Consider the following 224,688-nt stretch of genomic DNA (forward strand, 5'->3'; position numbering starts at 1 on the left):
TAGGTGTTGCTCTGCGCCTGCGTACTGGGGTTCGCGCCGGGGATCGTCGTCGTGGCGTAGGCATAGCCGAACAGGCCCAGCAGGCCGCCGGCGAACAGCAGGAAGGTGCCGGACACCAGCTTCCACGAAGGCAGCCAGCGCCGCAGGCCGCGCCGGCCCGCCCGCGGGTAGTCGATCAGGCGGCGCCGACCTGAACGTCCGGCGTCCGTACGTCGCGTGCCCCCCGCGCGGCGGGCACGCCCGCCCCGGGCCTGGGCAGCCCTGCGTGCCGCGGCCCGGCCGCCGTACGGCATGCCGTCAGAGCCGGACGGTACGCCGGACGATGCGGTCCTCCCCGACGATCGGCGCCGGTGTTCGCTCATTCTCGCCACTCCTCAACCAAGGGCACGGCCCCGCCATCGCCGCGAGACCGCCCGCCGGATGCCTCCTGGGGCCCGAACGGGACACGCCTGCGCCCTCTCCGAAAACTCCTACAAGTCGTAAGAGTAAGTCGCACTCGCAAAGCGCAGGCAACCGCCCGCCCAAGAACGAGCCGTCGCCCCGCATCAGCCCCTGCCGCGGCTTCCGGTGCCGGCGGCCGCGGCCGCCGGCGGTCCGTGCCCCGAGTCCGGATCGGCCTGCCGACTGCCCCGGCACCTGGGATGCGTCGAGGCAGTCCGTCGTCGTGCCTGGTCAGCCGAGTGAGGTGAGGAGGGTGTTGAGTGCCTTGACCTCGGTGGCCTTGTCAGGGCTCGGGGCGCGCAGCGCCGTCAGGACCTGGTCGATCTCGCTGTCGAGGAAGTGCCAGGACTGCTCGCTCTTGGGCTCGAGGGTGGACTGGTCCTTGTCCCAAGCGGTTTCGAGGTCCGTGACTCGGGTGGTCGCGGCGGACTGGTCGCCCGAATCGAGCTTTGCCCGGGTGTCGGCTGCGATCGTGCGGAACTTCGCGATCTCGGCCGGAGGGAACGGCGACGTCGCCTGCTTCGGGGTGAGATGGGCGGTTACCGGTGCGGGGGCGTCTTCCTCACTGGCCGCGGCCGCGTGGGGCTGGTGGTGTGCCCAGACGAGAAGCGCCGCGGTTGCGACCGCCACGACGGCGTAGTAGCCGAGCATGATCCGCTCACGCGCCGGGTTCAGCGCTCGCGGGGCATGAGGGAGATCGTGGGTCTCGATGACATCGCTGCGGCTGACCGTGAGGTACACGACCGTGGCGAGGATCGCGCCCAGGAAGACCACGCTGGTCACCGCGGTGCCGAGACCCAGGCCGCCGTCGCCGCTGGGCGAGCCGAGCCAGTCACCGAGGTTGGCACCGAGCGGGCGGGTGAGGATGTAGGCCAGCCAGAAGGAGAGCACCGCGTTGGCGCCGAGGCGCCAACCGAGGATGATCGCGACGATCAGCCCGAGAGGCAGGAACACGGAGACACCTGCGGTCCAGCCGGTCAGTTCCAGGGTCCAGTCGCCGGTCGCCGTGCCGAGGGCGAAAGTGACCAGGACCGCGAGCCAGTAGAAGAGTTCACGGGGACGCGTGGTGATGGTATGGACCGACAGGGTCCGCTCGCGGGCGTACCAGATCCCGAAGACCACGGCCAGAAGGCCGGCGAAGACGCTGCTGCTCAGCGCGAGGGGAACGCCCTGGCTGTCGGTGAGGATGTCGGTGTAGAGGGTCCCGGTCACGCTCACCACCACGACGGCGAGCCAGTACACGAACGGGACGTAGCGTTTGGTGCTGAGTTGCCAGCCCATGACGGCCGCCAGCACCACGGTGAAGATCAATGCCGTGTTGATCAGGCCGACGCCGAGGTTCATGTTGATCCAGTCGGCGAAGCTTTCGCCGACCGTGGTGCACAGGATCTTGATGATCCAGAACCAGATCGTGACCTCGGGAACCTTGTTCAGCATCTGTTTGGCGGGCGCCCGAAGGCCGTCGGGCGTCGTCGCAGTTGTCATGTAATCCTCGCAAGGAACGAGTGGCAGCGCGAAGGGGCGTCCCTCACGTCTGCGGAACAGTAGTTTTCTGGAAATTCATGGCCAGGCGCTGTGTCAGATCCACAGGGCTGCGGTACGACTTCGATTGCTCGTCAAGCCCGTTCAGGGCGCGCCGCCGGGGTCGTTGTTCACGACTGGGTTCGCACTCCTGGAATTGCCTGCACTACGAAGGCGTTGATCCCGCAGCTGGGAGCCTCCGAGGCGGCGAGACTCGATTCCATGGGCACCGGCGAATGCCCCCCATTTCCCGGGCAGCCCAACGAAATCATCGGGCCAATTCGAATCCGGGTCCGTAAAATTAGCCGGAATTCCGGGATCCCAATCCGGGGATGCAATCTGCGCAGCTCATGAATTCGCGTCGCCCGATACCTCCTCGCGACTTCCCCTCCTGGCCGCGCAGAGGCTCTCTCGGCGCTTCTCCAGCCAGTTCCGGAGAAGTGGTGTGCGCCCGTCTCAGCCGCTTGTTCGCCGACTCGCTGGTGGATGCCCGCCTCTGGAACCACCGGGCTGTCAGGCGTTTCATCGGTCATGGTGCCCGACTGTGCCAGCTGGAACCTGAACGCATCCTGACTGCCACCGTGCGTATCACTCGCCCCGTGACGGGACCGGGTCAGGCGCCACGCGCCGCTGATTCGGCCGGTGCCGCTCGGTACTCCAAGCCGACAGAGCGAGCGCGGAGGCCGCTGAGATCACACCGCCGAGTATCAGGGCGGAGCGGGGGCCGAGGGCGTCGGAGACGACGCCGACGAGAGGGGCGCCGATGGGAGTGCCGCCCAGGAGCACGAGGAAGTAGACGGACAGCACACGCCCGCGCAGGTGCGGGTCGACGTGCAGCTGTGTCAGGGCGTTGGCGGTCGTGGTGACGATCACCGCGGCGAAGCCGACGGGGACCAGCAGGGCCATGAACGTGCCGTAGCCGGGCATCAGGCCCAGCGCGGCCTCCAGTACGCCGAAGACGACCGTGGCCGTGATCAGACGTCGGGGGGTGGGCGGTTGCCTCCCGTTGGCCGCGAGGAGCGCACCCGCCAGGCTGCCCGCCGCATAGGCGGCGGAGAGGCAGCCGAAGGCCGCCGCGCCGGAGTGGAAGACGGTGATGGCCACGAGGGAGATGGTGACCTGGAAGTTGAGTCCGAAGGTGCCGACGAAGGCGACGAGCGTGATCGGCAGGAGCAGTTCCGGTGTGGTGGCGATGTGGCGGAAGGCGTCGGTCAGGCACTTGTCGCCGGGTCGGTGCCTGCCGGGGTGCCGGAGTTCACCGGACGGGATCGTGACCAACCCGTACAGGACTGCCAGATAGGAGACCGCGTTGATCAGGAACACCGGGCCGGTACCGACGGCGGCCGCGGTCAGGCCCGCTGCGGCGGGCCCGAGGATGCGGGCGACGTTGAACTGGGCGGAGTTCAGGCTGACCGCGGCGGCCATCTGCTCGCGGACGACCAGTTCCGATATGAGGGCGTTGCGGGCGGGACCGTCCACGGCGGTGGCGGTGCCGAGGGCCGCGGCCAGGACGTAGACGGACGGCAGGCTCACCGTGCCGGTGACGGTCAGGACGCCGAGCAGCAGTGACTGCGCCGCCATGGCGGTCTGGGTGATCAGCAGCAGCCGGCGTCTGGGGTAGCGGTCGGCGAGGGCTCCCCCGGTGAGGCCGAACAGGGTCTGGGGCAGGAACTGCAGTGCGGTCACGACGCCGACCGCCCTGCCGCTGTCGCCGGTCAGCTGCAGGACCAGGAGGTCCTGGGCGGCTCGCTGCATCCAGGTGCCGATGTTGGAGGTCAGCTGGCCGAGCAGGTAACGGCGGAAGGCCCGGACGGTGAGGGTCGCGAGCGCCGAACCGTGCTCCTTTCCGCGTGGCGGGCGGCACTGCAGGCTCATGCCGGCCGGCCCGCGCACGCGTCCGCGACGGGCGTGTCCAGGTCGTCGATGTGGTGGAAGGTCGGGTGGGGGTGCATGAGGAACGCGTGGTGGGAGATGTTCCACGCGTAGGCACCGGCCATGGCGAACGCGATCCGGTCGCCGATCCGCAGCCGGTCGACCATGACGCGGCGGGCCAGCACGTCCTTGGGTGTGCAGAGCTGGCCGACCAGTGTCACCGGCTCGCCGCGGACCTCCGGGCGGGGCCAGGAGTGATGCCACGACTGGTCGGGGATGATCTCGAAGGGCTGGTCGTGCTGTTTCGCGGCCGGTGTGCGCAGGTGGTGGGTTCCGCCGCGCAGGACGGCGAACGCCTGGCCGCGGCTGCGTTTGACGTCCAGGACCTGGGTGACGTACCAGCCGCAGTAGGCCGTGAGCGAGCGACCCGGTTCGATCCGCAGCGTGACACGGGGGTGGCGTTCCAGCGTCCGGCACAGCCCGACACCGAACGCGGCCCAGTCGAAGACCTCGTCGGGACGGGTGTAGTCGACGCCCATCCCGCCGCCGATGTTGACCTCGGCGAGTGCGGTCCCCTGTTGGTGCGCCCAACGGTCCGCCCAGGCCATGACCTGGGCGACGAGGGCCAGGTGAGCACGCGCGTCGAGGCCGCTGGCGACGTGGATGTGCAGCCCGCGCAGCCGGATACGGCCGTCGTCCGTGATGATCCGCAGGCATCGGTCCAGGTGCGCGGGGTCCAGGCCGAAAGGGCTGGGGCAGCCGCCCATGACCAGGGAGACCGAACGGAGCATCACGGGTACGTTGACGCGCAGCAGCACGTCGACCGTGCGGTCGCCCAGCACGGTCGTCAGCGTGCGCAGCTCGTGTTCGCTCTCGACATGCAGGCGCTCCACGCCCGCGTCCAGTGCCTCGGCCAGTTCCTCCGGGGTCTTGCCGGGGCCGCCGAAGGCGATCCGGGCTTTGGGAAAGAGGCCGCGGACGTGGCGGACTTCGCCGGCGGAGGCGACCTCGAACCCGTCGACGTGCCCGGCCAGGGTCTGCAGCAGGCGGGGGTCGGAGTTGGCCTTGGCCGCATAGAGCAGTTCGACGCGGCGGGGCAGCGCGGCCCGGACGGCGCGGATGTGTTCGCGCAGGCCAGGCAGGTCGTAGAGGTAGGCGGGCAGGTCGTCGTCGGCCAACTGGCGGACGTGGTGCAGAAGTGCGGGCCTCACGGCGTCACCTCGCGGGGGAAGTGCGCGCCGAGCGGGCTGGGCAGGGGAATGTAGTGGGCGTGCCGGTCGGCCTGGCGGGACCAGCGCAGCAGGAGGTTGGCCTTGGCGGGCAGCGGGACGCCGGAGAGCAGGGCCCGTAGGCGGGGCGGTTCACCGGCGGTGTGGGCGTATGCGTCGATGCGGTCACGGACCAGGCCCCACAGCGCGGGTTCGAGTGCCGGCCGGAGGTCGGCCAGGGCGCCGAGCACCTCGGCGACATGGTTGACCAGCAGGCAGTACGCGACCCGGTTCCAGCCGCGTTCGGCGTCGTAGGTCAACGGCCCGCGGACGTCCTCCGGAAGAGCGGACAGAAACCGCTCATGATGACGGGGCAGGAGCTTGGTGCCCTCCAGGTCGCGGAACAGCATCTGCGCGGGCATGCCGTCCGCGCTCACGCCGACGACGACGTTCTGCAGGTGGGGTTCCAGGACGATGCCGTGTTCGAAGTACGCGGCGAGCACGGGTGGCAGCAGCAACCCGAGATACGCCTCCCACCAGGCCAGGAGGTCTCCGTCACCGCGGGCCAGCAGGTGGGAGACGTGGGCCTGGCTGGTGGGGTACTCGTCCGCGATCGCCGCGGCGAGCAGCGGCGTCACACCCGGACGGAGGTGGGGCCGTAGGCCGGAGCGCACGATGACGCCGAAACCCTCGATCAGGTCGGTGTCGCCGTCGGCGGCGACGGTGCGGTAGCCGGGCTCGGCGAGCAGCGCGCAGCCGGGGAAGCGGTCGGCGAGCCGGGTCATGACGGGCTGGACCAGCCGGTTCAGGGCGACGGCACCCGACAGTTCGTAACCGGCGTTCTTGCGCAGGCAGTTGGTGATGCGGACGTTCAGGCTGAACTTCAGGAAGGTGTCCGCGTCCGGCTGGTAGAGCGTACGCACCGACGCGGTGGGCACCCATGCGGGCCCGCTGACGCCCGCGTCCACGACGGCGCCGTCCGCCATCGCCGCGCGCAACCCCTCGTGACCGCGCAGCAACCGGAACTGCCAGGGATGCACCGGGAGCGTCACGTATTCCGGGTCCGCCGGCGGAAACAGCCTGTCCAGCTCGCCCGACTCACCTTCTTCCCGTACCAGTTCGCGGCGTACGGCCAGGTGGTGCAGGCGGATGCGGGCTCCGGTCTCCGGTCCGTACGCCAGCCAGTCCGCGGGGTCCCCGGTACGGGCCTTGGGCGTGGGGTGGAAGCGGTGTCCGAACACCAGCGCCTGCTCGGAAGCCAGATAGAGGTCCGGACACAGGCCCGGTTGCGGTGCCGGACGGGCGCGGTGTTCCAGGGTGGTGCGGATGGTCTCGTGGCTGTCGGCGACCTGGTCCAGGAACTCGTCGTTGGCCGTGCCGGTGCGCAGTTCCAGTTCCTCCTGGACATGGCCGGCCAGTTCCCGCCAGTCGACGGTGATCCACGAGGCGTCGTGAAGCCTTTGGACGGGGCCCTGGAAACGGTGGGCGCCGATCATCGAGACCCGGCGGAGTCGGGCCCGCAGCAGGAGGTCCCTGCGCGGCAGGCGCAGCAGGAGGTGGTCGTGGTCGACGGTCACCTGGTGCTCGGGGGCGGACACCTCGCGGACGAGGCAGTTGAGCAGGGTGTGGGCGGTGACGGCGTCGGCGGTCTCGTCCGGCTGATCGGTCTGTGCCGCGGTCGTGGTGCCGGACGCGATGGCGGAGGTGGTCATGGGGTGGCTCCCGTGCGTCAGAAGTGGCGGTACCGGGTGAGGGGATTGGGCATGGCAATCCACTGGGCCTTGCCGGGGTCGTCGGCCAGACGCATCGCGATGGTGGCCTTCAACGGCAGGGTGTCGCCGAAGAAGACGGCCTCGTCCCCGTGATCCGGCAGTTCGGCGTATGCCCGGCGGCCGGCCTCGGCCACCGTCTCCCACAGCGTCCCGGGGTCGATGGCACGGGTGCGGGCGAGGACGTCGACCAGCTCGCTGAAGACCCCGCTGACGAGCGCGCCGAACAGCTTGGTGCGCAGCGCGTCCAGGTCGTCGCCCGCCCGGGTGCCGGCGAGGGGTGGCAGGGTGAATCCGCAGGCGGCCAGCCTGCGCGGGCTGACCCGGACGCCGTCCAGGTCCCGGTAGAGCACGCGTACCGGCCTCCCGTCCCGAAGGACGACCAGGGTGTTCTGGCCGTGGGCCTCCAGCGCGACTCCCATGGACAGCAGGGTCAACGCGGGCGGCAGTACCAGCGCGGCGAAGTCCCGCAGCCAGCGCACCGGATCACCCGCCACGACGGCGGCGCCGGTCGCGTGCACCGCCGTCAGCGGGACGGCGATCTCACCGTCGCCGAGGTGGGAGTCGGTGGACTCCCTGAGCATCGCGGACAAGCTGTCGGACGCGCGCCCACCCACCCGGACCGCGCCGCCGCCCAGCTCACGGAGCACCCGCAGGCTCTCGCCGAACCCGGCTTTGTCGACGACGGCCGAGACCAGCTCCGACAGGGCCGGTCCGTCGGCCACCTCCGCCGGCGAGATGGTTCTCCGGTAGTTGGTGACCTGCACGTCCAGGGCGGTCTTGATGTGACAGCCGGGCAGCTCGGCCACCGGTGCGAGCGTACGCAGCGACAGCAGCGGCCGGGCCGGGATCGTCCGCGCCGTCACGGCGAGGTCGCGGTGGCGCGCCAGTACGTGGTCCCGCTGCCAGGGGTGGACCGGAACCAGGAGCGTGTCGCCGTCCCGCAGCTCCGCCGGCCAGGTGCCCGCGCTCTGCCAACGGTCGGCCGGGACGGGCAGCAGGGCCAGTTCGATCACCGGGTGGTGTTCGGGCCCGTAGGCCAGGACCTCGGCGACGGACATGCCGGTACGGGTACGGCAGCACGGGTGCTGCGGGTGACCGTCGACCACCGCCTGCTCCGCATCGACCGAATCGCGCGGCCTGCCGGGCCTTTCGGGATTCGCGGCACGGGCCAGCGCGAGGTTGACGACGCTGTTGTCCAGTTCGGCGGCGAGCTGACTCACCGCCGATCCTGACTGCCCCAGCTGGGCAAGGAGTTGCGCCGGCCCGCGAACCGGCCCTGCGGGCCCCGACACCGTGAAGTCCTCGGGCGCCCGGGCGAACCGCTGGGCGCACACGTCAGGCGCCGTGAGCCGGTCACCGTTGCACAGCGTTACGACCAGTGTGTCCGCCTCGCGTCGCCGGACCGTCACGCCGGGCACCGGCTCCCGCGCGAGGGCGCCCCACAGCCGCCCCAGGACGGTGGCCCGCGCTCTGGGGAAGGCCGCCGCGAACGGCTCCGCCAGATCCGGGCGCACCCGCCGCAGTTCGTCGATCGTCGTGTCGGGGGTGTCTGAGGGCATGGCGGATTCCCGGAAGTCGAGTGGTTTTTCCAGCACGCGGCGGACCTGAACCGGACCGCACATCGGACACTACGGGAAGGCGTGTAAGCGCTAATCAAGCGGAAATACAGGTGGTTTCCGGAAATCCCCGCGGCGAAAACCCGGAAACGCCAGAAAAACGGGTCGCGCATGTGTGTTGCCGCTTCCTTGTGACAGCCGCGCAACCAGGGCCCACAGCACGGTGCAGTCATGCCTGCCACGCGGCAAGTTACAGGTCATGGGCGGCTCCCGGCTGCCCGCAGCACACGCTTCGGCGGAATCACGGCGATCCTGTTGCCCTGTTTCTTAACCATCTCCTAACCAGAAGCTGGCAACACACTGGATGTCCTGGCACAGCCCTCGTCCGCGAGTGCGCCATCCGGCTGAATTCCGCGCCCGCCCGTCGACGACCTCGCGCGTGCCGCCGTCACATGAGAAACCCGGAGGGTCACTGATATGAGGGAATAGCGCGGCGGTTGTACAACGCGGCAGGGCTGCCGTTTGTGAGCCTGTCGGCATGCATCTGCTGCTGATCGAGGACGACGACCGGGTGGCCGAGCCCCTGCTGGAGGGGTTGAGCCGTTTCGGGTTCACCGTGGAACACGCGCGAACCGGTGCCGACGGCCTGTCCGCCGCGGAGCCGGCGATGGTGCTCCTGGACCTGGGGCTCCCCGACATGGACGGCATCGACGTCTGCCGGGAGCTGCGAGCCCGCTCCGCGGTCCCGATCATCATGATCACCGCGCGGGATTCCGAGGCCGACCGGGTGCTCGGTCTGGAACTGGGCGCGGACGACTACGTGTCGAAGCCGTTCGGGGTCCGGGAGCTGGTGGCGCGGATCCGGGCCGTGGCCCGCCGGACGCGGGCCGTGCCCGGCGATACGGGTGATCCGGTGACAGCAGCAGCCAACAGCCGGGACCCGGCCGGTGCGGCCGGCGCCCAGCTGATCGGTCCCCTCAGCGTCGACCGCCGGACGCGTCAGGTGCGTGTGGGCCGGGCGCCGATCGCCTTGGCTCCCAAGGAGTTCTCCCTGCTCGTCTGCCTCGCCGAAGATCCCGGAGCCGTCTTCTCCCGCCAGCAGATCCTCGACACGGTGTGGGAGCCGGACTATTTCGGCCCCACGAAGACCCTCGACGTACACATCGCCGCCCTGCGCCGCAAACTGGGTGACCCCGCCTGGATCGAGAACATCCGCGGCATCGGGTTCCGTCTCGTTCCGCCCACAGGTCCCGGCCCGGCCCCGGCCGCACCGGATCAGCCCCGCAGTGACGTCCGATGACGCGCCGTCTGCTGCTCAGCTACCTCAGCCTCATGGCACTCGTCCTGCTGGCCCTGGAAGTTCCCTTCGGCTTCGTCTACGCCCGCAACGAGCTGAACCGCTTCTCCCACACCGCCGAACTGGGCGCGGTCACGCTCGCCTCGGTGTGCGAGGAGAAACTCGAACACGGGCGGGCGTCGGACCTGCCGGAATTCGCCCGCGACTACGCCCGGCGCACCGGCAGCGGTGTGGTCATCACCGACCGAGGCGGCACGGTCCTCACCGACTCCGCCGACGCCACCGCCGTGGGCACGGACCTCTCCTCCCAGCCGGACATCGCCACCGCCCTCCACGACCGGCCCGCCACCGGGATCCGCGACGACCTCGTCCCGGGCGTCAAGGTCCTGTTCGCCACCGTGCCGGGCGGGACAGGCGACACCGTCCCCTGCGTCGTCCGGACCCTCTACCCGCTCACCCCGATCGCCGAGAAGGTGCATGCCACCTGGGCCGCGCTCGGCGTCGTCGGCCTTGGCGTGCTGGCGGTGGTCGCGCTGATCGGTTCCGCGCTCGCCCGCTGGATCACCCGCCCTCTGCGGGCTCTGGAACGCGCCACGACGCAACTCGCCGACGGCCGCCTGACCGACCCTCCGGCCACCGACCACGGGCCCCCCGAACTACGCCGGGTGACGGCCGCGTTCACCCGCACGGCCACCCGGCTCCAGCACCTGCTGCACGCCCAGCAAGCCTTCGCCTCCGAGGCATCGCACCAGCTCAAGACCCCCTTGACCTCCCTGCGCCTGCGTCTGGAGAACTTCGAGCCCCACCTCGCCGCCTGCGCCCAGGACAGTCTCGGCGACGCGATCGACGAAGTCGCCCGCCTCAGCCGCATGGTCCAGGGGCTGCTCGCCCTCGCCCGGCTGGAGAACTCGGCGATCACTCCGGAGACCGTGGACCTCGACGCCGTCGTCGCCGACCGCGCGGCCATCTGGACGGCGTTCGCCGGCGATCAGCGTGTCGGCATCGCGGTGTCCGGCACGAAAGTCGGCCAGGTGTGGGCGGTCGCGGGCGCACTCGAACAGATCCTCGACAACCTGCTGTCCAACGCGCTGAGCGTCTCCCCGCCCGGCACCACGATCACCCTGGCGACCGCCACCGCCACCGCGACGGCAGACGACGGCTGCACGGTCGAACTGCATGTGATCGACCAGGGCCCAGGCATGACCGAAACCGACCGGCAACGGGCCTTCGACCGCTTCTGGCGTGCCGCTGACGCCCGCCATGACGGCACCGGCCTGGGCCTTTCCATGGTTCAGCGGCTCACCCAGGCCGGTGGTGGAGACGTCGCCCTGAACGCGGCGCCAGACGGCGGGTTGGACGCCGTCGTCAGGCTACGGCCCGTGCCGGCAGTCCGCGCCCGGACCCACTCGGCGGCCCATCGCAAGATCCCGCCGCTGCGCGACTACAGCGCGACGGGCGACCGGCCGATCGCCGAGGCCGTCTCGGGTGGAGAGCCGTGAGTGATTGCCGGTGACGCGGCCGAAGGGAGGCTGCGGCAGGCTCCCCGGGCGCACGGTTCAGGGTCGGCCTGCCTGTCGGATGACCTGTGCGATGAACCGTTCGTCGATGCGGACGGGACCTGCGGCCCTGCCGGAGCCGGCCTGGACGGTTCCTGAAGCACCGCTGTTCCCGCAGCTCAGGCCGCGGGTACCGGCGGGTGCTTCGGTTCGGAGATGTCCCTGCGGGTGACGGACAGGTAGCCGACCGTGCCGAGGATCACCGTCAGGAACAGGGCGCTGGTGACGACGGTACCGAGCCCGAGGCCGCCGTCGCCGGTGGGCTGGGAGAGGTAGTCGCCGATGGAGGCGCCGAGGGGGCGGGTGAGGAGGTAGGCGATCCAGAAGCTCCACACCGCGTCCAGGTCCAGCGCGAAGTACGCGAGGGCCACTGCGGCGATGGCAGCAGCGAACAGTGTGGCGGACAGCCAGTACCCGAGGCCCAGGCGCTCGGACAACAGGTCACCGGCGGCGGTGCCCAGGGCGAACGTGAAGAGCACCGCCAGCCAGTAGAAGGACTCGCGGCCGACGGTGTCGATGTGGTGGATGGACAGGGTCCGCTCGCGTCGGTACCAGACCACGAACACGACGGCGAGGACGAGCGCGAAGACCGTCGTACTGGTCTCCAGCGGCACACCCATGTTGTCGGTGAGGTTGTCGCTGATCAGCGTGCCGACGACGCTGATGAGCGCCACGGCGAGCCAGTACACGCCCGCCCGGTAGGCACTCGTGCGGAACTGGACCACCAGGACGACGGCCAACAGGGCGCTCATCAGCACCGAGACACCGGTCAGCCCCAGGCCGGCCTTCTCGTTCAGCAGGTCGGCCGCGGTCTCACCGACCGTCGTGCACAGGACCTTGATGATCCAGAAGTAGACGGTGAGTTCGGGCACCTTGTTCCAGCGCGGGCGATGCCCCGAAGCGGCTGTCCGGCCGGCCTCCGGAACCACCTGGCTGTCGGACGTTTCGTAGGTCACGCTGCCCGACCATGCCAGCCCGTTCCTGAACATATCCTGACCGCCGCCGCGCACAGGCCCCGCCCTGAGATTGCCGCACGGGCCGCATGGCGCCATGCACAGCCACGGAAGAAGACCGCCTCACCGGACGGCGGGAGCGGCGGCCGGGATGTGGGCGGAGGTGATCGTCATCGGCGTGCCGGTGACGGCGATGAGATAGCTCCCCGGCCCATGGCCACCGGGCGTCGCGCGGAAACCCCCCTCGGGTTCCACTCGATAGTCTGCGGAGGCGTGTGGGGCCAGCACGGTGGGACCCGAGTCGATCGTCCACCAGTTGGAGGCGCCCTGGCCGGTACGGCTCGCGAAGTGCGGTTCGAGTGCCGTACCGGTGGTGTTGACGGCCCGGACGTCGATGGTGGTGACGCCGACACGTGAGCCGTGCTTGGCGAAGTGCGGCGCGAGGCTCATGCGCAGCGGCGGCGGGCTCGCGGCGGCGATCACGACGCACGCGAGGGCGGGAGCGAGCAGCCCGGCCGCGACGACGGTCCTGGCCCGCCGGCCGTCGAGGCGGGGCAGGCGTGGCTGCCAGGCGGTGGTGAAGGCAGTGGCCGGGACGGTGGCGGCGGCCGCCAGCCAGAGCGGGGTCATCATCAGGAAGTAGCCGTCCTGGGAACGCGTGGCCAGGTAGAAAGCGAGCCAGGGCAGGACGGTGAGGGCCGGCCCCAGCCGTCGCACGAACAGCACCGTGGCCGCGAGCAGGCCGAGCAGGAGCAGCTGGCTGCCGTAGGAGTAGTAGTCGAGGCGGTCGCTGCCGTCGGTGAAGTAGTAGGAGATGCCCATCACGCCCTGACCGTGCAGGATCGCCTTCTGCTCCAGGGGCAGCAGGATCCCGTTCAGCCAGGCCGGGAAGTCCTGGACGGCGAAGTACGCGTTGACCGCGGACCAGGTGAGGGCGGCGGTGGCCGTGTAGCGGGCGGTGACCGCCAGGGCGCGCCGGGGGCCGAGTTCGCCGCGCCGGACTGCGTACAGGCCGATCAGGAGGAACGGGGCGAGGAACCAGGCGAGTTGCTGGGCGGCGCAGGCGGCGCCCAGACAGGCCGCCCGCAGTACGCCCCCGGGGTCGAGGCGGCCGCCCTCGCCCGTGCCGGGCCAGCGGACCACGACGGGGATGAGCAGGGCGAGGGCCGTGATGGCCGGATAGCCGGAGTAGGCGTAGTGGGGCAGGAAGCCGAAACCGAGGCAGACGGCCGTGGCCGCGGACCGCCAGGGCGCCGGCAGCAGGAACCACAGCAGGACCGAGGAGGCCAGCAGCGCGACGGTGGGGACCAGGGTGGCGGCCGCCGTCGAATGGAGGACGGCGTGCACCGGTGCGGCGAGCAGGGCGGTCAGCGGCGGATAGCCGTACGTGTAGTCGGCACCGCCTGACATGGTCTTGGTGATCCCGACACCGTGCGTGGCGAACAGCCAGGGCCACGGTTGGCCGTAGACCGGACGGCCGTGCAGGATCTGGTTCGCGGCCTGGGAGGTCAGTGCGGCTTCGTCCGTGCCCGCGTGGTCGAGCAGGTAGCCGCAGATCACCAGGGCGACGGCGGTGACCAGTACGGCCGCGTCGACCCTGATCAGTGCCCGGCGGCCGCGTACGAGGAGGCTGAGGACGGCGCAGACGAGGATGGCGGCGTAGCAGAAGGAGATGACGGCGGCGACCGGCGGGCTCGACGCCATCGCGGTGGTCCAGGCGGCGCGCGTGCCGATGAACAGGCTGATCGTGGCCACCAGGGTCATACCCCGGTGCCATTGCTGGGGCCCGGTGTCCGGGGCGGCGAGAGCTGGGGCCCGGGTCGGGGGCGGTGCCGCCAGGTGCGTCTCCGTACGACGGCGGATCTCGACGCCCATTCCGCCACGATGGGTGTCAGTCAAGGACTGCCTCCTCTGTCTCGCCTCCGTCGGGCGGCACCCGCATGTGCCGAGTCGGAGGTTCGTCCGACCGCCCCGGGCACGGGATGCACGCATCCGCCGTTCAGGGCGGGGACGAATGGACGCCCCTGCTCGATCATCTACAGTTCACCTGACGTCTACAAGGCTGTAGTCGGTAAGCGGTTTGCGTGAAATGAGCGAGAGGACGGCGCGGTCGATACTCGCCTCGGTCACCGGGGCCCGGCCCGGCGGTGGAGCGACTCCCAGCTCTCACCGGGCGACACCGTCAACCTGCGCAACCAGGACGCACGCACCAGGCCCCCGCGCACCGCGCCCTTCCACTACGCCGGCATCGTCAAGGAGTTCCCAGCCGTTCGACCACAGCCCCCTGCTGCGCCACGGCCGCGCACACCCAGGTGCCCACCGCGGCGAGGCAGGCGAGCACCAGCCCCTCCCCGTCGGCGGCGGCCAGCCGGTCGGTGCCGCTGTCCAGCGTGGCCCGGTGCGCGGCGAGCATCCCGCCGGCGGCGGTCAGCACCACCAGGGTGATGCCCGGCTGGACGTGCAGGCGCCTGCCCACGGCGATCGGCGGGCTCTCGGCCGGGGTCACGACGGTCACCTCCCCTGCCGTACCTCGGGTGCCACGTACGCCCGAAGAACGTCGACCTGTTCCTCGGGCCAGGTGCGTGCGTACGCGGGCGGACGGCCCCCTGGCGGAGCGAGCACAGCGAAGGGTGTGCGGTGAGCGGCACGCGTCAGCTCTGCCACGGTGGTGCTGGCGTCGTGCCCTGACGTCTGGGCGGAGTCACAGCCGGTATAGAAGGCGACAGGGACGGCTTCGTAGCCGCTGAGCAGGCACGGCGGCCGTACACCGAGTTTGTGGAGGGCGGCGGCGGTGTCGGCCCAGTCGGCGCGGGAGGCGGCGGAGCTGCGCACGGTGTGCTCCAGGACGGCGTACTGCACGGCCAGATGGCCCGCCAGGCCGAGCGCCACGAGGCTGACGGCCAGGGTGCGCCCGGCCCTGCTGACCGGGGCGGTGACCAGGTGGGCGAGGCCCTGGGCGGCAGGGAGGGCGAGCAGGGCGTAGGCGGGCAGCAGGAAGCGGGGGGCCGCGTAGCCGATGAGGAACAGGTAGGGGACCGCGGCCGTGACAGCGCAGGCCAGCGGAAGCAGGAGGGGCAGCGCGCGCCGGGCTCGGACGGCGACCACAGCTCCCAGGACGGCGAGGAGCGGCAGCGCGAACCACCACAGGGTCACCACCGGGCTGGGGGCCGATCCGGTGCAGGGCCGGCACAGGGTGCGTCCGCCGAGACTGCGCAACTGGTCGACCGCAGCGAGGTGCCAGCCGAGGCCGCCCTGAATGGCGGAGGCCGCGGACAGGCGCTGCGCGAGGCCGCCATAGCTCGTATACGCCTCGATCACCCACTCGCCGGCACCCGCCACCAGCCCCACGGCCAGCACGACGAGAAGACGCGGGCGGCGCAGCGAGAGAGCGAGCAGGGGCACCACGACGTAGACCGCGTCCATGGGGCGCATGCACGCCATCAGCGCCGCACCCGCGAACACGCCCCACCAGGCCGCCCGGTCGCGTGCGTTCGCGCGGGCGCGGAGGAAGCAGCCAACGCAGGCCAGGGCGCCGATGGCGACCCAGTAATTGGGCATGACCTCGGGGCCGTAGAACAGCGTCACCCACAACGAGGCGAACAGGCCGCCGGCCAAGGCCAGGGCGCCGCGCCCGAGGTGGCCCCGCCAGACTCGCAGGGCGAGGTAGAGGGCGAGGCCGGAGAGGACTGCCAGGTAGATCCGGAGCAGGACGGTGGAGTCGGACCACGACGCGATCGGGGCGACGAGGAGTGAGATGCCGCGGGATCGGGGCGCGCTGAAGTAGGCGGCGGGCACGTGACCGCTGACCTGGCTGACGTAGACGGTCTCGTCCCAGCCGAGACCGAGATCCGGTCGTACGAGGACGAGTTGGGCGAGCGTGAAGGCGGCCGCGACCGCCCCGAGCCAGGGCTCGCCCGGCGGACGCCGAGGCCGGACGGCCTGCGAGGGAAGGCCGGTGCGAGGGACACCGGTCGTCGTGGCGTTCGAGCCGCCGGGCATCTTGCACCTCTCGTCGTCGTACCCCACGGCGACTGCCGGGGAGCCGGATCCTCCTACAACTCGTAGGAGGACATCCCACCCTACGACTTGCAGGGTTAGATGCGAGTGAGAAGCCGTCCGTTCCCTCAGCCGGCCCCGGGCCGAGCGATTCCCTGGTCATAGGCGAAGATCACGGCCTGGACGCGGTCCCGGGCGCCGATCTTGGCCAGCACACGGCCGACGTGCGTCTTCACGGTGGACTCGGTCACGACGAAGCGGGCGGCGATCTCGCCGTTGGTCCAGCCCTTGCCGATGGCGACGAGGATCTCGCGCTCGCGTTCGGTGAGGGCGGCCAGGCGGGGGTCCTCGCCCGGGTCCCCCCTTCTGGCGGGCACGTGCCGGGCGTACTCGTCCAGGATGCGGCGGGTGAGGGCCGGCGCGATCACCGCGTCGCCCCCGGCGACCGCGCGGATCCCGGCGAGGAGTTCGTCGGGGCGCGCGTCCTTGAGGAGGAAGCCGCTGGCTCCGGCCCGCAGGGCGGCATGCACGTACTCGTCGACGTCGAAGGTGGTCAGCACGAGGACCCGGGAACGCCCCCCGGCCTCGACGATCCGGCGGGTCGCCTCGATGCCGTCCATGCCGGGCATCCGTACGTCCATCAGCACCACGTCGGGACGGAGTTCGGCGGTCCTGCGGACGGCCTCGGAACCGTTCGCGGCCTCGCCGACCACCTCCGTCTCGGGCATGGAGTCGAGCAGCACCCGGAAGCCGTAGCGCTGCAGTTGCTGGTCGTCGACGACGAGGACCGTGGTCACCGGGCGCCTCCCCGAGGTGTCAGGTCGAGGGCGGCCTCCACGGCCCATCCCCCGTCGGCCGCGGGTCCGGCGCTCACGGTCCCTCCGTACAGCGCCGCTCGCTCGCGCATGCCCACCAGTCCGTGTCCCTCCTCGTTCCGTGGTCCGGGGTGTCCGGCCGGCCCGTTGTCGCGGATCCGGACGACGAGCCGTTCGTCCCCGACGACGACCGACAGCTTCACCTCGGTGCCGGCGCCCGCGTGCTTCAGGGTGTTCGTCAGGGCCTCCTGGACTATGCGGTAGACCGTCAGCTGCACCCCTCGGTCCAGGGCGTCCACCTCGCCGACGGTCCGGTAGACGATCTCCAGGCCGGCGCCGCGTACGCCGTCGCACAGCGCCTCGATGTCCGCGAGGCCGGGCTGGGGGCTGAGTTCTGGTGCCTGGCGGGCGCCGTCCGACGCCTCGCGCAGGACGCCGAGCACGCGGCGCAGCTCGCCGAGGGCGGTCCGGCCGGTCTCACCGATGAGCTGCAGCGCCTCCTTGCCTCGTTCGGGAGCGGTGTCGGTGGCGTACGCGCCGGCGTCGGCGAGGGTGATGATGACGGACAGGTTGTGGCCGACGATGTCGTGCATCTCACGGGCCACCCGGGCGCGCTCCGTGGCGGTCGCGAGTCTGATGCGCTGGTCGCGTTCCGTCTCCAGCCGCGCCGCCCGCTCCCGCAGCCCCGCGAGCTGAGCCCGCCGGATCCGCACCATCAGGCCGACGGCCAGGGCCGCGGTCGCCGTGCTCAGCAGGAAGAACAGGGCGTCCCAGACGGACACGGCCGGCGAGACCCGCACCGCGACCAGCACCATCCCCGCCGCCATGACCGCGCAGGCCCACGGCAGCCGGCGCAACCGCCCGTGCAGGGCCAGGCTGTACAGCGCGACGAACAGGGCGACATCCGCGCGCAGCACGGCATCCAGCGACCACTGCAGGACGAAGACCGCCGCGATGGCGACGAAGGCCGCCATGGGACGGCGCCGCCGCCACAGCAGCGGCAGCACCAGACCGGCCTGCAGGGCCAGCACGGCCGCCAGCGGGAGTTCGGTGAAGGCGAACTGGAATTTGCGCCGGTCGTCCCCGTCGCCGTCCCCGTGCCCCGGGCCGCCGTGGTGCAGCAGGTCCGGCAGGCAGAACATGAGGAAGACCAGCGCCGCCACCGCGGTGTCCAGCACCCACGGGTGTGCGCGGTCCGCGAGCCGCAGCCGCTGGCCGACCCGGGCGAGCCGGGCGGCCAGCGGTCCCGTCGCCCCGAAGTCGGCGGCGGAGGTGGTCGTCGTCAAGGTGGTCACCTGCCCATGGTGCAGGCCGTCAGACGTCGCTGCGCACCAGCCGGTACGCGGCACCCGCCAGCGCGAGCACCGTCCAGCCGAGGAAGACCAGCAGTCCGGCGCCCGGCGACAGGGTCGTGGAGTCGTGCGTCAGGGCGAACATCGACTCGCCCGCGTTGGACGGCAGGTACGGGCTGATGTTGTCCTGCCAGGAGCTCGGCAGCAGCGAGATCAGTCCCGGGACCAGCATCAGGGAGGCGACCAGGACCGAGATGCCCCCGGCCACCGACCGCAGCAGGGCGCCCAGCGCGGTGCCGATGACGCCGACCATGCCGAGGTAGAGCCCGGCGCCCAGCAGGCTCCGTACGACTCCCGCGTGCGTGAAGCCCATGGCGGCGGGGGTGCCGGAGACGATGCCGCTGCCGAACCCGAAGGCGACGAACGCGCCGAGGGTGCCGACCACCAGCGCGACCAGCCCGAACACGGCCGCCTTGGACCACAGCACGGGCAGCCTGCGCGGCACGGCCGTGAGCGTGGAGCGGATCATTCCGGTGGAGTACTCCCCCGCCGTGACCAGCACGCCGAGGACGCCGAGGGCGAGCTGGGCGAAGTTGGTGCCGAAGAGGGACAGGCTCACGGCCGTCGCGGTGGCGAAGTCACGGTCCTGGTGTCCGGAGCCGATGCCGGACTTGTAGTGGTTCGCAGCGATCAGGCCGAAGGCGACGAGGAAGAGCAGGCCGAGGCCCAGAGTGATCCAGGTCGAGCGCAGCGACCACAGCTTGGCCCACTCCGAGGCCAGCACACGCCGTCCGGTCACCCGGTAGGCGGGGCGGGCGGGGGCGGCCGGGGTCGCCTCGACGGGCGCGGTGAGGGTGCTCATGCCGCACTCCCCTCGGCCACGCGGGACTCGATGCCGGCCGTCGTGCCGTGGTATTCCACGGCATCCCTGGTCAGGTTCATGAACGCCTCCTCCAACGACACCGTCCGCGCGGTCAGTTCGAACAGCGCGATCCCGTGCTCGGCCGCCTTCAGGCCGATCTCGCGGGCACTCAGCCCGGTCACCTGGAGCTCCTCGGAGCCGGCGCGGCCGGTGATGTCGACGCCGGGACCGGCCAGTGCCTCCCGCAGCCGGGCCGGTTCCTGGGTGGCCACCCGCACGGTGTCGCCGCCCGCCTCCCGGACGAGGTCCGCGACGGTGGTGTCGGCCAGCAGCCGCCCGCGCCCCACGATGATCAGATGGTCCGCGACCAGGGCCATCTCGCTCATCAGGTGGGACGACACGAACACGGTCCGGCCCTCGTCGGCGAGGGCCTTCAGCAGGTTGCGGATCCAGAGCACGCCCTCCGGGTCGAGCCCGTTGACCGGCTCGTCCAGCATCACCGTCTGCGGATCGCCCAGCAGCGCCGCCGCGATACCGAGCCGCTGCCCCATGCCCAGGGAGAACGCACCGGCCCGCTTCTTCGCCACGCTGCCGAGGCCGGCGAGTTCGATCACTTCGTCCACCCGGCGGCGCGGAATGCCGTGGGTCAGCGCGAGCGCCAGCAGGTGGTTGTATGCCGAGCGGCCCGGGTGGATCGACTTCGCCTCCAGCAGCGCCCCCACCTCCTGGAGCGGCGCCTGGTGGCGGGCGTAGAGCTGCCCGTTGACCGTCACCGACCCGCTGGTCGGGGCGTCAAGCCCGACGATCATGCGCATGGTCGTCGACTTCCCCGCGCCGTTGGGCCCCAGGAAGCCGGTCACCGCACCGGGCTTCACGACGAAGTCCAGCCCGTCGACGGCCGTCTTCTCGCCATACCTCTTGGTCAGCTGCTGTGCGTCGATCATGCGCGTCTCTTCCTGTCGGAACCGGCGCCCGTCTGTCACCCTCGACGCCTCACCGACAACGCTAGGAGCCGGAACGCCCCGATTCGGTGGTACCGGGGACTGATCCACGCCCGTCGGGTAGTACCGCGGTACTACGCACCACTACGCCTTCGGTCCCGCCGATCAGGTTCCGTTCAAGGCCGGCGCCCCATCGTGCGGATCACGACCGCACGGCACGTTCTCGACGGCCGGCCATGGTCGCCCACCGCGTCATGCCAGAAATGGCCGCCCTGGGCAGCCTCCCTCGACAAGCTGCGCAAGCGTTCGGTTGAGACCAAAGATCTGCCGCCCGCCCCGGCGCCGTGCGGAAACCCGGCAGCCGGGGCGAAGGACCGCGATCAGGCGGCGCGTGCGGCGCGGCCGGCCGCCCACGTGGCGGCGGCATCCGCCACACGCCGCCCCAGCGCCTCGGCGGTGGCGATGTCGCTGGCCGTCACCCCCTCGGCCCCCTGATCCGCGTTCGACTGAGCGGCGGCCCCCAGGAAGAAGCCCAGCCTGTTGAGATCGCTCTCGCTCCCCTTGGACGAGTTCCAGCCACCCGGCAGGCCGAGCGCGATCCAGTGCATACCGTGCTGCGACGCCAGCGTCGCGAAGTACTGGAGAGTCGACTGCTTGTCGCCCGCCTTGGAAGCCGAGTTGGTGAATCCGGCCGCGAGCTTGTCCTTCCAAGCCTGCCCGAACCAACGCTCGGAGCTGGCCTCCGCGAACCCGTGGAAAGCGGTGGCAGCGGTTCCCATGTAGGTGGGGGAACCGAAGATGATCGCATCCGAGGCGTCCAGCTGCCTCCACTGGGCGTCGGTGATCTCACCGACGGCGATCAGGTTCACGACGGCGCCGGCCTCTTTGGCGCCACGCTGGACAGCCTCGGCGATGACGGCGGTGTGGCCGTAGCCGGAGTGATAGGCGATGGACACGATGGGCGAAGTCACAAGTACCTCCTACGCTTGAAAGTGAAAGCTTCGAGATTCAACTTATTGGCGACTTCGCAGGTGAACCGGGTAGGAGGCCGACAGATCATGGTGAAAATCCGACACCTGGGTGTGCCGGCTACTCCGGTTAGGCTGGCACCGGCCAGGTCCTCCGCGTGATGGTGGCTACTGATGACGGTGAGAAAGCGACAGGGCACATCGCGCGAGATCGCGGACATCGGCTTCGCTCCCGCCGTCGGAACACCTGCCGGCATCGAAGTCATCTCTCTGGCCGACCTGCGGGAGCGGGCCGCCGTCCACATGGGCGAAGGACGGCTGCAGGCACCGCAGCGACCCACGTTCCACCACTTGATCACCCTCTCCAGCGGCTCGTTGTGGCACACGGTGGACTTCACCGGCTACGCCCTTGAGCCGGGCTCCTGGCTCTGGAGCCGACCTGGTCAGGTGCAGCAGTGGGGTGATCTGGAGGACGCCGAGGGCACCCTGGTCCTCTTCGAGGGAGACTTCCTGGATCCGGCCACCGTGGCCGCGGCGCGGCTGGACGATCCGTACGCCCCCGCGCTCCAGGTTCCCGGTCCCGAGGACCGTCACGCGCTGGAGATGGCCGTGGACCATCTGGCGCTGGAGTTCCAGGCGATGCGTGGCATCTCCCTGGAAGCTCACGTGGCGGTGTTGCGCCACCTGCTGGCGGTCCTAGTGCTGCGCCTTTCGCAGCGCGCCGCGCCCGTGGGCAGCCCGGCACCGGAGCCAGGGGAGACATTCCTCCACTTCCGTGACGCGGTCGAACGCGACTTCACCCGCACCCGCCGCCTGGAGGACTACGCCCGGGCCCTGGGCTACTCACCGCGCACCCTGTCCAGGGCCGCGCTGACCGGAGCCGGGGTGGGGGCGAAGGAGTTCATCGACCGGCGGGTCGTCCTGGAGGCCAAGCGCCTGCTGGCGCACGGCGATCAATCAGCCGCCCGTGTCGCGGCGCAACTCGGCTTCAGCAGCGCCACCAACTTCAGCAAGTTCTTCCACCAGCGCACCGGCCACTCTCCGATCGCCTTCCGCGCGACCGTCCGCGGCCACTCCCCGGAGGACGGCGGGAACGAAACGCCCGACGCCAGGCGACCTGGGCGGTGAGCATCGAAGAAGGCACCGTCGGTCAGGACCAACTCCGAGGCGGTCGCGCCCCGGGTGGTGGTCACGGTGGCCCACCAACCGGCGCGGGCGCCGTCGTGCGTAGGCGTCAGCCCCAGTTCACCACGCCGGTGGCGACCGTGGCGCCCAGGTCCAGAGCCACCGCCGGGCCCAGATCCGGGTGTGCCCAGGTCCTGAGCTTGCCCATGCCGCGCAAAACGCCCGGCCGGACATCTCCGGCCGGACGTTCCGTGGTTGCGACACGGCAGCCCCACGCCTGCTCTGTCGCTGTGCGGCTAACGCAGCGTGGTGTTGCCTTCGCCGCCGACGACGACCGGGGCGCCCTTCACCGGCGTGGCCTCGCCGAGATCCCAGCCCTTCGGCTTCGCGCCGGGCACCTCGACAAGGGACGGCTCCTCGGCCGTGACGGGGCCGCCCTCGACGACGGTGAGGTCGCGCAGCTTCTTGGCGGTGCCCGGCTTGATGTGGTGCGGGTGCGGGTTGCCGGGCGCCTCGGAGACCGTGACGCCGTCGTACTCGGTGGTACTGCTGCCGGCCGTGGCCGCAACGGCAACCCCGCCCGAGGCGAGCAGTAAGGCCAGTGCGCCGGCCATCACGGCACCCTGACGACGCGAGATGCTGTTCCTACGCACCTTCATGCGATCAACTCCTTTGCAGGTGGAGGGAGACAGGGGTACCGGCACGCGTCCGGCCCCGGTTCCCCCGGGATCGAGAACGAGGCAACTCTCGCCCCTGCCCGCTGAAGATCCGCTGAACGTCCTGAAGATCCCCTTCAGCACCTGACGCCTCCTCACGGGACGGTGTCGCCGCAGCGGAGTTCCCGCACTCTGAGCGCCTCGCGTCTCGCACGCCCTCCGGCCCGGAACTCGCGCCGACCGCCTCCGCCCACCACAAGCCGGGCCCGCGCGCACGAAGTCGGGACCTGGCTGTCCGTGAGGCCGTCGCGCAGTCCACCGCGCGTTCCGGTCGGCGCCCGGGAGTGGTTCAGCGCCGTCGGAGCTGTCCCCTCCACCGGATCCGCCTCTCACCGGAGCGTGCCCGGGTCCCCGGTCCGGGGTGCCGGAGGCACGCGGTCACCCTCTTGCCTGGCGATGATCAGGAGCAGACGGGCACCCCCGTCAGTGGTCCGAGGTGATTCCGCAGTGAGCGTCCCCCCGTGGGCGGTCGCGATGTCGCGGGCGATGGCGAGGCCAAGACCGGTGCCTCCCTCGCTGCGGGTACGGGCGTCGTCCAGACGCGTGAAGCGGTCGAAGACCCTCTCCCGGTCAGGTTCGGGGATGCCCCGACCGTCGTCGCTCACCTCGACGACCACGTCGTTCTCCGTGTGACGCACCTCCACCGTCACCGTGCTGTGTGCGTGGCGCAGGGCGTTGTCGAGGAGGTTCGTGAAGAGGCGGGCGAGTGCCGTAGGACTGCCCAGAACCGCCTCGCCGGGGTCGGAGTCCGCCACGAGGACGACAGGTTGACCGGGGTAACGCTCGGCGAGGGTCCGTCGCAAGAGGTCGGTCACGCGCAGGGGTTGGAGTTTCAGGGGCTGGCGGGCGTCCAGGCGGGCAAGGAGCAGCAGATCGGCGACGATGTCCTCAAGACGTGTGGTGTCGCGCAGCGCCTCGCTGCCGACCGCGGTCCAGTCAGCCCGGTCGGGACGGGCCAGGGCCAGCTCGAGACGGGCCTTCAGGGTGGTGAGGGGGCCGCGCAGTTCGTGCGAGGCATCCGAGGTGAAGGTCCGCAGGCGGCCGACGGCGCGCTGGAGTTGGTCGAGAGTGCCGTTCATCGTCTCCGCCAGCGATGCGACCTCGTCGTCGGAGTCGGGGACGGGGACGCGCCGCTGGAGACTGTGGGCGGTGATGTCGGCGAACTCGGCACGGATGTTCTCCACCGGTCGCAGGGCCCGGCCCATGGCATACCACGCCAGGTAGGCCACCATAAGGACCAGCACAGCGGTACACGGGACCAAGGCCCAGGTCAGAGTGATGACGGCGGTATGCGCGGGAGCGCGGTTCGGAAACGCCTGCACCAGGATCGGCCCCGTGGGCGTGCTCACACTGGCACTTGCACCCTGGTCTGCCGACGAGGTCGACAGCGCGTCGGCAGGGGGCACGGTGTCCAGGATGATGTCCGGCAGGGCGGCCTGTACGTCGGCCGGAGGCGTTCCCGAGCCGAGTTGGTGGGCGGCCTTGTCGACGTGGTCACGAGCCGCGTTCTGAGCGGAGGTGACCAGGTTGGTGTGGACGGCGTAGAGCAGGACCACCGAGCAGGCGGCGAGGGCAAGGCCGGCGACCAGTGCGACGGCGACGGTGGCACGGACGCGCACGGTCCGCGGCCGCAGCCACAGGCGCCGGCGGTGTCCGCGGTCACGCTCCGTCGGAGCGGAGCAGGTAGGCCCCGCCGGGCACGGTTTGGATACTGGCCCGGCCGAAGGGACGGTCGATCTTCCGGCGAAGAGCACTGACGTTGACCTCCACGATGTTCGGGCCGCCCTCGTAGGCGCTGTCCCAGACCCGGTCCAGGATGGCGGCCTTGCTGATGGCGATGTCCGGCGTTGCCGCGAGCAGCGCGAGCACATCGAACTCGCGCGGGGTGAGGGCGATGTCCGTGCCCGCGCGGCGGCAGCGGCGGGCTCCTGTGTCGATCTCCAGGTCCCCGAAGTGCTGGACGATCTGCCGCTCCGGGCGCGCGCGACGTATCAGGGCGTGCAGCCGGGCGGTGAGGACGACGAAAGAGAAGGGCTTCGTCAGATAGTCGTCGGCCCCGGTCTCCAGCCCTTCCGCTTCGTCGTACTCACCGTCTTTCGCCGTCAGCATCAGGATCGGGGTGTTGTCGCCGATCGACCGCAGGTGGGCGCACACCTTGTAGCCGTTCAGGCCCGGCATCATGACGTCGAGAATGATCACGTCGTAGGTGTCCGCCGCCGCCCTGGCGAGACCGTCAAGGCCGTCGCTCGCGGCGTCCACCGCGAAACCCTCTGCACGAAGGCCCTGTTGGAGCAGCTCCACGAGACGGGTGTCGTCGTCCATCACCAGCACACGCATGCCCTCTACCTTGCCCGACCGGTAGCGCCCGTCGCTGAAGAGGATCTTCAGGACGTTCAGCGACCCTTCAGCCGACGGATCGGACTGCCCGCGCGACCGGGTGGTGACCCCATCGTCTACCGGATCGTCTTCCTGCCCTGGACACGGCCCGAGGCGGACGCGCGCAGGTACGTCGACGAACTTCGCGACCGTTCCGTCTGATCCAGGTGCGATCGGTCCCATCCGGAGGTACGCATGAGGGCACCGGGCTCGAGCAGGCTCAGGACCTCGTCAGGATTCCCGGAGTTCATGGCCTTCTCTAAGGCCGGGGGGAGCTGCGCCGGGTCGGTGATGGGAGTCGGCATGGTCGTTCCTTTCAAAATCGGATGTTGTGCAGTTCGTTGAAATGGCGGGTGCTGAGACCCGTGTGTGAAGGCCCGCCAGGATGCTCCGCGGGCAGCAGCGCCGTGCTGACCGCCCCCAGGTTCCCCGCATGGGGGTGTGGTGGGACCGTCAGGCGTACCGGCGAAGGAAGCCGGCCAACGCCGGGTTGACCTGGTCGGGATGAGTGAGGTTCGGCGTGTGTCCGGCCCCGGTCACGGTGACCAGCTCCTGGGCGCCGGGAATCCTCCCGGCCAGTGCCTGGCCCAACGGGTACGGGATCGGCTGGTCCGCGTCGCCATGGACGACCAGGGCCGGCACCGTGATCTCACCGAGTCGGCCAGTGATGTCGTCCACCCCCATCAGTACCTGCACCGCGTCGGCGAGCCGTTCACGCGGCTGCGCCCTCCACTTCGCCGGCCACTGATCGTGGATCTCCGGCCGGCCCAGCAACATCCCCAGCAATACCGGGGCCACTGCCTCCGGACCCGCTCCGCGGAACCCCTCCGACACACCACGCATCTGCGCCAGCGCCTCGAGCGGCCAGGCCACCGAGGTCGTGTCGATCAGCACCAGGGCCTTGACCCGCTCAGGCGCCAGCAATGCGGCCCGCATCGACAGAAAGCCGCCCTGCGAATGCCCCACCAGCGTCGCCTGCCGCACGCCCAGGTGATCCAGCAGCCCGATCAAGTCGGTGGCCGAGTCCCAGTAGGTGTAGGTCTTACCGTCGTCCTCGGTTCGGCCGTGCAGCCGCTCGTCCCATACGACGACCCGAAAGTCCCCGGCCAGGAGCTGGATCTGATGCACCCACATGTCATGGTCCATGAGGTTGCCGTGGCTGAAGATCACGACCGGGCCCTCACCACCGCTGTCCTCGAAGTAGAGGCGGGCACCGTTGACGTCTGCGTACGGCATGGTTGTTTTCTCCTTTTCTCCCGGCCTCACCAGGCAGTCAGGGGCTTGACCGGAAGCGGATAACACGCTGACTGCGTGCTTAAACAATGTGCGATGTGTGCTGCGCAGGCGAGGTGTGCAAGCGACGCGCCATGGTCGAAAGTGGACTCGCCGATCCGCTCAAGGCGTGCACCTCGGAGAGCCCCGGCGCGGCGCAGTCTCCGCCCCACGACCCAGATGCCTCTGGCTGTCCGAGCGGTCGGGGCTGTCAGCGTTGCGTGGCGCGGAACGCCCCGGGAGTGGCGCCCACCGTCCGCTCGAAGAACTTCCCGAAGTTGGTGGGTTCCGTGAAGCCCAGCATGCGCCCGACGGAGGCGACAGGAAGGCCGGTATGTACCAGCAGCCGCTTGGCCTCCAGGGCGACACGGTCGTCGATGAGATCCTTCGCGGTACGGCCCGTAGCGGCCAGACAGGCTCGCGTAAGCGTCCGCGGCGAGTAACCGAGGTGCGCGGCATACTCGGCAGCACGGCGCCTCGTGGCGAACGCGCGCTCCAGTTCGCCGCGGAAGACCCGGAACACCTCGCCTCCCGCCGCGGGATTCCATTCACCGGGATGTGGCAGCCGGGCCATGCGTACCAGCAGCGCAGCAAGAAGCTGCCGCAGCAGTTCCACCGTGAGTTCCGCCTGAGAAGCGTCCCGTTCGGCCAGCGTGGCGTATTCCGCCGCTATCTCGGCCACCGCCACCGACATGGCCCGGTACTCCCCCGCGGACAGTGAGAAAGCGGCAGGACTGAACCCCTCGTCGATGACGGCTGAACTGGCAGGCAGCGGCGGCGGAAAGGCAGGCGTGAACACCACCAAGGTCGCATCGAGATCCGCGATGCCCCCCTGAGGATCCGCGGGGAAACGCTGCACCTGACCGGGACGCAAATGCAGCAGAGTTCCCGGCGCGCACGGGTAAGCCACAAAGTCGATCAACGCGGTACCCTCGCCGCGGGTGACCAGGGTCAGCTGATGGAAGTCCGGACGACTGGGCGCCGCCGCCACAGACGGCAGCAGCCGCTCACGCAGTGTCGCGAAGGACAAGACCTCCAGCCCCAGCCGGGGCTGGTCCGGGTTGTAATACCTGACGTCGACAACATCCGGGCTTCCGGTACCAGCCATCCACCAATGATCGCAGCAGCCGCCCAGGCGGTCGGTGCCGTGGGCGGTAGGCAGCAGCGTCGGGTAGGCATCGACGCCCAGACGGCGCGGCTCGAGCAAGTCGGCCTCAAGGTCGGCACGAGCGGCGGGCGAAGCGAACGGGGCCGCCGCGCGACCGCGATCGACGGCATCGCGGGAGCGGCCGAGATCGCCCCCGGCACGATCCCCGGCACTTCCGCTCCGAACAAGGCATCGCGCTCAGCCGGTTCACCGATCTTCCTGCCCTGGACACCGCCGGGGCGGACGCACGCGTGGGTCGACGGACTTTGTGACCGCGCGGTCCGGCCTTCGCCGTCAGGCGCTCCGGTGCTGGAAGGTGCGGCGATAGGCCGTGGGGGTGTTGCCTACGGTGTCACGGAAGCGGGCGCGCATGTTGGCACCACTGCCGAGTCCGCACCGGACGGCGATCTGCTCCACCTGGAGGTCGGTGGCCTCCAGGAGTTCGCGCGCGCGGTTGATGCGGGCGGTCAGGAGCCACTGGTGGGGACTGACACCGGTTTCCTGGCGCCACAGGCGGGTCAGGGTGCGTGGGGAGACGCCGGCATGGTCGGCGAGGTGGGGGATGGTGAGGTCTTCTTCGAGGTGGAGCAGGGCCCATTCACGGGTGTCGGCGAGCGTGGTGGCCTGGGGGGTGGGGAGGGTCCTGTTGATGTACTGGGCCTGTCCGCCGTCGCGGTGCGGGGCGGCGACGATGTCCCTGGCGATGTCGTTCGCGACGGCCGCGCCGAGGTCTTTGCGGACCAGGTGCAGACACAGGTCGATGCCGGCTGTGAAGCCCGCGGAGGTCAGGATGGTGTCGTTGTCGATGTAGAGGACGTTGCGGTCGACGCGCAGCCGGGGGTAGAGCTCTTCGAGGTCATCCGCCTTGGCCCAGTGGGTGGTGACGGTGCGGCCGTCGAGCAGTCCGGCCGAGGCGACGGCGAAGGCGCCGGTGCAGATGGAAGCGATGCGTATCCCGGCGCGGCCGGCGAGCTTGAGAGCGGCCCTCACCCGTGGGCGCGGAGGGCGCCGGAAGTCCTCGAAGCCCGGGACGATGATCGTGTCCGCTTCGGCGAGCGCCTCGAGACCCGCGGTCAGCCCGAGGGTGAAACCGGCGCTCGTGGTCACGGTCTCCTCGGTGTCGCCGCACACGGTGAGCTCGTAGGGGGTGGTCGGCCGGGCGTTGAAGATCTGCGTGGGGATCCCCAGATCCATGGGCAGTACGCCGTCGACCGCCAGGACCATGACCCGGTGCCTGTTCATGGCCGCAATATTACGTCCGGCACGAACCTCGCGGAGAGGGCCAGGGAACCTCAGGGTCCTGCCCCAGAGCTCTTCCCCGGATAAACACCCAGATCAGGCAACTGATCGTGTGGCCGCAAAGCAGGGGCCCACCTACCTGGCCTGGCCCGAAAGATGCGAATGCTGGCAGATGAGCCGTGGCCTGGAAGGGAGGTTCCGGAGCACGATCGAAGAGCGAGCGCGGGGCAGCCGACTCCACACACCCGTGGAGCGGTCCGAGAGTCCCGGCCGTGGACGAGGAGCCGGGGATGACTTCGCGGAATGTGGTGGGCCGCTTCTTCGACGTGCGAGGCGGCCAGGTCTACGCCCACGTCCGCGAAGGTGACGGCCCGGCGCTGGTCTTCCTGCACTACTGGGGAGGCTCACGGCGCACCTGGATCCCGGTGCTGCAGCGGCTGGATCCCGGGCAGGGCTTCGTGGCCTACGACCAGCGTGGCTGGGGCGACTCCACGAGCGTGCCGGGACCTATGACCTGGCGCAGCTCGCGGACGACGCGCAGCGGGTCGTAGAAGCACTCGGAATACCCGGCACGCGTGAGCGTGCCGCCCGGCCACCGTGCCGGTCCGCCCCCGACCGGGGCCCGAAAGAAGGAGACACATCATGACCACCGAAGCAGACCTGTCCGTCTTCGAGCAGCTCGACCTCCCCGACACGAGCCTCACCCGGGACACATTCGCCTTTGCGGCACAGGCCACGCCTGCCTTCATTCACGATCACTGCGTCCGCAGCTACGTCTTCGCCCGCGCCCATGCCCGGAACAAGGGTCTGCGCGCCGGCACCGACTACGACGACGAACTGCTGTTCGTCGCTTGTGTCCTGCACGACTTGGGACTGAGCGAGGAGGGCAGCAACGGCGACCAGCGTTTCGAGGTCGACGGCGCCGACCTCGCCGCGGCATTCCTCCGCGAGCGGAGTGTCGAGGAAGAGCGTATCGCCGTCGCCTGGGACGCCATCGCTCTGCACACCTCGGACGGCATCGCCTCGCGGAAGGGCACGGAGGTGGCGCTGGCCCAGGCGGGTATCGCCACCGACATCCTCGGAATCCAGCGTGAGAGCCTTCCGGCCGGCCTCGCCGACGAAGTGCACGCCCTGCTGCCGCGTCAGGACCTGGCCCACGGGTTCAGCGACCTCATCATCACCCAGGCCGTGGCCAAGCCCCACAAGGCGTCCCCGACGACCTTCATCGGCGACCTGCTGCGTCGCCACCTGCCCTACGGCGCCTATCCCAACTGGTACGACCTGATCGACGCGGCCGGCTGGGGCGACAAGCCGGTCGGCGTCACCGCCCGGCGCCGTGCCGAGACGCCCCAGCAGGTGGGGACCTTGTACATGGAGTACCTGGAGGCCGGCGACGTCGAGGGTCTGGTGTCGCTCTACGAACCGCACGCCCACTTCGTCCCCACCCCCGGAACCCACCTGGTGGGCACGGACGCCATCCGCACGGCCATGCGGCAGATGGTCGACAGCGGTGCCCATCTCAAGCTCGAACCGCGCGAGATCCGACAGGTCGACGACGTCGCCCTGGTGTCGAACATCGCCACCCTCACCGGGGTCGGACCGGAGCCGGTGGTGTCCACCACCACCGAGATCCTCCGACGCCAGCCGGGCGGCGGCTGGGTTCACGTCGTGGACGACCCGTTCTTCAGCTGATCGCGTCGGGCGGCCTGGGCAGGGACACACAGGCCGCCCGCCCCTCCCAGGACTTGGCGGGCACCTGATCGATGTTCAGGCTGCTGTGAGGGATGTCCGTTGCAACCAGAAGTGGTCCCCACCCGGTCCCCGAAAAAGATCAAAAGGCCGTTCCAGAACTTGTCTGAAACGGCCCCTGACCTGCGACTTCGAAAAGTCGGGACGACAGGATTTGAACCTGCGACCCCTTGACCCCCAGTCAAGTGCGCTACCAAGCTGCGCCACGTCCCGTTGCGGAGTCACGCGGTGTGCACCGCGTGATCACGCAGGTCAACACTACCGCACGCGTGCCGGTGCTGCTGCCGTCCGCTCCGTGACCGGTGCGGTGACGCGCTGTCCGCGGCGGACCGGTACCAGGAGCGCGGCCCCGGCGGCGGTCAGGCAGAACAGGGTGAGCAGGGCCCAGGCGTGGGTGTAGCCGGAGGCGTACGGCAGTCCGGAGGGCTGGAGCCGGCCGGTGACCAGGACACTGGTGAGCGCGGCGCCGATGGAGCCGCCGATGGTGCGGATGTTGGCGTTCATGCCGGTCGCGGCGCCGGTCTGCTCGGGCGGCACGCTGCCGACGACGAGGTTGGCCATCGAGGCGAAGGCCAGGCCGATGCCGAGGCCGAACAGGCCGGAGACGACGGCGATCTGCCACTGGGCGGTGTGCCACAGGGTGAGCAGGCCGAGGGCGAGGGCGCCGAAGGCCGCACCGGCGGTGAGGAGCGCCTTCGCGCCCACCCTGGGCTCCAGCCGGCCGCTGAGGATGCCGGAGAGGAACATCGCGAGCAGCATCGGAAGCATCAGCAGCCCGGAGGCAGTGACGCTGGACCCGAAGCCGTATCCGGCGGAGGACGGTGTCTGGACGAAGCCGGGCAGGAAGGACCAGAGCGCGTACATGCCCGCGCCGAAGAGCAGGGCGGCGGCGTTGGTGGTCCAGACGACGGGCAGCCGCATGACGCGCAGGTCGATCAGCGGGGTGCGGGAGCGGGCCTCGACGAGCAGCCAGACCGCGAACAGCACGACGGCCGTGCCGAACAGACCGAGCACCTTGGCCGAGCCCCAGCCCCACTGCCCGGCCTGGCTCAGCGGCAGCAGCAGTGCCACCAGCCAGGCGGAGAGCAGCCCGGCACCGAGCCAACTGACGCTGCCCTCGGCCCTCTTGGGCGACTCGGGGACATAGCGGGCGGCAATGAGGACGGTCACGGCGACCACGCCGACCGGGATCCAGAACAGCCAGCGGTAGTCCAGCGCCGAGACGATGGGCCCGGCGGCGACGATGCCGACGCCGCCGCCGGCCGCGATCACCGCGGACAGGTTGCTGATGCTGCCGCTGACCTGGGCCGGGGCGAACTCGTCCCGGATGATGCCGAAGGAGAGCGGGAACAGGGCGCCGCCGACGCCCTGGACGACCCGGGCCATGATCAGGACGCCGATGTTCGGCGCGAGGGCGGCGAGCAGACAGCCTGCCAGGACGGCCACCAGGACGGCGACGAGGGTGCGCTTCTTGCCGGTGAGGTCACCGACGCGGCCGAGTATCGGGGTGAAGACCGAGGCGGACAGCAGATAGGCCGTCATCACCCAGGTCGCGTTGGACTGCGAGGTATGCAGGGCGTGCTGGACGGTCGGCAGGGCCGGCGCGACCAGCGACTGGAGCATGGAGAACACGCCGGCACCGGTCGCGAGGACCGCGAAGGTGAGGCGGGTGGACTTCCGGGGCATGAAAGAGCCTCTCCGAACTTCGGACACGGAGGGAAAGAGCGAAGGAAAGAGCGAAGGGAAAGCGATGTCTGGGTCGGTGCGGAGGGGCGCGGGCACAAGGCCGCGTCCGGCCATGGCGGGCCCTTTCCACACTGCTAAAGTGGAGGTACCCCTCCACTGTACTGGAGGCTAGCCTCCGCTTCAACCGAAGTCGAGGAATCCCTCCGGTTCACCTTCGTCCCCCGGGAGGCAGCAGTGACCGTCGAGCCCTTCCCCGTCAGTGAGATCGTCGCGTCCCGCAGACCGCACCGCAAAGACGCGGCCCGCAACTACGACGCGCTGATCGCGGCCGCCCGCGAGGCGTTCGCCGAGAACGGCGCGGAGGCCTCCCTGGAGGACGTCGCCCGCCGCGCCGGGGTCGGCATCGGCACGCTGTACCGCAACTTCCCCACCCGCCGCGACCTCTTCGAGAGCGTCTACGCCGACGAGGTCAACACCCTGTGCCGGGCGGCCGTGGAGCTGGCCGAGCTGGAACCGTGGCAGGCCCTGACCTCCTGGCTGGACCGCTTCACGGACTACATGGTCACCAAGCGGGCGGTCCGCGACGCCCTCAACGACGAGTCGGAGATCTTCTCGGCCTGTCGGGACTCTATGTTCGCGGCCGGCGGACCGCTGCTGGAGCGGGCCCAGAAGGCGGGCGCCGTACGGACGGACATGGAGATCGGCGATCTGCTCCGGATGGTCTCCGGCATCACGGGCACGGCCTTCGACGACGACGCCCAGCGCGACCGGGTGATGAGCATCGCCCTGGACGGGGTACGCACGCTTCGCTGAACGCGACCCTTCAGGGGCGCCGGGCTGTATCCGACCTGCGGCTTCCACCGTCATGGGGTCCCCCCCCGCTCCAGCGAAGCCGAGAGCGGGGGAGCGACCAGCCCCCACCGGCCGGCCCCCGGGTCACACGGCCCTCACCCGCCCCGGACGGACCCGCCCTCGTAAGCCGCCCGCAGCACGCCCAGCGCGTCGTCCACGGTCACCGGCCGCGGATTGGCATACGCCTGCCCCGCCACCTGCCCGGCGGCCACCGCCAAGTCACCCTCTTTCAAACCGAGTTCGGCGAGGGAACGCGGGGCGCCAAGTCGCCCGGCCAGCGCCTGCAGAGCCGCCGGGGCATCCCCCGAGCCGAGCGCCCGGCCCACCGCCGCGGCAGCCTCCGGTACGGCCGGCGCGTTGAACGCGAGGGCGTACGGCAGGACGACGGTGTGGGTCTCCGCGTGCGGGAGCCCGAACGTGCCGCCCAGGACATGGCACAGCTTGTGGTGCAGGCCCATGGTGGTGGCGCCCAGGCAGGCCCCGCACAGCCAGGCGCCGTACAGGGCGCGGGACCGGGCCGGTACGGAGTCGGGGGCGGCGGCGATCTCGGGCAGCGCGCCCGCGAGCGCCCGGACGCCCTCCTCGGCCATCAGCGCCACCAGCGGCGAGCCGTCGGGGGCGTACAGCGCCTCCACGGCGTGGGCGAGGGCGTTGATCCCACTGGTCACCGAGAGCGGGACGGGCAGGGAGAGGGTGAGCTCGGGGTCGTAGACGACACTGCGCGGCAGGACGACGGGGTCGCGGCCGGTGCGTTTGGCGCCGTGCTCGGTGAGGCCCCAGACCGGGGTCATCTCGGAGCCCGCGTAGGTCGAGGGCACGGCGATCAGCGGGAGGCCGGTGCGCAGGGCGATGGCCTTGCCGAGGCCGATGGCCGAGCCGCCGCCGACGGCCACGCAGCCGTCGGCGCCCGCCGCCCGGGCCGCCTCGACGCCCCGGTCGGCGACCTCGACGGGCACGTGCATCCGGGCCCCGGTGTGCAGGCCGGCGCAGGCGGACCCGAGCGAGTCGGCGACGGCGCGCGCGGTCCCCGCACCACGCTCGCCGCTGAGCACCAACAGCCGCCGCAGACCGAGCAGCCGGGCCTCCTCGGCGGGCGCGGTGAGCGCGGCGCCGGGCCGGAAGACCACGCGGGCGGGCCGGGTCTCGTACACGAAGTCCAGATTCACGAACGCTCCAGTACGAGGTCGAAGCGGGCGTGCCGGAACGGGTTCGGCACGCCGAACTCCCCCGCCAGCGCCGGGTCGTCGGTCGGCGTGAAGTCCTTGACCAGGCTCTCCTTGACCGCGAACACCGCGTCGGAGTCCAGGTAGTCACCGCCGGCCACGAAGATGTGCGTGGTGACCGGCGTGTGTCCCTCGGCCGAGACGATGAAGTGGATGTGGGCGGGACGGTAGGGGTGCCGTCCGGTGGCCTTCAGCAGGGCGCCCACCGGGCCGTCGGTCGGGATCGGGTACGCGCTGGGCACACAGGTCCGGAACCGGAAACGGCCCTCGTCGTCGGCGGTGAACAGGCCCCGGCCGTTGCCGGGCGGCTGCACGTCGGGCTGCTGCACGTCGTAGAAGCCGTGCGGGTCGGCCTGCCAGACGTCCAGGACGGCGCCGGGCAGCGGGGTGCCGTCGGCGGACCGGACCACACCGCTGACCACGCAGGGTTCGCCGGTGCCGACCAGGTCGATGTCCGCGCCCAGCTCCCTGACCGGGGACTCGGTCATGTGGAAGGGGCCGAGGACGGTCGACTCGGTGCTGCCGGGGTCGCTGTGCCCGTTGACCGTCTCGACCAGCATCGACAGGCCCAGCACGTCGGAGAGCAGGATGAACTCCTGCCGGGTGTCCGTGCAGGTCTGCCCGGTGGCGGTGAGGAAGGCGACCGCCGACTCCCACTCGCGCTGGGTCAGCCGGGTCTCGCGCGCGAAGGCGTGCAGATGGCGGATGAGTGCCGCGAGCAGGTCGCGCAGCCGGGGGTCGTCGGTGCCCCGCAGGCTCTCGACGGCCTCGGTGGTGACCGCGTCTTCGGTTGTCATGACGGCTCCTCGCCCGGCGGAACAGTGACCACGCGTGAGCGTAGACCCGTTCACCGTTCAATGAACGGATCTACTTGATCAGCGCGTTGGCCACCACCACGATCACCCCGAGCAACGCGTCGAGGATGCCGATGAGCACGGCCGCGGGCCAACTCCGCGCCGACCAGCGGGCCGTGACGAGTCCCAGGGCGAACAGGATCACGATGTTCAGGATGAACGCCGGGTACTCGACGCCCTTGGGCGGCCACCAGCCCCAGCCGGCGCCCGCGAGCAGGAAGACCGTGGGCAGTACGGCCGTGACCAGCGGCCACTCGTCGGCCAGGGAGCGCAGCCCGTCCCAGCGCCGGTGCGGGGCACGCTCGGCGATGTAGTGGGCGTAGCCGTGGGCCAGGGCGGAGGCACCGGCGGTCACCAGGAGCCAGAGGGCGTCGTAGCGGCGGCTCGCGGCGGAGGTGTGACCGTACTGGGTGAGCGCCGCGACCATGGAGGAGGCCAGCACGGCGCCGTAGACCCCGCCGAACAGGACGGCCTCGCGGGTGTCGTGCGGGTGCGGCTCCGCCACCGCCGCCGTGGAGTCGGCCATGCTCTCCACGATCACCCCGGCGCGCCGCCCCCGCCAGTCCGGACGGCCCGACGAAGTGTCCTCCCACCAGGCCCGATGCCCGGCACCCTGTCCACGCCCAGGGTGCCGGCGGGCTCGCTAGGGTCGCGGTATGACGACGCACAGCTTCGCCCTGCACATCCCCGACGCCGAGCTCGAACCCGACCCGCTGGACCCGGAGCAGATCGTCTCCGGCACGCCCGAGGTCACCGGGAAGGTGGTCTGGGAGTCGGCCGACGGCAAGCAGCTCCGCGGGATCTGGCAGATCACGCCGGGCGTGGTCACCGACACCGAGGCGGACGAGCTGTTCGTGGTGGTCAGCGGCTCGGCGACGATCGAGGTCGAGGGCGGGCCGGTGTTCACGGTGGGCCCCGGGGACATGGCCGTGCTGCGCGCGGGCGACCGTACGACATGGACGGTGCACGAGACGCTGCGCAAGGCGTACACGATCAATCTCTGAGCGGGGCCGGCCGGTCTCCCGGTGGAGATCGGCTCAGCGTCCCGTCGGGGCCGGCAGGTTGTACGGCGTGACCACCTGGATGGGCGACGGCAGCGCCGGGCCTGCCGGGGGCAGCGCGCCCTGGGCGCGCATCACCAGGTGGCAGGCCTCACGCATGTCCTGCCGCAGGTCGTGGTGGAGGACGGCGGACAGGCGGTGCTCGCGCAGCAGGCGGGTGTTGTCGTGGTCGAGGTCGTGGGCGATGAACACGGCGCACTCCCGGCCCAGTTCGGCGAAGGCGCGCAGGGTCGCGTTGTTGCCGCCGCCGATCGAGTAGACCGCGCGGATCTCCGGGTCGCGTTCGAGGGCGGCGCGGACCAGGTCGTACTGGGTGGCGTCCAGTCCCTGCCCCTCGGCGATCTCCACCACGGCCCGTTCGGGATGGGTGGCCCGCATGACGCTGCGGAATCCCATCTCACGCTCCTCCTCGTTGCGGAAGAAACCGCTGCTCAGGCTCGTGAGGACATTGCCGGGCCGGCTCCCGAGCCACTGGCCCGTCAGATACGCGGCGGTGGCACCGGCCGCCCGGTTGTCGCTGCCGACGTAGGCGAGCCGGCCGCTGGCGGGCAGATCGGTGACCAGGGTGACCACCGGGATCTCCGCCGCCCTGAGACGTCCTACGGCGGCGGTGACCTCGGGAACGTCCGGCGCCTTGAGGATCACGCCCTGCGAGCCCCGGCGGGCGATCCGGTCGAGCGTCCCCACCAGCTCCGCCACCGGCCCGGTCTCCCGGAAGTGGAACCGGGAGCGCACCACCGCCGGGTGCATCGAGGGCAGCTCGGCCTCCAGCGCCCCGCGCACCGCCGTGGTGAACCGCTCGGGTGCGTGCATCACGATGTCGACCATGAAGGTGCGGCCCACCAGCCGGACCTGGGTGCGCTGCCGGTCCAGATCGGCGATCGCCTGCCGCACCTCCCGCTCGGTGCTCTCCCGCACCCCTCCCCTGCCGTTCAGCACCCGGTCCACGGTGGCCTCGCTGAGCCCTGCCTGACGTGCTATTTCCCGGATCGGGAAGGGGTGACCCACGGCCTGGCTCCTTGAGGGGTTTTTGATGGCTCGCTGCTGGTTGTTCGAGGGGTTTGTACTGACAAGAATGACAGAGCCCCGCCGCTCCCATGGCCCTGGCCGCTGTGACCGTGACCGTGGCCATGACCGAAAGAAGGACACCGATGTCCCTCGCCGCCGAACAGGGCCGCGCCTGGCTCTCCCAGCAGGACTGCGACCTCGACACCTTCCGCGCGCTGGTCGAGCGGACCACGGACCCGGCCGCCTACCCGCACGCCTCGGCCGTCGAGCGCGACGTCCTCGTCTACGACAGCGAGCGGCTGCGCGCCGTCGACGCGCCCCACGAGGTGCGGACCGAACTCGTGCGCGCCCTCACCGACGGGCCGGGGGTCGTCGTCTTCAAGGGCGCGTTCCCCGATCCGAAGGTCGTCGACCGGGCTACGGCGGTCTTCGACGCGCTGATCTCGGAGCAGAACGAGTCGGGTGCCGGGGCGGGCGACCACTTCGCGAAGCCGGGCGCCAACGACCGGGTGTGGAACGCGCTGGAGAAGGCGGCGCTCTACGACCCGGAGGGGTTCGCCGACTACTACGCCAACGACATCCTGGCCCTGGTCTCCCGGGCCTGGCTGGGCCCCGGCTACCAGGTCACCTCGCAGATCAACGTGGTCAAGCCGGGCGGTGTGGCGCAGACCGCGCACCGCGACTACCACCTCGGTTTCCTCTCCGACGAGCAGGCCGAGGCCTACCCGGCCCATGTGCACCGCCTCTCCCCCGTGCTCACCCTCCAGGGCGCGGTCGCGCACTGCGACATGCCGGTGGAGTCCGGGCCGACGCTGTACCTCCCCTACTCCCAGACCTATGAGCCGGGTTATCTGGCCTGGCGGCGGCCGGAGTTCCAGGACTACTTCAAGGCCCACCACGTGCAGCTGCCGCTGGCGAAGGGCGACGCGGTGTTCTTCAACCCGGCGGTGTTCCACGCGGCCGGCACCAACCGGAGCGTCGGCATCCGGCGGATGGCCAACCTGCTCCAGGTGTCCTCGGCCTTCGGGCGGGCCATGGAGACCGTGGACCGGGAGGCGGTGGCCAACGCGGTCTACCCGGTGCTGCGCCGGCGCCGGGCGGAGGGGGCCGCTGAGGCCTGGCTGGAGCACGTCATCGCGGCGAGCGCCGAGGGCTACCCGTTCCCGACCAACCTCGACAGCGATCCGCCGGTCGACGGCATGGCCCCGCCCTCGCAGGCGGACCTGGTACGGCGGGCACTGCGCGAGGGATGGGCCCCGCGGGTACTGCGGGACGAACTGCGGGCCGCCGCGGCCCGGCACGAGAGCTGAAAGGGCCAAGGATTCCATGGGACTTCTCCACGACAAGGTCGTCCTCGTCAACGGCGGCAGCCAGGGCGTCGGCGCGGCCATCGCGCGGGCCGCGGTCCGGGAGGGCGCCACGGTCGCCGTCACCGGCCGCCGCCCCGAACCCGGCGAGGCCCTGGTGGCCGAGCTCTCCGCCGCCGGCGGCAAGGCGCTGTACGTGCGGGCCGACCTCTCGGACGCCGAACAGGCCAAGGCCTCGGTGGCCGCGGTGGTCGACGCGTACGGCCGGATCGACTGCCTGGTCAACTCGGCGGGGCTCACCTCCCGGGGCACCCTGCTGGACACCACGCCCGAGCTGTTCGACCAGCACATCGCGATCAACCTCAAGGGGCCGTTCTTCGCGATGCAGGCGGCGGTCGCCGACATGGTCGCGCGCAAGGCACCCGGCACGGTGGTCAACATCATCACCTCGGCCGCGCACGGCGGGCAGCCGTTTCTCGCACCGTACGTCGCCGCGAAGGCCGGCCTGATCGGCCTGACCCGCAACGCGGCGCACGCGCACCGCTGGGACCGGGTGCGGATCAACGGCCTGAACATCGGCTGGACGGCGACGGAGGGCGAGGACGCGACGCAGCGGGCGTTCCACGGGGCGGAGGACGGCTGGCGGGAGGAGGCCGCGGCCAGGCTGCCGATGGGAAAGCTCGGCCAACCGGACGAGATCGCGGACTTCGTGGTGTTCCTGCTGTCCGAGCGGTCGGGGGTGGTGACCGGGTCGGTGATCGACTGGGACCAGAACGTGCTGGGTGGTCTCGACTAGGGATGTGCCGCGCCGGGTCGTGAGTCGTCTTCGGCGCCGTTGTGGCTGGTCGCGCCCACGCGGCGGAGCCGCATATCGACAGAGCCCCGCGCCCCTGAGGGGGCGCCTCGATCTCAAGGAAGTAGCAAGGCACATGCGTATCGGAATTCTCGGCCTCGGCCGCATCGGCGCGTTCCACGCCGAGACCCTCTCCGGGCTCGACGCGGTCGACTCGCTCGTCCTGACCGACCCGTTCGCGGACGCCGCCAAGGCCGCCGCCGAGAAGTTCGGCGGCGAGGTCGTGGACTCGCCCGAGGCGCTGCTGGCCGCCGGCGTGGACGGCATCGTGGTGGCCGCCGCCACCGACGCCCACCCCGCCCTGATCCTGGCCGGTGTCGAGGCCGGCATCCCCGTCTTCTGCGAGAAGCCTGTCGCCAAGCACATGAGCGACGGTGTCGCGGTACTCAAGGCCGTACAGGGCAAAGGCGTGCCGATCCAGATCGGCTACAACCGCCGTTTCGACGCCGGGTTCGTCGCCGCGCGTGCCGCCGTCCAGGCGGGCGAGCTGGGCAAGCTGCACACCGTCCGCTCGACCACGCTGGACCCGGCCCCGCCGCCCGCCGCCTATGTCGCCGTGTCCGGTGGCATCTTCCGGGACTGTTCCGTGCACGACTTCGACATCATCCGCTGGGTGACCGGCCGTGAGGTCACCGAGGTGTACGCGGTCGGCGGCAACCGGGGCGCCGACTACATCAAGGAGGCGGGCGACGCCGACACCACCGGCGCGATCCTCACCCTGGACGACGGCACTATCGCGGTGATCTCCAACTCCCGCCACAACGCCCGGGGGTACGACGTCCGCATGGAGCTGCACGGGTTCCAGGACTCGATCGCCGTCGGCCTGGAGGACAAGCTCCCGCTGCGTTCGGTCGAGCCCGGGGTGACCTTCCCGGCGGGCACCCCACACGACTTCTTCATGGACCGCTTCGCCGCGGCCTACCGCGCCGAACTCACCGCGTTCACCGAGGTCGTGGCCGGCAACCGCCCCTCCCCCTGCACGGTCGAGGACGCCCTGGAGGCCGGCTGGATCGCGGAGGCCTGCACGCTGTCCCTGCACGAGCACCGTCCGGTGACGATCGCGGAGGTACGCGGCGCCTGACACCGGGCATCGGCGGCGGGGCGGGCGGAGAGACCGGACCACGGCCTCTCCGCCCGCCCTTTCGCCGTTCTCCGCCAGGCCCGCAGCCCGTCCACGATCAGTCGCAGGATCCGCGCCGCCCGCGCCGCCGCGTCGCCGCGTGCCGGGTCGATCCGCCACAGGACGCTGAGCTGGAGGAGTACGTCCTCCGGATCGACGTCCGGTTGCTCTCCGGGGCGATGCCGGGTGTGCCCCGGATCGGGCTGGAGGTGGTGGACGTGCGGGACCTGGTCGACGTCCACCTCAGGGCGATGACCTCACCGGCCGCCGCCGGCGAACGGTTCCTGGCCACCGGTGGGTTCGTGTGGATGGCGGACCTGGCGCGGTTCCTGCGGGAGGGCCTCGGCGAGCGCGGGCGGCAGGTGCCGACGCGTCGGCTGCCGGACTTCGCGGTGCGGCTCGCGGCCCGCTTCCGGGACCCCGCGCTGCGCGAGATCACCCCGGCGCCGGGCCGGCGCGACCGGCACGGCACCGAGAAGGCGGCGCGGCTGCTGGGCCGGCAGCCGCGCCCGGCCCGGGAGACGGTGCTGGACTGCGCCGAGAGCCTGCTCGCCCACGGCGCGGTCCCGGCGGCTCAGAGGCCGTAGCGCACCGCGAACTCGTCCGGGTCGTAGGCGTCCCGGTCCGGGTCGTGCCCGATCGCCGGCCTGGTCTCGACCATGTCCTCCGGGCGGATCCGCTCCGGCAGCGCGCCGAAACGCCGGTGCCGCAGCACCTCGTCGGCAGCGTCGACGTCCGGCTCCGCGTGCTCTTCGTGTGCCATCCTCGCCCCCATGGTCCATGCCCTCCGCCGCGGCGGCGCCATGGGGCCGCGCGGCAGAGTTGGGTTTCCGTCCCGTCGTCCGGAAGAACGTCCGGGCCCTGGCGGGTGTTCCCGGGCTCAGGCGCCGCAGGACCGCAGGAACTGCCGGGTGCGCACCGCGATGGGCAGCGGCTTGTCCGGCTCGCAGGGGTACATGTCCTGCTCGACGATGGCGAACAGGTCGACGCCCAGCCGCTGCGCCGCCTCCATCACCGGGCCCAGCTCCGGTACCCCGGTAGGCGGTTCGCACATCACGCCCTGGGCCACGGCCGGCCCGAACGGGGTGCCCTTGGCCTGGACGTCGGCCAGGATCGCCGGGTCCACCTGCTTGAGGTGGAGGTAGCCGATCCGCTCGCCGTAGGTCTCGATCAGCTTGACGCTGTCGCCGCCGCAGTAGGCGTAGTGGCCGGTGTCCAGGCAGAGGTTGACCAGGTCCGTGTCGGTCGAGTCGAGGAAGCGCTCCACGTGCTCCTCGGTGTCGATGTGGGTGTCGGCGTGCGGATGGACGACGATGTCCAGGCCGTACGTCTCCTTCACCTCGTGGCCGAGCCGTTCCATGCCCTTGGTGAGGTGGGCCCACTGCTCGCCGGTCAGCTCGTGCGGCTCCAGGATCTCGGCAGTCTTGTCGTCCCGCCAGAAGGACGGGATGACCACCAGGTGCTTCGCGTCCATCGCCTGGGTGAGCGCGGCGACCTGGCTGACGTGCTCCCAGGTGGCGTCCCAGACGGCGGGGCCGCGGTGCAGGCCGGTGAAGACGGTGCCGGCCGAGACCTTCAGGTTCCGCCGGACGATCTCGTCGGTGAGGCGGGCCGGGTCGGTGGGGAGGTAGCCGTAGGGGCCAAGTTCGATCCAGGAGTACCCGGCCTCGGAGACCTCGTCCAGGAAGCGTTCCCAGGGGACCTGCTGGGGGTCGTCCGGGAACCAGACGCCCCAGGAGTCGGGGGCCGAGCCGACGCGGATGCGGTCGAGGGCGTTCGCCATGGGTCAGGACTTTCCTTCCGGACCGGACACCGCGGGGGCGGTGAGGTCCTCCTCTTCCGGGAGTTCCTCGGTGTCGACTCCGCGGACCTGGGACAGTTCGTGCTTGAGGGCGGCGAGTTCGGTGCCGCCGGCCATGTGGTTGGTGAGTTCTTCGAGGGTGATCTCGCTGCGTTCGGCGGAGAGTTCGAGGGTGCCCAGGCGCAGCACGCTGAAGTGGTCGCCGACCATGTAGGCGTGGTGGGGGTTGTGGGTGATGAAGATGACGCCGAGGCCGCGTTCGCGGGCGGCGGCGATGTACTTCAGGACCACCCCGGACTGCTTGACACCCAGAGCGGCGGTGGGCTCGTCCAGGATCAGGACGCGGGCGCCGAAGTAGACGGCGCGGGCGATGGCCACGCACTGGCGCTGGCCGCCGGAGAGGGTGCCGATGGGCTGGTCGAGGTCGTCCAGGACGATGCCCATGTTGCGCAGCTCGCGGTCGGCGGTCTCCTTCATCCGGGCGATGTCCAGACGGCGCACGGGCCAGGGGCCCCGGGTCATCTCGGAGCCGAGGAAGAAGTTCCGCCACACCGGCATCAGCGGGACGGTCGCCAGGTCCTGGTAGACGGTGGCGATACCCCGGTCCAGGGCCTCGCGCGGGGTGGTGAAGCGCACCGGACCGCCGTCGACCAGGAAGTCGCCCTCGGTGTGCTGGTGCAACCCCGAGATGATCTTGATGAGGGTGGACTTGCCGGCCCCGTTGTCACCCAGGACACAGGTGACCTGACCGGGGAAGACCTGGAGGTCGACACCGTGCAGGGCGCGGATATTGCCGTAGGACTTGCCCGCGCCGCGCAGTGCGACGATCGGGGCACCCTCGGCGGGTGCCGTGTCCTCAAGGACGGCACCGTGGGTTCCGGTTCCGTTGTCTGTCATCGGGTCACCTCCTGGTCGCCGTGCGGCTGACCCACAGATTGATCAGGACGGCGCCGAGCAGCATCACGCCGAGGAAGGCCTTGAACCAGTCCGGGTTCCAGCCCGCGTAGACGATGCCCTGCTGCACCATCCCGAACATGAAGGCACCGAAGACCGGGCCGATCGCCGAACCCGCGCCGCCGGTCAGCAGACAGCCGCCGATGACCGCCGCGGAGATGTAGATCAGCTCCTGCCCCACGCCCTCACCGGACTGCACCGTGTTGAACGAGAACAGCTGGTGCATGCCGACGAACCAGGCACCGAAGCCGACCAGCATGAACAGCGAGATCTTGGTGAAGGTCACCGGCACACCGACCGCGCGTGCGGACTCCTTGTTGCCGCCGACCGCGAAGACCCAGTTGCCGTACTTGCTGCGCAGCAGCACCCAGGTGGCGATCGCCGCGAAGACCAGCCACCACACGATGGTGATCTTCACCTCGACGCCGCCGATGTGGAAGGAGGAGGCGAAGACCTTCTGTGCCTGGCCGAAGCCGTCCATGTTGCTGATGTCGTCGGTGGCGACGTTGCCGGTGACCAGCTTGGTCACCGCGAGGTTCACGCCCTGCAGGATCAGGAAGCTTCCCAGGGTGATCAGGAAGCTCGGCAACCCGGTCTTCACCACCAGCCAGCCGTTGAGGAAGCCGATCGCCAGCGAGACGACCAGTGCGGCGATCACGCCCACCCACACGTTGAGTGTCAGCTGGTAGCTGAGCATGGCGGCGGTCAGCGCCGAGGTGATGACGGCGACGCCTGCCGACAGGTCGAACTCGCCGCCGATCATCAGCAGCGCCACCGGCAGGGCCATGATCCCGATGGTGGACGACTGGTACAGGATGTTCGCCATCGAGCTGGCCTCGCGCACCGGCGGCGCCGCGACCAGGAAGAAGACGTAGACCGCGACGGCGCCGAGGAAGACGCCGACGTCCGGACGGGCCAGCACCCGGAGCGCCAGCGGGCGTTGCGCGGTGCGGCCGTCCTTCTCCTTGGGGCCGGGGGCCGGCGGTGTGGACACCGCCGGCTGTGCCTGCTGGCTCATACGATCACCGAGTGCCCTTCGCCGCGAACTGGGCGACCTTGTCGACGTTGGTCTTGTCGACGAAGGCCGGCCCGGTCAGCACCGGCTGCTCACCGCCGCCCATGTAGTTGCCGTTGTTCTTGTAGAGCCACAGCGAGTCGACCGCCAGGTAGCCCTGGAGGTAGGGCTGCTGGTCCACGGCGAACTCGATCGTCCCCTTGCTGATGGCGCCGGTCAGGTCCTTGTTGAGGTCGAAGGTGGCGATCTTCGCCTTGCTGCCCGCGTCGGACACCGACTGCACGGCGATCAGCGCGATGGGGGCGCCGAGCGTGATCACGTGGTCGATGGCGCCGTCCGTCTTGAGCTTGGCGGTGATCGTGGACTTGACCGAGGTCGGGGACGTGCCGTCGACGTACAGGGTCTCCGTCGTTCCCGAGAACGTCTTCTTCACGCCGTCGCACCGCTGGGTGAGGCCGACGTTGCCCTGCTCCTGGATGACACAGACGACCTTCTTGGCGCCTTCCGTGTTCAGCCGGTTGCCGAGCGCCTCGCCCGCGACCGTCTCGTCCTGGCCGAAGAACTCCAGCAGGCCGAGCTTCTTCCAGTCGCTCACACCGGAGTTGAGCCCGACGACCGGGATGTTCGCCGCGGTCGCCTTGCCGATGACCGTCTTGAGGGCGTCCGGCTTGGCGAGGGTGACGGCGATCCCGTCGACCTTCTGGTCGATCGCGTTCTGCACCAGGTTGGCCTGGTTGCCGGCGTTCGGGTCGGCGGAGTAGACGAGCTTGACGTTGTCCTTCGCGGCGGCCGCCTCGGCACCCTTGCGGACGATGTCCCAGAAGGTGTCGCCGGGCGCCTGGTGGGTGACCAGCGCGACCGTCATGCGCGGGGTGCTCGCCTTGCCGGCGGAGGCGGACGCACCGCCCTCCTCCGACTTCTTTCCTCCGGAGCTGCTGGAGCAGCCGGCGAGGGTCAGGGTGGCCGCCACGGCCACGGCCACGAAGGGGGCCAGTCTCCGCGGACGGATACGGGATGAGCGGTCCATCTTGCCTGCACCTCACTGTGCGACGGGAAAGAGAGGGAATCCGTGAGGATCCTGGATCCGGTCCGGGAAAGTGCCGGTCCGGATCGGTGCTGTGCGTTGGGACGGGATACAAGTCCCTGTGTGGCCCGCTGTCAATACTTTGTTAAGACATCATTTCACACTCAGGTCCGAATGTAAGTACAAACCATTGACAGTTCGACCTGCCCCGATCTACACCTGAGAGGCATCCCGCCCCACCCGGGGAGCCTCGCGATCCCTACCCGCTCCCGCCGGGCGTACCCCTGCTCACCGCCCCGTCCGAATGAGGTCCCCATGAGCCAGCCGACCACCCGCCTGACCGTCGCCCAGGCACTGGTGCGGTTCCTGTCCGCCCAGTACACCGAGCGCGACGGCGTCCGGCACCGGCTGATCGCCGGCACCTGGGGCATCTTCGGCCACGGCAATGTGGCGGGTATCGGCCAGGCGCTCCTGGAGTACGGCGACGTCATGCCGTACCACCAGGGCCGCAACGAGCAGGCGATGGTGCACGCGGCCGTCGGCCACGCCCGCCAGCTGGACCGGCTCTCCGCGCAGGCGGTCACCACGTCCATCGGCCCGGGCGCCACCAACCTGGTGACCGGCGCCGCCCTCGCCACGATCAACCGGCTGCCGGTGCTGCTGCTCCCCGGCGACTACTTCGCGAGCCACGCGCCCGACCCGCTGCTGCAACAGCTGGAGCACCCGGTCGAGTTCGACGTCTCCGTCAACGACACGCTGCGCCCGGTCTCCCGCTACTTCGACCGGATCACCCGCCCCGAGGCGCTGATCCCGTCCGCCCTGAACGCCATGCGGGTGCTCGCCGACCCGGCCGAGACCGGCGCGGTCACCCTCGCCCTCCCCCAGGACGTCCAGGCGGAGGCGTACGACTGGCCCGAGGAGTTCTTCGCCGAGCGCGTCTGGCGGGTCCGGCGGCCCGCCCCCGACCCGGTGGAGCTGGCGGACGCCGTGAGCGCCGTACGGGCCGCTCAGCGGCCGCTGATCGTGGCGGGCGGCGGAGTCCACCACAGCCGCGCCGAGGACGCCCTGAGGGCCCTTGTGGAGGCCACTGGCATCCCCGTGGCCTCGACCCAGGCGGGCAAGGGCTCGCTGCGCCACGACCACCCGGCCGACCTGGGCGGCATCGGCCACACCGGGACCGCCGTCGCCGACGACCTGGCCCGCACCGCCGACCTGGTCATCGGGGTCGGTACCCGGTACTCGGACTTCACCACGGCCTCCGGCACCCTCTTCCAGAACCCGGACGTCCGCTTCGTCAACCTGAACATCACCGGCTTCGACGCCCACAAGCTGGCCGCCCGCACCCTCGTCTGCGACGCGCTGGCGGGGCTGGGCGCCCTCACGGAGGCCCTCGCCGGGCACCGGGTGGCCGCGGACTACGAGGCCGAGTACCGGGCCGGCAAGGAGCGTTGGGAGGCCGTCGTCGAGGCCGCCTACCGCGCGGACGACGAGGACGCCGTGCCGACCCAGACGCAGGTGCTCGGCGTCCTGGACGCGGTGGTGGGCGATGACGACGTTGTCATCAACGCGGCCGGCTCGCTCCCGGGCGACCTCCACAAGCTCTGGCGGGCCCGCTCGCCGCGCCAGTACCACCTGGAGTACGGCTACTCCTGCATGGGCTACGAGATCCCGGCCGGCATCGGCGTCCAGCAGGCGGCCCCGGACACCGTGGTCTGGTCGCTGGTCGGAGACGGCACCTATCTGATGAATCCGACCGAGATCGTCACCGCCGTCCAGGAGGGTCTGCCCGTCAACCTGGTGCTGATCCAGAACCACGGGTACGCCTCCATCGGCGGCCTCTCCGAGTCGGTGGGCGGCGAGCGGTTCGGCACCGCCTACCGCTACCGCCTGGCCGACGGCACCTTCGGCGGCGCCCCGCTGCCGGTCGACCTCGCCGCCAACGCGGCCAGCCTCGGCATGGAGGTGCTGCGCGCCAAGACCGTGCGGGAGCTGCGCGAGGCGCTCTCCGCGGCCCGCGCGAGCGACCGGCCGACCTGCGTGTACGTCGAGACGGACCCGGCGGCCGGCGCTCCCGGGGCCGAGGCCTGGTGGGACGTGCCGGTCGCCGAGACCGCCGCCCGCGAGGCCGCCGTACGGGCCCGCGAGGAGTACGACCGGCAGCGCGCCGAGCGCCGTCGGCACCTGTGAACCCACGAATCCCGGAAGGAGGTGTCCCGGTGGCCCGAACCGGTGGTTCCGCCCGCACCGCGACCGTCTCGGCGCTCGACTCCCTGGACTTCGCCCTGGACCGCGGCAGTCCCGTACCGCTCTACTACCAGCTCGCCCAGCAGCTGGAGGAGGCCATAGAGCACGGCGTCCTCGCGCCGGGGAACCTCCTGGGCAACGAGATCGACCTGTCGGTGCGGCTCGGCCTGTCCCGGCCCACGGTCCGCCAGGCCATCCAGTCCCTCGTCGACAAGGGCTTGTTGGTACGCCGCCGGGGCGTGGGCACCCAGGTGGTGCACAGTCAGGTCAAGCGGCCGCTGGAGCTGAGCAGCCTCTACGACGACCTGGAGTCGGCCGGGCAGGGCCCGACCACCCGGGTGCTGCGCAACGAGCGGATCCCGGCGACCGGCGAGGTGGCCGCCGCGCTCGGCATCGCGGAGGGCGCGGAGGTGGTCGTGCTGGAGCGGCTGCGCTGCACGCACGGCCAGCCGGTGGCGTTCCTCTGCAACTATCTGCCCGCCGCACTGCTCGAACTCGACACGGAACGCCTGGAGTCGACCGGCCTGTACCGGATGATGCGCACGGCGGGCATCACCCTGCACAGCGCCCGGCAGACCGTGGGCGCCCGCAGCGCCACCGCCGAGGAGGCCGCCGGCCTCGACGAGAAGGAGGGCGCCGCCCTGCTCACCATGCGGCGCACGGCCTACGACGACACCGGGCGTCCGGTGGAGTACGGCAGCCATGTCTACCGGGCGTCCCGGTACGCCTTCGACTTCCAGCTGCTCGTAAGGTCGTAGGACGGGCGCGGAACGCCGCGTGGCGGTACGGCCGCCACTGGTTTAACCGCTGGTCCCGCCACGGGAAACCAACATGCCCGCACACGAGCCCCCACGGAGTTCGCCCCCTGGGGGCTCGGTCGTACCGCTCTGTTCAACAAACCGGCAGGCAACCATGTCGATTACGTTTCGGGCAAGAGACGGGTGAGAGGGACGCAGGCTATTGACGCATGAGCGGACAAGCGGCTGTTATTGCGCCCACGATGTTCGGCCGAGTTGGTTTCTGATCGGTTTCGGGACCTTTCGAAGATCAGCTCTTCCCCTTGCCGAACCCTGTTACTCAGGAGCCGCCATGCGCATCTCCCCGTCCGGTCTTCACCTGCCGGGTCCGAGCCGCCGTAACGTTCTGCGTGGGGCCGGTTCGGCCGCCCTCCTCGCCGGTGCCGGCATACCCCTGCTGTCCGCGTGCGGCGGCAGCGGGTCCTCCTCCGACCCGAAGACGGTCACTCTCGGCTCCAACGGCTCGGACGCCGTGCCGAAGAAGGCCTACGCGGAGATGTACGCGACCTTCAAGAAGCAGTCGGGCATCACGGTCGACGTCAACACGAAGGACCACAACACCTTCCAGGAGCAGATCAACTCCTACCTCCAGGGCACGCCTGACGACGTGTTCAACTGGTTCGCCGGGTACCGGATGCAGTTCTTCGCGAAGAAGGGCCTCGCCACTCCGATCGACGAGGTCTGGGACAAGATCGGCGACGGCTTCCCCGACGCGATGAAGAAGCTCAGCAAGGGCGAGGACGGCAAGTACTACTTCGTGCCGCTGGACACCTACCCCTGGGCGATCTTCTACCGCAAGAGCGTCTTCCAGGAGAAGGGCTACACCGTTCCCACCACCTGGGACGCCTTCGTGGCCCTGTGCAAGCAGATGAAGAAGGACGGCCTGGTCCCGATCGCGTTCGGCGACAAGGACGCGTGGCCGGCGATGGGCACCTTCGACCAGCTCAACTTCCGCATCAACGGGTACGACTTCCACGTCGACCTGATGGGCGGCAAGGCCGAGTGGACCGACCCGAAGGTCAAGGCCGTCTTCGACCACTGGGCCGAGATCCTCCCCTACCACCAGGACGGCTTCATGGGCCGCACCTGGCAGGACGCCGCGCAGACCCTGGTCTCCAAGAAGGCCGGCATGTACCTCCTCGGCTCCTTCGTGGCCCAGCAGTTCACCAACAAGGCCGACCTGGACGACCTCGACTTCTTCGCCTTCCCGGAGATCAACTCCGCGTACGGCCAGGACACCGTCGAGGCCCCCACCGACGGCTACATGGTCAGCAAGGCCCCGAAGAACAAGAGCGGCGCCTTCAAGCTGATGGAGTACCTCGGCACCCCCGCGGCCGAGCAGATCTACCTCAAGGCCGACTCCAGCGTGGTCGCCGCCTCCTCCAAGGCGGACACTTCGTCGTACTCCGCCCTGCAGAAGAAGGCGTACGACATGATCAGCAACGCCAAGAGCCTCACCCAGTTCATGGACCGCGACTCCCGCCCGGACTTCACCTCGACGGTGATGCAGCCCGGCCTGCAGAAGTTCCTGCAGAACCCGAAGGGCGTCGACAGTCTGCTCTCGTCGATCGAGCGCCAGAAGAAGACCATCTTCGCGTCCGAGTGAGCCGACTGAATGACGACTGAAACCACCACGAAGTCCCAGGAGGCGGCCGCCGTGCCGCCTCCTGGGCGCGCGTCCGAGAAGAAGCGGGTCCGGCAGGGGCACAAGCGCCTGCTGACCCGCCGCGACCGCATCACGCTGGCCTTCATGGCCGGCGTGCCGACGGTTCTCCATGTCCTGCTCGTCTGGGTGACCGCACTCGCGTCGATCCTGCTGGCCTTCACCACCTGGGACGGCATCGGCTTCGACTCCATCAAGTGGGTCGGGCTCGACAACTTCCAGCAACTCTTCAGCGACAACCCGCAGTTCTGGCCCGCGGTCCAGCACAACATCATCTGGTTCGTCGTCCTGATCCTGATCCCGACGCCGTTCGGCCTGTTCCTGGCCGTGCAGTTGGACAAGCGGATCCGGTTCACCCGGGTCTACCAGACGGCGTTCTTCCTGCCGGTCGTCATCTCCATGGCGTGCATCGGGTTCGTCTGGCAGCTGATCTACAACCCGGACACGGGCCTGATCAACAGCATCATCGGCGCCAACAAGCCGGGCCACTACATCGACTGGATCGGTGACCCGAAGCTCAACCTGTGGGCGGTCCTGATCGCCGCGTCCTGGCGGCACGCCGGCTACATGATGATCCTCTACCTGGCCGGCCTGAAGAGCGTCGACCCGTCGCTGCGCGAGGCCTCGGCTCTCGACGGCGCCAACGAGTGGCAGACGTTCAAGAACGTCATCTTCCCGACCCTGCGGCCGACCAACACGGTCGTCCTGGTCGTCACCATCATCGAGGCGCTACGCGCCTTCGACCTGGTCTTCGTCTTCAACAAGGGCGCCCAGGGAACCGAGTTGCTCTCCATCCTGGTGACCAACAACGTCATCGGCGAGTCCAGCCGCATCGGTTACGGCTCGGCGATCGCGGTGGTGCTGCTGTTCATCTCCCTGATCGTGATCATCCCGTATCTGATCGCGACCTTCCGGAAGGAGCGGCGCGCATGAGCACCGTGAGCGCGCTGGCCAAGCAGCGCACCCCGATCCGTCCGGCCCGCGTCCTGCTGCACGTCTTCCTCGCCGTCACGGCGCTGGCATGGCTCGCCCCGCTGCTGTGGGCGATCTTCTCGGCGCTGCGCCCGTACAGCGAGACCAGCGACCGCGGTTACGTGTCCTGGCCGCACACGCTGAACTTCGACAACTTCAAGAACGCGTTCACGCAGTCGGACATGACCCACTACTTCATGAACACGCTGATCATCGCGGTCCCGGCCGTGCTGCTCACGCTGTTCCTGTCGTCGATGGTCGCGTTCTACGTCAGCCGCTTCGACTTCCGGCTCAACCTGGCGCTGCTGCTGGTGTTCACGGCGGGCAACCTGCTGCCGCAGCAGGTCATCATCACCCCGCTGTACCGGCTGTACCTGCTGACGAACCTGCCAGGCATCACGCAGAGCGGCAAGCTGTACGACTCGGCGCTCGGCCTGGTGCTGATCCATGTGGCGTTCCAGTCCGGGTTCTGCGCGTTCGTGCTCAGCAACTACATGCGGTCGCTGCCGCACGAACTGACCGAAGCGGCGCTGGTGGACGGCGCGTCGGTGTGGCGGCTGTACTGGCAGATCACGCTGCCGCTGTGCCGGCCGGCGATGGCGGCCCTGGCGACCCTGTTGTCGATCTGGATCTACAACGACTTCTTCTGGGCCCTGGTGCTGATCTCGACCGGAGAGAACATGCCGATCACCTCGGCGCTGAACAACCTCTCGGGCCAGTACTTCACCGACCCGAACCTGGTCGCCGCCGGTTCCCTGCTCACCGCGATCCCGACACTGGTCGTGTACTTCGCGCTCCAGAAGCAGTTCGTCAGCGGTCTGACCCTGGGCTCCGCCAAGGGCTGATCCGGCCCCCTTTGAAAGAGAACCCCGTGCACAACCCGTTCACCCCGGTCGCCTCCGTACCCGTGGACACGCGCACCGCCCGTGTCCACGAGGAGGGCTGGCAGTCCTGGTCGCCGAGCGGCTCCTACGCCCTCGGCACCGCCCCGCACCGCCCGACGAACGACAACTGGGCGACGGTGTGTTACCGCCCCGGCCGCGGTGTGCCCGCCGGGGCCTACCAGGGCGAGGGCCTGCTGGCACTCGACCCGGGCGACGGCTCCCCGGTCCGGCTCTGGGCGGCGACGGACCCGCTGCACGAGGTCCCGTCGATCCGGCTGACCGTCGCGGGCGGTGTCGCCGAGATCGAGGCGGACGGCCCGGTCAAGGAGTGGACCGGCACGGACATCCAGTCCGTGCCGGCCGACTGGGCCGACTCCCTGACGCTGCCGGCGCCCCGCCCGGCGCCCACCGTCTGGTGCTCCTGGTACGAGTACTTCACGGCCGTCACCGAGGACGACATCCACGAGAACCTGCGCGCGATGGACACCCTCGACCTGCCGATCGACGTGGTACAGATCGACGACGGCTACCAGAGCGCCCTGGGCGACTGGCTGAACCTCTCCGGCCGCTTCCGCTCCCGGCGGGGCATCGCGGACGCCATCCGCGCCCGCGGCCGCCGGGCCGGCATCTGGACGGCGCCCTTCCTGGTCGACCCGGCGAGCGCGCTCGCCGAGACGTACCCGGACTGGCTGGTCCGCGACCCCGACGGCAACCCGCTGCACGCGGGCCGCAACTGGGGCCACGACCTGTACGTCCTGGACACCACCCACCCGGCCGCCGCGGCCTACCTCACCGACGTCTTCGCCACGCTGCGCGCCGAGGGCTACGACTACTTCAAGGTCGACTTCCTCTACGCGGGCGCGCTGGACGGCGTACGGCACTCGGACGCGGACCCGCTCACCGCGTACCGGCTCGGCATCGCCCTGATCCGGGAGGCCATCGGCGCCGACGCCTACCTCCTCGGCTGCGGGGCGCCGATGCTGCCCTCCATCGGCCTGTTCGACGCGATGCGGGTCAGCCCCGACACGGCCCCGCACCGCCGCCCCCAGGCCGACGACTACAGCCAACCGGGCCAGGACCCGGCCGAGTTCACCGGGGTCGGCCGCCAGTGGCAGCACGGCCGGCTCTGGATCAACGACCCCGACTGTCTGATGGCCCGCCCCGCCGTGGAGACCCGCGCCCGCTGGGCGGCCCATGTGGAGGCCGTCGGCGGCCTGGTCGCCTCCAGCGACCGGCTGCTCTCCCTCGACCCGTGGGGCGTGGACACGACCCGCCGCCTTCTCACCGGAGCAACCGGAGTCAACCGATGAGCGACCGCACCCTCTCCGTCCCGGGCATCGCCTACGGCGGCGACTACAACCCCGAGCAGTGGCCCGAGGAGGTGTGGGCCGAGGACGTCCGTCTGATGCGCGAGGCGGGCGTCACCATGGTGAGCGTCGGCATCTTCTCGTGGGCGCTGATGGAGCCGTCCGAGGGCGTCCACGACTTCTCGCGGATGGACAAGGTCCTCGACCTCCTCCACGAGAACGGCATCGCCGCCGACCTCGCCACCCCGACGGCCGCCCCGCCGGCCTGGTTCTTCCGCGCCCACCCCGAGGCGCTCCCGGTGGACCACGACGGCCGCACCCTGTCGTACGGCAGCCGCCAGACGTTCTGCCCCAGCAGTCCCGCCTACCGCCAGGCCGCGCTCCGGATCGCGGGCGCGATCGCCGAGCGGTACGCGAGCCACCCGGCCGTCAAGATGTGGCACGTCCACAACGAGTACGGCTGCCACAACGCCGCCTGCTACTGCGACACCAGCGCGGAGTCCTTCCGCCGCTGGCTGCGGGCCCGGTACGGCGACGACCTGGCCGCCCTCAACCACGCCTGGGGCACCACCTTCTGGAGCCAGTGGTACTACGACTGGGACGAGATCCTGCCGCCCCGCGCGACCGGTGCCGTACCCAACCCGACGCACCAGCTGGACTGGCGGCGCTTCTGCTCGGACGAGCTGCTGTCGCTGTACACGGCGGAGCGGGACGTCCTCCGGGAGGCGGCGCCCTCGATCCCGGCCACCACCAACTTCATGGTGATGCACAACTTCGACGCCCTCGACTACTGGCGCTGGGCACCGGAGCTGGACGTGGTGGCCAACGACCACTATCTGATGTCCGCCGACCCCGAGTCGCAGATCGACGTCGCGCTCAGCGGCGATCTGATGCGGTCGCTGGCGGGCGGCCCGTGGCTGCTGATGGAGCACTCGACGGGCGCGGTCAACTGGCAGCCCGTCAACCGGGCCAAGAACCCCGGTGAGTTGCGCCGCAACGCGCTCGCCCATGTGGCGCACGGCGCGGACGGCATCTGCTACTTCCAGTGGCGGGCGGCGAAGGCCGGCGCCGAGCAGTGGCACTCCGCGATGCTGCCGCACGCGGGGACCGACAGCCAGATCTGGCGGGACGTCGTCCGACTCGGCGCGGATCTGCGGGCGTTGGCGGAGGTGCGCGGCAGCACGGGCACCGCCGAGGTGGCGGTGGTCTGGGACTGGGACGCCCGCTGGGCGCTGGAGTTCCCCTCCCAGCCGAGCGGTGAACTGCGCTACCTGGAGCTGGCCCGCTCCTGGTACGAGCCGCTGTGGCGGGCGGGCGTGGCCGTGGACTTCGTCCGGCCGGACGCGGACCTGTCGGCGTACAAGGTGGTCCTGGCCCCGAGCCTGTACCTGGTGGATGACGCGGGCGCGGCCAACCTGACGTCCTTCGCCGAGGCCGGCGGCACCCTCGCCGTCGGTTTCCACAGCGGCATGGTGGACGAGAACAGCCATGTACGGCTGGGCGGTTACCCGGGTGCGTTCCGGGAGGTCCTGGGCGTCCGGACGGACGAGCTGTTCCCGCTGCTGCCGGGTGAGCGGGTGGCGCTCAGCGAGGGCGGCACGGGCTCGCTGTGGTCGGAGCGGGTACGGCCGGAGGGCGCCGAGGTGATCACGTCCTACGCCGACGGCCCCCTGGCCGGTGTCCCGGCGGTGACGCGGCACGCGTACGGCACGGGCAGCGCCTGGTACCTGGCGACCCTGCCGGACGCGGAGACCCTGGCGGGGCTGCTCGCCCGGATCCGTGCGGAGGCTGGTGTGGCCGCGGGCCGTACCGCGCCGGCGGGCGTGGAGGTCGTCGTGCGGCGCGGCACTGACGCGGACTACGTGTTCGTGATCGACCACGCCGGGGAGGGGGCCGAGGTCGCGGTGTCGGCGGGGTCGGTGGAGCTGCTCTCCGGGAAGCCGGCCGACGGCACGGTTTTCGTGCCGCCGGGCGAGATCGCCGTCGTGCGGGAGCCCCGCGCTCAGTGAGCCGCGTCCAGGCGGGCCCGCTGGTCCGGGGACAGCTCCAGGTCCACGGCGGCGAGGTTCTCCTCAAGCTGGGCCACGGACGAGACCCCGGCCAGCGGGACGACCGGCAGCGGCCCGCCCAGCAGCCAGGCGAGCACGACCTGGTGGAGGGTCGCCCCGGTCTCCCGGGCCACCTCGCGCAGGGCAGCGAGACGGGCCGGGGTGCCGGGGTGGTCGTAGTCGGCGGGCAGCGGTTTGCCGGGCCGGGTGTAGGCACCCTTGAGCAGCGGTGAGTAGGCGACCAGGGTGAGGCCCGGTTCCGCGCGCAGATAGCCGCGGAGCTGGGCGTCGGCGCCGCCGAGGCTGCCGTCCGGGAACAGGTCGTCGGGGATGTCGGTGCGCGGGCGCAGATAGCTGTGCTGGTACTGGAGCACCTCGTAGCCGGGCAGGCCGGCCGCGGCGGCGAGCGCGCGGGCGCGTTCCAGCCGCCAGACGGCGTGGTTGCTGGCGCCGAGCAGACCGACGGTGCCCTCGGCGACGAGCGCGGCGAACCCCTCGACGGTCTCGCGCAGCGGGACGGCGGGGTCCTCTATGTGGGCGTACAGAAGGTCGAGTTTCTGCACGCCGAGGCGTTCGCGGCTGCGCTCGGCCGACTCCCGGATCACCTTCGCGGACAGGCCCTCGGGGTTGTCGGTGAAGCTCGTGCCGGGGGCGAGGGGACGGGCGCCGAGCTTGGTGGCGATCACGATCTCCGCGCCGACGCCCCGGTCGCGCCGCCAGCGGCCGAGCAGTTCCTCGCTCTGGCCGCCCTGGCTCCCGTCCTCCCAGAAGGCGTAGTTGTCGGACGTGTCGATGAAGTTCCCGCCGGCCTCGACGTAGCGGTCGAGGACGGCGAAGGAGGTCTTCTCGTCGGTGCGGGACCCGAACAGCATGGCGCCGAGCGCGAGGACGCTCACCTCACGGCGGGTCTTCGGGTCGGTGCCGATGGTGCGGTACTTCATGGCGTCTCCTCCGTCCGCGCCCCCGGGGTTCCGGGTGCACGACGGGGAGTCTTCAGCTTGAAGTGCGCTTCAGGTCAAGGGGGGCGGGCGTATCAGCGCCGAGCCGCGAACGGGCCCTCCAGCGCGGCCCACTGGAGGAGCATGATCGTTTTGGCGTCGGCGATCTCGCCCGTCCGGATCATCTCCAGGGCCCGGCGGAAGGGGAGTTCGAGGATCTCGATGTCCTCGCCCTCCTCGTCCAGGCCGCCGCCCTCGTGGGTGCGGGTGGAAGGGCCGTAGGCGGCCGCGTAGAAGGAGATCCGTTCGGTGACAGAGCCGGGGCTCATGTAGACGTCGAAGACGTGCTGGACGGCGCCGACCGTGTGGCCGGTCTCCTCGACGACCTCCCGGCGGACGGCGTGTTCCGGGTGCTCGTCGGCGGCGTCCAGGAGGCCCGCCGGGGTCTCGATCAGCATGCCGTCGGGGTGGCCGTTGACGTACACCGGGAAGCGGAACTGGCGGGTGAGCAGGACGGTTTCGCGCTCGGCGTCGTAGAGGAGGAGCGTGGCGCCGTTGCCGCGGTCGTGGGTCTCGCGTTCCTCGGTGTGCCAGGTGCCGTCGGCGTGCCGGTAGTCGAAGGTGGTGGCCCGCTCGACGTACCAGTGGCTGGACAGCAGTTTCACCTCCCGGACCCGCACGCGCGGGTTGCCGGTCAGGTCCAGGCCGGTGCGGTCGAGTCCGGTGCGGCCCCGGCGGTCGGGGGTGTCGGCCCCGGCGGTCATCGCAGGCCTGCCGGGCGGGCGGGGGCGTTCAGGTCGGTCATGATCACCTGTCTACCACCCGCCCGTGTCCGGCCCCGGCTAGTGCACTTCGGCCCGTGCCGGGTCCTCGTCGAGGAAGCCGCCCGACTGGTGCTGCCACAGCTTGGCGTAGGCGCCCTCGGCGGCGAGCAGTTCGTGGTGCGTGCCCTGCTCGACGATCCGGCCGCGGTCCAGGACCACGAGCCGGTCCATGGAGGCGACCGTGCTCAGCCGGTGCGCCACCACGAGCGCCGTACGCCCCTCCATGAGCCGCCACAGCGCCTCCTGGACGAGCATCTCGCTCTCGGAGTCCAGCGCGCTGGTCGCCTCGTCCAGGAGCAGGACCGGGGCGTCCCGCAGGATCGCCCGGGCGAGGGCGACCCGCTGGCGCTGGCCGCCGGAGAGCTTGACGCCCCGCTCGCCGACCATCGTGTCGAAGCCGTCCGGCAGCGCGTCGGCGAACTCCGTGACGTGGGCCGCCTCGGCGGCGAGCCGGATCTCGGCGTCGCTGGCGCCGGGCCGGGCGAAGGCGATGTTGTCCCGCAGGGTGCGGTGGAACATCGCCGGGTCCTGCGGGACGTAGGCAATCTGGCTGCGCAGGTCGGTCTGGCGCAGCCGGCTGATGTCCTGGCCGCCGATGGTGATCCGTCCGGCGTCGATGTCGGTCATCCGCAGCAGCAGCCGGGTGAGCGTGGTCTTGCCGCCGCCCGACCGGCCGACGAACCCGAACTTCGAGCCGCTGGGCACGTCCAGTTCAAGCCCTTCGAACAGCGGTTTGGCACCCGCGTGGGTGAAGGAGACCTTCTCGAAGCGGACGTCGGCGGCCCGCGGCGCGAGCGGTTCCGGGGTCACCGGGTCCAGCACGGTCGGCGGCTCCAGAAGCAGTTCGGTGAACTGGGCCGCCTCCGTCATGGAGCTCTCCATGCGCCGGTAGATCTGGTTGAACTCGAACATGATCCGGGTCGCGTTGGTGTAGTAGGTGAAGGCGACCACGACCCCCTCCACACTGTGCCCGCCGCCGGCCAGGCCCACCGCGAGCAGCAGGCCCAGCGCGTTGGTCGCGACGGACATCGGCGCGACGAACGTGTCGATGCGCAGGTTGCCGTAGTCCCAGGAGCGCAGGGTGCGCCGCCTCGACTCGGCCACCCGGGACCGGTGTTCGGCGGCCTCCCGCTCCTCGGCGGCGAACGCCCGGACCGTGTCCATGTTCATCAGGCTGTCGGCGACGTGGCCGGACACCCGCGCGATGGCCTCCTCCCGCTGGGCGACCAGCCGCTGCCGCCGCCGGATCAGCGGCACCACGCACACCGCGGTGACCGCGATCATCGTCAGCAGCGCGACGACCAGGAGCGGTTCGTAGCGCCACAGCACCACCGACCCGAACAGCAGGGGAACGAAGCTGCCCACGATGTTGAAGGTGAGCGTGTCGGCGAACTCCTCGAAGCGGGTGGCGAAGCTCAGCACCCGCTTGGTGAGCGACCCCGCGAAGTTGTCGTGGAAGAACGCGGAGTCCTTGGCGAACAGTTCGTCCATGCCGATGACGTACAGCTGCTCGATGCCGAGCGCGTCCAGACGGTTGAGGCAGTGCAGACCGATCCGCCAGAACACCTCCGCCAGCAGCAGGACACCGCCGAAGCCGAGGACGTACGGCAGTGCGGCGCCGAAGCCCAGGCCATGGGCGTCGGCGATCCGGCCGACCAGCTTGGCGACGACCAGCGGCGCCACGTAGTTGATTCCGATGTTGCCGAGCGCCGGCAGCAGCATTCCGGGCAGGGTGAACCGCTTGAGGCGCGCCAGTTCCCGTCCGTAGTAACGAAGTGCGAGCACGACGGCACCTTTTTGCGGTCCGCTCGCAGGTAAATCGACCGAGGATGTCATCTCAACCCTGTGTAGTCGTCGCACGGCATGCCGAGTCGGCCGCCGCATGTGCGCGGCGGCCTGGAATCGGCAGGTCAGGAAAGGGAAGTGTGCCGCGACGGCGGGCACGGAGTCCACGTGTTTTCCGGACGGCGGCTACTGTGCGAACACACGGTCGATCCCGTCCTCGTACCGCGCCCAGTCCGCGTCCGCGAGGCCGAGGAGCCGCTCGGTCTCCGCCGCGCCGGGCAGCGGACCGTGATCCCCCGTCACCTTGAGCGCGGAGACCGCGGTGATGTGGCCGAGCCGCAGGGCACGGGGCATCGTCTCGCCGCGCAGCAGCCCGGCCAGGAAGCCCGCCGCGAACGCGTCGCCCGCGCCCACCGGTTCCACCACCGCCGTGCGCAGCGCGGGCACCGTGCAGAAGCCGCCCGCGGTGACGGCCGTGGCGGCCAGGGCGCCGTCCTTGACGACGAGGATCCGCGGACCGGGCAACAGGTCCCGCACGCCGGTGACGGTCAGGTCGTCGCCCCACAGCTGCTGCGCCTCGTCCAGGCCCACGAGCACGATGTCGGCCCGGTCGGCGAGGGCCCGCAGGGCCCCCGGTGCCGTGCCCTGGGGCCACAGGGCGGCGCGGTGGTTGACGTCGAAGCTGATGGCGTACGGCCGTTCGGCGGCCGGCGCGGCGAGGGCGCGGGTCACCAGGTCGCGGCAGGACGGCGAGAGGGCGGGGGTGATGCCGGTGAGGTGCAGGAGGGCGGCGGAGCGCAGCGGTTCGCCGTCCAGCAGGCCGGGCCCCAGGGCCGAGGCCGCGGAGCCCGTGCGGTAGTAGTGGACGCGGGTTCCGGTGGGGCCGGGGTTCTTGACGAGGAGGCCCGTGGGCCGGTGCGGGTCGGTCCGTACATGGGTGACGTCGACCCCGGCGGCGGCGACCGCGGCGCGCACCCGGTGCCCCAGCGGATCGTCGCCGACGGCCGAGAGCCAGACGGCCGGGATGCCGTGGTCCGCGAGGTACATGGCCACGTTGGACTCCGCGCCGGCGGTGGACAGCCGCAGTTGCTCGGCCTCGGCCAGCGGTCGGGGCGGGTCGGGGGCCAGGGCCGCCATGGTCTCGCCGACGCAGACGACCCGTCCCGGCGCCGGCCGCCAGGGTGCCGTCATGCGTGTCCGTCCTCCGCGACGACGGCGAGGAACGCCCGGGCCCGGTCGCGCAGGTCCGCGATGGTGCCGCCGTCGGCCGCGTCGCCGACCAGGGGTGAGCCGACGCCGACGGCGGTCGCCCCGGCGGCCAGGTAGGCCCGGGCGGCGGGCACGTCGACACCGCCCACCGGGACCAGCACGGCGTCGGGGAAGGGGCCGCGCAACGCCTTCAGATAGGCCGCTCCCCCGGCCTCGGCGGCGGGGAAGAGCTTCAGCGCGGCCGCGCCCCGGGCCTGCGCGGCGATGACGTCGGTGGGGGTCAGCACGCCCGCCAGGACCGGCATGCCGAGGTCCAGGGCGGTGTCGACGCCGGCGCCGAGACCGGGGGTGACCGCGAAGGTGGCGCCCGCCTGCTGGGCGGCCCGCGCGTCGTCGGCGGTGAGCACGGTGCCGGCGCCGAGCGGCCGGCCGGGGCCCAGCTCCTTGCGGGCCCGGGCGAGGACGGTGAGCGCGTCCGTGCCGCTGAGGGACACCTCGATCAGCTCGATGCCCTCCTCGGCCAGGGTCATGACGGTGCGCAGGGCGGCGTCCGGGTCGGTGCCGCGCACGATGGCCAGCAGTCGGCGGGAGGTGAGGGCGGCTCGCAGATCCACGGCCAGGGCTCCTTCTGGGGTTCGGGTTTCCGAGGAGGGCGTCGGACGCCGCTACGGCTCGGGGCTCAGGGGGCACCGGTCGCCTCCTGAGGTTCGGGCTCTCAGCGGCGTCGGTCACCGTCCACGGTGCGGGTTTCTCCAGGGGCGTCGGGTGTCTGCTTGTCTGCTCAGGGGCAGTGACAGGCGGCGCGTACGGTGAGCCGCCAGCGGACCTCGCCCGAGGCGCCGACGCGGGCCGCGTCGTCCGGGCCGGCGTCGGCGAGGTCGAAGACCCGGCCGAGCATGGGCTCGACGCCCGTGCTGCGGTAGGGACGGTCGGCCGGGAAGCCGCCGAGGTTGCGCCACAGGGCGACGGAGAGTGGCTGTCCCTCCGCCTCGACGGCGAAGGAGAGCCGGTCCCCGTCGTCGTGCACACAGCACCGGCCGCCCGCCACCACGGCCCCGGCCGCCGTCCCGTCGTCCGGTCCGAACCGGTCCAGCGGCAGCCCCAGCGGCGCGGGCCAGTCGCCCTCCAGCCAGCGGGCGCCGTCCGGCCAGGGACGGTCCACCAGGGCAGCCGCCTCCGGGAACACCCTGGTCGGCGTCCCGTCCCGGGCCTTCAGCACGGCCTCCTCGGAGAGGTCCAGCAGCGCGTGGGCGGCCCAGAGGAAGCGGAAGCCGGGCTCGGCCGTCAGCACGTAGTCGGCCCGGACGCCGTCGGCCGTGCCGCTCAGCGTGCGCGTCAGGGCGAAGTGTTCGCAGTCCACGCGCTCGCCGTCGCCCTCCCGGGTCCAGGCCCGGGACCAGGCGTCCCCGTGGTCGGGGGTGCCGCGCACGGTGGGAACGCACTCCTCCACTCCCCCCGCGTCCACGAACGCGTCGCCCGGTGCCACACCGTCGCGTTCGGCGGTCGCGCGCCGCCACAGCCATTCGCGCCCGCCGTGGCGCAGCGAGGTCCAGCGGCCACCGTGGGCGAGGTCGGTGACGACGTCCATCACCACTCCGCGAAGGAGCCGTCGGGGTGCCGCCAGACCGGGTTGCGCCACTGGTGGCCAGACCGGTCGGCCGCGCGGACGGCCGCCTCGTCGACGGTGATGCCGAGGCCGGGGGCGTCCCCGCGCCGGGCGTGCCCGTCGACGAACCGGAAGGGTTCGGGGTCGACCAGGTAGGAGAGGAGGTCGGCGTCCTTGTTGTAGTGGATGCCCCGGCTCTGTTCCTGGATCAGGAAGTTCGGTGTGGCGAAGGCGATTTGGAGGCTCGCCGCCAGTGCGATGGGGCCGAGCGGGCAGTGCGGGGCGAGCTGTGCGCCGTAGGTCTCCGCGAGCGAGGCGATGCGGTGCACCTCGGAGATGCCGCCCGCGTGGGACAGGTCCGGCTGGGCGACCGCGATGCCGGCGGCGAGGACCGGCAGGAACTCGGCCCGCGAGTACAGGCGTTCACCGGTGGCCAGCGGTACCGGGCTCGCCGTGACCAGGCCAGGGAGCAGGTGGCCCTGCTCGGGGACGACGGGTTCCTCCACGAACAGCGGGTGCAGGGGGGCGAGTTCGGTCAGGACGCGGCGGGCGCTCGCGGCGGTGAAGCGGCCGTGGAAGTCGACGGCGACATCGCGGTCGGGGCCGAGGGCGTCCCGGGCGGCCGCCACCCGGGCGACCACGGCCGCGGTCTCCGACGCCGTGGTGATCGGCGAGGTGGCCCCGGCGGCGTTCATCTTCACGGCGGTGAAGCCCGCCTCCACCTGGGCCGCGACCTGCTCGGTGAGCTCGGCCGGTTCGTCGCCGCCGACCCAGGCGTAGACCCGGACCCGGTCGCGTACCGGACCGCCGAGCAGGGCGTGCACGGGCGCGCCGTAGGTCTTGCCGGCGATGTCCCACAGCGCCTGGTCGAGTCCGGCGACGGCGCTGGACAGGACGGGACCGCCCCGGTAGAAGCCGCCCTTGGTGAGCACCTGCCAGTGGTCCTGGACCCGCAGCGGATCCTGCCCCACCAGGTACTCCGCGAGGACCTCGATGGCCGCGCGCACCACCTCGGCGCGGCCCTCGACGACGGGTTCGCCCCAGCCCACCACGCCTTCGTCGGTCTCGACGCGGCAGAACAGCCAGCGTGGCGGGACGAGGAAGGTCTCTATTCGTGCGATCTTCACTGGCCGCCGCTGCCTTTCGGGTCGTCGTCGGTGCCGCCCAGCCGGGCCAGGTCGCGGCCCGCCTGGTCGAGCAGGGCTCGCATGGCGCGCTCGGCCCCCTCGGGGTCGCCGTCGCGGACGGCGTCCAGGACGGCGCGGTGGGCGGGGACGGGGGGCTCGCTGTGCGGGGAGCTGTGCACGAGGCGGTCGCGGTGGGCGAGCCCCGACTCGATCACCATCTCCATGCGTTCGAGGAGTTCGTTGTGGGTGGCGGCGAGCAGGGCGCGGTGGAAGGCGAGGTCGGCGTCGACCGCGTGGCCCGGGTCGGCGGCGTCGTGCCGTCCCATGGCGTCCAGGGCGTCCTCCAGGGCCACCAGGTCGGCCTCGGTGCGGCGCTGGGCGGCGAGCCGGACGGCGGCCGGTTCGATGATCGCCCGGACCTCGGCGAGGTTGTGCAGCAGCGACCGGTCGGCGTCGGCCGTACCGGCGCCCTCGAACTGCCAGCGCAGCACGTCGGCGTCGAGCAGGTTCCAGTCCGCCCGGGCGCGCACGAAGGTGCCGCGTTTCTGGCGGGCGTCGACCATGCCCTTGGCGGCGAGCACCTTGAGGGACTCGCGCAGGGCGGTGAGGCTGACGCCGAGTTCGCTCTGCAGCGCCACCAGGTCGAGGGTGGCCCCTTCCGGGATCTCGCCGCCCAGGATGCGGCGCGCCAGGGCCTCCACGGTCTGGCCGTGCACACCGCGGCGGGCGTAGGGCGTCATGTCGTACAGCCTTTCTGTTCACGACGTGGTTCGGCGGTCACACGGAGTCCTTCACGACACTCCAGCCGCCGTCCACGACCAGCCGGGACCCGGTGATGTAGGAGGCCTCGTCGGCGCAGAGGAACGCGATCGCCGCGGCCACCTCCTCGGGCGTGCCGAACCGGCGGGCTGCGGTCTGCGCGACGCTGCGCTGCCGCTCCGCGGGTGTCACCCCGTCCCAGGCGCCGGTCAGGATCGGCCCGGGCAGCACCGCGTTGACGCGAACCTCGGGCCCGTACTCGACGGCGAGCTGCCCGCACAGGGAGAGCAGGGCGCCCTTGGCCGCCGCGTAGGCGGGGTGTCCGGGGATGCCGACGTGGGCGTGCACCGACGAGGTGAGCACCACGGCCCCGCGGCCGGCCCGCAGGTCGGGCAGGACCGCCTTGAAGCCGAGGAAGCTCGCGGTGAGGTTGACGGCGAGCTGTCGCTGCCAGGACTCGGCCGACATCTCGTGCGCCGGGAGGACGTCGACGGTGTAGGCGTTGCTGACGAGCACGTCGACCGGCCCGTAGGCGTGGGCGGCGGTGACGATCCGGGCCCAGTCGTCCTCGGCGCCGACGTCGGCGTGCACGTAACTGGCCCGGCCGCCGTCCTTGGTGATCCCGTCCACCACGGCCTGCCCGCGTTCGTCCGCGATGTCGACGAGGACGACGGCGGCCTCCTCCCGGGCGAGGCGTTCTGCGGTGGCGGCGCCGATGCCGGAGGCGGCACCGGTCACCACGGCGGTACGGCCGGTGAAGCGGGCACCGTACCGTCGTACGGACTGGTCCATCGGGCTCCTTAGAGGGTGAGCTTGCTGGAAACATATGCGTCCTACCGGCGGGTCAGCACCACCAGGTCCGCATCGTGATCGGCGCTCCAGGTGAACGGCAGGCCGTAGTGCAGCAGATGGGCTCCGCTGTACGTCGTTCCCGTCGCCGTGTCCCGGTAGCGGGCCGCCGGGTCCAGGCCCCGCAGCCGGAGCCGGTCGGGGCGGCCGGGCAGCAGCGGGGCGCCGTCGAGGCGGCCGGTGGAGAGCGCGGCGACGACCGTACGGTCACCGTGGTCGTACTGCACTCCGCAGCTGGTGTCGTCCGGGGTGCCGAGCAGCCGGGCCTCGCCGTGGTGGACGACGTCCCGGACCTCCTTGTAGCGGGCGGTCCACCGGGCGGCCTCGGCCCGCTGCTCCGGCGTCCAGGCGCGCAGGTCGGCGCCGATCCCCAGGACCCCGCACATGGCGTTGACGAAGCGGAAGGCGAGGCTGCGCGGGCGCGGGTCGAAGATGCCGGGGGCGTCGGTGACCCAGGAACTCATGACGTGCGGGGCGTGCGCGTGCAGGAAGCCGTGCTGGATGCGCAGCCGGTCCAGGGGGGCGGTGTTGTCGCTGGGCCAGACGACGTCGGTGCGGGCCAGGGTGGCGTGCTCGATCCGGCCGCCGCCGCCGGCGCAGCCCTCGACGGTGACGTCCGGGTGGGCGGCGCGCAGGTGGTCGAGGACGCGCAGGTATCCGGCGACGTGCTCGGCGTCCAGGTCGACGGGGCCGGCGCCGGGTCGGCCGCGCTCGGTGGGCGGGCGGTTCATGTCCCACTTCAGGTAGCCGATGTCGTAGTCGCCGAGCAGGCGGTCGAGGGTGGCGATGACGAACTCCTGGACGTCGGTCCGGCCCAGGTCGAGGAGGAGCTGGTTGCGGACCAGACGGGAGGGGCGGCCGTCGATGCGGTACACCCACTCGGGGTGTTCGGCGTACAGCCGGCTGCCGGGGCTGACCGCCTCCGGCTCGACCCACAGCCCGAAGTCCAGACCGAGGGCGCGGACCTCCTGCACGAACCGGTCGAAGCCCTGCGGGAACGCCTCCGGGTCCGGATACCAGTCGCCCAGTCCCCCGGTGTCGTCGGCGCGGCCGGTGAACCAGCCGTCGTCCACGACGAACAGTTCGGCCCCGATGTCCGCGGCCGCCTTCGCCAGCTCCAGCTGTCCGGCCGCGTCGACATCGAAGCCGGTGGCCTCCCAGGAGTTGTAGAGCACCTTGCGGGGGCGGTGCAGCCGGTCGCCGGTGAGCCGGCGCTCGTAGCGGTGCCAGACCCGGGCCAGGCCGTCGAGGCCGTCCGGGCTGAACGCGCAGGCGAGACGGGGGGTGGTGAGGGTCTCCCCCGGGGCCATGAGGACGGCACCCTCGTGCGGGACCCGGCCGGCGCGGACCCGCACGGCACCACCCGGTTCGGCCTCGGCCGTGATGTGCCAGTTTCCGGACCATTCGAGGGCGACGCCGTACGCCGCGTCCTCGCTCTGCACGGCCAGCCAGGGCGCGTACGCGTGCCCCGGCGCGCCCTGGAGGCTGCCGATGGTGAACGTGCCCCGGGCCAGGTCGAGTCGGGTGAGCTGGAACTCCTGCGACCACTGCCCGCAGAGGTAGGTCAGCCGGGCCGGGCCGGCCACCGGGATGTTCACGGCGGCCGAGTCGAGCCGTTCCAGGCGGAGTTCGTCCCTGGCCGTGAACTCGGTCCAGCGCAGGATCACATCGGTGCCCGCCAGGGTCTCGTAGCACAGGACCGTCCGCAGCCCGGTCGTCTCGTCGGTGAAGGCGAGCCGTAGCGCGCCCTCCGACTCCTGCGCGCCCTCGAACTCCCACCACACGCCCCGCCCCGCGCCGGCAATCAGCTCGGAGCCGGTGAACGGCCGCAGCCCGTACGGCAGATACTCGGCCGGGGCCGCGTCGGCGGGCGTGATGAAGTGGGTGCGGTGGGACCAGTCGAGGGCGGACGGCCCCTCCTCGACCCCGAGCGGACCCCAGGCGTCGAGCTCGGCCCACGGGCCGTCCGGGGAGAGGCGGACGGTGTAGGAGGTGTGTTCGGTGCGCAAGGTCCAGCGGGTGTACGTCACTTGACCGCTCCCAGGTTGAGTCCGGCCACGAAGTGCCGCTGGAAACGCAGGAACACGGCGACCGTGGGCGCGGCGGCGATGACCGATCCGGCGGCGATCACGTTCCACATCGACACGTACTGGCCCTGGAGTCCGATGAGGGCGGCGGTGATCGGCATCTTGGAGTCGCTGCGCAGGACGGTGATCGCCCAGAGCAGGTCGTTGAAGATCCAGGTGAAGGACAGGGCGCTGAGGGCGGCCAGGGCGGGCCGGGTCAGCGGGAGGATGATCCGCCAGAAGATCTGCCACGGCCCGGCGCCGTCCACGACCGCCGCCTGCTGGATCTCGACCGGGATCGACCGCATGAACCCGTGCAGGACGAAGACGTAGAAGCCGACGCCGAAGCCGATCTGTACGCCGATGAGCGCGGGCAGGGTGTCGTAGACGCCCATCAGCTCGCTCAGCTTGGAGACCGGGATGAGCAGGATCTGCGGTGGGAGCAGGTTGCCGCCGAGCATCAGGAGCAACAGGGTGCGCCGGAAGGGGAGTTCGTAGCGGCTGAGGGCGAACGCGGCCATCGCGGCGAGGGCGAGGGTCACCAGGACGCTGGGGACCGTCACCAGCAGGCTGTTGATCAGCGCGCGCTGCTGGCCGCCGTCGGTCCAGGCCTGCCCGAAGTTGCCGAGGGTGAAGGAGTGCGGCCAACTGCCCAGTCCGTGCGCGGCGATGTCGTCGAAGGTGCGCAGGCTGGTGACCAGGACCAGGACGATGGGCAGCAGCCACAGCACGGCCAGCGCACCGGCCCCCAGGTGGAATCCGGCGGTGGCGGCCCGCTTGCGGCGCAGTGCCGTCGAGTCGGCGGACATCAGTCGGCCTCCCGGAACGCGCGGACCAGATAGGAGGCGATGACCCCGAAGGCGAGGACGAAGATGACGACGGCCAGGGCGGAGCCGTAGCCGAGTCGCAGCGACTGGAAGGCGGTCGAGTACATGTAGGTGCTCAGCAGTTCGGACGAGTGGTAGGGGCCGCCCCGGGTGAGCGACCAGACGACGTCGAAGGAGCGCAGCGAGTCGATGACGATGACCGACAGCACGACCGCGTTGACACTGCGCAGCTGGGGCAGGGTCACGTGCCGGAACCGCTGCAGGGCGCTCGCGCCGTCGACCCTGGCGGCCTCGTAGAGCGCCGGGTCGATGCCCTTGAGGCCGGCGAGGTACAGCACCATGACGTAGCCGATCTGCCGCCACAGCGCGGGCACGATCACCGCGTACAGGGCGGTGTCCTGGTCGGCGAGCCAGGCGTGCCGGAGGCTGCCGAGGCCCACGCCCTGCAACAACTGGTTGAGGACGCCGTCGGGCTGGTAGATCGCCTGCCAGACGAGGGCGGTGGCGACCAGGGAGAAGACCACCGGCAGGAACAGCGCGGCCCGGTAGAAGCCGACCCCGCGCCGCTCCTGCTGGAGCAGCAGCGCGGCGGCCAGCCCCAGCACGGCGGACAGGCCGCCGAACAGGACCAGCCACAGCACGGTGTGACCGGCCGCGCTGCGGAAGACGTCGTCGTGGGCCATCTCCCGGAAGTTGTCCAGGCCGACGAACTGCGGCGCGGAGACACCGTCCCACTTGGTGAGGGCGAGGTAGAAACCCTGCAGGGCGGGCCAGAACACCCACACGGCCTCGGCCAGGAGCGGGACCAGGACGAAGGCGAGGACCAGGGGCGGGGTGCGCCGGGGCCCCCGGCCCGCCCGCCACGTACGGGCGGGCGGGCGGGCCGGGGACTTCCGGTCGGGCGCGGTCAGGACGGCCATCTCAGGCGTTCCAGATCTTCTCGGCGTCCCGCTGCCAGTCGGTCAGGATGCTGCCGATCGACTTGGGCTTGGCCAGGAACTTGGTGAGCGCGGTGTCCGCCGTGGGCTGGAGGGCGTCACTGGAGTCCCGGTTGAAGAACTGGGTGATCTCGGCGGCCGCCTCGACGTGCGCACGGCCCTTCTTCACGAGCGCGGTGCCGGCGTCCTTGGCGTCCGGGTTGCAGGGCAGGACGGTGCCGGAGGAGCCCTTGATGTAGATCTCCTGGGCCTCGGCCGTCGCCAGGTAGCTCATCAGGTCGCGGACCTGGTCACCGCGGCCGGTCCGGGCACTGGCGAAGTAGCCGTCGACGGGCGCCTCTTCGGCGAGCGGGACCTTGGAGTCGATGACGGGGAAGCGGAAGAAGTCGATGTCGTCCAGGGCGCTCTTGGGCGCCGAGTCGGCGAAGAAGGTACCGATGAGCATCATGCCGGTCTTGCCGTTGAGCAGGGCGGTCGTCGCGTCCTGGAAGGCGAGGGCGGTGCCGTTCGGGTCGAAGTAGGGCAGCACCTCCTGCCAGCGGTCGAAGACCTTGCGCACCTCGGGGTCGTCGAACCGGTGCTTGCCCGCGAGGAGGTCGCGGTGGTACTGGGCGCCGTTGATCCGGATGTCCAGGTAGTCGAACCAGGCCGACGCCACCCAGGGGGTGTTGCCGCCCGCGCCGAGCCCGATCGGGGCGACGCCCTTGCTCTTGAGCTTGTCGCACAGGTCGAGGAAGCCGTCCCAGCTGGTGGGCTCGCTCACGCCCCACTTGGCGAAGTGGGACTTCCGGTAGAACATGCCCCACCAGTAGTAGGTGTTGGGCACGAAGACCTTCTTGCCGGAGCTCGCGGTGCAGAGCGTGTTCAGCGCCTTGGAGTAGCGCTTGAGGTCGGGCGAGGAGGTCCACACCTCGTCGAGGTCGAGCAGCAGGTTCTTCTTCGCGTAGGCGTCCGCCACCGAGCCGGGGTACCAGGTGTACACGTCCGGCGGGTTGGCCGAGGTGAGGTAGGTCGGCAGCTGGGTGCGGAAGGTCTCGGCGGCGACCGTGTTGAGACTGGCGCTGCCGGACCCCTTCTTCCCGTACGCCGCGACCAGGCCCTCCATCGCGGCCTTGGCCTGCGGGGCGGACAGGTTGGACTGGAGGGTCACCGCGCCCTTCGAGGAGCCCTTGGCGGAGGAGGTGTCGGTGACACAGCCGCTGAGCAGGGCCGCGGTGCCGGCGGCCCCGAGTCCGGCGAGGAACCGGCGTCGGCTGGGCTGTTGGTTGGCCATGGTTGTTTCCTCAGTCACTTGAGTCGGGTGCGGTACACGTGGCCGTCGACGCCGCGGAACACTGCGTCGACGGCTCCGTCCGGGCCGGCGGCCGCGCCGAGCGCGCCGTCGAAGGCCGCGCTCGGGAACTCCTGCCGTTTGCTCCAGCCCTGCCAGGCGCCGTCGCTGTACCGCTGCTGCCAGAGGGTGTAGTCGGCGGCCCGCGCGTACAGCAGCACCGCGTCCCCGGCGGCGACCAGGGTCGGGCTGCCGCTGACGGTCCCGCCGAGGGAGGTCCAGTCGGACCACTGTCCCGAGGTGTCCCGGGTCCGTGTCCAGACGTCGTCGGCGGTGGTGCGGACGGCTACGTGGACGCGCCCCTGCGCGTCGACGGCGGCGGACGGCCGGCCGGAGACCTGCAGGCCGCCGGGCGCGCCGAGCGAGGACCAGCCGGTCGCCGGACCGCGCTGCACGACCGTGCCGTCGGTGCCGCGCGCGAACAGCGTCCAGTGCGCGGGGTCGGTGAAGGCGACGGACGGCGCGTCGGTCAACTGCCCGCCCAGGGACTGCCAGTGCCCCCAGCGGCCGTCGGTGTAGACCCTCCGGTAGGCCCGGGAGTCGGCACCGCGTACGAAGACGTCGATCCGGCCTCCGGCGGAGGCGTACACGGCGGGCTGGCCGAGGATCCCGCCCCGGACCGGACCGCCGAGGTCCCGCGTCCCGCCGTCCGCCTTCTCGACGAGCGAGCCGTGCGGCCCGCGGAAGAACGTGGCGCCGCCGCTCGTCACGGCCGGGCTCGCCGTGGCCGTCACGCCGAGGTCGGTGCCCGGCAGGGCGTCGGCGCCGGTGAGCTTCAGGAACGCGGTGCCGTGCGCGGGGACCTCGACGGTGTACGACCCGGTGTGCGTGCCCCGGTCGGCGCGGTCCCGCAGGTCACGGACGCGCACCGGGCCACCGAGGCCGGTGTCCGAGAACTGCACGGTGCGCTGGGCGGCCTGGTCGGACCGGTTGAGCAGGACGACCGCGCGCTGTCCGCGGTCCCGCAGCACCTTGCTGTAGACGTCACCGACCGAGTCGGTGGCGACCCGCACGCCCTGGACGGCGAGGGGGTCCTGGTCCACGGCGATGATCTCCGGGTTGCGCAGGGTCGCGAGCATGGAGTCGGAGAGCGTCCGCGGGTCGGAGCCGAGCACCAGCGGCGAGCCCATCTCGGCCCACATCACGAACTGGCTGGTGGACTCCTCCTGGGTCAGCTCGTACGACCCGTCGGTCATCTTCCGCATGGGGATGAGGTAGTCCGGGTCGTTGTAGTGGCCGGGGCCCTGCGCCTCGGGGTGCCAAGCGTTGGCGTCCATGTTGCGCAGGATGTTGGGCCACTCGCCGGGGCTCGGGGTGCCCCAGGCGATGTCGGTGCCGGTGCGCCAGGAGTCGGCGATCTCCGGGGCGTAGACGTAGGTGTTGTGGGCGTCCTGCTCGGGGGTGTGCGGCAGGCCCCAGTCGTCGGTGAGCGGGTTGCAGAGGTTCAGCAGCATCTTGCGGCCGGACTTGGCGACCGCGTCGCTGAACTCTTTGAAGGCGGGCCCCGGATCGAGCTTCGCGCCGATCCCGCAGAGGAAGTCGACCTTGATCGCGTCGATCTTCCAGCTCGCGAACTGCCGTGCGTCCTGGTCGTAGTAGCCGCGGCTGCCGAGGCCGCAGCTCTTGCCGCCGTCGTAGGTGCCGCCGTCGGTGTAGATGCCGGCCCGCAGTCCGCGCTTGTGCAGATAGGAGACGAGGGCCGGAATGCCGGACGGGAAGCGGTCCGGGTTGGCCGTCAACCGCCCTTGTGCGTCACGGGGGTTGTCGGCCTGCCAGCCGCCGTCCAGCCACACGATGTCGTATCCGCTGTCGCGCAGACCGCTGCTCACCAGCCGGTCGGCGACGGAGCGCACCTCCTTCTCGGTGGGCGCGCCCAGTCCGTAGTAGGTGTTCCATCCCATGTAGGGAGTCGGCGCGAGGCCGCTGTCGTAGGCGGCGGGTGCGCCCTGGTCGACGGCCGTCCGGGCGACGGCGTCGGGGGTCACGGTGGCGGCCAGGACCGCCGCGATCGCGGCCGCGAGTGCGGGATGGGTGAACCGGTGGTGCGTGTGTACGGGCGGGTGCAAAGTCACGTACCTCTCCCGGAGAGTGGGAAGCAGGAGAACGTGACGCGGGCCGCTCCGCGGCAGAGGCCTACGACGTCACGGCGATGACTGTGGCCTGTGGCCGAAACAGTGTCAAGATTAATTACTAATTTAGTAGAAGCAGCTCGGGTGACGCCTCGTATGCGGCAGCGGCAATCCCGTCGCCAACCGGGCTGTCCGAACCGCATGTTCGTGATCCGCCGGTCCGGCATCCTGTCCTTCGGCGTCGGCCACGGTCGGCGCCGAGCAGCGGTCCGAACGCTCGACAAGCCGGTCCCGCGCCCGAGCCCGAGGCCGGTACGGGCCTCGTCCACTCGGTATCGGTCGGCACCGAACGGGACGGCGGCCAGGAAACCTGCCGACACCGAGCGACCACGCCCGGACGTTCGACCGGCATGAGGGAGTGGACGGTTGTGACCGTCGTCCGAAGGCTGCCGCAGCAATCCGGCTCGCTCTGTTTCAGTCCGTTCCGGTGACGTCGGACTGGTCCACGACCGCGGCGAAGTGGGGCCAGCCGTCCACTTCGAGGTTCTGCTCCAGTGGCCGGATGTCCAGGACGGGCGCCGCTGCATCGAGCAGGCGCCTGGCCGTCCCCGGCTCGTAGAGGTTCAACCAGGTGCGGTCGGGCAGGCGCACGACCGTGCCCGCCTCGAAGTACGAGTTCGAAACGATTCTGTCCGGCCCCGGAGCGAAGACCAAGGACAATCGGCGCCGAGCACCCCAACTCGGCGCCTGCGCGACGAAGGAGATCGTCAGACGGCAGTCGGCGTAGTCGGCTCTCACCCGCTGCCGGACAGTCCAGAACCAGACAGTCCCGTCCACCACGAGGCGGCGGACGCGTCGATCGTTCCGCATCGGGCCACCGTAGAACGTCGAGGCGGCAGGAACGACACCATTTCTTCCGACGTGTTGACGAACGGCTGCACGCCTCGGCGGTCACACCGCCGAGGCGTGCCGGAGTCACCGCCCTTCAGGGCGACCGGCGCCCTGAAGGGGCCGCACCCGCCGCGGGAGCGGTCCGCGACGGCCCGTGAAACGAGCCGCCCCCATGACCACCCCGTAACGGGCATGTGGACGTGATGTGTGGGCACACGGGGTTCACCTCTTCGAAAGGAGCCCACTCATGGTCGGCATCGTTGCGGCGGTGTTGTTCTTCATCGCCTTTCTGATCAACGCGGCGGATATCAGCACCAATGACACGTTCACCTCCACGAACCTGATGCTGCTGGGACTGACCGCCCTCGCCCTGCACGTGGCGGGAATCGGCAGCGGATGGTCGTACGGCAGGCGCCGCTGATCGCACTCCACGACCGTGGGCCCGGCGAGACCCCGCCGCCGAGCCCGCGGCCGTGGAGTGCCGCGCGGGGAGCCGGTCGGGGAAGGTCGCGAGGCGCGGTGCGTGAGCGGTGGTCGGCCTCGGCCCGACACACCCCACCGGGTTGCGGAACGCCCAGGGCGTGCTGGTCCGATACTCGGTCCATGCGCGTGGAATGCGCCCCTGAGGCATCGCCGGCACCGATCCCCCGATCGTCCAGTTCACCTCGATCGGCCGGAAGGACTCGCTGCGGAACGTCGAGGAAACCGGGGAGTTCGTAGTCACCTTCTCGTCCCAACCGCTCCTGCAACTGATCAACGCCACGGCCATCGACTTCCCGCGCTCGGTCAGCGAATTCGACACCGCGGGCATTGAGCGCGAGGCCGGCCGAACCGTGCGTCCGCCCAGAGTGGCAGCCGCTCATGTGGCTTTGGAGTGCCGTTCCCACACCACCCTGCGCAGGGGCAACTGCACCTTGGTCTTCGGGCGGGTGCTGCATGCCGCGGTCGACGAGGACCACCTCGTCGACAACCGCCCCAACAGCAAGTTGCTGCGCCCCCTCGCCGAACTCGGCGGCGACGAATGGGGCACTCTGGGCAAGGTCCTGCACTTGAACCGCATCCCGTACGAGGAACCCGGCACCGCCTGATCCCCCATACGGGTCTGCCGCCACCCGCCACGGCGGCGAGTTGCTCGAGACACGTGACGCCTGGGCTCCCGCTCCCACACAGATGTTTGACAGCACCCCCGGACATCCATCATGCTTCCATTAATTCATTAGCACAAGCATGGTGGAACCGAGGAAGGCGACGTGATCGACTACCGGATCGACCGCGGCAGCGGCGTACCGGCCTATGTGCAGATCGTCGAGCAGACCCAACAAGCGCTCCGGATGGGCTTCCTCAAGGTCGGGGACAAGCTGCCCACGGCCAAGGAGGTGGTGGCGGCGACCGCCATCAACCCCAACACCGTGCTCCGCGCCTACCGCGACCTGGAGCAGGCCGGTCTGGTCGAACTGCGCCGCGGTCTCGGAACCTTCGTGACGCGATCACTCGCCCGGCCCGGCGCGGAGGACGACTCGCCGCTGCGCCGGGAGGTCATCGACTGGGTGGCACGCGCCCGGGCCGTAGGCCTGGAACGGGCCGATGTCCTGGCCATGGTCACAGCCGTTCTGGACGCCTACGACAACGAACACGACAGCCGCACCCCGGGCGACCGGGCCGGAAGACGGAGGACGCATGACCGGGCCTGACGCGCCGGCCGCGTGGCGCGCCACGGGACCTGGGTTCCGGTACCGGAGGCGGGAGTCTCGCGACTGGGCGATCGGCCCGCCGCCACACGCATCGGCCCCCGTACCGTCCTGAGGAACCTGACGACGCCCCCGGGACCACCGGGGCTGGATCCGGTTGGCCTCACGCACAGGTGCGGACAGCACCTCCTGCTCTGACTGCTGCTCGGCTTCCCCCGGTGCCACCAGCTCACCGCGCTCGAACCACGGGTGACCGACCACACCGCCGTACCCCCTGGCGAGGACCGGCCCTCGCGGGCCGTCTGCGCGGTCGTACTCCCCCTCTGCCTCGGGCTGCTGGCAACCCCGGAACCCCGGAACCCCATCGAAGAAAGGTCTGGCATGCTCTTCAACGCGCGCATAAGACGGTCACGCATACTCATAGCCGTCGCGACAGCGGCGGCCGCCGTCATAGCCGTCGCCGTCACTGTGGCGCTGACGGTCACGACCTACGATCACACCTCGCCACGCGCCGCCCGAGCGAAGGCATCGGGATCGGTCACCGGAAACGTCGACTGCCGCAAGGCGAAGTGCGTGGCCCTCAGCTTCGACGGCGGTCCCAGCCCGACGACCCCCAGGCTGCTGGACATCCTCAAGCAACAGGGTCTGCACGCCACGTTCTTCGTGCAGGGCAAGGGTCACATCTCGAAGTACCCCGACATCCTGCGCCGCATCGCGGACGAGGGGCAGGAGATCGGCAACCACACCTGGAATCACAAGAGGTTGACCGACCTCGACGAGGCCGGCGTCCGACACGAGCTGGCCCAAACCCAGAACGCCATCGAGAGGATCACCGGCACCAGGCCCGTCCTGATGCGTCCGCCGGAGGGCCGCACCAGCCGCAAGGTGGCCAAGGTGTGCCGGGACCTGGGGCTGGCGCAGGTGCTGTGGAGCGTCACCGCCAAGGACTACGAGACGACCGACTCGGCCCTGATCACCAAGCGGGTGCTCGACCAGACCCACCGAGACGGCATCATCCTGCTGCACGACCTGCACAAGGGGACCGTGCCCGCCGTCCCGGGGATCCTCAAAGCACTCAAGCAGCGCGGTTACACCATCGTGACCGTGTCGCAGCTGCTCGCTCCCGCCAAGCCCCAGCCCGGGATGGTCTACCGGCCCTGAGGCACGGTGTGCACAAGTCCAAGGGCACGTCCCGCGCGGGATCGCCGGCCACGGCTCACTGACCGCCACCCCGCCCTGCCGGCACCCGGACGAACAGAGGATCACGGCCACGGGGCCGCGCTCTCCCCACACTTCAGCGTGCTGCGCGCACCGCGCTCGCTGCCGAGCCCGATCGTCGTGACCCGCTGACCCCGGTCAAGAGCGCCGGTCCCCGACCGGTCCCCAAGAACGATCAAGGGCCGGTTTTCGGATATCTCCGAAAACCGGCCCCACCCTGCGACTGTCTCCAGTCGGGACGACAGGATTTGAACCTGCGACCCCTTGACCCCCAGTCAAGTGCGCTACCAAGCTGCGCCACGTCCCGGTGCCCTCACTCGCGGTGAACCGCGTGATCAGGCGAACCGCACTTTACCCCACGACCCCGGGCGGCCCGAAAGAGGGCAGGGGGAGGCGCGGGGGGGGGAGGCGCGGGGAGATGCGCGGGGACGGGGGACAATCGGTCGTATGGGCCGTATGGAAAACGCCGGGGCAGGGGCACGGGACCGGGACGCCGAGGGGCGGGCGCGCAGCGCACGGCCGCGGGACGGGCTGGGGCGGCCGCTGCCGTACGGCGCCCCGGGCGTCGAGCGGCAGGCCGAGGGCGTCGTACGGACTCCGGAGGCGACCGTCGTCGAGGCGCAGGCGCTGCTGGACGCCGGGAAGCCCTTCCACGCGCACGAGGTGTTCGAGGACGCCTGGAAGTCCGGGCCCGAGGAGGAGCGGACGCTGTGGCGGGGGCTGGCCCAGCTGGCCGTGGGGCTCACGCACGCGGCCCGGGGGAACGTGACCGGCGGGGCGCGGCTGCTGCGGCGCGGCGCGGGCGCGGTCGAGGCGTGGGCGGCCGGCAGCGGGGTCCGGCGGCCGTACGGCATGGAGCTGGACGGGCTCGCCGCGTGGGCGCGGGAGCTGGCCGGGCGGGTGGAGAGCGGTGCCGGGAGCGTCGATGCCGGGACCGAGGCGCCGCGGTTGCGCGGCACCCGGTAGCACCGGGGGGACCCGCTGTCAGTGGCATGCGGCAGACTCGGGTGCGTGCGAAAGATTCATGTCATCGGTATCGGCGCGGGCGACCCCGACCAGCTCACCCTCCAGGCGGTCCGGGCGCTGAGGAGCACGGACGTGTTCTTCCTCCTCGACAAGGGAGAGGTCAAGAGCGATCTGACCCGGTTGCGCCGGGACATGCTCGACACGCACATACCGGACGGCGGCTACCGGTTGGTCGAGGCGCGGGACCCGGACCGCGACCGGGCGGCGAACGGCGGGGCGTACTCGCCGGCCGTCGGGGACTGGCGCAGCGCCCGCGCGGACATCTACGAGCGGCTGGTCCGCGAGGAACTCGGCGCGGAGCAGACCGGCGCCTTCCTGGTGTGGGGCGATCCCTCGTTGTACGACAGCACGCTCGCGATCCTGGAGGAGGTGCTGGCCCGCGGCACGGTGACGTTCGAGTACGACGTGGTGCCCGGGATCAGCAGTGTGTCGGCGCTGGTGGCCCGCCATCGCACAGGACTGAACCGGGTGGCCCGGCCGGTGCAGATCACCACCGGGCGGCGGCTCGCCGAGGGACTCCCGGACGGCGTGGACGACGTGGTCGTGATGCTGGACGCGCACCAGACCTTCCGGCAGTACGCGGATCAGGACATCGACATCTACTGGGGCGCCTACATCGGTACCCCCGACGAGATCCTGGTCTCCGGTCCGCTCGCCGAGGCCGGTCCGCGTATCGAACGGTTGCGGGCCGAGGCGCGGGAGCGCAAGGGATGGATCATGGACACATATCTGCTGCGCCGCCACCCGAGGGTTCCGAAGGAGGGCTGAGCGGTACCCGGGTGGGCCAGTCCGGCATGCGACGGTAGCCCACGGGTGTGAAGGTGACATGGTGACAGTGACCGAGGCGTCCGCACTGCCCGACGCGTCCCAGCCGCCCGTGCTGGACGCCCGTCGGCGCAACGTCGTCTTCGTGACGATCGTGCTGGGGATCCTGCTCGCGGCCCTGGACCAGACGATCGTGGGCACCGCGCTGCCGACGATCGTGTCGGATCTGGGCGGTGCCGCGCACATGTCGTGGGTGGTCACGTCATATCTGCTCGCGGAGACCGTGGCGACCGTCCTTGTCGGCAAGTTCGGTGACCTGTTCGGCCGCAAGGTGGTCTTCCAGGTCTCGGCGATCGTGTTCATCACAGGCTCGTTCCTGTGCGGCCTGGCCACCAACATGTCGCTGCTGATCAGCTGGCGGGCGATGCAGGGCATCGGTGCGGGCGGGCTGATGGTGACCGCGATGGCGCTGATCGCCGATGTCATCCCGCTGCGGGAGCGCGGCAAGTACCAGGGCGCGATCGGTGCGGTGTTCGGCGTGGCCACGGTCATCGGGCCCCTGCTCGGCGGGCTGTTCACCGACCATCTGTCGTGGCGCTGGGCGTTCTACGTCAACGTGCCCATCGCGATCCTGGTGGTGGCCGCGGCCGCCCGCACGATCCCGGTGGTGAAGTCGGCGTCCCGGCCGGTGATCGACTATCTGGGCATCGCGCTGGTCGCGGTCGGCGCCAGCTCGCTGATCCTCGCCACGAGTTGGGGCGGCAACCAGTACGCGTGGGGTTCGGGCACCGTCATCGGCCTGTTCGTGGGCGGTGCGGTGGCGCTCGCGTTGTTCTGCTGGGTGGAGACCCGGGCGAAGGAACCGATGCTGCCGATGCGGCTGTTCGGCAACCCGGTGTTCACGGTCTGCTCGATCCTCAGCTTCATCGTCGGCTTCGCGATGCTCGGGGCGATGACGTATCTGCCGAGCTATCTCCAGTACGTCGACGGCAACTCGGCGACGATCTCGGGGGTGCGCACCCTCCCGATGGTGATCGGCCTGCTCATCGCGTCGATCTTCAGCGGCAACGTGGTCAGCAAGACCGGTCGGTACCGGATCTTCCCGATCGTCGGCTCCCTGGTCATGGGCGCCGGCCTGTATCTGATGTCCCTGATGGGTCCGGGCACCGGCGCCTGGCTGGAGTCGCTGTACATGTTCGTGCTGGGCACCGGAATCGGTCTGTCCATGCAGGTGCTGACGATCGCCGTGCAGAACACCGTCGACTACACCGACCTGGGCACCGCGACCTCGGGCGTCACCTTCTTCCGTACGCTGGGCAGTTCGTTCGGTACGGCCGTCTTCGGCACCATCTACACCAACGCGCTGAAGCCGAACCTGGCGGACGGGATCGCCGCCGCCACCAAGGCGAGTGCCCTCGGCCCGGCGGTCATCACCAAGGCGGCCACCAGCCCGGAAGGCCTCCACAGGCTGCCCGCGCCGGCCGCCGAGCCGATCGTCCAGGCGTACGCCGACACCATCCACACGGTGTTCCTGTGGACGGTGCCGGTGGCGGCCGTCGGGTTCGTTGTCTCCCTGTTCCTCAAACAGGTCCAGCTGCGGGACAGCGCGCGGCTCGGCTCCACCGACATGGGCGAGGGGTTCGCCTCGCCGCACGGGCCGGACTCGCAGCGGGTGCTGGAAGCGGCCGTAGCGAAGATCATCGGCAGGGCGGACCTGGAGACCGGCCGCCGTCTCATCCGCGAGTCCGGCACCCGGCTGGACGTGGCCGGCGCCTGGGCCGTGATGCAGGTCGAACTGCTCACCCGACTGGTCGGCCACGGCAACCTCGGCCTGATCGCCGCCCGCCGCCGGATGCCCCCGGAGGTACTGCTGCCGGTCTACGACCGTATGGTCGACGAGGGCTACCTCACCCGCGCGGGCACCTTCCTCTCCCTCACCGCGGCCGGCGACCAGGAGGCCCGGACCATCGGCAGAGCCTGGGGCGACTGGCTCAAGGACCGTGTCCAGGACGACCTCGGCCGCCCTTCGGGCGCCGACCTGCGCGCCGCCGTCGACACCATCGCCAAACGCCTCCTGGTCGAGGACCTCACCGACGGACTCGCCGACCGCACCGCGGAGTTGGAGCCGACCGCCGCCAAGGCAGTCTGACCTCGGCCGGCCGGCGACCGCGACCGCGACCGGGCCACGGCCGGCTGCCGGCCTTGGCGGCCACGGTCAGGTGATGCGCCGTCTGAACGCTGCAGGCTCAGCCGTCACGCCGGCCCGAGGCCCAGCCGTTCCAGTACGTCCGCCACGTCGGGCACCGAAGTCACCCCGGACGGCAGCGGCGGGCGGCGTACGACGACCACGGGCAGCCCCAGTTCGCGTGCGGCCGTCAGCTTCGCGGCCGTCGCCGCTCCCCCGCTGTCCTTCGTGACCAGGACGTCGATCAGGTTCTCGCGCAGCAGCGCGGTCTCGTCGGCCACCGTGAACGGCCCGCGGGCCAGCAGCACTTCGGTGTGCGGGGGCATCGGGGGCTCGGGGGGCTCCACCGAGCGGACGACGAAGTGCCGGTCGGCCAGGTGGGCGAAGGCGGACAGGCCCAGGCGTCCGGTGGTCAGGAGGACCCTGGGGCCGAAGCGCGGCAGCAGGTCGGCGGCTGCGGGCAGGGACGCGACCGGGTGCCAGCGGTCCCCGGGGCCGGGGCGCCAGCCCGGGCGGCGCAGCATCAGGGCCGCGACGCCGGTCCGGGCCGCGGCCACGGCCGCGTTCGCGGTGATCGTCTCGGCGAAGGGGTGGGTGGCGTCCACGAGGGCGTCCACGCGTTGTTCGCGCAGCCAGTCGGCGAGGCCTTCCGCCCCGCCGAAGCCTCCGACCCGCACCTCGCCGGCCAGCGCGCCCGGCCGGGTGACGCGCCCCGCCAAGGAGGTCGTGACGCGGACACCGGGGTGCGCGGCGAGCGCGGCGGCCAGTTCGCGGGCCTCGGTGGTGCCGCCGAGGATCAGGACGTGCGGGGACATGGGGCGAGCGTACGGGGCCCTTGGGCGGGCCCGGGACGCGGGACGGCCGCCCGGCGCGGGGGCCGGGCGGCCGTCGTGGTGGCGACTCCCGTCAGCCCTGGCGGGCCTTAAAGCGGGGATCCTTCTTGTTGATCACGTAGACCACGCCGCGTCGGCGGACCACCTGGGCGCCGGGCTTGGCCTTCAGTGAGCGCAGGGACTTGCGTACCTTCATGGTGTTGTTCTCCTCGTGTCGGCCGCGGGGCCGGGTCAGCCGCGGGCGGCTGCGGTACGGCCGTAGCGGCGCTCGAAGCGCTCCACCCGGCCGGCGCTGTCCAGGACCCGGGTCCTGCCGGTGTAGAACGGGTGCGACGCGGACGAGACCTCGACGTCGATCACCGGGTACGTGGTGCCGTCCTCCCACTCGACCGTCCGGGACGAGTCGGCGGTGGAACGGGTCAGGAACGCGACGTCCGCGGCACGGTCACGGAAGACGACGAGCCGGGAGTCGGGATGGATGCGGGGCTTCATGGGGTTTCCTTCCTGGGGCCTCGCTCCGGTGGTGGTTCCGGAGGGTTCGGGCCCGGTCGTTCTCGGCGGTTCAGCGCTCTTCGCGGAAGTCCACGTGCGCGCCGGCCACGGGGTCGTACTTGCGCAGGACCAGCCGGTCGGGGTCGTTGCGGCGGTTCTTGCGGGTCACGTAGGTGACTCCGGTCCCGGCCGTCGACTTCAGCCTGACGACGGGTCGCGCGGTGCTGCGTGCCATGAGGTTCTCCCTTCGCCCACACCCGGGATCACTGATCCGAGCATGTCAATCACGATGGTTGTAACAACGCCTCCCCCTGTCGCATTCCCGGGCCACCGGAGCTTCGGCTAGCGCAGGAGCAGCTGGAGGCCGCCGACGATCGTCGCCGCGATGACCAGCTGCTCGAACAGCCGCTGGTTGATCCGGTCCACCGCCCACTTGCCGAGGAGCGCGCCGGGCACGACGAACACCACGAGCGCGGCGTCGAGCAGCAGGGAGTTGCCGTCGATCAGACCCAGGCCGGCGCTGAAGGGAACCTTGGAGACATTCACGATCAGGAAGAAGAACGCCGAGGTGCCGAGGAAGCCGAGCTTGCGGAAGCCCGCCGACAGCAGGTACAGCGACATCACCGGGCCGCCGGCGTTGGCGACCATCGTGGTGAAGCCGCCGAGGACGCCGTACGAACGGGCCTTCACCCGGCCCGCCCGGGTGGTGACCGTGTCCGGGTCGTCGGGGCGGTCGGCCTTGCGGCGCCGCCACAGGGTGACACCGGCCATCAGCAGCAGGATCGCGCCGATCGAGGTCCGTACGACCTGGTCGTCGGCCCACACGAGGAACAGCGTGCCGATCACCACGCCGGCCGCGACCGCGGGGAACAGCCGCCACAGCGTGGGCCAGTGGGCGTGCCTGCGGTAGGTGGCCACGGCCAGTACGTCGCCCGCGATCAGGATCGGGAGCAGGACGCCGGTGGAGGCGCGGGCCGGGAGGATCGCGGCGAAGACGGCGAGGCTGACGGTGTTGGCCCCGCTGACGGCGGTCTTGGAGAAGCCGACGAGCAGCGCGGCGAGGGCCAGGGCGGCGAACTCCCAGCCGGATATGTGCCAGAGGGTCATGGTGTTCATGCGGGGACCGATGTTATGTCCGGACAAGCCGATCCGGTAGGTCCCGTCTCACCGATCGACCCGCGGACCGGCGGCCCTCCGAGCGGTGCGGACCGCTACGGCACAGCCGCCCCTCCCGTTTGCGCCCGCTCGGCCCGGGCACCCGATCGGCGACCACAGCACGACGAAGGGAATCACACGCATGACCTTGGTGAAGAGCACGCTGGCCGAAGGAGCGCTCCGGGTCACCGGGGCCGCGCTCCAGGACACCCTGGTGGATCTGCTGGGGCTGTCACTGATCGGGAAGCAGGCGCACTGGAACATCGTGGGGCCCCGGTTCCGTTCGATCCATCTGCAGCTCGACGAGGTGGTCGCCACCGCGCGCACCTACTCGGACACCGTCGCGGAGCGGGCCGCCGCGCTGGGCGTGGCTCCGGACGGCCGCCCGGAGACGATCGCCGCGGCCTTCTCGCTGCCCGGTGCCAAGGACGGCTGGCTGCGGGACGACGACGTCGTCGACCTGATGGTGCGGACGCTGGAGGCGGCGATCGGACGGCTGCGCGAGCGGATCGCCGCGACCGACGAGGCCGACCCGGTCACCCAGGACCTGCTGATCTCCGTCACCGCCGACCTGGAGAAGCAGCGCTGGATGTTCGCGGCCGAGAACAACTGAGATCCGGGACGGCTCACCTGGGCCCTTCCGGGACGTCCGTTTCGAGCGCCGCCGCCCGCAGGGCCGCCGCCACGCGGGTGACCGCCTCCGTCGGCGGCTGGGGCAGCCGGGCCAGCAGCTGGCGCCGCTGTTCCTGAGGTCCCCCGCGCACCGGCAGGATCCGCACGCCCGGCGGCGCGGCGGCGGCGAGGGCGGCCGGTACGGTGGTCAGCCCGAAGCCGGCCGCGACGAGATGGAGTTTGGCGAGCCAGTCACGGACGGTGTGGACGATCTCGGGCCGCTCGTCCAGGCCGGGCCACACCCCCATCAGCCGGTCCTCGCCGACCGCGGGACCGGCGATCCAGCGCTGTCCGCGCAGGTCGGCCACATCGACGAAGTCGCCGCGGGCCAGGGGGTGTGCGGACGGCAGCGCGAGGCACAGGGCGCGCTCGGTGAGGGTCTGGAGTGCCAGCGGCGGTGACTCCGCGTCCGGCGCCCGGAACGGCGGCGCCGACGCGATCAGCGCGAGGTCCAGGCTCCCGGCGCGCAGGGCGCGGACGAGGGCCGGGGTGGTGCCCTCGCGGCCGATGACCAGCAGGGCGGGGTCGGTCCGGCGGAGCGTGGTCAGAGCCCGGGGCACCAGTACGGCGCCCGCGGTGGGGAACCAGCCCAGCCGGACCGTCCCGGCCCCTTCCGGGAGGCCGGACAGCTCCCGTGCCGTCGCCCCGATCTCGTCGAGGACGACGGTCGCGCGCCGCATGACGATCCGGCCGGCCGCGGTGAGCCGTACCCCGTCGCGCCGCCGTTCCAGCAGTTCGGCGCCCGCCGCCCGCTCGATCGCGGCGATCTGCCGGGACACCGCGGACTGGGTGTAGCCCAGGGTGGCGGCGGCCGCGGTGAAGGTGCCCTGTTCGGCGACCGCGCGGAAGACCCGCAGCGCGGTCAGCGACACATCGTTGAAGTCCATGACGTTTACGCATACCACCTGTGCCGGACTTTCGTTGGACTCATGGACGTGCCGTTCCTAGCGTTGGGGGCATGAAGACTTCCCGTATCGCCCTGGTGACCGGCGCCAACCAAGGACTCGGCCGCGCTCTCGTCGAAGGCCTCGCCGCCCGGCTGACCCCGGACGACCTGGTCCTGCTCACCGGTCGCGACCTGCGGCGGGTGACGGACGCCGCCGTCGAGGTCGCCGGGCTGCCCGGCACCCGCGCCCGGGTCGAGGGCCGGGTCCTGGACGTCACCGACACCGACGCCGTCGCCCGCCTCGCCGACGAACTCCGCGCCCGCTACGGCGGAGTGGACATCGTCGTCTCCAACGCGGTCGCCCGCGTGCTGCCCGACGAGTCGCAGTCCGAGCGGGCCGACGAGTTCATCGACGTCTCCAACACCGCAACCCACGCGATCCTGCGCTCCTTCGGTCCCGTCCTGCGTCCGGGCGGCCGGCTGCTGGTGGTCGCCAGCTCGCTCGGCACGCTCGGTCATCTCGACCCCCGGCTGCACCACCTGTTCGACGGCGCCACCCTCGACCAGGTCGAGTACGCCGTGGAGTCCTGGCGCAGCGCCGTCCACCAGCACACCGCCACCGAGGCGGGCTGGCCGGTCTGGCTGAACGTGCCCTCGAAGGTGGCCCAGGTCGCCGCCGTCCGCGCCCTCGCCTCCGAACGCCGGGAACAGGACCTGGCCTCCGGCACCCTGATCGCCTCGGTCTGCCCCGGCATGGTCGACACCGCCACCTCCCGCCCCTGGTTCAGCGACTTCAGCCAGGCCCAGTCCCCCGCCGACGCCGCCCGCGCCGTCCTCGACCTGGTCTTCGCCGACCACGTCGACCCCGCCCTCTACGGCGAGCTGGTCCGCTTCGGCAAGGCCCTGCCCTGGCACGACGGCACGCCCCTGGTGGAACAGGACCGCCTGGTCAAGCCATGAGCGTCGAACCGTGAACATCGAGCACGGCAGCACCCGGCAGCACCCGGCAGCACCCGGCAGGGAGCTCCCCCATCCCGGCGGAACTGATCAAGACGACGGAACAGGGCCCCGCGACCTCGGTCCTGCTCGCCACCTCACCCCTGCTCGAAGGCGTCGGCGGACGGTACTTCGACGACTGCGACGAGAGCGAGGTCGTCGACCGCCGTACCGGCGGGCTCCACGGCGTCGCCCGCTACGCCGTCGACCCGGACAACGGCCGCCGACTGTGGGACCTGTCGGAGGAACTCCTCGCCGGCTGACCGGCGGCGCCGCCCGGGCCCGGCGTCATCGGCCGCACCTGGGCCGGCTCACAGGCCCAGGACCCGGGCGACGGTGCGCAGCACACCGTTGTCGTTGTTGGACGGGGCGAGGTGGCGGGCCCGGCGGATGACGTCCGGGTGGGCGTTGGCCATGGCGAAGGACCAGTCGGCGGCGTCGAGCATCTCCAGGTCGTTGAGGTAGTCGCCGAAGACCATGGTCTGGGCGGGGGTGATGCCCAGCTCGCGCTGGAGGCCGCGCAGGGCGGTGCCCTTGTTCGCGGTGCGGTTCATGACATCGACCCAGTGCTCACCGGAGACCACGACCTGGTGGGTACCGGCGAAGTCGGCCAGCGCCGGGGCGGTGGTGCGCTCGGCGGCCCCGAAGTCGAAGAGCGCGACCTTCATCACGTCGTCGTCGACGGCGGTGAGGTCGTCGACGACCCGGTGCTCGACGTAGTAGCGGCGGACCTCGGCGAGGAACGCCTCGTCCGTGCGCTCCACGTACGCCGACCGCTTGCCGCAGACCACGGCACCCACGTCGACGCCGTCCGCGACCAGCCGCCGCACGGTCCGGGCGAGACCGCCGGCGACGGCCGGGTCCAGGACGTCCGAGCTGAGTTCGACGCCGTCGCGCACCACATAAGTGCCGTTCTCCGCGATGAACACCATGCCGTCGGCGACGTCCGCGAACTGCCGGGCCAAGGTGGCGTACTGGCGGCCGCTCGCCGGGCTGAACAGCACGCCGCGGCGGCGCAGTTCGGCCAGCATCGGCCACAGTCCCCCGGGGATGCGCTTCTCGTCGTCGAGGAGGGTGCCGTCCATGTCGGTGACGACGAGGCGGATGTCGGCGGGACCGGCGGGAAGGCCGGGCGTGGCGAGGAGGGACGCGGGCGAGGCGGGCATGTCCTGCTTCCGGTGGGGGACGGCATTCGCACTCCAGTGTCCCTCATACGGCTGACGGGACCGGAAACAGCCGTGGAGATTCCTGTGACAGCGCGATCACCGGACGGCACAATGTCGGCCGACGGCGTCGCGGCGGGGGAAGGACGACGGACGTGGGCGGCAACGGGTCGGCGGAGCTGACGGCGTCCGTGGCGCACAACGCGCGGGTGTGGAACTACTGGATCGGCGGCCGGGACAACTACACGGCCGACCAGCGGGTCGGTGAGCAGGTCGCCGGGATGCTGCCGGTGATCCGGGAGGTGGCCCGCGCGGACCGGGCGTTCCTGGGCCGGGCGGTACGGCTGCTGGCGGACGAGCACGGGATACGGCAGTTCCTGGACATCGGCACCGGACTGCCGACGGTCGAGAACACCCACGAGATCGCCCAGGGCGTCGCACCCGAGGCGCGGATCGTGTACGTCGACAACGACCCGGTGGTGCTGATGCACGCCCGCACACTGCTCACCAGCTCCCCGCAGGGCGTCACCCAGTACGTGGACGCCGACGTCCACGACCCGGACACCGTCGTCCGGCGGGCCGCCGAGACCCTGGACCTGACCCGCCCGGTCGCGGTGCTGATGCTGGGCATCCTCAACTTCGTCCTCGACACGGACACGGCCCGCGAGGTGGTGCGGCGGATCATGGCCGCGGTGCCCTCGGGCAGCTTCCTCGTCCTGACCCATCCGACGGCCGACGCGGAGGTGGGCGGCCAGGGCAACATCGCGGCGATGCGGTTCTGGAACGACCACGCCACCCCGCCGATCACCGCCCGGAGTCGCGCCGAGATCGCCGGCTTCCTCGACGGGCTCGATCCGCCGGCGCCGGGCCTGGTGCCCTGCTCGCAGTGGCGCGCCGGGGCCGACTCCCCGGCGCCGGTGCCGCAGTTCGGCGCGGTCGCCGTGAAACCCTGACCAGGACGTGTGCATCCGAGCCCGTCGAGGAGGACGCCGTATGCCACCCCTTGCCGACCCCGTGCCCGGCGGGCGCCCCGGTGATCACGCCCGGGCGCATGCCCTCGCCCATGAGCTGTCCGCGCAGGGCGTGCGCGCGATCGTGCTGGCCTACGTGGACACCGCCGGGATCTGCCGGGTGAAGACGGTCCCGTGGCAGCGGCTCCAGCAGGCGGTGGTGTGGGGCGTCGGCATGTCCCCGGTGTTCGACACCTTCCTGGCGAACGACGCGATCGTGCGCACCGACGTCCTCGGCTCGCCCGACGGTGATCTGCGCCTCTACCCGGACCTGGACCGGCTGGTGGTGCTGGCCGCGCAGCCCGGCTGGGCCTGGGCCCCCGTCGACCGGATCACCCAGGAGGGCGACCGGCACCCCGGGTGCAGCCGCACCTTCCTGCGCCGGACCGTCGCCGACGCCGAGGACCGGCTCGGCCTCACCTTCAAGGCGGGCGTGGAGATCGAGTGGGCGCTGGGCCGGGCCGCCGCCCCCGCCGACGAGTTCGCCCCGGCGACCCAGGGCCCGGCGTACGGCGCCGCCCGGCAGGTCGAGCTGAGCGACTACGCCGCCGACCTGCTCGCGGCCCTGGACGCGCAGCAGGTGCCGGTCGCCCAGTTCCACCCCGAGTACGCCCCCGGCCAGTTCGAGCTCTCCACCGACGCCCTGGATCCGGTGGCGGCGGCCGACCAGAGCGTGCTGGTACGGCAGACCATCCGCGCGGTCTCGCAGCGGCACGGCCTGCGGGCCTCCTTCTCCCCGGCCGTCACCGAGCGGGGCGTCGGCAACGGCGGCCACCTCCACCTCTCCGTCTGGCGCCACGGGGTCAACCTGCACGCCGGGGGTGACGGCCGGTACGGCATGACGGGCGAGGCCGAGTCCTTCGTGGCCGGGCTGCTGACCCATCTGCCCGGACTGACGGCGGTGATCGCGCCGAGCCCGGCCAGCTATCTGCGGCTCAAACCCTCCCAGTGGGCGGGGGCGTTCACGGCCTGGGGCCGGGAGACCCGGGAGACCGGCGTCCGGGTCGTCACCGGCACGAGGGGCCACCAGAGCCAGGACGCCAATCTGGAGATCAAGCCGGCCGACCTGGCCGCCAACCCGTATCTCGCCCTCGGCTGCGTCATCGCCGCGGGACTCGACGGGTTCGTCTCGGGCACGGCCCTGCCCGAGGAGGTCGTCGACGACCCGGCCCGGCTGATCCCGGACGAGGCGGTGGCCCGGGGCGTACGACGGCTGCCGACCTCGCTGGCGCAGGCCGTGGACGCGTTCCGTGAGGACAAGGTGCTGTGCACGGCCCTCGGCCCGGTCCTCGCGGACGCGGTGGTCGCCGTACGCGAAGGTGAGACGGCGGCCGTCGCCGGGCTCGACGACACCGGGGTGGCGGCGGCCTACCGCTGGAAGTACTGATGGCGGGACCGATCCGGGAAGTCCTCGACACGCTCCCCCTCGTCGACCACCACTGCCACGGCGCGGTCACCGCCGACCTCGACCCGGCGGACTTCGAGTCGCTGCTGACGGAGGGCACGGTCTGGCCGGGCATGTCGCCGTTCGACAGCCCGGTCGGCATGGCCGTACGACGGCACTGCGCACCCCTGCTCGACCTGGACCGGCACGCGCCCGCCGCCGACTACCTGGCGCGCCGCGCCGAACTGGGCTGGCAGGAGGTCAACCGCCGTTTCCTCACGGCCGCGCACGCGGAGACGTTCTGCGTGGACACCGGCTACGCCCCGCACCCGGTCACCTCGCCCGCCGACCTCGCGGACGCGTCCGGCGCCGCCGCCTACGAAGTGGTCCGGCTGGAGAGCATCGCCGAGGAGGTGGCCACCCGTGGCATCGACGCCGGCGACTACGCGGCCGCGTTCCGGGCGGCGGCCGAGGAGGCGGTACGGCGGCCGGGGGTGATCGCGGTCAAGTCGGTCGCCGCCTACCGCACCGGCTTCGACCTGGATCCGGCGCGGCCGACGTACTCCGAGGTGACCCGGGCGGCCGCGCTGTGGTTCGCCCGGGGCGGCAAGCTCACGGACCCGGTGCTGATGCGCCATCTGCTGTGGACCGCCGTCGCCCTCGGGCTGCCGCTCCAACTCCACGCCGGTTTCGGGGACTCGGACCTGCGGCTGCACCTGGCGGACCCGGCCCTGCTCACCGACTGGCTGCGGCTGACCGCCGGCACCGTCCCGGTACTGCTGCTGCACTGCTGGCCGTACCAGCGCCAAGCCGCCTATCTGGCCACGGTGTTCGAGCATGTGCACCTCGACGTCGGGCTCGCCCTGCACTATGTGGGCCCGGCCCGGGCGGGTTCGGTGCTGGCGGAGGCGATGGAGATCACCCCGTTCCGCAAACTGCTGTACAGCTCGGACGCTTATGGTGTGTCCGAGTTCCACCATCTCGGCGCTCTGTCCTTCCGGCAGGGGCTGGCCGGGCTGCTCCAGGAGCGGGTGGACGCCGACGAACTGAGCCCCGCCGACGCAGTGAGGATCGCCGCCTGGACAGGACGCGACAACGCCCGTCGCCTCTACGGACTTCCCGTATCGGACCCCGGCCGCGACTGAGCGCGCGCCCCACCCGGAAAGTATGATCAAGCAATGTCTGACATGACCGAAACCACGCCCGGTTGGCTGTCCTCCGACGAGCTGGAGATGGCTCGCGCCCGTATGCCGATCCTGTACGTGGAGGCCGTGCCCGTACGTGTGGACGACAGCGGCGAAGTCACCAGCATCGGACTGCTGCTCCGCATCGGCCCGGACGGAACGGTCAGCCGGACCCTCGTCTCCGGCCGTGTCCTGCACCACGAGCGGGTCCGCGACGCCCTGTTGCGCCACCTGGAGAAGGATCTCGGCCCGGTCGCGCTGCCCCGGGTGCCGGCCTCCCTCCAGCCGTTCACGGTGGCCGAGTACTTCCCGACGCTGGGCGTCACGCCGTACCACGACCCGCGTCAGCACGCGGTGTCGCTGGCCTACATCGTGCCGGTGACCGGTGACTGCCGGCCCCGCCAGGACGCCCTGGACCTGGTGTGGTTCAGCCCGCGGGAGGCGGTGTCCGAGGCCGTGCAGAGCGAGATGCCCGGCGGTCACGGCGTGCTCCTGAAGCAGGCCCTGGCACATGTGGGGTGCGTGGGCTGAGGTCAACATGTCGGCACTGGAATACCGGCCCGCTCAGGAGGCGGCGCCGACCCGGCTGGTGATGTGCGGGATGTCCTGCTCGGCCCAGATGCACTTGGAGTCGCTGAGGTAGCGGGCGCCCCAGCGCCGGGACAGGGCGGCGACCAGCTGGAGGCCGCGGCCGCCCTCGTCGGTGTAGGTGGCGTGCCGGATGCGCGGGGTGCTGAGGCTGCCGTCGTAGACCTCGCAGGTCAGGATGCGGCTGCGCAGCAGCCGTAGCCGCATGGGGCCCTTGGCGTGCCGGACGACGTTGCCGACCAGCTCGCTCACCAGGAGTTCGGTGGTCGTCGTCAGTTCGTCCAGGCCCCAGCGGGTGAGCTGGTCGCGGACGAACTCACGGGCCTGGCCCGCGGCCCGGGGATCGTCGGGCAGGCCGAAGGAGGCGATGTCGGCGGCGGGCATGGCCCGGGTGTGGACGATCAGCAAGGCCGCGTCGTCTGTGGTCTGCCCCCGGTCGGGAAGCAGCTCCGAGACGACCGTGTCGCACAGCTCCTCCAGGCCCCGGACGTCCTTCTCCTGGTCGGTGCCGGTGAAGCGGGCAGGGCCGACGCCGGCTCCGGACAGGACGCGCAGCAGCCGGGCCAGCCCCTGTTCGGCGTCCTGCGCGGCCGACTCGATCAGCCCGTCGGTGCACAGGACGACCAGACTCCCGTCCGGCAGCGGCAGCCCGTGCGCCGCGAACGGCGGGGCGGCGGCGCCGAGCGGCGGATCGGGGCTGGGGACGGGGCTGTGCACGGTGCCGTCGGGATACACGAAGACCGGCGGCGGATGACCGGCCAGGGAGTAACTGAACCGGCGGCCCGCCGGGTCGTACACGGCGTACAGACAGGTGGCGTAGAAGTCCTCGCCGAAGTCGCTGACCAGGTCGTTGAGGTGGCTCAGCAGTTCGTCGGGGCCCATGTCGAGGTCGGCGAGGGTGCGTACGGCGGTGCGCAGCCGGCCCATGGTGGCCGCCTCGGCGATGCCGTGGCCCATCACGTCGCCGATCACCATGGCGACCCGGTCGGCGGAGAGCGGGATCACGTCGAACCAGTCGCCGCCCACCTGTTCGCCCCGGCCCGCCGGTAGATAGCGGGCGGCCGCGACGGCGGTGGGCAGCCGCGGCAACGCCTGGGGCAGCAGGGCGCTCTGCAGCTCCTGGGCACGGGCGTGCTCCACGTCGTACAACCGGGCCCGTTCCAGCCCCTGGCCGACCAGGGCGCTGAGCGTGGTCAGCAGGGTGCGCGCCTCCTCGCTGAAGGGGGGCGGACGGTTGTAGGACAGGACCGCGACGCCGATGGCGCGCCCGGAGGCGACCAGGGGCAGGAACGCCCAGGCCATCTTCGGCGAGGTCCCCATCAGGATCTTGTCCTTGACGGCCGGATAGCGCTCGTAGATCTCGGCGGGCGACTCCAGGAACAGCGGTTTGTGGGTCCGCAGCACATCGGTGACGGGCATGCCGGCGGTGAGCGGGCCCTCGAACCGCTTCAGGTATTCCACCGGGTATCCGACCTCACCGACCCTGGTCAGCCGGCCGTTCTCGAACACGGAGACGACCAGCCCGTCGGCACCGAACGGCGACAGGACGTGGTCCGCCACGGCCCGTACGACGTCCTGGACGGTCACGGCCTCCGCGAGCGCCGCGGTCAGGTGGGCCGCCTTGGCCGTCCGCACCTGGTCGGGCTCGGGACCGGGAGCGCGGTGCGGAGTCCGCCCCGGGGCGGACTCCAGGCACTCGGCGGTCCAGGCCGCCACCGCGCGCAGAAACGACAGCTGTATGTCGTCGGGCTCGCCGTCGCTGTCACCTGTGAGCACCGAGATCGAGCCGATCGGTCCCCCGGCGCCGACGAGCGGCAGCGCCACGATGCCGGAGGCGCCCGTCCCCAGGTCGTCCCCGGCCGCCTGGACCAGGACACCGCGCCGCAGGGCGCACGCCGGCGGCACGTCCTCTTCCTCCCGCAGCTCCGCCCAGCCCCGCACGGCCTCGGCGGCGACACCGTCCACCGCTTGCAGGGTCAGCCTGCCGGTGCGCGGGTCCCACCGGTGCAGCAGGGCGCCCACTCCCCCGACACTCGCCGCCGCCTGCCGAAGCGCCAGCGTCAGCGTCCTCGCCCGCGCCTCCGCGGCGGGGGACGGCTCGGGTGTGTCCCCCTCCGGACGGTTCGGGCACATAACGACAGGTTAACCCGGGAGGTTGCGGGGACCACCGGGGAGGCGAGCGGCGCCGTGCCGGTCGGTCATCCCTTCCGCAGGGCCGCGCGAAGGGCCTCGTCGATGCCGGGCCGCCGGAAGGCGAAGCCCGCCTTGAGCAGGCCCGCCGGCACGGCACGGCAGCTGCCGGTGACCCCCACGGAGAACCCGCCGAGGACGGCCCTGAGCGCGAAGGCCGGGACCGCGGCCAGGGTGGGCCGGTGCAGGATCCGGCCCATCGCACGGGTGATCTCACGGTTCGTCAGCGGTTCGGGGGCCGTGAAGTTGACCGGTCCGGCGATGTCCTCGTGGTCGATCGCGTAGCGGAGCGCGGCGATGTGGTCGGGCAGGGAGATGAAGGGCCAGAACTGGTCGCCGGAACCGAGCCTGCCGCCGAGGCCGAACCGGAAGAGCGGGAAGAGCTTGCCCCAGGCGCCGCCGTCGGCGGAGACCACGAGGCCGGTACGTGGGTGGACGACCCGGACACCGGCCCGCTCGGCCGGCGCGGCGGCGGCCTCCCAGCCCACGCAGACGGAGGCCAGGAAGTCGCTCCCGGCCGGGTCGGCCTCGGTGACGACCCGGTCGCCGGTGTCGCCGTAGTAGCCGGTGGCCGAGGCCGAGACCAGCACCCGGGGCGGATCGGCGGCCTCGGCGCAGGCCTCGGCGACGGTGCGCGTCCCCTGGAGACGGCTGAGCCGGATCTGCTGTTTGTACGTCTCGGTCCAGCGCCGGTCACCGATCCCGGCGCCGGCCAGGTGCACCACGGCGTCGACGCCGTCCAGGACCGCCGGGTCCAGTCGGGCGCCGGGCTCCCAGGAGGCGGATTCGCTGCCGTCGGCCGGCTGCGTCGCGGTCCGGCCACGGGTCAGACGCAGTACACGATGGCCGTCGGTGAGAAGGGAGCGGGTGAGGGCGGAACCGATGAGTCCGGTGGATCCGGTGATCGCGACGCGCATGACGTTCTCCGATGAGCGAATGTTTGAGAGTTCAAACTATCGCTCGCCAGCGTACTCCGGCCGGACGTCGGAGGGGCACAGGGAACCGGCCGGGCCGATCCTGGAAGGAACGACCACCGAGGAGGGCGGGCATGGAGTACCTGGTCACGATGACCACCCGGGTGCCGGACGGTACGACGGAGCCGGAGGTGGCCGAGGTCCGGGCACGGGAGGCGGCGCACAGCCGCGAACTCGCCGCACAGGGGCGCCTGCTACGGCTGTGGCGTCCCCCGCTGGGGCCCGGTGAATGGCGCTCGATCGGCCTGTTCGACGACGAGGGCCCCGAGGCGCTGGAGCGCACCCTCGCCGCGATGCCGTTGCGCGTCTGGCGGACCGACGAGCCCACCGGGCTCGGCCCGCACCCCGCCGGTCCGGGCCGGGGCGAGGTCCCGGTCGCGGCGGACAGCGAGGAGTACCTGGTCACGTTCGCCGTGGACGCGCCGTCGGGGACGGGGCCCGAGAGCCCGGTGGAGTCGAAGCGCGTGCGGGACGTGACCGCCGAGGGCCATCTGATCCGCCTGTGGACGCTGCCGGGCCAGGGCCGCGTCATCGGCCTGTGGCAGGCGCCCGACGCCGTCCGGCTGCGGGAGATCCTGCGGTCCCTCCCGATGACCGACTGGCGCCTGGTCGACATGGTGCCGCTGACCCGCCACCCCAGCGACCCGGCACAGGTGACGTGATCCGGGCGGGCGGTCCGCGGCATGTCGCGTCGACACCGTCGCGCCCCCCGTCCGGAACGGGAGCCGCGACGGTGTCACCGCCAGGGGCGGACGGGTGTCAGGACTTGCCCCGGGTGACGAGCCACTTGCCGCCGACCCAGTTGCCGACCGTCTCGTAGCCGGAGCGGAAGGAACCGAGCCAGTCGAGCTTCAGGTTGGCTTCGGCGGTGGACTTGACAGGGGTGTAGCTGCTCGCGTCGGTGGCCGAGCCGCCCGTGGTGTTCTCGGCGTAGTAGGGGAAGGGGTAGGCGGGGCGGGCGGCGGTGGTGTTCCCGCCGCTGTCGACCGACTTGGTCGTCAGGCTGTCGGGGGCGTCGCCCCGGGTGACCCAGTCGGTGATGGCGGTCAGCGCGTCGAAGGTGTTCGGGCCCTGGCCGCCGCCGCAGTGCGCGACGCCGGGGAGCAGGAACAGCCGGGCGAAGCTCTTGGTGGCCGCCTCGCCGCCCATGGCCTTCTCAACGGCCTTGTAGTAGGCCATGGTTCCGACCGCCGGGATGTGCTGGTCACCCAGGCCGTGCCAGAGGATCAGCTTGCCGCCGGCCTTCTTGAACACTGTGAGGTCGGGGTCGGTGGCGTCGTACATGCCCTCGCCGAGCCCCATGACCTTCTTGTAGTAGGCGGCCGTGAACTTGATGTCCTTGTATGTCAGGGCCGGCTGCGGGCTGTCGAAGATCTGGTAGCGCAGGGTCTCCCGGACGAAGCCGATGTCGCCGCTTGCGCCGGTGGCGGTGGCCGGGGTGATGATGCCGGCCCAGTTCAGTTCGGATCCGCGCAGCTGGTAGCCCGGGTAGAGGAGTTGACCGTGTTCGTCGGTGGGGCCCGCGTAGATCCGGCGCAGGGTGGTGACCTGGTCGGCGGTCAGGCAGTAGGCGTCGGTCGTCGAGGTCCGTCCGGCCTTGCACTGGATGGTGGCCGGGTCCCAGGTGCAGCTCAGCGGGTCCGCGATGATCCCGTCGGCGGGCGCGCCGCAGCCCTTGAGCACGGCCTTGTGCAGGTCCGCGAGGTCGGCGTTGGTGAGGGTGGCCGGGCCGCCGTCGAGGTAGACGGACTGGGCGGTCCAGGCGTGCGAGAAGGTGTTCAGCGCGGTGAAGTTGTTGGCCGGGGCGCCGGCGATGATGCCGTCGAAGTCGGTCGGATAACGCTGTGCCTCGGTCAGTGCCTGGTGGCCGCCCTGCGAGCAGCCGTCGAAGTAGGAGTGCGTGGCCGCCTGCCCGTAGTACTTCTCGATGATGGCCTTGGACGCCTGGACCAGCTCGTGGTCGGACTTGTAGCCGAAGTCGGCGCGCAGGGTCGGGTCGGTGGAGAAGAGTCCGCCGCCCTGGTAGTGGCCCTCGTCGCTGGAGGCGACGGCGAAGGCGCCGGTGGTCAGCGGGACGCAGCCGGTCGAGGCGGGCGCGCTGGTCACGTTGGTGTTGCCGCACAGGCCGCCGCACCCGACCTGGAGGTAGTTGGCCTGCCAGCCGGTCTCGGGGAGCTTGATCTCGAAGTGGATCTGCGGGGCGATCACGCCCTTCACATCACAGGCGGCCCAGTTGCCGAACGTGTTGCCGCTCGCGGCGAGTTCGGCGGCCGAGGTGATCTCGAAGGGGACGCCGGGGACCGCGCTCGCCAGGTCCAGCTGGGCCATCCCGGAGCAGGACATGGCCGGTGCGATCCCGGAGGACGTGCTGCCGGCCGTCGTGGCGTTCGCCGAGGTCGAGTCGGCGGCCTGCGCGTCGCTCGTCGCGCCGTAGGCGAGCGCCAGGCTCGCACCGGTCACGAGCGCCACGGTGGCGGCGAGGGCGGCCAGGAAGGTCGCTGACTTCCCCCTGCACCATCGGAACAGCTGAGGCATGCTCGGATCTCCGTTCGATCACCGGATCGGAAAGCGTGCGGGGTGCCTTGACGGCGGGGAGCACTGGCGGGCCGCCCCGCCTCGGCAATGGCCGTACGACGCAGGAACGTAGCCTTCCGGCAAACTCGACGCAATACCTGTCGACCAGATTGTTGACGATTCTGTCGCCAAGAAAGCCCGTTGTCGTCCGGGCGCGCCGCTCGGAGCAGGCCGAGCGCGAACGCTTCGCCCTAGCACCGCAGTTCACCAGCGAGCAGGACGAGGGCAGTCACGGCGTCGGCAGGAAGCGGCGGTACACCACCGGCCGGTGCGGCGGCACGATCACCTCGATCGCGGTCGGCTTCACCTGCCCCGGCCTCTTCGCGGGCTCATTCCCCGTGGCCGAAGGACCAGGAGCGGCCCACGCGAAAAAGGGCCCTCACAGGCTTTCGCCTGCGATGACCCTTCGCACCGTCGGGACGACAGGATTTGAACCTGCGACCCCTTGACCCCCAGTCAAGTGCGCTACCAAGCTGCGCCACGTCCCGGTGCCGTCTGACCTGGGATTTCCCTGGTCGAAACGCGCAAGGAAACAATACCGCACTCGGACCGGTGGTCGCGCACGGCTTTTGTCCGGGCCGGGTGCCGGCTCGGCTGAGGGCCGCGGCGGCACGGGCCGTGCGGCGGGTCTCAGTCGGGCCCCGGCAGCCCCACCTCCGGGTAGGAGTCCAGGAGTCGGGGCGGGGCCGCCTGTCTCCAGGAGTCGGCGAGGATGTCGCGCAGCTCGGCCTCGTCCTCCAGGGCGGCGAGCCGCACCCGGACCCACGCGAACTGGGCCTCGTGATCGGCGATCCAGAACTTGTCCGGCTCGGCGAGCACCAGCTCGTCGCGCTCCTCCTTGGGGCAGCGCACGGCGATGGAGGTCTCGTTCTCGGGCAGCGTGGCGAACATCTTCCCGGCGACCCGGAACGTGGGCATGCTCCAGGCGATCTTCTCGCTGGTGTCCGGCAGGGACAGCGCGACACGGCGTACGTCTTCGGCTTCCGGCATGCCTGGAACCGTAGCGCCTGCCACTGACAGTCAGCTGGTCAGAGCACCGACGTGCTTGTAGTAGAGGGTCGTCGGCCGCAGCACCCCGCCGGGGTCGGCCGCGTAGTCCGGGATGACTCCGGCGCGGGTCCAGCCGGCCGAGCGGTAGAGGTGCTCCGCCGGGCTGTCCGTCTCGGTGTCGAGGTGGAGCAGGGTGATGCCGGCGGCGGTCGCCGCCTCTTCGGCGACGGTCAGCAGCCGTCTCCCGATGCCCTGACCGCGGGCCTCGCGGTGGACCATCAGCTTCACCAGCTCGGCACGGTGCCGGCTGTTCGGCTTGTCGGGGAAGGGGAAGGCCAGGCTGACCGTGCCGACGACCCGGTCACCGCCGTCCAGCGCCGCCCAGACGGCGAGCCGGCCGGCGGCCACGGCGTCCAGCCGCCCCTGCCACCAGGCGACGGCCCGCTCCCGCTCGAAGGGCGCGAGGAAGCCGATGGACGCCCCGCCGTTCACGGTGTCGGCCAGCAGCTCGGCCAACTCCCCCACCCGTTCGGACAGTTGAACCGCCCCGAGGCGCAGTGCCGTCATGGCCGCACCACTGCCAGGACGTACCGCGTGCACCGTCGGTGCCAAGGACGGCTCACGGCCGGGCCGCCTCGCCGAGCGCCTCCAGCACGGGGCGGATCAACGGATGGCCTTCGGCTCCGCGCCGTACGGCCGCGAAGACGCGGCGGGTCGGGGCGATGCCGTCGACCGGACGTACGACGACACCGGTCAGGTCCATTCCGCGCAGGGCCGAGCGGGGGACGAGGGCCACGCCCGCGTCGGCCGAGGCCAGGGCCACCACGGCCCGGAAGTCGTCGGAGGAGTGTTCGAGGCGGGGCTGGAAGCCGGCGCTCTCGCAGGCCAGGACGACCACGTCGTGGCAGGGGTTGCCGGGGTACGGACCGATCCACGGGTCCTTGGCCAGTTCGGCGAGGGGCACCTCGTCGGCCCCGGCCAGGCGGTGGTGGAGCGGGACGACCGCGTCGAAGGGCTCGGCGTACAGGGAGACGTGGGTGAGCCGGGGGTCGTCGGCGGACGGGGCCCCTCGGTACTCGACGGCGACCGCGACATCGACCTGCCGGTCCAGGACCATCGGCAGGCTGGCGTCGCCCTCGGCGTCCTGGACACGGATGCGTATGCCGGGGGCGGTGCGGGCCAGGTGGGCCACGGCCGGGGCGACCACCTGGGCGATGCCGGTGGCGAAGGCGGCGACGGTGACCGTGCCGGCCTCGCCCGAGCCGTAGGCGGCCAGTTCGGCCTCGGCCCGCTCCAGCTGGGCGAGGACCGCGTTGGTGTGGCCGAGGAGGATCTCACCGGCCGGGGTGAGCCGTACGCCCTTGGCGCTGCGCTCGACCAGGCGGTGACCGGTCTCCTGCTCCAGGGCCGCCAGCTGCTGCGAGACGGCAGAGGGGGTCAGGTACAGCGCGGCGGCCGCCGCCGTCACCGTGCGGTGGTCGGCCACCGCACGGAGGATGTGGAGCCGCCGCGCCTCGATCATGGCTCGATTATTGCAATATGTCCGGGGTGCTCGGACCGCTCAGGCCGCCAGTTCCGCCCGGGCCGCCACGAAGGCGTCCACCGCGCGGTTGACGTCGTCCGTGGAGTGAGCCGCGGACAGCTGCACCCGGATCCGGGCCTGCCCCTGCGGGACCACCGGGTAGGAGAAGCCGATCACGTACACGCCCCGCTCAAGGAGCAGCTCGGCCATCCGGCCCGCCCGCGACGCGTCGCCGATCATCACGGGGGCGATGGCGTGGTCGCCGGCGAGGATGTCGAAGCCCTCCTCGGTCATCCGGCGGCGGAACAGCGCGGTGTTCTCGGCGAGCCGGACCCGCAGGTCGTCCGCGGACTCCAGCAGGTCGAGGACCTTCAGCGAGGCCGCCGCGATCACCGGGGCGAGGGTGTTGGAGAAGAGGTACGGACGGGAGCGCTGGCGGAGCAGGGCGACGATCTCGGCGCGGGCCGCGACATAGCCGCCGGAGGCGCCCCCGAGGGCCTTGCCGAGAGTGCCGGTGATGATGTCGACGCGGTCCATCACGCCGTGCAGCTCGGGGGTGCCGCGGCCGGACGGGCCGACGAATCCGACGGCGTGCGAGTCGTCGACCATGACCATGGCGTCGTAGCGGTCGGCGAGGTCGCAGATCTCGCGCAGGGGCGCCACGTAGCCGTCCATGGAGAAGACGCCGTCGGTGACGACCAGCCTGCGCCGGGCGCCCTGCGCCTCCTTCAACTGGGTTTCCAGGTCCGCGAGATCGCGGTTGGCGTAGCGGAAGCGGCGGGCCTTGGAGAGACGGATGCCGTCGATGATCGAGGCGTGGTTGAGGGCGTCGGAGATCACCGCGTCCTCCGGGCCGAGGAGGGTCTCGAAGACACCGCCGTTGGCGTCGAAGCAGGAGGAGTAGAGGATCGTGTCCTCCTGGCCGAGGAAGCCCGCGAGGCGCGCCTCCAGCTCCTTGTGGACCTCCTGGGTTCCGCAGATGAAGCGGACGGAGGCCATGCCGTAGCCCCAGCGGTCCAGGGCCTCGTGGGCGGCGGCGATCACCTCGGGGTGGTCGGCGAGGCCGAGGTAGTTGTTGGCACAGAAGTTGAGCACCTCGCCGGGGCGGCCGCCCGCGGTCACGCTGACGGTCGCGGACTGCGGGGTGCCGATGACCCGCTCGGGCTTGTGCAGACCGGCGGCGCGGATCTCGTCGAGGGTGGCGCGCAGGTCGTCGCGCACGGAGTCGAACATCATCAGTCCTTGGTTGTCGTCGGCGGGTCGGTCAGAGGGTCCAGTCGAGGATGACCTTGCCGCCACGGCCGCTCGCGGCGTCGGCGAAGGCCGCCTCGAAGTCGCGGTACCCGTAGCGGCCGGTGATCACGGGGGCGAGGTCGAGTCCGCCCTCCAGGAGGACGGACATCGCGTACCAGGTCTCGAACATCTCACGGCCGTAGATCCCCTTGATGGTGATCATCGAGGTGACGATCCGGGCCCAGTCGACGGGGAAGTCCTGCGCGGCCAGGCCGAGCATGGCGATACGGCCGCCGTGCGTCATGTTGGCGATCATGTCCTGCAGCGCCTCGGGACGGCCGGACATCTCCAGGCCGATGTCGAAGCCCTCGCGCAGCCCCAGCTCCCGCTGTCCGTCGGCGATCCGGGCCTGCGACACGTTCAGGGCGAGGCTCACGCCGATCTTGCGGGCGAGGTCGAGGCGTTCCTCGCTGACGTCGGTGATCACGACGTTGCGGGCACCCGCGTGGCGGGCCACCGCAGCCGCCATCAGACCGATCGGCCCTGCCCCGGTGATCAGGACATCCTCGCCGACGAGCGGGAAGGAGAGCGCGGTGTGCACGGCGTTGCCGAACGGGTCGAAGATCGCGGCCACGTCGAGGTCGACGGGGACGCGGTGCACCCAGACGTTGCCGGCGGGCAGCGCGACGTACTCGGCGAACGCGCCGTCGCGGCCGACGCCCAGACCGACCGTGGCCCGGCACAAGTGGCGCCGTCCGGCCAGGCAGTTGCGGCACTTGCCGCAGACGAGATGGCCCTCGCCGCTGACCCGGTCACCGGCCTTGATGTCCACGACGTCGCGGCCGGTCCCGACGACCTCGCCGACGAACTCGTGCCCCACCACCAGGGGCGTGCTGATCGCCTGCTGGGCCCAGCCGTCCCAGGCCCGGATGTGCAGGTCGGTTCCGCAGATACCGGTCCGCAGCACCTTGATCAGTACGTCACCCGGTCCGACCGTGGGTTCCGGCACGTCCGCGAGCCACAGGCCGGGCTCCGCCTTCTGCTTGACCAGTGCCTTCAACGCTACGGCTCCTGTGCGTGAGGTCCAGGCCGCGGGCACGCCGAAGCGTCCCGCGGCCGGGGAGGGGGTGGAATCGCACAGCAATCTGCCGTACCCGGGCGGCGCGGGTCCATCGAGGTTTTCTTAACCGCCGCCACAGCTCCGCTTCACGCCCCCGCGCCGGCCGGCGCCGGTGCACGGTACGGCGGGCGCAGCCGGCTGCGGTTCGGCGGTTCTCCGTGGGTGCGCGCGGCCGCACCGGCATGCGGTTCCCCACGGATGGGGGTCCCCCGCTCGGCCGCAGCCGGAAGTGGAGCGCGTGGCCTGCCACGGCGGCCCCGCAGCCGGACGGCGGCACCTCACGGCGCTTGCGGCACAGCGCTCAGTCGAGGCGGGAGACCTGGTAGTGGCTGATGTACCAGTCGTCCCCCGCGCGGGTCACGAGGACCGAGAGCTTCACGTCCAGCGGCGGCCGGTCCGTGAAGGAGAACTCGACGGCCAGGTAGCCGAGGACGACGCCGTCCGCGGGCCGTCTGGTCTCCAGGACGCGGTACGCGGCCTTCATGCCGAGGGGCTGGGAGTCGTAGTAATCGGCGACGCCCTGCCGTCCGACGCTGTAGGGGTGCAGTCCCTGGAAGACGGCGTCCTCGGTGAACTGGGCGGCGACGCCCTCGGGTTGATGTGCGTCGACGGCCGCCTTCCACCGGTCGAGCACCCCGCTCAGGATCGCCGTGTCACCCGTCGTGGTGGTCATGTCCGCTCCTCGCTCAGTGTGGTGACGAATCGTCAGTGTCCGGCGCTCATGCCGCCGTCGACGTGCAGGATCTCGCCGGTGACGAACGGCGCGGTCTCCAGGAAGAGCACCGCGTCGACGATGTCGCTCACTTCACCCATCCGGCCGACCGGGTGCAGTGCGGCGAGGTACTCGTGGGTCTCGTCCGGGTGCATGGGGGTCTTGATGGTGCCGGGCGACACCGCGTTGACCCGGATGCCGCGGGTGGCGTACTCGATCGCCAGGGACTTGGTCGCGGACTGCAGACCGCCCTTGGTGAGGGAAGCCAGGACGGAGGGGACGCGGGCGTCCGCGTTGTCGACCAGGCTGGTGGTGACGCTCACGATGTGTCCACCGCCCTGGGCGAGCAGATGCGGCAGGGCCCGCTGGGTGAGGTGGAAGAAGCCGTCCATGTTGATGCCGGTCAGGGCTGCGTAGTCGGCGGCCGTGTAGTCGGTGAAGGGCTTCGCGACGAAGACGCCCGCGTTGTTGACCACGGTGTCGATACGCCCGAAGCGCTCGACGGCCGCGGCGACGACCCGCTCGGCGGTCGCCGGGTCCGCGATGTCGCCCTGCACGGTCAGGACGTCGGCGTCGTCGGCGGGGGCGATGGTGCGCGAGGTGGCGACGACGGCGTGGCCGAGCTTGCGGTAACCCTCGACGAGGGCGGCGCCGATGCCCTGCGAGGCGCCGGTGACGATAGCGACCTTCTGGTTCTGCGTGCTCATGGTGACCTTCTCCGTAGTGGCTGACCGATGACTAGCCGACCGGTCGACTATTGAGAAGGTAGGTCGGGCCGGTCAGAGGGCGCCAGGATCGGTTTCCTTCCGGGTGGGAGGCGCAGCCTCCCAGCGCGGCTCAGCCCGGGAGCGCGTACGGGTCGTCGGCGGGCAGCCAGGCGTCCTCGGCGTGGATGCCGAGGTCGCCGACGCCGTCGCACAGGGCGTCGACGGCGGCCAGGACTCCGGGGCGGTCCTCGCTCTCCCGCCGGACCAGCGACCAGGTCCAGTACACCTTCGGCGCGACGATCTCCCGGCGGACCAGGTCGGGCGGCAGCGGAACGGTCTGCCCCTTGGGCGAGTTGAGGACCGGGCGGGTGCAGCGGCGGACGTGGTCGAAGAAGGCGGGGCCGGTGACGGCGCCGTCGGAGATGCGCACGGCACGGGCACCGACGGCCTCCGTCAGCTCCTCGGCGTACACGTTCCAGGAGGCCCAGGAGGTGATGTCGTCGTCGATGAGGACGTCGGTGTCCCGGGCCGCCAGATCGCTGGTGTCGGTGCCCTTCGCGACGGCGTACAGCCGGTCGGCGCCGAGCAGCCGGGCCCGCAGCCCCAGCCGCTTGAGGTCCTCGGCGCGCACCCAGCAGACGGCGAGGTCAAGGCTGCCGTCGGCGACCCGCGCGGCCTGGGTGTGGGAGGGGGCGACCCAGGCGTCCACATGCACCCGGGCCACCGCGGCCGTCCGCGAGGTCAGGTCCGGGGGAAGCCAGTTGACGTAACCGAGCCGCACCGACTGCGAACCCGACAGCCGACCGGCCCGGAGCTTGAGGTCGTCGGCTCGTTCCAGCAGGGCCCGGGTGTGCGGCAGCAGGTCGGCGCCGGCCTGGGTGAGCGAGACCGAGCGGCGGTCCCGGTCGAACAGCCGGACACCCAGGTCCCGTTCGAGTGCCTTGATCTGCTGGGAGAGCGAGGGGCCCGCGATGAGCAGCCGCTCGGCGGCCCGGCCGAAGTTCAGTTCCTCGGCGACCGCGACGAAGTAACGCAGCTGACGCAGTTCCACGCGCGCCATGCTACGCGCGCTGGGAGGCCGCGCCTCTCAGCAGCGAGGCAGCCGGTCGTGGCACCGGCGCTCGTGACGGGAGCACGATGAGCTTCACCGAGAGTGGAGGGAGCACGTCGTGCGAGAGTTCCTGGTCGAGATCACCACCACCGTTCCCGAGGGCACGGGCCAGGAGGAGGTCGACCGGCGGCGGGCCGCGGAAGCCGTCCGCGCGCGGGAACTGGCCGCGACCGGCCATCTGGCCCGACTGTGGCGCCCGGTGGGCGAGTTGCGCAGCATCGGCGTCTGGTGCGCCACCGACGAGGAGGAACTCCACGAGAAGGTGCTCGGCTCCCTGCCGCTGCGCCCGTGGATGACGGTGACCGTCACCCCGCTGGAGGCCCACCCCAACGATCCGGGCCGGGCCGACGTCACCCGATGACCACCACATCTCCCTGGGCTCATGTCGTCAGGGCGGGCGCGGCGCTCACCGCGGGATGGGCGTCGGCCGGTTCGTCCACACCCCGATCCTGCCCCTGACGCAGGCCCGGGCGGGCCTGTCCGCCGGTGCCGGGGCGAACCTGGCCACCGCCGACTACGTCGGCTGTCCGGTCGGCGCGCTCCCGGCACACTGGCCCCCGCGCTGGGCCGTTCACGCACCGTGCTGCGCGGCTCCCTGCTCGTGCTGACCGCCACGCTCGAGGACTACGAAGCCCGGCACGCGATCGAGTGCGGCATCAATCGCCTCGACAGGCATCACGCCGTGGCCGCCCGGTACGGCACGCTTGCGGTCCGCCGGAAGGCGGCCGTTCTCGTCGCGGTCCTCAACGAACGGCTGTGCCGGCCACGTCACGACGGCGCTGCGTAACAGCGGATGGCCACCCTCTGGTGCGGGCTCCACTGCTGCTCGACCGTAGCCATCAACTCCCAGCCCAGCCGCTCGTACAGGGCTGCCGCGGCAGTATCGGATGTGACGACGTCGAGCACCGGATGCAGGCCATGACGCTTTGCTTCCTCCACTGCTCGGCCGATCAACAGTGCACCGATCCGGTGTCCCCTCGCCTGCGGGGAAACGAACAGTCTGCTGACCACGGCGGTCATATCCCGCGTCGCCCCGTTCCGCTCGCTCCACAACGTCGGAGCCAGATCGCCTTCGCCGACGTGCGACAAACCGACATGCCCGACGACGCGCCCTTCGAGTTCGGCGACCCAGGACCCCAGGAGGGGACCGCGTGACAGCCACTCGCCGGGCTGATCGGGCCAGTTCACCGGATAGCCATCACGCGCGTGAACCTCGGCGAGGACCCGCACGCAGTCCTCGACATCGCCATCAGTCCTCTGCCGCACGCAGTGGCTCCGCCTCTCGGCAGGCACCCCGGCGGAGCTCTCGATATTCACTCCGGAATGGAAACACAGGCCACGCCACAGCGCTCTGAGGTTTCGCCCTCTCGTGATCGGCTACCGGGCCGCGGGTGACGGTGTGTGAGGTCAGCTGGTCGGGAGGGGTTCTGCTAGGTAGCCGTCACGCCGAGCAGGGCCCGGCAGTTCTGCCACATCGGGCTCAGCCGCTGGGTGTCGTTGTACAGCTTGGCGAACATCACCTGGCCCTCCAGCTGGGCCACCACCGCCCGCGCCGCCTCCCTGGTGTCGGTCACACCGACCTCGCCGCGCTCGCGGGCCTCGGCGATGACCGACTCCACCATGCCGACCTGCGCGTCGAAGATCTCCTGCAACCGCCCGCGGACCACCTCGGTCTGGTTGCTCAGCTCCAGAGTGAGGTTCCCGAACAGACAGCCCGCCACCGTGCCGCAGCCCTGCTGGACGGCGCGCTGACCGGCCTCCGTCTCCTCGAACAGCCGCCGCAACCGCTGAAGCGGCTCCGCCTCGCCGGTCAGGGCCTGCGTCCAGTCGCGCTTCTGGGTCGCCCAGTGCTCGTCGACGACCGCGAGCGCGAGGGCCTCCTTGGACTCGAAGAAGTAGTAGAAACTCCCCTTCGGCACCCCGGCCGCCTTACAGATCTCGGCCACCCCGAGCGCCGAGTACCCGCGCCCCTCGATCAGCGAGCGGGCGGAGTCGAGGATCTTCCGCTTGGCATCACTGGTGCGTCCCATGCCACCAGCCTACGGACGTACTAGACCGGTCGGCTAGTGAAGCGACCGTTCCTCTCGTCACAGCACCGGGAGCCCGTCCGCCTCGCGTCGCTCGATGCGGGCCACCAGCTCCGCCGCCGACGACTTGATGGTCTCCAGACCGGCCCGGCCCCAGGGCCGCGGCTCCACGTCGACCACGCACACCGTGCCGAGCGCCGTCCCCGTGCTGTCGATGAGCGGGGCGCCCAGATAGGAACGGACCCCGAACTCGTCGACGACCGGGTTGCCCGCGAACCGCGGGTAGTCGCCGACGTCCTCCAGGACCAACGCCTTGCGCCGGACCACCACGTGGGGGCAGAACCCATGGTCGCGGGCCAGCTCCCGGCCCAGCACCGGCGTGGTCCCGTCGGGCTTCACCACCGGTGGCGGCACGGCCGGCAGGTGCAGGCCCGCGAAGAACTGCCGGTTCTCGCCGATGAAGTTGACCATGGCGTACGGGGTCCCGGTGACCTCGGCGAGCCGGTCCGCGTAGGCGTCCAGCTCGGGATCGGGGCGTTCGCCGAGACCCAGCTGGCCGAGGCGCCGGGTACGTACCGGCACCTCCTTGTCCTCCGGCGTGAGCAGCAGGCGACCGGCCGGGCGCGACGGGTCGTACCTCATGGGCGGGCTCCGTCGCTGTGGACGTGGGTCATATATGGGCTCCGTGAGCGATGTATGGGGTTCACATGTGGGCGCCGTGGCTCGGCGCGGAGACCGGAGCATGGGCGATGAGATGGCGGACGAGGGTGAGCAGGGTCTGGACGCCGGAGCTGGAGATACGGGCGTCACAGCGGACGACCGGCACCTCCGGGTCGAGGTCGATGGCAGCGCGCACCTCCTCGGGGTCGTAGCGGTAGGAGCCGTCGAACTCGTTGATGGCGACGATGAAGCCGAGGCCGCGCTCCTCGAAGAAGTCGACGGCCGCGAAGCAGTCCTCCAGACGGCGGGTGTCGGCGAGGATGACCGCGCCGAGCGCGCCCTCGGACAGCTCGTCCCACATGAACCAGAACCGCTCCTGCCCGGGCGTCCCGAACAGATAGAGCACGTGTTCGGGGTCCAGGGTGATGCGGCCGAAGTCCATGGCCACGGTCGTCTCGACCTTGTTCTCGATGCCGTCGAGATTGTCGGTCGCGGCGCTCACCGTGGTGAGGAGCTCCTCCGTGGACAGCGGCGCGATCTCGCTGACCGCGCCCACGAAGGTGGTCTTGCCGGCCCCGAACCCACCCGCCACCAGGATTTTCAGCGCGGTGGGGAAGGGGTCACAGCTGTCGTCGTAGTCCATCGAGCACTGCCTCCAGAAGAGACCGGTCAGTGGGGTTGTGGTGGAAAACGGGGGGCTTGGCAGTCAGCGCCCCGCAGTCGACGAGGTCGGAGAGCAGCACCTTGGTGACCACGGCGGGCAGCTTGAGGTGCGCGGCGATCTCGGCGACCGAGACGGGTGCGCGGCACAGGTCGAGCGCCTGCGCGTGCTCGGGGCCGAGGTAGCCGAGGGGGGTGGCCCCGGTGGCCATCACCTGCGACATCAGGTCGAAGGCGATGCTGGGCTCGGTACGGCCGTTGCTGACCGTGAACGGGCGCACCAGGCGTCCGGCCGCATCGTCCAGCCATGGCCCGTCGCCGGCTGCCGCCACCCTCAAGGCCTCATCGCCGTGGGTTCGACGGCATGCTGCCGGGGCGCGGTGACGAGGTACGGGCGGACGCTCTTGACCAGCATCGCCATCTCGTAGCCGAGGACGGCGGCGTCGGCCTCACGGCCGGCCAGCACGGCGAGGCAGGTGCCGGAGCCGGCGGTGGTGACGAACAGCAGCGTCGAGTCGAGTTCGACGACGACCTGACGGACGTCCCCGCCGTCGCCGAAGCGGACGCCCGCGCTGCGGCCGAGCGAATACAGGCCGGAGGCGAGCGCCGCCATGTGGTCGGCGCTGTCCGGGTCGAGGCCGTGGACGGACTTCACCAGTCCGTCGCAGGACAGGAGCACCGCGCTGGTGGTGTGGGGTACGCGCTGGACGAGGCCGCTCATCAGCCAGTCGAGGTCGGATACCTGGGCGGTCGGCGCATCGCTCGCCATGGTGGATCGACTCCTTGGGGTACGAAGGTCTGCGGGAGCGGTGGGGGTGGGGGTGGAAACGGTGCGGGTCATCCGGCCGGTGTGCTCCCGTCGGGCCGGGCGGTGAATTCGGAGGTGTGCACCGGGCGCAGGGCCGGGGAGTGCGACTGGGGCCGGGACGGGGCCTGGGGTTCGACCGGGGCACCTTGTGCCCGGCTCATGTGAGCCGGAGCCGTGTGGTCCGGGACCAGGTGGTCCAGCGGCATGGGGTTCGACGCCGTGGGATCCGGCCTCAGGGGATCCGACGTCATCCGATCGAGAACCGACCGGTCCGGGGCTGTGTAGCCCGAGGCTGTGTAGTCCGAGGCTGTGTAGTCCGAGGCTGTGTAGTCCGAGGCTGTGTAGTCCGGGGCCATGTGCCCGGCCTCCCGGTGTGCCGCCTCGATATGGGCGGCGCCCATAGGTGTGGCCTCCAAGTGCGTGACGTCCATGTGCATGGCATCCATATGCGCGGCGTCCGCGTGTGTGGCGTGGGATGCGCTGCTCGCAGCGTCCCCGGCCGCCTCGCCGGACCTTGTCACGCCGGATCCGTCGTCGACGCCCGTGTCGGCCATGCCGATACCGGGGCCGCCCATGTCGGCAACGCCCACATCGGTCAGCCCGGTATAGAAGGTCTCTCCATGTGGCCCGCCCATGGACTCGGCGGTTGTCGGCTCCGTCTGGGTGGCTTCCAGATGCTGCTGGGCCTCGGCGAGACCGATGCCGCGCTGGAAGGCGGCCATCAGGCCGGGGTCGTGTCCGGCCGGTACCTCGTTGTCCTGACGGGGTGCCGGGCCGCCGCGGAGTTGGGGGACGATGTGCTCCTGGGCGCGGCGGCGCGGCAGTTGGGGTTTGCCCATGGTGCCGCGCACCGAGCCGCCGCGCGGGACGGGCGGTGCGCCGGCGTGCTCGGCGACCGCGGGCCGGTCCTCGGGTCGGATGCCGGGCAGCGCCTCGGCGGGGTTGGGCCGGGTCTCCTGGGTGCCGCGTACCGGCAGTGGCGCGGGGGCGCCCCCGTGCTGCGCGTGCCGGCGCCGCCCGCCGGCGGCGGCCGCGGCCGGTCCCTGCTGCGGCGCGGCCCGTCGGTCGGCCGGCGCACCGGCCGGGGCGGCCGCCCGGCCCCCGGCTCCCGCGTTCGGCCCGGGGGCGCCGCCGTGGATGGCGGCCGGCGTCCCGGTGGCGTCGGACGGCCGGGCGGCCCCGGCTCCCGGCGCACCACCCGGTGCTCCCGGTGTGCCGCCCCCGGCCCCGGCGTCGCGCGGCTGCGGTACCGCTCCCGGTTCCCCCGGTGTGCCCGGTGCCGTACCCAGCAGGCCCTGCGGGACGACGAGGACGGCCTGGACGCCACCGTAGATGTTGGTCTGGAGGCGGACGTGGATGCCGTGGCGACGGGCGAGCTGGGAGACGACGAAGAGGCCGATGCGGCCGTCGGCCAGCAGGCTGGCGACGTTGACCTGGTCGGGGTCGGCGAGCAGGGCGTTCATCTTGGACTGTTCGCCTACCGGCATGCCGAGTCCGCGGTCCTCGACCTCGACCGCGAGGCCGGAGGTGACGAGGTTGGCGCGGAGCAGCACCTGGGTGTGCGGGGCGGAGAACACCGTGGCGTTCTCGACGAGTTCGGCGAGGAGGTGGATGACGTCGGCGACGGCGTGCCCGCGCAGTTCGCCGTCGATCGGCGGGACGAGTTTGACCCGGGAGTACTGCTCGACCTCGGCGATGGCGGAGCGCAGCACCTCGGTCATGGAGACGGGGTTGCTCCACTGCCGCCGGGACACGGCGCCGCCGAGCACGGCGAGGTTCTCGGCGTGCCGCCGGATGCGGGTGGCCAGGTGATCGACGTGGAAGAGACCCTTGAGGAGGTCCGGGTCCTCGATCTCGTTCTCCAGCTCGTCGAGGATCGAGATTTCTCGATGCACGAGAGACTGAAGCCGCCGCGCCAGGTTGACGAAGACCTCCAGCTTCTGTTCGCTGCCGGCGTGGCTGGAGAGCTGGGCCGCCTGCACGACGGCGGTGACGGCGCCGTCGTGCGCGCGGGACAGGTCGGCGGCGAGCAGCTCGAAGTCGTCGGCGTCCTCGGGCGGTCCACCGCGCGGCTTGCGCGGGGGCGGGGTCTCGCCGCGGCGCAGTGCGTCGACGAGGGCCAGCAGATCGGCCTCGCCGCGGGCGGCGTTGCGGCGCAGGATGCCGACGCGGTCACTGACCGAGCGGGCGGCGCGGCCCGCGGCCACGGTGGCGATCACGATGCCCGCGACGGTCACCGAGACCGCTCCGGTGAGCACGGCCAGCAGCGTGAGACTGGGCCGGGCCCCGGTGGAGCGGACGGTGAACAGGACGGCCGCACAGCCGCTGAGCGCCACCGCGACCGGCGGCAGCACGGCGAGGCGCATCAGCTGAGGCCGTATGTGGGTCTCGGGCAGCGCGGGAACGGGTCGGGCGACCGGACGTCCGTGCCGACCGCCCTCACGGCGGTCGGCGCGGGCGGCCGGTGCACGGAGGTGAGACATCTGCGTCCTCGTACTGGTCCGTCGGGCCTGAATTGCTCGCGCGTGCCGCGCGAGGTGGGCATGCGCCATCGCGGTGTCGGCCGAGGGGACCGCAAAAGAATTCGGCCCCGTGTCGCCCGACGGACACTCACAGTAGTCGCCAAGGCATCATGTGCGGTGGGCAGTTGACAAAGTCCCCCGGAGATGGTCCTGCTCTGGTATGAGCCGTCGCACGAAAGACCGATAACCCCCTCGTCACCTCACTCCTGAACAGCCAAAGACCGATCTGAGCTGCTCAAAAACGGTCACAAGGAGAAAGCGAGGGCCGGAGCGGCCGGCACACCGCACCCCTCGCCGGCCGTTGGCCCGCGCACCCATGACGGGCCCGGAAGGACGACCCCGCGGCCTGTCGCACCCCCGCCATCACCCCCCAGAACATCACCCACGGTGACCTCTTTCCCCTCGGCCACCGTGTGCCCTCGTCCGCGGCGGGCCGTCGTGCCGGTCGGCGTCCGTCACCGCCTCGGCCACGGCCCGCGTCCGGTCCGGGCGGCTCAGGACGTCCGCGCTGTCGACGAACTGGTCCACCGCGCCGACGGTCGGCAGCTCCCGTATGCCGGGGGCCTTGATCCGGGCGACGAGGGCCCGGGTGAAGCGGTCGGCGCGCAGCACCCGGAAGGGCCGGGAGTGGTACGGGCGGGTGGCCGGGTCGACCCGGTCGGTGAGCTCCAGTTCGTTGTGCAGATGGGCCACGATCTCGTACGCGTGCGCCAGGTGCCGCTCGCGGGCGTGCCAGTCCGTGGCGGCGAGAGCGGCGGTGAGCACCGGGGTGAGCCGAGGGGCCGTCGGGGTCCGGGCGAAGGCGCTGCCGAGCCACTTGCCGTAGGGCGGGTAGCGCCGGTCCATCAGCAGGCAGAGCCGCATGAGGTCGCGGACCAGGCGGGCGGCCGCGACGGCGGAGCCGAGTTCGTCGCCGACCTCGCCGCAGCGGCCGACGAAGGCCTCCTCCTGGGCGATGCGCTGCCACTGGCAGGCGAGTACATGGAGCCAGAGGTCATGGGGGTACCAGCCCAGGGCGGCCCGGGCCGGGGAGAGTGTGTGGAGGCCGTCATGGAACACGGCGCCGGCGGTGGCCTCGGCGAGAAGCTGGGTGGGGGTGGCGAGCCAGTCCGCCGGAGTGACACCGGAGGCCGGGTCGAAGCCGAGGACGGCACGGAACCAGGAGGAGACACCGGTCACTTCGACCCGGTGGTGCACGCGGCCGTCGGTGACCCGCATGACCCGGATGTCGCGGTCCCCCGTGGCGGCGAAGTGGGTGGGCCAGCCGTGAAAGGTCTTCGGGAGGTGTTCGGCGAGCACATGTCTGATCCGCCCACCGTAGCGGGACACATCGTGGGGGTGCAGAAAGAGCTGGAGGCGCGGGCCCCACTCGTGGTCGGCAGAGCGTTCGGTGTCGTAACCGAGGACTTCGGAGCCTGGGCCGACCCGGGCCGCCGAGTGCGGAACGCCGGGGGCGGCCTCCTCCAGCAGCGAGCGTACGGCCTCGGTGTAGAAGCGCCGGGACAGCTCAAGGCCCGGTAAAAAAGCAGGGGTTGGCATATGTGCATGACTCATGCCGATGCCCCTGCCCAGGTTGTGCAGGGGCATGCACGCCACTTTCACGTCACCGCCACACCGGTGGCGCCGTCACTTCACAAGATCGTCCGCGTCCCACGTCGCCGCTTCGCCGGCCAGATTGAGGTCCTGCCGCCCGGCCTCGCTCCGCGACTGGCCGCTACTGGCCACAAGGACAAGCGTCATCGGCAGCGACCGCCACACCGGCGCCGTACGCGATCCGCTCGCCGTCGTGGCACGCCAGCCGGCTCGGACCTGGGCCGCTTCGAACCCGCGCGGCCAGATTTGCACGGTAGTGCAGTCATATGACGGATGGGGCACGGACCCTGGCGCCCTAGCCTCAGGGTTGGGAAAGCGGCCGGTCAGGGGCATGGCAACGCACGTACAACCACGCGTTGTCTCTCAACAGTCCGGCCAGGTCTGCCGCACTCACGACCGACCATGGCTAGTCGAGACGGGAAGTGATCACCATCATCGGTTCACCCAACGCACTGCTGTGGCGCGGCATCCTCGCGGTTGCGTTCGGGCTGGTTTCGCTTGTGTGGCCCAGCATCACCGTGGGCACATTTGTCTACCTGTTCGCCTTCTACGCCTTCTTCGCCGCGGCGAACGACGCCGTTCGCGCGTTCAGCAGCAACCGGGCGGGGCCGGTCTTCGGCTGGCTGCTGCTGGCTCTGCTGTCCGCCGTGGGCGGGGCTGCCGCGCTGTTGTGGCCGGGCATCACGGCTCTGGCACTCACCCTCTGGGTCGCTGGGTGGGCGCTGGTCACGGGCGCTGTCGAGATCGGCATGGCGTCCCAGGAGGGCGAGTCCGCCGGGGAGCGTGCGATGTTCATGCTGACCGGGCTGACATCCGCCGCGCTGGCGTTCGCTCTCTTCGTGCGGCCGGACGTCGGCGCACTGTCCCTGGCGACTGTGTTCGGCCTGTTCAGCCTGATGTACGGGGCTTCGGGCATCGTCCTCTCGGTCCACCTGCGGCAGCGAGCGGCCTAGAGGCGAGCGACGTGCGGGCGTGGCCCGTGCCGCGCGATATCCGCGACCCCACCGAATCAACTTCACGAGATGGGAATCACCATGGACAAGCTTTCGGACCAGCTCAGCCGGTTGGCAGACCGGACGAAGAAGGTCGAGGACACCGCCACGGCTGCCAAGGCGAAGAACCGCGAGCAGCTGGAGACCAAGAAGGCCAGCCTCGAGGCGTCCCTGGACGCCGCTGGAGCGAAGGCCGACGATGCCAAGGCCCGGGCACAGAGTCGGCTGAGTGAGGTGCATAATTCGGTGGAGAAGCACTTCGCCGAACGCCGCGCGGCGAACGCCGAGCACAAGGCCGAACGCGACCTCAAGCGGGCCGAGCGCCGCGCCGACGACGCCGAGCAGGATGCCGCCGACGCGATCGCCCTGGTCTTCTACGTGCTGGACCAGGCTGAGTACGCCGTCGTGGACGCCGTACTCGCTCGCGCCGACGCCGACGATCTCGCCGCTCAGTAGGGGAACCTCCCCATGAAACCCGGCTTGGCATCACCTCCGATACCGAGCCGGTCGATCCGCCCTGGACCGCGACGTACCGTCTGTCACGTCGCGGTCCAGGGCGGACCGTTCTCTGCGACACACCGCTCGACGGTAGTGACCTCGAACTGCCACGTGAACGTTGCGAACCATCAGGTCGCGGTCTCCGTTCACACTGCGGGCGACCAAGCGTCCTGTCCTCTGCCGTAGCGCCTGTCCCCGCCTGCGAAAGAGGCCCAGGACCGGGACAGATGACAGCAGTCGGCGTGCCCGGACAGATCGGGTACGCCGCCGAATGGCGGACCGCGGTGTCCTCGCGGTCGGATTGCGGTGAGCCGGCCGCCGATCCTGCCCTGCTACCTCGCCCCGGCATATCCCTCGCCGAGCCGGTCGGCGACGGTGGCCCTCGCTTCCGCACGCTCGCAGTGCGGCCGGCGGGCAAACTGTCACCGCGGGCCGACCAGGAAGTAGGCGGCCGGCGTCAGTGGGCAGGGTGTTCTGTCCCAGCGGATCCTGCTGTCGGGGCCGTACCTGGCGCGGTCGGCAGCGCTGTGTCGCCCTCCTCACCGTCGGCCAAGCCGGCCTGCCGCTGGACAACCCCGAACCCACCGCACCGGAGTGCGCACCCTCAAGGATCTACTGAGGTGGCGGACCGGCACCTGCACCGCCTGCGGCAGCCCTTACCGGAGCCCGAGCAGCCAGACCCGCGCGGCACCGCGCACCTCGACCTACCGAGGCTCTACTCATCCGCAGGAAAGGCAGTCCTCATGCCCCAGTCGGACCCACAGCAGGCGCAGCCCCCTCAGCACCACCCCGTGGTCGCCGCCCACCTGGCTCGGCAGGCCTCCGACCTGCAGGTGCGCATCGCGGACGCCATCACCAAGTTCGCCGGCTCCATGCTCTTCGTCTACATCCACGCGGTGGGCTTCGCCGCGTGGATGCTCCTGGCCGAAGACAGCCCCTGGCCGACGCTGACCCTGGTCGTCTCGCTGGAGGCGATCTTCCTCTCCACCTTCGTGATGATCGGCCAGAACCGCCAGGCCGCGTTCCAACAGGCCAAGGCCGACCACGACTTCGTCGAGCAGGAGCTTGAGCTGAAGACCAACACCGAACTGACCCGCGCCATCCGCACCATGACCAGCGAGCTGCACCAACGGCTGCTGGCCGGAGAACACAAGGCGTCTCTGCGGCGCGAGCTGTCGTGACCCAGGTGGCGAGATTTGTGTCAGTGCCTGCCACTGGCGTCATGAGCCGAACCAACTCCGCGACAAGGAAGGCCAGTTGGTCGCACCTGAGCTCTGTCCGCCGGGATAGGCCACGTCAACCGTGTGAAACCCCTCAAACAGGCCCTACACGGCCGGGTATCTGCCGGCTCCTCCGCAGCCGGATCCTCACCGGACCGTGAGACTCACGGAACTCCGGACAGAACCGGAGACGACCAAGCCTCACCGCCGGCATCCCGCCACTATGCTGGCAGCCGCCCCCCGGAAACACCGTAGAGCCTCGTTTCCCTGATCGCTGAGCCGGAGAACACTGTGGTCGACAAGGACATCAGCACCCTGGCGACCGTGTTGCTCGAACGCGTCGACGAGCTGGCGAAGGAGATGACGGCACGGATCCGCTCCGGCTCACGGGACTACGACGTGGTGCCCACGGGGGACTTGGAGGAGGCATGTCGGACCCACCTCAGCAACGCCCTCCACGGGCTGACCGCACGGGTACCGGTGGACACCGTGGCCGCGGCCGGCATAGGCCGCCGACGCGCCCTGCAGAACGTGCCGCTTCCCGCCGTGATGAGGGCCTACCGCGTAGGCGTGAGGTACTACTGGGAGGTGATGGCTCTCGAAGCCAGCACCACCACCCCCGTGGCGAGCGACAAGCTGGTTGCCGCCGCTTCGGCGATGTGGGGGCTGCACGACAGCATCACCGAGGCCATGGTCTCCGGGTACCACGACACGGTGGCCCAGCGGCTCCTCGCCAGCGAGCATGAGCGTTCGGCACTGGTGGAGGCGCTGCTGGACGGCAGGAGTATGGACGCCGACGTCTTGTGGTCCGCCGCTGAGGTCCTGGGCGTGCCGCGCACCGGACCGTTCACCGTAGTTGCCGCAGAGGTACCGCAGGTAGGCCGACAGGCCCTCCCGGATGTCGCAGCCGTGCTGAGCCGGCGCGGCATCCTGTCCGCCTGGCGGCTGCGCCCCGATCTCCAACTGGGCATCGTGTATCTGCGTACCTCCCGGAACCTGGGTGAACTCACCGAGGTGTTGCGGCAGCAAGCGGAGCACCGTGTGGGGGTGAGTCCTCCCTACGACCACCTGTCCCACACTGGGGACGCGCTGCAATTCGCCAAGGTCGCCATGCGCAGCGGTGACGCGGAGAGCGATGCGGTGACCGTCTTCGATGACTGCCCGGTCTCGGTCGCGACGGCCGGCGCACCCGATGTCATGGCGCGCGTCGCCGCCAAGGTGCTCGGTCCGGTCGAGGCCCTGCCGACCGACGAACGCGAGTTGCTGTTGGACACGCTGGACGCGTGGTACGGCTGTGGTGGATCGGCGGACGAAGCCGCCAAACTTCTGTATGTCCATCCCAACACCGTGCGTACGCGCCTGCGCCGGATCGCCGAGCGCACCGGCCGCTCCCTGACCGATCCACGCGGCATCACCGAACTCTCGCTCGCGCTGCGCGCGGTGAGGCAGACGTCCAAGGCACCGTCGTCGAAGCCGGCGGTCGACGCCGAGACGGCGGACGGCTGAACCGGCCGGGGCCGCGCGCACGGTAGAAGACGAGGATCCCGGCTCTCGTCGTGTGTTCGTGCTGATCACGCGACTCGGCACGTCCTCACCGGCCGATTCGCCAGAACCGGCTCGCGTGCCGCTCTGCGCGTCGTCCGCCGCTTGCAGGTCCGGGTCCAGTCACATGACGCAAGACCCGCCGTGCCGATGTCCCTACGATCCTCCTGCGAAGGCACTGAGCGCACGGAAACACCGGGGAGAAGCGTGTACGAGGCCAGGCTCCTTGGCCGCGACGAGCAGTTGAGAGTCCTGCGGGAACTGATGGGGAGGCTGCCCGACGCCGGGGGCGCCGTGGCGCTGCAGGGCGGTCCCGGCGTCGGCAAGTCCGCCTTGTTGCAGGCCGCGGCCGCACGCGCCCGGACGGCGGGACGGTTGGTACTGGAGGTCGCCGGGCGCCGCGACGACACACCGTTCGGGGGGCTCCGCGCGCTGCTGGGGCCGGTGCTCGGCACGGCGGGCACGCTGCCCGCGGGACAGGGCGGGATCCTGCGGTCGGCGCTCGAGACCGGTTCCGGGCCGATGGCGGGGACCTTCAAGGTGGCCCTGGCCGCATTCAACCTGATCACGACGAGCCCCGCCGAGCAGCCTGTGGTGCTGATCGCCGACGACGCGCAGTGGCTCGACGAGCCCACCCGGGACGTACTGGCGTTCCTCGCACGCAGGGCGAGCGACAACCCGTTCGTCGTCCTCGCCGCGGCCCGCAGCGGTTGGATACTGCCGGGTGTGCCGGTACTGGACGTACCGGTGCTCGACGAGCCTTCCGCGCGGCGGCTGCTGGCCGGTCATGCGGCCGCGGTACCTCCTTCCGTCCGGGAGCGGATACTCGAAGAGGCGCTCGGCAACCCGCTCGCACTGGTCGAACTCCCCGCGGCGTGGCGCCCGAGGGGACCGCAGGGCTCGTGGGCCCACCTGCCGGTGAGTCCCGCACTGGCGACGGCGTTCGCGGGCGGCCTCGGCGAACTGCCGGCCCTCGCCCGGGACGCCCTGCTGGTCGCGGCCGTCGACCAGGTCGGAGACCTCTCGGAGATCCTGGCCGCCGCCTCCGTCCTGGCAGGTCGCGCGGTCGCGGTGGACGTCCTCGACAGCGCGGTCGCGGCCTCGTTGGTCCGACTGGACAGGACGGCACTGCGCTTTCCCCATCCGGTGGTCCGGTTCGCGGTGCTGGAGGCGGAGACGGCGGTGCGCAGACGGGCCGCCGACGCCGCCATGGCACAGGTGCTGTACGAGCAGCCGGACCGGCGCACATGGCATCGTGCCCAGTCCGCCGACGGCCCCGACGACGAGATCGCGGACGAACTGGCGGATGCTCAGGCTTCCTTGCTCCGTCGCCACGGAGTCCGAGCCGCAATATGGGCACTGGAACGATCCGCACAGCTCACCGCTGACTCGGCCACCCGGGGACACCGGCTGCTGAGTGCGGCCGAGCATGCCTACGGCCTCGGCCGTATCCGGCTGACCCACTCCCTGATCGACGAGGCGGAACGCCAGGAACTCAGTGCTCCGGACCGGGCGCAGGCCTGGTGGCTGCGGGACATCTCGGACGTGGACCCGCGGCCCGGACCGGCCCGGACTCAGGCGGGTGACATCGTCGAACTGTCAGCGGGCGATCCCGACCTGGCGCTCGACCTGCTGTTGAGCGCGGCCCTCCGGGCGCACAGGACCGGTGCCGACCCTGCTGTGCGATCCGGTGTCGCCGCGGTTGCGGAGCAGCTGACGGTCACGAGCGACCCACGCCACATGGCGGCGCTGGCGCTGGCCGAACCCGTGCGCAGCGGCACGCTGGTGGCGGACCGGCTGCCTTCGCACAAGACGGGGTGGCATCTCACCGATGCCGACGGCCTCCGGCTGTCCGGCATGGCGGCGCACGAGATCGGCGATCCGGTCCGCGCAGTCGACCTGCTCGGCAGGGCAGAACCCGTTCTTCGCGAGCAGGGCCGACTCGGTCTGCTGGCGGAGACGCTCCTCACCCACGCCGTCGACCTGCTGCTGCTCGGGGACTGGCCGCGCGCCGTTCAACTCGTCGAAGAAGCACGCCGGATCCTCGCCGGGACTCGGCAGCCCGCCATAACCGCCGTGCTCAGCAGCACGGACGCGGTCGTCGCCGCACTGCGGGGGCAGGCCGAGCGCGCGCGGGAACTCACCGGCACCGTGGCCGCATGGCAGCGCCCCGATCTCGTCCCGACGCTACGGCTGGCCCGTGGTGTGGCACAGCTCGGCGTCGGACAGTACACCGAGGCCTACGAAGAGCTGAGACGTCTCGTCGATCGACCGTACGAAGGCCTGCGCTGGCAGGGCTTCGCCGCGGTGATGCCGTTGGTCATGGCCGCGGACCGTGGTGACAGGCGTCAGGAGGCCGCGCGCATACTCGAGATCCTCGAGGACGCGGCGCGTGCGACCCCCGCCCCGTTGCTGCACGTGCAGCTGCCGTTCGCACGAGCCGTACTCGCCGCCGACGACGTGGCCGAGGAACTGTACCTGGTCGCGCTGGGCCAGGACCTGACCCGCTGGCCGCTGGTGAAGGCACGCACGGAACGGGCGTACGGACAGTGGCTGCGACGTTGCCGGCAAGCCGCACGGTCGCGCACGATGCTGCTCTCGGCGCAGAACTCCTTCGAGCTCATCGGAGCCTCCGACCTGGCCTGCCACAAGGCTGCGCGGGCGGCTGACGACCCGCTTACGACTGTCGTGAAACTGCTGTCCCGGCAGGAGACACTCATCACCCGGCTCGCCGCGGAAGGGCTCTCCAACCGGGAGATAGCAGAACGACTGCATCTGTCGCACCACACGGTCGCCGCCCATCTGTACAGAGCCTTCCCCAAGCTCGGAATCTTCTCGCGCAGTGAGCTGGCGCCGTTGCTGAACCTACAGGCACCGGCCACGAGGAACGGCTGAGACCAGTGTTGGCCGCACCGTCGGTCGTATGGGCGGGAGCAGTCAATCGGCGCAGGCGGCCGTGGCGCGGAGTGCCCAGGACGTCATTTCGGTTGGCGTGATCGTGCGGCGGTCTGGGGTGGCGACTGCTGCGCTCGTCGAACGGTTGGCGACGGAAGACCTGTGGGAGTTGTTCCGGCGGGGGGTTCCGTCGGCTGCAGCCGGAACACTTCCTCGCCTTCACCGCCATCGCCGCGACCCTCATGCGCCACCGTCGGCTCACCAACCCCGCCCGCGTACGCCGCAGTCCTCGGGCGTCGCCGAATCGTGTCCGGACGGCTGACGACGGCCACATCGGCCGTCGTGCGCCTGAGGTATGGCTGAACGCTGTACCCGGATGCCTCGAAGCAGTCCTATTCCCTGTCACAGCTTTCGGCGTCGCTTGCTGTGACTCGGAACATGGGTCGCCTCTCCTCGATCAGCAAGGATCTTGCTGCGGAGGAGAAGCGGGCCGTTCATCCACGAAAGCGCTTTCCGATCCTTCCGCTGTGTACCTCACCTCAACAACATCGCTGAGCCCGGACGCCGAGCCAGGAAATTCGGCCTTCATGGGCCTTGGTCGTAGCGTTTTTGACGAACAACAAAGGATGCTCTTTCTTGTCGACCCATCATCAATTTCCGGGTGAGCGACTTGGCGGGGGAATTCGGTGAATTCACGGCCTGCAGGGGATCTGGCTGGGCGCGTGGCTGAGCTGGATTTGATGGACTCGCTGTTGGCCAGGCAGGGTCAGGGTCGCCCCGGCCTGTTGCTGAGCGGCGCTCCGGGGGTGGGGAAGACCGTACTGCTGGACGCTGCCGCAGCACGGGCTGCAGACGGCGGAATGCGAGTGTTGCGTGCCTCTGCCGTGGAGTTCGAGGCCGAGATGAACTTCTCGGCGCTGCACCAAATGCTCTACCCACTCCGCCATCACGCCGATCGGCTGTCCAGCCACCACCGCGGTGTCCTCGACCGGATCTTCGGTCTCGTGCCGGGCCTGTCGCCGGACCCGTTGGCAGCTTCGGCGGCGGTACTCGCGCTGCTGGACGAGGTGACCATCGAGCGTCCGCTGCTGATGATCGCCGACGATGTGACGTGGTTCGACCGCGCCAGTGCGGCTGTGTTGGGGTTCGTCGTCCGCAGGATCGGTGATGATCCGATTGCCTTCCTGGCTGCCGCGCGGACCGGGACCGACTACTTCTTCCAGCAACTCCAGTTGCCCGTGCACGAGGTCGGGCCGCTGGCTGAGCGGTCGGCGGCTGAGCTACTGGACGCCCGTTGGCCTGGGTTGACGCCGTCGGTGCGGCGGCGGCTGCTGGCCGAGGCTGCGGGCAACCCTCTCGCGCTGCGGGAACTGCCTGCAGCGTTGAGCAGTCGACAGCGCTCGGGCCAAGACCCGCTGCCGTCGCCGCTGCCTCTGTCCGGGCGTCTGGAGGCAGCCTTCGCTCCCGCCATCGAAAGACTGCCCACGCGTACTCGAGGGGTGCTTCTGACGGCCGCACTGAGCACCGCGGGCGACCTGACCACGCTGTGGAGGGCCGCGCAGGACTCCGCCGACGTCGATGACCTGGCCCCGGCGCAACAGGCAAACCTGGTGCATGTCGATGCGGCTGTCGGCGGAATGTTGTTTCGCCACCCGCTGATCCGCACTGCGGTCGTGCACCTGGCCTCCCCGGGCGAACGCCGCAGCGCGCACCGTTCCCTGGCCGCGGCCTTGGCCGACTTCCCCGAGCTGCGCGCATGGCATCTGGCCGAGGCCGCGATCGGACCGGACGAGACAGTGGCCCGGACGCTGGACGAGGCGGCCCTGTCCACCTGGCGGCGCGGCGGCGCGTCCGGCGCCGCGGCCCCGGTGCTGGACGGGCCGGCCGGCCCCGACGAACGACGCGTCACCGCATCCACCGCAGTTGCCGGCCTCATACGGGCCGGTGAACTCAGCCCGCATCCGGGCGACCGGGCCCGCCGACTGGTCGAAGCCGCCTACCTCGCGACCTTCACCGGCCAACTCGAAGACGTTCCACGGTTGTTGGCCGATGCAGGACAAGCCCTTGACACGCCGACCGGGCTGGTCTTCGCCGCCACTGCACACCTCCTCACCAACGACGAAGGCGATGTCGATTCCGCCTACCGACTCCTGACCTGGGCACTCGACGACATCACCGACACCCGCTCCGGCGACCACAAGTGGGACCACTACAGCATCCTGTACGCGCTGCTCCTCATCTGCCTCTACACCCTCCGCCCCGAGCCGTGGCAGCTCCTCAACACCGCAATGGGGCGGTTCGAACCGGCAGTAGTAGCCCCGTTCCGGCTGTGCCACGACGCGCACGTCGATCCCACACACGCCCCCAGCGCGTTGCGCAAGGGCCTCGCCAACGCCTTCGCCGCGCTGCCTGTCGACGCGGCACCTTGGCAGTTGATCCCTCTGGCTTTCGCTGCGGTCGCAATGGACGCCCTGTCCGACTACGGGTACCTGATCCGCCGCATGGTCGAGCGGGAACGTGACGGCGGCGCGATCGCCATGGTCATTCCCGCTCTGATGCTGCTCTGCCACGACTCCTACATCCACGGACAGTGGGACGAGGCCGAGCGACTGGCCCAGGAGGGGCTGGACCTGGCAGCGGTCTATGGCTACCGCTTCTGGGAACGGCAGATCCGAGCCCTGCTGGCAACGGGCGCGGCTCTGCGCGGCGACACGGAATTCGTCCGGACCCGCAGCAAGGAGATCATGACCTGGGCGGCGCCTCGCGGTATCGAAGTAACGGAGGCCCACGCCCGGTTGGCTCGCGGCCTCGCAGCCATGGGAGAAGGCGACTACGAGGAAGCCCATGCCCAGGTGGCGAGGATCAACCCACCCGGCGCACCGGGCCCCGGCATCCCGGCCCGGTGGGCGGTGTGGGACCTCGTCGAGGCGGCGGTCCGCACCGGCCGCATGGACGAGGCTCGTGCCTACGTCGCCGCCGCGCAGCGAGCAGGCATCCACCTCATCTCCCCCCGCACAGCGCTGATCATGGCCGGGGCCGCGGCCGTGACTGCCGACGAGACGGGGGCCGGTCTCCAGTTCGAGGCAGCCCTGGCTCTGCCCCAAGCGGCCCGGTGGCCATGGGAACATGCACGCATCGAGCTCGCCTACGGACAATGGCTGCGCCGCACCCGTGACCCCCGTGCCCGTCTGTACCTGAGCGCGGCCCTGGAAACCTTCGACCGTATCGGCGCGAAAGCCATGGCCCACCGGGCCCGTAGCGAGCTACGCGCCGCCGGCATCGCGACCACATCCGTTCCCGACGCACCGACGGCGGGGTTGACCGCGCAGGAACGGCAGATCGCCGAGCTGGCGGCTCTCGGTCTGACCAACAAGCAGATCGGCGAGCGGCTGTTCCTGTCCCACCGCACAGTCGGCTCCCACCTGCACCGGCTGTACCCCAAGCTCGGTATCACCTCACGCGCCGCGCTCCGCGCCGCCCTGGAGACAATGAAACCCTGCGAGAACGGCTCCACCCGTGGTTCCGTGAATCCCCAGGTCAGCGGGTGAATGCCGCCTTCCTCAAAGCCGGAGTCCGCACGGAACCTCGGCGAGGGCGAGGAGGAGACGCTGACCGGCACCCCGCAACGCGGCGTCCGCTCCCCGCTGCCGGCGGACATCGCCCTGTCAGTGCTCGACGAGCACCTGCACGGGCCCTGGGAGCCGGGCGGGACGACGGCCACCAAAGGCAACCGCGCCTACCGGCGCCGCAAAGGTCCAGACACCGATCGCGCACTTGAGTGACGGTTTCGACTTCCCCCGAGGCAGGCTGCGAACCCCGTCCGACGGCGGAGACCGTGGAAAGCCCGTTCTGGCCTGCCAGGAGACAAGACGGCCGGCCTTTCGACGAGCTCGTGGAGAGTCCTGTCCTCGGACATCACTCGCCCACAAGGTCACGTTCGTCGTCCGCGGGCGCCGGAGCCGGAACCGGAGCGGGCTGAGACACGGGACGACGCCACGGGGTCTTGATCGGGTGGGAGACTCCGCGCCACCAGGGATCCGCGGGAAGCCGGCCCGAGGGCTCGAAGGGCTCTCCCGGGCGGGGCAGGGCCACCGCCTGGCCGACTCCCTCAGCCTCGTCCTTCGTCCACTCCCCGGGCTCCGCCCACGCGTGCAGCGCCAGGTTGAAGGTACCCCAGTGGATCGGCAGCAGCACCCCGTGCGGCCCGCCTCCCTGCAGGTCGAGGTGGGCCTGCACGCCCTGGGCGGGCGACATGTGAATGTCCGGCCACGCCCCCGGCAGCGGGGTGTATTCCGCGTGGTTCTCGGGCCAGAACTCGCTGTACGCACCGATCTGGATCATCGTCACGTCGAACGGCCCGTGGTCGGCGCCGATGTCCTTGAAGCCCTCGAAGTAGCCGGTGTCACCGCTGTGGTAGATCCGGTGCCGCTCGCCCGCGACGACCCAGGACGCCCACAGGGTGTGCTGGGTGTTGCGCAGTCCCCGGCCGCAGAAGTGACGGGCGGGAGTGGCCGTCAGGGTGAGCCCGCCGACCTTGGTCTCCTCGTGCCAGTCCAGTTCGCGCAGCCGGTCGGCGGGCACGCCCCAGTGTTCGAGGTGGGCGCCGACGCCGAGCGGCACCGCGAAGAGGGTGTCCGTGCCGGCCAGCGCCTTGATGGTGGGCAGGTCGAGGTGGTCGTAGTGGTCGTGCGAGATGACCACCACGTCGACCGGGCCCAGCGCGGCCAGCGGCAGCGGCACCGGGTGCAGCCGCTTGGGCCCGGCGAACGGGAACGGGGAGCAGCGCTCGCCCCAGACGGGGTCGAACAGGACGCGGTGCCCGTCGATCTCCGCGAGCACGCTGGAGTGCCCCATCCAGGTCACCCGCAGCCCGCTCGCGGCGGGCCGGGCGAGGTCGGCGACGGTGGTGGCGTGTACCGGTACGGTGCCCCGGGGAGCACGGCGGACGCGCTGCTCCTTCTCGAAGTAGGTCTTCGCGAAGTCCAGCATCGAGCCCGAGGGGCGCATCCGGGTGGTACCGCCGGGGTTCTGGAAGACACCGTCCTTGAAGTGCGGTGAAGCCTGGATGCGGGCCATGCGCTCGCCGCCGGGGTCCACGCCGAAGGCAGCGGGCCGCAGCACGCGGAGCCCGGAGCTCAGGGAACGCAAACGGGTCACGGTACCTCCAGTGGTGTCGCCGAGGTCCTCCATTATGGTCGGCCCCTCCGGTGGTCGGCGTTGACACCCTGCCGTCCGCCTCCGGATACTGACCCACTGTTCAGTAACACCCCTGCTTTCCACGAACCTCCCGGGAGCCACTATGGCCGCTCCACTGATGTCTCTCGTCTGGACCGACCACGTCACCGGCCGGCAGGGTTTCCTGGTCGTCGACCGGCTGGTGCGGGGCGTGGCCAGCGGCGGTCTGCGGATGCGGCCGGGCTGCACCCTGGAGGAGGTCACCGGGCTGGCGCGCGGCATGACGATGAAGGAGGCCCTGCACTACAACCCCGAGGGCCGCTACATCCCCCTGGGCGGCGCCAAGGGGGGCATCGACTGCGATCCGCAGGACCCGGGGTCGTACGCCCTGCTGGTGCGCTATCTGCGTGCCATGCGGCCGTATGTCGAGAGCTTCTGGACCACCGGCGAGGACCTCGGGCTCACCCAGGACCTGGTGGACCGGGCGGCGGTCGAGGCGGGGCTGGTCTCCTCGATCCAGGCCGTGTATCCGCTGCTGGACGACGAGGCGGCGGCCCGGCGGCGGCTGGCGGACGCCTTCGCCGTCGAGGTGGACGGGATCGGCCTCGACGAGCTGGTCGGCGGCTGCGGGGTCGCCGAGTCGGCGCTGACGGCTCTGGACCGGGCCGGGGTGCCGTACCCGGGGACGCGGGTCGCGGTGCAGGGGCTGGGCACGATGGGCGGGGCCACGGCGCGTTTCCTCGCCCGCGCGGGGCTCACGGTGGTGGCCGTCGCCGACGTCAAGGGCACGATCGCCAACCCGGCGGGCCTGGACGTCGAGGCGCTGCTGCGCGCGCGGGACGCGTACGGCACCGTCGACCGCGCGGTGCTGCGCCCCGGCGATCTCGAGCTGCCCGGCGACGCCTGGCTGTCCGCCGACGCGGAGGTGCTGGTGCCGGCGGCGGTGTCCTACGTCGTCGACGCGGCCAACGAGCACCTGGTCACCGCGCGCTGGATCGTGGAGGCGGCCAACATGCCCGTGCTGCCCGAGGCGGAGGAGCGGCTCGCGGCGCGCGGGGTGACCGTGCTGCCGGACGTGGTGGTCAACTCGGGCACCAACGCCTGGTGGTGGTGGACCCTGTTCGGCGACATCGGCCCGGTCGCGGACGAGGCGTTCGCTCACACCCGCCGCTCGATGCGGGCCCTGGTGGAGCTGATGCTGGATCGCGCGGAGTCCGACGGCACGACCCCGCGTGCCGCGTCCCACGCGCTGGTGAACGACCGGCTGCCGGTGATCACGGAACGGTTCGGCTGGTACCGCTGAGGGGACGGGTGCTCAGCGGCGTCCGAGCCCTGGAGCGAGGCCACGAGGGCCGACGGGGAGGCGCCGCGCTCACGGCTGTGCGTCGCGGGTGAGGACGACCGCGTAGCGGCACTCGGCGTCCGTGGTGTTGGCGAAGACACGCTCGGCGGGCGCGCCGAGTTCGACGGTGTCGCCGGCGTCGAGTTCGTGGACCGTGCCGCCGTCGTGGAAGGTCAGACGGCCGTCGAGGACCCAGACGAGCTGCCGTACGAAGGCGAAGGCGGCCGCCGGGTAGGGCACCCGGGCTCCGGCGGGCAGGCGGATCTCGGCGATCTCCGCCGGGAAGCGCGGTCCGGTGATCTGGCGGCGCCGGTAGCCGGTGCCCGGGTCGCGCCACTCGGCCGCCTCGGCGCCGCGCCGCACCCCCGCGGTCTCGTCCACGATGTCCTGGCCGCCTTCGGCGAGGGCGAGCAGGGACGCGACGCTCAGCTGGAACGCGGCGGACAGCTTGCCGAGGACGACGGCGGTGGGGCTGCTCTCGCCGCGTTCGATCCGGCTGATCATCGCCGGGGAGACGCCGGAGGCGTCCGCGAGCTGCGCCAGGGTCCAGCGACGGCGTTCCCGCTCGGCACGGACACGGGCCGCGATCCGTGCCGCCAAGGAGCCCCCCGACGGATCTACTATGTTGGACATGAATCCAATATACGAGAGAGACGGGGCGGTGACGATCCGCCCGGCCCGCCCCGGTGACACGGAGGCCGTGCGCGCGATCCGCAACCACGCGATCGAGCACTCGACGGCGCTGTGGACCGAGACCCCGCAGTCGCCCGTCGAGGGAGCGGCCTGGCTCGCCGTCCATCTGGGGCGCGGCTCGGCGTTCGTGGCCGAAGTGGCGGGCGAGGTGGCCGGATTCGCGGTGTACGGGCCGTGGCGGGAGCTGGACGGCTACCGGCACACCGTGGAGGACTCGGTCTACGTCCGCGAGGACCGGCACGGGCTCGGTATCGGCTCGGCGCTGCTGGACGCTCTCATCACCGCGGCGCGCGCGGCCGGCCACCATGTCGTGATCGCGGGCATCGAGGCGGAGAACTCCGCGTCGGTCCGGCTGCACCAGCGGTTCGGCTTCGAGCACGCCGGCACGGTCCGGGAGGTGGGCACCAAGTTCGGCCGCTGGCTGGACCTCACGCTCATGCGGCTGCCGCTGGCCTGAGACGGCGACGCGCGCGGGGTACGACCGATTAGGGTGACCGCGTGGCGAGAGTGCGGTTGAGCGTGGCCGAGCGGCGGGAGGAACTGCTGCGGGCCGCCATCGAGCAGATCGAGGCGCGGGGCGTGGCGGCGGTACGGATCGCCGATGTCGCCTCGGCCCTCGGGGTGAGCAACGCGCTGGTGCTGTACCACTTCTCGACGAAGGAGAAGCTGGTCGCCGCCGCCTTCGCCTACGCCGCCGAGGACGACCTGACGCATCTGCGCAAGCTGCTGGGCCGAGGTACGTCGGCGTCCCGCCGGCTGCGGGCGGCGGTGCGCTGGTACGCGCCGACCGGGCAGGCGAAGGGCTGGCGGCTGTGGATCGAGGGCTGGGCGGTGGCGCTGCGCGAGCCCGCCCTGCGGGAGGTCACCAAGAAGCTGGACCGGCAGTGGAAGGCGGCGATCGCGGAGGTCATAGCCGAAGGGGTGGCCGCCGGCGAGTTCCGGTGCCCCGACCCCACGGCCGCGGCGCTGCGGCTGACCGCCCTGCTCGACGGGCTCGCCGTCCAGCTCACCTCGTATCCGGGCGCCCTGTCCCGCTCCCGGGCGCAGGAGTGGGTCGACGAGGCGCTGGCACGCGAACTGGGGCTGGCCGAGGAGCAGTGAGGGGCGGCCCACCAGGGTGCCGCCCCTTACGCGTTCTTGCCGCGTTCAAGCCGTTCTTGCCGCCCTCAAGCCGTTCTTGCCGCCCTCAAGCCACAGAGGCGATCCGCATCTTGATGTCGTCCGGGGAGAGTGCCCCCTTGGCCGTCACGTGGTCGCCCGACGACTCGCCGCGCAGCCGTCGTCCGATCCACGGCACCAGGTACTCACGGGCCCAGTGCACGTCGTCGCGGCGGACCTCCAGGGTGCCGCGGGGCGGCAGCGGGGGCCACGGCTGGTCCGGGTCGGCCGGAACCTCGACGCCGAGCACCTGGCCGGCCCGCAGCGCCACGCGTGTGTGCCCCTCGGGAGACAGGTGCAGCCGGTCGCCGTCCCAGGCCCGCCGGTCCTGCACGGTCTTCAGGGACCACAGGTCGAGGACCGGGCAGCCGTACCGGTCGGCGACGGCCCGGACATGGCCGTTGTAGGTGGCGATCTTGCCGCGCAGATGCTTGAGGACGGGCACGCCCCGGGTGTCGAACCCGGTGGTCACCAGAACCGTGCCGACGGCCTCGGTCAGTTGGGCCACGGCCCGCTCGAACCGCTCGGCCACCTCGTCGGGGTCGGTGCCGGGGCGGATGATGTCGTTGCCGCCGGCGGAGAAGGAGACCAGGTCCGGGGCGAGTTCCAGGGCCTGCGGCACCTGGTCCGCCACGATCTGGTCGAGCAGTTTCCCGCGCACCGCGAGGTTGGTGTACTCGAAGTCGCCCTCGGGCTGCCGGTCCGACAGCAGTACCGCGAACCGGTCCGCCCAGCCGACGAACGCCCCGTCGGGGCCGGGGTCGCCGACGCCCTCGGTGAAGCTGTCCCCCACCGCTACGTACGACCCGATCACTGATGCATTGTCACTCTTCGAATCGTCTGCCACGTCGGACCATGATTCACCTTCGACTGTGACCTACGCGACCGTAATCAGGGGTTGACGAACGGTGAGATAAGACACGCCTAAATACTCGACCAAGCCAGGAATAAGCCTCCGAACAGCGGCGTTGAAGGGTCGATCGCCCGAAGGCCGGACCCGGGGATCGGGGTCCGGCCTTCGGACTGCGTGTCAGATCAGGGGGGTGCCGGGTCAGCCGACGGCGACGCCCTTGGAGCGGAGGTAACCGACCGGGTCGATGTCGGAGCCGTAGTCGGGGGTGGTCCGGATCTCGAAGTGGAGGTGCGGGCCGGTCACGTTGCCGGTGGCGCCGGAGAGGCCGACCTGCTGGCCCGCGGTCACGGTCTGGCCGACCGAGACGGAGAGCGCGGAGAGGTGGCCGTACTGCGCGTAGTAGCCGTCGGCGAGCCTGATGACGACCTGGTTGCCGTAGGCACCGCCCCAGCCCGCCGTGACGACCGTGCCCGCGCCGACGGCCTTGACCGGGGTGCCGGTCGGAACGACGAAGTCGACGCCGGTGTGGTAGCCGCTGGACCACATGCTGCCGGCCACGTGGTAGCCGGTGCCGATGGTGCCGCCGGTGACCGGGAGGTTGAATCCGGAGGCGGTCGTCGTCGACGCGCCCGAGGAGGGGGTCGTGTTCGAGGACGACGTGGAGTTCGAGGAGTTCGAGGACGACGAGGAGGGGGCGGCGGGCTGCGCGTGGGACCGCGTCCCGGACCGGGAGTCCGCGTTCGGGGTGTCGGTCGTCGCGGCGTGGCGGCCGTCGAGCGTGAGCCTGAGACCGGGGTGGATCAGCGAGGGGTTGTCGCCGACCGCCTGCCGGTTGTCGGCGTAGAGCCGGGGCCAGCCGCCGTCGACATGGTGTTCGCGGGCGATCTTCGAGAGATAGTCGCCGGGCACCACCGTGTAGACGCGGTGCGTGGAATTCCCGGTGCCGGAATCCCGAACGGCGGTCTTCTCGACTGTCGGAAGCGCCTGCGTGATCTTTTCGGAAACGGACTGCGAGGTGGCCGCGTGGGCGCCGGTGGCCCCCATGAGCGGCAGAGCCAGCGCGGCGCCACCGGTTCCGGCGACGGCCATCGAGCGGGTGAAACGCTGGGACTTGGGGCGGCGGTGCTTACCCTTCGCGGGCATGACGCATTCCTCTCCGGCGCCTGCGAGGTGAGCTGTCGGGTTCGGGCTGGAGCTGCCCGGCCACGCGGGAAGATGTGGCTACACCCCTAGCCGTCCCGGGAACCGGAACAGGCGGTCATACCTGGTGGGTCCCCCGCTCCTGCCAGGCACGGGTGAGTGTGTGTGGGGACTCCGGGCGGCGGCAGGATTCGGCGTTCCGTCCGGATGCGTGGCGAACGTAAGCGAGTAGGACGCACATAAACAAGCGCCAGGTTCCGCATGTCCAATTTCGACTTGATCCGTTAGGGGAATTCCCGGTCACCCTCCGTGAATTCCAGCCTTACGCATTTTTCCAAGCGCCTTGAAAAGCACCGGAATTACGTGAACATGACGCGCGACGGACGGTCACGAATATGACGCTCCTCACGCACGTCACACCACGTCCCCTTATTACGGACCGAGTGGCAATGAAGGCGCCAAATCGGGCAGAAGGATCAGATGCGACGCAGCCGGAGAACCGTCGCATCCAGGTCGCCGCGCAGCTCGGTGCGCAGCCCGTGGTGCAACAGGACCGCACCTCGATGCACTTCGCCCGTTTCGCGGCATTCGTACGATGCCGTCGGGTCGAGGCCCTGCAGGCGCAGCGCCGGCATCGGCTCGCCGTAGCTCTGCGCCTGGAGCCAGGCGAGGACCACGGTCTCGTCGCCGAGCGTGTACTGCACCGCGCTCAGCCCGCCGGTCGGCGGCCGCAGCCGGAACTGGTCGCCGCGCTGCACCAGGGGCCGGATGTCCTTGTAGAGCTCCACCCAGCGGCCGGCCTCGGCGAGCTCCTCCTCGGTCCACTGCGAGAGGTCGCCACCGACGCCGAGCGCCCCGGCCATGGAGCTGACGAACCGGAAACGCAGGCTGCTGACCCGGCCGTTGAGCTGGTGGTTCGGGCTGTCGGTGACCCAGGCGGACATCACCCGGGCCGGGTGGATCTGGCTGAAGCCGTGCTGGATGGCGAGCCGGTCCAGCGGGTCGGTGTTGTCGGAGGTCCACACCTCGTCGGTACGGCTCATGATGCCGAGGTCGATCCGGCCGCCACCGCCGGAGCAGGACTCGATGGCGACGTTCGGGTGGGCCGCCCGGATCCGGTCGAGCAGGGCGTACAGCCCACGGACATGGTCGACCCACAGCCGCTGGGGGTACGGCTCGCCGGGCCAGCCCGCGTCGGTGAAACAGCGGTTGAAGTCCCACTTGACGTAGTCGATCGGGGCGCTGGACAGCAGGGTGTCGAGCTGCTCCCAGAGATACTCCTGGACGTCTTCGCGGGCAAGGTTGAGGACGAGCTGATTGCGCAGTTCCGTCCGCTTTCGTCCCTGCTGGTACTGCACCCAGTCGGGGTGCGCGCGGTACAGGTCGCTGTCCGCGTTGACCATCTCGGGCTCGACCCAGATGCCGAACTGCATGCCGAGGGCGTGCACGTAGTCCCCGAGGGGCTTGAGGCCCTTGGGGAAACGGTCGGGGTTGGGCGTCCAGTCGCCGAGGCCGGCACGGTCGCTGGTGCGCTTGCCGAACCAGCCGTCGTCGACCACGAACAGCTCGATGCCGATCGCGGCGGCCCGGCGGGCGAGGGTGGCCTGCTGCTCCTCGGAGATGTCGAAGGTGGTGGCCTCCCAGGAGTTGAACAGCACCGGCCGGTCCCGGTCGGCGTCCGGGATGACGTACGCCCGCTGGTAGGCGTGCCAGGCGCGGCTGGCCCCGCCGAAGCCGCCGTCGGTCCACAGGCCCGCGAAGAGAGGGCTGGTGTACGACTCGCCCTCGGCCAGCATCAGCAGGCCCGAGTCGTCGTAGCCGGCGCCGCCGGTGATCTGCACGCGCGCGTCGGGGAGTTGGGCGACGGCGATCCGCCAGGAGCCGGACCAGCCGAGGGCGCAGCCCCAGACCTCGCCGCGCTCCTCGGTGGCGTCGGTGTCGAGGGCGACCCAGGGCAGGTGCTGGTGGCTGGTGTGGCCGCGGCGGCTGCCGATGACCTTCTCGCCGTAGGTGAGGGGCGCGCGGGTCAGGCGGGACTCGGCGGCCCAGCGGCCGTGCAGCTGGCAGAGGCGCCAGCCCTCGCGGTCGGGGAGCGTCCAGGCGGCGGGGTCGGCACGCAGCAGCTCCACAGGCGCGTCCCCCTGGTTGTCGACGGTCACCCAGCGCTCGACGACGTCGCCGCGCATCCGGTAGTGCAGGGTGATGAGGATCCCGTCGTCCCGGAAGCGCAGGCGGAGCCCGTCACCGTCCACGGCCTCACCGGCGCCACCGTCCGTCTCGTACGACTCGAAGGTCCACTCGGTGCCGCGGCGCTCCTCGGTGCGCACGGACAGCGCGGGGCGGACGAAACGGGGACCGCCCTCGACGGGGTACTCCTCACGGCCGTCCAGCGGGGACTCGAACGGCCAGTAGCCGGGCAGCGCCCGGCTGCTGAGTTCCTCGGCGTCGGCGAGCCCGATCCTCGGGCCCCAGTGCAGGTGGAGCAGTTCGTCGTCCTCCGTGAGGTGCAGCGCGTAGCTGCTGCCCGGGCCCGACAGGAGCCAGGTACGACCGTTTTCGGCGATGTCCACCACGAGAAACCTCACACAGGTGCCAACAGATCCGCTCAAGCACCAACATCATCAAGGTCGCGGGCCCCGGAGGCAACGCCTGTGGACAACTCATTGCCCGTGGAAACCGATGTCGTATGGTCGATCCAGTGCCCGTCGACGAGCAGCGCCGACGGGGCCGACCGGGAGGAGCCCCCGTGACGCAGCAGGTCCCGTCGACCGAGCCCGAGCTGACCGGTGTGCGCAACTTCCGTGACGTGGGCGGCCTGCCGACCGTGGACGGGCGCCGGGTCCGGCACGGTGTGCTGTTCCGCAGCGGGCATCTGGCGCACGCGACGGAGCAGGACGCGGAGTTCCTCGCCTCCCTCGGCCTGCACACGATCTTCGACTTCCGCAACGCGGCCGACCAGAAGCTGGAGGGCCCGGACGTCGAGCTCCCCGGCGTGCGGAACGTGAACCTGCCGCTGACCGACCCGGCGCACGGCGCCGAGTTCTGGACGATGGTCCGCGAGGGCGCCATCGAGCAGCTGCGCGGACTGCTGGGCGACGGCAAGGCCGCGAACCGGATGGTCAGCTCGTACCGCATGATCGTCAGGGACCGTACCGAGGAGCACTCGCGTGTGCTGCACGATCTCGCCGAGGACAGCGTCCCGGCGCTGATGCACTGCGCGGCCGGCAAGGACCGGGCGGGCGTCTCCATAGCCGTGACGCTCCTCGCGGTGGGCGTGGAGCGGGACGCGATCCTCGCCGACTACCTGGAGTCCAACGCCAGACATCGCCGCTACAAGGTGCGCCGCAGCGGCGGCGGGGACAGCGCGTACAGCCCCGAGGTGATGGAGCTGCTGAGCCCGCTCTTCGAGGCCCGGGCGGAGTATCTGACGGCGGCCTTCGAGAGCGTCGAGGAGACGTGGGGTGACGTCGACACGTACCTGGAGCAGGGCCTGAAGCTCACCCCGGAGACCCGCGAGCGGCTGCGCGGGCGCCTCCTCGACTGAGGCCGGGCGGTGACCGGGGCGCTCAGCCCTTGCCGCCGACGGCGAACAGCAGGTAGAGGAACGCGGCGAAGACGTGCCCGACCGCGATGTAGATGATCAGCCTGACCCACAGGGCCCGGGGGAACTTCTCCTCGATGTTGCTCACGGCAGCTCTCCAGTGATCGGCCCCAGGCACAGCGCGGCCAGGGGACTCTGCAGCAGGGTGTGGACGAACAGCAGCTCGACCCCGTCGTGGTCCTCGGCGGCGAGCCGGTGCGGGGTGAGCGAGTCGAAGTGGGCACTGTCGCCGGGCGCGAGCACGTGGGCGGTGTCACCGAGGCGCAGCCGGAGCCGCCCGTGCAGGACGTACAGCCACTCCTCGCCGGGATGCACCCGCACGATGTCGCCCTGGGAGCCGTACGGCACCCGGACGCGCAGCGCCTGCATGCCGCGGCCGGACGCCCCGGCCTGCCAGTACGTCCAGCCGCCCGCCCTGGTCGGGTCCATGTCCCCGGTCCGCGTGATCGCGTCCTTGTCGGCGACCGTCTCGCCGAGCAACTCGGAAACCGTCGTACCGTAGACACGGGCGAGCGAGAGCAGCATCGGCAACGAGGGCTGGCGCTGCCCGGTCTCCAGCCGGGAGAGGTGGGCCGGCGACAGTCCGGCGTCCCTGGCCGCGGCCTCCAGGGTGAGGCCGGCACGGCGGCGCAGGGAGCGCAGCTGCGGGGCGACGGCGGGCAGGTCGTCGCCAGGACCGGCGGACGGCGCCGGATCTGAGGCGTTCATGCCTCTATTGAGCCGGACTCTTGCCTCAGCGGCAAATTTCTTGCCTCAGAGACAAAAGCCGGAGGCAAGAGAGCGAAGGCAGGAGGCCGAGGGCCGCCCGCAGGAGGCCCCCGCTCGGCGTCAGCGGTTGGCCACCGCCTGCTTGATGAGGGACTTGCTGAAGTCCCACATCAGGCCGCCACCGCTGTGGGCGTCGTCCATCACGTCCGTGAAGGCCGCCACGAAGCGGTCCACGTCCGACTCGTCGACGATCAGCGGCGGGATGAGCTTGATGACCTCCAGGTGGTCACCGGAGACCTGGGTGAGGATCCGGTGACGCTGCAGCAGCGGTACGACGACCATCTGCGCGAACAGGCCCTTGCGGGCGGCCTGGAGCATGGTCCAGCGACTGCGGAGCTTCAGTGAGCTGGGCCGGCCGAACTCGATGCCGATCATCAGGCCCCGGCCGCGTACGTCGGCGAGCAGCTCGTACTTGTCGACCAGCGCGGTGAGCCGGGACTTGAGCTGCTCCCCCACGACCCGGGCGCCCGCGACGACCTGGTCGTTCTCCATGACGGAGAGCACCGCGAGGCCGGCCGCCATCGCCTGGGCGTTGGCTCCGAAGCTCGCCGAGTGGACCAGGACGCGGTCCATGGACGAGTAGACCTTCTTGAAGATCCAGTCCTTGCCGAGGGTCGCGCCCACGGGGACGTAGCCGCCGGACAGTGCCTTGGCCACGCACACCAGGTCCGGTTCGACACCGTCCTCGTGCTGGTAGGCGTAGAAGTCGCCGGTGCGGCCGAGTCCGGTCTGCACCTCGTCGGCGATCAGCAGCGCCTTGTGCTTGCGCAGCAGTTCCTGGGCGGCGCGCAGATAGCCGGGCGGCGCCTCGTGCACGCCCTTGCCCTGGATCGGCTCGACGATCAGGGCGGCGACATCGCCCTTCCTCAGCTCCCGGGCGAGCGCGTCCAGGTCGCCGAGGGGGACGGCCGTGTCGGGCAGCAGCGGGGCGAACCCGTCCCGGAAGCCGTCCTCACCGTTGACCGACAGCGAGCCGGTGGTCAGGCCGTGGAAGGCGTGGTCGCAGTAGAGGACGCGGGGTCTGCCGGTGGCGAAGCGGGCGAACTTCAGCGCGGTCTCGACCGCCTCGGTGCCGCTGTTGCCGAAGAACACCCGGTCCAGGTGCGGGCTGTGGGCGAGGAGCCGCTCGGCGAGCAGTCCGGGCAGCGGCTGGCAGTCGAAGCGGGTGAGGTCGGCCAGCTGCGCGTCCAGGACGTCGTGCAGGGCCTTGCGGACGACGGGGTGGTGGCGTCCCAGGCCCATCACCCCGAATCCGGCGAGCATGTCCAGGTAGTCGTTACCGTCCGCGTCCCAGAAGTGGGCACCCTCGGCACGCTCGTAGACCTTGTCGAAGCCGATGGTGTGCAGCATGCGCGGGAGCTGGTGGTTGAGGTACTTGCTGTGCAGCTCGTACCGCTCACCACCACGCTCGGCGAGCAGCGCACCGAGGTCGAACTCCGTACTCATTCTTTCTCCTTGACAGCGCCGTCGATGACAGCGCCCTCGGCTGAGGCGCCCCGTCGGGGCGCGGGAGGCATCGATTTGCGGCTGCCGCCACGGGGCGCGACCAGCCCAGACGCCGCCGCACCCGCCACACGACCCCCCATGGCACCCCCCTTGGCGTCGGCCCCCCGCCCCGCGAGGCTCGCTCCGATCCGCCCCGCGATCTCCACCGGCGTCAGCCCGATGTCGGCCAGCACCTCCCCCCGCTTGGCGTGCGCCAGGAACTGCTCCGGAATCCCGAACCTCCGTACCGGTACGTCCACTTCGGCGTCGCCGAGCGCGAGCGAGACCGCCGCCCCGACGCCCGCCGCCCGACTGTTGTCCTCGACGACGGCCACCAGCTCGTGCTGGGCCGCCAGAACCGGCAGCGCGGGATCCACGGGCTTGACCCACCGGGGGTCCACCACCGTGCAGCCGATACCCCGGGCGGCCAGCAGCTCCGCGGCCTGAAGGCAGACCGGCGCCATCACGCCGACCGCGACCAGCAGCACTTGCGCGTCCTCGTCGCGGTGCAGGACGTCGAGGCCGCCGATCCGGTCGACGGCCGGGATCTCCGGGCCCACCGACTCCTTCGGGAACCGCACCAGCGTGGGCGCGTCGTCCACGGCGACCGCCTCGCGCAGCTGGAGGCGCAGCTGTTCGGCGTCGCGCGGGGCCGCGATCCGCAGGCCCGGGACCACCTGGAGCACGGACATGTCCCACATGCCGTTGTGGGAGGCACCGTCGACACCGGTGACGCCCGCCCGGTCCAGGACGAACGTCACCCCGCAGCGGTGCAGCGCCACGTCCATCAACAACTGGTCGAAGGCGCGATTCAAGAACGTGGCGTAGACGGCCACGACCGGGTGCAGCCCGCCGGTCGCCAGGCCGGCCGCCGAGACGGCCGCGTGCTGCTCGGCGATGCCGACGTCCCAGACCCGGTCGGGGAAGCGCGCGGCGAACTTGCCGAGGCCGACCGGGTGCAGCATGGCCGCGGTGATCGCCACGACGTCGTCGCGTTCCTCGCCGATCCGGACGATCTCGTCTCCGAACACCGAGGTCCAGGAAGGTCCGTTGGACGGCGCGAGCGGCTCGCAGGTGAGCGGGTCCATCACGCCGACGGTGTGGAAGTGGTCCTCCTCGTGGGCGAGCGCGGGCTCGTAGCCGCGCCCCTTCTCGGTGAGGCAGTGGACCAGCACGGGACCGTGGAAACGTTTGGCGCGCCTGAGCGCCGACTCGACCGCCCTGATGTCGTGGCCGTCGATGGGGCCGACGTACTTGAGGCCCAGGTCCTCGAACATGCCCTGTGGGGCGAAGGCGTCCTTGAAGCCCTTCTTGGCGCCGTGCAGGGACTCGTAGAGGGTGTTGCCCACGAGCGGGGTGCGCATGAGTACGTCCTTGCCCCAGGCCAGCACCCTCTCGTAGCTGTCGGTCGTCCGCAGCGTGGCGAGATGGTTGGCGAGCCCGCCGATCGTGGGGGCGTAGGACCGCTCGTTGTCGTTGACGACGATGATCAGCGGCCGGTCCTTGGCGGCCGCGATGTTGTTGAGCGCCTCCCAGGCCATCCCGCCGGTCAGCGCGCCGTCGCCGATCACCGCGACGACATGGCCCTTCTCCCCCTGCACCTGGCGGGCCTTGGCCAGGCCGTCGGCCCAGCCGAGCGCGGTGGAGGCGTGGCTGTTCTCGATGATGTCGTGCTCGGACTCCTCCCGCGAGGGATACCCGGACAGGCCGCCCTTGCCGCGCAGCTTGGAGAAGTCCTGACGTCCCGTCAGCAGCTTGTGCACATAGCTCTGGTGGCCGGTGTCCCACAGGATGCGGTCGACCGGGGACTCGAAGACCCGGTGCAGTGCGACGGTCAGTTCCACGACGCCCAGGTTGGGGCCGAGGTGACCGCCGGTCCTGGCGACCGCGTGCACCAGGAACTCACGTATTTCTTCCGACAGTTCGTGAAGTTCCGCCTCGGACAGCGCCTTCAGGTCGCGTGGTCCCCGGATGGTCTCCAGAATCGTCACGCTCGGCCCCCTCTCGGTCCGTGCTGTTCAGCTCACGGTGACGGCGGGTGCTCCGGACCCGGCGCCGTCCTGCTCCATCTGCTCGGCGATCTTCATCGCTTCCTCGATGAGGGTCTCCACGATCTTCGACTCGGGGACGGTCTTGATGACCTCGCCCTTGACGAAGATCTGGCCCTTGCCGTTGCCGGAGGCGACGCCGAGGTCGGCCTCCCGTGCCTCGCCGGGGCCGTTGACCACGCATCCCATGACGGCGACGCGCAGCGGCACCTCCATGCCGTCCAGACCGGCCGTGACCTCGTCCGCCAGCTTGTAGACGTCGACCTGGGCGCGCCCGCAGGACGGGCAGGAGACGATCTCCAGGCGCCGCTGCTTGAGGTTCAGGGACTCCAGGATCTGGATGCCGACCTTGACCTCCTCGGCGGGCGGGGCGGACAGGGAGACCCGGATGGTGTCGCCGATGCCCTGGGAGAGCAGCGCGCCGAAGGCGACCGCCGACTTGATCGTGCCCTGGAAGGCCGGGCCTGCCTCCGTGACGCCGAGGTGCAACGGGTAGTCGCACTGGGCGGCCAGCTGCCGGTACGCCTCGATCATCACGACCGGGTCGTTGTGCTTGACGGAGATCTTGATGTCCCGGAAGTCGTGCTCCTCGAAGAGCGAGGCCTCCCACAGAGCGCTCTCCACGAGCGCCTCCGGGGTCGCCTTGCCGTACTTCTCCAGGAGCCGCCGGTCGAGCGAGCCGGCGTTGACCCCGATCCGGATCGGCGTGCCGTGGTCCTTCGCGGCCCGCGCGATCTCCCGCACCTGGTCGTCGAACTTCTTGATGTTGCCGGGGTTGACCCGGACCGCGGCACAGCCGGCCTCGATCGCCGCGAACACGTACTTCGGCTGGAAGTGGATGTCCGCGATCACCGGGATCTGGGACTTCTTCGCGATGGTCGCCAGGGCGTCCGCGTCGTCCTGCGTGGGGCAGGCGACGCGGACGATCTGGCAGCCGGACGCGGTGAGTTCGGCGATCTGCTGGAGGGTGGCGCCGATGTCCGAGGTGCGGGTCGTCGTCATCGACTGCACCGACACCGGGGCGCCGCCCCCGACCGCCACCGGCCCGACATGGATCTGCCGCGACACGCGCCGCTCGGCGATCGGCCGGGCCGGTACCTCGGGGACTCCCAAGGAGATGGCGGTCATCGTGCTACTCCCGGTTTCCGGAGACCGTCTCGCGCACCGCGCGGAGCGACTCCTTGAGGGACCCCATGGTGGCGAGGACGGCGGTGGGCTCGTAGCCGCAGTGCGCCATGCAGTTGGCGCAGCGCGGGTCCTTGCCGCGGCCGTACTTGTCCCAGTCGGTCTCCTCGATGAGTTCGCGGTACGTCGGCACGTACCCGTCGCTCATCAGGTAGCAGGGGCGCTGCCAGCCGAAGAGCGAGTAGTTCGGGATCGCCCAGGCCGTGCACGGGAAGTCGACCTTGCCCTCCAGGAAGTCCAGGAAGAGCGGGGAGTGGTTGAGCCGCCACTTGCGCCGGTTGCCGCCCGCGAAGGCCTTCTTGAACAGCTCGCGGGTCTGCGCCACGCCGAGGAAGTGCTCCTGGTCGGGGGCCTTTTCGTAGGCGTAGGCGGGCGAGATCATCATCTCGTCGACCTTGAGGTCGTCGTTGAGGAAGTTGAGCACCTCGATGATGGTCTGCGGGGTGTCGGTGTTGAAGAAGGTCGAGTTGGTGGTCACCCGGAAGCCGCGCCGCTTGGCCTCCTTCATGGCCGCCACCGCCTCGTCGAACACGCCCTCCTTCGCCACGGACTCGTCGTGCCGCTCGCGCAGCCCGTCGATGTGCACCGCGAAGGCGAAGTAGGGAGAGGGTGTGAACTTGTCCATCTTCTTGCGCAGCAGCATGGCGTTGGTGCAGAGGAAGACGTATTTCCTCTTCGCCACCAGCTGCCGCACGATCTCGTCGATCTGAGGGTGCATCAGCGGCTCGCCGCCCGCGATGGACACCATCGGCGCACCGGACTCCAACACCGCCCCGACGGCCTGCGCGACCGGCATGCGCTGCTTGAGCACACCTGCCGGGTGCTGGATCTTGCCGCAGCCCTCGCACTTCAGGTTGCAGGCGAAGAGGGGTTCGAGCTCCACGATCAGTGGGAACTTGTCCCGCTTGCGGAGCTTCTGTTCAGCCAAGTAAGTCGCGACCTTGATGGACTGACGCAGCGGCATGGCCATCTGGCTCACCTCCGGGGGAGCAGCAAAGAACGGTGCCATTCGAAAAAAGCAGGAAGAACGGATCGAAGAACGCGGAAAGCAGATATTCCACCGCGCACCGTGCCGATCCGGACGAGTTCATGTTCAGGAGCGTCCACGACCACCCTGACGGCCGCAACCGGGCGCTCGCCCGCCCGCACGGCGCTCAGGAGGGTGGCCGCCGACTCCATGTCGACCGCGATTGCGCCGGTCGCGAGCAGATCGGACCGTTCGTGACCGCGGACGACGTGGTCGGAGCCGGTGACGGGGCCGGTGTGGACAGTGCGGCCGGGTACGGTCCGCACCAGTTCTTTCACGAGGAGTTCGGTGGCGACGCAGGGGACGCTGCCGCTCGGGTCCCGGGTCTCCTCGGCGACGACCAGGTCGCCGGGGTGCATCCCGGGAGCGAGTCCCGCGCAGAAGCCGGTGGCCAGGACGGCGGCACCGGCGAGCGCCGGGTCGGCCAGGACCCGGGTGACGGACCGTTCCGCCGCCCTGGGGCCCATGCCGGTGCGCAGCACGGTGACCGGCCCGCCCGCGCCGCCGCGTTCGCCGGCGCGCAGGGCCAGATGCTCGATGCCGAGCGCGCAGGCGATCAGCAGCGGAGCCGGAGCGGGCGTGGTACTCATTCAGCTCCTCTCGGCCTCGGGCATGGGCTCGCCGTGGACGTAACGGCCGAGCGCGGTGAGTGGGAAGACCTGCCGGTAGAGGTGGTAGTTGATGGAGAAGTCCCAGGGGAAGCCGGTGCCGGTGAAGTACGGCTCGTCCCAGGAGCCGTCCTCCCGTTGGGTCTCGGCGAGCCACCGCACGCCCCGCTCGACGGCCTTGGAGTCCTTCTCCCCCGCCGCGAGCAGCGCCATCAGCGCCCACGCGGTCTGGGAGGCGGTGGAGGCGCCGCGCCCGCTCCATTCACCGGCGTACTTGTAGGAGCGCAGGTCCTCGCCCCAGCCGCCGTCCTCGTTCTGGACCCGCTCCAGCCAGGTCACCGCACGCCCGATCGCCGGATGCGAGGCGGGCAGCCCGGCCGCGACGAGCGCGGGCACCACGGAGCCGGTTCCGTAGACGTAGTTGACGCCCCAGCGCCCGAACCACGAGCCGTCCGGCTCCTGTTCGGCCAGCAGCCACTCGATGCCGCGCCGGGTGCGCGGATCGTGGGACATGCCCTCGAAGGCGAGCATCTCCACGACGTGCGCGGTGACGTCGGCCGAGGGCGGGTCGATGACCTCGCCGAAGTCGCAGAACGGCAGCCGGTTGGGGAACGGGCTGGTGTTGTCGACGTCGAAGGCGCCCCAGGCGCCGTTCTTCGACTGCATGCCGAGGTTCCAGCGCACCCCGCGCCCGATGGCCTTCTCCATCCGCTCGGGATCGTGGTGCCTGATCCGGCGCAGCGCGAGCACCACCTCCGCGGTGTCGTCGATGTCGGGGTAGTTGTCGTTGTGGAACTCGAACGCCCAGCCGCCCGGCGGGAGCTGGGGCCGCTTCACGGACCAGTCACCGGGCCGCACGATCTGCTCGCCGAGCATCCAGTCGGCGGCCTTGACCAGTTGTGGGTGGTCGTCGGGCAGGCCGGCGTCGGCCAGGGCAATGGCCGCCAGACAGGTGTCCCACACCGGGGACTGGCAGGCCTCGATCATCCGGGCGCCGTCCTCGCGCCATACGGCGTAACGATCCAGCGACTCAAGGCCCGCGCGCATCACGGGGTGTTCCAGGTCGTAGCCGAGCAGGTGCAGGGCGATCACCGAGTACACGGCCGGCGGCTGGATGCCGCCCCAGGCGCCGTCGTTCTCCTGGCGCTCGACGATCCAGCGGCCGGCGGCGTTCAGGGCGGAGCCGCGCAGCCGGCGCAGCGCGACCTTGCGGTAGCCGCGGACAACCTTGTCGAGCCGTTGGAAGACGCCCTCCCAACTGGCCACCGGTGCAAGGGGCTGCGGCGGGTTGGGATCGGCCGGGTCGGTGTGGAGCTCGTCCAGCGGGAAGGGAGCGGGGCGCACCGGGCGTTTGGCCGAGACGACGGTGAGCGGCACGATGGTCTGCCGGGCCCACTGGCCGAAGTTGTAGATGCTGAGCGGGAACCACTTGGGGAAGTACAGGAGCTCCGGCGGGAGTTCGGGCAGGTCCTCCCACTTCCACCAGCCGAACAGGGCCAGCCAGATCCGGGTGAACACCCGGGCGGCGGCGATCCCGCCGCGCTCACGGATCCAGGCCGACGCCTTCGCCATGTGGGGCGCCTCGGGAGCGTCCCCGGCCAGCCGCAGGGCGACGTACGCCTCGATGGTGGTGGAGAGTTCGCCCGGGCCGCCGTAGAAGGTGGCCCAGGTGCCGTCCTCGCGTTGCTCGCCGCGGATGAAGAGCGCGGCGGCGGCCGTCGTGGCCTCGTCGCGGATGGCGAGGAACTGACGGAGCAGCAGATCCTCGGCGTCCATGGTGACGTTGGTCTCCAGGTCACCTTTCCACCAGCCCTGCGCGTCCTGCCGGGCGAGCAGATGGTCGGTGGCACGCCTCACGGCGCGTTCGGCGGCTTCTTGTACCCCGGCCGTCGCGGGGGTGGTGAGGTCGGTGCTGGCCGCGGCAGCGCGGGGCGGCAGGGTGGCCCCGGTGCTTCCGTCGGTCGTCGCTGTCATGGCTTCCCCTTCGTGCAGTCGTGCGAAATCGTTCTGCTGTGGGTCCGCCGTCGGCCGGTGCTGCTTGCGCGCTCGCACCGGCCGGCGACTACGCGAGGACTATTCGACCGATAGTGATCATCTCTTTCGTACGACGACGAAGTCCGCGAGCGCCGTGAACTGTGCCCGGACCAGGTCGGGCATGTCGACGGCGTGCAGGGCCTCGATGGCGATGGTGTGCTGACGACGCGCCTCTTCGGCGGTCCACTCACGGCCGCCGGCCTCCTCGATGAGGGCGGCGCGGGCGGCGAACTCCTCCTCGGAGAAGTTCTCGAAGTCGCTGCTCTTGGCGTCGGCGGCGAGGATCTCGCCGAGCCGCTCGGAGGCGGGTCCGCCCGCCGCGAGCGCGGCGACGACCGGCAGGGACTTCTTGCGCTGGCGCAGGTCGCTCCAGGTCTGCTTGCCGGTGGCGTCCGGGTCGCCCCAGATGCCGAGGAGGTCGTCGACGGCCTGGAAGGCGAGGCCGAGGTGGTAGCCGTACTTCTCCAGGGTGTCGGCGGTGCGGTCGTCGGCGCCGCCGAGCACCGCGCCGATGGAACTGGAGGCGGCCAGCAGGGCGCCGGTCTTGTTGCCCTCCATCTCCAGGCACTCCTCGACGCTGACCCGGTCGCGGTGCTCGTAGGAGATGTCCTGTGCCTGGCCGTCGATCAGGGCGCGGGTGGCGGTGGTGAGCCGGCGGGTGGCGCGGCCGGCCTCGGCGCTGCCGAGTTCCAGCAGCACCTCGTTGGCGAGGGCGAACAGGGCGTCGCCGACCAGGATGGCCTGGGCGGGGCCGTGCACCTTCCAGACGGTGTCACGGTGGCGGCGCTGTTCGTCGCCGTCCATCAGGTCGTCGTGCAGCAGCGAGAAGTTGTGGACGAGTTCGACGGCGACGGCTCCGGGGATGCCGACCTCGGGGGCGGCGCCGGTGACCTCGGCGGAGAGCACGGCGAGCGCGGGCCGTACGGCCTTGCCGCCGTCGCCGTCGGCGGGGTTGCCCTCGGCGTCGATCCAGCCGAAGTGGTAGGCGGCCACGGTGTCCATGGGGGGTGCCAGGCGGTCGACGGCCGCCTTCAGTACCGGGTTGGCAAGGGTCCGGCCGCGCTCCAGGAGCGCGGTCACGTCCACCGCGTCGGCAGCCGTCTCGGCCGGGGGCACAGTGGGCACAGTTTCTCCTCTTGTTGCGGTACCGGGGGTGCGGGGGCCTGCCGCCTGCTGATCGAGCATCAGGCCGCCTCCTCGAACTCGAAGAGGTGACGGGGGCGGGGCCGGCCCAGGGTGCGCAGCGCGGCGTCGGCCGCGTTCACACCGCTGCGGACCGCACTCTCCATGGTCGCGGGCCACCCTGTGGCGGTCCACGCTCCGGCCAGGTAGAGACCGGGTGCCTTGGTGCGGGCGCCGGGCCGCAGCCGCCCGACGCCGGGGGTGGGGGCGAAGGTCGCGGTGCGCTCCCGGGTCACGAAGAAGTCCTTGACCCCGGCGCCGCGCGCGCCGGGCAACAGCCGTTCCAGTTCGGGCAGATAGCGCTCGCGCAGGACGGCCACGGGTGCGTCGATCTCGTCCTGGGCGGCCGACTGGGACAGTGCGAGGTACTGGCCCTCACGCAGCCCGGAGGCGTGGGTGCGGTCGAACACCCACTGGACCGGGGTGCCCAGGGCCGCGAAGAACGGCTTGGTGAGCACCGTACGGTCGTAGACCACATGGACGTTGAGGATCGGCGCGGTGCCGATCTCCAGCAGGTTCTCCGGGGCGTCGAGGGCGCCCTCGGGCAGCAGGTCGTACGCCTCGCGCTGGGCCACGGCGAGCACCACGGTGTCGGCGGTGAGCGTCTCCCCGGGAACCTGAACGCTCCACGTCCCGTTCTCGTTAGTGGAGACGGAGGTGACGCGTGTACGGAGTTCGGTGCGCACGCCCGCGGAGTCGAGCGCCTTGCGGGCCAGCCGGTCGTGCAGTTCACCCAGCGGCACATGGGCCCAGCCGATGTCGGCCGCGCCCGGGTCGGACAGCAGACCGGTCTTGAACACCATCGCGGCGAGCGCCAGGGAGGCGTCCTGGGCCACCGCGTTGAGGGTGGCGACCCCCACCAGGTCCCACAGTGCCTCGATGGCCCGCGCCGACTGGCCTCGGGCAGCCAGCCAGCTGCCGAAGTCCTGTGCGTCGAGCGAGGGATCGTCGAGATCGAGTGCTCGGAGGGCGAGAGCGGCTTGGCCTACTCTGGCGCGCTCGGCGAGCGAGAGATGCGGGTAGGCGGCGAGGCTGCGCCCCAGGTGCAGGGGCACCGGCAGGGGATCCCGGCGGAGCCTGCCGAGCCGGCGCCCCTCGGGTTTCGCGAGGTCGAGCACGGGCACGTCGAGCCGGTCCTGGAGCGGTGCCAGCGCCGCGCCCTCGATACGGTCGAGGAACCAGCGGTAGGCCGTGCAGCAACGCAGGTACACATGCTGGCCGTTGTCGACGGTCAGGTCTCCGCGCTGGAAGGAGAAGGCGAGCCCGCCGAGACGCGGCCTGCCTTCGAGCAGGGTGACGTGCATCCCCGCGTCGGCGAGTGCCAGCGCGGCCGTGACGCCGGCCAGGCCGCCGCCGATCACGACGGCGGTGCGCCCGGACGGGATGTCGTCGTGCGTCCGTTCGGATCGCGTGCCGTCGGTCATCGTGCCGCCTCCCCTGCCCGCCCGCCGTGCCGGTGGAACGGGGCAGGGCGGGCCGTCGCAGTCAGGGACGCCGCGCCGCACCGGAGGGTTGCCTGCCGTTTTTCTCCGGTGGGGTCAGCTTGGCCCACTTTGTCCATCAGGCGCGCCTCCTGACGGTCCGGCGGGACGTGTGGCGCCGGGTGTCGAGCCCGGACAGGCCGCGTACGGCGACGTACGCCTTCTCGCGTCCGGGCAGCGAGACCCGGCCGCGCAACACCGCATCCGGTTCCCGCTCGATGCGGTCGAGCAGCCGGCGGTAGATGCCGGCCATGGCGGCGACACAGGCGCCGCTGCGCCGGTCGAGCATGGGCAGCAGCCGGTAGCCCTCGGCGAACAGGGCCCGGGCGCGCCGGACTTCGAAGTGCACCAGGCCCGCGAAGTCCGAGCCCGCCGGCGGGGTCGGCCCGTGGAACCCGGCCGCGCAGCCGAACTTGGCGAGATCGTCGCCGGGCAGGTAGATACGGCCGTTCCCGGCGTCCTCACGGATGTCCCGGAGGATGTTGGTGAGCTGGAGCGCGAGCCCGAGCGTGTCGGCATACTCCGGCGCGCGCTCGGCACCGCGCGCCCCCGGTTCGGTGCCGAACACACCGAGCGAGAGCCGGCCGATCGCGCCGGCCACGCAGCGGCAGTAGACCTTGAGGTCGTCCCATGTCTCGTAGGTCTCGCCGCGTACGTCCATCAGCACACCGTCGATCAGCTCGTCCAGGCCGCCCAGCGGGATCGGGAAGGCCTGGGCAGCGTGCGCGAGGGCGACCGCGACCGGGTCGGTGTCGTCCTCGTCGACCGCGCCGTCCTGGACCCGGGCGAGCAGCGCCCGGGTGTCCTCCAGCCGGGCCGCCTTCACGTCGTCGGCCAGCACGCCGTCGCCGATGTCGTCGACGCGCCGGGAAAAGGCGTAGAGCGCCGACATGGCGCGCCGCTTGGGCGCAGGCAGCAGCCTGATGCCGTAGGCGAAGTTCCGTGCCTGCTGTCCGGTGACGGTCTCGCAGTAGCTGTAGGCGGCGAGTACCGGCGCGGACACAGGTGTGGGAGAGTCCACGGTCCGGATCACCCCTCTCCTCGCAGAGTCACGCCCACCTCACGCAGCAACCGGCCCTTGCCGGGCTTGGGCGGGCCGGGAAGTACGTCGTATTCGGCGGCGGCGATCGCAGCGATCGCCGCCCTTCCCCCCGCCACGAACCCCGCGAGCAGCAGCTTCAACCTGCCGTGGACGCTACCCACCAGGGGGGCGCCTTCATTCAGGAGATCGCGGGCGCGTTGTGCTTCGTATGCAACCAGAGCACGCACCGATGCGCCCGCGGTTTTCCTGGCGAGATCCGCCTCCTGGACATGAAAGCGCTTCATATCCACGGCGGGCAGATAAATCCGGTCGCGGCCGAGGTCTTCGGCCACGTCCTGGAGGTGTTCGACGATCTGGAGTGCGGTACAGATCGCGTCCGAGAGGCGGATCCGCTCGGGGGTCGAGGTGCCGGTGACGGCGAGGACCAGGCGGCCGACGGGGTTGGCGGACAGCTCGCAGTAGGCGAGCAGGTCGTCGTAGGTCTCGTACCGCTTGACGAGCTGGTCCTGGCGGTTGGCGGCGATCAGCCCGAGGAACGGCTCGGGGGCCAGGTCCCGGCGGCGAACCGTGAGCTGGAGGCGGCGCAGCAGGGGGTGGCGCGGGGTGCCGTCGAAGACGCGGCCCAGGTCGGCCTCGAAGGCGTCCAGGAAGACCAGGCGGTTTTCGGCCTCCTCGGGGGACACACCGAGCAGCCGGGCGTCGGCGCCGCCGGGGGCCAGGTCGCCGTCGCCGATGTCGTCGACGAGACGGGCGAAGCCGTACACCGCCATCAGGTCGTCACGCCAGGCCCTCGGCAGGAAGAACGGGGCCACCGGGAAGTTCTCGTCCGCGGCCTTGTCCAGGGTGCCTCGCTCGGCGTCTCCGGTGCGCGCCGGGGCGGTCGCCGTCACCGTTCGCTGCCCGGGGCCAGGACGGCGTGGCCTGCGTTGAGCTGGGGAGTTTCCGTAGCCATTGCCGTCACATCTCCCGTTCTACACTGCCGACCCAATACACACTATTTCGGACACGCCGCCCAGCAATCCACGGGGCGGCCCGGCCGACGGTGTCGCGCATTATCGCCCCACTTGCCGCTTTCCGGGACCGGTACAGCTTACGTTGTACAACGCATCGAGGTTCGTCGGGGTGTCCCGCAGATCACAACAACACACCGATTGGCTTCAAGATTCCTTGGGCGGCCCGGAGTTGACGTTTCCTTTGCAGACGCCGGGCCCCGCCGGAAAGGTTCCGGCGGGGCCCGGCGACTACTGGGCTACTTGCCCGTGAACTTCTCGTACTCCTTGAGCACCTCTTCGGTCGGGCCGTCCATGCGCAGCTCACCGCGCTCCAGCCACAGGACCCGGTCACAGGTGTCGCGAATCGACTTGTTGTTGTGACTGACCAGAAATACGGTGCCCGCGTGCCGGCGCAGTTCGCGGATCCGGTCCTCGGAACGCTTGCGGAAGGACGCGTCACCGGTGGCCAGCGCCTCGTCGATCATGAGGACGTCGTGGTCCTTGGCGGCGGCGATGGAGAACCGCAGCCGGGCCGCCATGCCGGAGGAGTAGGTCCGCATCGGCAGGGTGATGAAGTCGCCCTTCTCGTTGATGCCGGAGAAGTCGACGATCTCCTGGTAACGCTCCTTGATCTCCTCGCGGGACATGCCCATGGCGAGGCCGCCGAGGATGACGTTGCGCTCGCCGGTGAGGTCGTTCATCAGGGCCGCGTTGACACCGAGCAGCGAGGGCTGCCCGTTGGTGTAGACCCTGCCCCGCTCGGCGGGCAGCAGGCCGGCGATGGCCCGCAGCAGGGTGGACTTGCCGGAGCCGTTCGAGCCGATCAGGCCGATCGCCTCGCCCCGGTAGGCGACGAAGGAGACCCCGCGCACGGCGTGCACCTTGCGGACGCCCCGGGCCGTGTCGTCGGAGCCGCGTCTGACGATGCGGCTGAGGGCGGCCGTCGCGCTGCCCTTGCCGGACTTGGCGCCGTGGACGCGGTAGACGATGTGCACGTCCTCCGCGATGACGGTGGGGATCCGCTCCCCCTGGCTCTGCTCCGCGTCGTTCAGCTCAGCCACGGCCGTACCGCTCCTCCGCCTTCCAGAAGTACACGAACCCGCCGGCGAAGACGACCAGCGCCCAGGACAGGGCGACGGCCCACACGTGCGGCGGGAGGTTCGAGGCGCCATAGCCGTCGATGAGGGCGAAGCGCATCAGGTCCATGTAGACGGTGGCGGGGTTCACCTGGAGGAGGGTGCGCGCCCACTCCGGCCGGCCCTCCATCATCTTGGTGATCGAGAACATCACACCGGACATGTACATCCAGGTGCGCAGGACGAACGGCAGCAGCTGGGCCAGGTCCGGCGTCTTGGCGCCCAGCCTGGCCACGATCATGGCCAGACCGGTGTTGAAGAGGAACAGCAGGGCCAGGACCGGGACGACCAGCACCCAGGACAGGCCCGGACGGCTCCCGAACCCGACCACCACGGCGATCATGACGATCATCGAGAACAGCAGTTGCTGGAGCTGCTGGAGCGCGAAGGAGATCGGCAGCGAGGCGCGCGGGAAGTGCAGCGCTCGCACCAGGCCGAGGTTGCCGGAGATCGCCCGGACGCCCGTCATGATCGAACTCTGTGTGAACGTGAACGTGAAGACGCCGGTGACCAGGAACGGGATGTAGATGTCCTGCGACATCCCGCGGCTGGCATGCAGGATGACACCGAAGATGAAGTAGTACACGGCCGCGTTCAGCAGCGGCGTGGCCACCTGCCAGAGCTGGCCGAGCTTGGCCTGGCTGTACTGGGCGGTGAGCTTCGCCTGCGAGAAGGCGAGGACGAAGTGCCTGCGTCCCCAGAGCTGGCGTACGTACTCGACGAGCGAGGGACGTGCGCCGCTCACCGTGAGCCCGTACTTGGCGGCCAGCTGCGCCGCCGTGAGGCCCTCGTCGGGCGACGGCACCGCGCTCACCGCGATTCCGACGTCATGCGTTGTCTCACTCAAGGGTGGAAGCCTTCGTCCTCAGATTCGTCTTACGTTCGTCTTGTCTTCGTCTTACGAAATTGTGCTACCGGAGGTGACACGTATCCGCCATGGGACACGTTTCCGGGGATGTCCGCGCGCCGGGCACGCGGACACGCACCTTCGAGCTTCTCAGATCACCGGGGGCCGGCCCAGTCGCGTGAGCTTCCACACGGTGCGCCACCGCATGGGCCGACGGGGTCCGCACGGGGTGGTCCAGCCCTCCCGGAAGCCGGCGAACCAGGCGTGCAGGGCCGGGCGCGAGGGGCGGCGCACCAGGGTCAGCAGCATCCACACCCCGAGGTAGACGGGGACCAGGGGGGCGGGCAGGTTGCGGCGCGCCAGCCACACCCGGTTGCGGGCGACCATCCGGTGGTAGACCGCGTGCCGGGAGGGCGCGGTGGTGGGGTGGTTCAGGACCATGTCGGAGCGGTAGTCGATCATCCAGCCGGCGTCCAGGGCCCGCCAGGCCAGGTCGGTCTCCTCATGGGCGTAGAAGAACTCGTCCGGCAGCCCGCCGACCTCGGCGAGGACCTGGGTGCGGACGGCGTTGGCACCGCCGAGGAAGGTGGTGACCCGCGAGGAGCGCATCGGGTCGGCGGCCCGGAGCCTGGGCACGTGCCGGCGCTGGGTCTGCCCGGTCTCCGGGTCGGCGATGCGGAAGCTGATGATGCCGAGCCGCTGGTCGGCCGCGAAGGCCTGCCGGCACAGCTCGGCGGTGTCGTGCTCGGCGAGCAGTCCGTCGTCGTCCAGGAAGAGCAGTATGTCGACATCGCGACCGCTGGGGCCGAAGGCCTCTATGCCGACGTTGCGGCCGCCGGGGATCCCGAGGTTCTCGGGCAGTTCCATGGTGCGGACGCCGTCCGGGACCTCCGGGACGGGCGAGCCGTTGCCGACGACGACCACCTCGACCCGGTCGCCGTCCTGCTTGGCGACCGAGTCGAGGAGGGCGCGCAGTTCGTCGGGGCGGTTGCCCATGGTGATGACGACCGCGCCGACCTTCAGCCCGGCGCTCACCGCAGCCTGCTCGACGCGAGGACCGAGACCAGGTGCAGCAGGGTCTGCAGCAGCGCGATCCCGGCGAGCACGGCGGTGCCCAGGCGGGTGAAGAAGAGGTCGCCCCGGACCTGGTCGACGATGGCGAGGGCCAGGATCAGCAGGGAGGCCTCGATGCCGAGGATCAGCCGGTGGAACCTGAGCAGGGCGGCGGCGCGCCGGGCCAGTGCCATCCCGGAGGACCGCATCTCGGCGGCGGCCTCCTTGACCACCGGCAGTCCGGCCTGGTGCCGGGCGACGCCCACCAGGTCGGTCTCGGCCTTGATCAGGATGGCGCCGAGCGCGGCCAGGGTGCCGAGGAAGGCCCACAGCCAGTCGATACGGCCGCTGCCGAACAGGTCGGCGGCGCGCAGCCCGAGCCCGACAAGAACGGCCGCGTCGGTCAGATACGCCCCCACCCGGTCGAGATAGACCCCGCCCAGCGAGTACTGCTGCTTCCAGCGCGCGACCTCGCCGTCGACGCAGTCAAGGAGCAGGTACATCTGGACGCAGACCACGCCGAGCACGGCGCCCGTGATCCCCGGCACCAGCAGGGCCGGGGCCGCGAGCACGCCGAAGACGGTCATCAGATACGTGAGCTGGTTGGGCGTGACCCTGGTGTTCACCAGGTAGCGGTCCACCCGCAGGGACACCTCACGCATGTAGAGGCGCCCCATCCAGTGCTCACCGCTGCGCCGGTCCTTGACCCCTGCGGGGTGCACGACCGGACGGAGTTCAGCTACCGATGGCCTTGACATAGTCGACGTAGAAGTCCTTGATCTGGTGGGTCTTGAGGTCGAGGTGTTCGAGGATGGTGTAACGGCCGGGCCGGGTCTCCGGGGCGAACTCCACGACCCGGACGAACTCGTCCACGGTGAAGCCGATCTCCTCCGGCAGCACCGGCAGTCCGTGCCGGCGCAGCACATCGGCCATGTACACGGACTGCTCGTGGGCTCCGCGCAGGTACATCGCGAAGGCCGCGCCGAGCCCGCACTGCTCGCCATGGCTGGCGGCACGCCTCGGGAACAGCAGGTCGAAGGCGTGGTTGATCTCGTGGCAGGCGCCGGAGGACGGGCGGGAGTCGCCCGACACCGACATGGCGATACCGCTGAGCACCAGCGCCTCGGCGAGCACCTGGAGGAAGTCGTTCTCCCCGATGCCGCCGGGGTGGCGCAGCACCGCCTCGCCGGCCTGCCGGGCCATGGCGGCCGCCAGACCGTCGATCTTCTCGCCGTTGACGCGGTGGGACAGTTCCCAGTCCGCGATCGCCGAGATGTTGGAGACGGCGTCCCCGATGCCGGAGCGCACGAAGCGTGCCGGGGCCTCTCGGATGACGTCGAGGTCGATGACGACCGCGATCGGGTTGGGCACGCCGTACGAGCCGCGGCCCGCGTCGTTGTCGAGGGTGGCGACCGGCGAGCACAGACCGTCGTGCGCGAGGTTCGTCGGCACGGCGACCAGGGGCAGGCCCACCCGCGCGGCCGCGAACTTGGCACAGTCGATGATCTTGCCGCCGCCGAGGCCGACGACCGCGTCGTAGCGGCCTGCCTTGATCTCGCCGGCCAGCCGGATCGCGTCGTCGAGGGTGCCGCCGCCGACCTCGTACCAGGTGGCACCGGGCAGGCTCGGCGAGACGCGCTCGCGCAGCTTGGTGCCGGAGCCGCCGCTGACGGCGACGGCGAGCCGGCCGGAGTGCGAGATGCGCTCGTCGGCGAGCACGCTCGCGAGGTCGTCGAGGGCACCCGGGCGGATGTCGACGACGACCGGCGAGGGGATCAGCCTGGTCAGTACTGGCACGCGATCTCCCGTCCCCGGGCCAGATCGTCGTGGTTGTCGATCTCGACCCACCGGATGTCGCCGATGGGGGCCACGTCGATCCGGAAGCCGCGGTTGACCAGCTCCTGGTAGCCGTGCTCGTAGAACTGCTGCGGGTCGCTCTCCCAGACCGTCCTGAGCGCGTCGGCGAGCTCGGGGGCCGCGTCGCCCTCGATGAGGGTGACGCCGATGTACTCGCCGGTGGCCTCGGCGGGGTCCATCAGCTTGGTGATCTTCGTCATGCCCTGGCCGGCGCCGACGACGACCTTCATCTCCTCGTCGGCGAGGTCCTTGACCGTGTCCAGCGCCAGGATGATCCTCTTGCCCTCGCCGCGGGCGGCGAGCAGCGTCTTCTCGACGGAGACCGGGTGCACGGTGTCGCCGTTGGCGAGGATCACGCCGTCCTTGAGGACGTCACGGCCGCACCACAGGGAGTAGGCGTTGTTCCACTCCTCGGCCTTGTCGTTGTCGATGAGGGTGAGCTTGAGGCCGTACTTCGCCTCCAGGGCCGCCTTGCGCTCGTACACGGCCTCCTTGCGGTAGCCGACGATGATCGCGACCTCGGTCAGGCCGATCTCGGCGAAGTTGCCGAGGGTCAGGTCGAGCACCGTGATCGAGTCCTCTATCCCGGCAGGCCCCACCGGCACCAGCGCCTTGGGCAGGCTGTCGGTGTAGGGGCGCAGACGCCGTCCGGCGCCGGCCGCCAGCACGAGGCCGATCATGCGGGTTCTCCTTCATCGTGTACGGCGGGCGCCCCTGCGGACGCCCAGAAGCGGATGCTCTCGACGAGCACCAGCCCGGCCACGACCACGGCCAGGACCGTGAGCGCGACCTTGAACTGCGCGGCGGTGAGCACCGCGGCCACCACGGTGACCAGCAGCGTCCGCCCCTCCTGCCCCCCGACGGCACGTACCAGCCAGGCCGGCGGCGCCCCGGCGTCACCGCGGATGCGGTACACCGTGTCGTAGTGATGGTAGGCGACGGCGGCCACCAGCCCGAAAGCCGCGGGAAGGGTTCCGTTCACCCCGGATTTGCTTGCGAGGACGAGAACGGTGCCGTATTCGGCGGCCCGGAACAGGGGCGGGACCAGCCAGTCCAGGGCGCCCTTGAGGGGGCCGGCCAGGGCCCGGCCGGAGGCGACGGCGTAGACGAAGGCGCCCACGACCGGCGCCCAGGTCACCCCGGAGAGAAGGGAGGCGGTGAGAACCGCCACTCCGGCGAGCGCCAGCACGAGCGGTTGGCCGAGCGGGGTACGCCCGCCGGTGCGGGACACGAATCCCGCGAGGGGGCCGTTGTCGGCCAGGTCGGCGAGCGCCTGCGCCGCCCGGTCGGTTCGCTTCGCCTTCCGGGTCAGCGAGCGCAGCACCCGCCCGGCCGTGGTGTAGGTCGCCGCGAGGGCGCAGCCGACCAGCAGCACGTAGAAGGTGATCCGCGGGGTCGTCACCGCGGTCAGGACGGCTATCAGTGCCCATCGTTCGCCGATGGGCAGGACTATCATCCGGCGCACCCAGACCGTCCAGCCGACGCTGTCGAGCTTGTCGGAGAGGGCCGCGGTGGGGCTGGTGTTGGCGGTGGCGTCGTGGTTGGCCTCGTTGAAGGAGAAGTCGACCACGTGCCGGCAGGTCTGCAGGATCATCGCGCCGAGGGCGAGGGCCCATACGTCGTCGCCGCCCCGGGCCGCGCCGAGGGCGAGGCCGGCGTAGTAGGCGTACTCCTTGGCCCGGTCGAAGGTGGCGTCCAGCCAGGCGCCGAGCGTGGAGTACTGCAGGGAGTAGCGGGCGAGCTGGCCGTCGGTGCAGTCCAGGACGAAGGACGCGATGAGCAGCACGCCCGCCGCGACGAACCCGGCGCGGGTGCCGGTGGCCGCGCAGCCCGCCGCGATCAGGGCGGTGAGCAGGGAGGCGGTGGTGACCTGGTTGGGGGTCAGACCGCGCCGGGCGCACCAGCGGGCGAGGTAGCGGGAGTAGGGGCTGATGAAGAAGGTGGTGAAGAAGCCGTCACGGGACTTCACGGCCGACTTCAGGCGTACGGCCTCGTCGTCGACGGCGGCGACGGCCTGCCGTGCCTCGTTGCGGGCCTGCGGGTCGGCGGGGACGGCGGCGACCAGACTGCCCAGCTCGGGGCGGTGTACGTCCGCGTCCAGGGCGGTGACGAGGCCGTCGACGGCCAGGTCGGTGCCGCCGCCGGCGGCCTCCCGGGCCAGCGCCCCGCTCAGCGCCTGACGCCCGGCCGGCTGGGCGGTGACGGCGCCGGGGATCGCGGCGAGCGGGAAGCGCGGGTCGGTGAGGCCGAGGCGCAGGGCGTGTACATGGCCGACGAAGCGGGCGTCGACGACGGCGACCCGCCGGTCGGCGGGCACGGCCGCGAGGAGGGCCGCGGTGTCGGCGCTGTCCGAGGCCGTGCGCACCTCGAAGCCGAGCGCCCGCAGATCGCTCTCCAACGACGATCCGGGGACCGGCTGGCCGGTGACGATGGCGGTCGGCAACCGAACTCACTCCCTGGGTGCCGGCGCACGGCGCCGGTCTACTGCGTGGTGGGGCGCGGTGTGCCTGGTGGCCCCCGGGCGGCATTCGGCAGAGGCTATCCGATGGTGAGGAATGCTTGTTCACCGGCCGTTCACGGCGCGGACGACCCACTCTGCCCCGGCCTTTGCCGAGATCATCATCCGTGATCCGGGCCCCGGCCCACAAACCGCGCCGACAGAACGGGCATTGAGGACATGGCCTCCTGCGGCACGGACGGACGCCGACCGGCCACCCGGGATGGCCGCCCGCTCACGACGGGCAACTGAGGGTGCCCTGACCTGGGATTCGTTTCCGCAGGTCAGGGCACATGACAACGGTGTTCACTGCCGCGTTGCCCGATACCTCCCGCCCGTAGTTCACTGTGATCCCGGGCGGAACAGAGGAGGCGTATCTCATGGGGGCAGGGCACGACCACGGCCACACCCACACCCACGCGCCGGCCACCGGCACGGCCGCGGCGGCCTTTCGCGGGCGGCTTCGGGTGGCGCTCGCCATCACCCTCGGGGTCATGGTGGTCGAGATCGCCGGCGGTCTGCTGGCCGACTCGCTCGCGCTGATCGCGGACGCCGCCCACATGGCGACCGACGCGCTGGGCCTCGGCATGGCGCTGCTGGCGATCCACTTCGCCAACCGTCCGGCGAGCACCAACCGCACCTTCGGCTACGCCCGCGCCGAGATCCTGGCGGCCCTGGCCAACTGTCTGCTGCTGCTCGGTGTCGGCGGCTATGTGCTGTACGAGGCGGTCCAGCGGTTCGTGACGCCCGCGGACACGCACGGCGGCCAGATGATCGTGTTCGGGCTGATCGGCCTGGTCGCCAACATGATCTCGCTCACGCTCCTGGTGCGCGGCCAGCACGAGAGCCTGAACGTGCGCGGCGCCTTCCTGGAGGTGGCGGCCGACGCGCTGGGCTCGCTGGCGGTGCTGATCTCGGCCGTGGTGATCCTGACCACCGGCTGGCAGGCGGCCGACCCGGTCGCCTCGCTGGTCATCGGCCTGATGATCGTGCCGAGGACGGTGAAGCTGCTGCGCGAGACGCTGGACGTCCTGCTGGAGGCGGCACCCAAGGACGTGGACATGGCGGACGTGCGGTCGCACATCCTGGCGCTGGACGGCGTACTGGACGTGCACGATCTGCACGCCTGGACGATCACCTCGGGGCTGCCGGTGCTGTCGGCGCACGTGGTGGTCCGCTCGGAGGTGCTGAACGCCATCGGCCACGAGAAGATGCTGCACGAGCTGCAGGGCTGTCTCGGCCACCACTTCGACGTGGAGCACTGCACCTTCCAGCTGGAGCCGGGCGGGCACGCGGAGCACGAGGCCCGGCTCTGCCACTGACCGCGCCCCGGCCGGCCCCTCCGGCCACCGGAACGCACCGGTCCGGGCTCCCCCGGCGTCCTTGTGTTCGACACCCCCGGACGGTTCCCGTTCGCACCCGTAGGGCACGATCAACTACCGGGTCCCTCTTCCGGCGTGCCCGTGCCGGGAAGTGCCGGGAGTGTCGGATTCGTACGGCAGACTTGGTACGAAGACCGAGGCGAAGGATGGGTATGCCGATCACACCTGCCACCGCGACGCACAGCACGTCGGAGGGCACAACGGACGCGATCTTGCTTGAACTCGTCGACGAGAAGGGTGTGACCATCGGGACCGCGGAGAAGCTGGCCGCGCATCAGCCACCCGGGCAGCTGCACCGGGCGTTCTCGGTCTTCCTCTTCGACGAACAGGGCAGACTCCTGCTCCAGCAGCGCGCGCTGGGCAAGTACCACTCCCCCGGTGTGTGGTCCAACACCTGCTGCGGCCACCCGTACCCCGGTGAGGCCCCCTTCGCGGCGGCGGCCCGCCGCACCTTCGAGGAGCTGGGGGTCTCCCCGTCCCTGCTCGGCGAGGCGGGCACGGTCCGCTACAACCACCCGGACCCGGCCTCCGGACTGGTCGAGCAGGAGTTCAACCACCTCTTCGTCGGCATGGTGCAGGCGCCGCTCTCGCCGGACCCGGAGGAGGTCGAGGAGACCGCCTTCGTGACGGCCGCCGAGCTGACCGAGCGGCACGCCCGGGACCCCTTCTCGTCGTGGTTCATGACCGTGCTGGACGCGGCCCGTCCGGCGATCAGGGAACTGACGGGCCCGTCCGCCGGGTGGTGAGCCGCCTCACGGCAGCGACGCGGGTTTGAGCGGCAGGGCGGCCCAGATCACCTTGCCGCCGCTCGATGTGTGTTCCACGTCCACGACTCCGCCCGCCTCCCTCGCCACCTCCCGCACCAGCAGCAGCCCCCGGCCGCCGGTCTGGCCGTGATCGGCCTCCAGAGCGGTCGGGCGATAGGGGTGGTTGTCCTCCACCGACACCCGCACCCACTCGGCGCCGACGGCGACCTCGACGGCGAGCACCGGCGACAGCAGCGCCGCGTGCTTGACCGCGTTGGTGACCAGCTCGGAGACGATCAGCAGCAGCCCGTACACCAGGTCCTCCGAGACCGGGACGCCCTGGCGCTGAAGCAGGTCCCGCACGGCACGCCGCGCCTGCGGGACCGAGGCGTCCACGGCGGGGGCGGTGAACCGCCAGACTCCCTCGTACGGCAGCGGATCCGGCGGCGGAGCACCGCCTCCCTCTGGACGCGGGTCGTGCCCACGCCCGTGGTTCTCCATGGTCCGGTCGCCACCCTCGCGCTCGATTGTCACCACACGACGAGTGTTGGCAACGACCCCCTCCGCCCCGGATGCCTGAACACAAGTCAGCAACTATCGAACGATTCTGACCGTCCACGTATGACAAGGTCGGTTGAGGGACTGGTCCTGTTCCACTAAAGCCGACTTCGCGCACTTTTACGGTTGTACTGCAACCCCTGAGGCAGGACCGCATCGATCCCCGGCTCCGTCACGCCGATAACATCCCGGCCATGGAGCCCCACCTCTCCCACCAGGTCACCGACGCCGTGGCCACGGTGGTCATCCACAACCCGGCCAAACGCAACGCGATGACCGCGGCGATGTGGCGAGCCCTGCCGCCCCTCCTGGACGAGCTGTCGGCCGACCCGGGCGTCCGGGTCCTCGTGCTGACCGGCGAGGGCGGCACCTTCTGCGCCGGCGCCGACATCTCCACCCTCCAGGGCTCCCCCGCCGAGGCACAGGCCCTCGCCTGCACCGCCGAGGAGGCGCTCGCCGCGTTCCCCAAGCCGACCCTCGCCGCGGTCCGGGGCCACTGCGTCGGCGGCGGCTCGCAGCTCGCCGCCGCCTGCGACCTCCGGTTCGCCGCGGAGGGCGCCCTCTTCGGCGTGACCCCGGCCAAGCTCGGGATCGTCTACCCGGCCTCCTCCACCCGCCGGCTGGTCTCCCTGGTCGGCCCCGCCGCCACCAAGTACCTGCTGTACTCCGGCGAGTTGATCGGCACGGAGCGGGCGTTGCGCACCGGCCTGGTCGACGAGGTGCTGCCCGAGGGCGAACTGGCGGAGCGGGTCGCCGAGTTCAGCCGGATCCTGGTCGCGCGCTCCCAGCTGACGCAGGCGGCGGCGAAGGAGTTCGCGAACGGCCGTACCGACCGCGACGGGCACTGGACGGAGCAGGCGCGCGGCAGCGGCGACACCGCCGAGGGCGTCGCCGCGTTCCTGGAGCGCCGTCAGCCGCGGTTCAGCTGGGCTGTCCCTGGCCGAGGATGAACCGGCTCCTCGAGCGGAGCAGTTCGACGACCTCGGCGGGCGCCTTCTGCGGGGAACCCGCGTCGTAGGGCGGCTGCGGGTCGTACTCGATCCCGAGCTGCACGGCCTGGGCGACGGCGTCTCCGGCGATCCTGCCGAGCAGGGCGAGGCCCATGTCGATGCCGGAGGAGACGCCGGCCGCGGTGACGTACTTGCCATCGGTGACGATCCGCTCCCCCGTCGGCTCGGCGCCGAACCTCCGCAGCTCGTCGAGAGCCAGCCAGTGCGAGGTGGCGCGGCGCCCGTCGAGGAGACCGGCGGCGGCGAGCAGCAGGGAGCCGGTGCACACGGACGTGGTCCAGGTGCTGGTGGCGTCGGCGGCGCGGATCCAGTCGAGGAGCGCCCGGTTCTTCATCTGCGGGGTCTGGCCGGGGCCGCCCGGGACGACCACGACGTCAGGGTGGGGCACCTCGGCGCAGGTCTTCTCGGCGACCAGGGCGAGGTTCCCGTTGTCGGTACGGACGGGACCGGCTCGCTCGGCCACGAAGACGACCTCGGAGTCCGGGAGCCGGCCCAGGGTCTCGTACGGTCCCACCGCGTCGAGGGCGGTGAAACGGTCGTAGAGGACGATCGCGATCTGCATGGCTCTCCTATCCGGGTCGACCGACGGGTGCCGGCCGGAATCTGCGCCGATATTCGGCGGGTGTCGTGCCGAGGGCCTTGAGGAAGGCACGGCGCATCGCTTCGGGCGTGCCGTAGCCGCTTGCCCGGGAGACCTCCTCGACGCCGTCGCCGGTGTCCTCCAGGAGCCGGCGGGCGTGTTCCAGCCGTACCCGGTCGACGTAGCGGCCGGGCGTCATGCCGGTCTCGGCCTGGAAGGCGCGGGCGAAGTGGCGGGGCGAGAGGGCCGCGCGGGCGGCCAGCGCCTCGACGCCGAGCTCGCCGTCCGGGTGCTCGCTGATCCACCGCTGGACCTCCCGCAGCGGTTCACGCTGTGCGGTCTGGGCGGCGAGCTGCACGCTGAACTGGGCCTGGTTGCCGGGCCTGCGCAGGAACACCACCAGGTGCCGGGCGACGGTGAGCGCCACGTCCCGGCCCAGGTCCTCCTCGACGAGGGCGAGCGCCAGGTCGATGCCGGAGGTGACGCCGGCCGAGGTGGCGACCCGGCCGTCCCGGACGTAGATGGGGTCGGGATCGACGTCGACGGCCGGATGGTCGCGGGCCAGTTTGTCGCAGTACGCCCAGTGGGTGGTGGCCCGGTGGCCGTCCAGGAGTCCGGCCGCGGCGAGCAGGATGGCGCCGGTGCAGACGGAGACGAGCCGTCCGGTGCGCGGCCCGTGCTCGCGCAGCCAGTCGACCAGGGCCGGGTCGGGGCGCCGGGTGCCCTGTCCGCCGGGCACGAGGAGCGTGTGCGGCTCGGACGCCTCGGCCAGGGCCGTGTCCGGTACGACGGTCAGGCCGCTGGAGGTGCGCACGGGTGCGCCGTCCAGGGAGGCCGTACGGATGCGGTAGCTCCCCGGGGTCTGGACCTCGGCGCCTGTGAAGACCTCCACGGGGCCGGTGACGTCGAGGCTCTGGACACCGTCGAAGAGGACCACGAGAACGGTTCGCTGCGCCATGTCATCGATTGTTCGCGGGCGCGGCGATGGCCGCAATGACGAGCTTCCCACCTTTTCTGCCACGGTGGACCGAACACTCTGCCGTCGGGTCGGGCACGACACTGGAGTCCGTACCGACCAGTCGGTAACGTGCTCGCCATGACCACTGCCGTCCTGGAGCCGCGCGCCGGCCGCCGTTGCCACACCCTGCTCAACTCCCTGCACGCGACCCACTTCTTCAGCCCCGAGCTGGCCGAGGAACTGGCCGCGCTAGGGGTGACCCACCCACGGGCCGTCAACTTCGCGGTGCGGGCCGCCGCGTTGGGGCCGGTCGGGCCCGGCACGGTCACGGCCACGTTCTACAACTACAAGTACGAGCTGGTGGCCCGGCATGTCCCGGCCGTCTGGGAGACCGCGTCGCCCGGCGACGTCCTCGCCGCGCGCACGCGTGCCGTCGATGCCTCCCTGCGGCGGCTGCTCGGCGCGGACGCGGTGGCCTCCGACGGGATGGCCGAGGCCGCGCGGCTCGCGCTGCGCGCCACCGAGGCCTGCTCCCGCCCCGGCCGGCCGCTGTACGCGGCACACGCGGACCTGCCGGTGCCCGAGGAGCCCCACCTCGCCTACTGGCACGCGACCACGCTGCTGCGCGAGCACCGCGGCGACGGGCACCTCGCGGTGCTCGTCGCGGCCGGTCTCGACGGGCTGGAGGCGGTGGTGACCCACACCGCGACCGGCAAGGGCATGAACCCGAAGTGGGTGCTCGCCACCCGTGGCTGGAGCCAGGACGACTGGGACGCGGCGGTGCGGCGGCTGCGGGAGCGCGGACTGCTCGACGCGGCGGGCGAGCTGACCGAGGCGGGAGCGGCCCTGCGGGCGGGGATCGAGACGGAGACGGACCGGCTGGACCGGGCGCCCTACGAGCACCTGGGGGCCGATGGGGTGGCCCGGCTGACCGACCTCGCGAAGGGGTTCGCGGGGGCGGCTCTCGCCGCGGGGGCCTTCCCGGCGGATCTGGTCGGCAAGGGGTGAGCTGAGCGCCGTTACGGCGGATTGAGGAGACAGGTGGGGCACGCGGGGTGCGACTTCGTGTCGCGGAAGGGTGCCCTGGGGCCCGGTTGTCGGTGTCACCTGCCACAATTGCCGCGCAACCTCAGTGGAGAAGGCGGTACGGGATCGTGACGACACCCGGGTCCCTGGTTCCAGGGTCCATCGAAGGCAGGATCGCCGAGGAGCTCGGCGTACGGGAGCGGCAGGTCAAGGCTGCCGTGGAGCTGCTCGACGGCGGTTCGACGGTGCCCTTCATCGCCCGCTACCGCAAGGAAGCGACCGAGATGCTCGACGACGCGCAGCTGCGCACGCTCGAGGAGCGGCTGCGCTATCTGCGGGAGCTGGAGGAGCGCCGGACGGCGATCCTGGAGTCGGTGCGCGAGCAGGGCAAGCTCACCGAGGAGCTGGAGGCGCAGATCCGGGGCGCCGAGACCAAGGCGCGGCTGGAGGACATCTACCTGCCGTACAAGCCGAAGCGGCGGACCAAGGCGCAGATCGCGCGGGAGGCCGGCCTGGAGCCGCTGGCCGAGGGGCTGCTCGCCGACCCGACGGTGGATCCGTCGGCCGCGGCCGCCGCGTTCGTGGACGCCGACAAGGGCGTCGCCGATCCGCAGGCCGCCCTGGAGGGTGCCCGCGCGATCCTCACCGAGCGGTTCTCGGAGGACGCCGACCTCATCGGTGAGCTGCGCGAGCGCATGTGGGTGCGCGGCCGGCTCGCCGCGAAGGTACGGGACGGCAAGGAGGAGGCGGGCGCCAAGTTCGCCGACTACTTCGACTTCGCCGAGCCGTTCACCGAGCTGCCCTCGCACCGCATCCTGGCGATGCTGCGCGGTGAGAAGGAGGAGGTCCTCGACCTCGTCCTGGAGCCGGAGGAGCCGACCGAGGGCCCGTCCTCGTTCGAGGGGATCGTCGCCCACAGGTTCGGGATCGCCGACCGCGGCCGCCCGGCCGACAAGTGGCTGACCGACACGGTCCGCTGGGCCTGGCGCACCCGCCTCCTCGTCCACCTCGGCATCGATCTGCGGCTGCGGCTGCGTACGGCGGCCGAGGACGAGGCGGTCGACGTCTTCGCGGCGAACCTGCGCGACCTGCTGCTCGCCGCCCCGGCCGGCACCCGCGCGACGCTGGGCCTGGACCCCGGCTTCCGTACCGGCGTGAAGGTCGCCGTCGTCGACGCGACCGGCAAGGTCGTCGCCACCGACGTCATCTACCCGCACGTCCCGGCCAACAAGTGGGACGAGGCGATCGCCAAGCTCGCCCGTCTCGCCACCGAGCACGCGGTCGAGCTGATCGCGATCGGCAACGGCACGGCGTCCCGCGAGACCGACAAGCTCGCCGGTGAACTCATCACCAAGCACCCGGAGTTGAAGCTCACCAAGGTGATGGTGTCCGAGGCGGGCGCGTCCGTGTACTCGGCGTCCGCGTTCGCCTCCCAGGAGCTGCCGGACATGGACGTGTCGCTGCGTGGCGCCGTCTCCATCGCCCGCCGGCTCCAGGACCCGCTCGCCGAGCTGGTGAAGATCGACCCGAAGTCGATCGGTGTCGGCCAGTACCAGCACGACCTGTCCGAGGTGAAGCTGTCGCGCTCGCTGGACGCGGTGGTCGAGGACTGTGTGAACGGCGTGGGCGTCGATGTGAACACGGCGTCGGCCCCGCTCCTGTCCCGGGTCTCCGGCATCACCTCCGGGCTCGCCGAGAACATCGTGACCCACCGGGACACCAACGGCCCGTTCACCTCCCGCGGCCAGCTGAAGAACGTGGCACGGCTCGGTCCGAAGGCGTACGAGCAGTGCGCGGGGTTCCTCCGCATCCGAGGCGGCGACGACCCGCTGGACGCGTCGAGCGTCCACCCCGAGGCGTACCCCGTCGTACGGCGCATGGTGAAGGAGTCGCACCAGGAGGTGGCCGCGCTCATCGGCAACACGGGCGTGCTGCGCTCGCTGCGGCCGGGCGACTTCGTGGACGAGAAGTTCGGTCTGCCGACCGTCACCGACATCCTCAAGGAGCTGGAGAAGCCGGGGCGCGACCCGCGTCCGGCCTTCAAGACGGCCACGTTCAAGGAGGGCGTCGAGAAGATCTCCGACCTGTCCTCCGGAATGGTCCTGGAGGGTGTCGTCACGAACGTGGCGGCGTTCGGGGCGTTCATCGACGTCGGCGTCCACCAGGACGGTCTGGCGCATGTCTCCGCGCTGTCGAAGACATTCGTCAAGGACCCGCGGGAGGTCGTGAAGCCGGGTGACATCGTCAAGGTGAAGGTCCTCGACGTGGACATCCCGCGCAAGCGGATCTCGCTGACGCTGCGGCTGGACGACGAGGCGGCGCCGCAGGGCGGCGGCCGGCAGGGCGAGGGCGGCGAACGGCGCCAGCGCGGCGGGCGTCCGCCGCAGCAGCGGCAGCAGCAGGGCGGCGGGCGTGGCGGCCAGGGCCAGGGCGGCGGTGCGCGGCAGGCGCCGGCGCCTGCCAACAGTGCGATGGCTGACGCGTTGCGCCGGGCCGGGTTGCTGGACGGCGGGAAGAAGGGGAAGCGCTGACCATCCCTTCCGGGGGTCGTGGGGAACTGCGGGTCGGTTGTGGCTGGTCGCGCAGTTCCCCGCGCCCCTGAGGGGGCGCGTCAGACGTAGCCGCGCCGCTGGACGAAGCCGAGGGCGAGGCCGCCCAGCGGGACGTTGAGCCAGAACGTGAGCAGCCGGTAGACCAGGACCGCCGAGGTGGCCGGGCCGGCCGGCACTCCGAGCGCAGTCAGGCCCGCGATGAGGCCCGCTTCGAGCGCACCTAGCCCGCCGGGGACCGGGGCCGCGTTGGCGAGCAGGCGGGCCGCCATGTAGGCGGCGCCGAGCTGGACGAAGGGAAGGTCTCCGCCGAGCGCGTGCAGGCTGAGGGCGAGGCCGACGACCTGGACGAGCGGCAGACCCAGCATGCCGACCACGCCGAGGGCGAGTTTCGCGGGATCGGCGGCGATCCCGGTCAGCGTCGATCCGGCCGCGCGCAGGAACGGCCAGACCTTCTCACGCAGGAAGCGGCGGCCCGGCGGGGTGAGGGCGAGCAGCCCTCCGGCGGCCAGCACCACGGCGATCACGGGCAGGGTGTACGACCCGGCGGGCAGCTCCAGGTGCACCCCGCCGTGGCGCTGTCCGGCGGCGGTGAAGAACACGGTGGCGACCACGATGTTGGAGACCGCGCCGGCCAGGCTCTGCAGCCCGACGGAGACCGTCGCCGCGCCGGTCTCGATCCCTGTCTTCTGCAGGAAGCGCAGGTTCAGCGCCATGCCGCCGACATTGCCGGGGGTGATCCGGTTCAGGAAGGAGCTGGCGAACTGCACCTGGTAGGTGGCCCGGAACGGCAGCCGCCCGGGGATGGTGCCGAGTTGCAGACAGGTCGAGAAGGCCTGGGAGACGAAGGTGACGGGGACGACCGCGAGCAGCCACCACCAGTTCGCGTCGCGCAGGGCGTGGACCGCGGCCGGGGCGTTGGCGAGCTGCGGCAGCACGAGATGCAGGACCAGGAACGCGCCGGCCAGGCCCAGGACGCTCTGCCAGGTGAACCGGGCGAGCCGGGCCGGCTTGGCGGCCGGGGCGTCGCACGCCGTGCGTACCTCGGCGGCGAGGTCGTGCATCAGGTTCGGCCGTCCGCCGGGGCGCAGGGTGCGGCGCCGGACGCCCGCCGCGGCTTCCCGGGCGCGGGCCTGGTCGTAGCGGGCCACCTCGCGGCGCGCGGGGCCGATCAGGGCGAGCGGTTGCAGATACGGCAGCGCGCTCGCCAGCCGTTGCGGACCGAGGCCGGCCAGGGCGCACGCCGTGGCGCGGACCGCTCCGACGCGGACGGCGGTGGTGGCGAGCAGTTCCGCGACATCGCTGCCCAGTGTCTCGGGCGGCGCGTTCAGCTGCGCCCGGGCGAACGCGGTGAGCCGGGGCCTGCCGTCCGGTGCGACGAGGATGTGTTCGGGGCGCAACGCCCGGTGCGCCAGCCGGTGTTCCTGAATGCGGGCCACGGCCGCCCACACCTCGCCGAGCAGTGTGTCGGTCAGTTCCTCGGCGGGGAGCGCGGACAGCGGGCGGGTGTCCTGCCCGACGGTCACCACGACCGCCCCGCCGCCGGTCACCGGGTAGGCGATGACCGGTTCGGCGACCCGGGCGCCGGTGCGGGCGGCGAAGACCAGCATGAGCAGTTCGTGTTCGGCGGCGCCGAGCGGTGTCTGCTCGCCGGGGTCGGCCGGGTGCCGCAGCAGGGTGCGCCGGGCGAGCCGGTGGAACAGGTCGCGGTTGCGGTCCTCGGCGGCCAGCGCGCGTACGGTCAGCCGCGCGCCCTCGGTGGTCTCCGCGCCGTAGAGGAGTCCCTCACCGGGGAGTTGACGGTCCGCCGGGAGTTCGTGGAGGGCGGCGAGCGGGATCCCGCAGGCGACGAGGGCGTCGGCGACGGCCTGGGCCGGCGGGCGGTCGGCCGGGCCGCCGGCGAGCAGCAGGACGGCCGATCCCGCGGTGCCGCCGACGACGAGCGCCCCGAACGCGTCCAGCGGGACGAGCGAGGCGGCCAGCACACCGAGCACGGCGCACCCGACGGTCAGGGCCCACAACGCCCGCCGCCACGGCCGTGCCAGCCAGGGGCCCGCGGCGACGACCGCCGAGGCGCAGGCCGCCAGGTACACGCCCGACGGCCAGCCCGCGTGCACCAGTCCACCGCGGCCGACCAGCACCTCCGGCCATGACTCGGGTCTGCTCTCGGCCAGCGCGACCCGGGTGAGCGCCCAGCCGACGGCCGTGCCCAGGGCCGCTGCGGGCAGCACCCTGGACACCGCGTCGAACCGCCGCCGTACGACGAGGACGACCAGGGCCGCCAGTGGCCCGAGCATGGCGATCACCTGAAGGGTGCCGACCAGTCCGTCGCGCAGGTCCGGCGGCAGCGCGGTGGCCGCGGCGAGCAGGCCCTGCTGCGCCCGGCGGGCGAAGTCGCGGGTGGCGACCGCCAGCAGCACCGTCACCGCGAGGGCGGCCAGGGAGACCAGCAGCCGCAGCAGGTCGGCGGCGCGGCGCACGTCGTGCGGCGGCCGGGCGTCGACGACGGGGGCCGCCGCGCCGTCCTCGGCCGCGCCCACGATGTCCGAGGACAGCAGGATGCCGTGCCGGTCGGTCATGTTCCGCCGCCGGCGGGGATGCGAGGACGGCCCATGCGCGGACTCCTTCGGGCACAGGTCCGGCACGCCCGGACGCCCGCCCATGGTTCCATGCGGAATCGGGTTCGCGCCTCGGTCAGATGACTGTACGCAGACGCAGTTGTCCGACGTTCACGTGCCCGCGGGCGGCTCGGTGGTGCCGTTCATCCGGGCGCGGTTCTCCGCGAGCAGTTCCTGGACGCGCCGTTCGACCTCCGCGGGGTCGACGCCGAGGGCGCGGCCCATGTGGATGGACCACACCTCCGAGCGGACGTTGGTCTCGAAGTCCAGGTCGGCCCGGACGTTCTCGCGGGCGGCCTGGCGGTTCTGGCTCACCATCACGAAGGTGGAGAGGAAGATCGCCTCCAGACTGACGATCATGGTGAGCAGTCCGAAGGGGAACGGGTCCCATATCGCGTCGTCGCCGAACACGCCCTCGTTGCACACGATCCAGACCGCGAACCACAGCGCGTGCAGATAGACGAACGTCATGGTTCCGGCGAAGGCGGTGATGGCGTCCGCGATCCGGTCCTGGGTTCCGCGCATCCGCGCGACGACGTCCTGTTCGTGCACGATGCGGACTGACGGCCGTTTCGGCGCTGCACTCATGGGCTCTCCCCTGCCTCGTGATCCGCGTCGGGTCGCAGCGTACGGGGAGGGGGCCGAGGGCGCGGTAGGGGGTGCCGGGTTCGGTTGGGCGGCGGGTGCGGGTGAGTGGGGGGGTGCTCGCGCCCACGCGGCGGAGCCGCATATCGGTACCGCCCCGCGCCCCTTACGGGGCGTGTTCCATCACTTTGCCCGCCTCGACCTGCAGGCGGCGGGTCACTCGGATCGCGTCCAGCATGCGGCGGTCGTGGGTGACCAGGAGGAGGGTGCCCTCATAGGTGTCGAGGGCGGATTCCAGTTGTTCGATCGCGGGCAGGTCGAGGTGGTTCGTCGGCTCGTCCAGGACGAGGAGGTTGACGCCGCGGCCCTGGAGCAGTGCCAGCGCCGCACGGGTCCGCTCCCCCGGTGACAACGTCGCCGCGGAGCGCAGGACATGGTCCTGCTTGAGGCCGAACTTGGCGAGCAGGGTGCGGACTTCGACCGGCTCGGTGTCCGGGACGGCCGCGCAGAAGGCGTCCAGCAGAGCCTCGGTGCCGTGGAAGAGCTTGCGCGCCTGGTCGACCTCGCCGACGACGACTCCGGAGCCGAGCGCGGCGTGCCCCGCGTCCAGCGGCACCCGGCCCAGCAGGGCGGCCAGGAGCGTCGACTTGCCGGCCCCGTTCGCGCCGGTCACCGCGACCCGGTCGGCCCAGTCGATCTGCAGGGAGACCGGCCCGAAGGTGAAGTCACCACGCCGTACCTCCGCGTCCCGCAGGGTGGCCACCACGGCGCCGGAGCGCGGGGCCGCCGCGATCTCCATCCGCAGCTCCCACTCCTTGCGCGGCTCCTCGACGACGTCCAGGCGTTCGATCATGCGCTGGGTCTGGCGGGCCTTCGCGGCCTGCTTCTCGCTGGCCTCGCTGCGGAACTTGCGGCCGATCTTGTCGTTGTCGTTGGACGCCTTGCGCCGGGCGTTCTTGACACCCTTGTCCATCCAGGAGCGCTGCATCTGGGCCCGGTCCTGGAGGGCGGCCCTCTTGTCGGCGTACTCGTCGTAGTCGTCGCGGGCGTGCCGGCGGGCCACCTCGCGTTCCTCCAGGTAGGCGTCGTAGCCGCCGCCGAAGAGGTTGATCCGGCCCTGGGCGAGGTCGAGTTCGAGGACCTTGGTGACCGTGCGGGTGAGGAACTCGCGGTCGTGGCTGACGACGACCGTGCCGGCGCGCAGGCCGGTCACGAAGCGTTCGAGCCGTTCCAGACCGTCCAGGTCGAGGTCGTTGGTCGGCTCGTCGAGCAGGAAGACGTCGTAGCGGGAGAGGAGCAGGGAGGCGAGGCCCGCGCGGGCCGCCTGGCCGCCGGAGAGGGAGGTCATCGGCTGGTCGAGGTCGACGGCCAGGCCCAGGGAGTCGGCGACCTCCTCGGCCCGCTCCTCCAGGTCCGCGCCGCCGAGGCCGAGCCAGCGCTCCAGGGCGGTGGCGTACGCGTCGTCGGCGCCCGGTGCCCCGTCGACCAGGGCCTGGGTGGCCTCGTCCATCACACGCTGTGCCTCGGCGACGCCGGTGCGGCGGGCGAGGAAGGCGCGCACGGTCTCGCCGGGCCGGCGCTCGGGCTCCTGGGGCAGGTGGCCGACGGCCGCGGCCGGCGGGGAGAGCCGCAGCTCGCCCTCCTCGGGTGCGGTGAGTCCGGCGAGCAGCCGGAGCAGCGTGGACTTGCCCGCGCCGTTGGCACCGACCAGACCGATCACGTCCCCGGGCGCGACGACGAGGTCGAGCCCGGAGAAGAGCGTGCGGTCGCCGTGCCCGGCGGCGAGGTTCTTGGCGACGAGGGTGGCAGTCATCAGAACGCCGATCCTAATGCGCCGGTGAGCACACCCTCAGCCGGGTTTCGTCCCCCGGTCAGCGCGCGACGGCCTGCACCAGGACGCTCCCGGAGGTCCGGGCCACGACGTAGGACCCGCCCTTGGCCGTCCTGCCGTCGAGCGGGATGCGGTGGCTGCCCGGTTCCAGGACGCCGTCGAAGAGGTCCTGGGAGTGGAGGCGGGAGAGGCGGTCCAGGCGGTACGCCGTGAGCTGGACCCGGCAGGGTGAGGTGACCTCGATGCCTGCCGCGCCGTCGGCGGCGACCAGGTGGGTCAGGCGGCGCTGTGGGAGCGGGCTGCGGTCGAGGGCGTGTTCGATCTGGGCGACGAGGAGGGGGACGATCGGGGCGAGCCCGTCGACGCAGGCGACCTCCACTCCGGCCCGGTCGAACGCCTTGCGTACGGCGGCCCGCTCGGTCTCGCCGACCGTGGGGCCGAAGGCCACGGCACCGTAGCCGCGGAGTTCCTCGGCGGGGACGCCGTCGGCGTCGCGGGTGATGTCGGCGCCGATGCCGATGGTGCGCAGGGCGGCGGCCAGCTTGGCCAGGAGGGCGACGCGGGCGCCGATCAGCAGGACGCGGCGGCCCGGCGGGGGGCCGGAGGCTTCGAGGAGGGCGCCGAGGGCCTCACGGTACTCGGGGCCGGGGAAGCGGAAGGGGCCGATGCCGTGGTAGCCGTTGAGCTCCAGGTCGGCGTGTTCGTCGGTCTGCCAGGCGAAGTCCCGCCAGACGTAGTCGTCGCCGTCCCGCTCGATGACCGCGGTGACCGCGCCGCAGGCCAGGTCCTCGCACTCGGGGCAGCCGTAGATGACGTACCGGTCGTCGGGCAGCGGTGCGGCGGACTCCAGTAACAGGCTGCGGACCTGGGCGGTGAAGATCGCGGGCGGGATGTCGGAGGCGAGCGGGGAGACGGCGTCCAGGTCGGAGAGCTGGAACAGCAGCGGGGACCCGTCGACGACGAAGTCCACGAAGTCCCGGTGGACCTGGTAGCCGCCGTCGGCGCGGACACCGCCGGCGCGCATCGCCGGGGCCAGGCCGAAGGTCGCGTATGCGGCAGACATGCTGTGAGTATCCCCAGAGCGGGACGATCTGAGCGCGGCATGACATATTCCGCTACCGTCCGGCCATGGACCGTGAGCTGGGTGACGAAGTGATCGTGGTCGGTGGCGGGGTCGTCGGCCTGACCACGGCGGTGGTGCTGGCCGAGGGCGGGCGCCGGGTCCGGGTCTGGGCGCGGGAGAGCGGCGAGCGTACGACCTCGGCGGTCGCGGGTGCGCTGTGGTGGCCGTATCGTATCGAGCCGGAGCGGCTGGTAGGCGATTGGGCGCTCGAATCCCTCACCGTGTACGAGGGCTTGGCGGCGCGGTCCGCGCAGACGGGCGTACGCCTGGTCGAGGGTGTACACGACGGGCTGCGGCTGGACGAGCTGGGGCCGTGGGCCGCCCGGGTGCCGGGGCTGGCCGACACGGCCGAAGGGCTCTCGGCGCGGCTGCCGTTGATCGACATGCCCGTCCATCTTGCCTGGCTGCGGGAGCGGTTGGAAGAGGCGGGCGGGACGGTCGAGGAACGGGTGGTGCGCGGACTGGGCGAGGTGCGGTCGGCGGTGGTGGTGAACTGCACCGGGCTCGGGTCCCGTTCGCTGGTTCCCGATCCGGCGGTGCGTCCGGTGCGCGGGCAGCTGGTCGTGGTGGAGAACCCGGGCATCACCACCTGGTACACCTCTGCCGAGGAAGCCGCGGGGGGTCCGGAAGGAGAGGCCGAAGGGGGTGTCTCGGCCTACTTCTTCCCGCAGCCGGGAGGGCTGGTGCTCGGAGGCACGGCGCACGAGGACGCCTGGTCCCTGGAGCCGGATCCGGACATCGCGGCCGGGATCGTGGCGCGGTGTGCGGCGGTGCGGCCGGAGATCGCCGGGGCGCGGGTGCTGGGGCACCGGGTGGGGCTGCGGCCGTACCGGGACGCGGTCCGGCTGGAACGTGAACTCCTGCCGGACGGGCGGGTGCTGGTGCACAACTACGGGCACGGCGGAGCCGGGGTGACGGTGGCCTGGGGGTGTGCCCGTCAGGCGGCCGGGCTGGTGGAGCCGGGCCCGGCCGCCTGAGCGGTCAGCTCGCGGGGACGCGCGCCACGGTGCGCGGGACGCGCACGCCGGTCAGGGCGCCCGCCTCGGGAGCGGTCCAGCGCGCGGAGGTCGCGCGGGCGAAGGCGGCCGCTCCGCCGACGAGCGGGACCCTGGCCGCGGTGCGGGACAGGTCCAGGGTGAGCGTCGGGGTGCTGGACGGCGGGTCGATGAGGTCCTTGTCCGTGCCCGCGACGATCAGCGCCAGCCGGTGCCCCTTGGGTACGACGTGGTCGGTGGCGGCCAGGTCGAGGGTGATCGTGTACTTCTTGCCCGGGGTGAGCGGGACGCCCTTGCCGGGGTCGGCGTAGGTGCCGAGGTCGGCCCAGCCGCGGCTGAAGACCGTGTAGTCGACGGCCTTGGTCTTGGCGGCGGTCTTCAGGAAGCAGGCGCTGTCGCCGGCCGTGCTCTCGCCCCAGCAGGTGCGGTCGGTGAGGGTGGTGATGCCCTCGGCTGCGTCGGCGTAGTCCCGGACGGTGTCCGGGCCGAGGTCGACCAGGACGGCGGTCAGGTGGGCCGTCGAGGTGGTCGGGCTGGCGGTCACCGTGACCTTGGAGGAGCCGGACAGCCGCAGGTCGTGCGTGAGCGGCGCGGTGAGGAAGCCGGCCTTGTCCGAGGTCGGGGTGGCGATCTGGGCGGCCCAGTCGGTCTCGCTCTGCTTGGGGTCGTCGGTGAACGTCTCGGCGCCGGAGCTCCGGCTCAGGCCGAGGGTGCCCACACCCGCCTGGGTGCCGGTGGCGGGGCGCAGGGTGGTGGCCGTGGTGCCGCGCGGCGGCCAGACGGCGGAGGTCACCCACTGGTCGGGGTGGCGTTCGACGTCGGCCATCGGCTCGCGGTCGATGCCGTTGTCGTAGCCGAGGAGTTCATGGTCGAACCAGCGGTGCAGGGTGTCGACCCAGGCGCCGCGCCGGTAGTCGAAGGGGTCGACGTGCCCGGTCTGGGAGAGCCAGATCTTGCGCTCGACGCCGTTCTTGGCGAGCGCGTCCCACCACTGGCCGAAGTGCTTGGTGCGGACGTTGAGGTCCTGCATGCCGTGCACGAGGAAGACGCTGGCCTTCACCTTGGACGCGTTCTTGACGTAGTCCCGCTCGGTCCACAGACCGGTCCAGTCGCCGGTGCGCGGCGCGCCGTCGATGAGCTTCTGCTGGACGGCACCGCACTTGGCGTAGGCGTCGTCGCTCTCCACCGCGCCCGCCAGCCAGTCGGGGCCTGAGTCGTAGAGCGGGGCGCCCTGGGCGAAGTAGTAGTCGTACCAGGAGGAGATGGCGCTGATCGGGACGATCGTCTTGAGGCCCTTGACGCCGGTGGCGGCCACGCCGTTGGCGATGGTGCCGTCCCAGCTCTTGCCGATCATGCCGGTCTTCCCGTTGGTCCAGCTCGCCTTGACCGCGGTGGTGCCGGTGCGGCTGCTGTAGGCCTTGGCGCGGCCGTTCAGCCAGTCGACGACGGCCTTCGCGGACTGGATGTCCGAGCGGCCGCCGACGTCGACACAGCCGTCGGAACGGTTGGTACCGGCCAGGTCGACGCCGACGACGGCGTAGCCGCGGGGCACGAAGAAGTTGTCGTAGAACAGCGGCATCTGGACGACGTTCCCGTTGGCGTCGTACGTCTTGAGCTGGCTCTCGTTGCCGCGTCCGCAGCAGGAGTAGTACGGGCTGGCGTCCATGATGACCGGCACCTTGCGGCCCTGCGCGGCGGGTTCGGCGGGCCGGACGATGTCGGCGGCGACGCGGTCGGTCTTCCCGTCGCCGTCGGAGTCGAGGCCGGTGTCCACCCAGACGGCCTCGCGGATGGCGTCGGCGTAGGAGTACACCGGCCGGCTCTCGTGCGGGGCCGCTCCGGCCGCCTGGGCGGCGACCGGGCTGAGGAAGGCGGCCGTCAGGGCTGCGACGGCCGCGAGGACGAACGGTCTCCAGATCGTGAAGCGCGTGCGTTTCGGCATGCGGCGGACGCTACCCCGGGCAACTCCTGTACAGAAGAGGGCGCCTGAGGGACCGGCAGAACTGATTGCGGCCGAATGGCGATCGTGTGACAGCAGGGGCCGTGGACAGGCCAGGGGTCACAGGGACTCAATAGGCTCCGAACAGTTCCGTGCTCCATCGACTTGGCGTTCCCGTCCCGGTGTGGCGGGCGCGCCTCGGCCCCCTACCGACCTGGAGTTCTCTTGCACCGCAGCATCCTCGCGCCGGGCGCACTCGCGGCGGCCTCCCTCCTGCTGGCGATCCCGGCATCGGCCGCGAGCTACAGCCCCGGCGCGCCGGGCATCGGCGACCCCTACTACCCGTACTACGGCAACGGCGGTTACGACGTCTCCCACTACGATCTGCGTCTGCAGTACCAGCCGGCCACCGACGAACTGGCCGGTACGGCGACGATCCTGGCGCGGACCACGCAGGATCTGTCCAGCTTCGACCTGGACTTCCTCCTCGACGTGAGCGAGGTGCGGGTCAACGGGGCGAAGGCGGACTTCACCACGTCCGGCCAGCACGAACTGGTCGTCACCCCGAAGTCGCCGCTGGCGAAGGGCACGCAGGTCACGGTCGTCGTCCGCTACAGCGGGGTGCCGTCCACGAAGAGCGCCTACGGCTTCAACACCTGGCACCGCACGCCCGACGGTGCGGTCGCGGCGGACGAGCCCGAAGCCGCCTGGTGGTGGTACCCGAGCAACGACCACCCGCTGGACAAGGCGACCTACGACGTCTCGGTGGCCGTCCCCGACGGCACCCAGGTCATCTCCAACGGCCTGCTCCAGTCGACGAGTTCACAGCGCGGCTGGACCCGCTACAACTGGCGGCAGAACAAGCCGCAGGCGACCTATCTGACCACGCTGGCCGTCGGGAAGTTCGACATCACGACGAGCACCTCCGAGGGCGGGGTGCCGGTCGTCAACGCCTACAGCAAGGACCTCGGCGACAACGACGGGGCGGCGCGGGCGAGCGTGGAGCGCACCGGGGAGCTCGTCGACTGGCTCTCCGGCTACTTCGGGCCGTACCCCTTCAGCTCGGCCGGCGGGTATGTGCCGAACACGACGACGGGGTACGCGCTGGAGACGCAGACCCGCGTGTACTACAGCCCCAGGCAGTTCGCGAACGGCTCCAACGCCTCCGTGGTGGTGCACGAACTGGCGCACCAGTGGTACGGCGACGACGTCTCCGTCAAGGGCTGGAAGGACATCTGGCTCAACGAGGGCTTCGCCCGCTACGCGCAGTGGCTGTGGTCCGAGCACGAGGGCGAGGGCACGACGCAGGAACTCGCCGACTACGTGTACGCGTCGCATCCGGCCGACGACGCGTTCTGGACGGTCAAGCCGGGGGATCCGGGTCCCGACGACCAGTTCGACATCGCTGTCTACGACCGGGGGGCGCTGGCGGTCCAGGCGTTGCGGAACGCGGTCGGGGACGACGCGTTCTTCGCGATCCTCAAGGGGTGGCCGAAGGAGCACGCGTACGGGAACGCGTCCGTGGCCGACTTCGAGGGGTACGCCGAGAAGGTGTCGGGGAAGTCGCTGTCGGCGTTGTTCGACGCATGGCTGTTCGAGCCGTCGAAGCCGGCGGTGCCTGCGGCGAAGGCCGGGGTGACGGCGAGGACCGTGGCGCCTGTTCAGCCGAGGTCCTGGAAGAAGATCGAGGCGACGAACGACGTGCACTGAGGGGTTGCCGGGTTCGGTGGTACGGGGACTGCGGGTCGATCGTGGCTGGTCGCGCCCACGCGGCGCAGCCGCAAATCGAACGCAGCCCCGCGCCCCTAGAGGGGCGCGTCATCGCCGTAGGAGTAGACGGTGACCGGGATGTGGCGGGCCACCAGGCGTTCCGCTATCAGCGGCTCCACGCGGGACCACTTGCCGCCCGCCAGGCCGCAGCCGATGCGGGGCATGTGGACGGAGGCGCCGCGTTCGATCGCCGCGTCGGCCAGCTTGCCCAGGGCCGTGTCGATCGCCTCGTAGCGGACCGGCACGCCCTTGCTGCCGGTTCTGGTCCCCCGCTGGCCGATCATGTTGGCCACCCAGATGTACCGCTCGACGCGGACCAGTTGCACCGCGCCCAGACCGAAGTCGTTGTTCGCGCGGTCGCGGTGCCAGGCACGGTACGCCTTCTCCGGCTCCGGCCAGCGGCGCGAGAGCGCCAGGACGAAGCCCTTCCCCCAACCCCCCAGGTCGTTGCAGACGTGGGCGATCACCTTGACACCCTTGCCCGACGGCGTGGTGGCGTCACCCCGGATGTAAGTGATCTCCGACATGACGCCACCGTAGGCGATGCCACTGACAAGGGCACCGACCTGCTACTCCGTGAGCCGCGACAGCTCCTTGTCGGCCGTCTGGAAGACCCTGCGGCGGACCCCGAACCAGCCCGCCACCAGCAGTGCGGCGATGACCGGGATGAGGAGGAGGGTCTTGCGGCCCACCTCCGGGTCCTTCCACATCATGCCGAGGCAGACCAGCAGGAAGGCGATCGTGGCGATCTCGGTGACCGGGCTGAAGCGGAGACGGAACGCGGGGCGGTCGACCAGGCCCGCCTTCGCACGGCGGACGAAGATCAGGTGACAGAGCATGATGATCACCCAGGTGCTGATGATGCCGAGGGAGGCGACGTTCAGCACGATCTCGAAGGCCTGGCTGGGCATCAGGTAGTTCAGGCCGACGCCGAGCACGCAGACCGCGCAGGTCAGCAGGATGCCGCCGTAGGGGACCTGGCTGCGGTTCATGCGGGCGGTGAACTTCGGGGCCGAGCCGGCCACCGCCATGGAGCGCAGGATGCGGCCCGTGGAGTAGAGGCCGGAGTTGAGGGAGGACATCGCCGCGGTCAGGACCACCAGGTTCATGACGTCACCGGCGCCCGAGACACCGATCTTGGAGAGGACCGTCACGAAGGGACTCTGGTCGGCCGAGTACACCGAGCCGGGCAGGAGCAGGGCCAGCAGGACGACCGAGCCGACGTAGAAGATGCCGACCCGCCACATGATCGAGTTCACCGCGCGGGGGACGACCTTCTCCGGCTGGGCGGTCTCGCCCGCCGCCACGCCGACCAGTTCCAGGGCCGCGTACGCGAAGATCACGCCCTGCATGACCAGGACGACCGGCATCAGGCCGTGCGGGAGGACACCGCCGTGGTCGCCGATGACGCTCAGGCCCGGGGTCCGGCCGTCGACCTTGTGCTGGGTGGCCAGCAGGAAGATGCCGATCAGCATGAAGCCGACCAGGGTCGCGACCTTGATGATCGCGAACCAGAACTCCATCTCGCCGAAGATCTTCACCGAGATGAGGTTCACCGCCAGCACCACGGCCAGGGCGATCAGCGCGAGCGTCCACTGCGGGATGCTGGTGAACATGCTCCAGTAGTGCGTGTAGAGCGCGATCGCGGTGATGTCGGCGATGCCGGTCGTCGACCAGTTCAGGAAGTACATCCAGCCGGCGACGTACGCCCCCTTCTCGCCGAGGAACTCACGCGCGTACGACACGAAGGATCCGGACGACGGGCGGTACAGGACCAGCTCGCCGAGGGCGCGGACGACGAAGAAGGCGAAGATTCCGCAGACCAGGTAGGCGAGGGCGAGCGCCGGGCCCGCGTTGTGGAGGCGTCCGCCGGCGCCGAGGAAGAGACCGGTACCGATCGCGCCGCCGATGGCGATCATGTTGACGTGCCGGGCCTTGAGGTCCTTGCTGTAGCCGGCGTCGCCCGCGTCCGCGGGCGCCTGGGCCGCGTCGGTCCGGGTGGCGACGGCCTGTGCCGTGTCCACGGCGTTCTTGCTCACAGGTGGTTCCACTCTCTGGTGCGCCCGAGCGGGTCGCGCTCGGGTGTCCGGACGTACTCGGTCGGCGCGCTCGGGTGGTGGGCACAGACCAAGGGGCCACCTTCCCCCGGCCACCTGGGCCTTTGCGATGGCACAGATCACAGAGCGGCACTTCTCACAAGATTATGATCATGACATCTGCGTGAAGATCTGCTGAACAGATGATCGTGCGGCTCGCGCCCGTCCTGGTGTCACAGTGCCGCTGTGACAGCGATACTGCTCCGCATGACGACCGACACCGACAGCGAGTCCGGGGAGCCGGCGCTCACGATCGACGAACTGGCCGCCCGGGCCGGCACCACGGTCCGCACGGTCCGGTTCTACGGCACCAAGGGGCTGCTTCCGCCGCCGGTGATCGGCGCGCGCCGGGTGGGCCACTACGGGCCCGACCACCTGGCCCGGCTGGCGCTCATCGAGGAGCTTCAGCACCAGGGCATGACGCTGGCGGCGATCGAACGCTATCTGCACCGGCTGCCGCCCGGGCTGAGCCACCACGACCTGGCCGTCCACCGCGCCGTGGTGGCCTCCTGGGCCCCGGACACCGAGGAGACGGTGACCGCCGGGGAGCTGCGGCGACGGGCCGGGCGGCAGCTGGACGAGGGGGACGTCGAGCGGCTCGTCGCGATGGATGTCGTACGGCCCGACGGGGACGGCTACCGCATCGATCCGGGCCTGCTCCGGCTCGCCGTGCAGCTGCTGGACGTACCGCTGTCCGAGAAGGCGATCCTGGCCGCGCGCACGGTACTGATCGAGCACTCGCGTGCGGCCGCCCACGCGTTGTCGCAACTGTTCCGGGCCGAGGTGGCGGAGCGGACCGAGCAGGACGTGAAGTCCCTGTCCGCCCATGTGCAGCCGCTGGTGGTGCAGGCGCTCCTGACGACGTTCCAGCGCTCGCTCAAGGACGAGGTGCACCAGTGGCTCGCCGGCCCGGAGGACGAGCTGCCCTCCTGAGGGCGGGGACCAGGCCGGACGCCTCCCGGGCGTCCGGCCTGTGGTGTGTCGCCGAGGGGAACGGACCCGTCAGCGGCCGTCGGTGAAGGTCTCCCCCTTGTCCGCCTTCTCCACCAGCAGGGCGGGCGGGGTGAAGCGGTCGCCGTAGGTCTCGGCGAGTTCGCGGGCGCGGGCCACGAAGCCGGGCAGGCCCCCTTCGTAGCCGTTGATGTACTGGAGGACGCCGCCCGTCCAGCCGGGGAAGCCGATGCCGAAGAGCGATCCGATGTTGGCGTCGGCGACCGAGGTCAGGACGCCCTCCTCCAGGAGGCGGACGGTGTCCAGCGCCTCGGCGAAGAGCATCCGCTCCTGCATGTCCCGGAACGGGATCTCCTGGCCCGGCCGCGTGAAGTGCTCGCGCAGGCCCGGCCAGAGCCCGGCACGCTTGCCGTCCTCGGCGTAGTCGTAGAAACCGGCGCCGCCGCTGCGGCCGGGGCGGCCGAACTCGTCGACCATGCGGTCGATGACGGCCTCGGCCGGGTGCGCGGTCCAGGTGCCGCCGGCCTCCTCGACGGCCAGCTTCGACTCGCGGCGGATCTTCTGCGGCAGGGTGAGGGTCAGCTCGTCCATCAGGGAGAGCACCTTGGCCGGGTAGCCGGCCTGGGCCGCCGCCTGCTCGACGGAGGCGGGCTCGATGCCCTCGCCGACCATGGCGACGCCCTCGTTGATGAAGTGGCCGATCACCCGGGAGGTGAAGAAGCCGCGCGAGTCGTTGACGACGATCGGCGTCTTGTTGATCTGCCGGACCAGGTCGAAGGCGCGGGCCAGGGCCTCGTCGCCGGTGCGCTCGCCCTTGATGATCTCGACCAGCGGCATCTTGTCGACGGGCGAGAAGAAGTGCAGGCCGATGAAGTCCTCCTGGCGCTCCACTCCCTCGGCGAGGGCGGTGATGGGGAGCGTGGAGGTGTTGGAGCAGAGCAGGGCGTCTGGGGCGACGACCGCCTCGATCTCCTGGAACACCTTGTGCTTGAGCGAGGTGTCCTCGAAGACGGCCTCGATGACCGCGTCACAGCCGGCGAGGTCCTGCGGGTCCGCGGTGGGCGTGATCCGGGCGAGCAGCGCGTCCGCCTTCTCCTGGCTGGTACGGCCCTTGGCGACGGCCTTGGCGCACAGCTTCTCGGAGTAGGCCTTGCCCTTCTGGGCGGCCTCGGCGGAGACGTCCTTGAGGACGACGTCGATGCCCGCGCGGGCGCAGGAGTAGGCGATGCCGGCGCCCATCATGCCCGCGCCGAGGACGGCGACCTTGGTGACCTTGCGGGGCTCGACGCCCTTCGGCCGGTTGGCGCCGGAGTTGACGGCCTGGAGGTCGAAGAAGAACGCCTGGATCATGTTCTTCGAGATCTGCCCGGCGGCCAGCTCCACGAAGTAGCGGGCCTCGATGACCTGGGCGTTGTCGAAGTCGACCTGGCTGCCCTCGACGGCGGCGGCGAGGATGCGGCGCGGCGCCGGGTAGGGGGCGTTGTTGGTCTGCTTGCGCAGGCTCGCCGGGAAGGCGGGCAGGTTGGCGGCGAACTTCGGGTTGGCGGGCGTGCCGCCGGGGATCCGGTAGCCCGGGGTGTCCCAGGGCTGCCGGGACTCGGGGTGGGCGTCGATGAAGGCGCGGGCCTTGGCCAGCAGCTCCTCCGGCGTCTCGGCCACCTCGTGGACCAGGCCGTTCTCCTGGGCCCGGCGGGCGTTGTACTGGGTGCCCTGGAGGAGGACCTTCAGCAGCGCGTCGGCGATGCCGAGCAGGCGCACGGTACGGACGACTCCGCCGCCGCCCGGGAGCAGGCCGAGGGTGACCTCGGGGCAGCCGATCTTGGTGCCGGGGGTGTCGAGGGCGACGCGGTGGTGGCAGGCCAGGGCGAGTTCGAAACCGCCGCCGAGGGCCGCGCCGTTGATGGCGGCGACGACGGGCTTGCCGAGGGTCTCGATGCGGCGCAGATTGCGCTTGATGGCGAGGCCGCCGTCGAAGAGGTCCTGGGCGGTCTCGGGGGTGACCCGGATGAGGTCGCGCAGGTCGCCGCCGGCGAAGAAGGTCTTCTTGGCGGAGGTGAAGATGATCCCCCGGATCGCGTCCTGCTCGGCCTCCAGGCGGTCGGCGACCGCGGCGAGGGACTCGACGAAGGCCGCGTTCATGGTGTTGGCGGACTGGTTGGGGTCGTCCAGGACGAGGGTGACGACGCCGGTGTCGTCCTGTTCCCAGCGGATGGTGGTGCTCTCGGTCATGTGAGGGTCTCCGTGAGGTCTCTTGGTTCCGCCGGGGTTTTCAGACGCGCTCGACGATCGTGGCGATGCCCATGCCGCCGCCCACGCAGAGGGTGGCGAGGCCGTAGCGCTTGTCCTGGCGCTCCAGTTCGTCCACCAGGGAGCCGAGGATCATCGCACCGGTGGCGCCGAGCGGGTGGCCCAGTGCGATCGCGCCGCCGTTGACGTTGACCTTGTCCAGGGACAGGCCCATGTCCTTGACGAAGCGCAGCACGACCGCCGCGAACGCCTCGTTGATCTCGACCAGGTCGATGTCGTCGATGGTGAGGCCGGCCTTGGCGAGCGCCTTGCGGGTGGCGGGGGCGGGGCCGGTGAGCATGATGGTCGGTTCGGAGCCGGAGACGGCGGCCGCGATGATCCGCGCGCGGGGGGTGAGGCCGTAGCGCTCGCCGATCTCCTTCGAGCCGATGGCGACCAGGGAGGCGCCGTCGACGATGCCGGAGGAGTTGCCCGCGTGGTGGACGTGGTCGATCTTCTCGACCCAGTGGTACTTCTGCAGGGCGACCGCGTCGAAACCACCCAGTTCGCCGATGTCGGCGAAGGAGGGCTTGAGCTTGGCGAGGGAGTCGGCGGTGGTGCCGGGGCGCAGGTGCTCGTCGTGGTCGAGGACGACCAGGCCCGCGCGGTCCTTCACGGGGACCACGGAACGCTCGAAACGGCCCTCCTTCACGGCCGTCGCCGCCCGCTCCTGGGAGAGCGCCGCGTACTCGTCGACGTCCCGCCGGGAGAAGCCCTCGATGGTGGCGATCAGGTCGGCGCCGATGCCCTGCGGCACGAAGTTGGTGGCCAGGTTGGTCATCGGGTCGTTGAACCAGGCGCCGCCGTCGGAGGCCATCGGCACCCGGGACATGGACTCGACACCGCCCGCGAGGACGAGGTCCTCGAAGCCCGAACGGACCTTGGCGGCGGCCATGTTCACGGCTTCCAGGCCCGAGGCGCAGAAGCGGTTCTCCTGCACGCCGGCGACGGTGTCGGGCAGTCCGGCGGCAATTGCGGCGATCCGCGCGATGTCGGAGCCCTGGTCGCCGACCGGGCCGACGACACCGAGCACGATGTCGTCGATCGCGGCCGGGTCCAGGCCCGGGAAACGGCCCTGGATCTCGTGGATGAGACCCACGACCAGGTCGATGGGCTTCGTGCCGTGCAGGGCGCCGTTCGCCTTGCCGCGGCCGCGCGGGGTGCGGATCGCGTCGTACACGTACGCTTCGGTGCTCACTGACAAGCCTTTCAACGAGGGTTCGGGGGCGGTGGGGGGTCAGAGCCAGTTCTTGACGGTCTCGACCAGGCGGGCCGGGTCCGGGCCGACGGGGGTCACGTCCAGCGTGGTCACGCCCGCCTCGCGGAAGGCGGCGATGCGGTCACGGACGTACCCCTCGGGGCCGCACAGGGATATCAGCTCGCAGAACTCGTCCGGTACGGCGGCCGCCGCGTCCCGGTGGCGGCCGGCGAGGTACAGCTCCTGGATGAGCCGGGCCTCCTTCTCGTAGCCGTAGGCGACGGCGAGGTCGTTGTAGAAGTTCTTGCCCGGGGCGCCCATGCCGCCGACGTACAGGGCGATCCTGGGGCGGGCCAGGTCGCGGGCGGCGGCGGCGTCCTCGCCGATGGCGAGCAGGCCGCCGGCGACGATCCCCAGCGGTCCGAGGGCCGGGTCGCGGCGGGCGGCGCCCTCCGCCAGCGGGGTCCCCCAGACGTCCTGTGCCTTCTCGGGGATGAACAGGGTGGGCAGCCAGCCGTCGGCGATCTCGGCGGTCATCCGGACGTTGGCGGGGCCGAGCGAGGCCACGTACAGCGGGACGGCGGGGCGGACCGGCCTGGTGAGGATCTTCAGGGGCTTGCCGAGGCCGCCGGGGCGGGGCATGTCGGTGATGCCGTGGTGGTCGATGGTCTCGCGGCGCAGGATCCGCCGGGTCAGCTCGATGGTCTCGCGGGTGCGGCCGAGGGGCTTGTCGTACGCCTTCCCGTGCCAGCCCTCCACCACCTGCGGGCCGGAGGCGCCGAGCCCGATGATCGCGCGGCCGCCGGAGATCGCGTCGAGGCCTGCGGCCGTCTGGGCGATGAGAGCGGGAGTGCGGGAGTACACGTTGAGGATTGCGGAGCCGATCTTCATCCGCTCGGTACGGGCGGCCAGGTATCCCATGATGGTGGGCGAGTCGAAGCCGTAGGCCTCCGCGACCCAGACCGTGTCCAGGCCCGCCGACTCCAGCGCGGCCGCCTGGTCCGCCGCGGCACGCGGGTCGCCCGCGTAGTCGAGGAAGGTCGAGAGCTCCATCAGGTGGCGTCCTTGTCGTCGTCGAGCAGGGCGGGTACGGCCCAGTCACGGGCCACCTCGACGGTGTCCGCGCCGGGCTGGGCGGGGGCGGTGCGCACGGCCGTGGGGGTCGAGGAGAAGCGGGGGGCGGGGGCCGGCTGGGTGATGCCGCCGTGGTCGGTGAAGGTGCCGCGGGCGGCCAGATGGGGGTGGTGCGGGGCCTCGCCCAGGGAGAGCACGGGGGCCACGCAGGCGTCGGAGCCCTCGAAGACGGCCGTCCATTCCTCGCGGGTACGGGCCTTGAACCGGGCGGCGACCCGCTCGCGCAGCTCGCTCCAGCGGGTCCAGTCCTTGCGGGCGTCGGCCAGATCGTCGACGCCGCCCAGCAGCCGGAGGAACTCGGCGTAGAACTGCGGCTCCAGGGCGCCCACCGCCATGTATCCGCCGTCCGCGGTCTCGTAGGTGCCGTAGTACGGGCAGCCGCCGTCCAGCAGGTTGGCGGCGCGCCGGTCCTGCCAGCCGCCGGCGGCCACCATGCCGTGGATCATCGCGGCGAGGTGTGCGGTGCCGTCCACGATGGCCGCGTCCACGACCTGGCCGGTGCCGGTCGCGCGCGCGTGGTGCAGCGCGGCCAGGACGCCGACGACGAGGTAGAGGGAGCCGCCCGCGTAGTCGCCGAGCAGGTTGGCGGGGACCGCCGGGGGTTCGTCGGGACGGCCGATCATGCCGAGGGTGCCGGTGACGGCGATGTAGGCGATGTCATGGCCCGCGCGGTGGGCCAGCGGCCCCTCCTGGCCCCAGCCGGTCATCCGGCCGTAGACCAGGCCGGGGTTGCGGGCATGGCAGTCCTCGGGGCCGACGCCGAGGCGCTCGGCGACACCGGGGCGGTAGCCCTCGACGAGGATGTCGGCGCGCTCGGCCAGGTCGAGGACGCGGGCCGGGCCGTCCGGGGCCTTCAGGTCGACGAGCACCGAGCGCTTGTTGCGGTTGGTGACGTCGTACGCCGGGTCGATGGCGAGTCCCGGGCCGCCGGGCCGGTCGACGCGGACCACGTCGGCTCCCAGGTCGGCCAGGAGCATGGCGGCGAACGGGCCCGGTCCGATGCCGGCCAGCTCGACCACGCGCACGCCGGAGAGCGGGCCGTGTCCTGGCGTCCCTGCCGTGGTCATGCCGCCCCCAGTCATTGACACAACTGATGTAACACCGACGATGCTAGGAACACGTTCCACCGGGCACAAGGGTGGACGAGCAAGCGCTTAGTCAAGATACCCGGTGGGGGTGCGTCCGCACTCCTCACGCTAGCCTCAGCCACCGACAACGGCGCGGGTTGCAAGACCGAGGGGTGTCATGAGCAGGCTGAAGACGACGGACCGTCCCTACGACATCGTGCTCTTCGGGGCCACCGGCTTCGTCGGCGAGCTCACCGCCGACTACCTCGCCGCGCACGCGCCCCAGGGCCTGCGCTGGGCGGTCGCGGCCCGGGACGAGCGGAAGCTGGAGGCGCTGCGCGAGCGGCTGCCGGCCGGCACGGAGGTCGGGCTGCTGCGCGCCGACGTCGCCGAGCCCGCCACCATCCGCGCTCTCGCGGAGAACGCGCGCGTGGTGGCCACGACGGTCGGTCCGTACGGCCGTTACGGCGAGGACCTGGTCGCGGCCTGCGCGGACACCGGGGCGGACTACCTGGACCTGTGCGGGGAGCCCGAGTTCGTGGACCTGACGTACGTACGGCACGACGCACGCGCGCGGGAGACCGGGGCCCGCCTGGTGCACGCCTGCGGCTTCGACTCGGTCCCGCACGACCTGGGCGCGTACTTCACGGTCCGCCAGCTGCCCGAGGGCGTGCCGCTGACCGTGGACGGCTTCGTGACCGCCGACGCGACCTTCTCCGGAGGCACCTTCGCCTCCGTCCTCGACCAGTTCGCGCGCCCCCGGCAGATGATCGCCGCCGCCCGGGACCGCGCCCGGCACGAGCCCCGGCTGCTGAGCCGCCGGGCGACCGCGCCCGCCGGGCCGCCGCGCTTCGCCAAGGAGATCGGTGCCTGGGCGCTGCCGCTGCCCACCATCGACGCCCAGGTCGTGCGCCGTTCGGCGAAGGCCCTGGACCGCTACGGCCCGGACTTCCGCTACCGGCACTACGCGGCCGTCACGCATCTTCCGGTGGCGCTCGGCGGGGTCGCGGCCGTCGGCGCGGTCGCCGCGGCCGCGCAGCTGCCGCCCGCCCGGCGCTGGCTCTCGGATCGCCTCAAGCCCGGCGAGGGGCCCGGCGCGGAGAAGCGGGCCCGCAGCTGGTTCAGGGTCCGGTTCGTCGGCGAGGGCGGCGGGCGGCGGGTCTTCACGGAGGTCTCGGGCGGCGATCCCGGCTACGGCGAGACGGCGAAGATGTTCGCCGAGGCCGCGCTGTCCCTGGCCTTCGACGACCTGCCGGCGACGGCCGGCCAGGTCACCACCGCGCAGGCGATGGGAGACGCGCTGACCGAACGGCTGCGGGCGGCCGGGATCGGCTTCCGGGTGGCCGCGACCCGCTAGCGGGCGCCGGCCCGGGTCAGGACTGCCAGGCCACCACGGTGCAGAGCATCCCGACGATCCAGGCGAACCCGGCCACCACGGCGAGGACGAGCGCCGCGTTGACGGCGCGCTCGACGGGCTGGGCGGGGTCGGCGACGGGCTTGGGCGTGCGGTGTGTCGTCATGCGGGCCAGCCTGCCCCGGGGACCAGGGCCGCCACATCCGTACGCGTACTCAGTACGGATACTCAGGCCCGGGCCTCCCGCAGTGCCCTGCGGCACAGCGCGTCCGCACGGCGGGTGGTCTCGGGCAGGCGGTACTCCGGGGTGAGCGCCAGCGTGTGGGCGCAGGCGTTGTCGAGGCTCACCCGGTGGCCGACGGAGACGAACACCGGTTTGACACCGTCCCGGGTGCGCAGCGCGCGGCCGACCTCCTCGGTGCCGGCGAGGAGCGGTGCCCGGCTGCCGCGCGGGGCGTCCGGGTCGTCGTACGCGAAGGCGAACGGGTTCTTGGCGACGCCGATGGTGGGCAGGCCGGTGAGGACGCCGAGGTGGCTGGCGAGGCCGAAGCGGCGCGGGTGGGCGAGGCCGTAGCCGTCGCAGACGACCAGGCCCGGCGAACACGGCAGGGCGTCCAGGGCGGCCCGTACGGTGGGGATCTCACGGAAGGCGAGCAGGCCGGGCACGTACGGGAAGGAGACCCGGCCGACGGCGGTGGCCTCGGCTACGGGCTCCAGGGTCGCCGCGTCCAGCACGACGGCCGCCGCGGCGACCAGGTCCCGGTCGTCGTCGTAGGCCACGTCGACCCCCGTGACATGGCCCGCGCCGGGCGCCGGTCCCGGCTCGTCGAGAACCACCCGCCCCCGCAGCTCGTCCTGCACGGCCAGGGCCGCTTCCTCGGTGGCGGGCCAGCCCGCGGGTACGCGTACGGTCGTCATGGTGGCCACGAGCGTACGGCGCGCCACGCGCGCGTGCGGCGACGGGTCGGACCATGATCCGTCGGCGGTCCGTCAGGACCCGGCGCAGGACGCCGCCCACGCGCGCGTGCCGGCCGAAGCGCGACCCCGGCGTGCGGCCCGGCTCACTCGTGCGGGGCGGGTCAGCTCTTCTTGGCGTCCAGAGCGCGTTGCAGTTGTGCCTTGTTCATGTCCGAGCGGCCCTCTATGCCGCGCTGTTTGGCCTCTTCGTAGAGCTGGTCGTAGGTCGGGCCTGCGGCGCCGCTGTGCGAGCGCTTGCCGCCGCGCCTGCCGGAGGACATGTCCTGGAGGGACGTACGGCTGGCGGTCTTGGCCTCGCCGGAGCGGGCGCGTTCCTTGTTGACGGTCCGCGCGGCGATCTCCTCGGCGCGCTGTTCGCTCTCGCCCCGGTCGAGCGCGCTGTCCTTGATGTGCTCGTACTGACGTTCCCGCTTGGGGCTGGATCCACGTGGCATGACCACCGCTCCCTTCGTGGGTGTGCTCGCCACCGGGTACCCGCGGGTCAGCGCTCCAGACGTGCCACCCGCCCCTGCTCACCGGCCGCCCAGCAGCTGAGGTCGGGGGTGCAGTCGACGGTGTCGTAGGAGCCGGTGTCGACGGTCCGCCAGGTGCGGCCGCCGTCGGTGGTCAGGTCGGTGCCGGTGGGGCCGACGGCGAGGGCGGCGGTGTGGCTGTGCGGGAGCCAGGCCGCGCCGGAGCGGTAGGCGGGCGGCGGTGTCGTCGCGGGCTGCCAGGTGCGGCCGCCGTCGCGGGTGACCGCGGCCGCCTGCGGGGAGGGCTGGTCGGGGCGGTAGTCGCCGCCGACCGCCAGACCGTGGGTGCGGTCGCGGAAGGCGAGGGCGAAGACGCCCTTGGCCGGGTCGCCGGCCGGGACGGGCGTGTCGGCGGCGGTCCAGGTCAGTCCGCGGTCGGTGGAGTGCAGCACGCGCGCGTGCGCGCCGCCTCCGGTGGCCAGCCAGGCGTCCTTCGGCCCGGCGGCGACCAGGCACTGGCCACTGGCCGCGAAGCCGGCCTCGCCGTCCAGGGCGGCCGGCATCCCGGTGCTGGGCAGTACCCGCCAGGAGCGGCCGCCGTCGCCGGTGGCCAGGATGCGGAACTTCCCGTCCACCGGGTCGCTCATGGCGATGCCGTGGCGGTGGTCGAAGAAGGTCATGCAGTCGTAGAAGGCGGCGGGGTCGGTGTTGCGGAACGATTCGGTCCAGGTCGCCCCGCCGTCCTCGGTGCGGTAGACACGGGACGCCTCGCCCTCGCCGATGGCCAGCACCACCGCGCGGCGCGCGTCGAACGCCTCGACGTCCCGGAACTGGAGGTCGCCCGCGCCCGGCGGAGAGACGTTCCGCCAGGTCGTCCCGCCGTCGGTGGTGCGCAGCACGGTGCCGGCCGTGCCGGCCAGCCAGGCGGCGTGGCGGTCGACGGCGGCCAGGCCGCGGAACCGCACGTCCGGTGTGCCGGGGTTCTTGAGCACCCAGTGCGGAGCGGGTGTCGCCGCGTGCGCGGAACCCCCGGTCAGCGCGGCCAGCGCCGCCGCGCACGCCACCCCCACCGTCACCGCCCGGCTCGTACGTCCCGTCCGTCCTGCCCGCCGCGTGCTCCCCAAGCGCCTCATGGCGCGGGAAGTTAGCCCACTGTCCCGGCGCCGTCCAGAGGGCCTCGCCTTCGCAAGGACCAGGTAAGCCCCAGGTGTGAATGAGCCCGGTGACCGAGGTCACTCGCACTTCGTGTGCACGGATCGGCCGCTTCCGTCGTCTCTTCCAGTGCCAGGTGTTGTACGTCCGCAAATTCGTCCAGCCGTCACTAGGGAGCAAGGGTTTGTCCACTCTCATCGAGCAGCCCGTGGAGGCCCGCCTGGTCGCCGCGTCGCCGCGTATGCCGAGCATTCCCGCCCGTCTCTGCTACGACAGCGAGGACCCCTTCGCCGTCCGTATGACCTTCCCGGCCCCGGCCACCCTGGAGGGCGTCGACGTCTGCTGGACGTTCTCCCGCGACCTGCTCGCGGCCGGCCTGCACGCCCCGGAGGGCCACGGGGACGTCCGGGTGCGGCCGTACGGCTACGACCGGACCGTGCTGGAGTTCCACGCCCCCGAGGGCACCGCTGTCGTCCATGTGCGCACGGGCGAGATCCAGCGGTTCCTGGAGGCGACCGGTGACATGGTGCCCACCGGTCTCGAACACCTCCGGCTGGACCTGGACCACGACCTGGCCGAGCTGATGCGGGACGCCTGCTGAGCCGGCCTGTGGCGCCCGTCGCCCGGCGGGCGGGCTCGCGGTTAATTGCGTTGACACCCCGTTGGGGCCCTCCTAACTTGTACGACGGTTCTGTTGCCGTCGATAGGAGAAGGACGTTGCTCGTCTGAGGACTCGAGACACCGCGTCACACCCGTGAGGTGTGTCTGTGGCGTTCGACCTCGGCGTGCGAGCCGTCCTCCGGCACGGGATCCCTTCCCCGGCCCCTCGGCTGCTGTCCCGCGGTGTCTCGACACGCGTCTGTCCCCGACACCGCAAGCAACCGCGAGGCGCCCATGTCTGCTTCCGTCACCTGTACGTCCCTGTCCTTCTCCTGGCCTGACGGCTCCCCCGTCCTCGACGGCCTCGATCTCGCCGTAGGCCCCGGCCGGACCGGTCTCGTCGGCGTCAACGGATCAGGGAAATCCACGCTTCTCAAGCTCATCGCGGGTGAGCTCACCCCGTCCGACGGCACCGTGAAGGTGGCCGGCGAGGTCGGGTACCTCCCGCAGAGCGTCACCCTCGACACCGCGCTGCGCGTCGACGAGACGCTCGGCATCGCCGCCCGGCGGGCCGCGCTGCACGCCATCGAGGCGGGCGACGCGTCCGAGGCGCACTTCGAGACGCTCGGCGACGACTGGGACGTGGAGGAGCGCGCCCTGGTCACGCTCGGCGAGCTCGGGCTCGGTCACATCGGACTCGACCGGACCGTCGGCGAGGTCTCCGGCGGCGAGTCGGTGCTGCTGCGGCTGGCCGCGCTGCTCCTGGACCGGCCGGACGTACTGCTGCTCGACGAGCCCACCAACAACCTCGACCTGTATGCCCGCAAGCGGCTGTACGCGGCCGTCGCGTCCTGGCCGGGCCTGCTGATCGTGGTCAGCCACGACCGTGAACTCCTCGACCTGGTCGACCAGATCGCCGACCTGCGTGCCGGGGAGGTCACCTGGTACGGCGGCAACTTCTCGGCGTACGAGGAGGCTCTCGCCGTCGAACAGGACGCGGCCGAGCGCATGGTGCGGGTCGCCGAGGCCGACGTCCGCAAGCAGAAACGCGAACTGTCCGACGCCCAGGTCAAACTGGCCCGCCGCAAGCGGTACGGACAGAAGATGTTCGACCAGAAACGCGAACCGAAGATCGTCATGGGGGCGCGCAAGCGGGCGGCACAGGAGTCCGCGGGCAAGCACCGCATCATGCACGAGGAACGGCTGAGCGAGGCGAAGGAGCGGCTGGACGAGGCGGTGGAGGCGGTACGGGACGACGACGAGATCCGCGTCGAACTGCCGTACACGGCCGTACCGCCGGGCCGGAACGTGCTGACGCTGGAGAATCTGGAGCTCGCGCACGGCTCGCGGGTGAAGGGGATCCTCGATCTGCGCGGGCCCGAGCGGATCGCGTTGATCGGGCGCAACGGAGCGGGCAAGACGACGCTGCTGCGCACGATCGCCGGGGAGCTGGAGCCGGTCGCGGGCGAGGCGCACGCGCATGTGCCGCTGCGTTTCCTGCCGCAGCGGCTGGACGTCCTCGACGGGGAGCTGACCGTGGCCGAGAACGTGGCCCGGTTCGCGCCGGGCGCCACCAACAACCGGGTCCGGGCCCGGCTGGCCCGCTTCCTGTTCCGGGGCGCCCGCGCCGACCAGCGGGCGGCCACGCTCTCCGGCGGCGAACGCTTCCGGGCGGCGCTGGCCGCGCTGCTGCTGGCCGAGCCCGCCCCGCAGCTGCTGATGCTGGACGAGCCGACGAACAACCTGGACATGGCGAGCGTGCGGCAGCTCACCACTGCCCTGGAGTCGTACCAGGGCGCCCTGATCGTGGCCAGTCACGATCTTCCCTTCCTGGAGTCGATCGGGATCACCCGCTGGCTGCTGATGGCGGACGGGGAGCTGACGGGCACCGCACCGGAGGAGGTGGCGCGTCTCAGGACGGGCACAGCCTGACGGCGGGGGTTTTGTCGACACGGACCCGCCCTGCATGATGGCGGTCCGGCGCCCGCACAATGGGCGCCGGACCGAACCGCCGACCCCGGAGACCCGTCGTGCCCAGCAAGAAGGCCCTCATCCGCCGCCCCAGCCCGCGCCTCGCCGAAGGTCTGGTGACGCACATCGAGCGGGAGAAGGTCGACGTCGAGCTCGCCCAGGAACAGTGGGAGGCGTACGCGGAGACGCTGCGCGGGCACGGCTGGGAGACCGTCGAGGTCGACGCGGAGGACGACTGCCCGGACTCGGTCTTCGTCGAGGACACGGTCGTCATGTACAAGAACGTGGCGCTGATCACCCGGCCCGGCGCCGAGTCCCGGCGCGAGGAGACCGCCGGGGTCGAGGAGGCGGTGGCCCGCCTCGGCTGCTCGGTGAACTGGATCTGGGAGCCGGGCACGCTCGAGGGCGGTGACGTCCTCAAGGTCGGCGACACCCTCTACGTGGGCCGCGGCGGGCGCACCAACGCGGCCGGGGTGCAGCAGCTGCGGGCGGTGTTCGAGCCGCTGGGCGCGCGGGTGGTCGCCGTACCGGTGAGCAAGGTGCTGCATCTGAAGTCGGCGGTGACCGCGCTTCCCGACGGAACGATTCTGGGGCACATCCCGAACGTGGACCGGCCCTCGCTGTTCCCGGGCTTCCTGGCGGTGCCCGAGGAGGCGGGCGCCCATGTGGTGCTGCTGGGCGGCGGCAAGCTGCTGATGTCGTCGAGCGCCCCGAAGACGACGGAACTGCTGACCGACCTCGGCCACGACGTGGTCACGGTGGACATCTCCGAGTTCGAGAAACTCGAGGGATGTGTGACGTGCCTCTCGGTGCGGCTGCGGGAGCTGTACGTCTGACCGGGTGATCGACTCATCCCTGCGGCCCTGGGACCTGCGGGTCCCGGGGGTGTTTGGCATGTCCCGATTCGCCCTGAGCACAGCACCTGATCAGCGGTCTTTACGGCGCGCTTAACCTACGGCTTCGTAACCTACGGGTTCGTAGCCTACGATCACGTAGGTTTCCGGCACCGCTCGCCGGTCTTCTCCCGTTCATTCGCTCGTGTTCGGCGTCCCCCTGGAGTTCTCGTGACGATCACTTCCCCCACTCTCGGCAGCTCGTCCGCATGGACCGACGCACGGCTGCTGTACGCCCTGGAGGAAGTGGTCGAGAAGGAACTGAACCGCCATCTGCAGGTCGCCAAGGACTGGATGCCGCACGAGTACGTGCCGTGGTCGGACGCCCGTAACTTCCCCGGTTTCTTCGAGGACGGCGTGGCCTGGGGCAAGGAGCAGTCCAAGGTCACCGAGATCGGCCGGATCGCCCTGGTGGTGAACCTGCTCACCGAGGACAACCTGCCCAGCTACCACCACGAGATCGCCTCGCTGTTCGGCCGGGACGGCGCCTGGGGCACCTGGGTGCACCGCTGGACCGCCGAGGAGGGCCGGCACGGCATCGTGATGCGCGACTACCTGCTCGCCTCCCGCGCGGTCGACCCGGACAAGCTGGAAGCGTTCCGGATGTCGCACATGAGCGAGGGCTTCGAGTCCGACAACAGGCACTCGATGCTGCACTCGGTCGCCTATGTCGCCTTCCAGGAGCTCGCGACCCGCATCTCGCACCGCAACACCGGCCACCAGTCCGGCGACCCGGTCTGCGACCGCATGCTGGCCCGGATCGCGACCGACGAGAACCTGCACATGGTCTTCTACCGCAACCTTCTGAAGGCCGCCTTCGAACTCGCCCCCGATCTGACCATGCAGGCGGTGCGTGACGTCGTGGTCGAATTCCGGATGCCCGGCCACGGCATCCCCGGCTTCGAGCGGGCCGCCGCCCAGATGGCCATCGGCGAGGTCTACAACCTGCGCATCCACCACGACGACGTGATCCAGCCGGTACTGCGCCACCTGAAGGTCCTGGAGATCGACGGCCTCGGCCCGGAGGGCCGGCAGGCGCAGGAGGAACTCGGCCTGTTCATGGGCGGGCTGGACGCGGAAGCGCTGAAGTTCGACGAGAAGCTGGCCGCGCGCAAGGCGCGGATGGCGGCGCGCGCCGGCGCGTGAACCCCCGAGGGGCGGGCGCGCGGATTTCCCGGTGCGCCCTGTCGGTGGCCTGCGGCATCATGCGCGCATGCCTGCTGACATCACCTCCGGCCGGGCGGTCGGCTTCCTCCTCGACCTGATCGGCTCCGGGGACGCCGACCGGGTACGCACGCGTGTCGGGCTGCCCCGGCCGGCGCCGGAGGACCTCCGGGAGGCCCGGCGCCGGATCCCGTGGGAGCTGCCGGCGTTGCCGTCCTCGGTGGTGCTGTGGATGCTCCAGGAGGACGACCCAGGTCTCAACCCCGTCGTCTGGCGCCTCCTCTCCGACCGGGACACGGCGCTGCGCAGGGCCATCCTGGACGGGGTGCCGTTCGGCCCGGGCCGGCTGCTCGCGGTGGAGGTCGACCCGGTCCTGCGCGACGACTACGAGCATCCGCCGGTCCCGGACCGGGTCGCTCGCCTCGGCCTGGTGCCGGCCCTGCGCGAGTCGACCACGATGGCCGCCGCACGGGAGGCCACCTCCATGGTGTACCGGCGCGAGCACTGGCAGACGGTCGCGGAGGCGGACCGCGAGAACTCCCTTCCCGGTTACGTCCGGTGGGCCCTGGCCGTCCGCCCGGACTGCCCGCCCTCGCTGCGCGCCCAGTTCGGCGCCCACCGCAAGTTCGACTTCCGCGTCCGGCAGGCCGGGATCATGACGGACCCCGCCGAGTACGCCGTGGGCCACAGCCCCGCCCGGGACGTGCTGAAGGTGCTCTCCCTGGGCCATGTGATGTTCCCGCGCCGGATCGCCGAGGCCGAGCACGCCCTGCGCCCGCTGGTCCGCGACCACCTGGGGGACCGCGAGGATGCCTGGGCGGTACTGGCCCAACTGCTGGAAACCTTCCACGGCACGACCCGGGAACTGGTCGTGACCGCGGGGGCCATCGCCTAGGCCGTCGCTCGTTCCTTGTACCGGTCCGGGTAGCGTTCGGTGAACTTCACCGCCCAGACCAGCAGGACGATGGGGACGACCCAGTTGAACCAGTCGCTCTGTCCGGGCAGGCGGACGGCCAGCCAGGTGGAGAGGGCCATCAGCGCGAAGACCACGCCCCAGGCCGTGGTCAGCACCCTGTTGACGTGTGTGAAGACGGGCGAGCTCCAGTACTCGCGCGGCACCGAGTGGCGGGCGTACTGCGCCGTGAAGGGGTCGGAGAGCAGGGAGCCGAGCGCCACGACGGCCACCACCGCGTTGGAGATGACCTGGGCGTAGGTCTCCAGCCAGATCAGCTCGTGGCGGTCCAGGGCGAGGGCCAGGACGCAGAGCACGGCGAAGAACACGATGGCGACCATGTCCAGCACGAAGAACCGGCCCCGGAGCATGTCCTTGCCGGACAGCACGACCGCCGCGACCAGCGCCGCCAGCGCCGCGTACTCCCAGGTGCTGGGGTTCGCGACGACGCCGAAGATGATCCACGGGGCGAAGGAGAGGAAGACGCTCCCGGTGCCGACGGGCTTCTCGGCCCGGGTGCTGACGGCGGGCCGCTGTTCCGTGTGTCCCATGGGAGCTCCTCCCATCGCCACCTGGCTCTCCTACCAGCGTGCCGCGCGAGCGGGCCGCCCGCATGTCTCCGCTGTGCGGCGCCGTCCGAGGGCTCCTGGCCTGGAAGGGCGGGCGACGGCCGGGCCGGGACCGTCCCGGCGACCGAGGTAGCCGCATACCGGAGCCGCCATGACCTATCGGTTCAGCGAGAACGACCAGTCCGGCCACGAGATCCGGCTCGGCCTCGGCTCGGCCTGGCGGCAGGGCGCCGACGTGGGTGAGGCCCTGGCCACCGTGGCCGTTGCGGCGGACGACGACGGGGAGACCTGGTTCCGGGGCTGGTCCGGGCCTGTTCTGGGCCCGTTCCCGGCCTGGTCCGGGCCGGCGGACCGGATCCGCGAGCAGGTCGCCCGGAGCGCGCCCGCGGGCCGTACGGCCGGCTGGACGTTCTGGTGGCGTCCGTCCAGAAGCCCTTCCAGGGGGGCGGGGCGGCCGGATTCGAACCGGCGTGCTCTGGTTCTGGAGACCGGTGCGCCTGCCTCTGCGCTACGGCCCCGCCCTTGCGTCAGATCGTAATGCCTTGGCCCGATGTCAGTGGCGGCTGATACCGATGAAGCGTCGGGGAACTGCGCGGCGGGGGGCTGCACATGGCGTACGGAGAGCGGGGGGCGGCCACGCCCGCCTGTGGTCGATCTGGCCGACCGCAGGGCACTCGAGGCGTACCGGCCGGCGGATCAGGAGACGGTCGCACAGGCGCGGCGGCTGAAGGAGGCCGCCCTGCCGGACTTCGGGCTGACGGAGTCGGCGGTGGCGTCGTGGCTGTACTCGAAGTGCGCGCACCAGATCCCGACGACGGCGATCGACACCGCGGCCGTCGTCGCCTCGGGCGACGGCACCTGTCTGCTGCAATGGACCGCTCCAAGGGCCGCCCGGTCACCGGCCTGCGCGAGCTGGCCCGGGACGTCGATGCCTGGGAGGCCCGGCTGCGCCGGGCCGCCGCGCACTCCGACGAGGGCGGCGGCGACAGCGACGTGGTCCATCAGATCCTCGCCAACGCCGAGCTGTCCCGGCTGAAGAGGCACCGGGCGGTGGTGGTCCGGCTGGCGGCCCTGCTCCCGGCGAAGCTGCGCGCGACCTACCTGGTGGGGGCGTCGGAGCGGCAACAGCGGTACTGGATGGAGGTGTTCATGGAGATGCGCGGGAGCTGAGGGTCAGTCCTCCGGCGGTGCCGTCCGGTGCACACTGCGTACGGCGGCGACGTCGGCCGGGAGCGTCGGTGCCGGGATGTGGGCGCTGAGGTCGGCCAGACGGCGTTTGACGCCGGCGGCGATGCCGGTGCCGAGGCGGTAGCGGGTGGCCGTGCCGGCCTGGGCCGCGTGGTCGAGGAGGCGGTGGGCCTCGCGGCTGCGCAGGCCGGTGTGGGTCAGGACGAGATGGGCGAGGCGGTGCTCGGTGCCCGCGAGGGCCTGCCCGACGGTCTCGGCGGCGGCCAGGTCCAGCCGGTTGTCCGGCGCCGCGAGCACGGCGGCCGCGCGGACCCGCCCGAGGTCGAGCAGGGTGACCCCGGCCGAGGCCGCCGCCGTCACCAGGCGGGCGGCGGCCCGGGGACCGATGCCGTTGCTGGCGGCGGAGAGCCGGGACAGGCGCCCGTACGGGGCCCGGTCCAGGGCGTCGGCCAGCAGCAGCGCACCCGCGTCGCCCAACCGGGCCGCGGACACGTACAGTTCGTCGACCGCGCCCCCGGCGACGACGGCGGCCAGCGCCCGGGCACCGGCCTCGCCCAGCGGGTTGCCGCCGACGAAGAGCCGCTCGATCCGGCGCCCGCCGTCGGCGGCCACCAGCAGCGCGTCGGCCAGCACCGCCGCTCCGGCCGGGTCGAGCCCGGTCTGCACGAGGTCGAGGGTGCGCAGGGAGCGCGCGGACTCGATGAGTTCGGCGGCGGCCCGCCCGCCCCCGCTGCCCAGCGGGTTCCGCTTCAGCCAGACGCCGGTGACGATCTGGGGGGAGGCGCGCAGCTGGTCGGCGATCCGGCAGGCGCCGCCCGCCGTGATGCCGTTGCAGCCGAGGTAGAGCGTCTCGACCTCGGCGCCGGACCCGGCCACCGCGGCGGCGCCCTCGTCGCCGAGCGCGTCCGTACCGAGCAGCAGATGCCGTACCGGAGTGGGGCCTTCGCCCAGGGCGTCGGCGATCAGGGCGGCGCCCGCCGCGCCGACGCCCTGCTTGCACAGGTCTAGGCGGCCGTCGGGCAGCGCGGTGCCGGCCGTGAAGTCCAGCCGCTCCCCCGCCGGGCGCCCGGCCCGCAGCCAGTCGAGCAGCGGGGCGAGTTCGGCGGCCGGGCGCGGCACGACATGCGGTACCCCGGCGAACCTCGGCTCCTCGCTCACCACGCCGCCTCCCGGTAGTCCTTCAGGAACACCCCGGACACCGGGTCGCCGGCCTCACCGCGCACGATCGGGTCGTAGACGCGGGCCGCCCCGTCGACGATGTCGAGGGGGGTGCGGAAGCCCGCGCCCGCCGTCCGGGCCTTCTTCGGCGCCGGGTTCTCGTCGGTGATCCAGCCGGTGTCGACGGCGCACATGTGGACGCCCCGCTCGGCGAGTTCGGCGGCGCTGGTGCGGGTGAGCATGTTGAGGGCGGCCTTGGCCATGTTGGTGTGCGGATGGCCGGCCATCTTGTTACGGACGGCGAAGCGGCCCTCGACGGCGGTCACGTTGACCACGTACCGGCGTGGGTGCGGCGAGGCCAGCAGCAGCGGCAGCAGCCGGTCGCAGAGCAGGGCCGGGGCAAGGGCGTTGACGAGCTGGGTCTCCAGGACCTCGGCCGGGTCCAGGCCGCCGAGCCGGGCCGACCAGGAGTTCTCGGGAGAGGGATCGGGCAGCAGGCCCGCCTCGTCGGCCTCCCGCAGCGCGACGGGCAGGTACCCGGCTCCGTTCGCCGGTGTCCGCAGCGGCGTGAACCCGGGGGCCCGCCGGGCGCCCGGGGGCAGCGCGGCGCGCTCCCCTGCGGCCAGCAGCGCGTAGGACTCGGGCGGTCTGCGCACGGTCTGGGCCGCGTTGTTGACGAGGATGTCCAGCGGCTCGCCCGCCTGCCGCAACTCCTCGCACAGGCCGAGCACTTGGCGCGGGTCGCGCAGGTCGACGGCGAGCACGGCCAGCCGGTCCAGCCATTTCTCGCTGCCGGGGGCGGCTTCGAAGCGGCGCACGGTGTCGTGCGGGAAGCGGGAGGTGACCAGGACCTCGGCGCCGTCGCGCAGCATCATCCGCGCCAGCTGGAAGCCGATCTTCACCCGGCCGCCAGTGAGCAGCACCCGGCGTCCGCTCAGGTCGGTGCTCAGGGAGCGGCGGGCGGTGTTGTCTGCGGCGCAGCCGGGGCAGAGCCGGTGATAGAAGGGGTCGACCTGTCGATAGGGCGACTTGCAGACATAGCAGGTGCGCGGCTTGCGGAAGACGCCCCCGGCGCCGGGTCCGGCCAGTGGCGCGTCCTCGCGGCGGTCCAGGGCGCCGGTCGCGGTCGCGGCCATCACCGCGGCGTCCGCCGACGACAGTTCGGCGCCGCGTTCCTTGCGGCGCCGCAGCCGTCCGTCGCGGGCGAAGGAGGCGGCGACCTGCTCGGCGCGCAGCCGCACCGGGTCGTCGACGGGCAGCGCCCGCAGCTTCCCCACCACGGCGTGGAAAGCCGTCAGTTCCGCCTCGGTGATCGCCTCGCTCATCCGTCCCGCCGCCCCGTGTCCGTCGTACCGTGGTCCCGGCCGGATTCGAACCGGCGTATCCACCTTGAGAGGGTGGCGAGTCTGCCTCTGCTCTACAGGACCTCGTCGCGCGGCCCGGACGACCGGATTCGAACCGGCGTGTCCGCCTGGGCAAGGCGGTGCGCCTGCCTCTGCGCTACGCCCGGCCGCGTCCCGGGATCGTAACCGGGCGCGGCGAGGGACCGTACACATTTTCCGGGGCGGCCGTGGTCCGGCTCTTCCGGAGCGGTCCTGGTCGGACATTTCCGGGGCGGCCGGGTGTCGGCTCTTCCGGGGCGGTCGTGGGTCAGCGGGAGGCGCGCCGGAGTTCCAGCCGCTCCTTCTCGGACAGGCCGCCCCAGACGCCGAAGCGTTCGTCGTTGTCGAGGGCGTACTCCAGGCAGGCCGAACGCATCTCGCACATACCGCAGATGCGCTTCGCCTCGCGCACCGAGCTGCCGGGCTCGGGGAAGAAGAAGTCCGCCCCGGTCTGCGCGCACAGCGCCTGCGCATGCCAGACCGGGACGGGCGTGCGGGGTGGGATGGTGGTGTCGAAGTGCATGGCCAGGATCGTGCCAAGCGGCGAAAAACGTTCGATCAACGCCCGCTCAACGCGGGTGCGGCGGACCACTCCAGCCTCGATCATGCGCGACGGCGCCACGCCTGCGCACGGCGGCGCGCGCAACGGAATCAAAACCCGCCGAGTGCGTCAGGTGACCCACGGTAACCGGGTTCCGGTGGGCGCGCTCCTCAGCGATTGTCAGTGGGCGGTGGAAGACTCGGCTCTGCAATGCACGGGACCCTTCCGAGGAGGGCGATGATGCTCACCACCCGTTTCGTCAACGGCGCTCCCAACTGGATCGACCTCGGCACCCCCGAGATCGACGGCGCCGTCTCCTTCTACAACGGCCTCTTCGGCTGGCAGTTCCAGTCGGCGGGGCCCGACGCCGGCGGTTACGGTTTCTTCCAACTGGACGGCAGGACCGTCGCCGGAGGTATGCAGACCACTCCCGAACAGGGCCCGCCGAGCTGGACCGTGTACTTCCAGAGCGGGGACGCACAGGCCACCGCCAAGACCGCCGAGCAGGCGCACGGCAGCGTCCTCGCCCAGCCGATGGACGTGATGAGCCAGGGCCGGATGGCGATCCTGGCCGACCAGGCGGGCGTGCCCTTCGGAATCTGGCAGCCCGGGCTGACCAAGGGCGTGGACATCGCGGGCGATCCGGGTTCGCTGTGCTGGGTCGAGCTGTACACCCCGGACATCGCGGCGGCCGCCGCTTTCTACCACAAGGTGCTCGGTCTGGAGACCTCCGGAGTGCCCTTCCCGGGCGGCACGTACACGTGTGTCAACCCGGCGGACGGCGACGACGACTCGGTGTTCGGCGGGATGGTCCCGCTGGCCGAGGACCCGGCCGAGGCGCAGATCGGCTCGTACTGGCTGCCGTACTTCGAGGTCGAGGACCCGGACGCGGTGGTGGAGAAGGCGCAGCAGACCGGTGGCAAGGTACGGATGCCGGCGACCACGCTGGAGGGTGTGGGCCGGATGGCCAAGCTGGCCGACCCGTACGGCGCCCGGTTCGCGGTGATCAAGGGCGAGCAGCAGAGCTGAGCCGGAGGCGGCCTAGGCGGTGGCGCGCCGTACCAGTGTCGTGGGCAGGATGACGCTGGACGGCGCGCCCGTCGCCGGCTTGCCCCGGGTCGGGGAGCCCAGCAGGAGCCTGGCCATCAACCGGCCCATCTCCTCGATGTCCTGACGGACCGTCGTCAGTGACGGCTCGGTCTCCTCGGTGACGGGCAGGACGTCGTCGAAGCCGATGACGGCCACGTCCTCGGGCACCCGGCGGCCGCGCTCGCGCAGGACGCGCAGGGCGCCGAGCGCGGTGAGGTCGTTGGCCGCGAACACGGCGTCGACGTCCGGGCAGCGGTCGAGGAGTTCGCCCATGGCGCGTTCGCCGCCGGCGGGGGTGAAGTCGCTCGGCACGACCAGCCGTGGATCGGCCTGCCCCAGGACGTCCATGACGTCCCGGTAGCCCTGGAGGCGGTCGGCGGCCGACGTCTGGTCCAGGGGGCCGGTGATATGGGCGATCCGGGTCCGGCCGAGGCCGGCGAGATGCCGTACGGCGTCCCGGGCGCCGCCCCGGTTGTCGCAGTCGACGTACACGGCGCTGTCGGAGCCGTCGCTCCAGCCGGGCCGTCCGCCGAACACGGTGGGGACGCCGGCGCCCTCGATCAGGCCGGGCAGCGGATCGTCCAGATGGAGCGAGAAGACGAGCGCGCCGTCGACATGGCCGCCGGCGAGGTAGCGGGCCACCCGTGCGTGGTCGTCCCGCCCCTCGGTGAGCAGCAGCACGAGCTGGTTGTCGTGAGCGGTCAACTCCTTGCTGATGCCCCGCAGTTGCAGGGCGAAGAAGGGGTCGGTGAAGATCCGCGTCTCGGGTTCGGCGATGACGACGGCGACCGCGTCGTGCCGTTTGGTCACCAGGCTGCGGGCCGCCTGGTTGGGGACGTAGCCGAGTTCCTCGACCGCTTTCCGGACCCGTTCGACGAGCGGTTCGCGCACCCCGTCCCCGCCGTTGACCACCCGTGACACGGTGGCCCGGGACACCCCGGCCCGCGCGGCCACGGCCTCCAGTGTGGGGCGCGACACTGCCTCGGACACCTCGGCCCTCCTCGTCGGCGGCTGTCGATCAGCATAGCCCCGGGCAGGCGGGGCGACGGGAGCGCTCTCCGGGGCGGGACAGCCTGCCGCGGGCCCGGTGCCCGCTCCGAGTCCGTTCGTCAGGAGGGCTGTTCCGGCCGTGCGCGGCTCGGCTGGACGCGTTTGGGCTCACCCGGCATCTTCGGGTACTCGGGCGGATACGGCAGGTCGCCGAGGCCGTGTTCGTGTTCGTCGCGGCGGGCGAGTTCCAGCAGGGCGTCCAGGGAGTAGGCGTGGTCGTCCATGTCGGCGTGCACATCGCCGACTTCGGCGAAGCGGGCCGGCATCGTGACGAGGTCGAAGTCGCCCGGCTGGACCTCGTCGACCTCCTCCCAGCGCAGCGGTGCGGAGACCGGGGCGTTCGGGCGGGGCCGCAGGGAGTAGGCGGAGGCGATGGTGCGGTCCCGGGCGGTCTGGTTGTAGTCGACGAAGATGCGCTCGCCGCGCTCCTCCTTCCACCACTTGATCGTTACCTGGTCCGGCATCCGGCGTTCCAGCTCACGGCCCACGGCGATCGCGGCGCGCCGGACCTGGGTGAAGGTCCAGCGGGGTTCGATGGGCACGAAGACATGCAGCCCCCGGCCGCCGGAGGTCTTGGGCCAGCCGCGCAGCCCGCCGAACTCGTCGAGGACGGCGCGCAGTTCGTGGGCGGCGCGGACGGCGTCGGCGAAGTCGGTACCGGGCTGCGGATCGAGGTCGATACGGAGTTCGTCGGGACGGTCCACGTCCGCGCGGCGCACCGGCCAGGGGTGGAAGGTGAGGGTGCCGTACTGAGCGGCCCACACCACGGCGGCCTCCTCGGTGGGGCACATCTCGTCGGCGGTGCGGCCGCTGGGAAAGGTGATGTGGGCGGTGGGGATCCAGTCGGGCATGCCCTTGGGCGCGCGCTTCTGGTAGAACCACTCGCCCTCGACGCCGTCGGGGTAGCGCTGGAGGGTGGTGGGGCGGTCGCGCAGGGCGCGCAGGATGCCGGGGGCCACGGCCGCGTAGTAGCGGGCGACGTCCAGCTTGGTGAAACCGCGCTCCGGGAAGAACACCTTGTCGGGGCTGGACAGCCGTACGGTCCGGCCGGCCACCTCCAGTTCCACCGCATCACCCATGCGGCCACCGTAGGCGCACCGCCCGCACCGCGCATATCGGCTCGACACAGTCCCCCGGGCCTCGGTGGGGGTGCAGCGCACGGCGAGCGCGTACCGGGGACCGCTCGCAGAGTCGTGGGGTGGTTCTGCGCCGTCACGGATACCTGCTGGTCAGATGCGGTTTCAGCGGGACCACAAGAGATCGTTTCTCACAATCATCTCTCAAGGTGAAACGCCTCCCGCACGGCAAGGTGAAGGTGACGGCCGCCGCGGGCGGCGCGCTCAGCACGATCGGGAACGTCGGGAGGGCTCTGAACCACCTCGACGGGCAGGCCGCGACCACGTATGTGGTCACGCGGTATCGGATCTCCGGGAACCCGAACGTGCCGTCCGGGACCTACCTGGGGTCGACGGCCGGCCGGTCGGCGAACGGTGGTCTCCTGTAGTAGTACACCGCGCTCTTGAACCCGCCGTACGCGGCCCCCGCGTACGCCTGTCCCGCCTGGGACACCGCGATGCGGTGCCGGCCGACCAGTTGCCCGCGGGCATGGCCCAGGTGCCTGGCCTGCCGGATCAGAGGGATGCCAGCCAGGCCGCCATGTCATCGGGGTGGCCGAAGCGGAGGGTGTCGAGAGGGGCGAAGCGGGGATCGCGGATACGGCGCTCGACTTCGCGGCGGCGGGCCCCGTGCTGCGACCAGGCCCACCAGGCCGGGTGTTCCCGGCTCAGCCAGCCCGTCCAGGTCTCCCTGTTGCCGCCGAAGAGGACCTCGCGCGTGGCGCTGCGCCGGAAGGACCGGCGCAGCACGCGCGGCATGATGACGCGTCTGGGGTAGTCCAGCCAGATCACGGTGTCGGCCCGGTCCCACAGCAGGTCACGGACTTCCGGATAGCCGAGAGAGTCGATGATCCAGCGAGATCCGGCAGCGAGCCTTGACACGTCTTCGGTCAACTTGTCGTTGACGGCCCAGTCGGGGCCGTTGAAGTAGACCGCGTCCATCTCGTGGTAAGGCAGGCCCAGCCGGCTGCTCAAGGTCTGGGCAAGCGTTGATTTGCCCGCGCCGGTGACACCTACCACCAAGATCCGTTCCACGGGGGCACCCTATCCCGGCACCCTGGCGTGAACGCTCCCGCGCTCCTCACCCGAGTCGGGCAGGGTCTTTGCCATCCCTTACTGACCTGGCCCCGTGGGCAGTTCGACTTGCCGGCGGCCGAAGTCGGTGTGGATGCCGCGGATCAGGTGGCGATGTTCATGCGCTGGGTGCCGATGACCTTGAGCAGTTGCAGCGTCCGGTAGGCGCGGGAGTCGGGTTCAGCGGTGAAGATGACCAGCTGCTGGTCCTGGCCTGGCAGGGTCAGGACGTCGAAGTCCAGCTCGATCGGCCCGACTTGAGGGTGCTGGACCTTCTGGTGGTTGTGGTGTTCGATGCGCAGTTCGTGGGAGTTCCACAGGCGGGCGAAGTCCTCGCTGCCGGCGAGCAGTTCGTCGATGAGGGTGCGGAGTTCGGCATTGTCCGGGTAGCGGGCGGCGGCGACGCGCAGATAGCTGACGGCTGCGGTCACGAACCGGTGGGGCTGGGTCATGCCGTAGCCGCGGTGCTGGGCGTCGGGGTGCAGGAAGTAGCGGCGGATGACGTTGCGGTCCGGGCCGGTCAGGGCGGAGAAGTCCTCGAAGAGGGCTGCCGCCAGGGGATTCCAGGCCAGCACCCGGCAGGTGTTGTCGAGTACGAGGGCGCCGGCGTCGGTCAGGCGCTCCAGCAGGTTCAGCGTGCCGGGGTCAACGTTGCGGGAGGGCCCCTGGACAGACTCGGGCGCCGCCTCTCCGGCGAGCCGGAAGAGGTGGGTGCGCTCCTGGTCGGACAGGCGCAGCGCGCGGGCGATGCCGGTCAGGACGGCGTGCGAGGGACGGCGTCCGCGGGCCTGTTCCAGGCGGCTGTAGTGGTCCACGGAGATGTGCGCGAGCTGTGCGACCTCCTCGCGGCGCAGCCCGGGGGTGCGCCGCCTGGGCCCGTACGGCAGGCCGACGTCCTCGGGGCGTACACGTTCCCGTCTGCCGCGCAGGAACGCCGCGAGAGCGTGCTTGTCCATGGGCACCACGGTACGGCGGGTACGCGCCGGCCAGCCACGGACTCTCGGTCCCTGGATACCGCCCCGGCTGCCATCACAGGGTGAAAGCGCAGGCAGAACGACGCGGAAGTACGTGGAAGAAGGCAGGACAAGGCCATGCGGGTATTCAGAACGGGCGTGCTCGACTACGCGATGAGCCAGGGGGTACGCCGGTGAGCGCCTCGGTGACGGCACTGGCCTCGATCGGCGTGGTGGTGCTGGTGTGCGTCGCCGCTTACGGGTACTTCCTGCACAGCCCCAGACCCACCGAACCACGGCTGAGCGCCCCGGTGACGGTGGACACCATCACTGTGGACGACCGGACGCGTGCGTACCGGGCCTTCGTGCCCGCGGACCTGCCGTCCGGCTCGCCGCTGTTGTTCGTCCTGCACGGCTCGCAGCAGGACGGGAAGACCATGCGTACGGTCACCGGGTACGGCTTCGACAGGCTGGCCGAGCGGCACGGGTTCGCGGTGGTCTATCCGGACGGTTACAAGCGCGGCTGGAACGACGGCCGGACCGCGGCGGTCACCCCCGCCCGTAAGGAGGACGTCGACGACGAGGGCCTGATCGCCGCGATCGTCGAGCGGTTCCGGCAGCGTCACGGCATCGACCCCGCCCGGGTGTTCGTCGCCGGCTTCTCCAACGGCGGGCAGATGGCCTTCAGGCTCGCCGCCCGGACGCCGGAGAGGATTGCCGCCATCGCGGTCATCGGGGCGGGCCTGCCCACACCGGACCAGTGGGCGGTTGCGGAGCCGAAGCACCCCCTGCCCGTGCTTCTCATCGCCGGCACAAGCGACCCGATCATGCCGTACGAGGGTGGAGAGGCAAGCATCTTCGGCTTCCAGAAGCGCGGCACCGTGCTGTCCGCCGAGGCCACCGCCCGTGCCTTCGCCGAGGTCAACGGCATCACCCGGCCTCCGATCAGCTGGCCACCGACGACACCGCCGCTGGAGGGAGACGGCGGCGCGGACGGCCCCTCGGTGATCGAGACCCGCTACGCCCAGCCCGGCAAGGCCCCCGTCGTGGCGTTCACGGTCTCCGGCGGCGGCCACACGATCCCCAATCCCGACTACCGCTTCCCCCGGCTCATGGGCAGGACCGACCGCACCCTCGATGCCCCGGCCGCCATCTGGGGCTTCTTCAGCGAGGCCATGCAGGCGGCCGAAACTCCACATCCACGGTGAGAACCACGCCTCCAGCCTCCTGGCTGGGACTCGGCCTACCAGGACCGGGCGGCGTCGAGGAGGGTGTCCCGGACCCGGACTGCGTCGTGGCCGAGTCCGGAGCCGGTGCGCTGGGCGAGGAAACCCGTGTTGATGGGTGGGTCCTCGGGCTCGACGAGGGGGACGAGGGCACCCGTCCGCAGTTCGCCGGCGCACAGGTAGCGGGGCAGGACGGTGAATCCCGCACCTGCCGCGACCGCGGCCAGTACGCCACGCAGGTCGGCCATCACCAATGCGGGCAGGAGGGTCAGACGGGTACGGAAGACGTGCCGCCAGTAGCGGCGTGCGATCGGCATGTCCTCGGCATACGTGACCAGAGGGACGGTGTGGAGCGGGCGAGGGTCGTCGCTGGTGAGCGGGCCGATCCGGGCGGCCCAGGAGGGCGCGCTCACCAGGACGAACTCCTCGTCCATCAGCGGTGTCGCCAGGACCGAGCGCCCGCGCGGACGTACGGCGGACAGGACCAGGTCGAAGCGCCCCGCGCGCAGGCCGTCGAGCAGGTCGTCGGCCAGTCCGGTGGTCACCCGTAGCCGCAGCCCCTGCGCCACGAGCGGCGCGAGGACCGGCAGCACGCGGACCGACAGCATTTCGGCGGGCCCTGCCAGGTGCACCGTCTCGGAGACGCCGGACGTGTCGCGGTCGGCCACTGTGGCGAGCTCGTCCATGGGGGCCGCGATCCGGGCGGCCAGGTCGTCGGCCACCGCGGTCGGGGCGACACCACGGGGCAGCCGCTCGAAGAGCTGGCGGTCCAGCTGCTGCTCCAGGGAGTGGATCTGGCTGGTGACAGTGGGCTGGGCGAGCTTCAGACGGCGGGCCGCCTCGGTGAGGGAACCGGCCCGGTACACGGCGAGGAACGTACGCAGCTGAGTCAGGTCCAACGCCTTGCCGCCGTCCCGCATTCCATCATGTTTTCTATCGGGCATAGGGAAAAGCCTATTGGTTTTTCGATCGCACGGCGATCTACCGTCGGGTCCGTCAGCCGGCGGGTGCGATCTGCCGCCGGATCAGCACTGAAGGAGCACCTACTGTGGGCAGGATTCTGTTCGTCATGACGCAGGCCGACCGTCTCACGCTGAACGACGGCACCCGGCACCCCACCGGTTTCTGGGCCGAGGAATTCGCGGCCCCCTACCGCGCGCTCACCGAGGCCGGACACGAGGTGGTCGTCGCGACCCCGGGCGGCACAGCGCCCACGGTCGACCCGGTGAGCCTCACACCGGACTTCAACGGCGGCGAGGAGGGCGCCGAGGCCGTCGCCGCGTTGCTGGACCGGGCGGCCGAACTGCGCCGGCCGATCGTCCTTGCCGATGTGGACCCGGCCGACTACCTGGCCGTCTTCTACCCAGGCGGTCACGGCCCGATGGAGGACCTGTCGGCGGACGCCGACTCGGCCCGGCTGATCACCGCCACCCTGGAGGCCGGCCGGCCCCTGGCGCTGGTCTGCCACGGCGTGGCCGCCCTGCTGGCGACCGAGCGGCCGGACGGCACCTCGCCGGTCGACGGCTACCGGGTCACCGGGTTCAGCAACGCCGAGGAAGCCGGGACCGGACTCGGCGACAAGGTCAGGTGGCGGTTGCAGGACCGGCTCGTGGCGCTCGGCGTGGACTACACCGAGGGCGAGCCGTGGGCCCCGTACGTGATCACCGACAAAAACCTGATCACAGGTCAGAACCCGGGTTCCTCGGCCGAGTTGGCCGCGGTCCTGCTCAAGACGCTCGGCTGAGCCGGCCACCGGAACGAAGCCCCCGGCGGCGCGCCACGGTTCGGGACCGCCCCCTCGCCAGGCCGTGGCGCGCCTGGCCGTTTCCGGAAAGCCCCTCCATGTCACGTACACACTCACCGGTGAGCTCCCGCTCCCGGGAGCGGATCCTGGTCGCGGTGCTCGGTCTCGCCGCGATGGTCGTGTCCATGATGCAGACCCTCGTGGTGCCGGTCCTCGGCGTCATTCAGGACGACCTGCGTGCCACAGCGGCGGACACGAGCTGGCTCACCAGCGCCACGCTGCTGTCCGCGGCCGTCTGCACACCGCTGCTGGGCCGGCTCGCGGACCAGTACGGCACCAAGCCGGTGCTGATCGGGGTGCTGACGGTCACCCTGGCCGGCTCGGTCCTCGGCGCCACCGCCGACACGTTGCCCTGGCTGATCGTCGCGCGGGCACTGCAGGGGGCCTCCACCGCGGTCTTCGCTCTCGCCCAGTCGGTCCTGCGCAACGGGCTGCCTGCTCGCCGGCTCCCCGGCGCCATGGGGCTGATCAGCGGAACTCTGGCCTTCGGCAATGGACTTGCGCTGGTCGGTGCGGGACTGCTCACCCAGGGGCCCGCGCCCGACTACCACCGCGTCTTCTGGGCGGCGGCCGCCTTGTCCGGCCTCGCCCTGATCGCCACAGCCGTGGCCGTCCCACACTCGGGTACACCGGCCGGCGGACGTACCGACTGGCTCGGGGCCGTGCTCCTGGCCGTCATGCTCACCCTTCTGCTGCTTCCCCTCTCACGCGTCGCCGTGTGGGGCTGGGCGTCCGGCGCGACCCTGGGCTGTTTCGCCGGTGCCGCGGTCACAGCCGCCGTCTGGGCCCTGGCCGAACGCCGCGTCCGTGATCCGCTGGTGGACCTGCGCGTATTCGCCCTGCGGACCGTGGTCTTCGCCAACCTCATGGGCTTTCTGCTGGGTTTCGCCATGTTCTCGCAGTTCCTCGGCATATCGGCGCTGGTGCAGCTTCCCGCCGCACCTGCCGGGTACGGATTCGACGCCACCGTGCTGCGGGCTTCCGTCGGCTACCTCCTGCCGCCCGCGGCGGCCTCCCTGATCGCGGCGCAGGTCGCCGGCGCGCTGGCAGGACGACTCGGAGCCCGCCGAACCCTCGCCTCGGGCGCGGGCTTCGGCGTCGGCGGCTTCGCGCTGCTGGCCTTCGCACATGGCCGGCCCGCCTCCGTCCTCACGGGCGGTGTGCTCGTCGGGATCGCCATCGCCTTCGGGTTCGCCACCCTTCCCGCTGTCCTGCTCGACGCCGTACCCAGAGCGCAGACCGGCGTGGCCAACGGGATCAACTCCGTGTGCCGCTCGGTCGGCAGCGCCGTCGCCAGCGCCCTGCTGGGAACGCTGCTCGCCGGCACGACGGACGCGGGCCTACCCGCCGAGAGCCACTTCACCCTCGCCTTCGGTCTCGCCGGCGGGGCGTTCGCCATCGTGGTGGCGGTGGCCCTGCGCGGCCTCGGAGTCCCTCGCCGCATCGGTACGCCCCTCGGCGAGCCGCACGCCGACCGCGCCGACGAAGGCCGTACCGCCACCGCTTCCACCCCACCCTGACGCGCCGAGCGTCCTCATCCCCCACCCACCCGGCCCGTTCCTGGAGAGACACATGGCATTGATCCTGATCACCGGCGCATCGGACGGGCTCGGCCGCGCCCTCGCGGAAGACCTCGCGGCGGACGGGCGGCACCGGCTGCTGCTGCACGGCCGTGACGCCGGCCGGCTCAAGGAAGTCGTCGAGGCGACCGGCGGTGAGGCATTCCAGGCCGATTTCTCCTCGCTCGCCGAGGTCAAGCTCCTGGCGGAGCGGATCGCGGGAGAACACGACCGGTTGGATGCGCTGGTCAACAACGCCGGCGTCGGATTCCACGCGGACGGCACCACACGTCAAATCTCCCAGGACGGCCACGAACTACGCCTCGCGGTCAACTACCTCGCCCCGGTGCTCCTCAGCCGGGAGTTGCTCCCGCTGCTGCGACGGGCGCGAGAGTCCCGGATCGTGAACGTCGCCTCGATCGGCCAGCAGCCGATGGACTTCGACGACCCGCAACTGGAGCGCGGCTACAGCGACATCGCCGCCTACTGCCGTTCCAAGCTCGCTCTGATCTGTCACACCCGGGAGCTGGCCGAGGAGCTGACCGGCAGCGGCGTCACCGTCAACAGCGTCCACCCGGCGACGTACATGCCCACGGCCATGTCGAGGCGGTCCGGCATGGAGTTCGTCGACACCCTGGAGAAGGGGCTGTCCGCCACCCGCCGACTGGTGGACGCCCCGGAACTCTCCGGCGTCACCGGCCGCTATTTCGAGAGCGGTCTGGAGGCGCGAGCCTCGGAAGAGGCCTACGACCCGAGCTACCTCCGACGCTTGGGCGAACTGACCCGGAGCCTGCTGACGAACGTCTGACCCGAGGCAGGTGGCAGCGACGGCACGAGCGAGGCCGACGTAGGAGGCGAGGCATGCGGCGATGGGAAAGCCGGTGCCGTCGCCGACGGTGACCAGCAGGACTGCGGCGGTTCGCTATACCTGTCTGAGACAGATGAAAACGACCTCTGAGGAGGGTTCAGGAAGGGATGGGTCGTCAGCCAGGGGGTTGAAAGGGGGCTTTGACAGCGTCTCGAGCATGCCTCTTCCCCGTGGACGAGGGTGACGGTGAGGGTCTCGCTGGTGTGGGTGGGTTCGTCGTTGTCGCCGACGGAGTTGTGGGTGCGGCACCGGCCGTGCCGCAGGGGATGGTGGTCGTCATGCCGCACGCTCCACGGGAGCGGCGTGGTTGACGGTGCGGGCGAGCTGCCGCAGGTGAGCGGCGAAGCTCACCAGGTCGTCGGCCACGTCGACGCACCCGACACAGACGCCCACGGGCAGCAGATCTGGCGTTGTCAGAACTGCGGCTGCCACGTGTCCACGAGCGGCAAGGGCAAACCGCACTCGCCCAGCGGCAAGGCGCAATGTGCTCAGGAGCCCTCGACAGAGCACGCGCCCTGACGGCAGAAGCGGGCGTCTCACACTCGTCTCACAGACCCCACGGAAGAACGCAGGCCGGATGCACTCCGACCTGCGCTCTCTGGACTCCATGGACGATTCGGCGGCCCTCTGGACACCGAGTAAATTAGTGGCATGGATCTGCCGGTGATGCCACCTGTGAAGCCGATGCTCGCCAAGTCGGTGGGGACGATCCCGCCGGACATGCAGTACGAGGCGAAGTGGGACGGCTTTCGCGCGATCGTGTTCCGGGACGGCGTCGAGGTGGAGCTCGGCAGCCGCACCGGGAAGCCGTTGACCCGATACTTTCCCGAGCTGGTGGCGGCACTGCGGGAGCGGGTGCCCGAGCGGTGCGTGCTGGACGGGGAGATCGTGATCGCACGGGAGGGCCGGCTGGACTTCGACGCGCTGACCGAGCGGATCCATCCGGCGGACTCCCGGGTGCGCACCCTGGCGGAGCGTACGCCCGCCTCCTTCGTCGCCTTCGACCTGCTGGCGCTGGCCGACGAGTCCCTGCTGGACGTTCCGCTGACCGACCGCCGCGCCCTGCTCACCACCGCGCTGGCCGGGGTCGCCCCACCGGTGCACCTGGCACCGGCGACGACCGATGTGGACGTGGCCCGGCGGTGGTTCGAGCAGTACGAGGGGGCGGGCCTCGACGGGGTCATCGCCAAGCCGCTCACCCTGCGCTATCTCCAGGACGAGCGCGCCATGTTCAAGGTCAAGCACGAGCGGACCGCCGATGTCGTGGTGGCGGGATACCGCTTCCACAAGAGCGGCCCGGTGGTCGGCTCGCTGCTGCTGGGTCTCTACGACGACCGGGGCGCCCTCCAGCATGTGGGCGTGTCGGCCGCGTTCCCGATGAAACGGCGGGCCGAGCTGATCGAGGAACTGGCGCCGCTGCGTATGGACGACGTCTCCGGGCATCCCTGGGCGGCCTGGGCGGAGGAGGCCGCCCACGAGTCGGCCCGGCTGCCCGGCGCGCCGAGCCGCTGGTCGGGCAAGAAGGACCTGTCCTGGGTGCCGCTCCGGCCGGAGCGGGTGGCCGAGGTGGCGTACGACCACATGGAGAACGGCGCCCGCTTCCGGCACACGGCCCGCTTCCGCCGCTGGCGCCCGGACCGCACAGCGGACAGCTGCACCTACGCCCAGCTGGAGGAACCCGTGCGGTACGACCTCGCGGAGATCCTGGGGTCGTAGCCCCGACGCCCTCCGCCCGGGTCGGTCCTTCACCGGCGCGCGATCGGTTTCGACCGGGTATGGCCCCGATGAGCCGACGAGCACACAATCAAGAGGACGAACGGGGTGGCAACGGTGGGCATGCGACACAGGGCGCCGACGCGCCGGACCGCGCTGAGGGCGGTGCTGGCCGCGGCCGTGCTGACGGCCTCCCTCACGGCCGGCTGCACCCGGCACGGCGCCTCGGACGACGGCGGGGCACCGCACGGCAGCCAGGCACCGGACGGGCGGCACACCGCCGGCACCGGCTCCGTACTGGCCGTGAAGATCGACAACGTCGCCGCGGGCCGCCCCCAGACCGGGCTGGATTCCGCCGACGTGGTGTACGCGGAGCAGGTGGAGGGCGGGCTCAGCCGGCTGATGGCGGTGTACGCCACCAAGCTCCCCGAGGTCGTCGGGCCGGTGCGCAGCGCTCGCGAGTCCGACCTGGAACTGCTGCGCCAGTTCGACCGGCCGACGCTCGCCTTCTCCGGTGCCCAGCGCAAGCTGCTCCCGCTGATCGACCGGGCACCGCTGCGGCCGGAGAGCCCCGACGCCGCGTCCGACGCCTACTACCGGGGCAGCGACAAGCCGGCCCCGCACAACCTGTATGTCCGCCCCGCCAAGCTGATGGCCGGCGCACCCGGCAAGGCGGCGCTCACCACCGGCTTCCGCTACGGTCCGGCCCCGGCCGGCGGCACGGTCACCGCCACCCGCACCGTGCGGTATCCGGCGGCCCGCTTCACCTTCACCTGGTCCGCCGGCGAGAAGCGCTGGCTGGTGTCGATGGACGGCACCCCGGCCCGGACCACGGCCGGCAAGCGGGTGGCGGCCGCGACGGTCGTGGTGCAGCACGTGCGAATACGCACGTCCAGGTATCACGACGTGCTCGGCAACTACACGCCGTTCACCGAGACGGTGGGGTCGGGCAACGCCGAAGTGCTGCGGGACGGGCGGTCCTTCGGGGCCACCTGGACACGGCAGGAGGCCGGCGACGGTACGACGTTCACCGGGGCGGACGGCAGTCCGGTGGACTTCGCCGACGGGCAGGTCTGGGTGGTGTTCGCCAAGGCCTAGGTGTGCTGTCCCGGGACGAGGGGCTCCCTGGGATTGCGCAGCCCCTCCGCCGCGTCCGAAACGCGGCGGATCAGATCGAAGAACTGGGTCTGCTCCTCGGCGGAGAGCGGGGCCAGGAAGACCTGGTTCATCCGGGCGGTGCGCACGGTGAGCTTGCGGTGGGTGCGCAGCCCGTCGTCGGTGAGCCGCAGCAGGAAGCGGCGGCCGTCCTGCGGGTCGCGCACCTTGTCGACGAGCCCGCGCCGGCCGAGCCTGCTGATGACCTCGGCGATGGTCGACCGGTCAAGACCCACCCGCTCCCCCACCGTGCGCTGGTCCAGCCCCGGCTCGGCGACGAGCGCGTTCAGGACGGCGAACTGCGGCGAGGTGATCTCCTCCGAGACCATCGTGTTCCACAGCAGGTAGTGGGCCTGCTGAAGCCGCCGGGCCAGGTGCCCGGGGTGGGTGGTGAGGTCCACCGCGGCCATATGCGCCCCCAAGATCCGAATTGATTGGTGCACTGAACGATACTCGCAGTCACCACATCCTGTCTGTACACCCGTCTGCCATCACCCAAGCTCTTGACGGGTAGCAGGACCAGTGGCAGCGTGAAAGATGTCTCGCTGAAATACTCAGTGCCCTGATTAATTTCTTGATCGAGATGGAGCTTCACGGATGGACGAGGTGGTCGCCACGGCCGGGGAGGCGGTGGCCGACGCGCCGCAGGGCGCGTCGCCGGCGTCGCACGAGCGCGGGCTGAGCTGATCCCGCAGGGCATCCACGCGGCGGAGCCGCACATCGATACAGCCCCGCGCCCCCGACGGGGCACTCACACCTGGGACTTTCCATGACACTCACCCAAGCCGACATCGACCTCGAGATCGCCGCCGAGCACGCGGCGTACGAAAAGCGCGTCGCCGAAGGCGCTCCCGTCGAGCATCACCCCCGCCGGGACTACGACCCCTACCGTTCCTCCGTCCTCCGGCACCCCATACAACCCCTGGTCGCCATCGACACCAGCAAGGATCCGGAGCTGGTGGAGCTGCACTCGCCCGCCTTCGGGGAGCGGGACATCACCGCGATCGACAACGATCTGACCCGGCAGCACACCGGTGAGCCCATCGGCGAGCGCATCACGGTCTCCGGGCGGCTGCTCGACCGGGACGGCCGGCCGATCCGAGGTCAGCTGATAGAGATCTGGCAGGCCAACTCGGCGGGCCGCTACGCGCACCAGCGCGAGCAGCACGACGCCCCGCTGGATCCGAACTTCACGGGTGCCGGCCGTACGATCACCGACGCCGACGGCGGTTACCGCTTCACCACCGTCCAGCCGGGCCCCTACCCCTGGCGCAACCACCTCAACGCGTGGCGTCCGGCGCACATCCACTTCTCGATGTTCGGTACGGCGTTCACCCAGCGGCTCGTGACGCAGATGTATTTCCCGAGCGACCCGCTGTTCCCGTACGACCCGATCATCCAGTCCGTGACGGACGACGCGGCCCGGCAGCGCCTGGTCGCGACCTACGACCACAGCCTGTCCGTGCCGGAGTTCTCGATGGGCTACCACTGGGACATCGTGCTGGACGGCCCGCACGCCACCTGGCTCGAAGAAGGGCGCTGAGCTGCCATGACGAAGATCGACACGAGCAGCCCCGACCAGGTGCTGCCCACCCCGTCGCACACGGTCGGCCCGTTCTACGGCTACGCGCTGCCGTTCCGCGGCGGCGAGGAGATCGCGCCCCTCGGCCATCCGGACACGATCACGGTCCACGGGTACGTCCTCGACGGCGAGGGCGACCCGCTGCCGGACGCCTTCGTGGAGCTGTGGGGCGCCGACCCGGACGGGAACGTCTCCACGACCGACGGCTCGATCCGGCGCGACCCCGCGACCGGTGACCACCTCGGCCGCAACGGCGTGGAATTCACCGGCTGGGGCCGGATCCAGACGGACGCCGACGGGCACTGGTACGCGCGGACGCTGCGGCCGGGCGCCCGCGGCGACAGCGCGCCCTACATCAGCGTGTGCGTCTTCGCGCGCGGCCTGCTCATGCACCTGTTCACCCGGCTCTATCTGCCCGGCGACGACACCGCGCTCAGCGCCGACCCGCTGCTCACCCGGGTGGGCGAGCGACGCGACACGCTGGTCGCCGCCGACGAGGGCCGGGGGACCTACCGTTTCGACATCCGCCTTCAGGGCGAGGGCGAAACGGTCTTCCTGGAGTTCCAGTGACTCCCCCACCCTCCGGTCGGGAGGTGCCCCCAGTGGGTTACGGCGACGGTGACACCGGGCTGCTCGGTCCCGGGTGGACCGGGTCCGCCGCCGCGTCCGCGACCGGAGACGGCGCCTATCTGCGGGCACTGCTGGACGCGGAGGCGGCCCTCACCCGCGCCCAGGCCGCGCTGGGGCTGGCCCCGGCCGAGGCCGCCGCGGCCGTGACCGAGGCGGCCGATCCGGACCGCTTCGACGTCGGCGCCCTCGCGGAGCGCGCCCGCGCCGGCGGCAACCCGGTCATCCCGCTGGTCGCCGACCTGACGAAGGCGGTCGGCACGGAGTACGGGCCGTTCGTGCACCGGGGCGCCACCAGCCAGGACATCATGGACACGGCGACGATGCTGGTCGCCGCCCGCACCCTGGACCTGGTCCTCGCCGACCTCGGGCGTACCGAGCGGGAGCTGGCCCGGACGGCCGCCGAGCACCGCGACACCCCGATGCCGGGGCGTACGCTCACCCAGCACGCCGTACCGACGACCTTCGGGCTGAAGGCGGCCGGCTGGCGTTCGCTGGTCCTCGACGCCCGGGACCGCACGGCCCGGGTCCGCGAGTCGCTGCCCGTTCAACTCGGGGGCGCGGCAGGCACGTTGGCGGCCTTCGGCGCGTACGGCGCGGCACACGCCGAAGAGCTGCCGGCGGCGTACGCACGGCAACTCGCGCTGACCGCACCTCTGTTGCCGTGGCACACCCTGCGTACACCCGTCGCCGATCTCGCCGGGTGCCTCGCCTTCACGGCCGGGGCACTGGGCAAGGTCGCCGTGGATGTGCTGACGCTGTCCCGGACCGAGATCGGTGAGCTCTCCGAGGGCAGCGGGGGCGGTTCGTCGGCGATGCCGCACAAGGCGAACCCCGTGCGCTCCACGCTCGTCGTCGCCGCCGCCCGTCGGGCCCCGCAGCTCGCGGCCGTCCTGTACGGCTCCCTGGTCGCCGAGGACGAGCGGCCGGCCGGCGCCTGGCATGCCGAGTGGGAGCCGTTGCGGGACCTGCTGCGCGCCACCGGGGGCGCGGCGCGGGACGCGGCGGAGCTGGCGGAGGGGCTGCGGGTGCACCCGGAGGCGATGCGCCGGAACCTGGATCTCACCCATGGGCTGATCGTCTCCGAGCGGCTGTCCGCCGGACTGGCCCCCGTGCTCGGCCGGTCCCGGGCGAAGGAACTGCTCACCGAACTCGCCCGCCGTACCAACACCGAGCGGCGTACGCTGCGTGAACTCCTCGCGGAGGAAACCGAGTTGAAGGACATCGACCTCGACGACCTGACCGACCCGGCCCGCTACACCGGCTCCGCCGGCGCCCTCACCGACCGTGCACTGGAGCGACGTTGATCGAGAACCTCCTCAACCACCGTGCCGAAGGCCCCACCTCCGCTCCCCCGCTGCTGCTCGGGCCGTCGCTCGGCACCTCGTACGCGCTGTGGGACGCGGTGGCGCCCGAACTGTCGACGCGCCACCGGGTGGTGCGCTGGAACCTGCCGGGGCACGGCGGCTCGGCACCCGGTCTGATCAAGGCGGGGGCGACCGTCGGAGACCTCGCCGACCTGGTGCTCGCGCTCGCCGACTCGCTCGGCATCGAGCGGTTCGGGTATGCCGGGGTGTCGCTGGGCGGCGCGGTCGGGCTGCACCTGGCCGTCCACCACCCGGACCGGCTGGAGAGCCTGGCCGTGATCTGCTCCTCCGCCCACTTCAACGGCTCCAAGCCCTGGGAGGAGCGGGCCGAGCGGGTGCGCCGGGAGGGCGTGCGGTGGCTCGCGGAGAACGCGGGCTCCCGCTGGTTCACGCCCGGCTTCACCGTGCCCCGCCTCGTCGAGGACCAGCGGACCGTGGACCCGGAGGCGTACGCCGCCTGCTGCGACGCGCTGGCCGCCTTCGACCTGCGGGACCGGCTCGGCGAGATCGCCGTACGCACCCTGCTGATCGCGGGCCGCCAGGACCCCGCGACCCCGCCGCCGCATCTGCGGGAGATCGCGGACGCGGTACCGGCGTCCACGCTGGTCGAGCTGCCGGGCGCCTCCCACCTGGCGCCGGCGCAGTGTCCCGAGGCCGTCCTCACCGCGCTCCGCTCGCACCTCGACGGCGGCGCCAGGCGGGGCATGGCGGTGCGCCGGGAGGTGCTGGGCGACACGCACGTCGACCGGGCACAGGCCCGCCAGACGCCGTTCACGGCCCGCTTCCAGGACTTCATCGCGCGCTACGCCTGGGGCGAGATCTGGACCGACCCCACCCTCTCCCGCCGCGAACGCAGCATGATCACCCTCACCGCGCTGGTCGCGCACGGCCACCACGACGAGCTGGCCATGCATGTACGGGCCGCCCGGCGCAACGGGCTCACTCCGGAGGAGATCGGCGCGGTCCTGCTGCAGACGGCCGTGTACTGCGGGGTTCCGGCGGCGAACTCGGCGTTCGCGGCGGCCCAGCGGGTGCTGGCCGAGGAGGAAGGGTGACCCTGGCGGTCGTAGCCCCAGCAGGATCAGGCAACCGGTGGTGGTCCGTGCCTAGGCTGGAAGCATGTCCACCATTCTGATCACCGGTGCCACCTCCGGGCTCGGCCGGTATGTCGCCTTCGAACTGGTCCGCTCCGGCCATGTCGTCCTCGCGCACGGACGGGATCCGGGTCGTACCGAGGCGCTGGTCGAGGAACTGCGCACCGAGGGGGACGCGGAGGGCTTCGTCGCGGACCTGGCCTCGCTGGCGCAGGTCCGCGAGCTGGGCGAGCGGGTCGCCGACGCGCGCCCCGACCTGGACGTACTGATCAACAACGCGGGCGTCGGAGCCGGTACGCCCGGCTCGGGGCGCGAACTGAGCGCCGACGGCCACGAACTGCGCCTGGCCGTCAACTATTTGGCCCCGGTGACCCTGACCCACGCCCTGCTGCCGGTCCTGCGCGCCGACGCCCCGGCCCGGATCGTCAACGTGGGCTCGGCCGGCCAGGAGCCCCTGGACTTCGACGACCCCGAGTTCACCCGCGGCTACCAGGGCTTCGCGGCCTACTGCCGGGCCAAGTTCGCCTTGGCGGCCCATACCTTCGCCTTGGCCGAGGAGTTGACGGGCACGGGCGTCGCAGTGAATGTCCTGCACCCCGCCACCTTCATGGACACGGCGATGGTGAGGGAGGGCGGAGTAGCGCCCTGGAGCACGGTGGCGGACGGCGCCCCGGGCGTACTGGCCCTGGCGACAAGGGACTTGGGTACGGGCGGCTACTTCGACGGCACGAGCAGGGCACGGGCGCACGAGGCGACGTACGACCGTGACGTACAGAAACGGCTGTCAGCAGTGACTGATCAACTCCTCGCTCTGTAGCGCCCCGTAGGGGGCGCGGGGCTGTATCGATATGCGGCTGCCGCCGCGTGGGCGCGACCAGCCGGAGACGGCCCGCGCCCGTCAGCGCAACCCCCGCCCGGTATCCAGAACCTCCCGCGCCTGGGCGACCAACCCGTCCGCCCCGCACGAACGCGCCAACGCCAGCCCCCGGTTCAACTCGGCCACCGACCGCGCGGCGATCCCGTACTCCACCCGCGCCGCCGCGTGCTCGTACTGACACGGCGACGCCTCCAGATAGGCAACCGCCTGCGAGGCGAGCCGCACCTGCCGCTGCCCGGTCTCCAGCGCGGCGGCGCACCGCAGTGCCTCGCCGATCGCCGTGTCCGTGCCGAACCGCTCGGCGTGCCGCCGCGCGTCCGCCGCCAGCCGCGCCGCCCGCGCCGGGTCCTCGCCCGCGAGGGCCCGGGCGAGGTCGAGCGCCCAGGGCACCACCACCGGGTTGAAGTGGCCGCGCGCGGTGGCCGCCTTCTCCGCGGCCTCCAGTTCGTTGACGGCCTCCTTCGTACGGCCGACGGCGAGCAGCAGCCGGCCGCGCACGGAGCGTGGGTCCGGCATCACGATCGTGGAAGGGTACGGCGGTGCGAAACCGTACTGCTCGGCCGTCTCCCAGGCCTGCTGGACATGGCCGCGGGCGAGCAGCGTGTCGACCAGGTTGCAGGTGGCGGTCCAGTACAGGGGCAGTCTGCGGCCGACCCGCTCGGCGATCCGCAAGGACTCCCGCAGGGATGTCTCCGCGTCCCGCAGCCGGCCGCGCCTGCGGTGGGCGAGGCCCACATAGGCATGGGCGAGGGCGAGATGGCCACCGCTCCAGCCGGCGGACTCGTAGGCGCGCAGGGCCTCGTTGTAGAGGCTCTCCGCGCGGTCGAGGCGGTCGGTGTAGACGTAGGCGTTGGCGAGCATCAGCAGCAGCTCGATGCCCCACTCGGTGTCGGTCCAGCCGAGTCCGGGAGCGAGCCGGCCGTTGACGAGGGAGCGGTCGCACAGTTCCACCACCTCTTCGGCGCTCTCCCCCTGGATGAGGAGGTCGAAGCCGCGCAGCATCAGCAGGGCGCGCTCGGAGTTGTCCCGGCCGGTGCAGTTGTCGGTGAGCTCGCCGAGGCGTTCGGAGCGGCGCGGGGAGACGGCCTCGCCGGCGATGCCCTCCCACATGAACTGGACGGCCTGCAGCCGGAGTCTGGCGGGGCCCTCCTCGTGCCGGGCGGCCTCCGCCTCGACCGTGCGGACGGCTTCCTCCAGCTGGTCGTTGTGGAGGAGGGCCTGGGAGAGGCGGAAGACGGCGTCGACGCGTTCGGCGCCGCCGAGGCCGGGCATGCCGAGTGCGCTCCGCAGGTGGCCGATGGTGACGGCGGGCTTGGTGAGCAGGGTGGCGCAGCCCAGTTCGTAGAGCACCCGCGCGTGGACCTCGGGTACGGGCGGTTCCACCAGGGCCCGTTCGAGGCAGCGGCGGGCCGCGTCCGGGGCGCCGACGGCGAGGTGTTCCTTGGCCGCGTCCCGCAGCTGCTGGACGAGCTCCTCGTCGTCGTCCGGATGCACCTTCAGCAGATGGCGGGAGGCCTCGGCGATGCCCCGGCCGTCGTCGATGACGATCTGGGCGGCGATGCCGTGCATGGCGGTGCACATCGCCGGCGGGATGGAGTTGTAGACGGCGCTGGCGATCAGCGGGTGGACGAACTCCAGGTCACCGGCGTGGGAGCGGGAGCCGGCCGGGTCGGGTGCGGTGAGGATACGGGCGCTGCGCAGCAGTTCGGCGCAGCGCTCGGCGTCCTCCACGGTCATGGTGGCGAGCTGGGCGACCAGGTCGACGGAGATGCCGGTGCCGAGGATGGCGGCGGCCCAGGCGAACCGGGTGGCGTCGATGCCGAGGCCTTCGAGGCGGGTGACGAGTCCGCCGCCGCGGGCCGACCGGTTGAGCGCGCGCAGTTCACCGGCCCGGGCCTCGACGGGTTCGACCTCGCTGTCCTGGACCTTGGCGAGGAGTTCGACGGTCTCGTAGGGGTTGCCGCCGGTGACGGCCCAGACCTCGCGGCAGAACGGGGCGTCGGCGTGCGCGCCCAGGGTGGCGAGGGTGAGTCCGGCGGTGGCGTCCGGGGTGAGGGCGCTGAGATTGTGCACGGGGTTCGTGGCCGCGGCGGCCACCGTGTCGAGGTAGCGGGCGCTGTCGCCGCCGACGTCGCCGGGGCGGCGGGCGACCAGCACGAGGACGGGCAGATCATCGAGACGCTCCACGAAGGCGGCGAGCCAGGCCAGGGTCTCCTGGTCGGCCCAGTGCGCGTCGTCGATCAGCAGCACCAGCGGCCAGTCGCGTTTGGCCAGCCGGCGGACGGCGGCGACCAGGCCGTCGCAGACGCCCTGCGGGTCGGCCTGGCGCTCACCGGGGTCGGTGATGCCCAGGGCGGGGCCGGCGATGTCGTACCAGTCGCCGAGGTACTCCCGGGCCTCGTCGGGGAGCAGGGAGACCAGGGCCGGCTGGAGCAGCTGCCGTACGACGTTGAAGGGAACGCTGCGCAGGGTCTCGCCGCCGCGGGTGGACCAGACGGTGCAGCCGCGGCGCTTGGCGATACGGCGGGTCTCGGCCAGCAGCGCGGTCTTGCCGAGTCCGGCCTCGCCGCGCAGGACCAGCAGGTTCCCCGGGGTGGAGCGGTCGGCACACAGGAGGTCGAGCGCCTCGGTGATGGCGGCGATCTCGGCGTCGCGCTCCCAGAGGGGAGCAGAGGAGCCCTCCAGGGGTAGTTCCTCCGTCATCCCGTTACCTCCCCAAGTCGCCCGAACGACGTACAGACCACGAGCCTAGCCGTCCTGTTGGCTGTCCGGAGGCGGGTCCGGTCCGCTGTTGCCGCGGCGGGTGACAGCGGGTGCGGCGAGGCGACGCGGGACGGCCCCGACCTGCCGCTGTCGAGTGAACGGACCGTCAACGGGCGTGAAAATGAGGCTGGTTTTCGAAGATCGGGCGGCACCGGAGCGGAATCGGCCCCTCCGGGCGCTGGCGGCGGGCTCGGTGGGCAACTTCATCGAGTGGTACGAGTTCGGTGTCTACGGCTATTTCGCGACGGTCGTCGCCGAACGGTTCTTCACCCCGGCGGGCGGCAGCGCGGCCGAGGGGCTGGTGCGCACCTACGCCTCGTTCGGGCTGGCGTTCTTCTTCCGTCCGCTGGGCGCGGCCCTGTTCGGCCGGCTGGCCGACCGGCTCGGGCGGCGGCCGGTGCTGATTCTCGTGGTCGCGCTGATGACGGGTGCCACGGCGCTCATCGGGCTGCTGCCGACGTACGCGCAGGCCGGTGCGCTCGCACCCTGGCTGCTGACGTTGCTGAGAGCCGTTCAGGGACTGTCCGCCGGCGGGGAGTTCGGGGGCGCGGTGGCGATACTGACCGAGTTCGCGCCACCGGGGCGGCGGGGGCTGTACGGGGCCTGGCAGTCGTTCACGGTGGCGCTGGGACTGCTGGGCGGGGCGGGCCTGGCGGCCGGGCTCGCCTCCGTACTGACGGAAAGTCAGCTCCATTCGTGGGGCTGGCGGTTGCCGTTCCTGCTGGCGCTGCCGCTGGGCGCGCTGGCGCTGTGGCTGCGGGTGGGGCTGGACGAGACGCCGGAGTTCCGGGAGCCCGACGTGCGGGCGGCGCGGTCGGCGCGGGTGTCCGGCGGGGCGATCGCGCTGGCCGTCGGGCGGGTGATGGGCTGGTCTGCGGCCGGGTACACCTTCCTGGTCGTGCTGCCGTCGTACCTCCAGACCGCGCTGCACACCGGCTTCCGCACGGCACTGCTGGCGACCGTGCTGGCGAACCTGGGTTTCGCGGCGGCGATCCTCCCGGCGGGGCTGCTCAGCGACCGGGTCGGGCGGCGGCCGGTGATGCTGACGGGCGCCGGCCTCGTGGTCGCGCTGGCCCTGCCGCTGCTCGGCCTCCTCCAGGACGGCGGGGCGTCCGTCGGGGTGAAGGGCGCGGCTCTGTTCGGCGCGGGCGCGGTGGTGGGGCTGATGGCCGGGCCGGGGCCCGCGCTGCTGGCCGAGATGTTCCCGGCGCGCGCCCGCTGTACGGGCCTGGGACTCGCCTACGCCCTGTCCAATGCCGTGTTCTCGGGCTGTGCGGGCCTCATCATCACGGAGGCGGTGAAGCGCACCGGGAACCTGGACGTTCCCGGCTACTACGCGGCGGCGGCCTGCGCGGTCAGCGTGCTCGCGCTGGCGCGGTCACGGGAGACGAAGGCGGGTTGAGCGGTGCTGGTGATCGGTCTGATGTCCGGGACGTCGTACGACGCGGTCGACGCGGCCGCCGCCGAGCTGCGCCTGGCCGGCGACACACTGCTCCTGAAGCCGCTGGGGCTGGTGAGCACACCGTACGACGACGAGCTGCGCGAGGCTCTCGCGGGCGCGCTGCCGCCGGCCGCCGTACCGCTCGCGCGGGTGTGTCTGCTGGACACCCGGATCGGGCAGGCGTTCGCGGCGGCGGCGGTCCGGGCGAACCGTGAACTATGCGGCGGACGGGCCGAGTTGGTGGCCTCGCACGGGCAGACGGTCTTCCACTGGGTGGCCGACGGCCGGGTGCAGGGGACGTTGCAGCTCGGGCAGCCGGCCTGGATCGCGGAGGCGACGGGGCTGCCGGTGGTCGCCGACTTCCGCCCCCGGGACGTGGCCGCCGGGGGCCAGGGCGCGCCCCTGGTGAGCCTGGTCGACCTGCTGTGGCTGCGCGGCCGGCCGGGCACGCCGGTGGCGCTGAACATCGGGGGGATCGCCAACCTCACCGCGCCGGACGGCACGGCCTTCGACACCGGGCCCGGGTGCGCGCTGATGGACGCGGCGGCCCGGGAGTCCACCGGCGGCCGGCAGGCGTACGACGTGGACGGGGCGCTGGCGGCGCGCGGCCGGCCGGACCGAGCCCTGCTGGAGCGGTTGCTGGCGGACCCGTACTATGCGCTGCCCGCGCCGAAGACGACCGGCAAGGAGCTGTTCCACGCCGGGTACTGGCGGGCGCCGGAGGGCTTGCCGGCCGAGGACGCGCTGGCGACGCTCACCGAGCTGACGGCCCGGACGGTGGCGGACGCGGTGCGCGGCGTCGGAGCCACGGAGGTGATCGCCTCGGGCGGCGGCACCCGCAATCCGGTGCTGATGCGGCTGCTCCGCGGCCTGCTGCCCAGGACTCCCGTCCGCGCCTCCGACGAACTCGGTCTGCCCTCGGCCGCGAAGGAGGCCTACGCCTTCGCGGTCCTCGGCTTCCTCACCGCCCACGGCCTCCCGGGCACCGCCCCGACCGCCACCGGCGCCCGCCACCCGAGCGTCCTGGGCTCCCTGACCCCGGGGCGGGACGGTCTGCGCCTGCCGGAACCGGCTCAGAACCCGCCGGTGCGACTGCGGATCGAATGAAAAAACGGAGTGCGGTGGATCGACTCATCCGAAAGTCGCCGGATCCTCTCATCCGACTTTCACCGATGCCTCATACGGTGGGGGCATGACGCAGGCGACTCCCCCCGGGTGGTACCCCGACCCCGGGCAGACAAGTGACGGTCCGGCCACTGAGCGCTGGTGGGACGGCAAGACGTGGACGGAGCAGACCCGCCCCGCCGGGTCGGGTGCCGACTGGGGTCCCCCGACGCCGTCGCCGGCCGACGCGACCTATCCGGTCCACCAGGCATACCCGGCCTATCCGGGGTATGCGGGCTATCCGGCGCCGCCGGCCACCGGGAAGCGCGGGCTGCGCACCGGCGTGGCCGTCGGTGTCGCCGTGGCGGTCCTCGCCGCCATCGGGGTGAGCGCGTGGGCGCTTTCCGCCAACGGCGGCGACAACGGCGGCGGCCAGGCCACGCAGCAGGGCTCGGGTGGCCAGGGCGGCGGTTCCGGCCAGGGCGGGCCCGAGGGGCAGAACGGCGGCCAGGGCTTCCCGTTCGGCGGGTCGGGCGGCTCGGGGTCCGGCGGCGGCTCGGGCTCGGGCGGTTCCGACGGCGGTGCGTCGCCGTCGCCCGGCCAGTCCGAGGCTCCGAAGGTCCAGGGCGGCGGCACGGTGTCGGACTCCATCAACGCCATCGGCATTCCGGTGCCGAAAGGCTGGACCGGGCAGGCGATCACCGTCGGCGCCCAGATCACCTCCGACAACTCCTACAAATGCCCCGGAGACACCTCCCAGACCTGCACCGCCGGCGGCGCCTACTCGGCGCCCGCGCTGGTGCTCGGCACCAAGGGCGACACCGCCGAGGAGGTCGCCAAGGCGGACATCTCGGCCAATGCCACGGAGTCGTACGGCGGCAAGACCTACGGCTCGATCACCTCGCACGAGGTGCTGGCCTCCAAGGCCGTCACCGTGGCCGGGCAGAAGGGCTATCTGGTCCGCTGGAAGGCGGTCACCAGCAAGGGCGCCGACGGTTACGTCGAGTCGCTGGCCTTCCCGTCACCCTCCAACGCCCAGCAGATCGTGGTGGTCCGGTTCGGTGTCGACGTCGGCCAGAGCCAGTCGGTGATCGACGACATCACGAAGGGCATCAAGGTGTCCTCGGGCGGCGGCGACGGCCAGACCGTCTGACCCGCCCCCGAACGCCGATCGGCCGGGTGGAGCGCCCCTCCGCTCAAAGGGGAGCCCCACCCGGCCGGGGGGTGCGCGCCGCCCCCGTCCCCACGGTGCGGCGCGAGCAGGTCACCGTCCAGTCATCCCGTGGACGGCGGCCTGGGTCTAGGTCAGTCCGAGTGCGGGCAGCGCCACGGCCTCCACGAAACGGACGAGATAGTCGGCGTCGGCGTACTCGCCGGTGAGCACAGGCCGTACGCGCAGGACGCCGAACATCATGGCGGGCACATAGTCCAGCGCGGGGTGACCCTCGGGCACCTCGCCGCGCTCGACACCGCGGACCAGGATCTCCTGGAGCGCGGCGATCTCGGGTTCGACGAGCGCCTCGCGCAATGCCTGCGCCAGTTCCTCGTCCGAGTGCATCGCGTGCCCCAGCGCCTGGAGCAGCTTGGTGTCCTTGCGGGTCCAGGCGCCCGCGGCCCGCGCCACCTCGCGCAGGTCCTCGGCGAGTGACCCGGTGTCGACGCCGCCGAAGCGTACCGCGCGGCTGGCCCGCAGCGCCGCCGCGACGAACTGCGGCTTGGTCTTCCACTGCCGGTAGAGCGTGGACTTGCTGCACCGGGTGCTGGAGGCGACCCCTTCCATGGTCACGGAGTCGTAGCCGCATTCGCGGATCTGTTCGAGCACGGCATCGAAGAACTCCCGCTCACGCTCCGGCGTGATCTTGGAGCGGCGCGAGGCGGCGACCGTCTCCGGTCCGTCCGCGGCCTGCGACGTCATGTGCCCTACTCCTCACTCGCGCATCACTTGCGGATCATCTGGTCCCCGCCCGCTGTTCGGCCCGGGCGGAAACCTACAACCAGTGTGGCCTACGTCTATCGATACGCCACTGTACCGGTACGCGGCCGTATCGGTACAGTGTCGTATCGGTACAGTGGCGTATCGGTACAGGAGCGTATCGGTACGCTTTCGTATCGATGAGTATCGGTGAGTTCGGGCCACCGCCCGGGACTCGGCACAGCACCACCGTCAGTGAGGGGGCCTGGGATGAGATCCCAGTCCGAGCCGGCAGCAGCGGAGCCGGGGGCGATAGCCCGGCCACCGCTGGTCCGTGAGCTCCTGCTCGTCGCAGGACTCTTCCTCGTCTACAAGTTCGGGCGGCAACTGGCCACCGGCCACACCGCCGAGGCCCTGCACAACGCCCACCGGATCTGGGACCTGGAACGGACACTGCGTCTGCCCTCGGAGGTCGACGTGCAGTCCGCGCTGCTGCACGGCGACACCCTCGTCCACCTGGCCAACACCTACTACGCCACGGTGCATTTCCCGGCCACGCTGGCCTTCCTCGTCTGGCTCTACCTGAAGCGGCCCGCGCACTACGTCTGGGCCCGCCGGGTCCTCGCCGTGGTCACCGCCGCCGCCCTGGTGCTCCCCTTCACCTTCCCGCTGGCACCGCCGCGGATGCTGGCCGCCAGCGGCCTCGTCGACACGGCCCGGGTGTACGGCCCCTCGGTCTACGGCCCGCCCGCCCGCGACCACCTCTCCAACCAGTTCGCGGCGATGCCCTCGCTGCACTTCGGCTGGGCCCTGATGGTGGCGATCGGCCTGATCGTCGCGACCCGCTCCCGGTGGCGCTGGCTCTGGCTGCTGCACCCGGCGATCACCCTCCTGGTGATCGTGGGCACCGCGAACCACTACTGGCTGGACGCCGTCGTCGCCACCGTGATGCTCGCCGCCGCCCTGGCCCTCATCCGCCCCCAGACTTCGTCCGGGGGGACCCCCACCTCGCTTCGCTCGCCGCACCGTACGGCCACCACGGCCGGACGCGGCAGCCGCCGGTTCGTGTCCGAGGAGCCCGCGCTGGCAGGGGCGGGCCGATGAGCACCGCGGCCCTGATCGCCGTCCTTCTCTCCCTGGTCTCGGCCGTGGCCTACGCGGCCGCCGCCGTCGCCCAGGAACGGCTCGCGTCGCGGAACTCCGGCGCCGGTCTGGTACGACTGCTCGGCTCCGGTGCCTGGTGGGCGGCGGTCGGCCTCAACGCGGGCGCCGCACTCCTGCACGTCGTGGCCCTCAAGTACGGCCCGCTCACCCTGGTGCAGCCGCTGGGCGCGCTGACGCTGGTCGCGGCCGTGCCGATGGGCGCGCGGGTGGCCGGGCGCCGGGTCAGCTCGACGGAGTGGCGGGGCACGGCCCTGACCCTGCTCGGTCTCGGCGCCCTGCTGGCCACGGCCTCCGGCCCCGCACCCCATCGGGTACTGAGCCTCACCGAAGCCCTCGCGGTGGCCGGTACGACCGCCGCCCTGATCGGCGCCCTGTCCCGCCCCGGCACCCGGCCGGGACTGCGGCACGCGACCGCGTCCGGCTTCGCCTCGGGCGTCGCCTCGGCCCTCACCCAGACGGTGACGGTGGCGGCGACGGACCGCTCGGGCCCGGTGCTGAGCATCCAGGTGATCGTGGTGGCGCTCCTGGTGGCAGCGTTCGCGGTGGGCGGCCTGCTGCTCTCCCAGATGGCCTACCGAGGCGGCCTGGGCGCCCCGCTGGCGGTGGTCACCCTGTCCAACCCGGTGGCGGCGGCGGTCATCGGCCTGACCCTGCTGGGCCAGGGCCTCCAGGGCGGCGCGGCGGGCATCCTGCTCGCCCTGGCGGGCGCGGGCCTCGCCTCCTGGGGCGTGGTCCTGCTGACCCGGGTGACCCCGGCGCCGCGGGTGGTCGAACTCGAACCGGACGAGGAACACCCGGTGGCCGCGGTTCTGGCCCTGGAGGAGGCGAGAG

207 protein-coding genes, 6 tRNA genes, 3 pseudogenes and 1 riboswitch (2 of these 217 running past the window's edge) are annotated in these 224,688 nt (G+C 71.4%); of the genes and pseudogenes, 82 read left to right on the forward strand and 134 right to left on the reverse strand.

Annotation, left to right across the window (positions count from 1 at the left end):
• From ACZ5K7_RS12130 to ACZ5K7_RS12155, 6 genes are all read right to left on the reverse strand, one after another.
• Positions 1 to 362 carry the 5' end (the start) of a transglycosylase domain-containing protein gene (locus tag ACZ5K7_RS12130; protein ID WP_468912827.1) on the reverse strand. It extends 2,113 nt beyond the left edge of the window, so 362 of the gene's 2,475 nt are visible here — the first part of the coding sequence; it begins with the start codon at positions 360 to 362; the stop codon falls past the left edge of the window.
• A gap of 310 nt (positions 363 to 672) precedes the next feature.
• Positions 673 to 1,926 (reverse strand): COG4705 family protein, encoded by a 1,254-nt coding sequence (locus ACZ5K7_RS12135; protein ID WP_468912829.1) that lies wholly within the window; start codon positions 1,924 to 1,926, stop codon positions 673 to 675.
• A 624-nt stretch (positions 1,927 to 2,550) separates the two neighbouring features.
• A complete protein-coding gene (locus tag ACZ5K7_RS12140) occupies positions 2,551 to 3,837 on the reverse strand; it encodes an MFS transporter (protein ID WP_468912831.1) in 1,287 nt (428 codons plus the stop codon).
• Positions 3,834 to 5,045 carry a type III PLP-dependent enzyme gene (locus ACZ5K7_RS12145; protein ID WP_468912832.1) on the reverse strand — a complete coding sequence of 404 codons (1,212 nt, stop codon included), beginning with the start codon at positions 5,043 to 5,045 and terminating at the stop codon, positions 3,834 to 3,836. The genes ACZ5K7_RS12140 and ACZ5K7_RS12145 overlap by 4 nt, the downstream gene beginning before the upstream one ends.
• Positions 5,042 to 6,754, reverse strand: a complete 1,713-nt coding sequence (locus ACZ5K7_RS12150; protein ID WP_351703215.1) for an IucA/IucC family protein — start codon at positions 6,752 to 6,754, stop codon at positions 5,042 to 5,044. Before ACZ5K7_RS12150 ends, ACZ5K7_RS12145 begins: the two co-directional genes overlap by 4 nt.
• A 17-nt stretch (positions 6,755 to 6,771) precedes the next feature.
• The gene (locus tag ACZ5K7_RS12155; protein WP_468912834.1) at positions 6,772 to 8,373 is read right to left on the reverse strand and encodes an IucA/IucC family protein; all 1,602 of its coding nucleotides are present in this window, start codon (positions 8,371 to 8,373) and stop codon (positions 6,772 to 6,774) included.
• Positions 8,374 to 8,908: 535 nt separating this feature from the next.
• Here ACZ5K7_RS12155 and ACZ5K7_RS12160 point away from each other — a divergent pair.
• Both ACZ5K7_RS12160 and ACZ5K7_RS12165 read left to right on the forward strand, forming a co-directional pair.
• Positions 8,909 to 9,670, forward strand: coding sequence for a response regulator transcription factor (locus tag ACZ5K7_RS12160; protein WP_468912836.1), 762 nt, complete (start codon positions 8,909 to 8,911; stop codon positions 9,668 to 9,670).
• A complete protein-coding gene (locus ACZ5K7_RS12165; protein WP_468912838.1) occupies positions 9,667 to 11,166 on the forward strand; it encodes a sensor histidine kinase in 1,500 nt (499 codons plus the stop codon). The genes ACZ5K7_RS12160 and ACZ5K7_RS12165 overlap by 4 nt, the downstream gene beginning before the upstream one ends.
• A 176-nt stretch (positions 11,167 to 11,342) precedes the next feature.
• Here the strand turns inward: ACZ5K7_RS12165 and ACZ5K7_RS12170 are convergent, their stop codons facing one another.
• The 9 genes from ACZ5K7_RS12170 to ACZ5K7_RS12210 form a co-directional block, all read right to left on the reverse strand.
• Positions 11,343 to 12,179 (reverse strand): COG4705 family protein, encoded by an 837-nt coding sequence (locus ACZ5K7_RS12170; protein ID WP_468912839.1) that lies wholly within the window; start codon positions 12,177 to 12,179, stop codon positions 11,343 to 11,345.
• 120 nt (positions 12,180 to 12,299) lie between these two features.
• Positions 12,300 to 14,051 (reverse strand): hypothetical protein, encoded by a 1,752-nt coding sequence (locus ACZ5K7_RS12175; RefSeq protein WP_468913245.1) that lies wholly within the window; start codon positions 14,049 to 14,051, stop codon positions 12,300 to 12,302.
• A 376-nt stretch (positions 14,052 to 14,427) separates the two neighbouring features.
• Complete coding sequence (locus tag ACZ5K7_RS12180; RefSeq protein WP_468912841.1) at positions 14,428 to 14,691, reverse strand: hypothetical protein; 264 nt, start codon at positions 14,689 to 14,691, stop codon at positions 14,428 to 14,430.
• Positions 14,688 to 16,175 (reverse strand): hypothetical protein, encoded by a 1,488-nt coding sequence (locus ACZ5K7_RS12185; protein WP_468912843.1) that lies wholly within the window; start codon positions 16,173 to 16,175, stop codon positions 14,688 to 14,690. Before ACZ5K7_RS12185 ends, ACZ5K7_RS12180 begins: the two co-directional genes overlap by 4 nt.
• Positions 16,176 to 16,300: 125 nt before the next feature.
• Complete coding sequence (locus tag ACZ5K7_RS12190; RefSeq protein WP_351703194.1) at positions 16,301 to 16,969, reverse strand: response regulator transcription factor; 669 nt, start codon at positions 16,967 to 16,969, stop codon at positions 16,301 to 16,303.
• Positions 16,966 to 18,273 (reverse strand): sensor histidine kinase, encoded by a 1,308-nt coding sequence (locus tag ACZ5K7_RS12195; protein WP_468913247.1) that lies wholly within the window; start codon positions 18,271 to 18,273, stop codon positions 16,966 to 16,968. Before ACZ5K7_RS12195 ends, ACZ5K7_RS12190 begins: the two co-directional genes overlap by 4 nt.
• 28 nt (positions 18,274 to 18,301) lie before the next feature.
• Positions 18,302 to 19,141, reverse strand: a complete 840-nt coding sequence (locus ACZ5K7_RS12200; protein WP_351703191.1) for an ABC transporter permease — start codon at positions 19,139 to 19,141, stop codon at positions 18,302 to 18,304.
• On the reverse strand, positions 19,138 to 20,085 hold the full coding sequence (locus ACZ5K7_RS12205; RefSeq protein ID WP_351703188.1) for an ABC transporter ATP-binding protein: 948 nt from the start codon (positions 20,083 to 20,085) through the stop codon (positions 19,138 to 19,140). The genes ACZ5K7_RS12200 and ACZ5K7_RS12205 overlap by 4 nt, the downstream gene beginning before the upstream one ends.
• Positions 20,086 to 20,462: 377 nt before the next feature.
• Complete coding sequence (locus tag ACZ5K7_RS12210; protein WP_468912845.1) at positions 20,463 to 21,053, reverse strand: flavodoxin family protein; 591 nt, start codon at positions 21,051 to 21,053, stop codon at positions 20,463 to 20,465.
• Between the two features lie 171 nt (positions 21,054 to 21,224).
• On the opposite strand from ACZ5K7_RS12210, the gene ACZ5K7_RS12215 reads away from it, so the two are divergent.
• Positions 21,225 to 22,178 carry a helix-turn-helix domain-containing protein gene (locus tag ACZ5K7_RS12215; RefSeq protein ID WP_468912847.1) on the forward strand — a complete coding sequence of 318 codons (954 nt, stop codon included), beginning with the start codon at positions 21,225 to 21,227 and terminating at the stop codon, positions 22,176 to 22,178.
• 293 nt (positions 22,179 to 22,471) lie between these two features.
• Here ACZ5K7_RS12215 and ACZ5K7_RS12220 read toward each other — a convergent pair whose 3' ends face one another.
• The 6 genes from ACZ5K7_RS12220 to ACZ5K7_RS12245 form a co-directional block, all read right to left on the reverse strand.
• Entirely contained in the window at positions 22,472 to 22,834 is a 363-nt protein-coding gene (locus ACZ5K7_RS12220; RefSeq protein ID WP_468912849.1) for a hypothetical protein, read from the reverse strand.
• A gap of 386 nt (positions 22,835 to 23,220) precedes the next feature.
• Positions 23,221 to 24,510 (reverse strand): sensor histidine kinase, encoded by a 1,290-nt coding sequence (locus ACZ5K7_RS12225; protein ID WP_468912851.1) that lies wholly within the window; start codon positions 24,508 to 24,510, stop codon positions 23,221 to 23,223.
• Between the two features lie 40 nt (positions 24,511 to 24,550).
• The gene (locus tag ACZ5K7_RS12230) at positions 24,551 to 25,228 is read right to left on the reverse strand and encodes a response regulator transcription factor (protein WP_468912853.1); all 678 of its coding nucleotides are present in this window, start codon (positions 25,226 to 25,228) and stop codon (positions 24,551 to 24,553) included.
• Positions 25,229 to 25,720: 492 nt separating this feature from the next.
• The gene (locus tag ACZ5K7_RS12235; protein WP_468912855.1) at positions 25,721 to 26,503 is read right to left on the reverse strand and encodes an alpha/beta fold hydrolase; all 783 of its coding nucleotides are present in this window, start codon (positions 26,501 to 26,503) and stop codon (positions 25,721 to 25,723) included.
• A 247-nt stretch (positions 26,504 to 26,750) separates the two neighbouring features.
• Positions 26,751 to 27,746: an AraC family transcriptional regulator gene (locus ACZ5K7_RS12240; RefSeq protein WP_468912857.1), complete on the reverse strand. Its 996-nt coding sequence runs from the start codon at positions 27,744 to 27,746 to the stop codon at positions 26,751 to 26,753.
• Positions 27,747 to 27,980: 234 nt separating this feature from the next.
• Positions 27,981 to 28,928: a GlxA family transcriptional regulator gene (locus ACZ5K7_RS12245; RefSeq protein WP_468912859.1), complete on the reverse strand. Its 948-nt coding sequence runs from the start codon at positions 28,926 to 28,928 to the stop codon at positions 27,981 to 27,983.
• Between the two features lie 287 nt (positions 28,929 to 29,215).
• Between ACZ5K7_RS12245 and ACZ5K7_RS12250 the strand changes: the two genes are divergently transcribed.
• The gene (locus tag ACZ5K7_RS12250; protein WP_468912861.1) at positions 29,216 to 29,476 is read left to right on the forward strand and encodes an alpha/beta fold hydrolase; all 261 of its coding nucleotides are present in this window, start codon (positions 29,216 to 29,218) and stop codon (positions 29,474 to 29,476) included.
• A 91-nt stretch (positions 29,477 to 29,567) separates the two neighbouring features.
• A complete protein-coding gene (locus tag ACZ5K7_RS12255; RefSeq protein ID WP_468912862.1) occupies positions 29,568 to 30,617 on the forward strand; it encodes a nuclear transport factor 2 family protein in 1,050 nt (349 codons plus the stop codon).
• Positions 30,618 to 30,813: 196 nt separating this feature from the next.
• On the opposite strand, the gene ACZ5K7_RS12260 is transcribed toward ACZ5K7_RS12255, so the two are convergent.
• Together ACZ5K7_RS12260 and ACZ5K7_RS12265 are read right to left on the reverse strand one after the other, a co-directional pair.
• A tRNA-Pro gene (locus tag ACZ5K7_RS12260) sits at positions 30,814 to 30,887 on the reverse strand.
• Positions 30,888 to 30,932: 45 nt separating this feature from the next.
• Complete coding sequence (locus tag ACZ5K7_RS12265; RefSeq protein ID WP_351703155.1) at positions 30,933 to 32,360, reverse strand: MFS transporter; 1,428 nt, start codon at positions 32,358 to 32,360, stop codon at positions 30,933 to 30,935.
• A gap of 234 nt (positions 32,361 to 32,594) precedes the next feature.
• Between ACZ5K7_RS12265 and ACZ5K7_RS12270 the strand changes: the two genes are divergently transcribed.
• Positions 32,595 to 33,173, forward strand: coding sequence for a TetR/AcrR family transcriptional regulator (locus ACZ5K7_RS12270; RefSeq protein WP_351703152.1), 579 nt, complete (start codon positions 32,595 to 32,597; stop codon positions 33,171 to 33,173).
• A 134-nt stretch (positions 33,174 to 33,307) separates the two neighbouring features.
• Here ACZ5K7_RS12270 and ACZ5K7_RS12275 read toward each other — a convergent pair whose 3' ends face one another.
• The 3 genes from ACZ5K7_RS12275 to ACZ5K7_RS12285 form a co-directional block, all read right to left on the reverse strand.
• Positions 33,308 to 34,372, reverse strand: coding sequence for a maleylacetate reductase (locus tag ACZ5K7_RS12275; RefSeq protein WP_468913249.1), 1,065 nt, complete (start codon positions 34,370 to 34,372; stop codon positions 33,308 to 33,310).
• A gap of 2 nt (positions 34,373 to 34,374) precedes the next feature.
• Positions 34,375 to 35,232 carry an intradiol ring-cleavage dioxygenase gene (locus ACZ5K7_RS12280; RefSeq protein WP_468912864.1) on the reverse strand — a complete coding sequence of 286 codons (858 nt, stop codon included), beginning with the start codon at positions 35,230 to 35,232 and terminating at the stop codon, positions 34,375 to 34,377.
• 70 nt (positions 35,233 to 35,302) lie between these two features.
• Positions 35,303 to 35,815, reverse strand: coding sequence for a hypothetical protein (locus ACZ5K7_RS12285; protein WP_468912866.1), 513 nt, complete (start codon positions 35,813 to 35,815; stop codon positions 35,303 to 35,305).
• A 130-nt stretch (positions 35,816 to 35,945) separates the two neighbouring features.
• On the opposite strand from ACZ5K7_RS12285, the gene ACZ5K7_RS12290 reads away from it, so the two are divergent.
• Entirely contained in the window at positions 35,946 to 36,293 is a 348-nt protein-coding gene (locus ACZ5K7_RS12290; RefSeq protein ID WP_468912867.1) for a cupin domain-containing protein, read from the forward strand.
• A 33-nt stretch (positions 36,294 to 36,326) separates the two neighbouring features.
• Here the strand turns inward: ACZ5K7_RS12290 and ACZ5K7_RS12295 are convergent, their stop codons facing one another.
• Positions 36,327 to 37,358 (reverse strand): LacI family DNA-binding transcriptional regulator, encoded by a 1,032-nt coding sequence (locus tag ACZ5K7_RS12295; protein WP_351703140.1) that lies wholly within the window; start codon positions 37,356 to 37,358, stop codon positions 36,327 to 36,329.
• A 143-nt stretch (positions 37,359 to 37,501) separates the two neighbouring features.
• Between ACZ5K7_RS12295 and ACZ5K7_RS12300 the strand changes: the two genes are divergently transcribed.
• From ACZ5K7_RS12300 to ACZ5K7_RS12315, 4 genes are all read left to right on the forward strand, one after another.
• Complete coding sequence (locus ACZ5K7_RS12300) at positions 37,502 to 38,668, forward strand: phytanoyl-CoA dioxygenase family protein (RefSeq protein ID WP_468912870.1); 1,167 nt, start codon at positions 37,502 to 37,504, stop codon at positions 38,666 to 38,668.
• Positions 38,669 to 38,684: 16 nt separating this feature from the next.
• Entirely contained in the window at positions 38,685 to 39,461 is a 777-nt protein-coding gene (locus ACZ5K7_RS12305; RefSeq protein ID WP_351703134.1) for an SDR family oxidoreductase, read from the forward strand.
• A 133-nt stretch (positions 39,462 to 39,594) separates the two neighbouring features.
• The gene (locus ACZ5K7_RS12310; RefSeq protein ID WP_468912872.1) at positions 39,595 to 40,599 is read left to right on the forward strand and encodes a Gfo/Idh/MocA family protein; all 1,005 of its coding nucleotides are present in this window, start codon (positions 39,595 to 39,597) and stop codon (positions 40,597 to 40,599) included.
• 218 nt (positions 40,600 to 40,817) lie between these two features.
• A complete protein-coding gene (locus ACZ5K7_RS12315) occupies positions 40,818 to 41,225 on the forward strand; it encodes a hypothetical protein (protein WP_468912874.1) in 408 nt (135 codons plus the stop codon).
• Here ACZ5K7_RS12315 and ACZ5K7_RS12320 read toward each other — a convergent pair.
• From ACZ5K7_RS12320 to ACZ5K7_RS12340, 5 genes are all read right to left on the reverse strand, one after another.
• A complete protein-coding gene (locus ACZ5K7_RS12320; RefSeq protein ID WP_351703126.1) occupies positions 41,213 to 41,401 on the reverse strand; it encodes a hypothetical protein in 189 nt (62 codons plus the stop codon). The genes ACZ5K7_RS12315 and ACZ5K7_RS12320 overlap by 13 nt on opposite strands.
• A 117-nt stretch (positions 41,402 to 41,518) precedes the next feature.
• Positions 41,519 to 42,421: a sugar phosphate isomerase/epimerase family protein gene (locus ACZ5K7_RS12325; RefSeq protein WP_351703123.1), complete on the reverse strand. Its 903-nt coding sequence runs from the start codon at positions 42,419 to 42,421 to the stop codon at positions 41,519 to 41,521.
• 3 nt (positions 42,422 to 42,424) lie between these two features.
• A complete protein-coding gene (locus ACZ5K7_RS12330; protein ID WP_468912876.1) occupies positions 42,425 to 43,336 on the reverse strand; it encodes an ATP-binding cassette domain-containing protein in 912 nt (303 codons plus the stop codon).
• Positions 43,337 to 43,340: 4 nt separating this feature from the next.
• Positions 43,341 to 44,411, reverse strand: a complete 1,071-nt coding sequence (locus ACZ5K7_RS12335) for an ABC transporter permease (protein ID WP_468912878.1) — start codon at positions 44,409 to 44,411, stop codon at positions 43,341 to 43,343.
• A gap of 4 nt (positions 44,412 to 44,415) precedes the next feature.
• On the reverse strand, positions 44,416 to 45,435 hold the full coding sequence (locus tag ACZ5K7_RS12340; protein ID WP_468912879.1) for a sugar ABC transporter substrate-binding protein: 1,020 nt from the start codon (positions 45,433 to 45,435) through the stop codon (positions 44,416 to 44,418).
• A 312-nt stretch (positions 45,436 to 45,747) separates the two neighbouring features.
• Between ACZ5K7_RS12340 and iolD the strand changes: the two genes are divergently transcribed.
• The 7 genes from iolD to ACZ5K7_RS12375 all read left to right on the forward strand — a co-directional run bounded on the left by iolD (position 45,748) and on the right by ACZ5K7_RS12375 (position 55,308).
• Positions 45,748 to 47,619: a 3D-(3,5/4)-trihydroxycyclohexane-1,2-dione acylhydrolase (decyclizing) gene (gene iolD / locus ACZ5K7_RS12345; RefSeq protein WP_468912880.1), complete on the forward strand. Its 1,872-nt coding sequence runs from the start codon at positions 45,748 to 45,750 to the stop codon at positions 47,617 to 47,619.
• A 29-nt stretch (positions 47,620 to 47,648) separates the two neighbouring features.
• Complete coding sequence (locus tag ACZ5K7_RS12350; protein WP_351705792.1) at positions 47,649 to 48,434, forward strand: GntR family transcriptional regulator; 786 nt, start codon at positions 47,649 to 47,651, stop codon at positions 48,432 to 48,434.
• 331 nt (positions 48,435 to 48,765) lie between these two features.
• On the forward strand, positions 48,766 to 50,079 hold the full coding sequence (locus ACZ5K7_RS12355; protein ID WP_351705789.1) for an ABC transporter substrate-binding protein: 1,314 nt from the start codon (positions 48,766 to 48,768) through the stop codon (positions 50,077 to 50,079).
• A 9-nt stretch (positions 50,080 to 50,088) separates the two neighbouring features.
• Positions 50,089 to 51,069: a carbohydrate ABC transporter permease gene (locus ACZ5K7_RS12360; protein WP_468912883.1), complete on the forward strand. Its 981-nt coding sequence runs from the start codon at positions 50,089 to 50,091 to the stop codon at positions 51,067 to 51,069.
• Positions 51,066 to 51,953 (forward strand): carbohydrate ABC transporter permease, encoded by an 888-nt coding sequence (locus ACZ5K7_RS12365; RefSeq protein ID WP_351705783.1) that lies wholly within the window; start codon positions 51,066 to 51,068, stop codon positions 51,951 to 51,953. Before ACZ5K7_RS12360 ends, ACZ5K7_RS12365 begins: the two co-directional genes overlap by 4 nt.
• 26 nt (positions 51,954 to 51,979) lie before the next feature.
• Positions 51,980 to 53,302 carry a glycoside hydrolase family 36 protein gene (locus ACZ5K7_RS12370; protein WP_468912885.1) on the forward strand — a complete coding sequence of 441 codons (1,323 nt, stop codon included), beginning with the start codon at positions 51,980 to 51,982 and terminating at the stop codon, positions 53,300 to 53,302.
• The gene (locus ACZ5K7_RS12375; protein ID WP_468912887.1) at positions 53,299 to 55,308 is read left to right on the forward strand and encodes a beta-galactosidase; all 2,010 of its coding nucleotides are present in this window, start codon (positions 53,299 to 53,301) and stop codon (positions 55,306 to 55,308) included. Before ACZ5K7_RS12370 ends, ACZ5K7_RS12375 begins: the two co-directional genes overlap by 4 nt.
• Here the strand turns inward: ACZ5K7_RS12375 and ACZ5K7_RS12380 are convergent.
• The 15 genes from ACZ5K7_RS12380 to ACZ5K7_RS12450 all read right to left on the reverse strand — a co-directional run bounded on the left by ACZ5K7_RS12380 (position 55,302) and on the right by ACZ5K7_RS12450 (position 72,544).
• Positions 55,302 to 56,288 carry an aldo/keto reductase gene (locus ACZ5K7_RS12380; RefSeq protein ID WP_468912889.1) on the reverse strand — a complete coding sequence of 329 codons (987 nt, stop codon included), beginning with the start codon at positions 56,286 to 56,288 and terminating at the stop codon, positions 55,302 to 55,304. The two genes, ACZ5K7_RS12375 and ACZ5K7_RS12380, sit on opposite strands and share 7 nt — an antisense overlap.
• A gap of 92 nt (positions 56,289 to 56,380) precedes the next feature.
• Entirely contained in the window at positions 56,381 to 57,049 is a 669-nt protein-coding gene (locus tag ACZ5K7_RS12385; RefSeq protein ID WP_351705771.1) for an NUDIX domain-containing protein, read from the reverse strand.
• 78 nt (positions 57,050 to 57,127) lie between these two features.
• Positions 57,128 to 58,945, reverse strand: coding sequence for an ABC transporter ATP-binding protein (locus ACZ5K7_RS12390; protein ID WP_468912892.1), 1,818 nt, complete (start codon positions 58,943 to 58,945; stop codon positions 57,128 to 57,130).
• 135 nt (positions 58,946 to 59,080) lie between these two features.
• A complete protein-coding gene (locus tag ACZ5K7_RS12395) occupies positions 59,081 to 60,085 on the reverse strand; it encodes a sugar kinase (RefSeq protein WP_468912894.1) in 1,005 nt (334 codons plus the stop codon).
• Positions 60,082 to 60,717 carry a bifunctional 4-hydroxy-2-oxoglutarate aldolase/2-dehydro-3-deoxy-phosphogluconate aldolase gene (locus tag ACZ5K7_RS12400; protein ID WP_351705744.1) on the reverse strand — a complete coding sequence of 212 codons (636 nt, stop codon included), beginning with the start codon at positions 60,715 to 60,717 and terminating at the stop codon, positions 60,082 to 60,084. Before ACZ5K7_RS12400 ends, ACZ5K7_RS12395 begins: the two co-directional genes overlap by 4 nt.
• A 167-nt stretch (positions 60,718 to 60,884) precedes the next feature.
• Positions 60,885 to 61,691 carry a hypothetical protein gene (locus ACZ5K7_RS12405; RefSeq protein ID WP_468912895.1) on the reverse strand — a complete coding sequence of 269 codons (807 nt, stop codon included), beginning with the start codon at positions 61,689 to 61,691 and terminating at the stop codon, positions 60,885 to 60,887.
• The gene (gene dgoD, locus ACZ5K7_RS12410; protein ID WP_468912896.1) at positions 61,691 to 62,836 is read right to left on the reverse strand and encodes a galactonate dehydratase; all 1,146 of its coding nucleotides are present in this window, start codon (positions 62,834 to 62,836) and stop codon (positions 61,691 to 61,693) included. Before dgoD ends, ACZ5K7_RS12405 begins: the two co-directional genes overlap by 1 nt.
• Positions 62,833 to 63,576: a FadR/GntR family transcriptional regulator gene (locus ACZ5K7_RS12415; RefSeq protein ID WP_351705735.1), complete on the reverse strand. Its 744-nt coding sequence runs from the start codon at positions 63,574 to 63,576 to the stop codon at positions 62,833 to 62,835. Before ACZ5K7_RS12415 ends, dgoD begins: the two co-directional genes overlap by 4 nt.
• 37 nt (positions 63,577 to 63,613) lie before the next feature.
• The gene (locus tag ACZ5K7_RS12420; RefSeq protein ID WP_351705732.1) at positions 63,614 to 64,387 is read right to left on the reverse strand and encodes an SDR family NAD(P)-dependent oxidoreductase; all 774 of its coding nucleotides are present in this window, start codon (positions 64,385 to 64,387) and stop codon (positions 63,614 to 63,616) included.
• Positions 64,388 to 64,428: 41 nt separating this feature from the next.
• Positions 64,429 to 66,474 (reverse strand): alpha-galactosidase, encoded by a 2,046-nt coding sequence (locus ACZ5K7_RS12425; protein ID WP_468912898.1) that lies wholly within the window; start codon positions 66,472 to 66,474, stop codon positions 64,429 to 64,431.
• Positions 66,471 to 67,319, reverse strand: a complete 849-nt coding sequence (locus ACZ5K7_RS12430) for a carbohydrate ABC transporter permease (RefSeq protein ID WP_468912900.1) — start codon at positions 67,317 to 67,319, stop codon at positions 66,471 to 66,473. Before ACZ5K7_RS12430 ends, ACZ5K7_RS12425 begins: the two co-directional genes overlap by 4 nt.
• The gene (locus ACZ5K7_RS12435) at positions 67,319 to 68,257 is read right to left on the reverse strand and encodes a carbohydrate ABC transporter permease (protein WP_351705723.1); all 939 of its coding nucleotides are present in this window, start codon (positions 68,255 to 68,257) and stop codon (positions 67,319 to 67,321) included. The genes ACZ5K7_RS12430 and ACZ5K7_RS12435 overlap by 1 nt, the downstream gene beginning before the upstream one ends.
• Before the next feature lies 1 nt (position 68,258).
• On the reverse strand, positions 68,259 to 69,548 hold the full coding sequence (locus tag ACZ5K7_RS12440; RefSeq protein ID WP_468912903.1) for an ABC transporter substrate-binding protein: 1,290 nt from the start codon (positions 69,546 to 69,548) through the stop codon (positions 68,259 to 68,261).
• A 14-nt stretch (positions 69,549 to 69,562) separates the two neighbouring features.
• Entirely contained in the window at positions 69,563 to 71,677 is a 2,115-nt protein-coding gene (locus tag ACZ5K7_RS12445) for a DUF8189 domain-containing protein (RefSeq protein ID WP_468912905.1), read from the reverse strand.
• A 471-nt stretch (positions 71,678 to 72,148) separates the two neighbouring features.
• Positions 72,149 to 72,544, reverse strand: a complete 396-nt coding sequence (locus ACZ5K7_RS12450) for a hypothetical protein (RefSeq protein ID WP_468912907.1) — start codon at positions 72,542 to 72,544, stop codon at positions 72,149 to 72,151.
• 268 nt (positions 72,545 to 72,812) lie between these two features.
• Here ACZ5K7_RS12450 and ACZ5K7_RS12455 point away from each other — a divergent pair, with 268 nt between their 5' ends.
• The 4 genes from ACZ5K7_RS12455 to ACZ5K7_RS12470 all read left to right on the forward strand — a co-directional run bounded on the left by ACZ5K7_RS12455 (position 72,813) and on the right by ACZ5K7_RS12470 (position 75,414).
• Positions 72,813 to 72,986 (forward strand): hypothetical protein, encoded by a 174-nt coding sequence (locus ACZ5K7_RS12455; RefSeq protein WP_351705714.1) that lies wholly within the window; start codon positions 72,813 to 72,815, stop codon positions 72,984 to 72,986.
• A 208-nt stretch (positions 72,987 to 73,194) separates the two neighbouring features.
• Positions 73,195 to 73,653 (forward strand): flavin reductase family protein, encoded by a 459-nt coding sequence (locus tag ACZ5K7_RS12460; protein WP_468913250.1) that lies wholly within the window; start codon positions 73,195 to 73,197, stop codon positions 73,651 to 73,653.
• Positions 73,654 to 73,815: 162 nt separating this feature from the next.
• Positions 73,816 to 74,256 (forward strand): GntR family transcriptional regulator, encoded by a 441-nt coding sequence (locus tag ACZ5K7_RS12465; RefSeq protein WP_468912910.1) that lies wholly within the window; start codon positions 73,816 to 73,818, stop codon positions 74,254 to 74,256.
• A gap of 378 nt (positions 74,257 to 74,634) precedes the next feature.
• Positions 74,635 to 75,414: a polysaccharide deacetylase family protein gene (locus tag ACZ5K7_RS12470; protein WP_468912912.1), complete on the forward strand. Its 780-nt coding sequence runs from the start codon at positions 74,635 to 74,637 to the stop codon at positions 75,412 to 75,414.
• A gap of 290 nt (positions 75,415 to 75,704) precedes the next feature.
• Here the strand turns inward: ACZ5K7_RS12470 and ACZ5K7_RS12475 are convergent.
• Positions 75,705 to 75,778: transfer RNA gene (locus tag ACZ5K7_RS12475), tRNA-Pro, on the reverse strand.
• 149 nt (positions 75,779 to 75,927) lie between these two features.
• Here ACZ5K7_RS12475 and ACZ5K7_RS12480 point away from each other — a divergent pair.
• From ACZ5K7_RS12480 to ACZ5K7_RS12490, 3 genes are read left to right on the forward strand one after another with little or no spacing between them, the layout of a single operon-like run.
• A complete protein-coding gene (locus tag ACZ5K7_RS12480; RefSeq protein WP_351705830.1) occupies positions 75,928 to 76,437 on the forward strand; it encodes a DUF309 domain-containing protein in 510 nt (169 codons plus the stop codon).
• Positions 76,438 to 76,482: 45 nt separating this feature from the next.
• Entirely contained in the window at positions 76,483 to 77,265 is a 783-nt protein-coding gene (gene cobF / locus ACZ5K7_RS12485) for a precorrin-6A synthase (deacetylating) (protein WP_468912914.1), read from the forward strand.
• A 58-nt stretch (positions 77,266 to 77,323) separates the two neighbouring features.
• On the forward strand, positions 77,324 to 79,411 hold the full coding sequence (locus ACZ5K7_RS12490; RefSeq protein ID WP_468912916.1) for an MDR family MFS transporter: 2,088 nt from the start codon (positions 77,324 to 77,326) through the stop codon (positions 79,409 to 79,411).
• A 104-nt stretch (positions 79,412 to 79,515) separates the two neighbouring features.
• On the opposite strand, the gene ACZ5K7_RS12495 is transcribed toward ACZ5K7_RS12490, so the two are convergent.
• The 5 genes from ACZ5K7_RS12495 to ACZ5K7_RS12515 all read right to left on the reverse strand — a co-directional run bounded on the left by ACZ5K7_RS12495 (position 79,516) and on the right by ACZ5K7_RS12515 (position 81,888).
• Positions 79,516 to 80,262, reverse strand: a complete 747-nt coding sequence (locus ACZ5K7_RS12495) for a cobalt-precorrin-6A reductase (protein WP_468912918.1) — start codon at positions 80,260 to 80,262, stop codon at positions 79,516 to 79,518.
• Between the two features lie 91 nt (positions 80,263 to 80,353).
• Complete coding sequence (gene ykgO / locus ACZ5K7_RS12500; protein WP_046728129.1) at positions 80,354 to 80,476, reverse strand: type B 50S ribosomal protein L36; 123 nt, start codon at positions 80,474 to 80,476, stop codon at positions 80,354 to 80,356.
• Positions 80,477 to 80,511: 35 nt separating this feature from the next.
• Positions 80,512 to 80,772 carry a type B 50S ribosomal protein L31 gene (locus ACZ5K7_RS12505; RefSeq protein WP_351705695.1) on the reverse strand — a complete coding sequence of 87 codons (261 nt, stop codon included), beginning with the start codon at positions 80,770 to 80,772 and terminating at the stop codon, positions 80,512 to 80,514.
• A gap of 70 nt (positions 80,773 to 80,842) precedes the next feature.
• Positions 80,843 to 81,007 (reverse strand): 50S ribosomal protein L33, encoded by a 165-nt coding sequence (gene rpmG / locus ACZ5K7_RS12510; protein WP_046728127.1) that lies wholly within the window; start codon positions 81,005 to 81,007, stop codon positions 80,843 to 80,845.
• Positions 81,008 to 81,114: 107 nt separating this feature from the next.
• Entirely contained in the window at positions 81,115 to 81,888 is a 774-nt protein-coding gene (locus ACZ5K7_RS12515; protein ID WP_468912921.1) for a sulfite exporter TauE/SafE family protein, read from the reverse strand.
• A 181-nt stretch (positions 81,889 to 82,069) separates the two neighbouring features.
• On the opposite strand from ACZ5K7_RS12515, the gene ACZ5K7_RS12520 reads away from it, so the two are divergent.
• Positions 82,070 to 82,540 carry a Dps family protein gene (locus ACZ5K7_RS12520; RefSeq protein WP_351705689.1) on the forward strand — a complete coding sequence of 157 codons (471 nt, stop codon included), beginning with the start codon at positions 82,070 to 82,072 and terminating at the stop codon, positions 82,538 to 82,540.
• A 13-nt stretch (positions 82,541 to 82,553) separates the two neighbouring features.
• Here the strand turns inward: ACZ5K7_RS12520 and ACZ5K7_RS12525 are convergent, their stop codons facing one another.
• Positions 82,554 to 83,486, reverse strand: a complete 933-nt coding sequence (locus tag ACZ5K7_RS12525; RefSeq protein WP_468912924.1) for a LysR family transcriptional regulator — start codon at positions 83,484 to 83,486, stop codon at positions 82,554 to 82,556.
• A gap of 71 nt (positions 83,487 to 83,557) precedes the next feature.
• Between ACZ5K7_RS12525 and ACZ5K7_RS12530 the strand changes: the two genes are divergently transcribed.
• Both ACZ5K7_RS12530 and ACZ5K7_RS12535 read left to right on the forward strand, forming a co-directional pair.
• On the forward strand, positions 83,558 to 84,445 hold the full coding sequence (locus ACZ5K7_RS12530; RefSeq protein ID WP_468912926.1) for an SDR family NAD(P)-dependent oxidoreductase: 888 nt from the start codon (positions 83,558 to 83,560) through the stop codon (positions 84,443 to 84,445).
• 59 nt (positions 84,446 to 84,504) lie between these two features.
• Positions 84,505 to 84,744: pseudogene (locus ACZ5K7_RS12535) on the forward strand (SDR family NAD(P)-dependent oxidoreductase); the annotation flags it as partial.
• Between the two features lie 48 nt (positions 84,745 to 84,792).
• On the opposite strand, the gene ACZ5K7_RS12540 reads toward ACZ5K7_RS12535, so the two are convergent.
• The gene (locus ACZ5K7_RS12540) at positions 84,793 to 85,647 is read right to left on the reverse strand and encodes a Cof-type HAD-IIB family hydrolase (RefSeq protein ID WP_468912928.1); all 855 of its coding nucleotides are present in this window, start codon (positions 85,645 to 85,647) and stop codon (positions 84,793 to 84,795) included.
• Between the two features lie 152 nt (positions 85,648 to 85,799).
• Between ACZ5K7_RS12540 and ACZ5K7_RS12545 the strand changes: the two genes are divergently transcribed.
• Genes ACZ5K7_RS12545 through ACZ5K7_RS12560 form a run of 4 tightly spaced genes read left to right on the forward strand, consistent with a single transcriptional unit; the run spans position 85,800 to position 89,753 of the window.
• The gene (locus tag ACZ5K7_RS12545) at positions 85,800 to 86,597 is read left to right on the forward strand and encodes an SAM-dependent methyltransferase (RefSeq protein WP_468912930.1); all 798 of its coding nucleotides are present in this window, start codon (positions 85,800 to 85,802) and stop codon (positions 86,595 to 86,597) included.
• A gap of 40 nt (positions 86,598 to 86,637) precedes the next feature.
• Complete coding sequence (locus ACZ5K7_RS12550; protein ID WP_351705676.1) at positions 86,638 to 88,041, forward strand: glutamine synthetase family protein; 1,404 nt, start codon at positions 86,638 to 86,640, stop codon at positions 88,039 to 88,041.
• Positions 88,041 to 89,183 carry an amidohydrolase family protein gene (locus ACZ5K7_RS12555; RefSeq protein ID WP_351705673.1) on the forward strand — a complete coding sequence of 381 codons (1,143 nt, stop codon included), beginning with the start codon at positions 88,041 to 88,043 and terminating at the stop codon, positions 89,181 to 89,183. The genes ACZ5K7_RS12550 and ACZ5K7_RS12555 overlap by 1 nt, the downstream gene beginning before the upstream one ends.
• Positions 89,184 to 89,225: 42 nt before the next feature.
• Positions 89,226 to 89,753 carry an NUDIX hydrolase family protein gene (locus ACZ5K7_RS12560; protein WP_351705827.1) on the forward strand — a complete coding sequence of 176 codons (528 nt, stop codon included), beginning with the start codon at positions 89,226 to 89,228 and terminating at the stop codon, positions 89,751 to 89,753.
• A gap of 33 nt (positions 89,754 to 89,786) precedes the next feature.
• Here ACZ5K7_RS12560 and ACZ5K7_RS12565 read toward each other — a convergent pair whose 3' ends face one another.
• Both ACZ5K7_RS12565 and ACZ5K7_RS12570 read right to left on the reverse strand, forming a co-directional pair.
• Positions 89,787 to 91,943: an ATP-binding SpoIIE family protein phosphatase gene (locus ACZ5K7_RS12565; RefSeq protein WP_468912933.1), complete on the reverse strand. Its 2,157-nt coding sequence runs from the start codon at positions 91,941 to 91,943 to the stop codon at positions 89,787 to 89,789.
• 65 nt (positions 91,944 to 92,008) lie between these two features.
• The gene (locus ACZ5K7_RS12570) at positions 92,009 to 92,917 is read right to left on the reverse strand and encodes a TIGR01777 family oxidoreductase (protein WP_468912935.1); all 909 of its coding nucleotides are present in this window, start codon (positions 92,915 to 92,917) and stop codon (positions 92,009 to 92,011) included.
• 131 nt (positions 92,918 to 93,048) lie between these two features.
• Here ACZ5K7_RS12570 and ACZ5K7_RS12575 point away from each other — a divergent pair, with 131 nt between their 5' ends.
• Positions 93,049 to 93,636: a muconolactone Delta-isomerase family protein gene (locus ACZ5K7_RS12575; RefSeq protein ID WP_351705664.1), complete on the forward strand. Its 588-nt coding sequence runs from the start codon at positions 93,049 to 93,051 to the stop codon at positions 93,634 to 93,636.
• Positions 93,637 to 93,733: 97 nt separating this feature from the next.
• On the opposite strand, the gene ACZ5K7_RS12580 is transcribed toward ACZ5K7_RS12575, so the two are convergent.
• The 10 genes from ACZ5K7_RS12580 to ACZ5K7_RS12625 all read right to left on the reverse strand — a co-directional run bounded on the left by ACZ5K7_RS12580 (position 93,734) and on the right by ACZ5K7_RS12625 (position 102,892).
• Entirely contained in the window at positions 93,734 to 95,509 is a 1,776-nt protein-coding gene (locus ACZ5K7_RS12580) for a tannase/feruloyl esterase family alpha/beta hydrolase (RefSeq protein WP_468912937.1), read from the reverse strand.
• Positions 95,510 to 95,962: 453 nt separating this feature from the next.
• Positions 95,963 to 96,036, reverse strand: a tRNA-Pro gene (locus tag ACZ5K7_RS12585).
• Positions 96,037 to 96,178: 142 nt separating this feature from the next.
• The gene (locus tag ACZ5K7_RS12590) at positions 96,179 to 96,538 is read right to left on the reverse strand and encodes an MmcQ/YjbR family DNA-binding protein (RefSeq protein WP_351705658.1); all 360 of its coding nucleotides are present in this window, start codon (positions 96,536 to 96,538) and stop codon (positions 96,179 to 96,181) included.
• Between the two features lie 30 nt (positions 96,539 to 96,568).
• Entirely contained in the window at positions 96,569 to 97,105 is a 537-nt protein-coding gene (locus ACZ5K7_RS12595) for a GNAT family N-acetyltransferase (RefSeq protein ID WP_468912940.1), read from the reverse strand.
• A 52-nt stretch (positions 97,106 to 97,157) separates the two neighbouring features.
• A complete protein-coding gene (locus tag ACZ5K7_RS12600; RefSeq protein ID WP_351705652.1) occupies positions 97,158 to 98,060 on the reverse strand; it encodes a LysR family transcriptional regulator in 903 nt (300 codons plus the stop codon).
• 39 nt (positions 98,061 to 98,099) lie between these two features.
• Positions 98,100 to 99,293: a glycine C-acetyltransferase gene (locus ACZ5K7_RS12605; protein WP_351705824.1), complete on the reverse strand. Its 1,194-nt coding sequence runs from the start codon at positions 99,291 to 99,293 to the stop codon at positions 98,100 to 98,102.
• 31 nt (positions 99,294 to 99,324) lie between these two features.
• Positions 99,325 to 100,353, reverse strand: a complete 1,029-nt coding sequence (tdh, locus tag ACZ5K7_RS12610; protein ID WP_351705649.1) for an L-threonine 3-dehydrogenase — start codon at positions 100,351 to 100,353, stop codon at positions 99,325 to 99,327.
• A 361-nt stretch (positions 100,354 to 100,714) separates the two neighbouring features.
• Positions 100,715 to 101,086 (reverse strand): YybH family protein, encoded by a 372-nt coding sequence (locus ACZ5K7_RS12615; protein WP_468912943.1) that lies wholly within the window; start codon positions 101,084 to 101,086, stop codon positions 100,715 to 100,717.
• A gap of 32 nt (positions 101,087 to 101,118) precedes the next feature.
• Complete coding sequence (locus ACZ5K7_RS12620; protein WP_468912945.1) at positions 101,119 to 101,832, reverse strand: SDR family NAD(P)-dependent oxidoreductase; 714 nt, start codon at positions 101,830 to 101,832, stop codon at positions 101,119 to 101,121.
• Positions 101,833 to 101,962: 130 nt separating this feature from the next.
• Positions 101,963 to 102,892: a LysR family transcriptional regulator gene (locus ACZ5K7_RS12625; protein WP_468912948.1), complete on the reverse strand. Its 930-nt coding sequence runs from the start codon at positions 102,890 to 102,892 to the stop codon at positions 101,963 to 101,965.
• Positions 102,893 to 103,001: 109 nt separating this feature from the next.
• On the opposite strand from ACZ5K7_RS12625, the gene ACZ5K7_RS12630 reads away from it, so the two are divergent.
• From ACZ5K7_RS12630 to ACZ5K7_RS12640, 3 genes are read left to right on the forward strand one after another with little or no spacing between them, the layout of a single operon-like run.
• On the forward strand, positions 103,002 to 103,304 hold the full coding sequence (locus ACZ5K7_RS12630; protein WP_351705637.1) for a muconolactone Delta-isomerase family protein: 303 nt from the start codon (positions 103,002 to 103,004) through the stop codon (positions 103,302 to 103,304).
• A gap of 55 nt (positions 103,305 to 103,359) precedes the next feature.
• The gene (locus ACZ5K7_RS12635) at positions 103,360 to 103,551 is read left to right on the forward strand and encodes a YbfB/YjiJ family MFS transporter (protein WP_468912950.1); all 192 of its coding nucleotides are present in this window, start codon (positions 103,360 to 103,362) and stop codon (positions 103,549 to 103,551) included.
• Positions 103,524 to 103,730 (forward strand): hypothetical protein, encoded by a 207-nt coding sequence (locus ACZ5K7_RS12640; protein WP_468913266.1) that lies wholly within the window; start codon positions 103,524 to 103,526, stop codon positions 103,728 to 103,730. Before ACZ5K7_RS12635 ends, ACZ5K7_RS12640 begins: the two co-directional genes overlap by 28 nt.
• Here ACZ5K7_RS12640 and ACZ5K7_RS12645 read toward each other — a convergent pair.
• From ACZ5K7_RS12645 to ACZ5K7_RS12680, 8 genes are all read right to left on the reverse strand, one after another.
• Complete coding sequence (locus ACZ5K7_RS12645; protein ID WP_468913253.1) at positions 103,712 to 104,173, reverse strand: GNAT family N-acetyltransferase; 462 nt, start codon at positions 104,171 to 104,173, stop codon at positions 103,712 to 103,714. The two genes, ACZ5K7_RS12640 and ACZ5K7_RS12645, sit on opposite strands and share 19 nt — an antisense overlap.
• Positions 104,174 to 104,373: 200 nt before the next feature.
• Complete coding sequence (locus tag ACZ5K7_RS12650) at positions 104,374 to 104,973, reverse strand: TetR/AcrR family transcriptional regulator (protein ID WP_351705634.1); 600 nt, start codon at positions 104,971 to 104,973, stop codon at positions 104,374 to 104,376.
• 57 nt (positions 104,974 to 105,030) lie between these two features.
• Positions 105,031 to 105,612, reverse strand: coding sequence for a GAF domain-containing protein (locus ACZ5K7_RS12655; RefSeq protein ID WP_450973039.1), 582 nt, complete (start codon positions 105,610 to 105,612; stop codon positions 105,031 to 105,033).
• A gap of 61 nt (positions 105,613 to 105,673) precedes the next feature.
• The gene (locus ACZ5K7_RS12660; RefSeq protein WP_351705628.1) at positions 105,674 to 106,273 is read right to left on the reverse strand and encodes a GTP-binding protein; all 600 of its coding nucleotides are present in this window, start codon (positions 106,271 to 106,273) and stop codon (positions 105,674 to 105,676) included.
• The gene (locus tag ACZ5K7_RS12665) at positions 106,251 to 106,622 is read right to left on the reverse strand and encodes a DUF742 domain-containing protein (RefSeq protein WP_351705625.1); all 372 of its coding nucleotides are present in this window, start codon (positions 106,620 to 106,622) and stop codon (positions 106,251 to 106,253) included. Before ACZ5K7_RS12665 ends, ACZ5K7_RS12660 begins: the two co-directional genes overlap by 23 nt.
• A gap of 2 nt (positions 106,623 to 106,624) precedes the next feature.
• Entirely contained in the window at positions 106,625 to 107,059 is a 435-nt protein-coding gene (locus tag ACZ5K7_RS12670) for a roadblock/LC7 domain-containing protein (protein WP_046728213.1), read from the reverse strand.
• A 68-nt stretch (positions 107,060 to 107,127) separates the two neighbouring features.
• Positions 107,128 to 109,581, reverse strand: a complete 2,454-nt coding sequence (locus tag ACZ5K7_RS12675) for a sensor histidine kinase (RefSeq protein ID WP_468912954.1) — start codon at positions 109,579 to 109,581, stop codon at positions 107,128 to 107,130.
• A gap of 417 nt (positions 109,582 to 109,998) precedes the next feature.
• Entirely contained in the window at positions 109,999 to 111,159 is a 1,161-nt protein-coding gene (locus tag ACZ5K7_RS12680; protein ID WP_351705621.1) for a DUF4037 domain-containing protein, read from the reverse strand.
• A gap of 476 nt (positions 111,160 to 111,635) precedes the next feature.
• On the opposite strand from ACZ5K7_RS12680, the gene ACZ5K7_RS12685 reads away from it, so the two are divergent.
• The 8 genes and pseudogenes from ACZ5K7_RS12685 to ACZ5K7_RS12720 all read left to right on the forward strand — a co-directional run bounded on the left by ACZ5K7_RS12685 (position 111,636) and on the right by ACZ5K7_RS12720 (position 122,142).
• On the forward strand, positions 111,636 to 112,166 hold the full coding sequence (locus tag ACZ5K7_RS12685) for an HdeD family acid-resistance protein (protein WP_351705618.1): 531 nt from the start codon (positions 111,636 to 111,638) through the stop codon (positions 112,164 to 112,166).
• A gap of 81 nt (positions 112,167 to 112,247) precedes the next feature.
• On the forward strand, positions 112,248 to 112,661 hold the full coding sequence (locus ACZ5K7_RS12690; RefSeq protein ID WP_351705615.1) for a hypothetical protein: 414 nt from the start codon (positions 112,248 to 112,250) through the stop codon (positions 112,659 to 112,661).
• Positions 112,662 to 113,446: 785 nt separating this feature from the next.
• Entirely contained in the window at positions 113,447 to 113,884 is a 438-nt protein-coding gene (locus tag ACZ5K7_RS12695) for a DUF1003 domain-containing protein (RefSeq protein WP_468912957.1), read from the forward strand.
• A 330-nt stretch (positions 113,885 to 114,214) separates the two neighbouring features.
• Entirely contained in the window at positions 114,215 to 115,429 is a 1,215-nt protein-coding gene (locus ACZ5K7_RS12700) for a PucR family transcriptional regulator (RefSeq protein WP_468912958.1), read from the forward strand.
• 243 nt (positions 115,430 to 115,672) lie between these two features.
• Entirely contained in the window at positions 115,673 to 118,360 is a 2,688-nt protein-coding gene (locus ACZ5K7_RS12705) for an AAA family ATPase (protein ID WP_468912960.1), read from the forward strand.
• Positions 118,361 to 118,542: 182 nt separating this feature from the next.
• A pseudogene (locus ACZ5K7_RS12710) lies at positions 118,543 to 118,626 on the forward strand (IS5/IS1182 family transposase); the annotation flags it as partial.
• A gap of 456 nt (positions 118,627 to 119,082) precedes the next feature.
• Positions 119,083 to 121,908 (forward strand): AAA family ATPase, encoded by a 2,826-nt coding sequence (locus ACZ5K7_RS12715; protein ID WP_468912962.1) that lies wholly within the window; start codon positions 119,083 to 119,085, stop codon positions 121,906 to 121,908.
• Positions 121,909 to 122,142 (forward strand): hypothetical protein, encoded by a 234-nt coding sequence (locus ACZ5K7_RS12720; protein WP_468912963.1) that lies wholly within the window; start codon positions 121,909 to 121,911, stop codon positions 122,140 to 122,142. It abuts the gene before it with no gap.
• A 133-nt stretch (positions 122,143 to 122,275) separates the two neighbouring features.
• On the opposite strand, the gene ACZ5K7_RS12725 is transcribed toward ACZ5K7_RS12720, so the two are convergent.
• Positions 122,276 to 123,517: an MBL fold metallo-hydrolase gene (locus ACZ5K7_RS12725; protein WP_351705594.1), complete on the reverse strand. Its 1,242-nt coding sequence runs from the start codon at positions 123,515 to 123,517 to the stop codon at positions 122,276 to 122,278.
• Between the two features lie 142 nt (positions 123,518 to 123,659).
• Here ACZ5K7_RS12725 and ACZ5K7_RS12730 point away from each other — a divergent pair, with 142 nt between their 5' ends.
• Positions 123,660 to 124,838: a glutamate dehydrogenase gene (locus ACZ5K7_RS12730; protein WP_468912965.1), complete on the forward strand. Its 1,179-nt coding sequence runs from the start codon at positions 123,660 to 123,662 to the stop codon at positions 124,836 to 124,838.
• Positions 124,839 to 124,907: 69 nt separating this feature from the next.
• Here ACZ5K7_RS12730 and ACZ5K7_RS12735 read toward each other — a convergent pair whose 3' ends face one another.
• Positions 124,908 to 125,510, reverse strand: coding sequence for a helix-turn-helix domain-containing protein (locus ACZ5K7_RS12735; RefSeq protein ID WP_468912967.1), 603 nt, complete (start codon positions 125,508 to 125,510; stop codon positions 124,908 to 124,910).
• On the opposite strand from ACZ5K7_RS12735, the gene ACZ5K7_RS12740 reads away from it, so the two are divergent.
• On the forward strand, positions 125,509 to 126,027 hold the full coding sequence (locus ACZ5K7_RS12740; protein ID WP_468912969.1) for a GNAT family N-acetyltransferase: 519 nt from the start codon (positions 125,509 to 125,511) through the stop codon (positions 126,025 to 126,027). The genes ACZ5K7_RS12735 and ACZ5K7_RS12740 overlap by 2 nt on opposite strands.
• Before the next feature lie 41 nt (positions 126,028 to 126,068).
• Entirely contained in the window at positions 126,069 to 126,671 is a 603-nt protein-coding gene (locus ACZ5K7_RS12745; RefSeq protein WP_351705583.1) for a TetR/AcrR family transcriptional regulator, read from the forward strand.
• Between the two features lie 85 nt (positions 126,672 to 126,756).
• On the opposite strand, the gene ACZ5K7_RS12750 is transcribed toward ACZ5K7_RS12745, so the two are convergent.
• The 3 genes from ACZ5K7_RS12750 to ACZ5K7_RS12760 all read right to left on the reverse strand — a co-directional run bounded on the left by ACZ5K7_RS12750 (position 126,757) and on the right by ACZ5K7_RS12760 (position 131,294).
• Complete coding sequence (locus ACZ5K7_RS12750; RefSeq protein WP_351705580.1) at positions 126,757 to 127,542, reverse strand: SGNH/GDSL hydrolase family protein; 786 nt, start codon at positions 127,540 to 127,542, stop codon at positions 126,757 to 126,759.
• 237 nt (positions 127,543 to 127,779) lie between these two features.
• A complete protein-coding gene (locus ACZ5K7_RS12755) occupies positions 127,780 to 128,724 on the reverse strand; it encodes a M23 family metallopeptidase (RefSeq protein WP_468912972.1) in 945 nt (314 codons plus the stop codon).
• Positions 128,725 to 128,726: 2 nt separating this feature from the next.
• Positions 128,727 to 128,889: riboswitch (cyclic di-AMP (ydaO/yuaA leader) on the reverse strand.
• A 308-nt stretch (positions 128,890 to 129,197) separates the two neighbouring features.
• Positions 129,198 to 131,294 carry an alpha-galactosidase gene (locus ACZ5K7_RS12760; protein WP_468913255.1) on the reverse strand — a complete coding sequence of 699 codons (2,097 nt, stop codon included), beginning with the start codon at positions 131,292 to 131,294 and terminating at the stop codon, positions 129,198 to 129,200.
• A gap of 173 nt (positions 131,295 to 131,467) precedes the next feature.
• Here ACZ5K7_RS12760 and ACZ5K7_RS12765 point away from each other — a divergent pair, with 173 nt between their 5' ends.
• The gene (locus ACZ5K7_RS12765; protein WP_468912974.1) at positions 131,468 to 132,265 is read left to right on the forward strand and encodes a tyrosine-protein phosphatase; all 798 of its coding nucleotides are present in this window, start codon (positions 131,468 to 131,470) and stop codon (positions 132,263 to 132,265) included.
• A gap of 22 nt (positions 132,266 to 132,287) precedes the next feature.
• Here the strand turns inward: ACZ5K7_RS12765 and ACZ5K7_RS12770 are convergent, their stop codons facing one another.
• From ACZ5K7_RS12770 to ACZ5K7_RS12865, 20 genes are all read right to left on the reverse strand, one after another.
• Positions 132,288 to 132,410 (reverse strand): DUF6126 family protein, encoded by a 123-nt coding sequence (locus ACZ5K7_RS12770; RefSeq protein ID WP_123972047.1) that lies wholly within the window; start codon positions 132,408 to 132,410, stop codon positions 132,288 to 132,290.
• Positions 132,407 to 133,030 carry a helix-turn-helix domain-containing protein gene (locus ACZ5K7_RS12775; RefSeq protein ID WP_468912976.1) on the reverse strand — a complete coding sequence of 208 codons (624 nt, stop codon included), beginning with the start codon at positions 133,028 to 133,030 and terminating at the stop codon, positions 132,407 to 132,409. Before ACZ5K7_RS12775 ends, ACZ5K7_RS12770 begins: the two co-directional genes overlap by 4 nt.
• 120 nt (positions 133,031 to 133,150) lie before the next feature.
• On the reverse strand, positions 133,151 to 134,536 hold the full coding sequence (locus tag ACZ5K7_RS12780) for an aspartate aminotransferase family protein (RefSeq protein WP_468912978.1): 1,386 nt from the start codon (positions 134,534 to 134,536) through the stop codon (positions 133,151 to 133,153).
• Positions 134,533 to 136,566, reverse strand: a complete 2,034-nt coding sequence (gene dxs / locus ACZ5K7_RS12785) for a 1-deoxy-D-xylulose-5-phosphate synthase (RefSeq protein WP_450973047.1) — start codon at positions 136,564 to 136,566, stop codon at positions 134,533 to 134,535. Before dxs ends, ACZ5K7_RS12780 begins: the two co-directional genes overlap by 4 nt.
• Before the next feature lie 27 nt (positions 136,567 to 136,593).
• On the reverse strand, positions 136,594 to 137,751 hold the full coding sequence (gene ispG, locus ACZ5K7_RS12790; protein WP_351705560.1) for a flavodoxin-dependent (E)-4-hydroxy-3-methylbut-2-enyl-diphosphate synthase: 1,158 nt from the start codon (positions 137,749 to 137,751) through the stop codon (positions 136,594 to 136,596).
• 4 nt (positions 137,752 to 137,755) lie between these two features.
• On the reverse strand, positions 137,756 to 138,778 hold the full coding sequence (hpnH, locus tag ACZ5K7_RS12795) for an adenosyl-hopene transferase HpnH (RefSeq protein WP_351705558.1): 1,023 nt from the start codon (positions 138,776 to 138,778) through the stop codon (positions 137,756 to 137,758).
• 5 nt (positions 138,779 to 138,783) lie between these two features.
• On the reverse strand, positions 138,784 to 139,425 hold the full coding sequence (locus ACZ5K7_RS12800; RefSeq protein WP_351705555.1) for a phosphorylase family protein: 642 nt from the start codon (positions 139,423 to 139,425) through the stop codon (positions 138,784 to 138,786).
• On the reverse strand, positions 139,426 to 141,417 hold the full coding sequence (gene shc, locus ACZ5K7_RS12805) for a squalene--hopene cyclase (protein ID WP_351705552.1): 1,992 nt from the start codon (positions 141,415 to 141,417) through the stop codon (positions 139,426 to 139,428).
• Between the two features lie 117 nt (positions 141,418 to 141,534).
• Complete coding sequence (locus ACZ5K7_RS12810; protein ID WP_468912983.1) at positions 141,535 to 142,662, reverse strand: polyprenyl synthetase family protein; 1,128 nt, start codon at positions 142,660 to 142,662, stop codon at positions 141,535 to 141,537.
• Complete coding sequence (hpnE, locus tag ACZ5K7_RS12815; protein ID WP_351705546.1) at positions 142,662 to 144,083, reverse strand: hydroxysqualene dehydroxylase HpnE; 1,422 nt, start codon at positions 144,081 to 144,083, stop codon at positions 142,662 to 142,664. Before hpnE ends, ACZ5K7_RS12810 begins: the two co-directional genes overlap by 1 nt.
• Positions 144,080 to 144,220 carry a DUF6380 family protein gene (locus ACZ5K7_RS12820; protein ID WP_468912985.1) on the reverse strand — a complete coding sequence of 47 codons (141 nt, stop codon included), beginning with the start codon at positions 144,218 to 144,220 and terminating at the stop codon, positions 144,080 to 144,082. The genes hpnE and ACZ5K7_RS12820 overlap by 4 nt, the downstream gene beginning before the upstream one ends.
• Complete coding sequence (hpnD, locus tag ACZ5K7_RS12825) at positions 144,220 to 145,173, reverse strand: presqualene diphosphate synthase HpnD (protein WP_351705540.1); 954 nt, start codon at positions 145,171 to 145,173, stop codon at positions 144,220 to 144,222. The genes ACZ5K7_RS12820 and hpnD overlap by 1 nt, the downstream gene beginning before the upstream one ends.
• Complete coding sequence (gene hpnC / locus ACZ5K7_RS12830) at positions 145,170 to 146,072, reverse strand: squalene synthase HpnC (RefSeq protein WP_468912988.1); 903 nt, start codon at positions 146,070 to 146,072, stop codon at positions 145,170 to 145,172. Before hpnC ends, hpnD begins: the two co-directional genes overlap by 4 nt.
• A gap of 359 nt (positions 146,073 to 146,431) precedes the next feature.
• Positions 146,432 to 147,235, reverse strand: coding sequence for an ABC transporter ATP-binding protein (locus ACZ5K7_RS12835; RefSeq protein WP_351705534.1), 804 nt, complete (start codon positions 147,233 to 147,235; stop codon positions 146,432 to 146,434).
• Positions 147,228 to 148,157, reverse strand: coding sequence for an ABC transporter permease (locus ACZ5K7_RS12840; RefSeq protein WP_468912991.1), 930 nt, complete (start codon positions 148,155 to 148,157; stop codon positions 147,228 to 147,230). Before ACZ5K7_RS12840 ends, ACZ5K7_RS12835 begins: the two co-directional genes overlap by 8 nt.
• A gap of 150 nt (positions 148,158 to 148,307) precedes the next feature.
• Entirely contained in the window at positions 148,308 to 149,180 is an 873-nt protein-coding gene (locus ACZ5K7_RS12845; protein ID WP_351705815.1) for a glycosyltransferase family 2 protein, read from the reverse strand.
• 8 nt (positions 149,181 to 149,188) lie between these two features.
• The gene (locus ACZ5K7_RS12850; protein WP_351705529.1) at positions 149,189 to 149,932 is read right to left on the reverse strand and encodes a CDP-alcohol phosphatidyltransferase family protein; all 744 of its coding nucleotides are present in this window, start codon (positions 149,930 to 149,932) and stop codon (positions 149,189 to 149,191) included.
• Between the two features lie 13 nt (positions 149,933 to 149,945).
• A complete protein-coding gene (locus ACZ5K7_RS12855; protein WP_351705526.1) occupies positions 149,946 to 151,007 on the reverse strand; it encodes an iron-containing alcohol dehydrogenase family protein in 1,062 nt (353 codons plus the stop codon).
• Entirely contained in the window at positions 150,995 to 151,747 is a 753-nt protein-coding gene (locus ACZ5K7_RS12860; RefSeq protein ID WP_351705523.1) for a phosphocholine cytidylyltransferase family protein, read from the reverse strand. The genes ACZ5K7_RS12855 and ACZ5K7_RS12860 overlap by 13 nt, the downstream gene beginning before the upstream one ends.
• Positions 151,744 to 153,510 (reverse strand): DUF5941 domain-containing protein, encoded by a 1,767-nt coding sequence (locus ACZ5K7_RS12865; RefSeq protein WP_351705520.1) that lies wholly within the window; start codon positions 153,508 to 153,510, stop codon positions 151,744 to 151,746. Before ACZ5K7_RS12865 ends, ACZ5K7_RS12860 begins: the two co-directional genes overlap by 4 nt.
• Positions 153,511 to 153,944: 434 nt before the next feature.
• Here ACZ5K7_RS12865 and ACZ5K7_RS12870 point away from each other — a divergent pair, with 434 nt between their 5' ends.
• A complete protein-coding gene (locus ACZ5K7_RS12870; RefSeq protein ID WP_468912995.1) occupies positions 153,945 to 154,886 on the forward strand; it encodes a cation diffusion facilitator family transporter in 942 nt (313 codons plus the stop codon).
• A 212-nt stretch (positions 154,887 to 155,098) separates the two neighbouring features.
• Entirely contained in the window at positions 155,099 to 155,692 is a 594-nt protein-coding gene (gene idi / locus ACZ5K7_RS12875) for an isopentenyl-diphosphate Delta-isomerase (protein ID WP_351705514.1), read from the forward strand.
• 6 nt (positions 155,693 to 155,698) lie between these two features.
• On the opposite strand, the gene ACZ5K7_RS12880 is transcribed toward idi, so the two are convergent.
• Complete coding sequence (locus tag ACZ5K7_RS12880) at positions 155,699 to 156,193, reverse strand: ATP-binding protein (RefSeq protein ID WP_351705812.1); 495 nt, start codon at positions 156,191 to 156,193, stop codon at positions 155,699 to 155,701.
• Between the two features lie 251 nt (positions 156,194 to 156,444).
• On the opposite strand from ACZ5K7_RS12880, the gene ACZ5K7_RS12885 reads away from it, so the two are divergent.
• Entirely contained in the window at positions 156,445 to 157,200 is a 756-nt protein-coding gene (locus ACZ5K7_RS12885; protein ID WP_468912997.1) for an enoyl-CoA hydratase/isomerase family protein, read from the forward strand.
• Here ACZ5K7_RS12885 and ACZ5K7_RS12890 read toward each other — a convergent pair.
• Together ACZ5K7_RS12890 and ACZ5K7_RS12895 are read right to left on the reverse strand one after the other, a co-directional pair.
• On the reverse strand, positions 157,172 to 157,822 hold the full coding sequence (locus ACZ5K7_RS12890; RefSeq protein WP_468912999.1) for a DJ-1/PfpI family protein: 651 nt from the start codon (positions 157,820 to 157,822) through the stop codon (positions 157,172 to 157,174). The two genes, ACZ5K7_RS12885 and ACZ5K7_RS12890, sit on opposite strands and share 29 nt — an antisense overlap.
• A gap of 7 nt (positions 157,823 to 157,829) precedes the next feature.
• Complete coding sequence (locus ACZ5K7_RS12895; protein ID WP_468913001.1) at positions 157,830 to 158,798, reverse strand: GlxA family transcriptional regulator; 969 nt, start codon at positions 158,796 to 158,798, stop codon at positions 157,830 to 157,832.
• A gap of 138 nt (positions 158,799 to 158,936) precedes the next feature.
• On the opposite strand from ACZ5K7_RS12895, the gene ACZ5K7_RS12900 reads away from it, so the two are divergent.
• Together ACZ5K7_RS12900 and ACZ5K7_RS12905 are read left to right on the forward strand one after the other, a co-directional pair.
• On the forward strand, positions 158,937 to 159,806 hold the full coding sequence (locus tag ACZ5K7_RS12900; protein WP_468913003.1) for an SCO6745 family protein: 870 nt from the start codon (positions 158,937 to 158,939) through the stop codon (positions 159,804 to 159,806).
• A gap of 146 nt (positions 159,807 to 159,952) precedes the next feature.
• Positions 159,953 to 162,355 (forward strand): Tex family protein, encoded by a 2,403-nt coding sequence (locus ACZ5K7_RS12905; RefSeq protein WP_468913005.1) that lies wholly within the window; start codon positions 159,953 to 159,955, stop codon positions 162,353 to 162,355.
• Positions 162,356 to 162,435: 80 nt separating this feature from the next.
• On the opposite strand, the gene ACZ5K7_RS12910 is transcribed toward ACZ5K7_RS12905, so the two are convergent.
• From ACZ5K7_RS12910 to ACZ5K7_RS12925, 4 genes are all read right to left on the reverse strand, one after another.
• A complete protein-coding gene (locus ACZ5K7_RS12910) occupies positions 162,436 to 165,036 on the reverse strand; it encodes a flippase-like domain-containing protein (RefSeq protein ID WP_468913007.1) in 2,601 nt (866 codons plus the stop codon).
• A 66-nt stretch (positions 165,037 to 165,102) separates the two neighbouring features.
• On the reverse strand, positions 165,103 to 165,579 hold the full coding sequence (locus ACZ5K7_RS12915; protein ID WP_450973050.1) for a DUF1003 domain-containing protein: 477 nt from the start codon (positions 165,577 to 165,579) through the stop codon (positions 165,103 to 165,105).
• Between the two features lie 163 nt (positions 165,580 to 165,742).
• Positions 165,743 to 167,389 (reverse strand): ABC-F family ATP-binding cassette domain-containing protein, encoded by a 1,647-nt coding sequence (locus ACZ5K7_RS12920; protein ID WP_468913010.1) that lies wholly within the window; start codon positions 167,387 to 167,389, stop codon positions 165,743 to 165,745.
• A gap of 58 nt (positions 167,390 to 167,447) precedes the next feature.
• Positions 167,448 to 168,470, reverse strand: coding sequence for an oxidoreductase (locus ACZ5K7_RS12925; RefSeq protein ID WP_468913012.1), 1,023 nt, complete (start codon positions 168,468 to 168,470; stop codon positions 167,448 to 167,450).
• A gap of 65 nt (positions 168,471 to 168,535) precedes the next feature.
• Between ACZ5K7_RS12925 and ACZ5K7_RS12930 the strand changes: the two genes are divergently transcribed.
• Positions 168,536 to 169,507 (forward strand): FAD-dependent oxidoreductase, encoded by a 972-nt coding sequence (locus ACZ5K7_RS12930; RefSeq protein WP_351705484.1) that lies wholly within the window; start codon positions 168,536 to 168,538, stop codon positions 169,505 to 169,507.
• A 4-nt stretch (positions 169,508 to 169,511) separates the two neighbouring features.
• On the opposite strand, the gene ACZ5K7_RS12935 is transcribed toward ACZ5K7_RS12930, so the two are convergent.
• Complete coding sequence (locus ACZ5K7_RS12935; RefSeq protein WP_468913014.1) at positions 169,512 to 171,467, reverse strand: Xaa-Pro dipeptidyl-peptidase; 1,956 nt, start codon at positions 171,465 to 171,467, stop codon at positions 169,512 to 169,514.
• Between the two features lie 222 nt (positions 171,468 to 171,689).
• Here ACZ5K7_RS12935 and ACZ5K7_RS12940 point away from each other — a divergent pair, with 222 nt between their 5' ends.
• The gene (locus tag ACZ5K7_RS12940) at positions 171,690 to 173,174 is read left to right on the forward strand and encodes a M1 family metallopeptidase (RefSeq protein WP_351705478.1); all 1,485 of its coding nucleotides are present in this window, start codon (positions 171,690 to 171,692) and stop codon (positions 173,172 to 173,174) included.
• Between the two features lie 95 nt (positions 173,175 to 173,269).
• Here ACZ5K7_RS12940 and ACZ5K7_RS12945 read toward each other — a convergent pair whose 3' ends face one another.
• Together ACZ5K7_RS12945 and ACZ5K7_RS12950 are read right to left on the reverse strand one after the other, a co-directional pair.
• On the reverse strand, positions 173,270 to 173,761 hold the full coding sequence (locus ACZ5K7_RS12945; RefSeq protein WP_468913017.1) for a macro domain-containing protein: 492 nt from the start codon (positions 173,759 to 173,761) through the stop codon (positions 173,270 to 173,272).
• Between the two features lie 42 nt (positions 173,762 to 173,803).
• Positions 173,804 to 175,273, reverse strand: a complete 1,470-nt coding sequence (locus tag ACZ5K7_RS12950) for an amino acid permease (protein WP_468913019.1) — start codon at positions 175,271 to 175,273, stop codon at positions 173,804 to 173,806.
• A 264-nt stretch (positions 175,274 to 175,537) separates the two neighbouring features.
• Here ACZ5K7_RS12950 and ACZ5K7_RS12955 point away from each other — a divergent pair, with 264 nt between their 5' ends.
• Positions 175,538 to 176,263, forward strand: a complete 726-nt coding sequence (locus ACZ5K7_RS12955) for a MerR family transcriptional regulator (protein WP_351705469.1) — start codon at positions 175,538 to 175,540, stop codon at positions 176,261 to 176,263.
• A 69-nt stretch (positions 176,264 to 176,332) separates the two neighbouring features.
• On the opposite strand, the gene ACZ5K7_RS12960 is transcribed toward ACZ5K7_RS12955, so the two are convergent.
• From ACZ5K7_RS12960 to ACZ5K7_RS12975, 4 genes are read right to left on the reverse strand one after another with little or no spacing between them, the layout of a single operon-like run.
• Positions 176,333 to 178,510 carry a 3-hydroxyacyl-CoA dehydrogenase NAD-binding domain-containing protein gene (locus tag ACZ5K7_RS12960; RefSeq protein ID WP_351705466.1) on the reverse strand — a complete coding sequence of 726 codons (2,178 nt, stop codon included), beginning with the start codon at positions 178,508 to 178,510 and terminating at the stop codon, positions 176,333 to 176,335.
• Between the two features lie 40 nt (positions 178,511 to 178,550).
• The gene (locus ACZ5K7_RS12965) at positions 178,551 to 179,765 is read right to left on the reverse strand and encodes an acetyl-CoA C-acetyltransferase (RefSeq protein WP_351705463.1); all 1,215 of its coding nucleotides are present in this window, start codon (positions 179,763 to 179,765) and stop codon (positions 178,551 to 178,553) included.
• A gap of 39 nt (positions 179,766 to 179,804) precedes the next feature.
• Positions 179,805 to 180,818 carry an LLM class F420-dependent oxidoreductase gene (locus ACZ5K7_RS12970; RefSeq protein WP_450973055.1) on the reverse strand — a complete coding sequence of 338 codons (1,014 nt, stop codon included), beginning with the start codon at positions 180,816 to 180,818 and terminating at the stop codon, positions 179,805 to 179,807.
• Positions 180,818 to 181,966 (reverse strand): CaiB/BaiF CoA transferase family protein, encoded by a 1,149-nt coding sequence (locus tag ACZ5K7_RS12975; RefSeq protein ID WP_351705458.1) that lies wholly within the window; start codon positions 181,964 to 181,966, stop codon positions 180,818 to 180,820. The genes ACZ5K7_RS12970 and ACZ5K7_RS12975 overlap by 1 nt, the downstream gene beginning before the upstream one ends.
• 178 nt (positions 181,967 to 182,144) lie before the next feature.
• Between ACZ5K7_RS12975 and ACZ5K7_RS12980 the strand changes: the two genes are divergently transcribed.
• On the forward strand, positions 182,145 to 183,323 hold the full coding sequence (locus tag ACZ5K7_RS12980; protein ID WP_450973056.1) for a saccharopine dehydrogenase family protein: 1,179 nt from the start codon (positions 182,145 to 182,147) through the stop codon (positions 183,321 to 183,323).
• 16 nt (positions 183,324 to 183,339) lie between these two features.
• On the opposite strand, the gene mmpA is transcribed toward ACZ5K7_RS12980, so the two are convergent.
• From mmpA to ACZ5K7_RS13000, 4 genes are all read right to left on the reverse strand, one after another.
• Entirely contained in the window at positions 183,340 to 183,486 is a 147-nt protein-coding gene (mmpA, locus tag ACZ5K7_RS12985) for a morphogenic membrane protein MmpA (RefSeq protein ID WP_351705452.1), read from the reverse strand.
• A gap of 62 nt (positions 183,487 to 183,548) precedes the next feature.
• Positions 183,549 to 184,238: an endonuclease V gene (locus ACZ5K7_RS12990; RefSeq protein WP_351705449.1), complete on the reverse strand. Its 690-nt coding sequence runs from the start codon at positions 184,236 to 184,238 to the stop codon at positions 183,549 to 183,551.
• 161 nt (positions 184,239 to 184,399) lie between these two features.
• Positions 184,400 to 184,732, reverse strand: a complete 333-nt coding sequence (locus tag ACZ5K7_RS12995) for a plasmid stabilization protein (RefSeq protein ID WP_468913023.1) — start codon at positions 184,730 to 184,732, stop codon at positions 184,400 to 184,402.
• A gap of 47 nt (positions 184,733 to 184,779) precedes the next feature.
• Positions 184,780 to 185,883, reverse strand: coding sequence for a WD40/YVTN/BNR-like repeat-containing protein (locus tag ACZ5K7_RS13000; protein ID WP_468913024.1), 1,104 nt, complete (start codon positions 185,881 to 185,883; stop codon positions 184,780 to 184,782).
• A 203-nt stretch (positions 185,884 to 186,086) separates the two neighbouring features.
• Between ACZ5K7_RS13000 and ssgD the strand changes: the two genes are divergently transcribed.
• The 5 genes from ssgD (at position 186,087) to ACZ5K7_RS13025 (ending at position 191,425) form a co-directional block, all read left to right on the forward strand.
• Complete coding sequence (ssgD, locus tag ACZ5K7_RS13005; protein WP_468913026.1) at positions 186,087 to 186,503, forward strand: spore wall synthesis regulator SsgD; 417 nt, start codon at positions 186,087 to 186,089, stop codon at positions 186,501 to 186,503.
• 293 nt (positions 186,504 to 186,796) lie between these two features.
• Entirely contained in the window at positions 186,797 to 188,434 is a 1,638-nt protein-coding gene (locus tag ACZ5K7_RS13010) for an ABC-F family ATP-binding cassette domain-containing protein (RefSeq protein ID WP_468913027.1), read from the forward strand.
• A 98-nt stretch (positions 188,435 to 188,532) separates the two neighbouring features.
• A complete protein-coding gene (gene ddaH / locus ACZ5K7_RS13015) occupies positions 188,533 to 189,309 on the forward strand; it encodes a dimethylargininase (protein ID WP_468913028.1) in 777 nt (258 codons plus the stop codon).
• A gap of 228 nt (positions 189,310 to 189,537) precedes the next feature.
• Positions 189,538 to 190,512: an acyl-ACP desaturase gene (locus tag ACZ5K7_RS13020; RefSeq protein WP_351705431.1), complete on the forward strand. Its 975-nt coding sequence runs from the start codon at positions 189,538 to 189,540 to the stop codon at positions 190,510 to 190,512.
• 67 nt (positions 190,513 to 190,579) lie between these two features.
• Positions 190,580 to 191,425, forward strand: coding sequence for a hypothetical protein (locus ACZ5K7_RS13025; protein ID WP_468913029.1), 846 nt, complete (start codon positions 190,580 to 190,582; stop codon positions 191,423 to 191,425).
• Here the strand turns inward: ACZ5K7_RS13025 and ACZ5K7_RS13030 are convergent.
• Positions 191,422 to 192,033, reverse strand: coding sequence for a hypothetical protein (locus tag ACZ5K7_RS13030; RefSeq protein WP_468913030.1), 612 nt, complete (start codon positions 192,031 to 192,033; stop codon positions 191,422 to 191,424). The genes ACZ5K7_RS13025 and ACZ5K7_RS13030 overlap by 4 nt on opposite strands.
• A gap of 462 nt (positions 192,034 to 192,495) precedes the next feature.
• A tRNA-Trp gene (locus ACZ5K7_RS13035) sits at positions 192,496 to 192,571 on the reverse strand.
• 126 nt (positions 192,572 to 192,697) lie between these two features.
• Between ACZ5K7_RS13035 and ACZ5K7_RS13040 the strand changes: the two are divergent.
• Positions 192,698 to 192,919: pseudogene (locus ACZ5K7_RS13040) on the forward strand (hypothetical protein); the annotation flags it as partial.
• 2 nt (positions 192,920 to 192,921) lie between these two features.
• Entirely contained in the window at positions 192,922 to 193,221 is a 300-nt protein-coding gene (locus ACZ5K7_RS13045; protein ID WP_468913267.1) for a hypothetical protein, read from the forward strand.
• 3 nt (positions 193,222 to 193,224) lie between these two features.
• Here the strand turns inward: ACZ5K7_RS13045 and ACZ5K7_RS13050 are convergent, their stop codons facing one another.
• The 5 genes from ACZ5K7_RS13050 to ACZ5K7_RS13070 all read right to left on the reverse strand — a co-directional run bounded on the left by ACZ5K7_RS13050 (position 193,225) and on the right by ACZ5K7_RS13070 (position 196,302).
• Positions 193,225 to 194,397 carry a leucine-rich repeat domain-containing protein gene (locus tag ACZ5K7_RS13050; protein ID WP_450973058.1) on the reverse strand — a complete coding sequence of 391 codons (1,173 nt, stop codon included), beginning with the start codon at positions 194,395 to 194,397 and terminating at the stop codon, positions 193,225 to 193,227.
• The gene (locus ACZ5K7_RS13055; protein WP_468913032.1) at positions 194,394 to 195,722 is read right to left on the reverse strand and encodes an SDR family NAD(P)-dependent oxidoreductase; all 1,329 of its coding nucleotides are present in this window, start codon (positions 195,720 to 195,722) and stop codon (positions 194,394 to 194,396) included. Before ACZ5K7_RS13055 ends, ACZ5K7_RS13050 begins: the two co-directional genes overlap by 4 nt.
• A gap of 30 nt (positions 195,723 to 195,752) precedes the next feature.
• Positions 195,753 to 195,824, reverse strand: a tRNA-Glu gene (locus ACZ5K7_RS13060).
• Between the two features lie 11 nt (positions 195,825 to 195,835).
• A tRNA-Gly gene (locus ACZ5K7_RS13065) sits at positions 195,836 to 195,907 on the reverse strand.
• Positions 195,908 to 196,047: 140 nt separating this feature from the next.
• Positions 196,048 to 196,302: a WhiB family transcriptional regulator gene (locus ACZ5K7_RS13070; protein WP_351705417.1), complete on the reverse strand. Its 255-nt coding sequence runs from the start codon at positions 196,300 to 196,302 to the stop codon at positions 196,048 to 196,050.
• A 258-nt stretch (positions 196,303 to 196,560) separates the two neighbouring features.
• On the opposite strand from ACZ5K7_RS13070, the gene ACZ5K7_RS13075 reads away from it, so the two are divergent.
• On the forward strand, positions 196,561 to 197,349 hold the full coding sequence (locus ACZ5K7_RS13075) for a VOC family protein (RefSeq protein WP_351705809.1): 789 nt from the start codon (positions 196,561 to 196,563) through the stop codon (positions 197,347 to 197,349).
• 12 nt (positions 197,350 to 197,361) lie between these two features.
• On the opposite strand, the gene ACZ5K7_RS13080 is transcribed toward ACZ5K7_RS13075, so the two are convergent.
• Both ACZ5K7_RS13080 and ligD read right to left on the reverse strand, forming a co-directional pair.
• Positions 197,362 to 198,399, reverse strand: coding sequence for a LacI family DNA-binding transcriptional regulator (locus tag ACZ5K7_RS13080; RefSeq protein WP_450973060.1), 1,038 nt, complete (start codon positions 198,397 to 198,399; stop codon positions 197,362 to 197,364).
• A gap of 119 nt (positions 198,400 to 198,518) precedes the next feature.
• Positions 198,519 to 199,538: a non-homologous end-joining DNA ligase gene (gene ligD / locus ACZ5K7_RS13085; protein WP_351705411.1), complete on the reverse strand. Its 1,020-nt coding sequence runs from the start codon at positions 199,536 to 199,538 to the stop codon at positions 198,519 to 198,521.
• A 206-nt stretch (positions 199,539 to 199,744) separates the two neighbouring features.
• On the opposite strand from ligD, the gene ACZ5K7_RS13090 reads away from it, so the two are divergent.
• A complete protein-coding gene (locus tag ACZ5K7_RS13090; protein ID WP_468913035.1) occupies positions 199,745 to 199,963 on the forward strand; it encodes a hypothetical protein in 219 nt (72 codons plus the stop codon).
• 127 nt (positions 199,964 to 200,090) lie between these two features.
• Here ACZ5K7_RS13090 and ACZ5K7_RS13095 read toward each other — a convergent pair whose 3' ends face one another.
• Positions 200,091 to 200,609 (reverse strand): P-loop NTPase family protein, encoded by a 519-nt coding sequence (locus ACZ5K7_RS13095; RefSeq protein WP_468913036.1) that lies wholly within the window; start codon positions 200,607 to 200,609, stop codon positions 200,091 to 200,093.
• A gap of 143 nt (positions 200,610 to 200,752) precedes the next feature.
• Entirely contained in the window at positions 200,753 to 201,604 is an 852-nt protein-coding gene (locus tag ACZ5K7_RS13100) for a helix-turn-helix transcriptional regulator (RefSeq protein ID WP_468913038.1), read from the reverse strand.
• 191 nt (positions 201,605 to 201,795) lie between these two features.
• Between ACZ5K7_RS13100 and ACZ5K7_RS13105 the strand changes: the two genes are divergently transcribed.
• Positions 201,796 to 202,809 carry a CE1 family esterase gene (locus tag ACZ5K7_RS13105; protein WP_468913040.1) on the forward strand — a complete coding sequence of 338 codons (1,014 nt, stop codon included), beginning with the start codon at positions 201,796 to 201,798 and terminating at the stop codon, positions 202,807 to 202,809.
• A 35-nt stretch (positions 202,810 to 202,844) separates the two neighbouring features.
• Here ACZ5K7_RS13105 and ACZ5K7_RS13110 read toward each other — a convergent pair whose 3' ends face one another.
• Complete coding sequence (locus ACZ5K7_RS13110; protein ID WP_468913042.1) at positions 202,845 to 203,747, reverse strand: LysR family transcriptional regulator; 903 nt, start codon at positions 203,745 to 203,747, stop codon at positions 202,845 to 202,847.
• A gap of 128 nt (positions 203,748 to 203,875) precedes the next feature.
• Here ACZ5K7_RS13110 and ACZ5K7_RS13115 point away from each other — a divergent pair, with 128 nt between their 5' ends.
• From ACZ5K7_RS13115 to ACZ5K7_RS13125, 3 genes are all read left to right on the forward strand, one after another.
• Positions 203,876 to 204,571, forward strand: coding sequence for a type 1 glutamine amidotransferase domain-containing protein (locus ACZ5K7_RS13115; RefSeq protein WP_450973064.1), 696 nt, complete (start codon positions 203,876 to 203,878; stop codon positions 204,569 to 204,571).
• Positions 204,572 to 204,690: 119 nt separating this feature from the next.
• Positions 204,691 to 206,151, forward strand: a complete 1,461-nt coding sequence (locus ACZ5K7_RS13120) for an MFS transporter (protein ID WP_468913044.1) — start codon at positions 204,691 to 204,693, stop codon at positions 206,149 to 206,151.
• Between the two features lie 52 nt (positions 206,152 to 206,203).
• The gene (locus tag ACZ5K7_RS13125; RefSeq protein WP_468913046.1) at positions 206,204 to 206,998 is read left to right on the forward strand and encodes an SDR family NAD(P)-dependent oxidoreductase; all 795 of its coding nucleotides are present in this window, start codon (positions 206,204 to 206,206) and stop codon (positions 206,996 to 206,998) included.
• 336 nt (positions 206,999 to 207,334) lie between these two features.
• Here the strand turns inward: ACZ5K7_RS13125 and ACZ5K7_RS13130 are convergent, their stop codons facing one another.
• Positions 207,335 to 207,490: a hypothetical protein gene (locus ACZ5K7_RS13130; RefSeq protein ID WP_351705384.1), complete on the reverse strand. Its 156-nt coding sequence runs from the start codon at positions 207,488 to 207,490 to the stop codon at positions 207,335 to 207,337.
• A 219-nt stretch (positions 207,491 to 207,709) separates the two neighbouring features.
• On the opposite strand from ACZ5K7_RS13130, the gene ACZ5K7_RS13135 reads away from it, so the two are divergent.
• Both ACZ5K7_RS13135 and ACZ5K7_RS13140 read left to right on the forward strand, forming a co-directional pair.
• Positions 207,710 to 208,774: an ATP-dependent DNA ligase gene (locus tag ACZ5K7_RS13135; protein WP_351705381.1), complete on the forward strand. Its 1,065-nt coding sequence runs from the start codon at positions 207,710 to 207,712 to the stop codon at positions 208,772 to 208,774.
• A gap of 120 nt (positions 208,775 to 208,894) precedes the next feature.
• Complete coding sequence (locus ACZ5K7_RS13140) at positions 208,895 to 209,869, forward strand: DUF3048 domain-containing protein (RefSeq protein ID WP_468913048.1); 975 nt, start codon at positions 208,895 to 208,897, stop codon at positions 209,867 to 209,869.
• On the opposite strand, the gene ACZ5K7_RS13145 is transcribed toward ACZ5K7_RS13140, so the two are convergent.
• Positions 209,866 to 210,336, reverse strand: a complete 471-nt coding sequence (locus ACZ5K7_RS13145; protein ID WP_468913050.1) for a MarR family winged helix-turn-helix transcriptional regulator — start codon at positions 210,334 to 210,336, stop codon at positions 209,866 to 209,868. The two genes, ACZ5K7_RS13140 and ACZ5K7_RS13145, sit on opposite strands and share 4 nt — an antisense overlap.
• A gap of 359 nt (positions 210,337 to 210,695) precedes the next feature.
• Between ACZ5K7_RS13145 and pcaH the strand changes: the two genes are divergently transcribed.
• The 5 genes from pcaH to ACZ5K7_RS13170 all read left to right on the forward strand — a co-directional run bounded on the left by pcaH (position 210,696) and on the right by ACZ5K7_RS13170 (position 215,413).
• On the forward strand, positions 210,696 to 211,469 hold the full coding sequence (pcaH, locus tag ACZ5K7_RS13150; RefSeq protein WP_351711462.1) for a protocatechuate 3,4-dioxygenase subunit beta: 774 nt from the start codon (positions 210,696 to 210,698) through the stop codon (positions 211,467 to 211,469).
• A 6-nt stretch (positions 211,470 to 211,475) separates the two neighbouring features.
• On the forward strand, positions 211,476 to 212,078 hold the full coding sequence (pcaG, locus tag ACZ5K7_RS13155; RefSeq protein ID WP_468913052.1) for a protocatechuate 3,4-dioxygenase subunit alpha: 603 nt from the start codon (positions 211,476 to 211,478) through the stop codon (positions 212,076 to 212,078).
• A 32-nt stretch (positions 212,079 to 212,110) separates the two neighbouring features.
• Positions 212,111 to 213,442 (forward strand): 3-carboxy-cis,cis-muconate cycloisomerase, encoded by a 1,332-nt coding sequence (pcaB, locus tag ACZ5K7_RS13160; RefSeq protein ID WP_468913257.1) that lies wholly within the window; start codon positions 212,111 to 212,113, stop codon positions 213,440 to 213,442.
• Positions 213,439 to 214,557: a bifunctional 3-oxoadipate enol-lactonase/4-carboxymuconolactone decarboxylase PcaDC gene (gene pcaDC / locus ACZ5K7_RS13165; protein ID WP_468913054.1), complete on the forward strand. Its 1,119-nt coding sequence runs from the start codon at positions 213,439 to 213,441 to the stop codon at positions 214,555 to 214,557. The genes pcaB and pcaDC overlap by 4 nt, the downstream gene beginning before the upstream one ends.
• A 64-nt stretch (positions 214,558 to 214,621) precedes the next feature.
• Complete coding sequence (locus ACZ5K7_RS13170; protein WP_351711468.1) at positions 214,622 to 215,413, forward strand: SDR family NAD(P)-dependent oxidoreductase; 792 nt, start codon at positions 214,622 to 214,624, stop codon at positions 215,411 to 215,413.
• A gap of 81 nt (positions 215,414 to 215,494) precedes the next feature.
• Here ACZ5K7_RS13170 and ACZ5K7_RS13175 read toward each other — a convergent pair whose 3' ends face one another.
• Positions 215,495 to 218,176, reverse strand: a complete 2,682-nt coding sequence (locus tag ACZ5K7_RS13175; protein WP_468913056.1) for an ATP-binding protein — start codon at positions 218,174 to 218,176, stop codon at positions 215,495 to 215,497.
• Positions 218,177 to 218,357: 181 nt separating this feature from the next.
• Between ACZ5K7_RS13175 and ACZ5K7_RS13180 the strand changes: the two genes are divergently transcribed.
• The 3 genes from ACZ5K7_RS13180 (at position 218,358) to ACZ5K7_RS13190 (ending at position 221,934) form a co-directional block, all read left to right on the forward strand.
• Positions 218,358 to 219,638: an MFS transporter gene (locus tag ACZ5K7_RS13180; RefSeq protein ID WP_468913057.1), complete on the forward strand. Its 1,281-nt coding sequence runs from the start codon at positions 218,358 to 218,360 to the stop codon at positions 219,636 to 219,638.
• 3 nt (positions 219,639 to 219,641) lie between these two features.
• A complete protein-coding gene (locus ACZ5K7_RS13185) occupies positions 219,642 to 220,784 on the forward strand; it encodes an anhydro-N-acetylmuramic acid kinase (RefSeq protein WP_468913059.1) in 1,143 nt (380 codons plus the stop codon).
• Between the two features lie 85 nt (positions 220,785 to 220,869).
• The gene (locus ACZ5K7_RS13190; protein WP_351711476.1) at positions 220,870 to 221,934 is read left to right on the forward strand and encodes a DUF2510 domain-containing protein; all 1,065 of its coding nucleotides are present in this window, start codon (positions 220,870 to 220,872) and stop codon (positions 221,932 to 221,934) included.
• A 147-nt stretch (positions 221,935 to 222,081) separates the two neighbouring features.
• Here ACZ5K7_RS13190 and ACZ5K7_RS13195 read toward each other — a convergent pair whose 3' ends face one another.
• Positions 222,082 to 222,696: a TetR/AcrR family transcriptional regulator gene (locus tag ACZ5K7_RS13195; RefSeq protein WP_351711478.1), complete on the reverse strand. Its 615-nt coding sequence runs from the start codon at positions 222,694 to 222,696 to the stop codon at positions 222,082 to 222,084.
• Positions 222,697 to 222,963: 267 nt separating this feature from the next.
• On the opposite strand from ACZ5K7_RS13195, the gene ACZ5K7_RS13200 reads away from it, so the two are divergent.
• Together ACZ5K7_RS13200 and ACZ5K7_RS13205 are read left to right on the forward strand one after the other, a co-directional pair.
• On the forward strand, positions 222,964 to 223,797 hold the full coding sequence (locus ACZ5K7_RS13200) for a phosphatase PAP2 family protein (protein ID WP_351711480.1): 834 nt from the start codon (positions 222,964 to 222,966) through the stop codon (positions 223,795 to 223,797).
• A protein-coding gene (locus ACZ5K7_RS13205; protein WP_468913061.1) for a DMT family protein crosses the window boundary here: on the forward strand, positions 223,794 to 224,688 show its 5' portion. It continues 65 nt past the right edge of the window; only the first 895 of its 960 coding nucleotides appear in the window; its start codon is at positions 223,794 to 223,796; the stop codon falls past the right edge of the window. Before ACZ5K7_RS13200 ends, ACZ5K7_RS13205 begins: the two co-directional genes overlap by 4 nt.

This window comes from Streptomyces sp. NPDC031497 (assembly GCF_055580905.1).

Coding starts and splice junctions, on each gene's coding strand:
- ACZ5K7_RS12590 (WP_351705658.1), bottom strand. CDS start 96,538: ATGCCGGAAGCCGAAGACGTACGCCGTGTCGCGCTGTCCCTGCCGGAC.
- ACZ5K7_RS12620 (WP_468912945.1), bottom strand. CDS start 101,832: ATGAGCACGCAGAACCAGAAGGTCGCTATCGTCACCGGCGCCTCGCAG.
- ACZ5K7_RS13025 (WP_468913029.1), top strand. CDS start 190,580: ATGCCTGCTGACATCACCTCCGGCCGGGCGGTCGGCTTCCTCCTCGAC.
- ACZ5K7_RS12810 (WP_468912983.1), bottom strand. CDS start 142,662: ATGCTCGATCAGCAGGCGGCAGGCCCCCGCACCCCCGGTACCGCAACA.
- ACZ5K7_RS12340 (WP_468912879.1), bottom strand. CDS start 45,435: ATGGACCGCTCATCCCGTATCCGTCCGCGGAGACTGGCCCCCTTCGTG.
- hpnH (WP_351705558.1), bottom strand. CDS start 138,778: ATGGCCATGCCGCTGCGTCAGTCCATCAAGGTCGCGACTTACTTGGCT.
- ACZ5K7_RS12690 (WP_351705615.1), top strand. CDS start 112,248: ATGGACAAGCTTTCGGACCAGCTCAGCCGGTTGGCAGACCGGACGAAG.
- ACZ5K7_RS12780 (WP_468912978.1), bottom strand. CDS start 134,536: ATGAGTACGGAGTTCGACCTCGGTGCGCTGCTCGCCGAGCGTGGTGGT.
- shc (WP_351705552.1), bottom strand. CDS start 141,417: ATGACAGCGACGACCGACGGAAGCACCGGGGCCACCCTGCCGCCCCGC.
- ACZ5K7_RS12450 (WP_468912907.1), bottom strand. CDS start 72,544: ATGCGGAACGATCGACGCGTCCGCCGCCTCGTGGTGGACGGGACTGTC.
- ACZ5K7_RS12920 (WP_468913010.1), bottom strand. CDS start 167,389: ATGACTGCCACCCTCGTCGCCAAGAACCTCGCCGCCGGGCACGGCGAC.
- ACZ5K7_RS12820 (WP_468912985.1), bottom strand. CDS start 144,220: ATGGACAAAGTGGGCCAAGCTGACCCCACCGGAGAAAAACGGCAGGCA.
- ACZ5K7_RS12455 (WP_351705714.1), top strand. CDS start 72,813: ATGGTCGGCATCGTTGCGGCGGTGTTGTTCTTCATCGCCTTTCTGATC.
- ACZ5K7_RS12635 (WP_468912950.1), top strand. CDS start 103,360: ATGGGCGTCGGCCGGTTCGTCCACACCCCGATCCTGCCCCTGACGCAG.
- ACZ5K7_RS12150 (WP_351703215.1), bottom strand. CDS start 6,754: ATGACCACCTCCGCCATCGCGTCCGGCACCACGACCGCGGCACAGACC.
- ACZ5K7_RS12560 (WP_351705827.1), top strand. CDS start 89,226: ATGACCGAAACCACGCCCGGTTGGCTGTCCTCCGACGAGCTGGAGATG.
- ligD (WP_351705411.1), bottom strand. CDS start 199,538: ATGGGTGATGCGGTGGAACTGGAGGTGGCCGGCCGGACCGTACGGCTG.
- ACZ5K7_RS12775 (WP_468912976.1), bottom strand. CDS start 133,030: ATGAACGCCTCAGATCCGGCGCCGTCCGCCGGTCCTGGCGACGACCTG.
- ACZ5K7_RS12360 (WP_468912883.1), top strand. CDS start 50,089: ATGACGACTGAAACCACCACGAAGTCCCAGGAGGCGGCCGCCGTGCCG.
- ACZ5K7_RS12935 (WP_468913014.1), bottom strand. CDS start 171,467: ATGCCGAAACGCACGCGCTTCACGATCTGGAGACCGTTCGTCCTCGCG.
- ACZ5K7_RS12235 (WP_468912855.1), bottom strand. CDS start 26,503: ATGCCGTACGCAGACGTCAACGGTGCCCGCCTCTACTTCGAGGACAGC.
- ACZ5K7_RS12595 (WP_468912940.1), bottom strand. CDS start 97,105: ATGACGGCACTGCGCCTCGGGGCGGTTCAACTGTCCGAACGGGTGGGG.
- ACZ5K7_RS12625 (WP_468912948.1), bottom strand. CDS start 102,892: ATGGCGCGCGTGGAACTGCGTCAGCTGCGTTACTTCGTCGCGGTCGCC.
- ACZ5K7_RS12945 (WP_468913017.1), bottom strand. CDS start 173,761: ATGTCGGAGATCACTTACATCCGGGGTGACGCCACCACGCCGTCGGGC.
- pcaH (WP_351711462.1), top strand. CDS start 210,696: ATGACACTCACCCAAGCCGACATCGACCTCGAGATCGCCGCCGAGCAC.
- ACZ5K7_RS12395 (WP_468912894.1), bottom strand. CDS start 60,085: ATGACGGCACCCTGGCGGCCGGCGCCGGGACGGGTCGTCTGCGTCGGC.
- ACZ5K7_RS12205 (WP_351703188.1), bottom strand. CDS start 20,085: ATGATCGACGCACAGCAGCTGACCAAGAGGTATGGCGAGAAGACGGCC.
- ACZ5K7_RS12650 (WP_351705634.1), bottom strand. CDS start 104,973: ATGGGACGCACCAGTGATGCCAAGCGGAAGATCCTCGACTCCGCCCGC.
- ACZ5K7_RS13175 (WP_468913056.1), bottom strand. CDS start 218,176: ATGACGGAGGAACTACCCCTGGAGGGCTCCTCTGCTCCCCTCTGGGAG.
- ACZ5K7_RS12525 (WP_468912924.1), bottom strand. CDS start 83,486: ATGGACTTCAACGATGTGTCGCTGACCGCGCTGCGGGTCTTCCGCGCG.
- ACZ5K7_RS12915 (WP_450973050.1), bottom strand. CDS start 165,579: ATGAGTGCAGCGCCGAAACGGCCGTCAGTCCGCATCGTGCACGAACAG.
- ACZ5K7_RS12540 (WP_468912928.1), bottom strand. CDS start 85,647: ATGCCCGCCTCGCCCGCGTCCCTCCTCGCCACGCCCGGCCTTCCCGCC.
- ACZ5K7_RS12615 (WP_468912943.1), bottom strand. CDS start 101,086: ATGACCACCACGACGGGTGACACGGCGATCCTGAGCGGGGTGCTCGAC.
- ACZ5K7_RS12320 (WP_351703126.1), bottom strand. CDS start 41,401: ATGGCACACGAAGAGCACGCGGAGCCGGACGTCGACGCTGCCGACGAG.
- ACZ5K7_RS12515 (WP_468912921.1), bottom strand. CDS start 81,888: ATGAACACCATGACCCTCTGGCACATATCCGGCTGGGAGTTCGCCGCC.
- ACZ5K7_RS12265 (WP_351703155.1), bottom strand. CDS start 32,360: ATGCCCCGGAAGTCCACCCGCCTCACCTTCGCGGTCCTCGCGACCGGT.
- ACZ5K7_RS12415 (WP_351705735.1), bottom strand. CDS start 63,576: ATGACGCCCTACGCCCGCCGCGGTGTGCACGGCCAGACCGTGGAGGCC.
- hpnE (WP_351705546.1), bottom strand. CDS start 144,083: ATGACCGACGGCACGCGATCCGAACGGACGCACGACGACATCCCGTCC.
- ACZ5K7_RS12735 (WP_468912967.1), bottom strand. CDS start 125,510: ATGTCCAACATAGTAGATCCGTCGGGGGGCTCCTTGGCGGCACGGATC.
- ACZ5K7_RS12290 (WP_468912867.1), top strand. CDS start 35,946: ATGACGACGCACAGCTTCGCCCTGCACATCCCCGACGCCGAGCTCGAA.
- ACZ5K7_RS12165 (WP_468912838.1), top strand. CDS start 9,667: ATGACGCGCCGTCTGCTGCTCAGCTACCTCAGCCTCATGGCACTCGTC.
- ACZ5K7_RS12925 (WP_468913012.1), bottom strand. CDS start 168,470: ATGTCTGCCGCATACGCGACCTTCGGCCTGGCCCCGGCGATGCGCGCC.
- ACZ5K7_RS12325 (WP_351703123.1), bottom strand. CDS start 42,421: ATGGCGAACGCCCTCGACCGCATCCGCGTCGGCTCGGCCCCCGACTCC.
- ACZ5K7_RS12990 (WP_351705449.1), bottom strand. CDS start 184,238: ATGACGACCGTACGCGTACCCGCGGGCTGGCCCGCCACCGAGGAAGCG.
- ACZ5K7_RS12185 (WP_468912843.1), bottom strand. CDS start 16,175: ATGCCCGGCGGCTCGAACGCCACGACGACCGGTGTCCCTCGCACCGGC.
- ispG (WP_351705560.1), bottom strand. CDS start 137,751: ATGACCGCCATCTCCTTGGGAGTCCCCGAGGTACCGGCCCGGCCGATC.
- ACZ5K7_RS12490 (WP_468912916.1), top strand. CDS start 77,324: ATGGTGACAGTGACCGAGGCGTCCGCACTGCCCGACGCGTCCCAGCCG.
- ACZ5K7_RS12565 (WP_468912933.1), bottom strand. CDS start 91,943: ATGTGCCCGAACCGTCCGGAGGGGGACACACCCGAGCCGTCCCCCGCC.
- ACZ5K7_RS13110 (WP_468913042.1), bottom strand. CDS start 203,747: ATGCGGGACGGCGGCAAGGCGTTGGACCTGACTCAGCTGCGTACGTTC.
- ACZ5K7_RS13140 (WP_468913048.1), top strand. CDS start 208,895: ATGCGACACAGGGCGCCGACGCGCCGGACCGCGCTGAGGGCGGTGCTG.
- ACZ5K7_RS13195 (WP_351711478.1), bottom strand. CDS start 222,696: ATGACGTCGCAGGCCGCGGACGGACCGGAGACGGTCGCCGCCTCGCGC.
- ACZ5K7_RS12975 (WP_351705458.1), bottom strand. CDS start 181,966: ATGACCACGGCAGGGACGCCAGGACACGGCCCGCTCTCCGGCGTGCGC.
- ACZ5K7_RS12220 (WP_468912849.1), bottom strand. CDS start 22,834: ATGAAGGTGCGTAGGAACAGCATCTCGCGTCGTCAGGGTGCCGTGATG.
- ACZ5K7_RS12980 (WP_450973056.1), top strand. CDS start 182,145: ATGAGCAGGCTGAAGACGACGGACCGTCCCTACGACATCGTGCTCTTC.
- ACZ5K7_RS13075 (WP_351705809.1), top strand. CDS start 196,561: ATGCTCACCACCCGTTTCGTCAACGGCGCTCCCAACTGGATCGACCTC.
- ACZ5K7_RS12930 (WP_351705484.1), top strand. CDS start 168,536: ATGGACCGTGAGCTGGGTGACGAAGTGATCGTGGTCGGTGGCGGGGTC.
- ACZ5K7_RS12550 (WP_351705676.1), top strand. CDS start 86,638: ATGCCACCCCTTGCCGACCCCGTGCCCGGCGGGCGCCCCGGTGATCAC.
- ACZ5K7_RS12215 (WP_468912847.1), top strand. CDS start 21,225: ATGACGGTGAGAAAGCGACAGGGCACATCGCGCGAGATCGCGGACATC.
- ACZ5K7_RS13170 (WP_351711468.1), top strand. CDS start 214,622: ATGTCCACCATTCTGATCACCGGTGCCACCTCCGGGCTCGGCCGGTAT.
- ACZ5K7_RS12200 (WP_351703191.1), bottom strand. CDS start 19,141: ATGAGCACCCTCACCGCGCCCGTCGAGGCGACCCCGGCCGCCCCCGCC.
- ACZ5K7_RS13200 (WP_351711480.1), top strand. CDS start 222,964: ATGAGATCCCAGTCCGAGCCGGCAGCAGCGGAGCCGGGGGCGATAGCC.
- ACZ5K7_RS12440 (WP_468912903.1), bottom strand. CDS start 69,548: ATGGCCAACCAACAGCCCAGCCGACGCCGGTTCCTCGCCGGACTCGGG.
- ACZ5K7_RS12330 (WP_468912876.1), bottom strand. CDS start 43,336: ATGACAGACAACGGAACCGGAACCCACGGTGCCGTCCTTGAGGACACG.
- ACZ5K7_RS12695 (WP_468912957.1), top strand. CDS start 113,447: ATGCCCCAGTCGGACCCACAGCAGGCGCAGCCCCCTCAGCACCACCCC.
- ykgO (WP_046728129.1), bottom strand. CDS start 80,476: ATGAAGGTACGCAAGTCCCTGCGCTCACTGAAGGCCAAGCCCGGCGCC.
- ACZ5K7_RS13180 (WP_468913057.1), top strand. CDS start 218,358: ATGAGGCTGGTTTTCGAAGATCGGGCGGCACCGGAGCGGAATCGGCCC.
- ACZ5K7_RS12530 (WP_468912926.1), top strand. CDS start 83,558: ATGAAGACTTCCCGTATCGCCCTGGTGACCGGCGCCAACCAAGGACTC.
- ACZ5K7_RS12800 (WP_351705555.1), bottom strand. CDS start 139,425: ATGAGTACCACGCCCGCTCCGGCTCCGCTGCTGATCGCCTGCGCGCTC.
- ACZ5K7_RS12675 (WP_468912954.1), bottom strand. CDS start 109,581: ATGTCTCACCTCCGTGCACCGGCCGCCCGCGCCGACCGCCGTGAGGGC.
- ACZ5K7_RS12880 (WP_351705812.1), bottom strand. CDS start 156,193: ATGGAGAACCACGGGCGTGGGCACGACCCGCGTCCAGAGGGAGGCGGT.
- pcaG (WP_468913052.1), top strand. CDS start 211,476: ATGACGAAGATCGACACGAGCAGCCCCGACCAGGTGCTGCCCACCCCG.
- ACZ5K7_RS12995 (WP_468913023.1), bottom strand. CDS start 184,732: ATGCCACGTGGATCCAGCCCCAAGCGGGAACGTCAGTACGAGCACATC.
- ACZ5K7_RS12900 (WP_468913003.1), top strand. CDS start 158,937: ATGACCACTGCCGTCCTGGAGCCGCGCGCCGGCCGCCGTTGCCACACC.
- ACZ5K7_RS13100 (WP_468913038.1), bottom strand. CDS start 201,604: ATGGACAAGCACGCTCTCGCGGCGTTCCTGCGCGGCAGACGGGAACGT.
- iolD (WP_468912880.1), top strand. CDS start 45,748: ATGAGCCAGCCGACCACCCGCCTGACCGTCGCCCAGGCACTGGTGCGG.
- ACZ5K7_RS12305 (WP_351703134.1), top strand. CDS start 38,685: ATGGGACTTCTCCACGACAAGGTCGTCCTCGTCAACGGCGGCAGCCAG.
- ACZ5K7_RS12660 (WP_351705628.1), bottom strand. CDS start 106,273: ATGGACTACGACGACAGCTGTGACCCCTTCCCCACCGCGCTGAAAATC.
- ACZ5K7_RS12555 (WP_351705673.1), top strand. CDS start 88,041: ATGGCGGGACCGATCCGGGAAGTCCTCGACACGCTCCCCCTCGTCGAC.
- ACZ5K7_RS13055 (WP_468913032.1), bottom strand. CDS start 195,722: ATGAGCGAGGCGATCACCGAGGCGGAACTGACGGCTTTCCACGCCGTG.
- ACZ5K7_RS12250 (WP_468912861.1), top strand. CDS start 29,216: ATGACTTCGCGGAATGTGGTGGGCCGCTTCTTCGACGTGCGAGGCGGC.
- ACZ5K7_RS12495 (WP_468912918.1), bottom strand. CDS start 80,262: ATGTCCCCGCACGTCCTGATCCTCGGCGGCACCACCGAGGCCCGCGAA.
- ACZ5K7_RS13135 (WP_351705381.1), top strand. CDS start 207,710: ATGGATCTGCCGGTGATGCCACCTGTGAAGCCGATGCTCGCCAAGTCG.
- ACZ5K7_RS12570 (WP_468912935.1), bottom strand. CDS start 92,917: ATGCGCGTCGCGATCACCGGATCCACCGGACTCATCGGTTCCGCCCTC.
- ACZ5K7_RS12255 (WP_468912862.1), top strand. CDS start 29,568: ATGACCACCGAAGCAGACCTGTCCGTCTTCGAGCAGCTCGACCTCCCC.
- rpmG (WP_046728127.1), bottom strand. CDS start 81,007: ATGGCACGCAGCACCGCGCGACCCGTCGTCAGGCTGAAGTCGACGGCC.
- ACZ5K7_RS12890 (WP_468912999.1), bottom strand. CDS start 157,822: ATGCAGATCGCGATCGTCCTCTACGACCGTTTCACCGCCCTCGACGCG.
- ACZ5K7_RS12505 (WP_351705695.1), bottom strand. CDS start 80,772: ATGAAGCCCCGCATCCATCCCGACTCCCGGCTCGTCGTCTTCCGTGAC.
- idi (WP_351705514.1), top strand. CDS start 155,099: ATGCCGATCACACCTGCCACCGCGACGCACAGCACGTCGGAGGGCACA.
- ACZ5K7_RS12580 (WP_468912937.1), bottom strand. CDS start 95,509: ATGCCTCAGCTGTTCCGATGGTGCAGGGGGAAGTCAGCGACCTTCCTG.
- ACZ5K7_RS12160 (WP_468912836.1), top strand. CDS start 8,909: ATGCATCTGCTGCTGATCGAGGACGACGACCGGGTGGCCGAGCCCCTG.
- ACZ5K7_RS12730 (WP_468912965.1), top strand. CDS start 123,660: ATGGCCGCTCCACTGATGTCTCTCGTCTGGACCGACCACGTCACCGGC.
- ACZ5K7_RS12135 (WP_468912829.1), bottom strand. CDS start 1,926: ATGACAACTGCGACGACGCCCGACGGCCTTCGGGCGCCCGCCAAACAG.
- ACZ5K7_RS13010 (WP_468913027.1), top strand. CDS start 186,797: ATGTCTGCTTCCGTCACCTGTACGTCCCTGTCCTTCTCCTGGCCTGAC.
- ACZ5K7_RS13190 (WP_351711476.1), top strand. CDS start 220,870: ATGACGCAGGCGACTCCCCCCGGGTGGTACCCCGACCCCGGGCAGACA.
- ACZ5K7_RS12955 (WP_351705469.1), top strand. CDS start 175,538: ATGACGACCGACACCGACAGCGAGTCCGGGGAGCCGGCGCTCACGATC.
- ACZ5K7_RS12310 (WP_468912872.1), top strand. CDS start 39,595: ATGCGTATCGGAATTCTCGGCCTCGGCCGCATCGGCGCGTTCCACGCC.
- ACZ5K7_RS12520 (WP_351705689.1), top strand. CDS start 82,070: ATGACCTTGGTGAAGAGCACGCTGGCCGAAGGAGCGCTCCGGGTCACC.
- ACZ5K7_RS13045 (WP_468913267.1), top strand. CDS start 192,922: ATGGACCGCTCCAAGGGCCGCCCGGTCACCGGCCTGCGCGAGCTGGCC.
- ACZ5K7_RS13030 (WP_468913030.1), bottom strand. CDS start 192,033: ATGGGACACACGGAACAGCGGCCCGCCGTCAGCACCCGGGCCGAGAAG.
- ACZ5K7_RS12435 (WP_351705723.1), bottom strand. CDS start 68,257: ATGGCCGTCCTGACCGCGCCCGACCGGAAGTCCCCGGCCCGCCCGCCC.
- ACZ5K7_RS13070 (WP_351705417.1), bottom strand. CDS start 196,302: ATGCACTTCGACACCACCATCCCACCCCGCACGCCCGTCCCGGTCTGG.
- ACZ5K7_RS12575 (WP_351705664.1), top strand. CDS start 93,049: ATGGAGTACCTGGTCACGATGACCACCCGGGTGCCGGACGGTACGACG.
- ACZ5K7_RS12885 (WP_468912997.1), top strand. CDS start 156,445: ATGGAGCCCCACCTCTCCCACCAGGTCACCGACGCCGTGGCCACGGTG.
- ACZ5K7_RS13125 (WP_468913046.1), top strand. CDS start 206,204: ATGGCATTGATCCTGATCACCGGCGCATCGGACGGGCTCGGCCGCGCC.
- ACZ5K7_RS12600 (WP_351705652.1), bottom strand. CDS start 98,060: ATGATCGAGGCGCGGCGGCTCCACATCCTCCGTGCGGTGGCCGACCAC.
- ACZ5K7_RS12385 (WP_351705771.1), bottom strand. CDS start 57,049: ATGACCGCCGGGGCCGACACCCCCGACCGCCGGGGCCGCACCGGACTC.
- ACZ5K7_RS12870 (WP_468912995.1), top strand. CDS start 153,945: ATGGGGGCAGGGCACGACCACGGCCACACCCACACCCACGCGCCGGCC.
- ACZ5K7_RS12910 (WP_468913007.1), bottom strand. CDS start 165,036: ATGGGCGGGCGTCCGGGCGTGCCGGACCTGTGCCCGAAGGAGTCCGCG.
- ACZ5K7_RS12280 (WP_468912864.1), bottom strand. CDS start 35,232: ATGACAACCGAAGACGCGGTCACCACCGAGGCCGTCGAGAGCCTGCGG.
- ACZ5K7_RS12670 (WP_046728213.1), bottom strand. CDS start 107,059: ATGGCGAGCGATGCGCCGACCGCCCAGGTATCCGACCTCGACTGGCTG.
- ACZ5K7_RS12430 (WP_468912900.1), bottom strand. CDS start 67,319: ATGTCCGCCGACTCGACGGCACTGCGCCGCAAGCGGGCCGCCACCGCC.
- ACZ5K7_RS12605 (WP_351705824.1), bottom strand. CDS start 99,293: ATGTTCGACTCCGTGCGCGACGACCTGCGCGCCACCCTCGACGAGATC.
- ACZ5K7_RS12315 (WP_468912874.1), top strand. CDS start 40,818: ATGCCGGGTGTGCCCCGGATCGGGCTGGAGGTGGTGGACGTGCGGGAC.
- ACZ5K7_RS12380 (WP_468912889.1), bottom strand. CDS start 56,288: ATGAAGTACCGCACCATCGGCACCGACCCGAAGACCCGCCGTGAGGTG.
- ACZ5K7_RS12230 (WP_468912853.1), bottom strand. CDS start 25,228: ATGCGTGTGCTGGTGATGGACGACGACACCCGTCTCGTGGAGCTGCTC.
- ACZ5K7_RS13000 (WP_468913024.1), bottom strand. CDS start 185,883: ATGAGGCGCTTGGGGAGCACGCGGCGGGCAGGACGGACGGGACGTACG.
- ACZ5K7_RS12300 (WP_468912870.1), top strand. CDS start 37,502: ATGTCCCTCGCCGCCGAACAGGGCCGCGCCTGGCTCTCCCAGCAGGAC.
- ACZ5K7_RS12335 (WP_468912878.1), bottom strand. CDS start 44,411: ATGAGCCAGCAGGCACAGCCGGCGGTGTCCACACCGCCGGCCCCCGGC.
- ACZ5K7_RS12375 (WP_468912887.1), top strand. CDS start 53,299: ATGAGCGACCGCACCCTCTCCGTCCCGGGCATCGCCTACGGCGGCGAC.
- ACZ5K7_RS12755 (WP_468912972.1), bottom strand. CDS start 128,724: ATGCCCGCGAAGGGTAAGCACCGCCGCCCCAAGTCCCAGCGTTTCACC.
- ACZ5K7_RS12245 (WP_468912859.1), bottom strand. CDS start 28,928: ATGAACAGGCACCGGGTCATGGTCCTGGCGGTCGACGGCGTACTGCCC.
- ACZ5K7_RS12365 (WP_351705783.1), top strand. CDS start 51,066: ATGAGCACCGTGAGCGCGCTGGCCAAGCAGCGCACCCCGATCCGTCCG.
- ACZ5K7_RS12155 (WP_468912834.1), bottom strand. CDS start 8,373: ATGCCCTCAGACACCCCCGACACGACGATCGACGAACTGCGGCGGGTG.
- ACZ5K7_RS12960 (WP_351705466.1), bottom strand. CDS start 178,510: ATGACCGAGAGCACCACCATCCGCTGGGAACAGGACGACACCGGCGTC.
- ACZ5K7_RS12680 (WP_351705621.1), bottom strand. CDS start 111,159: ATGCCAACCCCTGCTTTTTTACCGGGCCTTGAGCTGTCCCGGCGCTTC.
- ACZ5K7_RS12720 (WP_468912963.1), top strand. CDS start 121,909: ATGCCGCCTTCCTCAAAGCCGGAGTCCGCACGGAACCTCGGCGAGGGC.
- ACZ5K7_RS12420 (WP_351705732.1), bottom strand. CDS start 64,387: ATGGACCAGTCCGTACGACGGTACGGTGCCCGCTTCACCGGCCGTACC.
- ACZ5K7_RS12285 (WP_468912866.1), bottom strand. CDS start 35,815: ATGGCCGACTCCACGGCGGCGGTGGCGGAGCCGCACCCGCACGACACC.
- ACZ5K7_RS12390 (WP_468912892.1), bottom strand. CDS start 58,945: ATGACATCCTCGGTCGATTTACCTGCGAGCGGACCGCAAAAAGGTGCC.
- ACZ5K7_RS12860 (WP_351705523.1), bottom strand. CDS start 151,747: ATGATCGGCCTCGTGCTGGCGGCCGGCGCCGGACGGCGTCTGCGCCCC.
- ACZ5K7_RS12655 (WP_450973039.1), bottom strand. CDS start 105,612: ATGAGGTACGACCCGTCGCGCCCGGCCGGTCGCCTGCTGCTCACGCCG.
- ACZ5K7_RS12740 (WP_468912969.1), top strand. CDS start 125,509: ATGAATCCAATATACGAGAGAGACGGGGCGGTGACGATCCGCCCGGCC.
- ACZ5K7_RS12480 (WP_351705830.1), top strand. CDS start 75,928: ATGGAAAACGCCGGGGCAGGGGCACGGGACCGGGACGCCGAGGGGCGG.
- ACZ5K7_RS12405 (WP_468912895.1), bottom strand. CDS start 61,691: ATGGACGTCGTCACCGACCTCGCCCACGGTGGCCGCTGGACCTCGCTG.
- ACZ5K7_RS13145 (WP_468913050.1), bottom strand. CDS start 210,336: ATGGCCGCGGTGGACCTCACCACCCACCCCGGGCACCTGGCCCGGCGG.
- ACZ5K7_RS12140 (WP_468912831.1), bottom strand. CDS start 3,837: ATGAGCCTGCAGTGCCGCCCGCCACGCGGAAAGGAGCACGGTTCGGCG.
- ACZ5K7_RS12895 (WP_468913001.1), bottom strand. CDS start 158,798: ATGGCGCAGCGAACCGTTCTCGTGGTCCTCTTCGACGGTGTCCAGAGC.
- ACZ5K7_RS12470 (WP_468912912.1), top strand. CDS start 74,635: ATGCTCTTCAACGCGCGCATAAGACGGTCACGCATACTCATAGCCGTC.
- ACZ5K7_RS12970 (WP_450973055.1), bottom strand. CDS start 180,818: ATGGAGCTCTCGACCTTCCTCGACTACGCGGGCGACCCGCGTGCCGCG.
- mmpA (WP_351705452.1), bottom strand. CDS start 183,486: ATGACGACACACCGCACGCCCAAGCCCGTCGCCGACCCCGCCCAGCCC.
- ACZ5K7_RS12175 (WP_468913245.1), bottom strand. CDS start 14,051: ATGGGCGTCGAGATCCGCCGTCGTACGGAGACGCACCTGGCGGCACCG.
- ACZ5K7_RS12355 (WP_351705789.1), top strand. CDS start 48,766: ATGCGCATCTCCCCGTCCGGTCTTCACCTGCCGGGTCCGAGCCGCCGT.